A 182,635-nucleotide genomic window follows, 5' to 3' on the forward strand; every position below is an offset into this window, starting at 1 on the left:
TGGTGGGCGAATTTCAGGCCAAACTTAGTCGTCCATTCTGAGACGGTCTGAAACGAGACGGCAATGCCGCGCTCGGCAAGCAGGTCTTCGATATCGCGCAGGCTCAGCGGGAACCGGTAATAGAGCCATACCGCATGCGCGATGATCTCGGCTGGAAAGCGGTGGCGTTTGTATCGGGCGGACGCATCGTCAGTCATGCCGATAGACTATTGCCTCGATCCGCACCAGCCGGTTAAGGCGACGCCTCCGGTGGTCAAGACCACCGTGCTGGTGACCGACCTTGGTGAATTTGCGGCCATCAACGATGTCTATGCCCGGTATTTCGCGGAACCGTTCCCCGCACGCGCCTGCTATCAGGTGGCGGCGCTGCCTCGCGGCGCCATGGTTGAGGTCGAAGCTGTTATAGCCCTCGACTAGGTTACGGCCACAAGGACCTCGCTCGGTTGGCCGTTCGAACAGAACGATGAATGGGCCGTCCAGCGGTCCCGCTACATGACACTGGAAACCATCGCCACAATGAGCGATGATCCGCTGATCAGCTTGCCAGCAGCAAGCTGACACTCATCCGGCCCTCCGGGATGAGCCGTGGTCGTCCAAGCTACACCACGTCCGGGGACACGATCTCATCACATTCGCGGCACTTCGTTAACCAACGTTCTCAATGTTTTTCGATAGCTACGGCAATTGGCGATTTTTTGTACCAAATTGCCAACCCACGGAGTTTAGCAGCGCCATGAACGGAGATCAGCGAGTTGCGACTTACAACGTTGAAGAGCGAAAATGGCGGACGATTTCAAAAAGACGACGATTAAGAATTTCCTGATATTCGTCACCGCTCCGACCCTCCTTGGGACATTCGGATTGTACGTTGCCGCCTATATGGTTCTGATATGGGCAAGCGCCAGCATCGACTCGACGGAAGCAGCGCGAGAAGCGCATCGCACCGAGCACATAATTTCGGAATTGCGCACGGGCATTGCCCGCGAACAGGAAAGCGTCACCATCTGGGGTGACGCAGTCAAGATGCTGCATATGCCGGATGGTGAAGAAAGATCAGCTTGGCTCGATGCAAATTTAGGAGGGTGGATGCACTCCTATTTCGGTCATGACGCGGCGTATATTCTCTCACCCACGAACACCCCGATTTTTGCCTCCTTCAAAGGGGAACGACAGGCACCGGCTGCTTATAAACTGGTGGAGACGAGTGCGCAGCCATTGGTGAACAAATTGCGCAAAGCACTACTCAGCGGGGACGAAGGAGGGATAAGCGACGGCATGCGATCACCGGGGGCCTCTGATTTTGTCCGTGTCGACGGGCACCCAGCGTTCCTTAGCGTCAAGCCGATTGTGCCCGAAACTGGCGATCTGAAAGCGGCTGGCGAGAGCTATTTGCATGTGGCTTTGCGCTTTGTGGATGGCGATATGCTGCAAACGCTCGCCCACGAGCATGCATTGGGCGAGATGAGGTTCTCTCCTTCACCGACCCCTCTCCCTGGCGAGAGCAATCTTTCACTGATGACGGAGCAAGGGGACCTGCTTGGGTATTTATTCTGGGAGCCATATAAACCCGGCGCAGCCTTCCTGAAATCAATAGAATGGCTTCTCTTTCTGACAGGTGTCATATTTTTCGTGGTCGTTACCACTCTTCTCGCTGCGATTTACTATCGCTTGATCGCGACGAGAAACAGTGAGGAACGCATACGCGCATCAAGACTGCGCGATCCGTTAACCCAGCTACCCAATCGGCTGGGGTTTAGAAAATTGCTCGATGAGACACTGGCGGATGGAGCCAGCGAACAGGGGTTCGGTCTCGTTTATGTCGGGCTCGACCGCTTTAAGCAGGTGAACGACGCACTCGGGCCTGAAATGGGGGATCACGTTCTTCGCGAAGCTGCCGCTCGGATCGGGCGCCTGACGAGGAATCTAGGCACACTCTCCCGTGTCGGCGGCGACGAGTTCGCTTTTATTATGAAAGGCGCAAAAACGCCGACTTGCGAAACGCTCGCCAGGAAAGTTGTCGAGGTACTGGGCGAGCGCTTCGACGTCGGTGACAGCCATGCCTGCGTCAGCGGCTCGGTCGGTGTTGTCATGGTATCAAGCGATGATCAGTCGCGCAGCGAACTCGGGCGAAAGGCTGGAATCGCGCTTCACGCTGCCAAGGCTGCAGGCGGGGCGCGGGTCGCCGTCTTCGGGCACCATATGGACAACCTGATCCATGATCGTCTAGAGGTCGAACGGGCCTTACGCACCGCTCTTGCCGACAAGCAGCAGTTTACCGTTGTCTATCAACCCAAATATGAAGCCAAGACCCATCAGATCACCGGCGTCGAAGCGTTAGTACGCTGGCAGCATCCGGCGCGTGGCCCGATTTCTCCGGCAGTCTTTATCCCAATTGCAGAAGAAACAGGCCTCATCAACGACCTGGGGCATTACGTACTGACAACGGCATGCCAGACGGCAGCCAAGTGGCCGCTTGCGAAGGTTGCCGTCAATGTTTCGGCTGTGCAGTTGAAGGAGGCCAGTTTCGCAGCAAGTGTTGCGGAGGTTTTGTCGTTGACGCAGCTTGCTCCCGGAAAACTCGAACTGGAACTCACCGAAACCGCCTGGCTGGACGATAGCGGCGATACCTCTTCCAATCTCGGCGAGCTCCGTGAACTAGGTGTAAAGATTGCACTAGACGATTTCGGGACCGGATTCTCGTCACTTGGGCGGCTCCGCGAAAGCCATGTGGACCGTATCAAGATCGACCAGAGCTTCGTAAGGGGCATCGGACAATCGGACAGAGATGAGGCGATTGTGCGGGCAATCGTTGATCTTGCGAAAGCAAACCGGCTGGAAATCACCGCAGAGGGTGTCGAAACGACGGTGCAAAGCGAGTTTCTGTACGATATCGGTTGTGATGAGCTACAGGGCTATCTGTTCTCCCGGCCCATTGTTGCTGAGAAAGTCGAAGCTCTGCTGGCAAGCGGTACAGACCGCACTGCTTCCATTACACCATTTCAAGAATAGCGAGCGTGCAATGATTTCTTTTGGGGATGAAAATAATCGCTAAGTGGGTTCTTTGTTCACCTTACGAAAGTTCATCGCCGCCAGCCCGCTCCTGCTCTTTGACGGGACTTTCACCTGTCTGGCTACTAGCGTTCCCGAATCGACTCCCATCCGGCAACACGTCGCCCTGACGGAGGAGATAGATGTAACCGTCGAATAACATCAAACCGCGCTGATTCTCGCTGTATAACATTTCGAATTGTATTGGGACTGACGGGGTTGGTAGAGGAACCGAGCGAACGGGGCTTGACCCTTCGTCTTTTCCGGTGAACGCGTAATACAGAGGCAGGAGAACTGCCAAGCCACACACAAGCAAGCAACCTAACCGCAAGCCTATATCCGCTGAGTCTCTCGTGCCCAATTGCCCCACAATCGCACTCATCGTTTAGATGTTCATTCCTGGCTGCGTTATCCTCATTTCAATGCGGCGAGAGGACTGTCCGCGAAGTCGTTGCAACGTGGTGAGAGGGAAATCGATAAGTGCTAGCGCGTGGATAAAGCCGCTTTCCTCTGGTTTCGAAAACCGCACAAAGAGCCTGCCTTCCTGTCGCTTCACCCGAGTGCAGGTAAGAAGGATTTCGAATTGACCCAGGCAAAGATAAAAATGATCAGTCAGGCTCGTGATATTTCGTGCTTGAAGGACCGCGCCAGTTTCGCTGATACTGACAATCCGAACTTGATACGTGGCGAAGGATCGCACCCCTTTGACCGGACATAGCGCCCTGGCCAGCAGATTGACCGCATGGTATCTGGCCTCTGCGGCATCGCCGGCGAAAGCAAGCCGGGACAGGTAGTTGCGATGAACATCCGCTTCCAACACAGATTCCGCCCTTGTGTTAACGTCATCTTAGTAATCTAGGCGTTGGTGGCGAGAAATGCAATGTGTGCTGCGTGTGCTTTTCGTGAGGCGGCGATAGGTTTCCACGCCGACTCGCAATTGACCAGGCACACCCCCGCGAATCGCTCGATGACTCCACAAGCGTTCAGTTCCGTGCGACTGCGGTCGCGCGGTCAACTGGGGGCTGCGCGTCTGTTCCAAAACGCTCAAGCCCTACGCGCGATTCTGTGGAAAGTAAGCACTTGTTAAGGTTCATTGCGACCTAATCGGTCCTTTTCCCAACCCCCCTACTTAGTTGCTCTAGAAAGCGAGGCATACGCTTCGAGCCGCAACAACGATTTTTTTTGGGGTACTTAATGTGCAACGTTTCAGATGAGCAACAGCCGGTTTCCCACGGCGGTTTCACTCCCGAGATGACGAATGCCCACCCTCACGCGACGGGGGAAGCGTTCCAAGAAGCGAGTTCATTGTTCCCTGATGCGCGGTCGGACGCTACAGCTGCGGTGCGCCCAGAAGTTAGGGAGCGGGTCAATACCATACCGGTCGAGATCGATGTCGTGATTGGACGCGCCAAGATCTCCGTTGCTGAGTTGATGAGGGCTGATCCAGGCTACAGCTTTCGCTTGGACAAGCGTTTTGGCGAGCCCGTTGAGCTTCTCGTCAATGGGCGCCTGTTCGGATATGGCGAAATCGTTTCCGACAAGTATGAAAACGTCATCGGCATCCGAATGATTCGCGTCGCCCGGTGAGCTTTGACGGAACACGACGACCTTGGGCGACTGGGGTGTATTTTTCCGCTTTGTCGATCTGTCTCGCCGAACCTATTGATAGGTATAACCGACGCAATGCTCAAAGAGAACATCATGACGATGAAGGCATGTATACTCGCTGCGAGTCATCTCAAGACTGTTCTGGAGATCGCTCGTGATAATTCTCAGCTACATTCCGCCTTGCCGCTACTTGAGGCGGCGCTGATTGAGGTGGAGTCCGTACGCCGCACCCAGGCACTCCCGGACCGATTTGTAATAACCAAGCCCGATACGGCGCGAGATAGTTGATTGGATACTCCTAATGTTTTCGGTGTGCCGCAGCGGTCGGGAATGCGAGGACAGATTGCGGGCTAAGAAGTGGCTCGCGATGGGCGCGGATGCGGCAGACACGTACCGGACGTGTGATCGGGCGCGGTCATGTATCAGGCCTGTTGTGCGGCTCGAGTACGACCGCTGGCCGGTATGGAGCTACGCGGACCTGGTGCAAAATCAGCTCTACGAGCTCGTGGCTCACTGACCCGGATGCATTCCCAGACCCACTCTCACCGATCTTTGTCCTTACCGTTCGCTGACCTCCTCACACGCCGACGATCCGTCCTGACTTCAGCTCAGCCATCTTACGCTGCAGCCAGAGCGGAATCCTTGTAATCTTCGTTCTTGGTCATCATTGCCCAGATGGATCGAGCCATTTTGTTGGCGAGGGCGATTGCAACGAGCATACGAGGTTTGCGCGCCAGCATCCGTGCCAGCCACGAGTTCTCGGGTGGAGCTTTCCGGCATGCCCATCGAATGACGGTCATCGCGCCGATGATAAGAAGCCGACGGATATCGCGTTGTCCCATCTTCGACGTTCGCCCGAGCACCTGCTTGCCTCCGCTCGAATGCTGTTTTGGCACCAAGCCGAGCCAGGCTGCAAAATCTCGTCCCCTTCTGAAGGTCACCATGGTGGGCGCGAAAGCCTCGACTGCCATTGCCGTAATCGGTCCCATTCCGGGCATGGACATGAGGCGAGCGGTGCTCTGCGAACGCTTCGCTTCCGATCTGAGCGCCTTTTCCAGCGATGCGATCCGAGAAGAGAGCACCCCTATCTGGTCCAGATACAGTCGCGCGGTCTCCACGACGATAAGGTCGAGGCCCGTGTCGTGATCTTCAACAATCTCCGCCAGCAACGCGAGGCTCGCAATTCCCTGCGGTGCGATGACACCATGCTCGGCCAGATGTGCTCGAAGGGCATTGATAAGCTGCGTTCGTTGACGAACAAAGAGGTCCCGTGTCCGGAATAACATGGAGCAAGCCTGCTGGGATGCGGTCTTCGGAACGACGAACCGCATCGACGGCCGGATCGCTGCTTCAACGATCGCTTCCGCGTCGGCCGCATCATTCTTTTGCCGTTTGACGAAGGGCTTTACGTATGCCGGCGGAATCAAGCGAACATCATGCCCAAGTTTGCCGATCTCTCGCGCCCAGTAGTGCGCTGTGGCGCAGGCCTCCATCGCGACCGTACATCTGGGCAATTCCGCAAAGAAGCTGACGACTTGGCCGCGAGACAGTTTCCTGCGTAAGACCACACTTCCATCGCTTCCGGCGGCATGAACCTGAAAGACCCGCTTTGCAAGGTCCAGGCCGACAATGCTAACTTCCTTCATGGATGCTCTCTCCTCTAAGTGACGTTCTGGCGAACATCACTCTGGCACATTGCGATGCCGTCGGGAGGGGGCATCCACTCCATCAGCTCTCAGTGCAAACGTATGGCCCGCCCTGTTTGCAAGTAGAATTTTTAGAACCCTGAACAGTCTGCTTCAACGTATTCGGTCTCACGGTCATGCCGTGGCCAAGATGGATATCCGCACGTCCGGAGCCTCAATAATCAACACGGCTTCAACGAGCCATTTGCACTGCTGGGCTTTCCGTACGCCGGTCAACTGTCAGGCCATCTATGGTCCTTCTCGCAAACATCATGGGCTGCAGATAAACGCAGCCAATCTTCTTACGCTGTGATGGCGGCGTACGCGCGATCGAAGGGACGTTCCCTTCGCAAGACGGCCCAGGCAATGCGGGCGAGCTTGTTTGCCAGCGCCACGATTACGACGTTGCGGTGCATACCCCGAGAAAGCAGGCCTCGTAGCCAATGCCCGAGAGGGGTGTCGCTCTGACTGAGTGTGGGCATGGCCGCTCGCGCACCGTGAACAAGCAAAGTTCGGAGATAGACGTTACCACGCTTTGTGATGCCCAGCAGCCGTTGCTTGCCGCCGGTCGTAAATTGTCGAGGTACAAGTCCTAGCCACGCGCTAAGATCTCGGGCACGATCGAAGCTGCTGGCATTTCCTATAGCCGCGATCAGCGCTGTGGCGTTCAATACCCCAATTCCTGGTATAGCCGTTAGCCGTCGAGTTGCGAGATCATCTCGGGCCAGCGCCAAGAACTCGGCATTGAGAGCTGCTATCTTGGTGTCGAGCATCTTCCACTCGTCTCGAAGTTCGGCAACCAGCTTCTGAACGCGCCCAGACAAGCTGCTGGCTTGTTCATTCAGAAGGGGGTCGACAGCACTTTCGAATTTGCAGCGGCCCGCGGCGAAGATCAGGCCACGCTCCAAGAGAATAGCACGCATTTGGTTGATCAGCGTCGTTCTCTCCGCAACGAGGCGGGATCGGACCCTGTGCAACGACTGGATATCGAGTTGCTCCTCACTTTTGAGGTCCACAAACCGCATCGTCGGGCGCGAAGCGGCTTCTGCTATGCCCTCCGCATCCCGGTCATCGTTCTTCTGAGCCTTCACATAAGGGCGGACATACTCCGGTGACATCAGTCGGACCTCATGCCCCTGGGACCTAAAAAGCCGACCCAGATGGTGAGCACCACAGCACGCTTCCATAGCGATGATGCAGGGCGGAATCTTGCTGACAAAATCAATGAGCGTCTGCCGCCGCATCGTTCGGCGAACAGCTACCGCACCTTTGTCGTCGACGCCGACAACGCTGCAGCTATTTTTGCCTATATCGATACCCAAAATTGAAATCGTCATGGATCGGCTCCTCTTCCTTCAATGACGGATCATCATACTCGATGTCCTCGGAAGGGCGGGCCATCCCATAATCAACACATATGGAAATGCAGCACCTGAAGCCGCTGCTGAGCCAGATCGACCGCTTACTGGCAAGACCGACGACATATGGCGGCTGCTTCCGGCGTAGCCCACGGGGGACAGGTGATCGGGCTGCGCCTGACGAGGACGGCTATCAGCGCTGCCGGCGAAACGGCTTGGTCGATCCCCGTTCGACTAATCTCCGACACAGGCGCTCATCGATTATCGAGCGATGAGTCGATAACCTTCCGCAAAGTCTCCGCAAGCTGTCGTCGCGTATAGGGTTTTGCAAGCGGCCGGAAACGTGACGTTGTGCCGATACGTTCGACATCCGCGTAGCCGGTGGCCAGGACAACCGGGACGTTCAGATACTGCGTCATGATCTTGGCCACCATAGCGTCGCCGTCAATTGGGCCGGGCATGGCCACATCGGAGAAAACCAAATCGAACGGTCCGTCCGTCTTGAGTAGCTGCAATGCTTCCGTTGCGTCGTCCGCGCATGTGACGGAGTAACCGAGCGAAACGAGTGTGCCCGCGGCGAATTCGCGGACCATTGGATCATCCTCCACGACGAGAATGCGCTCACTGCCACCCTCCAGCACCCCGTTCGCGACAGGCTCCGCGGGTGTTTCCGTAGACGCCAGTCGAAGAAAAGACAGGAAAATGGTTGTTCCCTTGCCCGGCTCCGATTCAATTTCGATCCGGCCCCCTGATTGCCGCACGAAGCCATACACCATGCTGAGACCCAACCCGCTGCCCTTGCCGAAGGGCTTCGTGGTGAAGAACGGCTCGAAGGCCTTTGCGCGCGTCTCCGCATCCATTCCGAAGCCGTCGTCGGAGATTCGGATCACCGCGTCATCACCGCTTTGCGTCGTCGAGATTGTCACCGTGCCGCCATCCGGCATTGCGTCGCGTGCATTGATGCAGAGGTTCATGATGGACGCTTCCAGTTGCGCAGCATCCGCTCTGACGTGACCTGCCGCCGGATCAAGCGCGAGGTGCAGGATGATGGTTTCGCCAAGAGCAGTCGACAGCAATCCCTCCATGGCGCGGATGGTCCTGTTGATGTTCAGGGACGCCGGCTCGAGGGGTTGCCGTCCTGCGAAGGTGAGTAGCTGGCGTGTGAGGGCGGCGCCTTGCCGAGAGGCCTTATGGTTCAACTGTGCGACTGCAGAAAGTCGCGGATCGGCAACTTCGTCGACCAGCGTCTCCGCTGTCCCGATGATGACCGTCAACAGGTTATTGAAATCATGGGCGACGCCGCCCGTCAGTTGGCCTATCGCTTCGAGCCGCTGCACTTGCAGCCGTTTTGCCTCGTTCAGTCGTGTCTCGGTGATATCCCGGATGGCACCTACCATCCGGGTTGCCTCGCCTGCGGCATTGCGGATGATGTGGGCCTGATCGAAGACCTCGGCAAAGGTCCCCGTTCCGCGGCGGAAGCGAAATTCTTCCTGCCACGTTTCGGATCGCCCATCAATTGCGGCAAGCAAGCTTGACACCACGCGTGCGCGGTCGTCCGGGTGGATCTTTGCCTCCCAGTCCCCAATACCGTCCTCCGCCGGCACGTCGTCATGCCCGAAGACGGATTTGATGTTGCTGTTCCATTGCACACGGCCGGTGGTAATGTCCCAGTCCCAGACCGCGTCCGTCGTCATCATGGCGACGATTGCGAAGCGTTCCTCGCTTTCGGCCAGCTTTTCCTCCGTTCTCTTTCTGTCGGTGATGTCGCGGCCGGTCGCGACGAAATGGGTGGCGCGTCCATCGGGGCCGACAATGGGCGCGATGCTCATGTCCACCCAGTATTCGCGGCCGTCCTTGGCGTAGTTGACAAGTTCGGCATGGATCGGCTTCGACTGCGCAATGGCGAGATTGATCTCCTCGATGGTGTCGGCGTCAGTCCGCTGCCCCTGGAGAAAGCCCGGGGAGCGACCGAGCGCGTCGTGGGGTGAATAGCCGGTGATCCTGACGAAGGCGTCATTCACGTAAACAATCGTTTGGCTCTCTTCGGGCTGTGAAGCGGCCTTTGTTATTATGACGAAGTCCTCGATTCTCGAGATCGCCATTTCCAGAAGGTGCAAGTGCTGGTCGGCGGCATGCCGCTTCGTCACATCCCGGAAATAGACGGTCAGCCCTCCCGGCCCGGGATGGGCGGTGACCGAGAACCATGCGTTCAGGGACTCGTAAAATACTTCGAAATCGGCTGTCTCGCTTTCGCGGACGGCACGCTCGTAGTGCTGCCGGATGATCCCCGAGGATGCCTCCGGGAACTCCTGCCAGATCAGGCGGCCCATGAGCGCCGATCGTGGGCGCGCGAGCAGACGTTCGGCCTGACGGTTGAGGTAGGTGAAGCGCCAATCGGTATCAAGCTGGAATAACGCATCGCTGATGTTCTCCATCGACTCGGCCAAGCGCCGCTCAAGATCCCTGGCGGTATTCTCCAGTCGCTTGCGCTCATCGATATCCTGGAGGGCGCCCTGTATTCGGGAGATGTGGCCCATGTCGTCGCGGATCGCCACGCCAATTGCGCGAACCCATTTCCGCCGACCCGTGCCATCAATGATCTTCACCTCGATATCGTAGGGCAGACCGGTCGCAACGCAGGTTTCGAAATGCCGAGTGATCGCGTCTCGCCACTCCGGCGCAAAATAGCCGATCCCCTCCTCGAAGGTGACTGTCTTGCCCCTTGGCCTCTCGTGGATCGCCCAGGTTTCCTCCGCCAATTCGATTCTCCGATCGGGCAGGTGCACCACCCATCCGCCGAGCTTCGCGGCCTTGCCGGCGATCTCGATAAGAGCTTGGTTTCCATAGAGATCTTGCGACTGTCGGCGAGTGTCGCGAGGCACGACCTCATCTTGACGGAGTCGCCAAGCGATCATCAGCGATGCGCCGACGATCCAGAGCCATGCAGTTGTCGGGAGCCAGGCGACGACGAAAGCCGAGATGCCGCCGACCAGTACTCCAGCGGAAAACCGATCCGTCGCACATTGCCTGAGACCGGTCACCAGGATGCGAAAGCCTTTGCCAGCATTTGCTTTTTCCCTTCGCATGAGTGCATCGTCCTCCGCCGTCGTTTATTTCAACCTCGATAGCCTCAAGCGACGCAGCAATCCATGAGGGATCGCTAAATTTAACCTTATTTAAATTTGGCGCCGCGGTCGTTTAACGGTGTGCCGCTTTAATCGATGCATCAACCTGCCGCGTTCCTGCCTCCCGATGGCGGAGGGGACCTCGGTATAAGCATCGGGGTGACCCTGTGAAAACCACAAAGAGAACGAACTATCTCAGCCGTGTCGAATCCGACTACTTCAGCCCAAAATGGTACCGCCGGAGCGTCATGCTCTTCTGTAATCTGCTTTTCACCGGGAAGTGGATGCGTAAGACGCAGATCGTGCGCTGCCTCGTTGTGGAGATCAGCGAGGGTGGGGCGACGGTGCGCATAGGAAAGTCGCTGATTCCAGATCACGCTTACCTTGTTTTCGGCAGGTTTGACGTCGTGGTCGGCAGTATCGTCGTTCAGCGCGATCCGGGGCACCTGCATCTTTGCTTCGTCAAACAACTGAGGCCAGACTTCGTCAATCGGCTGGCACGCTTGAACTCTCCATTTTCCACCTTGGAAAGCCTCAGCCCGAAAACCATATGAGTTAGCGAAAACGTGCAGCCAATGCTGCGCCCAATGCCATCCCCGCCCTATGGCGCACAAAGAGGCTTGGGCCACCCCACCAAACATTCGAAGGACTATGAACATAATGATCATCGAAGACCAGCGAGACGTCATTGATATGTTGCGGCTGAATTGGTCGGATTCTCGGGACCGGCTGGATTGCATTACATCCGTGAGGCAGGCGAACCGCTTCATTCATTCAAACGAGCTCACTGCCTATGATTGCATCCTCATCGATGTCAACCTGACAGACGGGAGCGGGCTGGAAGTGCTTCGTGAGGCGCGGTCACGCTCCGACGTGCCAATCATCATGATCTCGGGCGCTGGAGACGCCGATAGCCGGGCGGACGCAATCAGTGTCGGTGCAGATGACTATGTGATGAAGCCGTTCAGCGTGAAGGAGCTGCGCGCCCGCGTCCATCGCCTGCATGAGGCGCGGATAGGACGCAACGCTTTGCAGCAGAGTGTTGCTTTCAAGATCGGCAATATCGATTGCGACATCGGACGCTTGTCGATGAATTTCGGCGGCGCCAGTCGGCCGCTGACCGCACTCGAAGGACGGATACTGCAGGTGCTTTACAACAGTGCCGGTGAGGATTGCCCAAAGTCCTCCATTGCAAGGCGGGCGCTCTTTCGCGAGTACGACCCGCGGGACAAGACGATCGACGTCTACATCAACCGGTTGCGCAGCAAGCTTGCGGAACTCGATGCCGCAAGCGGGGGTGCCATTAAGACGATCCGCGGCGTGGGCTATCGCCTGAGCGATATTTTGCAAAAGCGAGGGTCGAAGAAGCCCTATGCTTGAGTGTGTTGATCGTCAAGTGATCTCCGCGGATGCGGGCGGACCCGGAGGACCTCCGCTGAATGAAGCGGCTCGGCTCAGACGCCTGAGAGAATTGTCCATTGTGTCATCCGGCCCGGATCCGGTGCTCGATGCACTGGTCGATGCCGCCTGCCTTGCGGCCGCCACGCCGATCGGCCTCATCACATTGCTTGACGGCGAACGCCAATGGTTCAAGTCGAAGCGGGGCATCGAAGGGGAAGGGTCCTGCCGAGCGGACGCCTTCTGCGACTACACAATCCAGTCGTCGGGGCCTTTCGTGGTGCCGGATGCCGCTCGCGATGTCCGCTTTGCCGAAAACCCTTTCGTCACCGGAAGCGACAGGATCCGTTTCTATGCCGGCGTGCCGCTAGAGATCGAGCCGGGGCTTCGGCTCGGCTCGCTCTGCGTGCTCGATCGGGTGCCGCGACGCCTCGGGGCCGACGTGCGCGGCTTGCTGGCTCGGCTGGCGCGTTGCGCCGTGGAACGTCTCCTGCAATTCGAAGACCGCTATTTGTTATCTCGGATCGACTCTGGCCGGCTGGGTCGCGCAAATGCCGACAAGGCGGCGCTGGCGCTTGCCGAAGAAGCGCTCCTGCATGGTTCTTTTCTGCTCCACTACCAGCCGAAGATAGCACTCGATACGGGAAGGCGCATTGGTTTTGAGGCGCTGCTCAGACTCAAGAAGCCCGATGGATCGGTAGTTGGTCCTACGGCATTTTCCGCGGCCTTCGACGAGCCGATATTATCCAGACGTATTGGCAGCCATGTTCTGCGGTGCGCCGTCGCTCAAGCCAAGGCATGGGCGACGGCCGGCGTGGATTTCGGGCACATCGCGATCAACGTTTCGTCGTCACAGTTTATCGAGTTGCCCGGAAGCCCTTGCCTTGTGGATGAAATCCTTGGCGCAACCCGCTCAGCAGGGCTGTCACCTCGTCATATCCAGATCGAGATCACGGAAGGCGTCATGCTGTCGGAGCAGGGTGGCGATGTCGGCACGCAGCTTGAGGCACTGCGTACGGCTGGCTTTATCGTGGCTTTCGACGATTTCGGTACCGGCTTTGCTTCACTCGTGCATCTGAAGGAATTTGCCTATGACCAGATCAAGATCGACGGTTCCTTCGTACGTGCGATGACCGAATCGAGCGCCGATCATGCCATTGTGAAGGGCATCATTGATATCGCGAAGGCACTGGGAAAGCAGGTCGTCGCCGAGGGCGTTGAAACGGTGACAGAACTCCACGCGCTACGAGAACTCGGCTGTAGCTATGGCCAGGGGTTCCTGTTCGGCCGGCCCGCCCGCGCATCTGATTTACGAGTTTTGCCCGACTAACGGACAGGAACACGGGTCGTGTCCCATCAGTTGGTGTAGCTCGGCGATAATGAAGCCGCTCGCGAGCGCGCCGTTGGTAGCGCTGTAGCGAGTGAGCGGCGTGTGGGTGGTCATCGGCGCTTTCCGGTAGGGTTTGGTTGTTGACGCCAACCCATTTCGGAAGGACCACCGATGACCGATGACATGATGAACCTGCGCACGCTCGTGGAGAAGACCCCTGATGCCGATCTGCTGCGGGAGATGATCGGCTTTGCCGCCGAGCGGCTGATGGAAATGGAGGTGGGCGCAGCCACCGGCGCCGCGTATGGCGAGAAGGACCCGTTGCGGCTGGCCCAGCGTAACGGATACCGCGACAGGGACTGGGAGACGCGGGCCGGCACGGTCGAGCTGCGCATCCCCAAGCTCAGGAAGGGCTCTTACTTTCCAGGCTTCCTCGAACCCCGCCGCATGGCCGAGAAGGCGCTGACTGCCGTCATCCAGGAAGCCTATATCCAAGGCATATCGACGCGCTCGGTCGACGACCTGGTCAAGGCAATGGGCATGAGCGGTATCTCCAAAAGCCAGATCTCGCGGCTGTGCGAGGAGATCGACGGCAAGGTGAAGGCCTTCCTCGAGCGGCCGATCGAGGGCGATTGGCCCTACCTGTGGATCGACGCCACTTACGTGAAGGTCCGCCGCGGCGGGCGGATCGTCTCGGTCGCCGTCATCATCGCCGTCGGCGTCAATGCGGACGGCCGGCGCGAGGTGCTGGGCATGGAGATTGGCACATCGGAAGCCGAGCCAATCTGGACGGAGTTCCTGCGCAAGCTGACACGTCGCGGCCTCAAGCTCGTCGTCTCCGATGCCCACGAAGGCATCAAGGCGGCCGTCACCAAGGTGCTGTGCGCGACATGGCAGAGGTGCCGCGTGGGGCTGTTGAAAAAGGGTTATCTTTTTGATTCAATAGGCTTATGGCGAGATCGATATGGAGCTTTCGATGCTGGAGCGCCGATCCCGAGAACAGTTTGAATTCTTCCTGTGCGGGTCGCTACGCGATCTGGTTCCCGACGAGCATGTTCTGGCCCGTGTTGATCGGGTTCTTGATTTGTCGTGGTTGCACGACATGGTGGCCGAGAGTTATGCCGCTTCAGTTGGTCGGCCCGCGATCGATCCCGAAGCCGCGTTACGTTTGATGCTCGCGGGGTTCTTGCTGGGCATTGTCCATGACCGTCGTTTGATCCGCGAAGCACAAGTTAATCTGGCAATACGCTGGTTTGCCGGTTACGGCCTGCAGGAGAAGTAGCCCGATCATTCTTCACTGACCCGGATCCGCAAACGCTGGGGCGCCGATCTCTTCCGGCGCATTTTTGAGAAGAGCGTTCAAGCCTGCGTCGCCGCTGGGATCGCGAAAGGTGAGGTTGTTCATGTGGATGCTTCGCTGATCCGCGCGGATGTGAGTTGGGAGAGCCTGGTCGCACGCCATGTCGACGACGTTGCCGATGCCAACGATGATGACTCTGGAAGAGATGAGACGGCGGCCAGAAACTCGAAGAAAACCGGAAAGTACAAGAAAGTGTGCACAACTGATCCGGATGCTTCGATGGCCACGAATGGCCGAAACAGACGTCTTGAGCCCTCCTACAAGCAGCATGGTGTAGTCGATGACGAATGTGGCGTCATTGTCGAGATCGACGTCACAACCGGCGAGGCGAATGAAGGCGATCATATACTGTCTCGGCTCGACACTGCTGCGCAAACGACAGGGGTGGCCATAACGTTGGCGACCGCCGATGCGGGATATGCCTATGGCAAGGTGTTTGGCGGGCTGGAGGAGCGCAAGATCAGTGCTGTGATCCCAACCAAGGCAGAGCCTATTCGCAGCAAGGTCCCTTTGCGCCGGTTCAGATATGACGCCCACCACGATATCGTAAAATGCCTACGCGGCAAGATTCTGCGCCCGAACCGAACCAAGGTCGCATATGGGCGCTTCTTCGCTTCGAAAGCCAGGGACTGCAAGGGTTGCGACCTTGCGGCGATCTGCCTGTCCCCCTCGCGCGTGACTAAAGCTGTGGTCATCGTCAACGATTATCCCGCACTTCTTCGAGCACGGCGGAAACGTGACCGTTGGGGGAAAGAGGAAAAGCGCCTGTATCGTCGGCATCGCTGGCGTTCGGAAGGTTTCCATGGCGAGGCGAAATCCTGGCATGGTCTCGCACGGGCTGTGCGCCGCGGCCTGGAGAACATGCGCATCCAGTCCTTCCTGACCGCTATGGCGATCAACCTGAAGCGGCTTGCCGCCGCCTTTTTATTATTCTGGAGCCTTATCTGGCGCTCCATTTATCAAGAAAAGCGCCCCGGTAGATCGCCGGGCAGCGACCTCAGGTTCTTGGGTCAGCCTATCAGTGCAACAATTTGCTGAGGACCGCCTTCATAGGAATATGAGTTCTTCAACAGCCCCCGCGTCCACTTCATGAGGAACGTGTTGGCCCACGCCGGCAAGAGCGGGCGCAGGGTCGTCTCGGCCTTCATCGCCACCGCTTTCGCTCAGGAGACGCCCGAGGCAGCGTGCGTTCGGCAGCCGGCTCGGCACGCGATAAAGCGCCGGCGCGCGCTGCAGCCCGGCCCTGCGGGCGAGTTCGGCCAGGGCCGCGACGAGATCGGGGGCATCACGACCGGTGAGCCACTGCGCCTGATAGGCCGAGAGGAGCAGCCGGCGTGGCAGCGCGGGCGCAAACAGGAGCCCCCCGACCATCGCGAGCGCCATGAGGAGACCGGTCTCGGGTCCGACGACCGCTGTCGCCGAGATCCAGGCAATCGCGGCCATGAGCCCGAGCAGCAGCGCCGATTGCACGAAATTGAGCAGGCGGTGGCTGGCGGAGGCCGCGGTCATCGTGTCTCGTGGCCTCCGAGTTCGCGCCGGTCCTGATCGCGCACCAGCCAGTGGACAGCGCCGAGCGCAAGCGCCGCGCCCGCGAGTGCGGCAATCTTGGATGATTCCGTCTCGCCGAGGTCGAGGATGATGAATTTGCGCGCGATGGCGAGGAGCGCGATCAGCACGATCGTGCGGACTTGGAGGATCCCGAAGCTGCGTTCGGTCGCAACAAGAAGGGAGCGCTTGAACTCGAGCGCGATCACCACGGTGAAGATCATGCCGAACACCACCTGGAAGGTGGCGTAGTCGAGAGTGTCGAATGCCCCCAGAAGCAAGCGGTTCACGACTTCGCGCATCAGCGCCCAGACCGACGCCACGACGATCGCCGCAATGATGACGCTGAGGACGAGGATGACAACTTGCTCGAACTTCTCGTAGAGCGTCATCGCCGACCATTGTTCACGGGTCAGCCCAGATCGCTGCAAGTCTTTCATGATTGCCTCTCGAAAGCCGCCCTGGAGAGACAAGCTCCCCGGGGCTTTGCCAGACGGTGCGATATCGCACGGAGCGGAGGGGACGCCGCAAACCGGCGACACCCCATGTGGCAAATCAGCCGTTCTTGACCTCGATGCGCTTGACCTTGGCCTGCGCCTCGGGAGTCTGGGGCAGCTTGATCGTCAGAACCCCGTTCTTGAAGGATGCTTGCGCCTTTTCGCCATCCACACCGGGCGGGAGCGGAATTGTCCGGTAGATCGCGCCGTAGCTGCGCTCGGAGAGGTAGTATCCCTTTTTCTCCTCCTGGCGCTCGATCTTCTTCTCCCCCTTCACAGTCAACATGTCATCGTTGACCGTCACCTCGATGTCCTTCATCTCCATGCCCGGCAGCTCGATGGACACTTCGATCGCCTTGTCGGTCTCGACCACGTCGGATTTCGCCTCGCCGCTGCCAAAGGGCCATTCGAAATGACCGACCCGGTTCCAGAAGTTCTCGAACACATGGTTCATTTCGCGCTGGAGTGTCGCTATCGGGCTATCTTCGATGCTCTTGGCATCTGGCGTGCCGTCCTTGCGAGCCCAGGGAATGAGGTCTTTGATCTGCATGACATGGTCTCCTTCGGTTTTCAGGCGCCCTTGACGGCGACGCCCGGCATTTCCAGCATCATAGAGACGCCCTGATCGGTTTCGACGATATCGGTCAGCGGGCGGGAGATGCGGCCGCCACCGATGGTCTCGGGCGTATCGGTCGGCGTCTTTTCGGTGACCTGCATGATGTCGCTGCTCATCGTTCCAGCTCCTCTCAGGCCGCTTTGATCTCGATTTTCTTCTTCCTCGTTTCCTCGGGCTGGGAGATGACGATCCGCAATACGCCATTCGTCATCCTCGCCTCGACCTTGTCATCCGAAGCCGTGAATGGCAGTCGGATAGCGCGGGAAAACTTGCCATAACCGCGTTCGTTACGGAGCCAGCGCGCACCTTCGGGAACCTCGGGCAGCTTGCGTTCGCCCGACAGCGTCAGGACGTTGTCCTTGACCGAAATTTCAATGTCGCCCGGTTCGATGCCGGGAAGTTCAGCGATGACTGCAACGGCCTCAGGGCCTTGCCAGACATTTACCGCCGGGAACGCCGCGCGGGACGGCGGCCAGAAACTGCGGTCGAGATCGCGCATCATGGAGCGCATCAGCGCAAAGGGATCGCTGCGGCGCAGATATGTCGGGTAGAGCATTGCTGGCCTCCTGTTGCTGATCGATACCCCCGAACCGTCGGCATGGAGGGACCGGGCAACGGTGCCGGCCGGATGTGGGTTCGGAGAACGCCTATCAAGATAGGCCGTACCATTTATTATGCAAGCATGTATGATGGGTGCATTGCGTTTTGGATGGGGGGCGGTTTCTCCTGTGTACGATGCAATCGGAGGAAGGATAACCATGATCTCTTCGGACATCGCGCTGATCGGGACGACGATCCACCGGGTCGCGCAGCTCATCCAGCAGCGGATCGACCAAGACATCCGCGGCAGCGGCCTGACCCGCCTGTCCTGGATGGCGGCGGCGCATGTCGAGGATGCGCCTGGGACCATCGGCGATCTGGCCGACCTGCTGGAGGTCGGCCAGGCCACAGCCGGCCAGCTCGTCGATCGCATGGTCCGGGGCGGCTGGGTCGAGCGGTGGCCCTCGCTCGACGACAGGCGGGCGCAGATCGTCACGGCAACGTCGAAGGCCCGGGCGATGCTGAAGGAACTCGCGCCGCGGCAATCGGCGCTCGAAGATGATATCCTGCAGGATCTGTCGGCGGACGAAAGGCGCGCCCTGCTGGCGCTGCTCGAGCGGATCAGGGCGCGGCTCGGGCGCCAGTGAAAGGGACAAGCGGCATGGAAAGGAAGACCGAATACAACATCTGGTACTGGGTGGTGGCTTTCATAGCCGTGCTTTTCATCCAGAACCTGATCGCCGGCTGGCAATCCGTCGCGCCGATCAGCTACAGCCAGTTCGAGAAGTATCTCGCTGACGGGAAAATTTCCTCTGTCGCGGTCGGGTCAGACACTATCACAGGCACCTTCGCCGAACCGGTCGACGGCAAGAAGCAGTTCGTGACGACCGTAGTGAATCCCGCAATCCTGGAACGGATAGACCGGTCAGGTATCGAGATCACTGGCGTTCCGCAAAACACTTTTCTCGGCACGCTGATTTCCTGGGTGGCGCCAGCGCTTATCTTCTTCGGAATCTGGATGCTGCTGTTCCGCAAGTTCGCCGACAAGCAGGGCTTCGGCGGGTTCATGCAGGTCGGCCGCAGCAAGGCCAAGGTTTACATGGAAAAAGAAACCGGCGTCAGCTTCGCCGACGTGGCCGGCGTGGACGAGGCCAAGGCCGAGCTCGAGGAGGTCGTGGAGTTCCTCAAGAACCCGGCCGAATACGGAAAGCTGGGCGCACATATCCCCAAAGGCATATTGCTCGTTGGGCCGCCGGGCACCGGCAAGACGCTGCTGGCGCGCGCGGTGGCGGGAGAGGCCGGCGTGACCTTCTTTTCGATCTCGGGATCAGAGTTCGTCGAGATGTTCGTGGGCGTCGGTGCCGCGCGGGTGCGCGACCTCTTCGAGCAGGCTCGGAAATCCGCGCCGGCGATTATCTTCATCGACGAACTCGACGCTCTCGGGCGGGCGCGCTCCTCCGGCCAGATCGCTGGCGGCCACGATGAGCGTGAGCAGACGCTGAACCAGCTTCTGACCGAGCTCGACGGCTTCGACCCTTCGGTGGGCATCGTTCTGCTTGCGGCCACGAACCGTCCGGAGATTCTCGATCCGGCGCTGCTCAGGGCCGGACGCTTCGACCGTCAGGTGCTGGTGGACCGGCCCGACAAGAAGGGACGTGTGCAGATTCTTGGCGTTCACATGAAAAAGGTGAAGCTCGCCCCGGACGTCGATGCCGAGAAGGTCGCAGCGCTTACTCCCGGCTTTTCCGGAGCGGATCTTTCCAATCTCGTCAACGAGGCAGCATTGCTCGCCACGCGCCGCAAGGCCGATGCGGTGACGATGGACGACTTCAACAATGCCGTGGAGCGCATCATCGCCGGGTTGGAAAAGAAGAACCGCGTGCTCAATCCGCGCGAACGCGAGATCGTGGCGCACCACGAGATGGGGCACGCGCTTGTGGCGATGGCTCTGCCGGGGGTGGACCCGGTGCACAAGGTCTCGATCATCCCGCGCGGAATTGGCGCGCTCGGCTACACTATCCAGCGCCCGACCGAGGACCGCTTCCTGATGACGCGGGAGGAGCTGGAGAACAAGATCGCAGTCCTGCTTGGCGGGCGCGCGGCCGAGAAGATCATCTACAATCATGTCTCGACCGGGGCGGCCGACGATCTGGTCAAGGCTACCGATATCGCCCGCGCCATGGTCGCGCGGTACGGGATGGACGAAGACCTCGGGCATGTCAGCTACGACACCGATCGGCCAGGCTTTCTCGGCACCGGCGACCAGTCGTCGTGGCTGAACCGCCGCTACAGCGAGGCCACTGCCGAGCGGATGGACTCGAAGGTGCGCGACATCGTGGATGGCGTGTTCAAGCGCACCCTCTCGCTTCTCGAAGCCAACCGGGCGCTGCTCGAGCAATCCGCGCAGGATCTCCTGCAACGCGAGACACTGGACGAGCCCGATCTGGTGGCAATTGGGTCCAAGGTGAAAAGAACGGAAGCGGTCGCTGCGTAACACTGTCACTGGCGCAGATGATTGGCGGACAACCCTGACTGGATAAAGAAACGGAGAAGACGAATGGCAAACGGAGCTTGCGATATTTGCGGTCGCCCGGCGACGGCGCGCGTGCGCGCCTCGGTGAACGGCAGAATTCAGAACATGGAGCTTTGTGACCAGCATTACCACGAGATGGTGCGCCGGTCGGGCCGCAGCGCCTCGCCGCTGGAATCCCTGTTCGGACAGCATTCGCTTTTTGACGAGTTCTTCGGCGGCAGCGGTTTCGGCAGCCTCTTTGGTGACAGCCCGCTGCGGGGTGGCACGCTCGGCTCCATGGGTAACGGCGATGACGATGTCGTCGACGCCACTTTCGGCGAGGGTGCCCCGCGGCGTTCGGCGCGGCGCGGCGGCGGACGCACGATCGCCGACCGGCTGAGCGAGCAGGGTAACAAGCTGTTGCAGGACGCCGCACAGAAGGCCGGGGAATTCGGACGCAGTGAGGTCGATACCGAACACCTGCTTCTGGCACTGACCTCGTCCGACGTCGTCAAGACGATCCTGGAACAGTTTAAGGTCGATGTGGACGATCTGCGTCGCCAGATCGAGAAGGAAGCGAAGCGTGGAGAGGCCAAAGCATCGGGCGAAATCGGCGTCAGTCCGCGTCTGAAGGACGCGCTGAACCGCGCCTTCATCACCTCGAACGAACTCGGCCATTCCTATGTCGGCCCCGAGCATCTGCTGGTCGGCCTCGCCGAGGAGGGTGAGGGCCTGGCCGCGTCTATCCTGCGCAAGTACGGCCTCACGCCGCAGGCGCTGCGCCAGCAGGTGACGAAGGTCGTGGGCAAGGGGGCCGAGGAAGGCCGTGTGGAGGCGCCGTCCAGCACGCCCGATCTCGACCAGTTCAGCCGCGACCTGACCAAGCTCGCCCGCGAGGGCAAGCTCGACCCCGTCATCGGCCGCGCCCGCGAGATCGAGACGACGATCGAGGTGTTGGCCCGCCGGAAAAAGAACAACCCGGTGCTGATCGGCGAGCCTGGCGTGGGCAAGACCGCCATCGTCGAGGGACTTGCACAACGGATCGTCGCGGGGGAAGTGCCAGAGGCGCTGCGCGACAAGCGGCTGGTCGAACTCAACATCAACTCGATGGTGGCCGGGTCGAAGTATCGGGGCGAGTTCGAGGAGCGGGTTCAGAAGATCCTCAAGGAGATCACCGAGGAGAAGGACAGTCTGATCCTGTTTATCGACGAGATCCATACCATCGTCGGCGCCGGCCAGGGCGGTGGCGAAGGCGGTCTCGACATCGCCAACACCTTCAAGCCGGCGCTGGCGCGGGGCGAGCTGAACCTGATCGGTGCGACGACGCTCAACGAGTACCAGAAATACATCGAGAAGGACGCAGCACTCGAACGCCGCTTCCAGCCGGTATATGTCGAAGAGCCCACGGTCGCTCAGGTCATCATGATCCTGCGCGGCCTGCGCGACACGCTGGAGGCGCACCACAAGGTGACAATCACCGACGAGGCCATAGTCGCGGCGGCCGAGTTGTCGGACCGCTACATCACTGGCCGCTTCATGCCCGACAAGGCGATCGACCTGATCGACCAGGCCGCCGCACGGGTGAAGATCAGCGCCACCGCGCGGCCCGTGGACGTGCAGGAGCTCGAGGCCGAAGTTGCGCAGATCAAGCGAGAGCAAGATTACGCCGCCGCCCGCAAGCAGTTCGATCGCGCTGCCGAACTCAAGAAGGAGCTCGAGCAAAAGCAGAAGGAACTGGACGAGCTTCTGGAGATCTGGAAGCGCGACCAGGCTTCGGCGACCGCCGAGGTGCGCGCCGATCATGTCGCGCAGATCGTCTCCAAGATCACCGGTGTTCCGGTCACAGAGCTGACCACCGAGGAGAAGGACAAGCTCCTCAAGCTCGAGGAGAAGCTGCACGAGCGCGTCATCGGCCAGGAAGAGGCAATCCGCGCCGTGGCCGATGCGGTGCGCCTCGCGCGCGCAGGTCTGCGTGAGGGACGCGGCCCGACCGCGACGTTCCTCTTCCTCGGGCCGACCGGGGTTGGCAAGACGGAGCTGGCCAAGACGCTCGCCGAGGTGATCTTCGGCGATCAGGACGCGACGATCCGTATCGACATGTCGGAGTATGGCGAGCGCCACTCGGTTGCCCGGCTGGTTGGTGCGCCTCCGGGCTACGTTGGATACGACGAAGGCGGGCAACTGACGGAGAAGGTGCGCCGTCGGCCGTACTCGGTCGTACTGCTCGACGAGATCGAGAAGGCGCATCCGGATGTGTACAACATCCTGCTTCAGGTGTTCGACGATGGCCGCCTGACCGACGGCAAGGGCCGCGTTGTTGACTTCACCAACACCATTATCATCGCCACCTCGAACCTCGGTTCGGACATCATCCAGCGCAACCTCAAGAAACGCGGCACCAGGGAGTTCGACGAGGCCAAGCAGAAATCCGAACTGATGGAGGTGTTGCGCGGTCATTTCCGGCCAGAGTTCATCAACCGGATCGACGAGATCATCGTCTTCCACTCACTGAATCAGTCGGAGATCCGCCAGATCGTCGAGTTGCAGCTGAACCGGGTGAAACGGACCGCCCTCGGCCAGGGCGTCGAACTCGAATTCGATGTGAGCGTCGTGGATCACTTCGGCGCGGTCGGCTTCCGTCCCGAATTCGGCGCCCGCGAGCTGCGCAGGCTGATCCGGTCGGAGCTGGAGACCGAGCTGGCTCGCGAAATGCTCTCGGGGCGGATCGAGGATGGCGACAAGGTCCGCGTCGCCTGGTCGGCCGACGAACAGAGGGTCGTGTTCGAAAAGATCGCAAAGGACACCGGTGACGACAGCCCGGACGATCAGGCCGAGGCCGGGATCAACGAGTCCAGCGAAGTTGCCGAAAACAAGTCAGACGCTCTGGCACCCGATGTTCCGGTCGACGCTACGGATGCGGCGCAGTCCAAGGACGACAAGCCCACCGGGTGACGTCGTGAAGGACCGGCCGGCGCGATGACGGTCGCGCCGGCCCATTTCGTCGAAAGCGACAGCAGGTCACACGCCATGAAACTCATCAGAGCATTTCGCAATCTTGACCGGCACGGCGAGCAGCGCGCGCCGGAGGTCATCGAGGAAGAGGTGCGGCAACTCGAACCGCATCTTGCACGCTTCAGCGAAGATCTCGTCCGGCTTGAGGTCTTCGCCTCGCAGACGAAGGGCAAGGTGCGCATCCATGTCAGCCTGCGCCTGCAACTGCCCTCGGGCCTGATCGCGGTGCAGGAAGAGGGGTTCGAGATCGAGCCTGTCCTGCGCAAGGCCTTTGCCGACCTGCGCCACCGGCTCGATCGGCATGTGGCGCGCCTCAAGCACGAGTCTGAATACAAGCGTCCCACCCGCCGACCCCGGATCGGTGCCCAGCTGCCGTCCGTGCGGGATGCGGTGGAGGCGGAGTGGCGCCAGCTTTTCTTCGACCTGATCGAGGATCATCTCGATACGGTCTATGACACCGTCAGGCGCGAGTTGACCTATCTCGAATGCAGCGGATCTGTGCCGGCTGGTTACCTCAGCGTTCGGGATCTCGTCGATGCGACGATCCTCAAGGGGCTGGAGAGGTTCGAGCAGCGGCCCACCGAGTTTTCCATAGGCGACTGGCTGCTGAAACTGGCTTTCGAGACCATCGAGGCCGAGGCGGCCGCCGCGCGCCGCGCGTTGCCCGAAGATGCCGCATCGATCGACGCCGCACCCGAGGCGTCGGCCGGGGAGCCTACCGAGTCGGATGAGGAAATCTTCGAGTTTTATCAGCCCGACGACGTGCTGCGGCTCGAGGAGCTCATCGCCGACGACGGTGGGGACGACCCTGAAACGGCTGTCGCGAAACGCCAGGACGCGCTGATCTTTCACCGGGCGATCGCCGGTCTTCCGGCGCTATGGCGCAGAGTCCTGTTTCTTGTCGATCTGAACGACACTCCGCTTGAAAAGGCATCTTCGGTTCTCGGCATTGCTGAAGACGACGTGACCCGGATCGTCCAGTCGGCGCGCAATTATCTTCGCGACAAACTGCGTGACTCAGGTCAGTCTTCCGATACCGCACATGCGCTTTTTGAGAGCGCTCATCAGAGAGGGTCGCGAATTCTCCTGCCCCTGCGGGATCGCGCCCGGCTGGAACACACTTTTCTGGGGGATAACCGAGGGTAAGCACCATGATGCGCGGCCATAATCGTCCACCCTTTGCGCCGAAGATACCCGGGACCAACATGAGATCATGGGACGTTCCGACCGCGATCATTTACCGGCCGGCTCGTTCCGCGATGACGTCGGCGCCGCGGCCCAACTACTGGATACTGGAATTCGAGCCGTCTCGGCCCCTGCAGGTCGAGCCGCTGATGGGATATACCTCCAGCAACGATCCCTATCGTTCGATCCGGCTGAAGTTTCCCGACCGCGAAAGCGCCGTGGAATTCGCGGAGCGACAGGACTGTCGCTATTTCGTGCGTGAGGACGTGGCTCACCGGCATGCGCCTGACCGCTGGCGGGGAGAGGAGCGGCATCGCCTCTACAAGGGAGCCGACGCCCCGAACGCCTTTCGCATACCGTCCCGCCTGGATCGGGGTCGCACGGACCACCGACTCTGGCGCGCAGTCGATCAGGAAGGCTCGGTGGACCTGTCGTCGCAAGAACAGGCGGAATTCGATCCGGTGCTTGAAGCCGATCTCGAATCCTTCCCGGCCTCCGATCCCCCGGCCTGGACGGGCGTGACGATAGGCGGAAAGCGGTCCGGCAACAGCAATGCTTGATATCGCGGTTCTGTCAGCATGCCTTGCTGTCGCAGCCTTCCTCTTTCACCCCAAGGTTCGAACGCTACGTGGTTGGCGGGCAGCGGTAACCCCGCTCGCGTCTATCATAGGCAGCGGGTTCTTGGTTGTGGGACCGATCCTGGACGCTTCCTGTGGTTATGCGGCCCCGGTTGCGATGATGGCACTGTGCGGATTGGCTTTTCTGTTTGGTGGTGCCATCCGCGCGAATATTGCGCGAATTGCATTGACCGCCGATAATCGCAGTCGACCGGAGCTTTTCATTGAAAGAGTATCAAGTTGGATATTGATATTCGCCTACGTGATTTCGGTAGCGTATTATCTGAATCTCTTTGGCGCCTTTGCCGTAAGCCTGACCGATGACGGCGGAAGCAGATTCGAGGCACGGCTCGTTACGACCGCGGTCTTCTTTTTTATTGCAGTCACAGGGCTTATACGCGGCTTTGATGCATTGGAAGGTCTTGAAAAGGCAGCAGTCTCTCTGAAACTTGCCATCATAGCCGGGATGATGGTCGGTCTTGTTCATTTTCTTGCTGATAAAGTGATCGCGGACGAGGTTGTAATTAATTCTCACCAGACTGGCGGGTGGACTGCTGTCGCTCTAGTCTTTGGCCTTCTTGTCACGGTGCAAGGTTTTGAGACGTCAAGATATCTTGGCCTTGAATATACGGCTGAAACGCGAATGAAGAGCATGAATATGCCCAATTTATCGCCTCTATAATTTACGTCGCGTATATTGGTTTTCTGGCCTTCTCGTTTCCGGCGAATACAATCACGCTTTCAGAAACTGCAATAATTGACATCTTTCGGGTCATTGCTCCGATATTACCCGCACTGTTGATTGGCGCTGCGCTACTGTCGCAATTCAGCGCTGCCGTCGCCGATGTCGTCGGAGCCGGCGGGTTGCTTGTCGAAGTGACCGATGGGCGAGTGCGGCCTCAGATCGGTTACTTTCTATTGGGGATCGTCGGGCTGGCATTGACGTGGAGTTCGAGCGTTTTCGAGATTATCGGCATCGCATCGCGCGCATTTGCTCTCTACTATGCTACTCAATCAGCCATTGCCGCTATCGGACACCTGCAGGCCGGCCGCCGCCTTCAAGCTGGAGGTTTTACCTTGCTCGCAGGATTGGGGCTACTGATTGCCGCAACTGGAACCGCTATGGAGACGTGAATGCCCGAAAGCAGATCCATCGAACACGCACCTCTCATACGCTCATCAGCAAGTAGGAGCTGAATTGTTTCCCTATCTTGACAGCGTCGCGCGCCGCTACCCGCCCGTCATCGTATGGGTGCTCATCTCTGCGAACGTCCTCACGTTTCTCTATCAGACGAGCCTGCCGCCGCGCGTAGTGGACCGGTTCGTGTTCGAGTTCGCGCTGGTGCCCTCGCGCTTCTTCGGACAGCCAAGCCTCATCGCCCCGTCCGACGACTGGACCCCATTTCTGACCAATATCTTCCTGCACGGGGGCTGGCTTCACCTCATCTTGAACATGTGGACGCTCTGGATTTTCGGCCCTGCGGTCGAGGACCGGCTTGGGCCGGGCCGGTTCACGCTGTTCTATCTGTTCTGCGGTATCGCGGCCAGCCTGGCGCATGCCTTAGCCAACCCCGATTCCGTCATTCCCGCGCTCGGCGCATCCGGTGCGATCGCGGGCGTGATCGGCGCTTATGCGCGCATGTTTCCGGCGGCGAAGCTGGTGGTGATGGTGCCGGTTCTCTTCCTGCCGCTGTTCTTCGAGGTCCCGGCCTTTGGCTTCGCGATGATCTGGCTCGGCCTGCAGGTGATCCCCGGCATCCTGTCGCTGGGCGATCAGGCCACGGGCGGCATCGCCTCATGGGCGCATATCGGCGGGTTCGTCGCCGGCTGGCTCGTCACGCCATTCCTGCGTAGGCGCGCGGACGTCTATCGCAATTACTACCGCGACGAAGGCATCTACGGCTTTTTGCCCGACGGCCGACGGCAAGGAGGACAAGGTCCATGGACATAACGCAGCTTTTCTGGCTCTTCTTCATCTTCTCTGCGCTGCAACCGGTGCTTCAGCGCAGATATCTGGAGGCGATGCGCACCCGCAAGATCGCCCAGATCGAGAAGAAACGCGCCAGCCGCGTCATCTCGCTGATCCACCGGCAGGAGACCATGAACCTGCTGGGTTTTCCCCTGATGCGCTACATCGACGTCAACGATTCCGAGGAAGTCCTGCGTGCGATCCAGATGACCGACGACGAGGTGCCGCTCGATATCGTGCTGCACACGCCGGGTGGGCTGGTGCTGGCGGCAACCCAGATCGCTCGGGCCATTCAGGGCCACAAGGGCAAGGTCACCGTGTTCGTGCCGCATTACGCGATGTCGGGCGGCACCTTGATCGCGCTTGCCGCCGACGAGATCGTGATGTGCGAGCATTCCGTGCTGGGCCCCGTCGATCCGCAGCTCGGCCAGATGCCCGCCGCCTCGCTGATCAAGGTCGTCGAGGAAAAACCCATCGCCGAGATCGACGACCAGACGCTGATCATGGCCGATGTCGGCCGCAAGGCCATCGCGCAGATCGAGGCCTTCGCGAAGCGGCTTCTCTCGGACAAGATGGATGAGGCCCAGGCGGCGGATGTGGCGGCGAAACTGGCGACCGGCACCTGGACCCACGATTATCCGATCTCCGCCGATGAGGCACGCGAGCTGGGCCTGCCCGTCGGAACGGACATGCCCAAGGAAGTCCTGCAACTGATGACGCTTTACCCGCAGCCTGTGCGGCGGCAGGGCGGCGGCGTCGAATATCTGCCCGTGCCGCGAGAACGCGAGGCGCGCCGCGGCCTGTCTGGCCACTGACGTCGAGAGAACCATCCACCGCCCGGAAGACCGGGCCCGTTCAGAAAAGGAAACCAAATGACGACCGTTATCTGCCCGAACTGCAATTCCACCAACCGGGTGCCGCAAGAGCGCCTGGGCGACAATCCCAATTGCGGACGCTGCGGCGCCCCCCTCTTTCAGGGCCATCCGGTTACGCTAACGGCGGCGAATTTCGACCGCCACGCGAATGCCGACTTGCCGTTGCTCGTGGATTTCTGGGCCGAGTGGTGCGGGCCGTGCAAGATGATGGCGCCCCAATTCGAAGCGGCGGCGCGCTCGCTCGAACCCCGTGTCCGCCTGGGCAAGCTCGATACGGAAGCCGAACAGGAGATCGCCGGCCGCTACGGGATCCGGGGCATTCCCACCATGATCCTCTTCAAAGGCGGCAAGGAAATCGCGCGCCAGAGCGGCGCGATGTCTGCCGCCCAGATCGCGCAATGGGCGCGCTCTCACGTCTAGAAATTGCGGGTAATGGCCTTTCCTGCACCATGCCATCAGGAGAAGAACATGCATGGCGTGACCGGATTTATCGAAAGTGCGGCCTTGTTGGTCTGTGCCGCGTTCGCGCTCGTGACGATATGCTCACGGATCGGCGTGCCCAGCATCGTCGGTTACATTCTTGCCGGTATAGTCATTGGACCGGCCGGTCTCGGCCTGATTGCGGAGAGCGGCGCCCTGACCAGCATTGGCGAGATTGGCGTGATACTCCTGCTGTTCGCGCTTGGCCTGGAATTCTCGTTCGAGAAGCTCGTAACGCTCAAGAAGCATGTCTTCGGTCTTGGAGCCGTGCAGGTTGCAGTCACGACGATAACGGTGTCGTTGGTAGCGAGCCTGATCTTCGATCTCGCGCCCCTCCCCGCAATCCTCATCGGCGGGGCCGTTGCCATGTCGTCCACGGCCATGTGCCTCAAGGTGCTCGCAAGCGTGAACGCTCTAGGATCGGCGCAAGGGCGCCTCGCCATTGCAGTGCTTCTGTTTCAGGACCTGGCAGCTGTCGCGTTTCTGCTTCTGCATGATGCGATGAGTGGTACCGCCGGAGGGTATGGCGTGATAACGGTCGTCGCCGGTGCAACGGCATTGGTTGCAGCTCTGTTCACTGCCCGTGGCCCGTTGCAGATACTTGCCCGTTGGGTAGCGTCGCGTGGCGATCCGGAACTTGCCCAACTCCTCGCGCTCACCATTGCACTAGGCTCTGCGATTGTCGCGGCCACCGCCGGCCTTTCTCCGGCACTCGCTGCATTTGCGGCCGGCATGATTATCGGCGAGGGCGACGCGCGCCATGCTGTCGAGAACGAGATTAGGCCCTTCCGCGATTTGTTTGTCGGGATTTTCTTTATCGGTATCGGAACGCAATTGCCACTTTGGATCATTCCTTCTGCATGGCTTGTCGTGCTGATCTGGCTTGTCATTCTTCTTGTGGGCAAGACGCTGATTGTTATGGTCGTCGCCCGACTATTCGGCGAGTCGCTTCAGACCTCATGGCTCACTGGGATCATCCTGGCCCACGGAGGAGAATTCAGCCTGATGCTGCTGTCGGTTTCTTCGGCATCGGGCATTGTCGCCAACGAGTTCGCCGGCCCCCTCCTTCTTGCGATTGGAATGAGCATGCTGGCTGGAGGCCTTATAGTTAGATGGACGGGAAACAAAGTTTAGCCGGATAATCTCGCACCTGAATATGAGTAAAGTAAAGAAATGCGATTCGGGCCCGGAGCCTAACGCCCAATTCGAATGCCGGGCCTTTGAAGAAAATCCCAGTGCAGGCCTGCAGCGCTCGGCACCGAAATTAGCGTTGGAAACTCGTGCAATGAACACTCGTGTCGCGTAGCTTGAAATGATTTTGGCGACCGAGCGGCATGGCGAAGAATCACGTGCGAAGTTGTCGCGAAGTGAAGTAGATCGCCAAGAGGAATTTCATTCCGTCCGCCAATGGAGACTTGCTCCGAGCGTGGGCTCTCGGAGTTTTTCAACAGTATCGGCGCTAAAAATCGTCGGTATCCTCCCCAACGACGACACCATCGTTACATTGATCGATACCGTATTGCTGGAGTAGAAGGTGGAGTTGCCCCTTAAAAACCGGACAGGATCAGGTTTCTGTTTGACGGTTTAAGAACTCACGAGGCGAGCGATACCCTAATGCCTTGTGCGGGTGAAGGGTATTGTAGTGTTCGAACCATGAGGGCAGTTGCGCGATGACGGTTGTGGCGTCTGGTCGAGGGTTCACTGAGACGTAGTCGCGCTTGAATGTTTTGACGAAAGCCTCTGCCATTCCATTGGATTGGGGGCTGCGAATGGGCGTGGAGCACAGCTCCATGCCGATATCGACAAGCAATTACCTGGTGTCCTTTGCGATGAAGCAGGAGCCGTTGTCAGTCAGCCATTCGATTGGCTTTGGAAGAGTGTTGATGAGACCGAAGCGGTTCTCCACAGCCGTAATGACCAGGTCCTGCACGTCCTCACTCTTGATGCCCTCTGTTGTCGCGACATGGGCAATGGCTTCGCGATCACAGCAATCGAGCGCGAACGCAACGCGGACCTTCTCCTTGTTGTCGCAGCCGATCTCGAAGCCGTCTGAACACCAGCGCAGATTGGATTGCTCGACGGCAACGCGGCCATCGTGGCGACGGGGGTCGAGAGCACCGGTGTGGCGCTGAAGAAGCATGCTGTGAACCTTCATCACCCGGTAGACGCGCTTGGCATTTGGCCACGGTCGGCTTTCGCTGCGGGCATTCCGACAAAGGATCGCGTGCACCCGGCGATATCCGTAGGTGGGCATATCGTCGATGATGGTCTTGATCTCATCCACCAGCTCCCGATCAGCAAGCGGCGGACGCCCTCTGGCTTTGGAGGGACGTCGCTTCACAGATTCCGCGATGTTGGATCGGGCGACACCCAAGGTCTCACACACCGTCGTCATCCCGAACCGTCCTTCGGCAACGAGAGCGAGCGCAACAGATGTTTTTTTGACCCTGATGCGATCTCAAGCGCTTCTTTGAGGATTTCGCCTTCCATCGTCTTCTTGCCGAGGAGGCGCTGCAGCTCTCTCACCTGGTTCTGAAGCGCTCTGTATTCGGATGCAGGGACGACCTCTTCCTGCGATGCCGTGGCCGTCAGCGCACCCTGCGCCGCAAGTTTGCGCCAGGCGAATAGCTGGTTCGGTTGAATGCCGTGCCGTCGCGCAACGATGCTGACCGTGACATCAGGCTCGTAGGTCTCCTGGACTATCGCCAGCTTCTCCGCTGTCGACCAGCGACGGCGACGCTCACGGCCGGACAGCACTTCTATCTTGGGGATGTGACTGGTCATAATGGGCACATTACTCCTAACACTTAACAAGTGGGAGATCGTGTCCGAGGATTTAGGGGGCCACTTGGAGTGCACCCCATTTCATCGGACAGGTCGGCTAGTTTGATTTAGCCCTGATGAACTGCCGAGGGGAAGCCATCTTGAGCGCGGAATGGGGATGGATTTCATTATAGTCCTCGATCCATCCATCGATGAGCCGGAGCGCTGTTTCTGCGTCCGGGATTTGAGCGATGCGGATATAGTCTCGCTTCAGAGTTTTCACGAAAGCTTCCGACATGCCGTTCGACTGTGGGCTGGCGACCGGCGTGAAGCAGGGTGTCAGATTGAGCGCCTGGGCGAACAATCTCGTGTCTCTCGCGGTATATGCCGAGCCGTTGTCGGAGAGATGCTCGATCGGCTGAGGAGCCCGCGTCGTTCCGAAGCGCTTCTCGACCGCCTCCAGCATCATGTCGCGCACGTCCGAGCCGGAGATGCCTGCATTGGCGAGCGCCGTCCAGGCGATGATCTCGCGGTCGAAGGCGTCGATGATGAACGCCATGCGGACGACGTCGCCGTTCCAGCAGGCGAATTCCAGCCCGTCCGAGCACCAGCGCAGGTTCGAGCGCATCACCATGACCTTGCCGTCATGAACGCGGCCCTTGCGCATGGCAGTGTGCTTGGCGAGCAGCATGGCGTTGTTACCCATGATCCGGTGAACCCGTTTGGCGTTTACGACGGGCTTATCGGCGGCTCGCCTTTCGCAATTGAGAAGCGCGGCGATCCGCCGATAGCCATAGGTCGGCCTTTGATCCACAAGCCTGCGGATATCAGGCAGAAGTTCCGCATCCTCAGCCTTTTGGTAGCGGCCACGTGGCTTCGACCTGCCTTTCAACCGCTCGGCGAGGTTGGAGCGGGAAACGCCCAGCGTCTCAGCAACGGTCTTCATGGGGAACCGTCCTTCGGCAACAAGATCGGCCGCGATATCCGTTTTTTTGAGTCCGCTTTGGACAAGGCTTCGCGGAGGATTTCGACCTCCATCGTCTTGCGGCCCAGCATCCGCTCCAATTCGCGGACGCGATCCTCCAGCTTTTTCACTTCCGAATTGCCGACAACCGGCTCGTCTGAATCCACGGCCGCCGCGCTCTCTCGCTCATAAGCCTGCGCCACCGATAAAGCAGATTGGGCGCAACTCCATGGCGGCGGGCGGTTGACGACACCGTCTCGCCCGGTTCGAAGCTCTGCTCGATGATCGTCAGCTTCTGCTCGGTTGTCCACCGCCGCCGGCGGACGTCGCCTGTCATGATTTCCATGCGTCTGTAGTCGTTAGACATAAGCCTATCCTCAAGCCTGTGCTTGAGCCTTTCTGCTTATGCCGACTGTCCGGTCGAAATGGGGGGCAGTTCACCACTACAGAAGGACAAATCGGCCATTCAGCAGTCTCGCTACATGACACTTGATAAAGGCTCACCCGCTTCACTCTACATGTTGGTTTTCACCGTATTCTGTTCGTGAAGTGCCGGCAATGTCGGTGTCAGGCGCCAGTAGGTCATGCCTCCTTGCGAACGCGACAAAAAGGCCACGCGCGGTCTCTGCGTCCACTTCGCCCCGCAGTGCGGCACGGCATGCATTCAGGGCGACAGAATGGCCCTTATCTCTGGATTGGGTAGGCCATTCCAGCAGATATCTGTAAGCGTCGATTACCGAGCCTATTTCCGTGGGGTAGCCGAGCCCCACAAAGATGCGTATCGGTTTTTTGAAGCAGTCTGTTTTCATTTCGGTCTCCCTTCTAATCCAGGCTTGCGGTACGCAAGCGCACCATCTGACCTCCAACCATTTCAATAGATTTCACGTCATCTTCAGCATGCCGAGATCCATTTTCGGGTAAGGCCCTTCTAATATATTTAACCTAGTCAACGTGACCATGCGCAGTTGAGCGTTCAGGATCTCCGGAAATGTCAGAGCAATGTGAAACATCAGTCAGTCCGTTGGTTTGGGACCTTCTTCTCTTCAGCTGTGACGCATCAAGGCATAGGGAGAACGGGCCCGGCGGTCCGGACCCGTTCAGTAGACTCACGCCGTCGACCACGGACGATTATGGCCGAACCAGATACTGCCGGCTGCCACGATCACGACGACAATCCCGGCTATCAGATGTGCGCTCGTGGCGGCAGTCACGGCTGAGAAGCCGAGCGCCCAGGGGGCAATCAGCGCCCAAATGCCAAGTACGAGGTTGAGCCACTCTTCCATCTCATGGAAAGCGTAGAGTGCAGAGGCGGCGACAAGAGTGACGGCCGCGCCGACCACCCATGCGTTCCAGGCGGCATAGGTCTCTGCGGTGAAGCCGAGCAGCCAGGGCGAGATCAGAAGGCCAAGACCGGCAACGATATTGACGATATCAAAAACCGTCCGGTAATTCGAATTCAGGGACTTTAGCATCGTTCATTTCTCCTCATCGGTTGGTTGCATCATCAATGGACCGCCTCGGTCGGCGAGGCGGCGGATGCGGCGGCAGCCTTCGAACGGCCGTCGCCGCAAAGTTTGGACGTCGTGGACGGGGCCGGCAGGAGACAAGCTTCGGCTTGTCGGGGGAGCAGGAACGGCGCCAGTTCGTCCTCCGAGAATGCTCCTGCTGCGATCTCCTGCAATGCGAGATCCCCCGCATTCCGGTCTCGCAAAGCAAGTCTCGGTTCGGCCCCACGGTCGAGCGCACGCGTGCGCGCTGCCGCAGCCAGCACCAGCGCAAACCGGTTCGGAAGAGCCTTCTCACAATCAAAGATGACATATGGATCCATGGCTCACCTCATGCGGCGTTGCGATCGTTCATTGTATGAACTCGCCCGTTTTCAACGCATCGCTCAAGCGCGAGCATCGCCTGCTCAACCTCGTAAAGGCGCGACGGCCGGTCGTTCTCCGGCATGCCTTCGTTGGTCGCCTGATCCGCCAGATATTCCGTCCAGGCCCAGTTCATCAGGATCGAACGCTTCGCGTCGAGCGATAGCGCCGGATCGCGAACGACGTCCATCGGGGCGAACCAGCTGGCCGGGCCGGACGCATCGTCGCGGTCTGCCGCGCTATCCATGGCCTGCCCGTACTTTTCCTGAAGTCGAGCAAGACCCAGCCGCTCCAAGGTCGCATCAGCGAAGGCATGGGATGGCCGAGCCGATTGGCGAGCAGTCCTCTTCTTCGCCGACGCAACAGCCTTGTCTGCCGGCTGTTGCACGACGTAGGTCAGCCCCTGGCGCTTGGCATAACGGATGGCGGATTGAAGCGTGGGGAATTCGAGTTCCACCTGCGCAAGTGTGTCACTGCCACCGGTATAGCCCATCAAAGGTTCGACAAACGGAGCGGAGCGACGCTCGAAGACAAGCCGCCAGCCCTTTGTGCGCGCATTCCCCGACGTGGTCATCGAACGAGACGGCTTGAAGATGTGCGCGACCGCGTCGTCGGAAAACGGCGGGCGGCCGAAGGAAAGGCTGCGCCGGTTGTCGTTTGAGGCGCGGACAGCGGCAGTCGGCGTTTCGATTCCTGGTTTTGTGTCTCTTGCAGTCTCCATTCTTCATCCCTCCCGGTTGGCGAAGGATACTGGCGGCCGCCATTGGGCCGGCCGCCAGGGTTGGTTGAACCGATCAGCTCTTGATGGCGATGCGCTTGACCTGCGACTGCGCCTTCTCGGTCTTCGGCAGGATCACGGTCAGCACGCCATTCTTGAAGTGCGCGTCGACCTTGTCTTCCGCGATCTCAACGCCGAGCGGGATGCGGCGCTCGAAGCGGCCATAGTATCGCTCAGAGAACTGACGATCCTTGTCCTCGTTCTCGGAGCGCTTCTCGCCCTTCAGCGTCAGCACGCCGTCGTTGAGCAGGACTTCGATGTCCTTTTCGTCAAGGCCTGGCACTTCGGCCGTCACCTTGATCTCCTTGTCGGTGTCGGAGATCTCAACGCTCGGCCAGCCGGTACTGAAGGCAGAACCGCCACCGAAGGTGGTCAGGCCCGAGCCGAAGCCGCGGAAAACATCATCGAACAGTCGGTTCACTTCGCGATGAAGCGACAGGAAGGGATCGCGGTCGTCATCGCGCAGGACAGTCGGCACCTGGTCTCGATTATTGCGGCCCCAGGGGATCAGATCACGAACACTCATGGTTTTTCTCCTTCTCATCTGTTGATTGGACAAGATCCGCCCGTGACGCCGGGCAATGGCCCGGCGCCCTGATTGCAGACAACGTCGTTTGAAAAATCAGGCGGCCTGCTTGTCCGCTTCGATCTGCTTCGTCTCGACCTTCGGCAGTGCCACGTCGGTCGAAATCGCGATCTGGCGAGGCTTCATCTCTTCAGGGATTTCCCGCTTGAGATCGACGGTCAGCAGACCATTGACGAGCCCTGCACCCACGACCTTGACGTGATCTGCAAGCTCGAACCGGCGCTGGAATGAACGGCCGGCGATCCCGCGATGCAGATACTGCTGATTGTCGTCATTCGCCTTCTGCCCGGCGACGAAGAGCATGTTCTGCTCTTGGGTAATCGTCAGCTCGTCCTGCGTGAAGCCGGCCACTGCCATGGCAATGCGGTAGTCGTCCTCACCGGTCTTGATAATGTCGTAGGGCGGCCAGTTGTCGATCGATTCGACACGGCTTGCAGCTTCAAGTGCGTTCAACATTCGGTCGAAGCCGATGCTTGACCGAAAAAGGGGAGAAAAATCGAGGTTTGTCCTCATAACCATATCCTCCTTACAAGCAACATGGATACAAGGAGACGCCAAGAGCACAGGGCGCCTCCTGGACTTGTCGATCCCCGATTGGGCGATCGAACAATAATCATTTAATTCAGTACGTTGCGGCTTCAAGAGGTTTTCAATAGCAGCATGGAAAATTTTTTGGCCCGTGGCGAAAAGATACTGCGTCCGTCTATTCAATCGTCTCTTGAAAGGAGCCTGACCATGTCAATCGCGCGTCAGGGTGTCGAGAAAACTCTGGCACCAGTGAAAGATGTCGTTGGTTCGCAATTTTTCCATCATCGCCTGCCAGCGTTCCACGCGCGCGTCGCGTGGCATCGAGAGCGCAACTTCGAGCGCCGAGGCCATGGAATCGAGATCATATGGATTGACCAACAGCGCGCTGTCGAGTTCACGAGCGGCGCCGGCAAAGCGCGAAAGGATCAAAACGCCCGGGTCTTCCGGTCTCTGCGCCGCAACATATTCCTTTGCGACCAGATTCATGCCGTCACGCAAGGGCGTCACCAACCCGACCTTCGCAATGCGATATAGCCCGGCCAGGGATTGGCGACCGAGAGACTGGTTTATATAGCGCACCGGTGACCAATCGACCGTGCCGAGTTCTCCGTTCACTCGGCCAGCCAATTCGGCGACCGCTTTTTGCATGGCCGCATATTCGGGCACGTTCGAACGTGATGTTGGCGTGACCTGCAACAGAGTTGTGCGCCCCATGCGCATGGTATTCATCTGCAGAAAACGATGAAATGCATCGATACGCTGAGTGATCCCTTTGGAATAATCGAGCCGATCGACGCCGATCACGAGATCGCTGCCACCAAGGCTTGCCTTTGTACGCGCAACCAGAGGGTCGTTCGCCGCGTCGCCTGCCACGCGCTCGAATTCCGCTGTATCAATGCTGATGGGAAAGGCACCGCAGCGGAACACTCTGCCATATGCGCGGCAAAGATCGTTGCCCAATAGCTCTCCGGCCCCCTCTCGACGCAGGCATTCGGCGAAATTGTCGAGATCGTATCGCGTGTGAAAGCCTACCAGATCATAAGACGAGAGCCCCCGCAGAATCACGTCGTAGACGGGCATGGCAAACAGGATGTCCGCCGGAGGCCAGGGAATATGAAGAAAAAAGCCGATCCTGTTGGCGCAACCGCGTATGCGCAATTCTTCCGCCAGCGGAATTAGGTGATAGTCGTGAACCCAGATGATATCATCAGGTTCGATCAACGGCATTAGCAGGTCCGCGAAGAGCCGGTTAACCCGATAGTATCCAGACATCTCACTACGGGCGTATTCACTGAGGTCCAACCGACAATGAAAGGTCGGCCACAAAACCCGATTGGCAAAGCCATTGTAGTATTCGGCTATATCTTTCTTCGTCAGATCCGTGAGCGCGTACTCAATGTTGCCGATCCGCTGGCTCGAAAGCGGGGGTATATAAGTCTCCGCGCTCTGTTTGCCCGACCATCCCATCCAGAGACCATTATGTTTCTGCAGCGCTGAATGGAGCGCTATCGCAAGTCCACCTGGCGGAGGATTGCCGTTCTTGTCCGGTAGCGGGACCCGGTTTGAGACAACGATGAGCCGGCTCATCTCGAAGTTCCCTGACTGCCGAGCCTTGAGCAGGCAATAGAGCCCAGACGAGAACGCAAGTCGGCGGGAGAGTGCAATACGGTATCGGCCGACGTAATACCTGGTTCGCTGCCAACCCGGATTGCCGCGCCGCCCCCTTGTTTAGCTGCGACGAACATATCTTCGTCCGTAAGGTCATCACCAATTGCTATAGGCAGTCGGCCCGAAAACTCCGCGGTCTCCATGAAACTTTTGAGCGCATCGCCTTTATTTGCCTTTGCTGGCCGCAGTTCGATCAGCATCTTGCCACGTTGGACGTACCAGTCATCACCGGCTACGCGCCGAGCCTCTTCCATCAACGCTTCTACTGCGTGTTGCGCTGCGGGTACCAGGCGATAGTGGAGCGCCACAGCGGCGCCCTTATCCTCGAAGATCACCTTTTCCGGCTCTGGCCGCCGCAACCTGAGCAGAGCTTTTGCCTTATTGAAGGGCTCTGATGACGCGGTCCCGTATCGGGTTCCATCCGCGAACCGCATCTCCGCGCCGTGAAGGCCGGCAACGGCAAAGCGTTGGGGGGCAAAAAACGCGTCAACCGTCGCGATACTACGTCCGGTCACCAGCGCAAGTGATCCACCCAGATATCGGGATAGCGCAGCCAGATCGCGGCCGAGATCGTCGGGCACAGCAACTGCCCCCGGCGTCGGTGCGATATCCAGAAGCGTACCGTCGATATCCAGAAACAGCGCGAAGCGCTCCGGCGAGGTCATGAGCCCTTCAAGTGGATCGGGCTGCTTTTTGCAAACAGCACCCGAAGGACCTGTCATGTGTGTCACGCACATCTTTCTCGTCCTCTTCTGTGGCGCGAAAGATGTAAGCGGCGTTTTGGCGCGTTCAATATCGCTCTGGCACTCCCCCTACCAGAGTGCCAAAAAATTATACCGCCTCTCTTGAAGCGAGCCCACCGCTTCCCAAATCTTCATCGGCTTCGCAAATTGCGAAGTGTTCATAACGTTGTTGTCATTGATCGGAAGGAGCGTTTGCGAACGTATCCGCCTGAGCCTTGTTGGCATGTTTTAATGGCGGTGCGACAGTGCGGGCGCAACGGCCCGACTGGTAGCATGCAAAATCTCCCGAAGAAAATGGCTTGGGGTGGCCTCAAAGGTGCCCGGATCGAAGATCGCAAATAACGGTCTTTGATGTTCATGTCCGAACTTCGCTTCTTAAAGGAGGTTTTGATGAAAATCGCACAAATCGCACCCCTTGCCGAACGAGTTCCGCCAAAGCTCTATGGCGGAACGGAGCGCATCGTCTCCTATCTGACAGAAGAACTCGTTCGTCAGGGGCATGATGTCACGCTGTTTGCCAGCGGTGATTCCATTACATCCGCCAAGCTCGTGCGGTGTTCGAATTTGGCCCTAAGGCTTAACCCCGCCGTTCAAGACCCTATCCCCTATCACGTCATGATGCTGGAAGAAGTGCGCAAGCGCGCCGACGAGTTCGACGTCCTGCATTTTCATATCGATCTTCTGCATTTCCCGCTGATCAGCCCATTCGCTGGCAAGACAGTCACCACGCTGCACGGACGGCTGGACTTGCCTGATCTCAAACCTTTCTACGCTTCTTTTCCGGACGTGCCGCTGGTCTCGATTTCCAACGATCAGCGCCGGCCCATGCCCCCGGTCAACTGGGCAGGTACCGTGTATCATGGGCTGACCTCGGACGTCTTGCCGTTCACCCAAAAGCCTAAGGGCGACTACCTCGCTTTCCTGGGACGCATTTCACCAGAGAAACGCCCGGACCGGGCGATCGAGATCGCCGCGCGCACCGGCATGAAGCTGAAGATTGCCGCCAAAGTCGACAAGGCCGATGAGGCCTACTGGCAAAAGGAAATCGCGCCCATGATCGAAAAGCACAAGAATGTCGAATATATCGGCGAGATCAATGAGACGCAGAAAGCTGACTTCCTCGGAAATGCGCAAGCACTTCTGTTCCCGATAGACTGGCCCGAGCCTTTCGGTCTCGTCATGATCGAGGCCATGGCCTGCGGTACGCCGGTCATTGCGTTTGAATGCGGCTCGGTACCCGAAGTCATCGACGACAATGTATCCGGCTTTATCGTCAACGATATTGATGAAGCCGTGGATGCCGTCGGCAAACTCGATCAGCTCGACCGCAAGACTGTCCGCAACACGTTCGACAAGCGTTTCACTGCACGGAGGATGGCCAATGACTATGTCGACATCTACCGCTCACTCGTCAACAGATACAACAACGTCGGACAAATGCCGCTTCATGCTGCCAATGGAAATGCTGCCACCTTTGCCATCGGCGACACAGCCTGACCCTCGTCTGATAAAGGATTTTCAGCCGTGGATTCCGCGTTAACATTGACCGACAGAAAGGAGCCGGCCTACGCCGGCTCCGACACCAAGCCGACGAGCGGCGTTCCCGAGGCCGCGATCCGCTATGAACGCGGTTCGCGAACACTGAAACACGGCGACACATTCGCCGTGTTTGACAATAATGGTGATGCAGTTTCGTGGCCAGGCAACCCGGAGGGTGTGTTCCATCGGGATACGCGGCACCTGTCCTATCTCAGCCTGACCATCAACGGGCTCCATCCGTTGCTGCTTTCTTCGACATTGCGTGACGACAACGCTACGCTGAACTGCGATCTCACCAATCCTGACATTGTCATCGAGCCTGATGGCGACACGCTTCGCCACGACTTGCTACACATACGGCGGACACGGTTTCTTCTAAACGGAGTCTGCTACGAACGGCTTCTGCTGCGCAATTTCGATGACCGGGAACGCACGGTCCGTCTCGATATTGCATTTGCGGCCGATTTCGCCGACCTGTTCGAAATACGGGGCAAGCCCCGCGCGAAGCGCGGGCAATCGGCCCAGCCTGAGGTGGAGGCTGATCGCGTCCGCCTTTCCTATCTCGGTCTCGATGGACGAACACGTGCAACGATTCTGCGTTTCGACCCCGAACCCTCTTCAATTGCAGGAGATCATGCCCGTTATCAGATTACCCTTGGGCCACGTGAAGCCCGCTCGCTCTTCATCGAGATTATCTGTGACGAGCGCAGTGAAGAGAAAACGCCACCCCGAAAGACATTTTTCTCCGCACTGCGTCGGGCGCGTCGGGCTCTGCGACGCTCGTCGGCTCGTGCCGCCTCGGTGGTGACCTCCAACGAAATTTTCAATGAAGCCGCCCGCCGCAGCGTCGCGGACCTCTATATGCTCATGACCGACACGCCCGAAGGCCCGTACCCCTATGCCGGCATCCCCTGGTTCAGCACAGTCTTTGGTCGCGATGCGCTGATAACCGCCCTGGAGACACTTTGGCTCGACCCGGCAATCGCCCTTGGCGTCCTTAAGCATCTCGCCGCCAACCAGGCAGTTGACTTCAACCCTGAAGCCGACGCCGAACCAGGCAAGATCCTCCACGAGATGCGCTTCGGCGAGATGGCGGAACTCGGTGAAGTTCCCTTCCGTCGCTATTACGGCAGCATCGATTCGACCCCGCTTTTTGTCATGCTGGCGGGCGCCTATCTTCAAAGGACAGGTGACGTCGAAACCTTACGTGGCCTATGGCCCCATATACGCGCTGCGCTGAACTGGATTACCCGGTTTGGAGACCGGGATGGTGACGGCTTCGTTGAATATGGTGCCCGCACCGGGAAGGGCCTGGCCAATCAGGGTTGGAAGGACAGCCACGACTCCGTGTTCCACAAGGACGGCAGGCTTGCGACGGGACCGATCGCTCTGACGGAGGTGCAGGCCTATGTATATGGTGCCTGGCGGGCGGCCGCGATCATTGCCCGGCAGCTGGGTAAGGACGATGACGCCTTGAGTTTCGACCGAATGGCCGAGACATTGCGCATCTCCTTCGACAAAGCGTTCTTTGACGAAGAACTGCAAACCTATATCCTGGCCCTCGACGGCGAGAAAAATCCTTGCCGTGTCCGCTCGTCGAATGCCGGTCATGCGCTGTTCACGGGGATTGCTTTCCCGGAACGCGCCGAGAAGGTCGTCCGAACCCTGATGGCGCAGTCATCTTTCTGTGGCTGGGGTGTGCGCACTATTGCCGCCTCCGAGGCACGCTACAATCCGATGAGCTATCACAACGGATCGGTCTGGCCGCATGATAATGCGCTGATCGCCGCCGGTTTCGTGCGGTACGGCTATCGGGCCGAGGCAGCACGCATCTTCGAAGCATTGTTTGCCGCATCGACCTATATCGATCTCAGACGGCTGCCCGAGCTTTACTGCGGCTTCGTTCGCCAGCGCGGAAAAGGGCCTACGTTCTATCCCGTCTCGTGCATCCCGCAAGCTTGGGCCGCGGCGGCGCCGCTCTTCCTGCTGGCGACAGTGATCGGTCTCGGTTTCGATCCACGTGCCTGCCAATTGACGCTGAACCAGCCTGTACTGCCATCTTTCACTGATGAAGTTGTGCTTCGAGACCTGCGGCTCGGTTCGGCATCGGTGGATATCGCTTTGCGCGGTACCCAATCGAAGGTGGTCGTTGACGTTCTCGAACGAAAGGGAGAGATCAAGGTGTTGACGACCAACTGAGAGCTTTGGCAGAACCGCCGCGGCCTTGGGCTCGAAAACGCTCACAGATTTGTGCTTGGAGGCTCGGCCCGTAAACCAAGATCAACGTTTCATGCTTTTGCGGCGGAGTTCGGCTTTAGGTCGAAAAAGGCTCTCGCCCAAGAAGCCGCGCTCTACGCCATCCTTTCCACACGAACAGGAGGAAGTGTTGATGCCGATGACACGTGAAGAAGTTGAAGCCGTTCTGGGTCCGGTCGATGACGTGCTTGTCGCCGATCTTATTTCGACCGGTGCATCAGCCGAAGAGCTCAGGGAGGCGTGGGCATGGTTCAACAGCGATGAAGCGCTGATTGGAGCCGGTCGCCCTCTTCCCGGCTCACGAATCGGCGAATTGATCGACATGCTTGACGAAAGGGAAGATGACGGCGCCTGAGTGGCGACCGTTGCGTCTACCAGGCCAAGTCGCCGCGGCACGGGTCGCCGCGGCGATCTTCTTGTTCATTGGATCGAAATGACCCCGTCTACAGCTACCCAGTCCGACGGTTCAATCAGATGGTTGTGGGCAACTCGCACCGAATGGAGCGGTCCTTGTAGCGTTTCTGACCAGAAATCCAAGAAAGCGCGGAGTTCCGGAAAGTGCGGCGCCAGATCATAATCTTGCCAGACATAGAGTTGCAAAAGGCCGGGATGGTCTGGCATCCGATAATGGATCTCCGCCGTCGTCAAACCATAACCTTCCATCTGCATCAGGAATTCCCGGCTGACTTTCGAAATCACTTTCTTCCATCCTCTTTAGACATGCATGTCTACGCCATGCTTTTTGTCGCCTCTCGCGCCCTGCAGTCGAGCCCCGCACGGTCGCGCCTGTGCGTCCAGCCGCTGCAGCGCCTCCATAATGACGTCAAATGGGATTGGCTCAGGTGAGCCGGGTCGCTGTCGAAGCGCCGGGTTTGACTCGATAGCACAGGCATCGGAAACCCACGCCGCCAGAATCGCCCGTTTCTCATCCCGATCCAGTATCCGGCTTTTTAACACCTCGTTGGGATGAGAAAAATACTGCGCCGGTGACAACAACCGATCAAGATCCGGGTCTGTTGCGGACTGCAGCGATGACGGAATGCCCGTCAATTGCTTTCGCTTTTCCATCGATATTCTCCATCCAACACAACATTCTCACAAATATCAGTGACGGATTTGCGGAGCACATACCCCGCCGGAAAAGTGATTTTGGTATTTTCTTGAGGTGATTCAAGACAGAACGACACTCGTCGGAACAGAAATATCGTCAGAATTTCAGTGCCGTAGCACTTCGTGCCTCAGAGTGCTGATTTTTTTAACTCACCCTCTTGAAAAGATAAATTGGCGAACCCAGCTCATTTTCCGCGCATTGCCGAAAGGGATGCGCAAGCCCCGCTCCGGACCAACCGGTTCGGAGCGGAGGAACCTCTCTTTAATCTGTTTGTCCTGAAGGAGAACGATATGACGTTCCGTCCACTACATGACCGCATTCTGGTCCGCCGCATTGAGGCTGAAGAAAAGACCAGGGGCGGTATCATCATTCCTGACACCGCCAAGGAAAAGCCGCAGGAGGGCGAGGTCATCGCCGTCGGCCCCGGCGCCCGCAACGAATCTGGCCAGATCCAGGCACTCGACGTCAAGCCCGGTGACCGCATCCTGTTCGGCAAATGGTCCGGCACCGAGATCAAGATCAACGGCGAAGACCTGCTGATCATGAAGGAAAGCGATGTCATGGGCATCATTGAAGCCCAGGCCGAGCAAAGACAGGCCGCCTGAGCCATCCACCCTACGTTCATCAGTCAGATAGCTGCCTATTGAGGAGTTAAAGAAATGGCTGCGAAAGAAGTCAAGTTTCACACCGATGCCCGTGAACGCATGCTGCGGGGGGTCGATGTGTTGGCCAATGCGGTGAAGGTCACGCTTGGTCCGAAGGGCCGCAATGTTGTGATCGACAAGTCCTTCGGTGCTCCGCGCATCACCAAGGACGGTGTTTCGGTCGCCAAGGAAATCGAGCTGGAAGATAAGTTCGAAAACATGGGCGCCCAGATGCTGCGTGAAGTGGCGTCAAAGACCAATGATCTGGCCGGCGACGGTACGACCACCGCGACGGTTCTTGCCCAGGCAATCGTCAAGGAAGGCGCCAAGGCTGTCGCTTCCGGCATGAACCCAATGGACTTGAAGCGCGGCATTGATCTCGCTGTCGACGCAGTCGTCCAGGAACTCAAGACTAACGCCCGCAAGATCACCAATAATTCCGAGATCGCTCAAGTCGGTACCATCTCGGCCAATGGCGATCCGGAGATCGGCCGCTATCTTGCCGAGGCGATGGAAAAAGTCGGAAACGAAGGTGTGATCACGGTTGAAGAGGCCAAGACCGCCGAGACCGAACTTGAGGTCGTCGAAGGCATGCAGTTCGACCGCGGGTACCTCAGCCCCTATTTCGTGACAAACCAAGACAAGATGCGGGTCGAACTTGAGGATCCCTATATCCTGATCCACGAGAAGAAGCTGTCGAACCTGCAGTCAATGCTTCCCGTTCTCGAAGCCGTTGTGCAGTCGGGCAAGCCGCTGCTCATCATCGCTGAAGACGTCGAAGGCGAAGCGCTCGCGACGCTCGTTGTCAACAAGCTGCGAGGTGGCCTGAAGATCGCTGCCGTCAAGGCTCCGGGCTTCGGTGATCGTCGCAAGGCCATGCTGGAAGATATCGCCATCCTGACGGGTGGTACTGTCATCTCCGAAGATCTCGGCATCAAGCTGGAGAATGTCACACTCAACATGCTTGGTCGCGCCAAGAAGGTGGCCATTGAGAAGGAAAATACCACGATCATCGATGGCGTCGGCTCCAAGGCGGAAATCGACGGCCGCGTTGCCCAGATCCGTGCGCAGATCGAAGAAACCACGTCGGACTACGACCGCGAGAAGCTGCAGGAGCGTCTTGCGAAGCTCGCTGGGGGCGTTGCCGTCATCCGCGTTGGTGGCTCGACCGAAGTCGAGGTCAAGGAAAAGAAGGATCGCGTGGACGATGCCTTGCATGCAACCCGCGCGGCCGTGGAAGAAGGTATCCTGCCCGGCGGCGGCGTGGCCCTGTTGCGTGCCGTGAAGGCCCTCGACAATCTCTCCACTGCCAACCAGGACCAGCGCGTCGGCGTCGACATTATCCGCCGTGCGATTGAGGCTCCTGTCCGTCAGATCGCCGAAAACGCCGGCGCTGAAGGGTCTGTCGTTGTCGGAAAACTGCGGGAGAAAAGCGAGTTCTCCTACGGCTGGAATGCCCAGACAGGCGAGTATGGCGATCTCTACGCGCAGGGCGTCATCGATCCGGCCAAGGTCGTGCGGACCGCTCTCCAGGACGCAGCCTCTGTCGCCGGCCTGCTCGTCACGACCGAAGCGATGATCGCCGAAAAGCCGAAGAAGGAAACCGCATCGGCTATGCCCGCCGGCGCCGGTATGGATTTCTAAAGCGATCATGGGTGGTCCGCCGCACCTGCAGGAGGCGGGCCACCTCACAACGTTCGGCCGGAATAAAAGGAACTAGGCCGCGTCCCCATAAACGGGGTTCATGTAGCGCGCGGATTATGATTCACTCGCCTTGAAGGGAGATCGTCATGCGCCGTCACGAACTGAGCGACGAAGAATGGGCTGTCATCGAACCTCTGCTTCCGACCAACAGCCGTGGAGTGAAACGCGTTGATGATCGCCGGGTAATCAATGGTATCCTTTGGCGGTTTAGGACGGGTTCGTCCTGGCGCGATGTGCCGGAGCGCTATGGCCCGCGAACGACGCTCTACAATCGCTTCTCTCGCTGGCGACAGGCAGGTGTCTGGGATCAACTTCTTGATGCCGTGTCAAAGCGTTATGCGGGTGACATCGTGATGATCGACAGCTCCTGCGTTCGCGTTCACCAGCACGGTGCCAACGCTAAAAAGGGGGCTCTGCCGATCCTTGCATGGGACGTTCCCGTGGCGGCCTGACCACCAAAATCCATGCGCTCGTCGATGCCGATGGACGGCCTGTTCGGCTGGAGTTGACTGCAGGCCAAGCTGCCGACGCCCCCATGGCCGAAAGGTTGCTGAGCGGGTTGCAGCCTGGTGCGACGCTTCTTGCGGACAAGGCTTATGACACCGATGCGATCCGTCACTTTGCCAAGCAACGGAAATGCTGGGCAAACATCCCTGCCAAGGCCAACCGCAAACAGACCTTCAGCTTCAGCCGCTGGGTGTATCGCCAGCGCAACCAGGTCGAGCGCTTTTTCAATCGTATCAAGCAGATGCGCGGCCTTGCCACACGATATGACCGCCGGGCCGACAACTACTTGGCAGCACTCAAGCTCGCAGCGACAAGGATATGGATTGACAATCGGACGATCTGGAATACACCGGTCATTGCCTTCAATCGCGTATAGAAGGGGGTTCAGTCGCACCTCTTGCCCGGCAAGCAAGTCCAGAAAGTCCTGCCCCGCGCCGACAACAGAACCGCCCTCGAAACGTCCCTTTATTTGGCTGATGACATTTCTGTCCGGCAGGATCGTAACACCAGCATCGGCGACCGCGAGTCCAGACGGAAGCCAACCGCCACGCTGCAGGCTGACGGCCATCGAACTGTGAGTGCTCTCGAGCATGGCGTTTCCGCGTGCCAGCCCATCGATCTCAACCCCTTGGATGTTCGTCTCTAGAATTCTGGCGTGACGCCAATTGAGCGGGACCGACAGAGGTTTATGCAGTTGCGCGCCCGCCAGCTCGTCGTAGTTCAGCGGTTCCAGTTCCAGGCCAACGACACTCACGGAACGAGGAGGCTGACCGTCTTGCCCATCAAGCTCCACGAATTTCATGACGAGGCCGGCATTTGGGACGTTGGGCGCGAACCTTTCAGACACGACCCCGGTCATCTATTCGCCGCCTCGAATTGCTCGAGCAAGGATGTCGCCAGGTCCGAGCCTTCCAGGTAAAGACCGATCTCGTCCAGCGGGTTCTCCTCCAACCCGGATTGCGAGCCCCAGTTCAAACTGCTGACGACGATATGGTCGTTGTCCCACGCCAGGAACTTGGCGTGCAATTGCGGCTCCGGTACGCCAGTCAGCTCGACGAGCCCGTTCAGACGTTCACGGTGCTCCGCGACGTGCCCGCGTTTGACCGGCCCGGACCGTCGCGAGTAGTAGACGCGCACGTCACTCAATCGCCGTCCTGCGACCTCTGCGGGGTCGAACAGGGCCGGGACCATATTGGCTCCGACCTTGTTGGTACAGCAGATGAAACGCTCCTGGGCATCGTGCGCCGCAACTCGCAGAAGGCGCTCGTGATCGTCGGCTCGAAGAATGGTAAGCCGGGCGGTCGGAGCCGAGATTTCTGAAGCCGCTGAAAGACGGCTACGCTGGCGCCGCATTTCCGACGCCATAAACAGCAGCGTTTCCACGGATCGACTGGCGCCGGAGAGTTTGGCAATGATCTCGCGGAGGAGATCCATCCCGGTCGCGACAGCGTTGGTTTCCGTGAGTTCTACGGAAACCTCGACAGCTGAAAACGGCGACGAAAGCCAGTTGCAGGACCCCATCACAGCAGTTGCGCCACCATCTCCATCGTCGGCGAGGAGGAACTTTGCATGGCTGCCGACAGGGTCTCTCTGTACCAGCAGGTAGCCTCTCGTTTGCCGAACTGCCGATAGCCGGGTGTAGAGTTCCTGCATGGCTGCCGCATGCTTGGCGCGGTCAAGCGACGTTCCAAAGAACAGGTGGCATTTGACGCCGCGTCTGCAAGCATCCTCGAGGGCCTGCCAAATCCTCTCGCGCTTCTCTTTGCCCTTCTCATCTGTCTGCGACGCGACAAAAGTTGAAAGGACAAAGATGTTGGACTTCGCGGCGCCGACGATTTGCTCGAAGCGCTGCAAGTGCTGTTCAGAGCCAACGAGAAGCTGGTCGGCGGCAAACGACGTGTTGATCGCCACTGGCTGGCTGACTGCCGGTGCGGCGGTCGTCGGCAAGATGCCGGTCTTTATTGTCGCCTTTAGCGCCTCCACGAGCTGGTTACTCGCCCCCTGTGGCAAAATCCCGTCTTTCACATCGTCGAGATTGAGAACGAGGAATTTTCGCTCCAGGAATGAACTGTTGGCCTCCACACCCCGAAGCCACTCCCCTGGGCGAAGTGTACCGGCCGTGAACTGGCTGACACGCTGCATCATGGAATAGTCCGTCTCCGGCGCCTCGCCCGTGGGAAAAGCGACAATGGCTCCGCTGTCCGGGAGCTTCGAAACCGGGATGATGTCCACGTCTCGTGTCCTGAAGACAGATTGCCCGACCTTTTCATAGACGACACTGATACCGATTTCGCGGTCCGCGGTCCGTTCTGGAAGTGCGCGTCCGGCGCGAATGAAGCCATGCCCGACACTGCTTGTCGCGAGCACCGGCTGTGGTGAAAGCCGGACTTCAACAAGGCCGAACTGCATCAGACGGGCAACCGTTGAACTCACAACCTGTCGCGGGATTCCCAGGTGTGCCGTAACGGCATCGATTGTCCCCGGATCGCGATCAAGCGACAGCAGAACCATTTCCTCGATAGGGCTCCAGCCCCACGTGCGCTGAACGATGCCCGGCGCCCGATAATGCCATGCGGGAATGTAGATGTTGTTCATTGGGAGAGCTTCCCATTCTCATCGACCGTGACGATGGAAGCGCCCATGTCACCCCCCGGAAACTCCGTCTCTGCAAGCCGCGCGATTTCATCGAGCATCCTTCGCAGGAAGCCGAGCTCGTCGTTCAGCCTGTCGGGATCGATGCCGTTTACGGTATTGCTGATAAACCTCCGGCTGGTGGCAACTATCAGCTTATGCTTGGCTCGGCTGAGAAGTACGTTTAGCCGCTGCGGATTCTTGATGAACCCGAGGGCTCGCGTGCCAACAAGCACATTGTTCCGGACAAGGCTGGCGACGATCACGTCCGCCTCACCCCCCTGGAAACTGTCGCTCGTATAGATGAACTTTCCGTCTCCGCGCGGGCTGGCGAAGCCAAACAGGGTCTTCTCCGCCGTGTCGATCTCGGGTTTGAGCAAGCGCTCGAAATGACTCACTTGGGCGGAATAGGGCGACAGCACCGCCAACGTTGGCCGATGCCCGTCTGCCGGCACGATTGGTCGCAGCCTCTTCATGGCGCTCACGATCGCCGTTGCCTCGGACTCGTTGCGATACGAGCGCTTGATCTTCTGCTCGAACGCCCGGCGTTTGACGACACTCAGCGAAGGCATGTCGAGGATCACGATAGGCGAAGTGGGGAATCCCTCGACGGTGTCCACTGCCGGCTTGCGCTGTTTCACGCGCTGCGACGAAACGAGTTCTCCTTTATAAAAGGTATCGGAGACAAGCTCGCCGATTGCCGGGTGCATCCGGCTCTGTTCCCGTAGCGTGTTTGCGATCGAGCTCGGACGTTTCGTGTCTGCGGTTCTTACTGCCTCTCGCTGAGCAATTGATCGGAACGGCTCCTCGAGGCGAGCGGCGATGGCGAGAACATCCCTGAGCAAGAACTGATCCGCCTTCAGCGCGTCGAGGGCGATTTCCACTTCGCCAGGCAGATCGGGAATAGCGGAAAGCTTTTCTTTGGCATCCCTCAGCAGTTCGTTTGCCCGCTTGTCGTCGTAGAACTTTTGGCGCTCGACCACGTCGAAAGGCGACAATTGATTGTGGTCGCCGATCATAACCCGGCGGTTACCGAGAAGAAGGGCGCCAATCAGCTCGGCACCATTGGCGCGCGCGGCTTCTTCGATGAAGACCCAGTCGAACTGTTCGCCGTCGGCAATCATTTCCTCAAGGACGTGGGATGAGGTGGTGGCCAAGGTGACGTCGGACGAGCGAAGCATCAGATTGTCGGTGTCGCGCAAGGCACGTTCGGCAATCGATTTTTCCGACCTGTCGACGGGATTCAGCGCCTGAGTGATCTGATGGAGCTGGCTTGCCATGACCGCCGCGCGCTCAGCGTCGGGTTTGGACACGGAGCGCAACAACGCGACCGAGTTCCGTCGCAATGTGCTCTCTTCTTCGCTGATACGAGATCGTTCGACGCGAACGACAATGTTCGATTGCTTCGGCAGGAACTTGCGAAGCTCGTCCTCCATATGGACGAGAGTCTCGTGGTTTTGGGCAGACACCAGAATGCGGGCATCGGGCGTTTGATCGAGGATGCTTTTCACGAGATGTGAAATCATAAAGGTCTTTCCCACACCAGGGGGACCGACGACGACATTGATCGACCTTCCCGCGACGATAGACCTCCACGCCTCGATCTTCGATGGCTCCATATCTGCATTTGCCGGCGGTGAACCCGGAACAGCAATGTCGCGCAGCACGTCGTCCATCGCTACCTGCGCCGGATCATCCAAAGCTCTGAGAAGCTCGACGTTGGCCCTGGCCGCGACAATGTTCTGCAGCCGTCGCCTGATGGCGCGCTCGGTTCCAGTGTCCTTGCGGGGCCGCAGATAAAGAGACTGCCCTGCCGGAACCGCCAGGTTCGTTGCAAAGGCGAACGCCAGTTTCCCATCGACCAGATTGCTTCCCTCATAACTCAGTTCAGGCACTCGCTCACGGCCGGTTGCGAGTTTGGCTGACCTCGATACGGTCCAATTCACCTTTCCGTCGTCATATTTGAGTTCGCGCCGCATTGCCTCCGCTGCAGTGCGCAATCCCATTATTTCGCGCTGACCGTCCCGTATCGAATCATCGCGAGGAGCGAGCCACACCACGTTCTGCTCGCTGTCGGGCAACGAAAGAACTTCGACGGGATACAGACGAAACTGCTCCCTCAGCAGGGTAAATGCCTCAAGCAGGATCAGAGCGAACCACATCGGAACATCACTCGCTGCCCCGGCTGCTCGGACGCGTTCCGCGAAATCTCGCCATCGTCGTGCGCCTGGACCAAGGTTGCGCACGCGCTCTTCGGCACTCGCGCGATTTCTCGCCAAATGCAAACGGTGAACGACATCCTCCGCGCCTTGTATCCAGTCGTTCGGCCGCCTTTTATGCGCTGCCTCAATCATGCCAATCGCGTCGTGGACGATCTTCACGTTGTAGATCGCCAAATCAGTGAGAATGCGCAGGCTATCTTGACCGGCGGGGACAAGACGAACCCCGGCGGAAAGCAGATCTTCCGCGACGAACTGCATTAGGGCAACGCCGTCATGCGCCGGTATCGTCCCGGACGATAGAGCCGGTAAATCGCTCTGGAGGGCGTTGCGCGAGGGGTAAAGGATGAGTTCTCCATCTGAACTTGACCCGACCCTGTCGAGTTCGGCGACAACTTCCCTCAACTCGCCGAGCACGATGCTGCCGTCAAAGAGCTGAAACTGCGGCGGGTTCACCAAACGATCCAGCATTCGGCGTTCGATCGAGAGCAGCGAAGGGGAATTATCTCCATCCAGGCCGAGGATGGCAGAGGCCACTCCGGCAAGATCGATCCAATCCTGCCGAAATGAAATCGCGCCAGACGCGCGCAGAAGATGTCCGGAGGCTCCAAGATCGCTGTCAGCAATGTGGACGCATGCTTCAAATCCCCCGAGACGATAGTCGTCGCTATCGTCTGAATGCGAGAAGATCGTATGGGTGCTCACACCGCCATGCACGATACCCGCATCGTGGCACAGGGTAAGCGCTTCCGCGATGCGCACGATATTGCGCCAGAAAACATTCCGGCTGGTACTCGCCAGAAAGCGGTCCTGTCGTGCTCTCCGTCTATGGGACGACCCTGAGATCGGGTTGCCGGGATCAGCCATGACGATCGCGATTTCCTGCCCGTCCTCAACGACATCGAGCACTTCGACCAGGACTTCACGCGCCCGCCGTGAGGAGAGAACACGTCGAATTCGCCGCAATCCTCGACTGATAATCGCCTTCAGGTCGCCATCCAGCGGCGTGCCGGTCTTCCTGAAGAGCCGCAGCAAATATCGCTCACCATCGTCATGCCGCTCCAGCCCGCCTATTTGCTTTTGACATAGCAGATTCGTCTGGTGGTTGCGTCTTCAATCCACTTGAAGCTGGTATTCTTCTAAACATCGTGGCCCGAAGCCTTAGCCAAGAACGCGCTTGTTCAACTCGGCATAGGATGGATAGGCGGTGTCCCGACGTCCCGCGGCATAAAGCCTTCTGACACCATCTTCCATCGAGTCGACATCGGCTTCAAAAAGATGCGGCATGACATCGGTCAGCTTGGGAAGCTCAACGATGCGGTGAGCAGCCAAGCGGTCAATCGCCATCTCTCGGGCCGAACTGCTCGTCCAGCCGCCACCTCCCTCCTTCCGAAAGTGGCTTTGGTCGATGATGCCTTTTATCCAAAGCCAAGGGGCGAGCCGCTGAACACGATCCTCGGAAATTCCCCACATCGGAAAATAGTCACGGGAGAAAATGACTTCCGACCCGTCTTTCAGTCTCCAGACTCCATAGGGGAGCCAGAGGCGGGACGGGACGAAATCAGAAAGGGCGGAGCGCGGCGTCACGACCTCGAAGTCCGCACGTTCGCCAAGACCCGAGTCGAAAAGCAGATAAGTCGGTCGGCCAGCGCGGCGAAGATACGCCGGCGTGTTGGAACCATAGGCCTTGTCTTTCACGACAGTCCCCGGCTTCCCCGGCGCCGCGCGACCAAAAAGCCGTCGCCGCCAGATCGAGGCCCGCAACGTCATCTGCTCGTCAAGCGACCAGGGTGTTTCACGCAAAAGACGTGCCTTGGACACGGCGTGCTGTACCTCGGCATAAGGAAGACCGAGAGCATCGGCTATCGAGAGAATGATATTCAGCGCATCGTCGAGACACGGGTCGCCGGGCTGTGTTGGTCGATGATGATGGCAACTGCCGGAAAGATCGTGCCAATCGCGGTAGCCCAGCACGCGCGCGAGCGCTTCATGCACATCTGAGAGCTTCAGATTGGTCGCGGCACGAACAAGATATTTGGCGGCCTGTTTTGGCCGATCGACATCGGGAAACGGAAGTCGCATGGAACCACTCCAGCGGTGCTATCTATGGCGTGTCCACTTGGCCCGAGCACCTTGGAAAAAGGTTCCTGCGGGTTGATTCAGTCGTTCCTGCCCTGAGGCTTCGCCAATGTGGACGGCATGGCCGGAAAAGCCATGCGTCAAACGTAGGTGATTCGAGTCATCTGACCAAGAAGGCGCGATCAGCGCTTTGCGTGAAATGAGATATCGCCATCCAACAGCGCCTCACGCGCCCGACAGATCAGCTGGTCCCAGATAGGTGATGTCGATCCGACCGACGTCTTGGGCTACCTGAGCGCGCAACAGGCCCGCTCTCCCCGGGTTAAGCGCCGCCTGCAAATTGCCGAGCACTGCGCCGTCGGCGGCGAACACCCGAGGCTGACCTCCCCAATGGTGAACCTGCACGGGGGTGCCCGGTGCTGGCGGCGCGCCGAGCCATGCGACGTTTGCCCAATATCTTCGATCAGCCCAGGTGCGGTTTTCAGGCGGCGTAAAACTCTGCACGAACTCCGTCCACATTGCCTTGGTCTCTGGCGTCGGCCAGTCGGGCTGCGCACTCCAAGCCGAGACGACTTCCGAACTGAGCCATTGCCGAAGCTGCTGGCCGGTGTGAAAGGCGGCGCCCGTGTCGATGACCGCCTTGATGGCGGCAAGCCTTGAATTGAAGCCGGCTTGGATGAGGATAGATGCAGAGCGATTTAGCGTGCCGGTTTCGACAGCGGGAACAGCGAGACCCAACTCATGGTCTTCGAGAAGAGCATCAAAGACGCCGACCGTATCACCGTTCGCGGCCGCACGGACGCGGATCGCCTCCATAGCCCATGGAAGGCGATAGACCAGACCGCCTTCTATGAACTGCAAGGTTTCCGATTCCTGACCCGCCGCCACGCCGGCGAGCGGCTGACCCAAAAGCCATGCCCGCAGGATGTCTCGCCAGTTTACGGGCATGGGGTCGGGCGTGAAAGGGAAGAATGCGAAAACCAGCTCGGCAAGTGCCGTGATCGCTGCGATTGCGGCCTCCGCGTCACCTTCGAGAATCCCACCATTCGCCTGGATCAGGAGAAGATTGGCCTCTGGCGCAATCGCATCCAAAGCATGCCCGGTCGTCAATCCAACGCCTGCAAGGAAATAACCGCGCCGGCGCGCCGCCGTCGATTGGCTCCAAACAAGTCGGCTTCTGGACAGGAGGCCCGCTTTCAGAACCTGCTGGACCTGTCCATTCTGCCGCAGGAGACGCCGATGCCAGAGGGACGACTGGAGGATGTTGTCCAACGCCGCTTCGATGCCCTCATCAGGAACGTCATTTTCGCCGATCAGGCTCAGGATTGCCGTGTCGAGGGTGGCGACATGCCGCTCCCAGTCCGCAAGCGCACGTTCCCGATCCTCCGGTTTCTCATTGGCGATTTCCGGAAAAGTCCAGGCTGCCGCATTGTTGACGACATAGTCCACGAGTTGATTTAGGTCACCGCCGATGCGCGCGTGCATACGCGACAAAAGCGTCCAAACCAAAAGGGCGAGACCGCTTTCCATGTTTCGGGCACCGAGATCGTTGATGAGCTTCTCCCAGTTGCGCCGCTTCTTCACGATGTCGTCGAACATGGGGAAGAGCACAATGCCTTCGACATCGACATAGGCCCGACCGGCGCGACCGATGACGTTTTTGAATTCGGAAATCTCAATCATTTCCCCGCTGCGGTGAAGCGAGTGCATCACGACCGCGGTTGCTGACAGGTTGAGCCCCTGCGCCAAGGTCGGCGAGGAGATGGTCACCTTGAGCACATTGTCTCGAAGCAGCCGTTCCACCTCTTTGCGGTAGGCTGTCGGCAGGGCGCCGTGATGCAGCGCGACGCCCAGGCGAAGGCACTTGAGGATCGCGCTGTTCGAGCCCAGCCACTCCTCTCCGAGCGCAATCGCAGTGTTGAGCACCGCTGGATCGGCTTCAAGCAGGGAACGCAACGCTCCGCGCTCATGAAGATCGACGATCACATCTGCGAATGGCTCAACACTTCGCCGCTCCGGGCAGAAGATCAAGACAGTCTGTCCATCGTCCGCCAGCCGCCACGCAGTCGCCAGGCAGAGCTCGCGTTGGTTGTCAGGGAAAAGACGGGTTCGGCGACGTTTTGGTGGAACCCACCTCGGGGGCTCGGAACCTGTGAGGAAGCGTGCCACCCATGGGCGCTCGTCACCGACGCGCAGGTTCAATCGGGCATTGGGCGAGGTCCATACCACTTCGCCAAACCGCAATCGGGTCGGACGCCAGTCATTTTTAATCAGTCCGCCGGGGTGATCACGTCGAAGCCAGGCTGCGAAGTCGTCGAGCTGATCCCCATCAGGTAGAATAGCTGACAGGCACACAATCCGACGCTGGTGTGCGTCGGGACGTCGTAAGAGCCGCTGGATCTGGACTTCATAGCGAACCTCGCGCTCGTTGAGACCGATCATGTGCCCTTCATCGAAAACGAGCAGACCGACGTCATCGAGTAGGGACGGATCGTTGCGTAGCGCGAAATCAAGCTTCTCGGGTGTTGCCACCACGATGTCCCGCTCCCGGATTGCGTCCTCATCGAACCCGCTCACCCCGATGCTGCCGTAAAGCGCAGAAATCGTTTTGCCGAGCGGGCCGAAACTTCTCTGCAGGGTCGTTTCCGTCTGAGCTGACAGGGCGCGCAAGGGCGTGACAAAGACCACGCGCTTGCCGCCGGCAAGGCATCGCAGGATGCACAGCTCGGCGACGCGCGTCTTGCCGGCACTTGTAGGTAGCGAAACCACCAGATCGTCCGACTGGTCGACGGCACGCACCGCGGCTTCGATCTGCGACGGCCAGAGGTCGATTTCCGATTTGTGGCGCCGTTGAAGTAACGCGATGAACAGCTCTCGAAGACGCGGCCAGTCGGCTGCTTCACCCCCCGCCGGCTGCAGTGGCACTCGCTCATGAAACGTGCTCGACCACAGGTCCGACAGGAGATGGATCGCGATGCGATGCGCCCACCATTGCGGTAGCAGATTCAGTTCGCTGCAGATAGAGAGGCTCATCCGGAGCCGTTCCAGCGCCTGATCGAGCAATGGCCGTTCGCCCCGTTCCAGTGCGAGGAGGAACAGGGACATCGCCGCAAGGAAACCGTCTATCAGTGCGGTATCGAGTCCATCGAAGATGAACTCGTTGCCGCCGTCCGCCAGGTCCGCTGCGGCCTCGGCCTGATCGAGTCCAGCCTGGATCACGGCGGCAATACGGGCATCGCTGCCCTCGCCGGAACCCTTGTAGTCGAAGATGGCGGTCCGAAGAGCGCTCAAGTCCCTTCGCATCAACTGCGCGAGCACGCGTTCGATCAACGAAAAATTGTCGCCCGCTTCGACAATCGCGAGCAGGGAATAGGCGCGGGCGGAAAGGTGCGCGAGATGGTAGCTCGCCGCCGCCATGACAAAATGGAAGTCGCGATCGATCTCGTCGGGATTCCCCTTTGCTATTACCGCCTCAAGGGCCGTCGCCGCCTGTTCGAAGGCGATGCGCGCTTGTGCGGCATCCCCGCCCATTTCACGCAGGCGAAGACCGAGGCCGAGAAGTGCGTAACCATAGGAATGAAGATCATAACTCAGTTGGGGAGCGAAGGCCGGTGCATCGGGAGGCAACACACCATCGCGCCAGATGATTGCTCTCGCCTGGCCGCGGGCGATCAGGCGACCACGAAATCCTGCGGTCGCAGCTTCATTAATGTCGGCGATAATCGCTTCAGGCGTTGTTGGCATTGACGATCACCTGATCATAGACGGCGCCGATAAAGGCGGCATGGCCGTCGACGCGAAGTCCGACCCCCCATTGGTGAAACTCACCGGGATAGGCTTGCAGTGAGGCGGTCAGCATTGCCTCCGGCGAGTTTCCGGAGAAGGTGAAAAGAAGGTGCTTGACGCTGGCCGGCGGAATTCCGTGTTTCAGAAGCGCGTCGTCGATCGCATCGGCCAGGGACTCATTGCCGAGTTCGAGGAGACGGGCTGAAATGAACGAGAGAGCGTGGCCCGAAGGTAGCCCTCCATCCTTGTTCAGATTCTCGCGCGCTTGCGCGACCACCTGCGCGGTGAGGGTTGCCCGGCTCTTGGCCTCGGTTTTCAGGAACCGCAACCGCTGTGTGTCCCCCTCCAGCAGTAGCGCGATGACATCCTCACCACGCATTGCCATGTTACGATGATCTTTCCAACGCAATCTTTTGATCGGCGCATGATAGCCGCCGCTATGGGCGTCGATCCACTCGGTTGCGTATATTTCACCGAGATCGCCCGAGCGAATGGCCTTGGTCGTCGGAAGCTTGCCCTCGATCAAAGCCGCAGCAGCAGGCTTTCCAAGTCGGCGGAGGGCTCGGGCGACGTGTTCTTCGGAAGCGTAATGGCCGGGAACGACTGCCGCTGTCGTTTGTATCCCAGTGGCAAGGTCAGCTGCTCTTCCGGTTATCACCCTGCGAAAGTGCGCGCCAACCTCGCCATCGGCAGAATCGCACCAATCGTTGAACTGCACCATTTGCGCCTCCTCCCCCGATCAACGTGCAAAGAGGTCACGAACGCGGACGAACGGCGAGCCGGTCTCTGCGGCACGGCGAACTTTACGCTCAAGAACCTTGGTGAGCGGCAGCTCGCGATCCAACATCTCATAAAGGTCGAGACCATCCATGCAGATGACGCGCTTGCCTCGTCCGAAGGCAATAAGACCGTCGTCGGTGAAGCTGCTATTGCTGATGAAGAGGCCGCGGGTCCACGCCGCCTTCTGCTCGATCTTGCCGTGAAAGGTGTGCAGCTCGGCGACGCCAATGGGTTGACCCTGCCATTTGGCTTCGACGAGATAGATTTCATTGCCGAGCTGGAAGCTGCCGTCGATCTGCTCGCCACGCAGGCGAAAAGGTTCCTGGGCGGCTAATCCGAAAGCGTTGAACAGATCCTTGAGGAAACCCTCGAAGGCATAGCCCCGCGCCTGTGGGGCGAGCGCCGTAATCTGCAGGAGATCCGACTTGGCCTTGGCAATCTTGTTCCGGTCGATGGCGGTGGCCGCAGCACTCGGCGCAGCTGGTGGCGGAGCGTGATTACCCGAAAGTCGATTGATCATACCCAGGTAGCGGGTTTCAGCATTGACGACCGGGTCTTTGCCGGCGGTGCGCGCGAGATATTCTGAACGATGCTCCCAAAGGGCCGCAAGGGTACGAACAGCGGTGGCGTCATCGCAGTGCTGCAGGAAGTAGCGGAGGCGTTTTCCTTTCGACCCTCCGTTCGCGGCATACTTGGGGTCATCGATGTTGACCTTGAGCTCTGAGGCGAAGAACTCGGAAAAGCTTTTGTCAGAAAAGTCCAGCACGAAGCCCTGCCCCCGGACAAAGTCAACGAGATCATCCACCAGGCGCAGATCGATCGACCGTATCGAACTAATAGGCTCCCCCCGGAATGCAGCGTTAGATCAGCTGTTAATTGTTTCTTGGAGTTTTTTGATTTTGGCAAGAATGTCGTCGAAAGACAGCGGCTTTTCATCAAACATCATGGGCGCCATGGCACGATAGTCAGCGCGCAAATCTTTGATGCGGGACTCCGCCGGCATCAGTCTCAAAGTACCAGGCCTCGCTGTATCGTAGCGGGCCCAACTGGACCGGAAGAAGGTCGCCTTGTGCTTTGCCACTGTTACGAGAAGGTCGAAATCGCCGGCCGCGGCTTTTCCTTCCTCGGTGTCGAGGAGCATTGCGAGATCATAATAGTGGCGGGAGAAATACTGCGGCGTTGCGGTCTCGGCGGGACGGTGCGCCTCGGCGTGCAGCGCAGTCGCCTTTTCCCAGAAGGTCCGTTGCGCGGAGAGGACAGTCACGGTGCATTCCGGATCTTTGAAGAAATCCGGAAAATCCTCCGCCGCGTAAGGATGAATAATCTTCTGCTCAGTCGGCCATGGATCGCCGCGCGCACCGAGCTCAAGCTTCACCCGCGGCGTGATGTAGGCCATGCCTTCATATTCAGAGTTGGAGAGCGCAGGCGGATAGTGGAAGTTCACTGTCTGCGCGTCGTTGGCATCTATTTCCAGCGACCACTGGCCTTCGCTCGGCTCGCCCAATTGCTCGACGATCGCGGACCTGAGCGCCGGAAGAAGTTTCTCGGCAATATGCCGCTCGACGTCACTCACCAAGGCTTCGATCAGTTTGTTCACTTGCTTCTTGCTGATGCCTTGCTTTTCCGGATCACGGTCGCCGGTGTAGCCGAGCTCCGCGCGATCGAACGAAAGGTCGATATCCTCGGAAAAGCGGCGGATGGCGCCGAATGCCTTGGAAAGGGATGTGCCACCCTTGAAAACGAGGGTGGCTGCATCTTGTTTCTGCAAGCGGAAAAGACGCTTCAAAGTCCAGCAGACCCAGAAGTCCTTTTCGATGATGGTGTTGGCAACCCCTCGAAGGGCGCCCGTTTCACCAAACAGGGCAGCACGATCATCAGCCGGAAGAAGAGCCACCCTATCCATCGATCTCACCCGACGCGTTGGCGATCGATACGAGTGTCGGCCTCATCCAGGCTGGTGCCTGAACCGCGGAGGACGCAAGCATCTTCTTGTCGTTGACTGACAGGCGGCGCACTGCGACCTGCGCAACGTCGCCGGCACGCATCGCTCCCACATGGCGAAGCGCTTGCACGACCGTGCCAGCCGCACTGCCAGGAGCGATCAAGTGCTTGGGCGAGGCATGTCGCAGATCGACGACGCGCTTGCCCAGGACGACCCGGCGAGAGGGACCGTCGGTAAGATAGGTCGTCTTCGCCGGCACCTGCGTAGTGAGCCCGAGTGCGCTCGCCGCGCGCGCGCCTGCAATCTGCAACTGAGAACCGGTTTCCCGTGCGAGCGCCTGGGCGATATCGTCCGGAACTGGCGAAAGCAGCCCAAGCTGCGGATGGACCTTCGGGAAATCATAAAGGCCTCGCGCGAGGCGCCGTAGCTTGCCACCCTTGACCAGTCGCGACAGCGCCTGATCGACCGCGGCGCGTCCAGCAATGCCCAGGAAATCGCTCGGCGTGAAAACGCCGCCACGCCCGCCAGCGCGGACGCGTTTCATGATCTGATCCGGGACTGATGTCGTAGTGCTTTTCATATGTCAGAAAATAGTGCATCTTTTTCTGACATTCAAGCTCTGTATTCAACGCCTGCGGTGGAACGGAAGCTCCGGCCCTACTAACTCTCGGAAACCGAAGATATTGATGAACAACAATCCTCCACGCTGGAGCCAACTCAAGAAGATCCGTCGCACACTCCAGGCACGAATGCCGAAGGATAAATTCTTTGATACCGTACTCGAAGGCTGCTTCCGTGTCGCTCGAGATCGGGATAACCCGCTTCGGGGAAACTTCGCGGCAAGCGGCCTGCGGGAAGCGATTGGGCATGTCCTGCACAGCCTCGCTCCTGATGAGGACGTTCGCGCCTGCGTCTGGTTCATTCAGGCCACGGACACCAAAACCGTCACTCGCCAGCAGCGTGCAAGTTACATCGTAAAGGCTGGGTTGCCGGACGAATTCGTCAGTGACACTCTCGACATAGATGTGCGCGACTACACCACCCCCCTGATCGAGGTGATGGATGGGCTCAACAGGGCGACGCATGTTCGCGCCGATACCATCCTCTCGAAAGGATCGAAGATACGTGTGATGATCCACGACGTCTTGCGCGGCCTCGATCAGTTGCTCGAAGCCGCGAATAAAAGCCGCGAGGCTATCACCCATGCCGTGGCTGACGCGATGCAAGAAGCCGTCTTCGAAAAACTCATTTCCGAGACGATTGACGAACTTGATGAGCTTTCGACGCATACAACGGTCGATGGCCACAACATAGACAAGGTGACCGTGACCAAGTTGGATTCGCAGGACATTAGCTATCGTGTTGAAGGCGAAGTCGAGGTCGAGCTGCAATACGGGTCTAACTCGGACGTCAAAAACGACATCGGATTTCGCCAGGGTGATTCCTATCCCTACGTCGTGACCGTTACATGCGCTGTCGCTCGGCCCATGGCAATTCGGGCTGATGATCTCAACATCAGCGTCGACAACCGGAGCTTTTACGAATGACCGATGCTGAACGACTGATGCGTGGTTTTATCCCCTCGCTCAGGGAGAGCCCATTCAGAATTGCGCCGGAGCGCGTTCATGAGCTTTTGGCGAAAATGGGAGGAGAGACATGGGTCCTCGAGATTGTTGATGGGCCGGCAAATTTCGAGGCCTTCCCAACCACCAAGGAGATTGAGGGCACGTACGCGGCCTTGCTGAGCCTCTGGGCTGTGGCCGCCTCAGTACATGTCCTATCCGTTCTTACGCAAACGGCCGCCGAAATGAACCTTTCGCAGATCGTCATATCACCTGGCGGTCCGGGTTCTGCTGCAATCGAACTTAAAGACGCCGCTCTGGCGCTGATACGCAACGAAGAACTTTCTTGGGACCATCCTCATGTAGAGCCAGATGCAGCAGCCGATCCATCGTCCGCAGACGGCCTGACCAACAATCTGTTCCTCGCAGCGGCAAGCTTCATAGTCTTGCATGAATGCGGGCATCTTTTACTCGGGCATCATGCATATACCGCGCTGATGCATCAACAGGAGCACGAGGCAGACGCTTGGGCGGTGTCGTGGATCCTCGATAAAGTTCCAAGCGATATGCACCGTGAGTTCCGGACCTTAGCGATCTGCGTCGCGTTCATCTGGATCGGGCTCGTCGATGAAGTTAGGCAAGCCACGTCAACGCACCCGCCTGCCGCCCAACGATTTGCCGACGCTTTCAACAGCTTTGAGAATGTCCCGATGGAGAGCCAGGCATTGGAGATCAGCTATTATGTGCTGAAGGCGTTTTTTGATCCGACGACCGACCTTCCACAGCCTGACTGCGCGAAGAATGGTTTCATCGATCAACTCATAGATTATTCTCGCAGTCGGTGAAAAGCACAGAGCCAAATGACGAGGGTTGCCAACGACTGACAATTCAGTGTCTATGGTTGCCGGAACACAGAAAACGCTGATTGGCGCGCAAACTCACACCTCCGGAACGTCACCAAATTCATCGGTGACGCCTTTTTCCAGCGCCTGCCGGCTGAGCAGTCCCGCGTCCTCCAACCGCTCGAGGTCCGGCAGATCGCGTAGCGTCTGGAGACCGAACGCCGACAGGAAATGCCGGGTGGTCACATAGGTGTAGGGCGCACCGGGTGTCGGGCTGCGCGGACCAGAGCCGAGGAAACCGGCGTCGCGCAGGCTGGCGATCGTGTCGCGGCTCACCTCCTTGCCGAAGATTTTCGACAGCTCGCCGCGCGTTACCGGTTGCAGGAAGGCGATCGCCGCCAGTACCGCGGCCTCATGCTCCGACAGCGAAACCGAAGATGACCGCGTCGGGGCCTGCGAGGCGCGGATCACTGACGCATAGGCCGAACGGCTGCGATGCTGCCATCCGCCGGCAACGGAAACTAATTCGTAAGGGCGATCGCGCAGTTCCTCCGTGAGGTCGTCTATCAGCAGGTCGATGCTGCAGTCCTTGCCTACCACCCGCGCCAAGGTTTCGCGGCCGACCGGCTCGGCCGAAGCAAAGATCACCGCCTCGACGCGCAACATCCATTCGCGCCAACGCAATTCCGGCGGCAGGTCGTCCAGCTCCCTGTCGATGAGGATTTCGTCCTCCGACTTCGGTCTGCCGCCACGAGTTGCTTTGGCTGCATTTGATCCGGCCATGATCACAACCCGTAAATCCGGAATGAGGACCGGCCGGAAAGCTCGCGCACGGCGCCGAAACTTTCCAGGCGCTCGAACAGCCGCGTCGCCGCCCAGCGGGAGAGATTGCTACCCGGCGCCGATGCCGTCACGGCGTCTTCCGCAAGCAGTCTTTGAATGACGACGCCGGCGCCCTTTGTCCGCACCTTCGGCGCCACGGTCAGAAGGATGTCGGCCCGCCGGGCGATCTCGCTCGCCGAGCGCAGGGCACTGCCCGTCGCTTCGACCAGAGCCAGGCAGACAGCGCGCAGGAAAGCGGCCTCTCCGGGACGGACGCGGCCCCTGCCCCCGAGCGTTCGGAAAGCCGGGCCGTAGCGCTCGGCCATCAACAGTGGCACGGGGTGGTTCCATTTCAGCATCGCGGCGATCAGCATATCGGCGAGCGCCCAGGCTAGCTGCTCGGCGTCGGGGCGGTCGCTATAGATCACCGAAACGAGGTCCGCCGCGGCGAAGGGCGCCGGCCGGCCCGACTGCAATGCGCCGTCGGCATGGTCGACGGCCGCCGCCAACCGGTCGTCCCAGGCGAGACCCAGCAGATCGGCCAGTTCGGCGACGGTCTTCGTCGAGACGCTCGGTTTTCGCGTCGACAATCTTTTGTATGCCAGAAACACCTTTCCGGCGGGCCCGGGGTCGTCGCCAGGCACTGTCAGCAAAAGCGCATCACGCAACGCGTGTTCGTCCTCGTTCCGGCCCGCCAACCGCACCGCCGTCATAGCGCATTTCAGCGCCCGGCGCGCGCGCCAGCAGCCAGCCCAGTCGGGTTGGGAGCGAACCAGATCATCCAGCGATTTCAGGGCGATACCGGCGGCGAAGGCGGCGTCCACTTCCGTCAGTTCACGCCCGCGCGGGCTCGCCCAAGCCGGCAACTGGGTAGGCGGGGCGGGGGTCGAAGCAGGGGTGCGGGCGAGCGAATCCATGCTGCGGAGCATATATTGCCTGTGCGGTTTTCGCCATAGCTTTCACCCATAACCGCACGGCTTGTCTTGTATATAAAATGACTGATAAGTTTGCATTATCGTTCATTTTGCTCTTTATATAAAGAATGACCCGAATCGTCGACCAGAACCCCGAAAATTACCCTCAGGAACACTCAGCAGCGTCTGACAGCACGGCGGATTCCGCTGATGTTTCCGCGCCCGGGGCATCGGCCGGGCTCCCCTCCCCTCTTCCGGATGCCAACGCCGGCCTGCCGGCCCATCTGCAGGACCTCAGCGACCGTGCCCGCAGCTATGTCGAGGCCGCCTCTTCCGCCAACACCCGCAAGGCCTACGCTTCCGACTGGAAACATTTTGCCGCCTGGTGCCGGCGCCAGAACCTGTCTCCCCTCCCCCCGGATCCGCAGGTCGTCGGCCTCTACATCACCGCCTGTGCCTCGGGAACCGCGGAAAGAGGTATGAAACAGAATTCGGTGTCGACGATCGAGCGACGTCTCGCCGCCATCGGCTGGAATTGTTCACAGCGTGGCATGCCGCTGGATCGCAGAGACCGTGCGATCGCCACCGTGATGGCCGGCATCCGCAACAGGCACGCCGCCCCGCCCCGGCAGAAGGAAGCCATCCTGCCCGAAGACCTGATCGCCATGCTGGAAACGCTCGACAGGGGAACCCTGCGCGGCTTGCGTGACCGGGCGATGCTGCTGATCGGTTTTGCCGGCGGCCTGCGCCGCTCGGAAATCACCGGACTCGACTTGGGGCGTGACCAGACGGACGATGGCCGCGGCTGGATCGAGATTTTTGAAAAGGGCCTGCTGGTGATGCTGCGCGGCAAGACCGGCTGGCGCGAGGTGGAGATAGGTCGCGGCTCCTCCGACGCCACCTGCCCGGTCGCCGCCGTCGAAACCTGGATCAGATTCGCCAAGCTCGCCAAAGGCCCCCTCTTCCGACGCGTGACTAGTGGGGGCAAGGATGTCGGACCGGACCGGCTCAACGATCAGGAGGTGGCACGCCTCGTGAAGAAGACGGCGCTGGCTGCGGGTGTGCGCGGGGACCTGAGCGAAGGAGGGCGTGCCGAAAAGTTTGCAGGGCACTCGCTGCGCGCCGGCCTTGCCTCGTCGGCCGAGGTCGATGAGCGCTATGTGCAGAAGCAGCTCGGCCATGCCTCCGCCGAGATGACCCGCCGCTACCAGCGTCGGCGCGACCGTTTCCGCGTCAACCTGACGAAAGCGGCAGGGCTGTAACCCTCCCCTCCCGGTGGCTTCCTTAAGCCTTGGAACCGTGTCGAGAGCGCTCCGCGATGCTGGAAAGATCGACTTTCTTGCCCGCGACATCCGCGACGATCTTCAACGTACCGCCGAGCGATTCAACATAATCACGAAGCGTCGACAGCTTCATGTCGGCGCGCTTCTCCAGTCTCGAGACGTTGGTCTGCTTGAAACCGGTCCCGGCAGACACGTCTTCCTGCGTCCGTCCGGCAAGTGCCCGCAATTCCCGCAGATTGTGCGCCGTGACAAGCTCGTCGGCGCGCTTTGCTACGGCGCGCTGTTCATCCTCAGGCAGCGTCTGTATCAGCTTATCGAGATCATCCATGTTTCTTCTCCAACTCGCTCAAATGCTCGTCGTACCGTTTGTCCGCCAGATCGATCAGCCGCTTGTAGAAGAGCTTCTGGCTGACGCCACTCTTCGCACCACCGCAGAGGACGACGGCTTTCCGTTCCGGATCGAAGGCAAAGGCGAACCGCCATTGCACCTTCAACACCTTGACGCGCAGCTCCTTCATGTTCACGTGTCTGGAGCCTTCGAGGGTATCGACCTCAGGTCGCCCCAGTCGAAAGCCTTTCTCGCGAAGCAGCACCAGGTGCGCGAGCAACTCGACCCGAACATCTGCCGGAAGGTCTGTGATCTCGCCTTTGAAGCGGTCATGAAACACGACCTTCCATTCCGTCATTTCATATCCTGAATGATATAGATACTTTGAGATATATAATCCACGGCTCCCCTCAAGGCAATAGTGGCGTTTGCTTCGGAGACGCCAGCAACCGATCGGTTGTCTGCGTTCGCACCCTTTGAACAAAGGGTGCGCTGATCATCGGGATATGTCGACGAAACCCGCTTCCATCGACACATTCTGGCTATATGTCGTTGCCGGCGACATAACCAGTATCTACACGGCGATGAAATGCTTAGGACGTTCCACGTTCGCTCGACGCTGCGCTTGTCGACGCGATGGCAAACGATCGCGCTTCCGTGAATGGTTCTGACGGTGAGGGCTGGACGCACTTGATCGGTGACGGCTTCAACTAAGCGGCATGTTTGGGATCGCACGATATCGTCGAGGTAGTCGAAGATCGAATGTAGGTCGGGATGCAAGGTATCGGGACTAAGACCGCACTGGAGTGCCTGTAACGAGGCGGAACTGTAGCTTACTGATCTCAACAACAAGGATATTGCCGCTGCAGATGTGGCAGCGGTCTCTGCCTTCGGCCGGTTGTCGATCATCCGGTTTAGCGTTGGCGCACCCACCAGAATCGTCCTCCTGTGGCTCAATCCAATTTATCTCATCTCTGCCGCAGCTGATCATTCCAATCCTCAGCTTCAGGCCACAACCTCATGAAAGTCGCGCCCGCCGTCTCGGCAGCAACCCTCAATCGCGCTGCGTAGACATCACCTTGGTCGTCTCCATCGCATGCTGCCACGAGGCGAGTGCCAGGTCGCGCGGCAAGAGCCGTAATTCGGTCGGCTGTCGCAGGAGACCAGCCTCCGCCGGTACTCACGTACTGGGTGTCGTCACGCCAATCCTCAATGGCGGCGAGGCTCAACGCATCTATCGCCGCTTCCGTCACGCAGAGGCGTAACGCATCATCATTGCCGATAACAAAAAGCGCCTTCGTCCCTCCATTGGAGAAGCCTCTCCACGCGGACCCGCGCTCCTCCCATCCCGTTACCGTATTTGAGGAATTGGTATGGGCTGCCCAGATGGAGCCCCGAGGGCCTTCCTTGAGTTTGCCAGCAGCAACGGCTCGCACGAGAGTGTTCTCCGGGATAGCGCGTTCGGACGCGAGATATGCCCAGGCGGCGGATCCATGGGCCAGCCATGGTCTTTGAGACCAACGCCTTGCGATCGCCGCAAGCGAAGTGGACTTCGACTGACGCTGCCATGCCGGCTCGACAGGTTGAAATGCGACGAGCCCGGCAATCAGCTTCAGTGCCGACCCGAAATCAACAGCACCAAGATGCTGTGCCAAGGATAAGACGTCGCCTTTGGCCACCGATGTAGGATCGAACCACCCTCGCCCGCGGTGAACCACAATGATGATCTCTCCGTCCCCACGACGATACTTGGTCGCCTTTGGCGTGCTCTCTCGCAAATCAACTGTCCAGCCGGCGCTTTCCAATAGCGCCGCGCACGACACCTCCGCTTTAAGCCTTTCGACGTCATAATGTGGCATGGGCTTCCCCTGAAAATCCAATCGGGGAGACAAGAGACCGCGCATATGCCGTCACAGTTGTGATGCCGGTCACATATCCCTTTGAATTAAATAGCATTATCTCGTTCCCAGAACAGTCAGCCCTGTGAGCCGCCGCATCTTTCTCGCGCTTCTCGCCCCAAAGAGTCACAGCTGTGACTCCCGAACGATCCGTTATGCGGGCCTCTCACCTATCCGTTTGATGGCGCCGTCCACCAATCCGAACAAGCTCTTCTCCAGATGCAGGTTCCCTTCGACAGCGCGATCGATCATTGCCCGGAAATAACCTCCTGGGCTCGTAATCTGATCCGGCGATCGGGCGGCCTTCTCAAGCACTGTGGCAAGAATTGCGGCGGCTGCAAAGCGACCGACCCTTGCCGATCCATCCAGCCATCCAGCCTCGGATAAACCAATCATGAGACGCATTGTAGAGGCCGCGGCAGCCAGCTCAGGCCAACTGCGAATTTCAGCCCCTACCATCTCGCATGCCTGGCGGCAGGCAGATCTAACAAGGCCAACCGACACGGACGCAAGGACCTGGGATTGGATTTCGTCTACCGTGCCCGCAGATTTCTTCCGAACAGGGGGATGGCTTTCGGACTGGACTGCGCCAGACTTTTTTTCGGTTGATATTCCGGCCGCTATGCGGCCGGAGTGGTCTGAATTAAGCTCTCGCTCGTGAGAGCGAGTCCGTTCTTTCTTACGTTCAAGAGAGTTTTGAGGGGTTGTATTAATAATAGACATGACGCTGATGTCACCCTCGCCCGACATTTTGTGCGGAACATATTCTTCTGTCACCGCAAGAATGATCCGGGCGTGCATAGCCTCCAGTGCTTCCGCCTCCCCCTCCTTGTCTAACCCTAAGCCCTTCAGGCCTTGCAGTTCGCTGTGCCAAGCCTCAGCGTGTTCAGGGTATGCTGCACATGCGTCAATGATGGCGCGCGACGTCCTGCTGACGATCCTGCGGGCCTCCTGCTCGCTGTTCAGCCGAGCCTGGAAGTCCTCGACGAGTGCCTTCAATTCATGCAGCCGTACTCTCGCCGGCGTGAAATCCAGGCCGTAGCCCTTCGAGATATCTCCGTCCTTGTCGCGATATACAAAACGGCGCCCCGTCGGGCTGTCACGATATGCGATAATGCCGGCCTCCACGAGGCGCCGAATGCAGCGCGTCACCTGCCGCTCCGAGCGAGCCGTGTATTCAGCGAGCTTCGCGTTGGAGATCGCCACGATCGGGCGGTTCGACCCCGTCCAGTCATCAGCACGCGAGAGCCCGATGAGGATATCCATGATATGGTAGGTCGAACCATCGATCCCGAGGATCGGTGCTGCCTTCTTCAGGAGGATTGCGACCTCCGCCTTCGTCGACTCGGGGATATCATTTGCCATTGCGAGCCGAGCGCTCGCGAGTATTGCAGGTGTAACGCGTCTGAAGGACGCGATCTCAGTTCCTCGGACCATAGCTAACCATCCCGCGACCAAGCGACCGCGGCTCCAACAGGTGAGTAGATGTCTAGCCAACAAAACAGGCGCAAAATATCGAGCCGAGGCTTGAACCCAGGGCTTGATTGTATCAGCGCCTCGTCCTAGAATCAGTTTGCTACGACTGATGCTGACGGGACGGGAACGTTCTGTTGGCTATGGATCAAAGGGCTTACCGATTGCAGTCGGTGAGCCCTTTTCCTTTCAGGGCTTAGTTCATTGCTCTTCGCCTCGCTCCGAACGTTTGAATTCTTCCAATAGTGTCGGCAGACGCTCGACAAGCCAGGTCGAAAGCCCGGCGGCCGGCGCGTGAGGAATGGAAAATTGCATCGCCTTGGACGTCCGCTTTGTCGTCACGACCACCCCATGGCCGAGATCGATTTCGGCCGACTCCGGCGTGTTGGTTGGTCGTGACGATCTGTCCAGCACACGCATCACCGCGGTGAACCGATCGTCCGAAGCAAGCGCCTGGAACCTCTCCGAACCAACCAAGCCGTTGAGGGCCGAGTTCGTATCCGACGGGAGCTTCTGGTCCTTGAAGAAGGCGCCGAGCTTTTCCCATTTGGGGCGCCCGGTCGCGGGCGCTGGACCGATCCTGCGGGCGAGCGCTTCGGGAACCGCGTTGGCGGTCGCCGTCAACATCGAGATATAGGCGAGCCCCTTTTCTTCGTTGCGTCCCAGCGCCCTTGCAATCGTCTCTCGAGAAAAGCCACGCTTTTTGAGATCGGATGCGTACAACGCCTGCTCGATGAACGAAGGATTTTCACGCTCGGCGTTTTCAATCCCCTGAGCGACGACGAGCTCTTCGTCCGTCATCTGCATGACGATCGCACGAACGGGAATGCCTATTATCTGGCAGGCGCGATGGCGCCGGTGCCCGTAGGCGATCTGGTACTGGCCAGGATGGTCCGGAAGGGGACGAACCAGTATAGGAAGCTTCTGACCTTCTCTGCGAATGCCTTCGACAAAACCAGCGAATTCCGGGTTCTCCTCGAAGTCCATCCGGTCCCGAACAAATGCGGGAACGACACTCGCCGGATCCAGTTCTACTGCGCTATCACCCGATTGAAGCTGCGCTCGCAACCGTTCGTTCTCGGCCTCAACCGCTGAGAAGGTCTGCTGCATCGACTTCACCGCACCCGACATGCTGCCGGATGAGGCTGGTCGAACGGTCGTTCCGACGGGGGAGGGGATATGCTTTTCCAACTCCTCGCGATTCACATTAGCGAAAAGGCTCTTCATCCGGTTGGAACGATCCTTGGCGTTAGTCATGTCCGACCCCATACCTGATTAAGGTGGTTCAGAATCTCCTGATTGACGCTGTCTACCGATTCCAACGCGCGATTGAGCGTGTCTCTGCCCACCGTACCCCTCGCCATCTCATAAAGGCTCTTCTTCTCTAATCCGGCACTGGCTATCGCGGTTGTTTCCACGACTACAGGTGCCAGCACATCCTCGCCGAAGAGCGATCGAAGAAGGGCAACGATATTGACCTGGGGAACGTCATTCGGGTCGTGACGCGTCAACACATAGCGGATGAAATCGTGGTGCAGATGACCACCATTCTCCTCAATGACCTGGAGAATGTCGCTGGTCATCTTGAGGAACTGGTTCATGCTCGAGACGTCAAGCATCGCAGGATGGACAGTTACAAGGAGGGCGCTCGCCGCATAAAGCGCACCAAGCGTCAGATAGCCGAGCTGTGGGGGAGCATCGATAAGGACCACGTCATAGTCGTCTTCAACGCTGGCGATGACGGATCCAAGGCGGCGGAAGAACATGCCTTCCCCGCGGCCGTCACCGCGCGCGATAGCCTGAGGGGTCTCGTGCTCGTATTCCATGAGCTCGAGATTGCCTGGGACGAGGTCAATACCTTCGAAATAGGTCTTACGGATCACGCTCGCGAGCGGAACACGCTGCCCTTCATCGTAGCGGATAGCGCCGTAGACGGTCTGGTTATCTTCGACGTCGATCTCCGGCTGGTACCCGAACATCGTTGACAGAGATGCCTGCGGATCAAGATCAATCGCAAGGACGCGAAGTCCTTGTAAGGCGAGGAAATGTGCAAGATGGACTGTCGTGGTGGTCTTGGCCGACCCGCCCTTAAAATTGGCCACGGCCACGATCTGAAGCTTTTCACCAACTCGCCGACGCGGAAGAAATTCCAGTGCTTCTTTCGGCCGTTTTTTGGCAAGATGCTCTCGAATCTCATTAATCTGAGCGAGGGTATAGGCGCGGCGACGGTTATCCTTGCCGTGTAGCTCCGGGGCAGCGCTCTCTCCATCAAGAGACATCTGTCTCAGAGTCGATTCTGCGATGCCAACCATCATCGCCGCTTCACGGGAAGTGAAGGTTTTGAGAGTCTTCTTGGCCTCGGGCGGATACATCTGAGAGCGGAGCGTCTGTAGCTGCGCCGCAAGCAAATGCGAGTGACGCGTAATCTTGGAGACGGACTCCTCGACAGGAGATTTGGTGGCTGCAGCAGCGGGCATATCGCTCTCGACGGAAAAAAACTGACAATCGCTGAAAAAACGTCGCCAACGATTGCCCGATTCCGGCGGCCGGTCAAATCTTAATTGGTTAACAAATGGTTAACGTTAAAGAGTCGTCCGCTTCGACCGCTGCAAATCCCCAATGAATCAAACCACTTGGCGAGTTCCGCGATCGGGCTGGTGATCGAACAAAAAAGAGTCGATAACCTGTCGTGAGCATGTGCGGCGCCCACCCAAGTAGCTTTTCAACGCGACTCACTGGTTCGAAACGTCAAGCGCCAAAGGATGAAACGCGATTCTGCCCCCTCGCCATTACCCTCGCGTAGGAACAACGGCATACTTTAATGAGTTAAATCGACCTAGCTGCCGTCGGCTCCAGCTCGAAGCAATGCAAAAACCGTCGGAGACAGCGCAAACTGTCTAGCCGTTCCGCGACCCATTGAGTTCTTTCCAAGCGTTTCAACGAGCACTCCGCGCGCAACGAGCAAGTCCATCGTCTCGACGACCCCGCCTCGGGTCATTCCGGTAAATTTGATGATATTTGAGAGGGTTAATGCTTCGCCGGCTAGGTGCATCATATAAAGGATGTTCAACACGCCGATCTGCTTGATCCGGGACTGCGCCGTCTCGTCTTCGAGCGGTTTTTCGAGAATCTCACGCACGGCGAAGGCCGATAGCGCTTGGCTTTGCCATCCGTCACTCAATTTGCTTGCCATCGATTTAACTATCTATTATTTGCATAGTATGAGCGTTGGGGAGAGGCGATTCTTCGTATCCCGTCCAACGAAGTTTCAATCGGAGGGTAGGGGGCATGAAGAGCCTTTTCTTTCGAACGGTCATAACGGCGTTAGGGTTCGGTTCACTATATCTCAGTTCTGGACAAAGTGCTCGTGCCGACGAATGGGGTTGCCAGGTTGTCCTGTGCCTATCCAACCCCGGCGGCCCGACACAATATGCTGAATGCCGTCCGCCTATCCAGAAGCTCTGGAGATGGCTCGCCAAGGGCCGTTCTTTCCCGACCTGCAGCGGTGTTGGCTTCCAAAGCTCCCGCCCTCGGTACGAACCCTATTATTGCAACGACGGATACCGTTTGTCAGCCGGCTATGGCCCGACCGGGCGCGACGGAACCTGCGTGTCGACGTCGATGCAGCCGGTGAGCGACAGCCTGTGCCGGCGCGACAGAGACAGTGCCGGCGGGAGCAATGGCTCCGTGATCTCGCCACGCTGGCAGCAAAACGATGGCCGCACCCAGTGCATGGCCCACACCCTGAGCCGTCCACTGGTCCGTGAGAAACCTCGATACATCGATGTGACGATCGACGGCGTCGGCAAGCAGAGGGTCTGGTTCTAGGCATGCCCGTTGCTTTTCTCGATCTTGCGCAGACCTGCGCACCCTTTGTTGCGTCCGAAACTCTGGCCGGCGTGGTCAGTCTCGAGAGTCGGTTCGCGCCTTTCAATATTCGCATCAACAGCGGCCGGCCACTCAAGACACAGCCGGCATCAAAGGCCGAGGCGATCGAGATCGCCGCAGCGCTGGTAGCCGAGCATCACGATATTCAGCTCGGTCTCGGCGGCATCGGGATCGAAGAGCTTCAAAAGCTGAAGCTCTCTATTTCCGACGCCTTCGATCCCTGCCTGAACCTGCAAGCCACGGCTACGCTGCTGGACGGATACTATCGTCTTGCCGTCAAGGTCGGCGCGGATTCCGCCCGGGCCGAACAGGTGATGCTTCAATCCTACTACGGGCGCGACGATCCCTCGGTCGGCGCGATGGTCAACTACGACGACCAGGTCCGCCGAGAGATCAAACGGCTTGGTCCGACCATCGCCCGGCTGACGATCACGGATGAGGGGGAGGGGAGGGGGATCGACGAACCTATCGCCTCCGATCCGGCCGATCTCGTCGCAGAAGTGGTTGCAGAGAACTCCGAGCAGAAGACCGCCACCATAGCTTCCCCAGCCACATGGGACGTCTTCAACAGCCGGCGCGGCTCTTCCGTCCTGGTGTTTCAGAACAATCAAATGGAGCAGAGTGAATGACCTTCAGTCCCCGTATCCGCGCGTTTGCGGCCCCGTCTGCGATGGCGCTCGCTGTGGTAGCGATGCTGGTCGAGCCGGCTTTTGCACAGGCCGCCGGCATCGAGACGATCCTGCAGAACGTCGTTGACCTCCTTCAGGGCAACATCTTCAGGCTGTTCGCCACCATCGCCGTCATCCTGATCGCGCTCGCCTGGATGTTCGGTTACATGGACCTGCGCCGCGCAGGCTACTGGATCGTCGGCATCGGCGTGATCGCCGGCTCCTCAGAACTCGTCAGCACGATCATCGGGAGCTGACCCCCATGGCGACCAGGCGACCCGAGCTCGAGGAAGACACCCTGTTCATCGCCTGCACGCGCCCGGCGATGATCGCGGGCGTGACGATGGAGGCCATGGGCATCAACGTCATGGCGACCACGATCTTCTACCTCGCGGCCGGCTCGGTCGCCTATGCACTCGTCGGCGTCGTCTTCCATTTCGTCTTCCGGGCGCTGGTCAAGCACGACCACAACATGTTCCGGATCCTGGTGGCCTGGGTGGAGACGCGCGGCCGGACCCGGAACGGCGCCTATTGGGGCGGAGCCACGCTTTCGCCGCTGAAGCTTGTCCGGCGCTTCGACGAAAGGGACCTCGGATATGCCTAGTATCGCCACTCTCAAGTCCCGCGAGCTTGCTCCGGAAACCTTCATCCCCTATGTGCGTCATGTCGATGAAACCACCATCGCACTCGATTCTCGCACGCTGATGGTGATGGTGGCGCTCGACGGCGTGTCCTTCGAGACCGCCGACGTTCTCGACCTCAACACGCTCCATCGTAATCTGAATACGCTCTATAGGAATATCGCGGATGAGCGGCTTGCCTTGTGGACGCATCTCATTCGACGTCGCGATCGCGACTATCCGGACGGGACGTTCGCAACGCCTTTCTCGGCCGCGCTCAACGAAAAGTATCGCGAGCGCATGGTGCGCGAAGACCTGTTCCGCAACGACCTCTTCCTCACCATCCTCTGGTCGCCGGCGCGCGATCCGGCCGACAAAGCCGCGAAGCTGCTATCCCGATTGCGGCAGCGATCCCGCTCCGGTATCGAATTGGATGAGGAGGCACTGAAGCACCTCCAGGACAAGCTCGTCGACGTGACCGCCGGCTTGAAACGATTCGAGCCGCGCGTGCTCACCCTCTATGATCACGACGGGTTCCTGTTCTCCGAACCGAGCGAGGTGCTGCACCAATTGGTTGGCGGCCGGCGCGAGCCAGTCCCGTTGACCGAAGGCCGGATTTCCTCGGCCATCTATTCCGATCGTGTCATTATCGGCCGCGAGACGATCGAAATCCGCCATGAAGCGGAAAGCCGGTTCGCTGGCATGTTGAGCATCAAGGAATATCCTGCCCGCACGAGAACGGGGATGCTGGACGACGTGCTGACCAGTCCCTTCGAGTTGATCCTGTCGCAATCCTTCTGCTTTGCTTCGAAAGCGGACGCCCGCATCATCATGGGTCGAAAGCAGAACCAGCTTGTGAGCAGCGGCGACAAGGCCGCCTCCCAGATCGATGAACTTGACGATGCGATGGACGATCTGGAATCGAACCGCTTCGTGCTTGGAGAACATCACCTGACGCTCGCCATCTTCGCTGCGTCGGTAAAGGAACTGACGGACAATCTGGCCAAGGCGCGCGCCAGCCTGACGAACGGCGGCGCGGTAGTCGCTCGCGAGGATCTCGGTCTCGAGGCCGCCTGGTGGGCGCAGTTGCCGGGCAATTTCCGCTACCGCGCGCGATCGGGAGCAATAACGTCCCGCAACTTCGCAGCGCTGTCGCCTTTCCACTCCTATCCGATCGGACAGAAGGACGGCAACGAGTGGGGACCGGCAGTTGCGTTGCTGAAGACAGCATCCGGGTCGCCCTACTATTTCAATCTCCACTATGGCGATCTCGGCAACACCTTCATGTGCGGCCCATCGGGCGCTGGCAAGACGGTGATCGTCAACTTCATGCTGTCGCAACTCGAAAAACACGATCCGCATGTCGTCTTCTTCGACAAAGACCGCGGCGCGGACCTTTATGTCCGGGCCGCCGGCGGCAGCTATCTTCCCCTCAAGAATGGCACGCCCACCGGCTGCGCTCCCCTCAAGGCCCTCGACCTCACACCGGAGAACAAGGTCTTCCTGACCCGTTGGGTCGGAAAGCTTGTCGGTTCCGGCTCGCGTGAACTGAGCGTCACCGAGTTGCGCGATATCGCCGGCGCCATCGACGGGCTTGCCGATCTGCCGACGGAGCAGCGGACGATCGGCGCGCTACGCACCTTCCTCAACAATACCGACATGGAGGGGATTGCGGCCCGGCTACGACGGTGGGAGAGGGGAGGGCCGCTCGGCTGGGTCTTCGACAACGTGATCGAGGACATTGGCTTCGGCGACTTGGGCGGCAACGGCAAATTCATCGGCTATGACATGACCGACTTCCTCGACAATGAGGAAATTCGCACCCCGCTGATGGCGTATCTCTTCCACCGCGTTGAGCAACTGATCGACGGCCGCCGGATCATCATCGTCATCGACGAATTCTGGAAAGCGCTGCAGGACGAAGGATTCCGCGACCTTGCGCAGAACAAACTGAAGACGATCCGCAAGCAGAACGGCCTTATGCTGTTTGCCACGCAGAGCCCGCGCGACGCTCTGATCTCGCCGATCGCGCATACGATCATCGAGCAATGCCCGACGCAGATCTTCCTGCCCAACTCCCGCGGCAACCATTCCGACTACGTCGAAGGGTTCAAGCTCACCGAGCGTGAGTACGAACTTATTGCGAGGGAACTGTCCGTCGAGAGCCGGAGATTCGTGTTGAAGCAGGGACACAACAGCGTCGTCGCCGAACTGAACCTCAACGGCTTCGACGACGAACTCGCGATCCTTTCCGGCCGTACGGCCAATGTCGAGCTACTCGACGCGATCCGCGCCGAAGTCGGCAACGACCCGAAGGACTGGCTACCCGTTTTTCAAGCAAGAAGGAGTGCAAGTTGATGGCATCTTATCGACCCCGCGGTGTCGCACTTGCGGCCGTGCTCATCCTTTCCGGCGGCGGCGCGGCAGGGCAGGGGATTCCCGTGATCGACCAGACGGCGATTTTGAAGCAGATCGAAAGCATCGCGCAACTGAAGTCGCAGCTCGACGCCCTTCATCAGCAGATCGAGCAGGCCCAGCAGCTCTACGGTTCGCTTAACAAGCTAACCGACATGGCTGATGTGGCGAGTGTGCTCAACGATCCTTCGATCCGCAAGGCCCTTCCATCGGACTTCGCGGCGATCGAGGGATTGTTGAAGGGCGAGGGAACGGGCGTGTTCAAGGATTCCGCCTCCAAGTTCCTGGATGGCAATTCCACTTATCGCACCGACGCGGACGATTTCTATGCCAAGGAACTCGCGCGCGTGCAGAACAAAAACGCGGGCCAGATGAGCTTGGGACAGCAGATTTACGATGCGGCCACGAAGCGGATCGACGGAATCGACCAGCTTCGCGAGAAGATTTCGACGGCAAGCGATGCCAAGGAAATCGCCGACCTTCAGGCACGGTTGCAAGCTGAACAGGCGTTTCTCCAATCCGACGTGCTGCGGATGGAAGGTCTGCGCATGGTGCAGCAGGCGCAGAACCAGGTCGACGAGCAACGCAAGGCCGAGGACTGGCGCCAGCGCATGGATGCGATGAAGGCGGCGCTGCAATGAGGCGATCTTTGCTCGTTTTGGCACTCCTCCTCCTTGCGGCTTGCTCAGAGAAAACCGAGCAATCCTATACCGTCGACCAGCTGACCGCCGACGAGACACTGCTCTCCCGCATTACGGCCGAGTGCCGCAACAATCCGGGCGAGTTGCGGCAAACCGCCAACTGCCAGAACGCGGAAGCAGCCGACGGCAAGCTCCGCCTTGAGAAGATGCGAAAGGCCTTGGGGGGCTGAAGGTCATGTATCAGGTGTTCGAGTTCATCGATGGGCAGTTCAAGACGCCGTTGGAGACGTTCGTCTCGGAAGGCACCTCGAACATTGCCGAATGGGTGAGCGGCCCGCTGACGGCAGCGGTGACGCTTTACGTCATTCTCTACGGCTACCTCGTGTTACGCGGGTCAGTGCAGGACCCAGTCCTGGAATTTGCGTTCCGGGCGATGAAGCTGGCGATCATCGTCATGCTGGTGAAAAACGCCGGCGAATACCAGACCTACGTCACGAACGTCTTTTTCGATATCCTGCCGCGCGAGATCGCCCAGGCACTAAACACCGGCACGACGCCCAGCGCCAGCACCTTCGACAGTCTGCTCGACAAGGGCCAGGCTTCCGCGACCGACATTTGGTCTCGCGCCTCCTGGCCGGTCGATATCGTCACCGGTATCGGCGGCATGATGGTGATCGGCGTCAGCTTTCTGGTCGCCGGCATCGGTTATGTCGTCTCGCTCTACGCGCGACTGGCACTGGCCATTGTGCTGGCCATTGGTCCGATCTTCATCGCTCTCGCTATGTTCCAATCGACGCGTCGCTTCACCGAGGCCTGGATCGGGCAGCTCGCCAACTTCGTCATCCTCCAGGTTCTCGTCGTCGCCGTCGGCGCGCTACTGATCTCGTGCCTCGATTCCACCTTCACGGCGATCGATGCCTATACCGACGTTCTCATGCGCCCGATCGCGCTCTGCGCCATCGGCATCGCTGCTCTCTATGTCTTCTACCAACTGCCGGCGATCGCTTCAGCCCTTGCGTCCGGCGGAGCATCGCTGGCCTACGGCTACACTACCGCGCGGGATGCGCATGAGGGGATGCTCGCCAGGGGAACCCGATACACAGGCCAGATGATCGGCCGCGGCGCGCGTTTCGCGGGCAGTGCGTTTGGCTCAAAAAGCGCCGGTGGGTGAGCGCATCTCGATAATAAGAAAAGGCCATTCCAATATGATCAAGACCACTGTTTCGCTTGTCATGCTTCTCTTACTCGGAGGGTGCGCTTCGCTGACCTATCCGCTTCCCAAGTGCGACGGCTATTCGCGTCGCCCGTTGAACCGCGCGATGTGGGAATGGGAAGGCGACAGCACTTTGAAGCGCCCGCATTCGGATCGGCGATCCTCTTCCTCGGCCACGCCTTATGCCGAGGAGGGCAGGGAACCGGCTGCATTTGCCCACCTTGATATCGACGGCTCGCATCGCCGTTGCGCGGGGTGAGGACATGGTCTCGACAGACAATCTCAAGAGCTATTTCGAGAAGGCGCGGCGTTTCGATCAGGATCGGATGATGCAGATCGAGCGGTCGAATCGGATCGCCTGGTCGATTGCGGTCGTCGCCAGCGTCATCGCCGGCGTTTCCGTCTTTGCGGTCGCGGGACTGACCCCGCTGAAGACTGTTGAACCCTTTGTTGTGCGCGTCGACAATTCCACGGGTATCGTCGATGTTGTCTCCGCGTTGACCTCTTCCGCCGGCACCTATGATGAGGCCGTCACCAAGTATTTTGCTGCCAAATATGTCCGCGCGCGAGAAGGGTATGTCTGGAGCGAGGCGCAGGAGAACTTTCGCACGATTGCTTTGCTTTCGACGCAGGCCGAGCAGGCGCGGTTCTCTGCGATCTATCGCGGAAGCAATCCGGAATCGCCGCAGAACATTTACGGCCGCGCTGCTACGGCAAGGATCAACATCGCGTCGATCTCGCTGATCAATCAGAACGTGGTCTCGGTTCGCTACATGCAGACGATCACACGTGGAGACGAGGTTCGCACGAGCCATTGGGTTGCGACCCTCACCTATTCCTATGCCAACGCCCCGATGTCGTCGACGGATCGGCTTGTAAACCCCCTCGGCTTTGCGGTCAGCGAATACCGCGCCGATCCGGAGGCAATCAATTGATACGAAAAATCATTCTCGCTACGGCTCTGATTGCGGAAGCCGCTTCGTCGGCCGTTGCGCTGGAAATTCCACGCGGCGCGTCGCAGGACAGCCGCGTCCGGTTCGTGAACTACCAGCCGTTCAATATTACCAGGATCGTCGGCACCTTGCGCTCCTCCGTGCAGGTCGAATTCGCGGCGGACGAGGAGATCGCGCATGTCGCGCTCGGCAACAGCGTCGCGTGGGAGGTGGCGCCGGCGGGCAACATCCTGTTCCTGAAGCCGCGCGAAAATCAACCGGTGACGAACATCTCCGTGGTGACGACGCGGCGGGACGGCTCGACGCGCAGCTACCAGATGGAGCTCACCGTCCGCGATGGCTCCGTCGCGGTCGGGCAGAACACGTACTTCTATGTGAAATTCCGCTATCCCGGTGATGAAGCGGAATTTCGCCGCCAGCAGGCCGCCGCTCGCGCGTTGGCCAACCAGGCGAAGGAAGCTGACAATGTGCTCGCGCTTCACGAAGCGTACGGGCCGCGCAACTGGCGTTATTCAGCGCAGGGATCGCAGGCGCTGGAACCGCAGAGCGTCTATGACAACGGCAAGGTCACGACCTTCGCTTTTGTCGGCAATCAGGAAATGCCGGCCATCTACATGGAGAATTCCGACGGCTCCGAGAGCCTGGTTCCGAAATCCGTCGATGGCAACCTGGTGATGGTTCACGCAATCAGCCGTAAGTTCATCCTTCGCCGCGGCAAGGACGTGCTGTGCGTCTTCAACGAGGCCTACGACCGTGTCGGCATCAATCCGGACACCAACACGACCTCACCGTCGGTAGAGCGCATCGTCAAGGGCGATGCCGCAGCTCAGTAGGAAAGGGGAGACCATGGCCCAGGAAGATGAAGACCGCATTCCCGGTGAGCGCGCCGAAACCGTCACCGGCCGGCGGATCGATAACAGCCCGGTTCTGAAGCGAGGCGCGGTTGCACTCGCCGTCGTGGCGTTCATCGGCTTCGCTTTGTGGTCAACGACAGGCAAGAACGCAAAAGATGAAAACGCGCAACCGGATCGCATCGTCATTCGCCAGACGACGCCCTTCGAAGCCGCCAAGGAGAAGGTCGAGCCAAAGGAGGTCGTCCCCGAGGCGAAGCTTCCGACCCCGGTTGTGGAACCTGTTGCCGAGGAAAAGGACGAATTGCTCGACTCGGCGCGTCGTGCGCCGGTGATGGCCTTCAGCGGCGGGCAGAAAAATGCGACGCAGCGCCGCGAAGCGGAGAGTTCGGAGATGAACGCGAACAGCAACTTCCTACCGCTCGACAGCACCATGATGAACCAGAACCCACAGAATAGCGACCAGCAGCGTTTCGATGGTCTGTTGCGGCCGACGAAGCTCGAGGGTTCGCGGGCAGGCACTCTCGGCAATCGTGACTTCATCGTCGCAATGGGAACGCCGATCCCCTGTGTGTTGGAAACCGCCCTGGCGTCCGACCAGCCCGGGTTCACCAGTTGCGTGATCAATCGAGACGTTCTCTCCGACAACGGCAGGGTCGTTCTCATGGAAAAGGGCACCCAGGTCGTTGGCGAATATCGTGGTGGACTGCAACGGGGGCAGAAGCGCTTGTTTGTGTTGTGGAACAGGGCCAAGACGCCAAAGGGCGTGATCGTTACGCTCGCATCTCCTGCGACCGATGCGCTTGGCCGCGCTGGCGTTGACGGCTATGTGGATACGCACTGGTGGGAGCGGTTCGGCAGTGCTTTGCTTCTTTCCATCGTTGGAGATGCGACCAGCTACGCGAATAGTCGCTTGCAGGATAGCGATGTGGATGCGCAAAACACGACCAGCGCCGGCCAACAGGCGGCCGCGATCGCCGTCGAGCAATCGATAAACATCCCCCCGACGCTGAACAAGCATCAGGGCGAACTTGTCTCGATCTTCGTCGCTCGCGATCTGGATTTCTCCGGAATCTATCGCCTACGCGTGACGGAGCCACGCAACCGCATTCTCGATCGGGCGGTGCTGGGGGATTTCGCGCCCGACTCGAAGCTGGTAACGAAGTAGCGCGGCGATGACAGAAGCGCAGGATGCGGCGGTTGTTCGTGAGTTGCTGAGGCCGTTTTCGGCGTTCTTGCAGGATCCCTCACTCTATGAGGTGATCGTCAATCGGCCCGGGCAGGTGCTGACCGAAGGACCCGGTGGGTGGCGGACCCATGATCTTCCGGAGCTTTCCTTCGACAAACTCATGCGGCTTGCCCGGGCCGTCGCCAGCTTTTCGCATCAATCAATCGACGAAAGAAGACCGATCCTCTCAGCGACCCTTCCAGGCGACGAGCGGATCCAGATTGTCATCCCTCCTGCAACGCTAAAGGGCACGGTGAGCCTGACGATCCGCAAACCGTCATCCGTCGACTTTACGCTCGAGGACTTGGAGAAAAGGCAGTTCTTTGCGAGCACACGAACCGTTGAGACGGATGCGCCTAGCGACGATGGCGAGTTGCTTAACCTCTACCGTAACGGTCAGTTCAAAGAATTCTTGCGACAGGCGGTCGTCTCCCGGAAGAACATTCTAATTTCGGGAGCAACGGGTTCAGCGAAAACAACCCTCTCCAAAGCCCTGATAAAGCATATTCCGCAGGAAGAGCGGGTCATTTCGATCGAGGACACCCCTGAGCTCATTGTCCCGCAACCGAACCATGTGCGATTGTTCTATTCGAAGGACCGACAAGGCTTGTCCCATGCAGGTCCGAAGGAGCTATTAGAATCTAGTCTTCGTATGCGCCCCGATCGCATCCTCATGCAGGAGCTTCGTGATGGCACCGCCTTCCACTACGTTCGAAACGTCAACTCCGGCCACCCGGGTTCCATTACCACTGTGCATGCCGACTCCGTCGCGCTCGCATTCGAACAGCTGACGCTCTTGATAAAGGAGTCCGATGCGGGGCGAGACATTGAGCGTGCTGAAGTCTTGAACTTGCTGAGAGCATCGATCGATGTCGTTGTTCAATGCAAACGGGCCGATGGAGCGTTTCGAGCGACTGAAGTGTATTTTCGCAATGATCAACAAGGCATCAAGACACCTTGATCCCGGCGCGCGGAAGCCGTGGCCCCGGCAAGCCAGTTGGTCTGACCAAGTGCAAAGAGGTCGTTGGCGACGACGATCGCGGTCGGCCGGTCATTGCGTCCCATAACCCTATCGGTCGAGGTGCTGCCTGCTTCAAGGATGTAGCTTCCCTCCGCGATGATGGGCCTCAAGCTATGTTCCTGGGTGGTCTCGCGGGAGGCGTTTGCACTGCGCCAGCCACCTACCCGCCTGTGATATGTCGCATTCTTGCGCATCCAAAGGCGAGCCATTCACCCCACTCAAATAAGCAAACGCGTGGGCAAGTTTTACCTCTCGAATTGGAAGAGGCCGTCTCTGTCTTGCTGCTCTCGCAAGCCCTAGAAGGCGGCACCTCTGAATTTGTTGTCCGCCGACGACACTCAGACTCGATCTCGGCGATCAAGGTCTGATGAGCGTATGTTTTCAACGCGACTCAGAGAAGACGAAGCATCTTCGTTGGCACTCAGCGCCAATGTGTAAAAGTTACGTGAAAAAACAATTTGACAACGAATGACGTGCGTATAATCTATAAAAAAAACGAAAATCGAACATTTCGAGTGGGAACGTGACGAAACGAAAATTTGGCGTCTTTTGGCGGCCTGAGGATTGTCCGCGCGTGGCAACGGGCAAAGCTTGGTTGAAAGCTCGCACAGACAGTGTTTGTGCGCTGAGTATTGCCAATGCCGAAGCTCTTTGCGGTGACAACGGCCTCCCCGTTAAAAACGCCGTCTCGTTAGTGGGGTGCATGGTGCTCGCCCCTGTAAAAAGTTCCCTCTCAACCAAAACTATCCACGACGCCATATCGATCTGAGGGACCCTTGATCTCTATCTCAATCGGTTTGGCGGTCTGTGTCGATTTTTGCCGTCTCGCCGCGCGAGACGCCGCGTTTCGGTTTTGCGAAGTCAATAGCGTACATCAACTGGGAAGGTGAAAATGAACAACAGAGTGGGAACTTTATTACTGTCATCCGTCCTCGTCGCAGGCTCTATCGGCTCGGCGCTCTCGCAGGACAAGCCGTGGTATCCGGTCGCCGTAGAATCCTGGGAGCCGGCCTTCGACATGGCAAGCCCGCGCAAGACGATCGAATATATTCCGGCCGCAAAACCTTCCAAGCCCTACAACATCTGCGTCTCTGTACCACACATAAAGGACGCCTATTGGATGTCCGTCGACTATGGCGTCACGGAAGAGGCAAAGCGCCAAGGCCTCACGATGACCGTACTGGAAGCTGGCGGATACACCAACCTCGCCAAACAAATCTCGCAAATCGAAGATTGCGTCGCTAGCGGTGCGGAGGCAGTGATCATCGGCGCGATTTCTGAAGACGGGCTTAACAACATGATCAAGGAAGTCTCATCGCAGGGAATTCCGGTCATTGATTTTATGAACGGCGTCACTTCCAAGGACATAGCGGCGAAGTCGCTCGTCTCGTTCGGCGAAATGGGTGCCGGCGCAGGTCGCTATATTGCCGGGAAGCACCCACAAGGCACAGGCAAAGTCAAGGTTGCCTGGTTCCCGGGACCGGCCGGCTCTGGTTGGGTCGAGGCCGGCAACAAGGGTTTCGACGCGGCAATCAAGGGCAGTGACGTCGATCTCGTAGATACCCGCTACGGCGATACTGGTAAGGAAGTGCAACTGAAGCTCGTCGAGGATGCGCTCGAGGCGAACCCGGACTTAACTTACATCGTCGGTACAGCGCCGACGATCGAGGCTGCAATCCAGGTGCTGAAACAGCGCGCTCTGACCGGTAAGATCAAGCTCGTTTCGTATTACATGACGCCAGCCATCTATCAGGGCATCGTCAAGGGCGACATCATGGCTGCGCCGACCGACCTCGCCGTCATACAGGCGCGCATCGCAGTGGACCAAGCGGTGCGGATCCTCTCAAAGCAGGATTTCATCAAGCATGCAGGGCCGAAGCTGCAGCTCGTGGACTCCGCCAACGTCAAGGAATTTGACGCCTTGTCGTCGGTCGCACCCGACGACTTTAAGCCGGTATTCAAGGTAAACTGACGTGTCGATAAAGGTGTTCGACCAGACAGGTCCCGTTTCAGGTCAATACCGGCCTGAAACGGACGCCCTGCTTAGCCTTTCCGGGGTGACCAAACAATATCCTGGCGTATTGGCGCTCGCCGATTTCGATTTCGATCTACGGGCCGGCGAAGTGCACGTCCTCTTCGGCGAAAATGGCGCCGGCAAATCGACGATGATTTCGATGATAGCTGGTGCTTCACGGCCTTCGGCGGGTGAGATCCGGCTGCGCGGCGAACTGGTCGATTTCCGCTCCGTCCAGCTGGCGCGCCGTGCCGGCGTGCGCGCAGTTTTCCAGGAATTCTCGCTCGTCCCAGAACTCACGGTCGAGGAGAACATTTTCCTTGGGCAGGAGGCGTCCCGCGGCCCGTTCCTAGACAAGGCGGAACTGCGCCAGCGAGCACGCGCCATTCTGGACCATCTCGGCTTTGACCTGAAGAACGACCAACCAGTCGCCTATCTATCGCGCGCCGACCAGCAGATGGTGGAGATTGCCAAGGCCTTCGTCGACGACATCGCCGTTCTGATCCTCGACGAGCCAACGGCTTCGCTCACCGAAAAGGAAACCGATCGGCTGTTTGCGCTTGTCGATGCGGCCAAGAAGAATGGGACGGGTGTCATCTACATTACGCATCGCATGGCAGAGATCAAACGGCTCGGCGACCGGGTAACCGTGTTGCGTGATGGCCGCAAGATTGCGACGCTCGATGCGCAGGACATTTCCGAAGAGCGCCTGATCGAATTAATGACCGGCCGGGTGATTGAGCAGGTCTTTCCGAACATCGGTTTCGCTCCAGCTGCGCTGATGCTCGAAATCGAAAACCTGACACTTGCCGGCGGCGTGGTCCGCGACGCCTCGATCCAAGTGCGGGCCGGTGAAGTAGTGGGTATCGCGGGACTTGTCGGCTGCGGCAAGGGTGAAATCGGCCGCGCCGCATTCGGATTAGAAAGAGTTCGTGCGGGCCGCATTCGCTTTAAGGGCCGGGACACCACAGGCCATTCGCCGTCAGCCATGTTGAAGGACGGCATGTTCTACCTGCCCTCCGACCGCCGCAACGAAGGACTCGTCATGGCGCGGGGCGGTCGCGAGAACATCGCGCTTTCCTCGCTGGACGACAACGCCTTCACGCGGTTTGGCTTCCTGAAGCGCTCGGCTGAGGCGAAAATAACACAAAAGCTCGCCCAAGACGTCGAGTTGCGGCCGATGGACCTCGAGCGTAGCGTCGACCAGTTCTCCGGCGGCAACCAGCAGAAGATCGTTATCGCCAAAGCGCTAGCGCGCAAGATCGATTTTTTCATCTTCGACGAGCCAACAGTCGGAGTCGATGTCGGCACACGAGTAGCGATCTACGCTTTGATCCGTGACCTCTGCGAGGCCGGGGCAGGCATCTTGCTTATCTCATCTGACCTACCAGAAATCTTGCATCTGAGCCACCGTGCCTACGTAATGTATCGCGGTACGATACGCTCAGAAATAGCGCAGGCGGACCTCAGCCAGGAAAATCTTCTCAGCCATTTCTTCGAAAGAGACGCATCATGACGGAATTGCCGCTCTCACGCAGCCTGGCTGCCTCGCCGCGTTCGAGCCTTGCCCGAACCGCCAAGCTTGCCTTCGTGCGTATCGGCGTGTTGCCAGTGTTACTGATCATCGCGCTCGTCTGCTTCACGGCGATGTCAGGCAACTTCCTGTCGACGCGTAACCTCATGAACGTCGCGCGGCAGTCGAGCTATCTAACAATCGTTTCGCTTGGCCAGATGTTGGCGTTGATCGCGGGCGGCATCGACCTTTCCGTCGGGACGACGCTCGCTGTCACCTCGGTGGTAAGTGCGCTCGCTATGGTTGCCGCACTTAACGCTTTTCCTGACATGATATGGCTGGCGATTGTTGCTGGCATGGTCTCTGGGTTACTGGTTGGCTCCATCATCGGCCTGATCAACGGCGCAGGTGTCGCGCTTCTTGGCGTCAACCCTTTTATGATGACGCTAGGTATGACCTCCGTTGGTTTCGGCATCGCGCTCTATCTGACAAGCGGCGTTCCCGTGTACGGCATGCCGGAAGCCTTCGGTGCCGTGCTCGGTTTCGGCACCATCGCAACTGTTCCGATCCCTATCTACGTCACGCTTTTGCTTGTTGTGCTCATGTACGTGCTGCTCAACTGGACACGCCTCGGCCGATACATCTATGCAGTCGGCGGTAACATGAAGGCGGCACGGCTTTCCGGCATCAATTCACGCTCGACACTTCTTGCAACCTACCTGATGTGTAGCGGCCTCACGACGATTGCCGGCCTCATGCTGACGGCGCGGCTTTCGACCGGCGAGGCAAATATCGGGGCCTCGATGCCACTTGAATCCATCGCTGCCTGCGTCATTGGCGGAGTGGGCCTGAGCGGCGGCATCGGCCGGGTCGGTGGCGTCGTTCTAGGTGCCCTGTTCATCGGCCTCGTGCAGAACGGCATGAACCTCGCACGCATCGACTCCTACCTGCAGATGGTGGTCATTGGGACGATCCTAGTCGTTGCTGTCATCGCCGACCGATTGCGAACCCGCTTCCTAGCCGAACTGCATAGTTGAATGAGCGGCCGCAGCCTCAAACAACAGGCAGCCGCAAGCCAAGCAAGCCCGCCGTAGGCGCTATGGAGGCACTATGACAAGACAAATGTACGCAGAGATCGCCGGCGGCGGCATTGCAGGGCTGACAACAGCGGCCGCTCTTGCCCGCAAGGGTTGGAGCGTCCGTGTTCACGAACGCAGTGAGGAATTGCGGGAGATCGGCGCCGGAATCTTCATGTGGGAAAATGCGCTGAGGGTCCTGGAGGCCATTGGCGCCTACGATGAGGCGATCGACGGTGGCGAAAAAAACGAGTACTGGGAAATCCGCGACGAGCGCGAGCGCCTGCTGCAATCTGGCTGGATGATGCAAGGAACGCGGCTTTATACGATCCTCCGCAGTCAGCTTCATCGATCCTTGGCCAATGCAGCGCTCCGCGCTGGGGTCGAGATTGTTACGTCCTCGCGCGTGACTGGAGCAACGCCTGATGGTGAACTTCTTTTCGAGGATGGTCGCCGCACCAAGGCCGATCTTATTGTCGGCGCTGATGGTGTGAATTCCGCTGTCCGCAACTCGCTTGGGCTGACCAAGAGGGTTACGGATCTTCGGGACGGCTGCGGCCGCTACCTTATCAACCGCTTGCCAAGCGATGCTGCAGGCAGATCTCTCGAATACTGGAATGGAGGGCGACGGGTCGGCGTCGTGCCGGCAAGCAAGGATACCGTCTATTTGTACATCTGCTGCCCCGCGAACGATATCGCCGGAAAACTCTCGCCTCCGGATAAGGCATCGTGGACAAAGTCCTTCCCGGCGCTTTCCAGCTATATTGAGCGTCTCACAGACAATGGTCGCTGGGCCGGGTTCAGCGATGTAGCCTGTAGAAAGTGGCACGTTGGCCGAGTGGCAATCATCGGCGATGCGGCGCATGCGATGTCGCCGAACCTGGGGCAGGGCGCAGGGGTTTCGATGCAGACCGGCTTCGTGCTGGCGCAAGTAGTCTCGGGCGCAGTGGATGTGCCGCTTGCTCTGCAACGCTGGGAAAAATTGCAACGGCCCGTTGTGGATGCCACACAGAAGTTCTCGCGGCTCTACGGTCGCGTTGGTACTCGCTGGCCGCGCGCATTCCTGGACGTGCGGTCGGCCCTTGTTTGGGGACTTGGGAAATCAGCCAGTCTGCAGCGGCGCATCAACGTCGCCGCTCATAGCGACGTTACGGACACCTCGGGTAAAAGAAGCTGACCGTTCAGCTATGCAAAAAGCATGCGGTGCCAAAACCTTCAGGCAGATTGCTTGTCATCACGATATCTATTCGGGACCGGGGACATACCTATGCCTAAAGCTCTCGATCGACCCCATTTCCGTGCTGCGGCGAGAAGTCGTTTTCAATAACTGGAAAAGTCAGACGAAATCGGCATCCACCGCGATAATCAACCAATCACCGGCCAGCTCGAGGGGCGGACGTGCCGCAGCTCTTGTGATTGGTGACAGAGACACGGTCGCTTCCCATCGCCAGACCGAGACCATTCTTCCTCAGCGGACAATGATAGCGAGATGTCCGATAGCAGATTGCGGCAAATTCGTGCTCAACGCCAATACCGACGTGACGGCCCCCTTTATCAGAAGTTGCTCAACCTTAGCGAGCACAGCGCCAGAAAGGAACAATCAATATGTCAGAGAAGCTCACACTGGAATTGATGGACAAGATCATGGCTGCTTTCAATAGCCATGATGCCGACGCTGTCGCGTTGTATTTCGCCCCTGATGGCGTCATGCTTGCGCCCATCGGGCCTGAGCCGGTTGGGCGCACATTGAGAGGGCCAGATGCCATACGGGCAGCATTGAATGCACGATTTTCTGCAAGTCCAGACATCCGCTGGACAGAAGATAAAACCTGGATATTTGGAGACAAGGCGCTGAGTGAATGGCGAGTCCGCGGCACGGCCCCTGATGGTTCTGTCATCGACACGCTTGGGTGTGATCTGTGGGAGTTCCAGGACGGCAAGGTCCTAAAAAAAGACACTTATTACAAGCAGAAGACCGTCTGAAAAATTAGTTGGGACGGATGCATCGCTTCGTCCCAACGTTATCGAATGGTAAGCTAGATTGTTGCCTCAAAACGCCGGCACTCAGAATCAAGTTACGTCAGAAAAAAGCTACAGCAGGCTCCGCACAATTTTGAGGTCGGCCGATTTCTTTATTGATAGCAATGTGCCTGTCTGCATCGGTTCAGGTGCTCTCAGCCCGACAAATCCATCGTCACGCGGGTTGGTGCCCGAGAGGTCGTCTGTGATAAAAGATGCCGCCGAGTTTGAGCGCTGGCACGAGCACCTGTCGACTCTTTATCGATTATGAAAGAGTTTGGCGCGATGTCCTTGATCTCAAGTTTCTTCTCGAGCGCCCTTACAGCCATATCGATCGCCATTGCAGGCTGCATCACCTCCGACGCCGATACGGTTGCCTGGATTTCTCCGCGCTCGACGCCCTAAAGAACCTGCGGCGTTACAAAACCTGATACGAGCGCGATGTCGGTCTTGCCCTTCTCCCGCAGAATATCCGAAGCAGCCTCTACAGCGCCAGCATTACCAACGATGTACTTCACATCGGGATATGCAAGAAGACCGTCCTCAACCAATGGCAGCTGGCCGGATTTGCTGCTTGGACCATAGAGAGATTTGGCGATCGAGAGATCGGATCCATTGATGGCGTCCTTGAAGCCGCTTTCCATGAAGCCGACATAGCTCGCTCCGGCGGGTCCAGCCATATAAAGGACGTCTGTTTTTCCTGTGCCCTTGGCATGCGCTTTGGCCATATAGGCACCGAACGTTTCACCTATCTTACGATAGGAAGTGACAACTCGGCCGGTGATCTTGTCGCATGTCACGCCATTGATCGTGTCGATGACCACGACGCCTCTGCTGGCAGCATTTGCGATTGCGGCATCCAGCCCTGAGGTGGACGTCGAGACAAGCACAATAGCGTTCATCCCGAGAGCAACGCAGCTCTCAAGCTGATCTATCTGCCGCGAGACATTTGAATAGCCGCCGGCAGACTGCGCTTCCATATGAAGGCCAAGGCGCTTCGCTTCATTTACCGCACCGTATAACACCGATACCATGAACGGGTTGTCCGTATGGGGAAGCAAGACGCAAATCTTCCATTTTTTTGTGACGTCCGCCTTCTCCAGCGACGTGTATGTCGTGGGCACGAGCTTTTTTTGCTGGAGATCGAACTCTGGCTCGGTCTTCACAGCGTCAATGGTCCAGGCGTGCGCTGAACACGTCGATACAACGATAGCGCCCAACGCGATCATTGAAGCAGTTAACTTATTCATTGTGGTTCACCCTCTTTGTTTTGTTTAATGGAATAACCAAGCCGTTGCCGTCTGCAACTAGGTGCGGGATTGAATTTGACGTCGACCCTTCCAGCGCGTAGGAAAACAACCAAAAGGGAGAATTTCATCTCGCATTTGATAAATGATACCTTTTTTCGCGACCGAAGCGACACAAAAAGTTCTAAATTCGTCGGAATGCGAATCTGAGATGTGACGTTCAGCAATAATGAGTTTATAGCTGTATCGAGCGCATTCCGGAGATCCCCAGCGTCGGAGCGGATTGCAAATGTCAAACCGAGCGAATTGCGGCGGTTTTGCTATGGTTGAGTGCCAGAAGGTCGAAATGATCGCGGGAAGCAATAAAGCTCTGGGCTATCAAGTTGAAACAACGGGACGTATACAAAACGAGCTTCGGCGTCACAGCACCCCGCCACGAAAAACAGTGGCGATTCATGGTTGTGGCGCCAACGACGAGGTCGGAAAGGATTGGGTTGGAAATGGATGAAGTAGCAGGCATGCCGCAAATGCAGAAGGCAAATCTCCTACGCGCTGGTCCCAATACAGCGATCGACGAGATCGATGTGAGGCTCATTCGGCTGCTTCAATCCGACGGCAGGATGTCGTTTGTTGCGCTTGCGAACGATTTGCAATTGGCCGAAAAAACCGTCCGCAAACGGATTGCCGATCTCCGTTCAACCGGCTGCATGGACATCACTGTGGTCACTGATCCTCGATCGATCGGCTACCACAGCATAGCCATGGTAGGCGTCAAAGTGGATCAGGGCACGTCACGCAATGAACTCGCCGAACGTCTTTTCGAATTGGAGGTTGTGGATTACGCCGTAACGGCACTCGGAGCTTATGATATTTTAGTGGAGCTCGTCTGCCACGATGATAGTGAACTTGCCACTCAGATAGATAACGGTCTCAGAAAGATAGCCGGGATCAGAGACCTGGAGGTCTTCCCTTATCTTCGACTGCATTACCAGCAGCCAGCTTGGGATCGAGCACAAGACAAGCCAAACAAGGGGAATGTTCCTCCAAAATACAATCTAGATCCGGTCGACCTCTCCATAATTCGACTACTGAGTGAAGATGGAAGGAAGCCCTTTCTTGAAATCGCGAGACTCTTGGAGGTTTCTGAAAGTCAGATACGTAATCGATACTCGCGCCTTGTTGACGATGGCACACTGCAAGTGCTCGCGATTACGAATCCGAAGATCTTAGGGTATGCGCTGAGTGCTTGGGTATCCGTTCGAGTCTCCGCTAACCGCAGTATCACTGAAGTCGCTGATATTTTAGCGGGATTTTCGTCAGTTGCATACTTGGCCATTTGTGCAGGCAGGTACGACATCATGATGGAAGTGATATGCGTGGACCGAGATGATTTATATGCGCTACTCGACAACAAGATTCGGAAGGTCGACGGAATATCTAGTATAGAAACATTTATATGTTCTGATTTTCTGTATAGAAAGCTCGTTATGCCCAGGACACAGAAGTAACATATTTTGCCTTATGTTAGCTATTGTGGATCTGGAGATATAATTAACTCGATTGTATTTGCCGCCCAATTTACAGTAGGTGGCGGAGCGATCGTCTGGCGAATACCGTGAAGCATTCACCTAATAGAGGGCGTAGCGTTGGTTTCCCGCTAAACAACGCTAAGGGGGAACGAAGCCAGAATACCGTCATGCTGCACGATGTTTCGTCGATAGATTGAGCAACTTTCTACCAGTTGCCTTGGCAGCGCGATCCCAAAGGAAGTCTCCGGAGAAGGCGATGTGCTCCCATCCAACCGGCGAAGTATGGGTCAGGATATCGTCGGGGACAACTTCGCCTTGTGCGCGCAGATGCCGCACGGCATCGGCCATGTAGGTCGAATTCCAATAGACAATCGCCGCGATCACGAGATTCAAACCCGAGGCCCGGTATTGCTGAGCCTCATGACTGCGGTCGATGATCCGCCCTTGCCGGAAAGTGTAGATGGCCTGTGCAAGAGCGTGACGCTGTTCGCTTTTGTTGAGCCCGGCCTGGCAACGCCGGCGAAGCGAGGGGTTTTCCAACCAGTCGAGCATGAACAGCGTCCGCTCGATCTTCCCGATCTCCTGCAGGGCAATGTCGATCTGGTTCTGACGCTCGTAGGCGGCGAGCTTCCTCAGCATTACGGACGGCGCGACATGGCCGACTTTCAGCGACGCAACCAGTCGCATGACGTTCTCCCAGTGCTCGCGAATGACCTCGGCACGAATGCGTTTGCCGAGAAGCGGCGCAATGGTGGGGTAGGTCACAGGGTGCTCGATCGAGATCAGTCGGCGGTTCGGGAAGTCGCGCAGCCTTGGGCAGAATCGGAATTCGAGCATGGCGCAGAGCGCGAATACATGATCGGTTGCACCACCGGTATCGGTGTAATGCTCGGCGATGGAGAGATTGCTGCCGTGATGGAGCAGGCCGTCGAGAACATAGGGCGCCTCGTGCGTCGCCGCCGAGATGACCTTGACATGAAAGGGGCCGTGCTGGTCGGAGACATGGGTGTAGAAGCTGAAACCCGGATCAACGCCATAGCGGGCGTTGATGTCACCGCCGGAGGCGCCGTGCTTTGCGCCGCGAAAGAATTGCCCGTCCGAACTCGACGTCGTTCCGTCGCCCCAGACTTTTGAGACCGGCAGACGGTGTTGGGCGTTAATGATGGTGGCGAGCGCCGCCCGATAGGTATCCTCACGGATATAGGCATCCTGCGTCCAAATGAGCTGATCGCGGGTCACACCCTGGCTGGCCGCCGCCATGCGGGAGAGACCGAGATTGGTCGCATCGGCCAAAATGGCGGCGAGCAGCGCGCTCTCGTTAGGGCAGCTTTCGCCGGTGCGCAGATTTGTGAAGGCCGCCATGAAGCTGGTCTCGCGAGCGACTTCGTGCAGGAGTTCGGTGATGCGGATGCGCGGCATCATCGCATCGAGCCGGTCGGCGAGCGCTTCGGCTTCGGCGGGGACCGCAGTCTTCACAGGTGAGATCTGCAACCGATCCTCGACCAGGCGCACGCCCTCCACTTGGTTCCGCTTGAGGCGCTGAGCGAATTTCTTGAGCCGCCAGTCGAGCTCTCGGCCGCGTTGCGCGAGCCATTCGTCGGCGGCGGTCGGCAATCCTAGGTCAGCAACGATCGGAGCGGCCGCTGCCTCTGGCAGCATATAGCTATCGAAGCGGCGATAGGCGAAAGATCGCTCAACCCAAACGTCGCCCGCGCAGCTTGTTGCGCAGGTGGGCGAGCATGGCCGTTTCGTAGAGCCGGCGATTGATTTTGCCGTCCGACCCGAACACCAGCTTGCGCCACTCCTTCTTGAACGGCATCGGCGCATCGGGCGGCACATCGCGTTTGCCTGCTCTGTTAAGGTCGCGAAGCATGTGAATGCCAGCAATCGTCCGAGCACTTCCACGACCGGCTTTGAAATCGAGCGCCTCGAGCAGCACCGGAGCAAATTTTCGGAGCGTCGCATAGCGGTCCACGGCCACCATGAGTGGATCGACGTCCGCAGTTTCGGCGAGTTCTGCGACCTCATGCCTGGCCTTCAGCAGATTGGCCCAGCCAACGGTCTCGTCGATTGCCTCGATCGGGTCGATGTCATCGTTGAGTGCAGTGGAGAGAGCGTCGATCGTGCCGCGAAACAGCCGCATCAGTCGACCAACATTTTTCGCGGTAGCCGCAAAACGACGGGTCTGCTTGTTGTGGGCCCGGCTGAAGGCGCTGCCGATCAGCTTGTCCGACATTTCTATGGCAGCGTCGGTCAGCCGTTCTTCCAGATCGATCAGGAAGGCAACTAGGGTCACGCGCCGGCGCGACGCCGTGTAGCGCTCGATCAAGTAGGCGGCCGAGGCGCGCCCCTCACGCACGAACTGCCGATAACGATCGGGATGCACAGTGCCATTCAATTTCGCCGGAATGGCAATTTCCCTTACGGTTCGCAGACGCTCAAGAATGTCGCGGACGTGATCGGGCTTGGCCGCCGTCGGGATTGCCTTGAGCCACGTGAGCGGCATGGCGCCCCGGCGGGGATCGGTGATCAGGAGTGCATCGAGCGCTTGCAGTTGCTCTGGCCGAAGGCCAGAGAGGAGCGCATGAGCCGCCTGTTTTCTGGCGCGCGCCCGGCCAGCAATTCCGGCGCGCTCGATGGTAGAGACCGCAGGCAGGAATCTTGGCCTGGCGCAGCGCATCAATAATGCCGGCGGCGATCACCATTCCTTTGTCCGTCCCCCAGGCGGCCTTGGCCGCCGCTTCGATCATGAAGGGAATATCGGTCCTGGTTGCGATGCGAAGGCCAAGCGCTACCGCCAGCTCGCGAGCATGATCGGTCATCGTCTGATCCCGCCCCGCATAGTCGGCAAGCGCAGCCGCCGGCAAATCGAGCTGTTCGCCAATGAAGGACACCAGTTTTTCTGGAAGCCCGCTGGAGCGATGGAGAATCTGGGCAAGCGTCATGCCGGGATGCCGAAACAGCGCAAGCTGAAGAGCAACGCCGAGGCGATTGCGATCCTCCCGCCGAAACCGGATCAACTCAAGATCGCTCGGCTCGAGTGTGTAAAACCGGGCGAGATCATCACGCTCCCCTGGAATCCCGAGCAGCTGTTCCCGCTCGGCTTCGCTCAGCAGTTCGTGCTTGCGCATCCGCGTTCCTCCCGATGTCCATAGAAGGCTCATCGATTTCGTGGACAGACAAGAGTAAGGAGACGTATTCTGCGGACGGAATCGGAGCCGTTCCACAGGTCAATCAAGTTTGTCCACAGAACGGCCGTTTCGGAGACAGAAATATGGGGGCAATTCTCGGCTACGCGCGCGTCTCGACGGGCGATCAGGACGTCGCCGGCCAGACAATTCGGCTTGAGCAGGCCGGCGCGATCAGGGTCTTTACCGACATCAAGTCCGGAAAGAGTATGGATCGGCCAGGTTTGGCCGAACTCCTGAACTACGCCCGCGCCGGCGACACCCTCGCCGTCGTGCGCCTCGACCGCCTTGGTCGATCGCTGGCGGAGCTCTTAGAAACGGTGAAGATGCTGCGGGAGCGTTCGATCGACCTTCTCAGCCTCGAGGAGAAGATCGACACCTCCTCGGCCGCCGGCGAGCTGATCTTCCACATGTTCGGGGCGATCGCCCATTTCGAGCGTCGGCTCATCTCTGAGCGGACGAAGGACGGCGTCGCCGCCGCAAGGGTGCAGGGCAAGCGGCCTGGCCGTCAGCCCCTGGACATGAAAAAGGTCGAGGCAGCTATGAAGCTTGTCTGCGCCGGAACGTCACCGGTCGAGGCAGCAAGGCAACTCAGCCTCGGCCGCTCCACCATTTACCGTGAAATGCGTCGATTGGGGGTCAACCGAACCGCTTAGCGCCACAAAACTGCACTAAGCGCCAACGCCCGCTCGAGCCGTCGATTCACGCACGATCAACTTTACGGGGATCTCGGTAACAGTCCCCTGAGACTTCTTGCCATCGATCTGGTTCAAAACCAGATCGATGGCTACTTGGCCGAGCTTCTCTTTCGAATAATCCACCGAAGTCAGCGGAATCTTGGTGTATTTGCTGACATCCAGGTTGTCATAGCCGACAACCGACAGATCCGCTGGAATGTTGAAGCCGAGGTCGATCAAGTGGGCTATCAATTGAATCGCCAGCACGTCGTTATGAACAATTGCCGCTGTCGGGCGGTCGGGCATTCCCGCCAAGCGCTGAGTGGCGCCGGTCCAGCCACCCGGAGCGGTCGTATCGAAAAAAATATCGCGTCCAGCAGGCAGACCCGCAGACGATAGCGCCTGTAGCACGAAAGGCAAACGAGACTGCGGGAAATGCTCTTCATCGCCCGGGCCTACATAGGCGATTTTCTGATGGCCCAAAGCCTTCAAGTGGGCGACTACGATCTCCGCCGCGCTCTTCTCGTCGATGACCGCAGAGGACGCTTTGGCGTTCCGCGTTGCAATGAGAGCAAACGGAATGTCTCGGGACGAGAGAAACTCGACAAGATTGCTTGAAGGGGAAATCTGCCAGGCAACGACTCCATTGACGTTCTTCTTTCTAAAGAGCTCGAGATACTCCTTCTCAAGATCCGGGTCGTCGTCCAGGTCCGCCAGCAGCAGCTGGTATCCTCTTTTACGGAGCGCCTGATTGAAAGCCGAGGTCATTTCCGCGAAGAACGGGTTTCGAATGTTGGGGACCAAATAGCCGATTGTGCGGTTGCCGGCCCCCTTCAGGCTCCGAGCGAAATCGTTCGGAACGTAGTCCAGTTCGGCAATGGCCCTCAGCACGCGTTCGCGCGTTTCGGCCGCGACCGGCTTCGGCCCTCCATTGACGACGTACGATACCGTGGCACTCGACACGCCGGCTCGCCGCGCGACTTCATCTCTGGTGACCTTCGCCATGAAATATCCTCCGTCGATTCACTCTTGCATTTCTCTACTTGTGTAGACAAGGGAAATCTGTCGCCCAGCTAAGCCGGCCCGGCGCGAGCACAAAGATTCACGCCGAATCTGGCTATTTCTCATATATCTTCATGATGGGCACTGCGCAGCTGAAAAGATTTTAGTCTACAGGTGTAGACAAGGCAACAGGGATGTGACATAAGTTCTTTCGGGGAGCTGTGAGGAGACTCCCCGGATCTGGAGGAGTTTCATGAACAAAGTCACCCGCATGATTGCGGGCGGGATACTTGCGCTCGCCTGCTCGACGAGTCTGTTCGCCTCTGAGGGGCAGGCGAAGGACGCGGACGGCAACTATGAGATCATCGCCGTTCTTGGCCCGCTGGGCGATCCCTTCTTCAGCGCGATGGAGAAGGGGACCAAGGACGCCGCTGAGGCGGCCGGCGTGAAATTCGAATACACGGCGCCCAACGGCTTCGACAATCTCTCCCAGGATCTTGCGCGGCTGATCGAAGTCGGCCTGTCGCGCAAGCCGGACGCCATGGTGATTGGCAATTTCATTCCCGATGCCGAAAACGAGGGCATTCGTGCCGCCGTGGAGGCGGGCATAGAAGTGGTGGTCATCAATACCGGCTCGGACAACTGGAAGGAATTGGGCGCGCTGACATTCGTGGGCGAGGATTCGACCGCCGTCGGCCGCAAGGCGGCCGAACTGCATCTGGCCTCCGGCGCCACCCATGGCATGTGCATCAACCATGTTCCCGGCAATCCCGGGACGGAGGCCCGTTGCCAGGGCTTCAAGGAGGACATGGAGGCCGGCGGCAAGAAGGTCACGGTACTCAATCTTCCCTATTCCAGCCAGGGCAGCCCGCAGCAGATCGTGCAGGCCATCACCGGAGCGCTCACCGCCGACAAGACGATCAATGCCATCTACACGCTCGGTTCGGGCTTGGCTGAGAACGCGATGCAGGCCGTCGCGGATGGCGGATTTGCCGAAACCGTCAAGGTGGGCACGTCTGACGTCTCGCGGCGGACACTCGAAGCAGTGCGGGATGGCAAGCTCGTCTTCGATCTGGACCAGCAGCCGTATCTGCAGGGCTATTACGGCGTCCTGATCGCCGCCCAGCATCTCAAGTACGGCATCCAACCGGTCGGCGCCGTCACGACCGGGCCTCTGATCATCACGAAAGAGAACGTCGACAAGGTGCTGAACCCGGAAGTCGTTCCCTATCGCGGCGCCATGTAGGCCCGATAGGAGCCGCCTTACCTCCCGGGGGCGGCTCCTACTCCTGCCGGGCCGGATGGCCCACGCCAGCGTCCTGAAAGCAATGCCGGACGCTCCACCTCAATGACATGGAGGGACTTTGCATGAGTTCGGATATCACGCGTCAGGCACCGCCCGCGACGGATTCGTCCAGCCTGGGTAAATTTCTCGGCGATACGATGCGCAGGCCCGAATTCGGGGCTTTCATCGGCACGCTGACTGTCTTCGTGTTTTTTGCCGTCGTGACGTCGGGCAACGGCTTCCTGACCTGGCGTGGGACCGCCGGCTGGCTGAATGTCGCCGCCGAACTCGGCATCGTCGCAGTGCCGGTGGCCCTGCTGATGATCGGCGGTGAGCTTGACCTGTCGGTGGGCTCGGTAATCGGCGCGACCTCCGTTCTGGTCGCGGTTGCGACGGGGATCTACGGCGCTCCGATCTGGCTCTCGATCGCGCTCGCCCTGGCGCTCGGCGTTGGTGTCGGGCTGTTCAACGGGATCGTCACCGTGCGCACCGGCCTGCCGTCCTTCATCGTCACCCTCGTGAGCATGCTCGCGCTGGCGGGTTTGGCCCTCGGCCTGACGCGGTTTCTCGTGGGCACGCCCAACGTGTCCCTGAGCGTCGAGGGTGCCTGGCGGTTTCTCTTCGCCGGTAAATGGGGGCCTGCCAGCATCTCCATCATATGGTGGGTCCTCGTCTCGCTGGTGGCGGGCTGGGTGCTCTTCCGCACGCAATTCGGCAACTGGATCCAGGCGACCGGCGGCGACCGACAGTCGGCGCGTGAAGCAGGCATCAGGACCGACCGCGTGAAGATCACGCTGTTCATCCTCACCGCCGTCGCCGCGGTCCTCGTCGGCGTCATTCAAACCATGACGTTCAACGGCGGCGAAGCAACCCGGGGGCAGGTCTATGTCTTCAACAGCATCATTGCCACGGTCATCGGCGGCGTGCTGCTGCAAGGCGGCTACGGCTCGCCGATTGGCGTCATGCTGGGAGCGATGACCTTTGGCATCGTCAATGTCGGCATCTTCTATACGGGCTGGAGTTCGGACTGGGCGCAGCTCCTGCTCGGGCTGCTGTTGCTGGCCGCCGTGCTCACCAACAATCTGTTCCGCCGTCTCGCGATGCGCGCCTAGGGAGCGAACGATGTCGACAAACATTCCGATTATCGAAGCCCGCAATGTCTCCAAGGAATTCGCCGGGATCGCGGCCCTCCAAGAGGTCTCGCTGAAGGTGTCGGCGGGCGAGGTCCTCTGCCTGCTCGGCGACAACGGCGCCGGCAAATCGACGCTCATCAAGATCCTCTCCGGTGTGCATGCACCGAGTTCCGGCGAGATCCTTCTCGACGGCAAGCCCGCTGCTTTCCGGGAGCCGCGCGATGCCCGCAACGCCGGCATTGCGACGGTGCATCAATATGGCGGAACTGTTCCCCTCATGAGCATCTCGCGCAACTTCTTTCTCGGCGCCGAGATCGTCAAGGGCCGCTGGCCGCTGCGGCGGCTGGATCTCCAGACGATGAACAGGATCGCCTTGGAGCAGATCCAGAGCCTCGGCGTGCGCCGCGTGACGGATTCGAGCCGTCCCGTCGGAACCCTGTCGGGCGGCCAGCGCCAGGCGCTCGCCATCTGCCGGGCAACCTATTTTGGTGCGCGCCTTCTCATTCTCGACGAACCGACTTCAGCGCTTGGCGTGCGCGAGGCGACCACGGTCCTGAAGCTGGTCGCGGAGGTGCGATCCCGTGGCATCGGCGTGATCCTCATCACGCACAACGCTCATCATGCGATGTCGATTGGCGACCATTTCGTCGTCCTCGGCCACGGCAAGGTGGTCGCCTCCTTCAGCCGCGGCGAAAAGTCGGCGGCCGAGGTCGTGGGCCTGATGGCGGGCGGCGTCGAACTGCAAGCGCTGGAGCTCGAACTCGAACAGTTCAAACCGAAGGCAGTGAGTTGATATGCGGCCGGTGGCGGCACGCGAAGGAGTGAAGGATGAATGAGCGGCAATCGTCGGAAGGCATTCAGGCCTGGATCGACGACATCAACAGGAACGTGACGATTGAAGGTGCAGGGGCCTACTTTCACGAACGAGGGGATGTCGCCGTGCTTGCGCTTCACGGGTGGGGCGCGACGGCTGAAAGCGTGCGATTCCTGGCCTCGGGCCTCGCGGGTGCGGGCTGCTCGGTGTTGGCGCCGACCCTGCCGGGTCACGGAACGAGCTATGGGGACATGATGAAGACCGGGCCGCTGGCCTGGATCGCCTGCGCCCGCGCGGGCCTGGACCAACTCAAGCGATGCTATCGCCGTGTTTTCGTCCTCGGCGTGTCGATGGGCGGGGCGTTGGCGTTGCAGCTTGGCGCGATCGAAGACGACTCGCTGGCGGGCGTCATCACCGTCAACGCGCCACTCTTTCTGGACCGGCCGCAGTTCGCGCTGGACCTGATCACCGGACCCGCCGATGGAATACTTCCCGCCTGGGAGGGGCCTGACTTCTTCGGTCCGCCGGTCCCCGAGATCACCTACCCGCTTCGAGCCCGCAAGAGCGGGATCGACCTTCTGGCAATGGCGATGCTGGCGAGCGAAGCGCTGCCGCGCCTGACCGCACCGTTGCTCGTCCTGCAATCCGTCCACGATCACGTGGTCCCCAAGGGCAACGGCGACAAAATACTGGCCCGCAGCGGCTCCGGTATCAAATCGATCCAGTGGCTCAACCAGTCCTATCACATGTCCCAACTCGACCTCGACAGGGAGGAGGTCATTGCGCGTTCGGTCGACTTCATTCGCTCGCGCCAGTCCGAAAGCTGACCGCATGACGATGAAGACCGTCCTCTGCTTTGGAGATTCGAACACCTGGGGAACTGTGCCGATGACGGCATGGAACGCCGACGAGCGTTTTGATTCGCAAGTGCGCTGGCCAGGTGTATTGCGCCAGCGTCTCGGCGCCGACTGGCATGTCATCGAAGAAGGCCTGCCCGGACGCACCACGGTTCTCGACGATCCATTGGAAGGCCGTCATCTGAACGGCCTGGACTATCTGTTGCCCTGCCTTTTCAGTCACCGACCTCTGGACAGGCTGGTCATCATGCTCGGGACAAACGACCTTAAGGATCGCTTCAACCTCTCCGCTGAGGAGATCGGCTATTTCGCGATCGAGCGGCTGTTGCAGGTGGTTTCCGCCTCGGGCTGTGTTCGGGGCGGAAACCAAAATGTGGTCATCGTCTGCCCGCCCCCGGTCCGACGGCGCGGGATATTCGAGCGGATCTTCGCGCAGGCGGAGCCAAAGTCGAACGCGCTGCATGTTCACATGCAGGCCGCCGCCAAAAACCACCGGGCGCAATTTCTCAACGCCGGGCGGCACGTGACCTCAAGCGACGTCGACGGCATTCATCTCGATGCCGATCAACAGGTCAGGTTGGGCCACGCGATCGCTGACCTTTTTCTCGCCGCTCACGATGACACGCCCCTAATCGAGCCGCCGACTGCGTTTCCCGCGGATTCCACGGCTGAACCTGGCATCCCAGGAGGCCACTAACCGGATGTCGAGGATCGACATCGCTTGGAGGAGAGTGCAATGTTGCAGACTAACAGAAACCGCAGACTGCCGCTGATTGCGGGCGTCATGGCAATCGCCGCGGGCCTTTCCGGCCTTTGGTCTCCCGCTCAGGCGGAAGAAGCCCGGAAGCCGCTCAAGATCATGATGATCAGCCATTCGCCGGCGTCCGACACCTATTTCGTCGACGTCATCAAGGGGCTCGAACAGGCCGGCAAGGATCTCGGCGTCGAGGTGCAGTACCGCGGGACGGACGCCAACCTCAACGATCCCAACCAGCAGCGGCGCAACATCGAGGCGGCGATCGCGGCCGGTCCCGACGGGCTGATCATCAGCAATCCCACCCCGACCTCGCTCAATGAGGTGATCACCAAGGCGACGGGGGCCGGCATTCCGGTCGTCCTGTTCAACCAAGGCGGCGAGAGCGTGAAGGAGGTCCACGCCCTGACCTTCGTCGGCGACGATCCGGCAATCCAGGGCCGGATCGCGGGCGAACAGTACAACGGCCTCGGTTCCAAGCATGTCCTGGTAATCACCACGCCCACCGGCGCTCTTCCTTTCGTCGACGCGCGCGTCAACGGCCTCAAGGAAGCCTTCAGCGGCAAGGTCTCGCTCGCCGAAGTCCCGCTCAACAACATCAACGACGCCAACCGCATTAAGACGATCACCGAAACGCAGTTGCAGAAGGACCCGTCGATCGACGCGGTGTTCTCCGTGGGGTCGTGCTGCATCGCGCCCATGCTCGAAGCCCGCAACAATTCCGGCGACAAGGGCAAATCCATGCGTTGGGGCACCATCGACCTGACGACGGCCGCGGTCGACGGCCTGAAGTCGAAGAACCTCGATTTCGATCTGCATGCGCAGCAATACGCCCAGGGTTATTACCCGGTCGTCGTGCTTTCGCTCTATCTCCGCCAGGGAATCGTGCCCGCCACCGACGCCTTCATCACGGGCCCGGCGGTCATCACGCCGGAGAACATCGACCGGCTGATGTCGCTACAGCAGCAGTGAACTGCATCACCAACCCCTGAGGAGTGAACATGAACAGTCCCGTCCAAAGCGGGCGCACGGATGCACCAGAGGCTCGGGTGAGCCTCCGAAGCCTCCTGGTGCGTCCCGAATTCACGGCCATCGCCGGCACGATAGCGGTCTTCGCCTTCTTCGCGATCTTCACCGGCGACGCCGGCTTCCTGTCGATGGCGATGACCCGCAACTATCTCGAAGTGGCGGCGACGATCGGCATCATCGCCGCCCCCATCACGCTCCTGCTCGTCGCAGGCGAATTCGACCTCTCCGTCGGCGCGACGGTCGCCGCCGGTGAAATCGTCATGAGCTATCTGATCGTCTATGCGGGCTGGCCGGTGGCCCCCGCCTTCCTGGCCACGGTCATCGTCGCCATCGGCATCGGCGCCCTCAATGGCTACCTTGTGGTCAAGACGAAGCTGCCGTCCTTCATCATCACGCTCGCCACGCTGTTCATCATCCGTGGTGCGGTGCAGGGGATTCTTCGCATGCTCAACGGCAACAGCGTGATCGACGGCGTGCGCAGCGCCGCCGGTGAGGACCCGCTAGTCTGGCTGTTCTCCGGCATGGTCGGCCCGTTTTCCGTGTCGCTGATCTGGTGGATCGTGATCACCGGGCTTGCGGCATGGGTTCTCGAAAGCACCGTCTTTGGCAACCGCATCTTCGCCACCGGTGGCAATCAGGCCGCGGCCGTGCGGACCGGCATTCAGGTCGACCGACTCAAGATCATGCTTTATATCGCGGTCGCGGCGTCCGCCGTCCTTGTTGCCGCCATCAACATCTTCACGATCAATCAGGGCAACGCCAATTCCGCCGTTGGCCGGGAGTTCGAGGTTGTCACCGCAGCTGTGATCGGCGGCGCCTTGCTGACCGGCGGCTATGGCTCGCCCATCGGCACGTTCTTCGGGGCGCTGCTGTTCGGCATGGTCGACCAGGGCTTCTTCTTCACGCCGCTTCCGGATGTGTGGTTCCTGACGTTCCTCGGCTTCATGCTGCTGATCGCCGTCGTCATCAACAACTACACGCGCAATGCCGCCCTCAAGCCGAGAGGAAGCAGCCAATGACCGCACAGCCCTATCTCGAAGCCGTCGGCGTCTCGAAATATTACGACAACTTCGCCGCCCTCCAGGATGTGACGATCCGGGTCAGGCCGGGGGAGGTTGTGTGTCTGCTCGGCGACAACGGCGCGGGGAAATCGACGCTCATCCAACTGCTGAGCGGCGTCATCCGGCCTGACAAGGGCGTAATCCGGGTGAACGGCGAGGAGCAGCACTTTTCCTCGCCCAATGACGCCCTCGACAAGGGTATCGCCACCGTCTTCCAGGACCTGGCTGTAGTGCCGATCATGCCCGTCTACCGCAACTTCTTCCTCGGCCGCGAACCTTCGACCGGATGGGGGCCGTTCCGCCGCTTCGACAAGCGCCATGCCATCCGCGCGGCCCGCGAGGAACTGCGAGGCATGGGCGTCAAGGTCGACGACGTGCGCCGGCCGATCGGTACCCTGTCGGGTGGGCAACGTCAAAGTGTTGCCGTAGCGCGCGCCGTGCATTTTGGGGCGAAGGTGCTTATCCTCGACGAACCGACCTCGGCGCTGGGCGTGAAGCAGTCCGATATGGTGCTGGAACATGTCGCGCGCGCCCGCGACAGCGGCATCGGTGTGATCCTGATTACGCACAACGTGCAGCACGCCTATTTGATCGCAGACACCTTCACGGTCCTGTTCCTCGGCCGGCAACTGGGAACCTTCTCAAAATCGGACCTGACGGAGTTGCAATTGATGAAGCTCATGGCGGGAAAGCTTGAGGACACCCCCGTCGCGACGGCGTTTCAATCCTGACCTTTGTCTGAACAACGGGGGAAACGTCGCTGGCCGTCTGATTGCGGCGAACTCGAGATCCGCGGTCTCGACAAGACGCACTCCGAGGTCGGAACGCGTCGCGCCCCAGACTAAGGCTTCGCGACGAAGTGCCGGAGTTCACGCCACATGGAAGGCTTGCCGCCAAGCATGTCCCGCACCGGAGAAGTTCTTCCTCTCCGGTGCGGGGGCTCGACTGTCCCCCAGCCAGCCCCTCCAGGAAGAAGGCAGAGACGTCAGTTTGACCGCTATGGCGGCTTCTCCGCAAGGACCCGACCGCCATCACCGCAAGGATTCCAAGTGACGCCCTCCAGATCTGCCGTCTATCATCCCTCCGACATGCACGAGCTCAAGGGAATGATCGCTCGAAAGGACGTCGTCTTCCCGCAGGAGCTGGAGCGCCTCATGCGCGCGGCACTGGATCGCCCGGACATAGTAGCGTTCGGGACATCTAGTTCAATAGCAGAGCTATTCGGCGTATCGACAACGACAGTCATCCGGCTGGCAGCTCATTTAGGCTTTGCGAACTTTAGAGCGATGAGAGAGCTGTTTCGCGCGTATCTACGGCAGACAGCAGCGAGCAAACGAGCACCGACCGATTGGCAGCATCAGTCACATCCCTGTGCGAGCACTTGTTCCCGGTGCGACTGAGAGATTCCAGAAGAAGTACTCGGCCAAAGGGCCCTTGACACAGACGGCCGCCTCGCTTCCCACCCGATCATCGCGATTTGTTCTCCCTTAGCGTTGTTTAGCGGGAAACCAACGCTACGCCCTTTAATACGTATACCGGCCCTTGAAGGCGGCCCAATGGTGGCCGCCTCCAGCGCTGTTCGTAGATTTGCCGGTCACACGGACATCTGCTTGTAGTAGGTGTCTTTCTTGCTTATCTTGCCGCCTACGAACTCCCAAAGATCGCAGCCCAACGTGTCGATGCAGGAACCGTCTGGCGCAGTTCCGCGAACACGCCATTCGCTGAGAGCTTTCTCACCGAAAATCCATGTCTTGGCCTCGGTCCACCGGATATCCGGGCTGTCGGCGAAGCGCTTTTCCAGAGCTGCGCGAATAGCATCCGGGCCAGATAGCGCGCGCCCGACAGCTTCCGGGCCTGCCGGCGCCAGCATCACACCATCCTTCGCAAAGAAGGATGCAACCCTGGCCGCATCGTGACCGTTGAAGGCTGCAAGGATCTCGTCCATCAGGTCCATCGTGATGGTTTGCGGCATGGTTTTACTCCTGTTTTCCGGCGGCCTTGATGAGGGCGAGCGATTTTTTGAAGAACGGGCTTGATGTATCGGCAAGCGCATTCAGCTCGTCGAAATGGTCGCAGTCCGGAACGGAGTAGCGCTCCATCGGACGAGTTGCCGTTGCAAATGCCGCAACATAGATGTCGGACTGGCGATGGAATTCCGCCGTCTCGCGACCGCCGCAGACGACCAGTTGCGGCGCATCGGTAACTGGCGGATGGTTCATCGGGCTTTCGGCCTCAGCTTCCGCTGCATCCATGCCGACTGCGATATTGAGGGACGTACGGCGGATGGGTTCAAGCGCATTGAGCGGCGAAACCGGAATGCCTGCCTTGACCAGATCGAGCGGAAGGTCCGGAGCGAGCGTGCGCCAGTCCGTTCCCATTAGCATGGCGGTGATATGGCCGCCGGCCGAGTGCCCCATGACCGTCAGTTTAAGGCGATCGATCATCAGTTCATCGGCATTCTTCCAAATCCACGCGAGCGCCTCGCGTGCCTGGACCGAGATCGCGGTGATTGAAACCTCCGGGCACAGATGGTAGCCGACGAGGATGACATTGACGCCGTTGGCGACGAAAGGCGATGCTAGGAAGCTGTAAACTGACTTGTCGCCGCGCTGCCAATAACCACCATGGAAAAAGATCAGTGTCGGCGCGTCAGTGGATCTGGCGTAAAAGACGTCGAGCTTCTGCTTCGTGCCGACTCCATAGGCGATATCCAGCCGGCAATCGAGGCTTTTGCGCGCTTCCTCGCTGCGTTCGATCCAGTCGGACACAACAACCGTGTCGTAGTCGGGGCGACCGACGCGGAGATTGTATTGGAGTTCGATTTCCTCATCGGAATAATGTGGTGCGATGTTCATGAAAATTGTCCGTAGGAGATGACCGACCCCGCGAACGGGGGCCGGCAGGAGACTGTTCCAAAAATCACTTCTTGAGCAGCGGGCATTTCGATTCCGAAAGCGGCGGGAATGCCTCGTCCGCAGGCACGGTGCGCACGAGCGAATAATAATCCCACGGCCCCTTCGACTCTTCCGGCGTCTTCACACGGAAGAGAAACAGGTCGTGAACCATCAGCCCGTCCTCGCGGATGACGCCGTTCTTCGTAAAGAAGTCGTTGATCGGCGTCTTCTTCATCATCGCCATCACATCGGCCGTCTTGTCCGTTCCGGCAGCGGCGATCGATTTCAGGTAATGCATGGTGCTGGAATAGACGCCTGCCTGCGACATGTTCGGCATCTTGCCCATCTTCTCCATGTAGCGCTTGGAGAAGGCGCGGGTCTCGTCGTTCATGTCCCAGTAGAAGGACGAGGTCAGCATCATGCCCTTGGCGATATCGAGACCCAGCGCATCGATCTCGTTGTCATAGACGAGAAGCCCGGCGAGCTTCTGGTTGCCCTGCCCCATGCCGAATTCCGAGGCCTGCTTGATCGCGTTCGACGTGTCGGCGCCGGCGGTCGCGAATGCGATCACGTCCGGGTTCGCGGCCTGCGCCTGCAGGATATAGGAGGAATAGTCCGGCGCATTCAGCGGCACCTTGACCGAGCCGATCACCTCGCCGCCCGCAGCCTTCACGGCGGCAGCGGTCTGCTTTTCGAAGTCGTGGCCGAACGTGTAGTCGACCGTCACGAAGAACCACTTCTTTCCACCTTCCTGCACGACTGCCGTGCCGGTCGAGCGGGCAAGAGCTTCCGTATCGTAGACGTAGTGAATGGTGTTGGCGTTGCAATCCTCGTTGGTGAAACGGGTCGAACCGGAGATATTGATGGTGACCAGCTTGTCCTTGGCAGCGGCGATCTTGCTGACCGCAAGGCCGGCCGAGGAGTTGTTGATGTCCATGACGGCATCGACGCCACCGACATCGAACCATTCGTTGGCAATCGAGACCGCCAGATCGACCTTGTTCTGCATGTCGGCGGAAACGACTTCGATCTTCTTGCCCAGAACCTCGCCGCCAAAATCGGCGACGGCCATCTCGGCAGCCGTCACGCTGCCCCTGCCTGCCACATCGGAATAATTGCCGGACATGTCCATGAGCAGGCCGATCTTGACGGTATCGGCTGCGAAGGCAGAAGCCGATACGCTTGCCATCAGACCGGCGATCGCCAGCGACACTACGTTCATTTTCATTCGCATGTTCTGTTCCTCTCTTTTTGGTTTTGTCGATATCAAACGTGAACGGGAGACGTGGCGGCATCCTTGGCTTGCGTTTTTGACCCGCCCCGTATGCGCAGGAGCATGATGATTTCCCCGACGATGCCGCGCCGGAAAACCAGAACGCAGATCACGAAAAGGCCACCGGTGACCACCGGGGCCGGCACCGTGAAACCTGCCAGATAGTGTTCGATGACGGTGATCACCGCCGCCCCGACAGCGGGTCCGAAGAAGGTTCCCATGCCGCCGAGCAGCGTCATCAGCACGACTTCGCCGGACATCTGCCATGTCACGTCGGTCAGCGAAGCGATCTGGACCGTGATCACCTTGAGGCTGCCGGCCAGGCCCGCGAGCGCCGCCGAGATCACGAATGCGCCGAGCTTGTAGCGATGGACGTGATAGCCGAGCGAGACCGCCCGCAATTCATTGTCGCGAACCGCGCCGAGGATCGAGCCGAAGGGCGAGTTGAGAATGCGCCAGGTCGCTGCAAGCGCAAGACCAACGATCGCCAGAACGCTGTAATAGAGTGCGAAGGGATGATAGAGATCGATCATGCCGAACAGCATGCCGCGCGGAACCGCCTGAATGCCGTCTTCGCCACCGGCAAACGGCGCCTGTAGGAAGCAGAAATAGACCATCTGCCCGAGCGCGAGCGTGATCATGGCAAAGTAGATGCCCTGCCGGCGGATCGCGAGGATGCCGAAGATAAAACCGATGGCACTCGCTAAGACGACGCCCGCAAGGATCGCCACTTCCGGAGGAAAGCCCCAGATCTTCAGAGCATGCGCGGTGATGTAGGCGCTGCCGCCGAAGAAGGCTGCATGTCCGAACGAGAGCAGCCCGACATAACCGATCAGCAAGTTGAACGCGCAGGCGAACAGGGCAAAGCAGAGCAGCCGGGTCGCGAATGTCGGGTAAATGAAGAACGGAGCTGCCAGAAGGAAGAGGGCGGCAATGACGGCGATCGGAACTAGCGCCTTGCGGGAAAGCTTGCCGGCCGTCGCCAAGGCAGGGGCGGCCGTACTTGCGGCAACGTCACGACCGAAGAGGCCGGCCGGCCTGAACAGGAGAACAAGCGCCATCACCAGGAAGATCACCACGGTCGATGCCTGCGGGTAGAAGACCTTGGTCAGCCCCTCAAGGATACCAAGCGCGAACCCGGTAACGACTGCACCCATGATCGAACCCATGCCGCCCGCGACGACGACTGCGAAGACGATGATGATCAGATGGCTGCCCATCAACGGGCTGACCTGGTAGATTGGCGCGGCAAGAACACCTGCAAAGGCGGCAAGCATCGCGCCCAGTACGTAGGTTGCCGACAGAAGGATCGGGACGTTGACGCCGAATGTTTCGACAAGGCTGGCGTTTTCGGTTGCCGCACGCAGATAGCTGCCGATCTTGGTCTTCTCGATCAGAAGCCAGACCGCAAGGCACACCACGAGTGCCGCACTGACGATGAAGGCCCGATAGATCGGCACGATGACGATCCCAAAATTCCAGACGCCCGTCAGGAGCGCCGGCGGTGCATAGGGCTTCCCGGCCGCACCGAGCCAGTGCCGCATCGAGCCCTCGATGATAAGGGCAAGACCGAAGGTCAGCAGCAGACCGTAGAGATGATCGAGATTGTAGATGCGCCGAAGAAGCAGACGCTCGATGACAAAGGCAAGCAGGCCGACGATTGCGGGCGCAAGCACCAGAGCCGGCCAATAACCGATGCCGAGATAGCGCAGCAGCAGCCAGGCGGTAACGGCGCCCAGCATGTATTGTGCGCCATGCGCAAAATTGATGACGCGCAGAAGACCGAAGATAACCGCAAGCCCGAGGCTCAGAACGGCATAGAAAGCGCCGTTGATCACACCGATCAGAAGCTGGCCCATGATGAGCTGGATAGGGTAGCTGAACATGTTAGACCCCCAGATAACCTTCGAGTTCGCCGCGACGGGCATCGATGTCCGCCGCCGCAAGATCGAGCACGATGCGACCGTGCTCCATGACGCAGAGCCGGTCCGCGAGACCCTTCGAAAATCCGAAATTCTGCTCGACGAGAAGGATCGTCATGCGCCGCTGCTTGAGGATCTGCAGCGTTTCGGCAATCCGGTCGACGATCACCGGTGCAAGTCCCTCGGTCGGCTCATCGAGCAGGAGAAGTTTCGCACCGGTTCTCAGAACGCGCGCCATGGCCAGCATCTGCTGCTCGCCGCCGGAAAGCTTGGTTCCCGGACTTGTGCGACGCTCCTTCAGGTTGGGGAAAAGCGTGTAGATTTCCTCGATCATCATGCCGCCTTCGGCCACCACGACCGGCAGAAGCAGATTTTCCTCGACTGTGAGGCTGGAAAATATCCCGCGCTCCTCCGGCACATAGGCCAGCCCCTGATAAGCCAATCGGTGACGGGGAATGGAGGTCACGTCGCGGCCGTTGATCTCGATTGCGCCTGTCCGTTTCTTGAGCAGGGCAGCGATCGCCTTCAACGTCGTTGTCTTGCCCGCGCCGTTGCGGCCGGTCAGCATCAGCGTCTCGCCGGGCATGATCGAAAGATCGACGCCATGCAGGACGTGGCTTTCTCCGTACCAGCCCTGAACGCCGGAAAGGCGAAGATGCGGTTGAACATCACGCATGACCATTCCCCATATAGGCTTCGCGCACGCGCGGATCGGCACTGACATCCGCATAGGTGCCTTCGGCAAGCGTTTCCCCGCGCGCCAGCACCGTGACCCGGTCGCACAGGCGCGAGACGACGCCGAGATTGTGCTCGACCATGACCACCGTCTTACCCTTTGCTACCTTTCGGATCAGTTCGACCATGTCGTCGATATCCTCACGGCCCATGCCCGCCATCGGCTCGTCAAGCAGCAGGACATCCGGCGAAAGTGCGAGAGTGGTAGCGATTTCAAGCGCGCGCTTGCGGCCGTAGGGCAATTCGCCGGCCTGCCGTGTCGCCCACGCGCTCAGCCCGACGCTGTCGATCAGCTCTTCCGCGCGGCCATACAGCGGGTTAAGCGCGCGGCGTGAACGCCATAACTGCGTGGCCAGTCCGGCCGGCCGCTGAAGCGCCACCACGACATTTTCCAGGACCGTGAGGCTCGGAAAGATCGCCGAAATCTGGAAGGAGCGGACAAGGCCCTGTCGCGCCACATCGGCCGCTGGCATTCGGGTAATGTCTCGGCCCCGCAGAAAGATGTTGCCCGAGGTCGGTGGGATTGTCTTGGTGAGGAGGTTGAACACCGTCGTCTTGCCGGCGCCGTTCGGGCCGATCAGCGCGTGGATGTGGCCTTCCATGATCTCGATATCGAGATTGTTCACGGCGCGGAAGCCGTAGAATTCCCGCACTAGCTTCGTTGCGCGAAGCACCGGCGCCTCTGACTGAGAAGACATTTTTTCACAGTTCCCATTGTTTCGTTTTTCGAAACTTGTCATAATATACGAAACATGAGACCATTCATGTGGATCGCTGTCAACGCCTAGAAAGAAACTTTCTTGGCGGTGAAAGCCGCGCGGAAGCAGGATCAGCGTCAGGGAACGGGTATGGCTGTCACGAAAACTGAAGAAACTGGTGCATCGGATCGGAATTTACCGCTGGAGCGCTACTTCCGCGTGCTGGAATTGTTGGCGGCATACCCGCAAGGATTGGCGCTCAACGATCTCGTCGTCATGATGATGTTGCCGAAGGGGACGATCCACAGGCTGCTTTCCGCCATGCAACGGACGAATCTCGTCACGGTTGGAAGCGGCACCCGTGCGCGATACACCCTCTCTGCGCGCGTCCAGCGCCTCGGACGACTTGCCGTCGATCCGGATGTCGTTGCGACACTCGCCAAGCCGCTCCTGCAGGATTTCAGCGAAAAGGTGGGTGAGACCTGTTATCTCTGCCGGCTGGAAGGCACGGTGATCCAGTCCATTTCGATCTCCTCTCCCGAGGACACCTGGACAGGCTACGTTCTGCCCGGAAAAACGCTGCAACCGCATGCGACGGCCGCCGGCAAGGCCATCATGGCCTATCAGCCGCCGGAAACTGTCGACGCGGCAATTGCCGCCGGCCTGCCGGCCCTCTGCAGTCGAACCATCACCGACCGGGAAACACTTCTGTCAGAGTATGCCAAGGTTCGGGAACAGGGATATGCGACCTGCATTCAGGAAGTCGTGCCCGAGCTTTCGGCCTTTGCCATGCCGATTGAGGTCGACGGCATCGGCGTCCGGTTCAGCGTCGGCATGCTGGGGCCGCATTCGCGCATGACCGTCCGCATGGAAAAGGACCTGGCCGGAGAATTCTCCGCGCTTGCAAACGCGATCCGCGCTCTTTTGAACGGGCAGTCCACCGAGCGGCTCGGCGCATTCTGAGCCGATCACCGTGCCGTATAGTCGGATGCGGCTGGACGGCCGCCCCTCAATAGATGACTCTTAACCGCCCCGACGGAGCCCATCTCGGCCGGAATGCGGACTGTCGTGCGGAAAAGTCCGAAGGCTGCGCCCATATTGGTTCCCATCACGAGGCACAGATCGCATCGTCGGTCTCGACCACCCGCGACCGGAAGAATGCCGGCACAACTCACGAACCCGTCATCCTGTCGACCGGGCATCAAACGCGGCAAGCTCCTTCCCGAGGTAGAAGCGCCGAAATCCAGCGCCATGACCGAGTCAATGGAAGAGGGTTCCAGTTACCCATTGATGGAGCGCACCTTCGCGGAAATGAACAGGAAATGGTCGACGCTCCCTCAACGAGCCTGCCTAAATTGGCTTCATAAGATGAAATTCGGCTCAAAATGTCGAAAACAGGCAACTTTACGAATCAAATAATCGAATTGCGGAAAAAATAAATTGATAAATGACGAAATAGGGAATATTGGATGGGGTTATGGAAATACGAGTTTCCCTTCACTGAGCGAGAGGTACTGGGATGAGTGGGCAGAAGCATGCAGAAATTGCTGGGGGCGGAATTGGGGGGTTGACCGCAGCCCTATCTCTTGCTCGTCGTGGCTGGAGCGTTCGCGTTCACGAACGCGCCAAGGAACTTAGAGAGATCGGCGCCGGGCTCTTCGTCTGGGAAAATGCCCTCCGGACCCTTGAGGCGCTCGGAGCCTATGATGAAGTGGCATCGACGGGGGAGTGGAACAAGAGCTGGCAAATCCGCGACCATCGCAATCGCGTGTTGCAATCTGATTGGCTGATGAAAGATAGCCGACTGATCACCGCAGAGAGACAAGCGCTGCATATGGCCATCGCCAACCAGGCTATGCGTGCCGGCGTCGAGATTTGCACCAATGCAGAGGTGGTCGGGGCGAGTTCAGACGGCTATCTGGAGTTGGCGACCGGCACGAAGCATAAAGCTGATTTGGTGTTGGGAGTAGAAGGTGTAACCTCGCGCGTCCGTGACCAGATGCCTGGCCAAAAGAATATCGAGCGGCTCTACGATGGCGGAGCCCGGTATTTGATCCGTCGCAACGAAAATGACCTTGAAGTTCTAAACAGTTCGATAGAGTGCTGGAACGGTGGACGACGTGTCGGCGTGATCCCGGTCAGCAAAGAGCATATCTATCTTTATCTTTGCTGCCCAATCGCTGACAAGAAAGGCGCGGAAACTCCTCCGAACATCGATAGTTGGGTGAAGTCGTTTCCACAACTCGAGACGTACCTGCGACGCCTTACTGATAATGGCAAGTTCGTGGAGTTCCGGGACATTCGATGCGAAAAGTGGCATCACGGCCGGATGGCAATTCTCGGGGATGCGGCGCACGCAATGTCACCGAATCTGGGGCAGGCGGCCTGTGTCACGATGCAGTCCGCTTACATGCTTGCTCGATGTGTCGATGAAGCACCATCCGTACATCAGGGCCTCAGGGACTGGGAAACCAAATTCCGTCCGGTTGTCGATGCCACTCAGCGTCTATCCAGGTTCTACGGCCGAGTAGGAACCCGGTGGCCAGTTGTTCTGCAAGATGCGCGTTCGCTCATGATTGCGGCGATGGGCCGATCTGCCAAACTTCAGCATCGTATTAATGTCGCAGTGCGGACAGATGTGACGGCCTTGGCGCCGGTGCTGTAACCCAGGAAATGACCTAAGGATTGAATGGCCGGTGTAACCGGCCATTCGGCACATTGACTGAACTTATCTTTGCGATCTCACGCATCGCAATCCATGCGCCGGCAGGTTTTGTTACTGCCTCGCTGTGAATGCAAACCACTTCGATTTCGAATCCTCATCTAACGCGACGGATCAATATGCCCATCTCAAAGACACTCCTTTCGAAACTGAATGACGAAAGTCTTGTTGTGAGTTCCGCGTATATCGGGGGGGTGTGGATTGATGAAGCGGAGAGCAGAAAGAGGTTTGATGTTTTCAATCCGTCAACGGGAGATCTGTTGGCATCGCTGCCTGATCTGAGTCGAACCGAAGCAAAGCGTGCCATTTCAATTGCCAGCGTTCAGCAGAAGAGCTGGGCGAAAATGAGTGCGAAAGAACGATCCTCTATCCTGAAAAACCTGTTCAGTCTCATCGTCGCAAATGCCGATGACCTGGCAACGATCTTAACTTCGGAAATGGGAAAACCATTTCCCGAAGCAAAGGGCGAGGTATTGTACGGCGCATCGTATATAGAGTGGTTTGCGGAAGAAGCGAAACGTATCTATGGCGATACCATCCCCGGTCACCAGCGAGACAAACGCATCATCGTCATCAAGCAGCCAATCGGTGTTGTTGCTGCGATTACTCCTTGGAATTTCCCAAACGCAATGCTCGCCAGAAAGCTTGCGCCAGCTTTGGCGGCGGGGTGTGCGATGGTTTCTCGACCAGCGACTGAAACTCCGCTCTCTGCGATAGCATTGGCAGTTCTCGCAGAACGTGCTGGCGTACCTCCAGGCCTCCTAAGCGTTATCACCTCGACAGCATCATCCGAGATCGGGAAGGAATTCACCGAAAACAGTTTGGTGAGGAAACTGACGTTCACCGGTTCGACCGCGGTTGGAAAGATTTTAATGAGGCAGGGTTCCGAGCAAATTATGAAACTGGGCCTCGAACTAGGTGGGAACGCGCCATTCATCGTCTTTGAAGACGCTGATCTCGATGCTGCAGTGGAAGGCGCGATGGTTTCCAAATATCGCAACAACGGTCAGACCTGCGTGTGCGCCAACCGTCTTTACGTGCAAGCGGCCGTGTATGATGCCTTCGCAGAAAAGCTTGCAGCTAGGGTATCGACCCTCAAGGTTGGCGATGGGTTCGAGCAGGACGTCGCAGCCGGGCCGCTGATTACGGTTAAGGCGGTAGAAAAGGTCGAGGAACATATCGCCGACGCACTGGAAAAGGGTGCAAGAATCGCCGTCGGAGGAAAGCTAGACGAAAGAGGCGGTCTGTTCTTCCAGCCGACGGTACTGACAGGTGTCACGTCTGAAATGAAAGTTGCGCGCGAGGAAACGTTTGGTCCCGTTGCGCCGCTGTTCAAATTCGAGACTGAGGACGATGTTATCGAGCTTGCGAACGACACAGAGTTCGGTCTTGCGTCATATTTCTACGCGAAAGATATGTCCCGTGTGTTTCGAGTGGCGGAGGCGCTCGAATACGGAATGGTGGGTATCAACACCGGACTAATCTCTACAGAAGTCGCTCCTTTTGGCGGGACAAAGCAATCGGGACAGGGGCGGGAAGGTTCAAAATATGGCATCGATGACTACGTTGAGCTCAAGTACCTTTGCCTCGACGTAAACTGATAGCTAAGTTTAAGCGCAATATCGATGGATTTGCCGATCGAGCCAGAGTTGATGCTCTGGAGCGCGCGTGAAATACGAACGCGAAGTTGATGGACAAGACATTCATTGGCAAGAGATCCTCTGCCGCCGGAGGCTGGGGAGCCCTGAAAAGCTGCGGCAAGCGATTGCTGCAAAGCGGCGGGCCGATTTCCGGCGCGCGTACCATGCTCAAGGCCAACCAGCCTGACGGCTTCGATTGTCCCGGATGCGCCTGGGGCGATCCGGCCCATGGCTCGTCTTTCGAATTTTGCGAGAACGGCGTCAAGGCCGTCGCCTGGGAGGCGACCGAAAAACGCGCCACGCCGGATCTCTTCGAACGAAACACCGTCAGCGAGCTTCGTCGCCTCACCGATTTCGAGCTGGAGCTGCATGGCCGCCTGACGCATCCGCTGCGCTACGATGCCCAAAGCGACCGCTATCTGGCCGTCAGCTGGGAGGATGCTTTTGCCGAGATCGGCGCGATCCTCAACAGCTTCGATCATCCCGACCGGGCGGAATTCTACACGTCGGGACGCGCCAGCAACGAGGCAGCCTACCTCTATCAGTTGTTCGTGCGGCTCTACGGCACCAACAATTTCCCCGATTGCTCGAACATGTGCCACGAGGCGAGCGGTGTCGCGCTTCGCCAGGCGATCGGGATCGGCAAGGGCACCGTCTTGCTGGAGGATTTCGAGAAGGCGGATGCCATTTTCGTCATCGGCCAGAATCCGGGCACCAATCATCCGCGCATGCTAGGCGACCTGCGCCGCGCCGCCATACGCGGCGCTCGCATCGTGGTATTCAATCCCGTCCGTGAAAAGGGTCTGGAGCGCTTCTCCGATCCGCAGGACAAGATCGAAATGCTGCGCGGCGGCTCGACGGATATTGCCAGCCATTATTTCCAGCCCCGCCTCGGCGGAGACATGGCAGCCGTGCGCGGCATGGCGAAGGCCGTGTTCTCCGCCGAGGCGGCAGCGCTTACCGCCGGCAATCCGTCCGTTCTCGACCATGCTTTCCTGGCGGAGCATTGCAGCGGCTTCGAAGACTACCGTGCCAGCGTCGAAGCGACCGGCTGGTCGGAGATCGAAGATCAGTCCGGCCTGACGCGCGAAGATTTAGAGCGCGCCGCCGCCGTCTACATGGCGGCCGAGCGGGTCATCTGCACCTGGGCCATGGGCGTCACGCAGCATGTGCATTCGGTGGCAACGATCCGGGAAATCGCTAATTTCATGTTCCTGCGTGGCAATGTCGGCAAACCCGGTGCCGGCCTGTGTCCGGTTCGCGGCCATTCCAATGTCCAGGGCGACAGGACTGTGGGGATCAACGAGAAGCCGCCGGCGGCCTTTCTCGACGCCCTGGAAAAGCAGTTCGGCGTTACGATGCCGCGCCGGGAAGGACATAACGTGCTGGCCGCCATCGGCGCCATGCTCGATGGCTCGGCGCAGGCTTTCATCGGCCTCGGCGGCAATTTCGCCCGCGCGACGCCTGACAGCGCGTTGGTCGAAAAGGCGCTTCGGCGGCTGAAACTGACGATGAACATTGCCACCAAGCCCAATCATTCACATCTTATGCCTGGCGAGGCCTCCTTCATCCTGCCCTGCCTCGGACGAACGGAGATGGACCTCAACACCGGCGGACAGTCGCAACTGATCAGCGTCGAGGATTCGATGAGCATGGTGCACGGCTCTGCTGGCATCAATCGTCCGGCATCGCCGCATCTTCTGTCCGAAGTGGCCATTATCGCCGGCATCGCCCAGGCGACGGTCGGCTCGTCCGTGGTGGACTGGGAGGAACTGGCCGAGGATTACGATCTTATCCGCGACCATATCGAAGCGACAATCCCCGGCTTCGAGGATTATAATGCGAGATTGCGCAAGCCGCGCGGCTTCCTCCTGCGCAATTCCGCGTCGCATCGGGAGTGGGATACGACATCGGGCAAGGCGTCGTTTGCGGCTGCCGCCCTACCGGCGGAAACACCGCATCAGCAGGCTCGGAAATCGAAGGGCCGCTTCGCTCTCCAGACCTTCCGCTCCCACGATCAGTACAATACGACCGTCTACGGGCTGGATGATCGTTATCGCGGCGTTTACGGTGAGCGGCATGTCATCTTCATCCACCCCGACGATCTGAAGGATATGAATGCCGCTGCCGGCGATCGCGTGGATGTGATCGGCGAATATGACGATGGCGTCGAGCGGGTTGCGCGCAGCTTCCGCTTCGTGCCTTACGACATTCCGCGTGGCAGCGTCGCGGGCTATTATCCCGAACTAAACATATTGGTGCCGCTGGGCAGTGCCGGCGAAGAAAGCGATACTCCTACGTCGAAATCTATCATGGTATCCTTCAGAACAGAGGCTGCGTGAGCAACGGGCCGATAGACGCCAGTCGCTTTCTGTCGCTCGTTGAGGCAGCCCAAATCGGCGACATAAGCCTCAACGCGGTTCAAGCCGCCATACTCGTGGCAGCCAAGATCGGCATTGCTCACGATAGTCGTAGCTTTGCGCGGATCTTCGATATTGAACATGCCCTGGGGCTGCGCGATCTGCAGGCTCTCATGGATCGGGGTGGCATTGTGACAGTGCTGTCGCGCGATGCGAGAACACTTCGCACACACTACAAAGCCGTGAGCAAAAAGCGTTGCCGCGCTTTGCTCTGACTTTTGCAATACTGCTCAAAAGACTGGCCGCGGAAGGCCTAGTTGCTGCGATGCGGCAATCACCGTATTGGCCATCAGCATAGCAATCGTCATCGGCCCGACACCGCCGGGAACCGGCGTGATCACTCCGGCAGTCTCTGCGCATGCACCGAAATCCACGTCGCCGACGAGTTTCGTCTTGCCTTCGCCGCGTTCAGGTGCGGCCACACGATTGATACCGACATCGATGACCGTGGCACCCGGATTGATCCAGTCCTGCTTGACCATTTCGGCACGGCCGACGGCGGCGACGAGGATATCGGCCTTCCGGCAGATGCCGGCCAGATCCTTTGTTCGCGAATGTGCGATCGTCACCGTGGCATTGGCGTTGAGCAGCAATTGCCCCATCGGTTTGCCGAACAGGTTGGAGCGGCCGATGACGACTGCATTGAGGCCGGAGAGATCCGGGCCGTGGATGCCAGCCAACAGCGCCATAGCGCCAGCCGGCGTGCAGGAAATCAGGCCGGTCGCGAGATCGCCGGTCGCCAGCTTGCCAGCGTTGACTACGTGCAGGCCATCCACGTCCTTTTCCGGGCTGATCGCCTGTATTACCTGTTCGGAGTTCAGATGGCCGGGCAGGGGCAGTTGAACCAGAATACCGTGGATCGTCTCTTGGCGATTCAACTCTTCCAAGAGTGCCAACAGTGCCTTCTGGCTTGTTTGTTCCGGCAGCGTATGCTGCACTGACACGAAACCGCATTCCTTGGCCATTCGGCCCTTGGCGCCGACATACGCGTGGCTTGCTGGATCGTCTCCGACGATGACGACGGCCAACCCAGCCTTAAGTCCGCCGACGGCCTCCAGCGCCTCGTGGGCAACCTTGATCGACGCGATAACCGAAGCGGCCACCGCCTTTCCATCGATGATAGTCGTCATGATTGTTTATCCTTGGCTTAGTCGATCAACTGAATTCGAGGCTCATCTGGGCGAGTTCGTCCCATAGACTTTCAGCGAAGCCGCGCAATACGATCAGTTCAAAGGCATCTTCGCCAATGCGCGTCACATGTGCAGATATATGGCCAAACAAAGTCGTCGTCGCATGGCCGACAGGGAAGACCGCGATATCCAGATCGACGGCGGTGCCCTTGGAAAGAACTCGAGCCGCCATCTTCCCCTTGACGATAATACGTACTCGACCATGGCTCTGATCGACTATATCCGCCTGCGGCTTCAATGTCGCGCTGAGCGCGGCAAGATCGGCATGGGCGAGGGCTGTATCGCCGACAGCGAACCACTGGCCGGTAGTAAGCGGGCGGAGTTCAAGGCCTGCGGCCATAAGATCGGCGGCTAAGCGAACCGCATCGCCCATTGTGGGGTCGACAAGAAGATGCAGCAGCGTGCCCTCTGGCTGCGCTTCGACGCTGATGCCCTTGCGGGAAACGGCCGCTCGGCCGCCCAGCGCGGGGCTAAGAGTGACGCGGAACTCCGACATTGTGCACCTCCCGGCTTCAGATATGTAGTTTTTCATTGGTGGGATCGAAGAAGACGGGGCTGACGAGACGGCCGGGCGTGAACTCTCCACGCAACCCGTTCCAGATCATCACCTCTTCGCCGTGCCGCTCCGGTCCGCGCCGCACCAGCGCCAGCCCGATGGCGGAGCCGACATGCGGTGAATAGCAGCTGGAAGTGACATAGCCCTGATCGTTTTCCAGCGTCGCTTCGGCGCCCTTGGCGAGGATATGCGAACCGCTGCGGAAGCTCGTCGCCGGATCGATCGGCACGACACCGACCAGTTGCAGGCGCTCGGACGAATGAAGACCCTCGCGGGCCAGCATTCGTTTGCCGATGAAATCGGCTTTGCTGGCGGAGACCATCTTGCCGAAACCGAGATCAGAAGGCACGACCGTGCCGTTGATCTCGTTGTGGGTAACATGGCCCTTCTCAATGCGCAGCACCGAAAGCGCCTCGACGCCGTAGGGCTGGATGCCGTGCGCGCTGCCGGCCTCCATGAACGCGTCGGCCACCGCCTCGCCATAGCTGGCAGGCACTGCCAACTCATAGGCCAGTTCACCGGAAAACGAGATGCGGAACAGGCGGCCATGCACCTGCCCGCCGAACAGCGAGACCTCGGCCGCACCCAGGAATGGGAAGGCCTCGTTGGAAATATCCGCATCGACGATACGTTCGAGAATCGTGCGTGCCTTCGGGCCGACGATCGCCATCTGCGCCCATTGATCGGTGACGGAAGCCAGACGTACGTCGAGATCCGGCCACAGCGCCTGGGCGCAGAATTCCAGATGGTTCATTACCCCGGCCGCATAAGCCGTCGTGGTCGTCATAAAGTAGCGGTTCTCTTCGAGACGGCTCGTGGTGCCGTCGTCGTAGATCATGCCATCCTCACGCAGCATCAGCCCGTAACGGGCCTTGCCAACCGGCAGTTTCAGGAAGGCGTTGCAATAGACGCGGTTGAGGAATTCGGCGGCGTCCTTCCCAGTGATCTCGATCTTGCCGAGCATGCTAACATCACAGAGACCGGCATTGATGCGGGCGTTTTTGACCTCGCGGTCGACGCTTTCGCGCCAGCCGGTCTCGCCGGAACGCTGGAACCAGGCGGAGCGATACCAGAGGCCAGTTTCGACAAAGGTCGCGCCGTTCTTCTTCGCCCAGTCATGCAGCGGCGATTTGCGCACCGGTTGGAAATGCTTGCCATGCGAGACGCCCGTGAGCGCCCCGAAGGACACCGGCGTATAGAAGGGGCGGAAGGTGGTGGTGCCGACTTGCGCCGGCGAGATGCCGCGCGCTTCAGCGAGAATGGCGATGGCGTTGACGTTGGAGAGCTTGCCCTGATCGGTTGCCATGCCGGAGGTTGTGTAGCGTTTGGCAAGCTCCACATGGCCGTAGCCTTCCCGCACGGCCAGTCCAAGATCCTTGCGATGGACGTCGTTCTGGTAGTCGACAAAAGCCTTGCCGCGCACGCCGGGAATGATCTTGAAGGCCGCGGGGGCGGCGTTTACGATGTCGCCCGAAATCTCTGGCAAGGTCGGCGCATGGCCGTCGAAGCCTAGCACCGCCGCCAGCGCCAGGCCCTTGGCCGCGCCATCCTCCAAGCAGGCGGCGAGACCATCGATACCGGCGCAAGCACCTGCCAGCGCAAGCCCGTTCAACCCATCGGGCGCCATGAAGGCGGACTTCTCGTCCGACCATTGCGGCTTGCCGCCGCGATGGCAGGCGAGATGGATGATGGGGCTGAAGCCACCCGACATTGCGAGCGCGTCGACGTCGAGCTTTTCCGTGTGGCCGTTCTGCCAGATGCTGATCGAGGAGAGTGCTTTACCGCCATGAGCGTCGGACACGTAGCCGCCCCGGATCATCCGGGCCTTGCCGGTATAACCCTCGATCCGTGCATCGGCCCGACCGTCGATAATGGCAACGGGCACGATGCCCGCCTTTTCGAGATCGCCGGCCAGCGCATAGGCACTATCGTTGTTGGTGACGATCGCCACGCGGCGGCCGGGGGCCACGCCATAGCGGTTGAGATAACTGCGCATCGCGCCCGCCAGCATCACACCGGGAATGTCGTTGCCGCCGAAGACGAGCGGGCGTTCTTCCGCGCCGGTGGCCAGAAGCGCCTGCTTGGCAGCGATGCGCCACATTCGTTCAACGGGCAAGTGTGTCGCAGGGATCTCGACATGCTTCTGCACCCGTTCGACTGCGCCGAAGACATTGCCATCATACCAGCCGAATACGGTGGTGCGGGGCATGATCGTGACATTCGGCAAGGAAGCAAGCTCGGCCAGCGTTTGGGCAAGGAAATCGGAGGCGGAGTTGCCGCTGACCGCCGCGGTTTCCGACAATAGACCCCCGCCTGCCCGCGAATGTTCATCGGCAAGAATAACCTTTGCGCCGGCTCGACCGGCGGCGAGCGCTGCGGCAAGGCCGGTGGCGCCGGCGCCGACGACCAGGAGGTCGCAATGCGCCCAGATCTTCTCATAACCATCCGGATCAGCCTGATATGTGGCCTTTCCCAGGCCGGCGGCGCGGCGGATGACCGGCTCGTAGAACCGTTCCCAAAGGCCCGCCGGCCACATAAAGGTCTTGTAGTAGAAGCCAGCACTGAGGAACGGCGACAGCAGGCCGTTGACCGAACCGATGTCGAAATCGAGCGAAGGCCAGCAGTTCTGGCTCTTCGCTTCCAGCCCCTGATAAAGCTCCTGCATGGTGGCGCGGGTATTGGGCTCGGTGCGCCCATCGCGGCCGATGGTCATCAGCGCGTTCGGCTCGGCGGCGCCTGCGGTCAGGATGCCTCGCGGGCGATGATACTTGAAGCTGCGGCCGACGAGCAACCGGCCATTCGCCAGCAGCGCCGAGGCAAGGCTGTCGCCGACAAAGCCGTTCAAGCGCTGGCCGTCGAAGGAGAAGGAGAGGGGGCTCGACCTATCGATCAGGCCGCCGGAGGAAAGACGATAGGGAGTCATGCGGTTACCTCGCCGCGTTCGGCGGCATCGTGGCATTGGAAAATCTCGTGGGTGGCGGTGTCGCGTGTCACCACCAGCCAGCGCCGGCAGCCGGATGTGTGGTGCCAGTATTCCTGATAGGCGCCACGCGGATTGTCGCGCAGATACACATAGTCGAACCACACGTCCTGTGCGGCATCCACTGCGGGACGGGTAAGGGCCGCGCCCTTGACGGTGAATTCTTCCTTCGGTCTTTTGCCGCAATGCGGGCAGGTGACGAGGCTGGCCATTTCGGTATCCTTGTCCGGCAGATCAGTGGAGGTTGGGCTGGGCACCCTGGCCCTTTTCGTCGAGCATGTAGCCGCGCTCGAACCTGTCGAGGCGCATCTGCCGCGTGGTCGGGTGCGATGCGTCCTTCGCGAGAAGGTGCGCGAAGCAGAAGCCGGAGGCAGGCGTCGCCTTGAAACCGCCATAGCACCAGCCAGCATTGAGATAGAGATTCCCGACCGGCGTCTTGTCGATGATCGGCGTACCGTCCATAGACATGTCCATGATGCCGCCCCAGGAGCGCAGCACGCGGACGCGCGACAGCGCCGGGATCATCGCCTTGCCGGCCTCAGCGACATGCTCCACCGTAGCGAGATTGCCGCGCTGGGCATAGGAGTTGTAGCCGTCGATATCCCCACCGAAGACGAGGCCGCCCTTATCGGACTGCGAGACGTAGAAATGTCCCGCACCAAAGGTGACTACATTGTCGATGAAGGGCTTGAGACCCTCGGAGACGAAGGCCTGAAGCACATGGCTTTCCAGCGGTAGCTTCATCCCGGCCATCTCCGCCACGCGGGAGGAATTGCCGGCCGCGGCGAGCGCCAGCTTTCCGCAGGAGATGAAGCCTTTGGTGGTTTCGACGCCAATCGCACGGCCGTTCTCACGGCGGATGCCGGTGACTTCACAATTCTGGATGATGTCGACGCCGCGCTGATCAGCACCGCGGGCATAGCCCCAGGCGACGGCGTCATGGCGCACCGTGCCGCCGCGCCTCTGCATCAAGCCGCCCTGAACCGGGAAGCGAGCATTGTCGAAGTCGAGGAAGGGCAGCATGGCCTTGATCTGTTCACGATCTAGCAGATCGGCATCGACGCCGTGCAGGCGCATGGCATTGCCGCGCCGGGTAAAGGCGTCGCGCTGCGCATCCGTGTGATATAGATTGATGACTCCACGCTGCGACACCATCGCGTTGAAATTAAAGTCCTGCTCAAGCCCTTCCCACAGCTTCATCGACAACTCGTAGAAGGGATTGTTCCCTTCCAGCAGGTAGTTGGAGCGGATGATGGTCGTGTTGCGGCCGACGTTGCCCGCGCCGATATAGGCCTTCTCCAGCACCGCGACATTGGTGATGCCGAATTCCTTGGCGAGATAGTAGGCCGTCGCCAGCCCGTGCCCACCGCCGCCGACGATGATCACGTCGTAATGCGCTTTGGGCTGAGGCTGGCGCCAGGCAGCGCCCCAGGAAGTGTTGCCCTTGAGGGCGTTCAGAAAGATGGAAAGCGCGGAATATCGCATTTGCAGGTCCTCAAGTATGTGACGATCAGCCTATCGGCGACCTAGCGGACTGACTTGCACAAGGAAGACGAAATGGAATAAAAACGAGACATGAAGGCAATCGACGCTAGAAAGACCCAGAGGATAGGTTTCCTGCTCGTTCCAAATTTCGCGCTGATGTCTTTTGCATCGGCGGCAGAACCGTTGCGAGCGGCAAATCTTATCGCCGGCACCGAGCTTTATGAAGCAATGTACCTCTCTGTCGATGGAAGAGAGGTGACCAGTTCGTCAGGTCTGTCGGTTGAATGCTCCGACTTGGCGAGTTTTGGCATATCGTGTCATACGATTTTTGTATGTGCGGGTGGCGGTCCCAGGGACTGGGCCTCGGCTGAACCGGCACATGCCACTTTACGACGACTGGCACGGCAGGGTGTTAGAATCGGCGGCATCTCAAGCGGCGCGTATGTCTTGGCGGCAGCAGGGCTTCTAGATAATCGAGATTTCACCATTCACTGGGAGCATGCAGACGTACTGCGTGAAGCATTCCCCCATTTAGTACCGCGCCATGCGCGCTTCGTTTTCGATGGCGATCGAGTTACCTGCGCGGGCGGCATTGCTCCACTCGACATGATGCACGCGATGGTCGCGGAGCGAATGGGGTCGCATTTCGCTCGACGCGTTAGCGACTGGTTCCTCCACTCTGAGGTTGCGGAGCCCGGCGCTCCGCAGCGAGGCTCAGCGCCCGAACGCTTTGGAACTCATCACCCTGCTCTGCTGGTGGTGCTTGAGAAAATGGAGTCGTCGATCGAGCGTCCTCTTGGCCGTAGCGAGATGAGTAAACTTGCCGGCGTTAGCATGCGGCATCTCGATCGCCTCTTCCTGGAGAGCATGAGGATGGGTTTTCTCGAGACCTACCGTAACATTCGTCTCGACCATGGCCGCCGGCTACTGGAGCAAAGCCCGCTATCGATCTCCGAGGTTGCTTTCGCGACAGGGTTCTCAAGTGCCGGACACTTTTCCCGAACGTTCAAGGCTAGGTTCGGCTTAACGCCGAATTCGCTACGATCGAAGATTTCCTCCAGGTAGGGGGGTCTTGTAATGAATTTAACTGAGATTATGAGAGAGGTGTGGAATGATAGGGGATAATGTCAAGTCAGGGCAGGCTCAGGTGCCCTTGTCGCAGGACCCGCATGCCACCCGCGAGCCGCGCGAAAACAATCTGGAAATGGCCATCGGCCACGAAGTCCGCACCTATCGCAAGGCGCTCGGCATCACGGTCAGCGACCTCGCCACCGCCACCGGCATGTCGGTCGGCATGTTGTCGAAGATAGAAAACGGCAACATCTCTCCCTCGCTCACGACGCTGCAATCGCTGTCAAAGGCGCTGGGTGTTCCGCTGACCTCGTTCTTCCGCCGTTTCGAGGAACCGCGGAACGCCACTTTCGTCAAATCGGGGCAGGGCATCAATATCGAACGTCGCGGCACCCGCGCCGGGCATCAATACAGCCTACTTGGCCATATCGATAACAATTCAAGCGGCGTCACGGTCGAACCCTATCTCATCACACTGACGGCAGAATCGGACGTTTTTCCGACGTTCCAGCACGAAGGCATGGAGTTTCTGTTCATGCTGGAGGGTGAAGTGGTTTATCGCCACGGCGACCAGCTCTACCAGATGGAACCGGGCGATAGCCTGTTTTTTGATGCCGATGCGCCGCACGGGCCAGAACAGCTTGTCAAACTGCCCTGTCGGTATCTCTCGATCATCTCCTATCCCAAACGGGATGGCGGGCGAGTTTCCTGAGAGGAATAACTTCAACCCAATTACCCACTAGTTCGTGCCCATTTCATAAGCATCCAGGCCCCAACCAAGGCGAATATTTGAGCATTCTGCACGAAAAAATATCCGATGTTTCTTTTTAGGAAACAATTATTCTTTTGAGTTGATTTGATAAAAATCGGGTGGTAGCTCTTCGTTCCAGCAAACGAATGGAGGCTACCGTCATGTGCGGCATTGTTGGACTATTCCTGAAGGACAAAAGCCTGGAACCTCAGCTCGGTGAGCTGCTTTCCGATATGTTGATCGTCATGACCGACCGTGGTCCTGACTCCGCCGGCATCGCCATCTACGGCAGTGCAGCAAATGGCCGCGCCAAGGTCACTGTGCAGTCGGCCAACCCTGATGCAGATTTCGCTGGTCTTGCAGATGCACTGAAGGCGGAGGGTATTGACGCTTCGATCGTCATCAAGAGCACCCACGCAGTTCTGGATATCCCGGCCGACAAGGCTGATGCGGTCCGAAGCGTCCTTTCCAATATCCGCCCAGACGTTCGCGTGATGGGCTCGGGCGAAAGTGTCGAAATCTACAAGGAAACTGGCCTTCCCAAGGATGTGGTTGCCCGTTTTGACGTCCGCTCGATGGCTGGGACCCACGGCATTGGCCACACCCGTATGGCCACGGAATCGGCTGTCACCACGCTTGGCGCGCACCCGTTTTCGACAGGCGCCGACCAGTGCCTCGTGCACAATGGGTCGCTATCCAACCACAACAATCTGCGCCGCGAGCTGGTGCGTGAAGGCATGACCTTCGAGACACAGAACGACTCTGAAGTTGCTGCTGCCTACCTCACTGCCGAAATGGCCAAGGGCAAGGATCTCGGCCAGGCGCTGGAAGGCGCACTCGACGATCTCGACGGTTTCTTCACCTTCGTGGTTGGCACCAAGTCGGGTTTCGGTGTCGTGCGTGACCCGATTGCCTGCAAACCCGCCGTCATGGCCGAAACCGACCAATATGTCGCTTTCGGTTCGGAATATCGCGCTTTGGTCAACCTGCCGGGCATCGAAAATGCCCGCGTCTGGGAGCCGGAGCCGGCAACCGTCTATTTCTGGGACCACGAGAAGGCCGCTTGAGACCATGCCGACATTTGATCTTTCCAACACTCCGCTTCGCGAACTCAACAGTGCCTTGCACGGCCTTGCTGCCGGTGCCAATGACACGGAATTCGAAGTCATCAACCCGCGCGGCAGCCATGCGGTTGCCGTCGGTATCGACAGCCCGGTCAAGGTCGCTGTTCATGGTTCCGTCGGTTATTATTGCGCAGGCATGAATGACGGCGGCACTGTCACGGTACACGGCTCCGCCGGTCCGGGCGTTGCAGAAAACATGATGTCCGGTGCCGTCTTCATCGATGGCGATGCCTCGCAGTATGCCGGCGCAACCGGTCGCGGCGGCCTGCTGGTCATCAAGGGCAATGCTGCCTCGCGCTGTGGCATTTCGATGAAGGGCATCGATATCGTTGTCCACGGCTCGATCGGCCACATGTCGGCCTTCATGGGCCAATCCGGCCATCTCGTTGTGTTGGGTGATGCCGGTGATGCGCTGGGAGATTCTATCTACGAAGCCAAGCTGTTCGTGCGCGGCGCCGTAAAAAGCCTCGGCTCGGATTGCATTGAAAAGGAAATGCGGCCCGAACATCTGGAAAAGCTGGCCGAATTGCTGGCCAAGGCAGGCGTCACCGACGTCAAGCCGGAAGAGTTCAAACGCTACGGCTCGGCCCGCAAGCTCTACAACTTCAACATCGACAACGCCGACGCGTATTAAGGCGAGGGACCATCATGAGCTATCACAACCCGCTGACGCCGCCACGCAAATCCGCCACCTTCGACGATGCCACGCTGGCGGAAATCCGCCGCGCTGCGGCAACCGGAATTTACGATATTCGTGGCGCCGGCACCAAACGCAAGGTGCCGCATTTCGATGACCTGCTGTTCCTTGGCGCATCCATTTCGCGTTATCCGCTCGAAGGTTACCGCGAGAAGTGCGATACAACGGTGACGCTTGGTACACGTTTTGCCAAAAAGCCGATCACGCTCAAGACACCGATCACCATCGCCGGCATGAGCTTTGGTGCGCTTTCCGGCAATGCCAAGGAAGCACTCGGCCGTGGTGCAACGCTGGCTGGCACATCCACCACCACCGGTGACGGTGGCATGACGGACGAAGAGCGCGGCCATTCGCAGACGCTGGTCTACCAGTATCTTCCATCGCGTTACGGCATGAACCCTGTGGATCTGCGCCGCGCCGATGCAATCGAGGTCGTTGTTGGTCAGGGCGCGAAGCCAGGCGGCGGTGGCATGCTGCTCGGCCAGAAGATTTCGGATCGCGTTGCCAATATGCGCAATCTGCCAAAGGGAATCGACCAGCGTTCGGCCTGCCGCCATCCTGACTGGACCGGCCCGGATGATCTTGAAATCAAGATTCTCGAACTGCGCGAGATTACTGACTGGGAAAAGCCGATCTACGTCAAGGTCGGTGGCGCACGCCCCTATTACGATACTGCGCTTGCCGTAAAGGCCGGTGCCGACGTCGTCGTGCTGGATGGCATGCAGGGTGGCACTGCCGCCACCCAGGACGTGTTCATCGAAAATGTCGGCATGCCGACACTCGCCTGCATTCGACCCGCCGTACAGGCGCTTCAGGATCTGGGCATGCACCGAAAGGTTCAGTTGATCATCTCCGGTGGTGTTCGCTCCGGTGCAGACGTGGCGAAAGCCATGGCACTCGGTGCTGACGCCGTTGCAATCGGTACGGCAGCACTGGTTGCCATCGGTGACAACGATCCGAAGTGGGAAGACGAGTATCGGAAGCTCGGCACCACGGCCGGCGCCTATGACGACTGGCACGAAGGCAAGGATCCAGCCGGCATCACCACGCAGGATCCGGAGCTGGCCGCACGTCTTGATCCGGTTCTGGCCGGACGCCGTCTCGCCAACTACCTCAAGGTCATGACGCTGGAAGCGCAAACAATCGCGCGCGCCTGCGGCAAGAACCACCTGCATAATCTTGAGCCTGAAGACCTCTGCGCATTGACCATGGAGGCCGCCGCCATGGCGCAGGTCCCCTTGGCCGGTACTAGCTGGTACCCGGGCAAGAGCGGCTTCTGATTTTATCTGAAAACTGGCGAGCCGCCTTTGGGAGGGGGCGGCCTGTCTTTCAAGAGTGTCTGATATCCAAAAGGGGAACGCGGTGACACTGGATCTCTCGCAATATGCCGAAAAGAACGGCATCAAGTATTTCATGATCAGCTACACGGACCTATTCGGCGGCCAACGAGCCAAGCTCGTTCCAACCGAAGCGATCGCCGGTATGCAGAAGGATGGCGCAGGTTTTGCAGGATTTGCCACTTGGCTTGATCTCACGCCTGCGCATCCTGATTTGTTCGCAGTCCCTGATCCGTCTTCTGTGATCCAGTTGCCTTGGAAAAAGGACGTTGCCTGGGTCGCCGCTGATTGTGTAATGGAAGACCAGCCGGTCGAGCAGGCGCCACGCGTTCTGTTGAAAAAGCTGGTCGCAGAAGCTGCGGAGAAGGGCCTTCGCGTCAAGACTGGCGTGGAACCGGAGTTTTTCCTGATATCCCCCGATGGTAGCGCAATTTCCGATGAGTACGATACAGCAGAGAAGCCCTGCTACGACCAGCAAGCGCTGCTGCGCCGCTACGACGTCATAGCGGAAATCTGCGACGCGATGCTTGAGCTTGGGTGGAAGCCTTATCAGAACGACCACGAAGACGCCAACGGCCAGTTCGAGATGAATTGGGAGTATGACGACGCGCTGGCGACCGCCGACAAGCATTCGTTCTTCAAGTTCATGGTCAAGTCGATCGCCGAAAAGCACGGCCTTCGCGCTACTTTCATGCCGAAGCCTTTCCAGGGTCTGACGGGTAACGGATGCCACGCGCATATCTCGGTCTGGGATCTGGACGGCAAGGTGAACGCCTTCGCCGACAAGGCAATGCCGTTCGGTCTCTCAGCCCAGGGCAAGACCTTCCTCGGGGGCATCATGAAGCATGCTTCGGCGCTGGCCGCTGTCACCAATCCGACCGTGAATTCCTACAAGCGCATCAACGCGCCGCGAACGACTTCGGGCGCGACATGGGCGCCGAACACTGTCACATGGACCGGCAATAACCGCACGCATATGGTGCGGGTCCCCGGTCCTGGTCGTTTCGAATTGCGCCTACCAGATGGTGCAGTCAATCCCTACCTCTTGCAGGCCATCATCATTGCCGCGGGTCTCTCAGGCATTCGTACTTCTTCGGATCCCGGCCGCCACTACGATATCGACATGTATAAGGAAGGCCATACTGTCACCGACGCGCCGAAACTGCCACTGAACCTGCTCGATGCATTGCGCGAATATGAGAAAGACACAGAGCTTCAAGCTGCTCTCGGCAAGGATTTCTCGTCGGCCTATCTCAAGCTGAAACACGGCGAGTGGAACAATTACTGCTCACAGTTCACCGCTTGGGAGCGAAACACGACGCTCGATATTTGATCGTTTCCCCGCCGCCCCTCTGGCGGCCTACTCCCCGCGCTTCGGCGCGGGGTTTTTCAACGATTGTGCGAAAGACCAACCGATGACGACATTTACGCTCACAGTAACCTGCAAATCGACGCGTGGCATCGTGGCAGCTCTCTCCGGTTATCTCGCGGAGCAAGGCTGTAATATCGTCGATAGCTCCCAGTTCGACGATCTGGATACCGCCCGTTTCTTCATGCGCGTCAGTTTTCTGTCGGAGCAAGGCAAAGGATTGAACGAACTCGCCGAAGGCCTGAAGCCGATTGCGATGAAGTTCGACATGGATGCGCAGATTCATGACGGCACATCGCGAATGAAGGTTTTGCTGATGGTGTCACGCTTCGGACACTGCCTGAACGACCTGCTCTACCGGTGGAAGATAGGTGCTCTGCCTATCGATATTGTCGGAGTGGTGTCCAATCACTTCGACTATCAGAAGGTCGTCGTCAATCACGACATTCCCTTCCACCACATCCCCGTCACAAAGGCTAATAAGCCGGAGGCTGAAGCGCGGATCATGGATTTGGTGCAGTCCACTGGCACCGAACTGATCGTGCTCGCCCGCTACATGCAGATCCTGTCGGATCGGATGTGTGCGGAGATGTCCGGCAAGATCATCAACATCCACCATTCTTTCCTGCCGAGCTTCAAGGGTGCCAACCCTTATAAGCAGGCCTATCAGCGTGGCGTGAAGCTGATCGGCGCCACCGCGCATTACGTTACCGAAGATCTGGACGAGGGTCCGATCATCGAACAAGACACGGTACGGATCACCCATGCGCAATCGGCAGACGATTATGTCTCACTTGGCCGTGACGTCGAGGCTCAGGTTCTCGCCCGAGCGATCCACGCCCATATCCACCGCCGTACCTTCATAAATGGTAATCGTACTATCGTTTTTCCGCCCAGTCCCGGATCATATGCGTCGGAGCGGATGGGATAGCCGGATCAGAGCTCTTTCTAGAGCTCGGTGAGCTTCTAAAATAGAAGCAATACCGATCAGCGTGATGGACGATGCCTTGTCCGTCACGCTTTTTTTTGGCGTTGGATATTTGAAACCCAATTAATTCTCAGTGCGAACTAAGACGAAAAGAATACCATTAACAGCATTTGACAACGAAAAATGACTTATGTACCGTCTTCTCAAACGAAAAAAGGACGAAGGCGATGAAGGTTATCCTCGGTAAAAATGTTATCCCCGTCGGTCAGGCCTACAGTGACCAGTGGCAGGGCGTTGTGGTCGATGGTCATCGCATCATTAGGATGATCCGTCGCGAGGATGTCGGTGCATTTGATGGGGCTGAATTGATTGATCTAGGCGACGCGACGATCCTGCCCGGCTTCATAGACGTCCATGCGCATTCTGAAGTAGTTTGTCGGACATCATATAAGACAATTGATTGCCGCGCCCCGGAATGCGGTACCGTATCGGATGTACAGGATGCGTTAAGGGCGGGCGAGGGCGACCTTGAAAAGGGCGAATGGCTAGTCGGTCAGGCCAATTTGTTTTTCGATCGCAAACTGGCTGAGCGGCGGCTCCCAACTTTGGCGGAGTTGGACCAGGTCAGCAAGGATAGGCCAATCGCGCTTCGTGCAGGTGGACATATCACCGTCCTTAATACTAAGGCCCTGGAAATCGCCGGGATCGATCGAAATTTCCGACCGCCAGAGCATAGCGTAACTGGAACGCCCGAAGTGATCAGGGACGAGAACGGAGAGCTGACTGGCGTTATTAAAGAAATGGATTCGCTGCTTCCTCTTCCTTCGCCTGACTCGCGCCAGCTGAAGGACGCAATCAAAGAGGGTCTGCAGAAGTACTTCACCGACTACGGTGTAACTACAATCGGTGAAATCTCAGAGACTGTGGCTGGGATCGAGTGCATGAACGATCTCGCGGAAGCTGGCGAGCTTCCAGCCAGCATGCGAATTTATCTCTGGTCGCCAGGCACGCTTGAGAGTCTGGAACGCGTTAAGAACTGGCGCGATCACATTAGGCTCACGGTTCCGGAGTGGCAACTCAGAATCCAAGGTTTGAAGTTGTTTTCGGACGGCGGTTTCTCCGCAAAAAGCGCGGCTGTAAATTGCTGCTACGTTGGGCATCCAGGCAGAAGCGGAAGCATCGCCTTCGATAAATATTTTCTTAGACGCGCCTTCATGATGATGCAGGAAAGCGGGCTCCAGATTGCAGTCCACGCGAATGGCGACCGCGCTCAAGACTGGCTTTGCGATATGGTTCACAAGATCGGCGGCGCCGGAACCGGTAGATCTAGAATGCGAATTGAGCACGCCGGAAATCTTTTGCCCAGTTCGAGAACTGCCGACAAATGGGCTCGAGCAGGTATAATTCCGGTGCCTCAACCAGTATTCCTCTACACATTTGGAGAATATTTCAGCGACTATCTCGGAGAATATGGAACGAGGGGCCGCTTCCCATTCAAGACACTCCTCAAGCAGGGTTGGCGCCTTTCGGGAAGTTCGGACGTTTGGATTGGATCTGAACGAGAAGCTACAAACCCATTCTTCAGTATTTGGTGCTGCATGAAGCGGCAAGCTTATTCTGGGATCTACATTGATACGGACGAGAGCCTGTCGTTTGAGGAGGCTCTCCGAATGCATACACTCGACGCAGCAGCAGCTCTTGGTGAGGAGGACGATCGCGGATCGATCGCCGCAGGGAAAGTCGCCGATCTAATCGCTGTCAAAGATGATCCTCGAACTATGACGCCCGATGAAATTAGAACGTTGAAACCATTCTTCGTGATGTCAAACGGAATGACGGTGAAGGATGATCGCAAGACATCGTTCGGAGTTAACTGATTGGCATAACGTGAACAGTTGTGGGGGGCCTGAACGCGAACATGTGACAACGATATACTGTTGCAAGATGGCCCTTCGTTCAACGATGCACTCAACAGAGCGACTGGAGCGGTGCTGGTGAAGGATAAGGCCATCGTTCTGATTGTTGATGGAAGTGAACGGATCTTTGAGTTCGATAGTAGCCTGAGTGAAGATGTGGCACTGCAAAAAGTTGGCGTCGCGGGACTTCCTGTTCATTCAGATCGCGAGCTTTATTTTGTTTTGGGTGGAACTGTATTCGTCGGGCTAGCTATCAGCATAGTATTATCGAATTATGCGTTTTAGCATAATCATCGGAGTGCCTACTAGAATTTCAGTTGAGCTTGTAGAACCGCTTCAACGGACGGATATCTGTCGAAACTGAAACTCAGCGCAATCTTGCTACGCGTGGATCACCGCGGACTACACTCGCAAGCACTTTCTTTTTCTCACAGTTCCATAAGATAGATTATCTGATAAGTTATAACATTACGTCCGCTTAACCAAAGGAGTGCGACTCTCCCCGAGCCAAACCGGCCGCAACCTTGGAGCAACCAAATGAATGCAGCAAGGCCATCTCGATTTGAGAGGATCGCTCTTGAGGTGCAAGATGCCGAAGACGTCCAGAGATCGCTTCACGTTTTCCAGATCGCATATGGGTTGGATTTCGCAACATATCACCTCGCGCTCACGATAGTGGATATCGTCGACACGCCTTACGTCCGCACGACTTACAACGCCAGCTGGGTTTCCCGCTATCTCCTGCGCGACTATGTCAAGATCGACCCTGTTCTCCGCGAGGGTCTCGTGCGGCAGTTGCCGTTCGATTGGCGTGACGTCGATATTCCGCAGACTGCTCACGAATTCTTGCTCGATGCACAGGATCATGGTGTTGGCGCCAACGGCTACTCGATCCCGATCGTCGACAAATCGCGACGGGCGCTACTATCATTGAATTCACGGCAGGCTGGCGACGAATGGAGCGCTACCGTGGCCCAGTATCGGGACGAATGGGTGGAGCTTGCCTTCCTGATCCATCATAAAGCGATCTTCGAGCTCCATGGCGAGCATGATCCCGTTCCGCAGCTTTCAACGCGCGAACTCCAATGCCTGCATTGGAGCGCTCTTGGAAAGGATAGCGTCGACATCGCCGTCATTCTGAAACTGTCCGAGCATACCACCCGTGCCTACATCAAGTCGGCACGCAACAAGCTCGGGGGCGGTTCGATCACCTATACGATCGCCCGAGCGATGCAGCTGCGCTTGATTCAGCCGTTTGGCAATACCCCCAACTAGGGGTACCCACCTGGGGAATATATCGCACGCCCCGCTGTATGCATGATCGCCTCTATCAACCTATGGAGGCGAAAATGTATATCCTTGTCCAAGGGCACGAGTATCATAAACATCGCGACCTGCTAGACCAGTCGTTCAGGCTGAGAAAAAAGGTCTTCGCGGACAAACTGGGCTGGGAGGTCGCCGTGTCCGGTCCACGCGAGCGAGACCGCTATGACGATCTACACCCGGCCTATCTGTTGTGGTGCGACGAGGAGAAGAAGCGGCTCTTCGGTTGCGTTCGTCTGATGCCAACGACAGGCCCGACTCTGCTCTACGACGTGTTTAGGGGCACGTTTCCCGACGCCTGCGATCTCGTCGCCCCGGGGATTTGGGAAGGCACGAGGATGTGCATCGACGAAGATGCGATCACACCGGAAATACGTCCGGATCGCGCGTTTTGCCTTCTGCTTTTGGCCCTCTGTGAGGTTGCACTCGACAGTGGCATCCACACGATGATCTCGAACTACGAGCCGTATATGAAACGGGTCTACAGACAGGCCGGCGCGGAACTCGATGAACTTGGCCGATCCGACGGATATGGACGTCTCCCCGTCTGCTGCGGTGCTTTTGAGGTTTCGAACCGCGTGCTCGCCGCGATGCGCCAAAAACTCAATGTGGCCGGCGGGCTTTATCGCCGGCCCGCCTTCCCGACCCGAGCTATTTCAGACTTCGCGCGAATACCGGCGTGAGACGCCTTGATCCGACCGAAGACACGCTCCGTTCGGCCGGGCCGCTTCGAAATCCTGGAGTTGTTGCAATGTACAAACATATCGCTGAAGCATTCGTGCCGGTTGGGCATGCCCAGTGCGTCGTCGAACAGCTTTGCACGAAATGCTGCGGTTATTGCCTGTCGGTCGCTATCGCTGGCGCCGACAAGCTCCTCACCTTCGAGGACGCCCGCGCGATCCTGCGGCCGGCCGATGCCGGCCTTCAGATGCGGGTCGAAGGACGGAACCTAGTGGTCTTCTGCGGCGTTCGATCGCTACTGCAGGGCCATCTTACCACGGTGGCGACTGTCCAGGGGACAGCGGTCGAATGGCATCCCGCCGGTCGCGTGCCCTTCAAGACCGATGGTCCCCTCTCGTAAAACTATCGAGAGCCGGGCAAGATCGGCAGACACCACGGTCAACGGCGAATTCCGATCTGGTTTCCACGAGAGAGATCGCGGTTCTGGCGTAGGTTTCTCTCCTGCACGGCCCGCGTCTGCTCGTGGACCTGTCTCAGCGTAGCGGCCTGGTCACGCGTCGCGCTGAGCGAAGAGGCGAGCCGAGCGACATTGCCCTCCTTCAGATCTGCCTTGTCTGCAGGCGAGAGACGCCTGCTGATCGCAAGCGTCATCGTCTCCAACTCACGACGAAGGGATGGTTCGCTGTTCAGGCGACGAACCTGATCGTGACCGTCGCTCCTCAAAATCTCCGTCAGCTTCGCCGACGGTGCCGGGATCTCGACCCGCTGCCGAGCCTGCTCTTCGCGATGCTGGGTAACGATCTGATGGCGCTCGAAATCCACCGCATGTCCGTAATCCGCGAGCGCCGCCGCAAGCTGAGGCGCGTGGGCTTCAGCTGACTGCCGCGCGGGACTTGGCCCCCGCAACCATCCTTTCCCCTCCCCGGCCATGTCCCCGAGACGGCCTTCCCGGACATCGTCGCCGGCAGCCGCACCGCTTCGTGCATCACGAATGCTCGTCATCGAAGATGCCACCGCCTGGCTATTGCCGAAGACCAGCCGCGATAGGTTCTCGATCTCGGCGCGCTTGTCGGCGAGACGCGTGGAACCATGCATCCTGTCGGCAATCTCCTTCTCGGTCAGATCCGGAACGTCGCGACCAGCCACGAGAACGTCGGGGCGATTGGCGCTGCGGCCTACCGACCGGTCCGGACCAAGACTGCGCACATTATCGGCAATGCCGCGCGAGAATTCCTCGGCCACGCGCCGCCGCGCGGCGTCAAGCCGTTCATGGCGTGCGGTCTCATCGAGGATTGCCTCCATCATGGCCTTCGCCCGCGCCCGGTTTTCCAGATCGCCGGTTCGCAGCCGCAGGTCGTCGACCATCGCGCGAAACGGTTCACCGCGTTGATCGACGATCGAGGTGGCGATCGCGGTGCGCTCGGCAAGCGCCATGTTCCGGTCCAGGCGTTGGCGGGTGCGGGCCACCGCCGCGGCGTATCCCGGCTCCACGATGTCGGACATGGCAGCACGCGCCGACATGCTTCCGGACGCGACGGCGTTTGCTGCCCGCGCCAGCGTCTTGCGCATGCCGGCCGTTTCCAGCCAGGAATCGACCACATTGGCCATGCGGGACAACCGGTCCGTTCGAGCGAAGACATCGCGATCGACGGCAGCCTGGTTAAGCCCCACATCGAAATGCTCGGTCAGCCGCTTACGCTCGCCATTCGGCATTTCGACAGCGAGGTCGGCTGGCAGGCGATGGGCGGCGGGAAATTCCTGGCTTCCGCGCTTGTCCTGGACTATGGCGCGTGTTGCGACGATCGTGCCGTCATCGGCCAGGAGGCCAAGGTCGCGGGCGGTTTCGACCAGTTTCAATGCCATGTAACTCTGTGACAGCCGCCCGACCGCATGTGCCTCGATATTGCCGATCGGGCGGCGCTCGGCGTCGCGTAGCGCATTGTCGTAGAGCTCGACGAACATACCAAGCGCGTCAGCGCGTGTCTGGAATATCGATCGCCCGCGCCGAGATCCATCATCGCTGTCCGCCTCGCGACGTTGCGCAAGCAGATGGTTCACGTCCTCGACGGCTCGTGTTCTGACGACCGCTATGCGGTCCTCTGGCGCGCGCCGCTCTTCCATGCGGGCGAGAATGTGATTCCAGTCGTCGGAGAAGCGCTGCAGTTCGCCGCGCGTCATCGGCCGCGTTTGCTCGCGCTTGAGAGTGGCCCGCGCGTCCGGGGGCTGCGTCCAACCGGCCGGGCCTCGCTCATTGTCATAGAGGACGATGCCACCCCGCGTTCGAAGCTGGACACGGTCGACAAGGTTTTCCGTCTCGACCTTTTCAAGGCTGACGCGCAATCCCGTAACAGCTGCGTCGTGAACATGCTGCGGCGGAATGCGCGCCGCGTCGCCGGCGTGCAGCATTTCCTCAAAACGAAAATGGTTCCCCTGCCAGCTGAGCCGTGGATTGACGGCGACCGCTCGAGCCTCGACCTCGTAACCGGTGGCGCGGGCCATAACGATCACGCGGGCGACATTTTCCGGCGTGCGCATCGTGGTTTCGAAGACGATGTTCACCTTGCGCTCGGCCGCCGCCGCCAGCAACTTTTCCGTCCACCGGCCGGCGTCGGCCTGGGTGAACTGCGATGCCGTCTCCGGATCCTGTTTCTGAAACGCACGAAACTGTGGGTGATAGGAGCGCAGATCGTCGCCGACGATACGGATCGTCGGCCCCGATTGGTCGAGCTCCGCATGGCTTGCGACGAGAACCGCCGTCTTGCCTGCCCCCGGCTGGCCGCCGAGCAAGATCATCCGCGGCCGCGCTACCGGCCTCATCGTCTCCGGCAGATAGTCGGGAAGGATGTCGTTGCGGAAAATGTTCTCATTCCGCGCCAGTGAAAGCGGGCCGGATGCCTGATCTTCCGCCATGATCAGAACTCCGCCCAGAACCGGGCGTCGTCCTTCACGCGCGGCCCCCAGAGCGCGATAACGCTCTCGACAGAATCGAGATCGTCAACGGTAATGCTTTGCTGCAGGGCGATCAGATCACGGCGCCGGGACCGAAGCGCTTCGGCCGCATTGGGATCGGCGGCTTCGAGCTCATAGACACGCGCGGTGATGATGGCCCGTGCCTGGTTGAGGATTTCGATGGCAATCTCGGCGCGGACGATCGCGTCGTAAGGGACTTCCTGTTCCGTCATGGTCTTCTCCTTCTCTAATCGTCGAAATACTTACCGGATGACGCCACGGCCGCGGTCGATCGCGCGGCGCTGGCGTTCCGCGACTATCTGCTGGCTGCTGCCCAGGCGGACGGTCTGCTGCAATATCTTCAGGCGCTCCTGCATCGCCTCGAATGGACGGCGCTGCCCAGGCGACACGCGGTTGATCACGTCCTTCTCACCGCGCAGGATCGCATCGCGGCCGAACCGCAGATCGAGGGACCGGCTGACGCCTGCAAATTCCTCCCAGATGCGGGCATCGAGCGAACCGGCTGCGACATTGAGCTTGGCGTCCTTCTTCTTCATGGCCGCTGAAAGCTCGCGCAATGCTTTGTCGGCCACCGGTGACAATCCTGGAATGGCGACGCTCATCCGTTGGCGCTCCTCCGTAATTGTCTGGGTCACTGTCGCGAGGGCCGTGGCATAGGACGCGCCCAGTGACCGGACGCGGCTCTCCGCTTCGGGCACGGCCTGTAGCGCCTCTTTTCGCTCGCGGCCGACCGCCAGCAATCTATCCATGATGCGATCAGAACCGCGCAGCGCACCATAGGCCGCGGGATCGTTGGCAACGGCCGCCGCGATCCGCTCGCCCGGAAAGCCTTTCACGATGAGGGTCTCGATCTTGTCGACGGCGCCGGCGGGATCGCGCCAGATACGCCCGGCCGTTTCGACAAGGGCCGCGCGATTGTGACCGTAATGGGCAACATCGCGCGCCCTCACCCGCGCTTCGTCTTCCACCGAGGTCTTGAACTCCGTCACGGCGGCAAGCATGGGCAACACGGCACTCGTCTCCTTCCCCGGCTCGACACTGGCGCCGGCGACCACCTTCGAGCGGTCCTTCTTTTCCGCAAGATGCTGTTCCTCGGCAAACCTGCGCACGACCTTGAAGAGCCGCGCCAGTTTCTCGCGTCGATCGGAACCAAGATCGTCCGGCATGCGCTCGACCATATTGCGCTCGGCAATGGCATCGGCTTTCTCCGTGAAGGCGGACCATCCAAAGCGCGCCGTCAGCGCCTCATTGACCACCTTGACTTCCTGAACCAGCAAACGGTCCTCGACAGCATAGGCGAAGGCGGTCCTGTAGGCGTCGGGGCCACCGCGCTCGCGGACCGCCTCGATTTCGACAAGACGCGCCATTGCCGGTTTCGAGAGCGCGGGGATGGACAGCGCCATATGCCCACGCCTCTGTTCCTCGCGAATGCCGAAGCGTTCGGCCTGGCGGCGGAATTCCGTCGCATGGGCACGCGCCAGCGGCAGCAAATCCGAAAGAGCGGCCGTTACGGCAGTGCGCTCGTCTCGCGCCGCGCGGCCATCGACCAGATGCTCGGATCCTTGCAGACGGCCGAGACGCTGAGGCGTCGCCGCAAGATCTTCAGCAAGGCGGCGCGGCTCCATGCCGCTGCCCGACGCCAACGCATTCAGCCTGGCCAGCGCGCCGTCAGGATCACGATAGATTTTCTCCAGGACCGGACGAAGAATGGCTTCCCGCTCCTTCCATCGATCCGAGGCAAGTTGTGCTCGGCGGGCTTCTTCGTCGATGTCGCGGGCAAATCGCGTCGTCGGCGGGATGAGGTAGGGTCGACCTGCGGGAACTTGTGCCGCGACGGTTTCGGACCGATCCTCATTATAGGAGATGCTCTTCTCGCGTTCGATGGCGAAACCGAGCGCCACGCTGGCGCGCTCCCAAAGCTTCGCCACCTGCCCGCGCTTCTCCGCAAGCCAGGCCAGTCGCCGAGAAGCCCCCTCCTCTTGTCGCGCCGCGACCTCGGCGAGTGTGTCGATACCGCGGCGACGGGCAAAGTCGCGCGCATGCGCCTGGTAGCCAGCCTCGCTCTCGAAATCGAGCGTCGTGGTCTTCGCTCCCGAACGGCCGAGACGTTCGACAATCTGCTTGAACAGTTCCGGCCGATGGCTTTCGCGCTCGATCCGCTCTTGGCGGGCGTCAGCCGGTTCGACCAATTTCGCCGTCCAGACATTGCGTTGAACTTCGCGTTTCTCCGTCCGCTTTTCGCCTGTCTCCGGATCGGTGACGACAACATCCACCTTGACCGTTTCGGTACCATCCTTGCGGAGCGTGACGGTGTCGCCTTCAGAGACGCCGCCTCTCGCTAATGCCTTCGGCAGGCTCACGCCCCAGACACGCTGGACGGTTCCGTCATCCGTGCGGACATCGGCATAGGGACTTTCCTTGGCATCCTCATCGTCCGGCCGGAACTTCGCCTCGCCAGTCTCCACAAGCTCACCGGTGACGCCGGCGGCGTGATCGGCGCGCGGCTTGCGGCCCCATTCCGGCTTCGGCTCGAAATCTTCGCGCGCCGCATAGAGCATTGCCTGATCGCGATGCCGGGTCATCGACACATAGGTCAGATGCTGGTCCATCATGCCGGTGGCGAGCACGAAGGTCCGGTCGACGGTGGCGCCCTGTGACTTGTGGATCGTTGCGGCATAGCCGTGATCGACATTGCGATAGCTGTCCTCGCTGATGACGACGTCGCGGCCATTGTCGAGGCGAACCGATAGCAATGAACCACCGCGGACGTCGCCGGTCGCAACCACCGTTCCGAGCATGCCGTTCTTCACATATTGCGGGCCGAGACGTCGTGCCCGCGATTCGAGGAAGCGAGCGTTTTCGAGAAAGATGATGCGATCGCCGGCAGCGAATTCGCGAATACCGCGCTCGGTCTGGAACTCCCGTGCGCCTGTCAGCGCGCCGGCCGCGTTCATCACGCCGCGCAGCTCTCCATTGAGACGCTTTACATCCTCGTTGGTATGGGCGAGCACCAGCATCTCGTCGCCCCGCAGCCGGCCGTCATGACCTTCCGCCTGTGACCGCGCGATCGCTTCCTGGCGTGCCGCGCTCCAATCCGCGACGATCCGCTCGACGACTTCGACGCGCTGCTCGGCTTCGACGATCTGTCCCCGCTGGGCATAGGCGTCCAACCCCTCCTCGACCTTGCCACGGGCGAAGAGACGCGAAGCATCGCGCGCCCAAGCTTCCCGTTGGCGGCGGACACCGGCAAGCTCGGCTGAACCGATCCGTTCGGATACCGCCCGGAAAGCCGCACCCGCCTGGATCGGCTGAAGCTGCATGGCGTCGCCGACCAGAACCGCCTTCGCGCCGGCATCCTCGACCGCCTTCAACACGCGCGCCATCTGATGCGACGACACCATGCCGGCCTCATCGATGACAAAGACATTGCCGCGCTCCAGAAGATCGCGCCCGTTCTCCCAGGCCATTTCCCATGAGGCGAGCGTGCGCGACTTGATGCCGGAACTGTCTTCCAGCCCTTCTGCCGCCTTGCCCGCAAGAGCAGCGCCGAAGACGCGATGATGTTCACCTTCCCAAGCAACCCTCGCAGCGGCAAGGAGCGTCGACTTACCCGCGCCGGCAAGACCGACAATGACCGCGATCGCACTATCGCCGGTGACGTGGCGGACGGCGGCGACCTGTTCCATGTCCAGCTTGAACGGCCTTTCGGGATCGGCGGTTTCGACCTGTCGCACCGCGGCGGAAACCTTCGTATCGGCGATGCCGAAACCGGTGCGCTTCGACAGCACTTCCGCCGACTGCGCCATGTCATATTCGATGCGCAGAATCTCGCGCGTGGTGAAGATCGCCGGCTCCGTCACCTTGCCGGTCTGCCGCTCCACCTGCTGGGGCTTCAACAGAACGAGATCGTCGGACGTCATCAGGCGCGCGCGAATGTTGGTGAAATCCTCGGGGTCGTCTACATAGCGATGCAGCGCCTTGGCGATATCCTTCTCATCGAAGGTGGACCGTTCGTTGGCGAGCTGCTTCAGCAGAAGCTCGGGTTCGGCGAGCAACCGGTCGGCCATGTCCTGCCGCCGCGCCAGATCGGCCGGCGCGAAATACATCTCGACACCCTTGCGGGCGAGTGCCGCTTTTTCCGGACCAAGATGTTTCTGCGCAATACCATCGAGGCCCTGCTCGGCGTAGGAGCGGCCGTCGAGACGGATATCATGACCGGCGAGCGCCAGATGGCGATTGGCCGTTTCCGCCCAACCGATCTTCCACTTCTTCATCGTCTCCTTGTCGCCGGCCCAGAGCTTGTAGACGATCTTGCCGTTCGGCCGATCCGGCGTGATGACGCGCAGCGGCTCGCCGTCGTGGCCGAGTACCGGAACCTTCTTCGGCCCGAAGCCCTCTTCTGTCAGGGGCCGCAGTGCCGTCATCAGATGGATGTGGGGATTGCCGTCCTTGTCGTGATAGACCCAGTCGGCGATCATGCCCTTCGAGGTCAGATTGTCCCGGACGAATGCCTGAACCAGGGCGATGTTCTCGGCCCGCGTCAGCTCCTCCGGCAGTGCGATGATCAGCTCGCGGGCAAGCTGGGCGTCCGCCCGCGTCTCGAAAGCTTCTACGGCATTCCACAGCGCCTCGCTCGCCGCAGCGACCGTCTTCCCATCGATAGCGATCCGCAACCAGGCCGGAACCTGATCCGGCAGCGCTAGCTCCTCGTGCTTCAGTTCGGCTGCCCCACCGCGATAGCTGAAGGAGGTTCCGACCTGCTCGTCCATCATCCGGGCGCGGTGGCGGTACGCGGCGGCCGAGACGATGCTGCGTCCCGCTCCCCTGCTGATTACCTGCGCTCTGACGAACATGATCGCCACGACTGTCTCCCAATCTCCCAAGCACGTCGCGCCAGCGACGTATATTGCGCCCTCAAATCGATCGGACCGCAGGTCCGATGCCGCTTTTCCGGAAGACGGCCCAAGCCGGAATTCCGGCATCGACGTTTTGGGGACTTGCACAAGGTAGCTTATTTTACTATCGTTTTCTAGTCAGTATAATCGACCATCGGCAATATTCGCTCCAACAGAGGAAACCTTATAAATGGCCGCAAAGTCGTCAATTCTGGATATCGACGCGCAAATCGAGAAGCTACGTGAACGTCGTAAAACTTTGATAGTAAAATCCGCTGAGCGTTTTGCGCGGGCCGCCACGAAAGCCGGACTGGCGGAGATGGAGATCGCGGACGAGGAGGTCGATCGCATCTTCGAGGAGATCGCGGCGCGATTTCGCAAAGCGGAGAAGAAGGGGGCTGGTGGCGCAGCTGCTTCGCCGCGTGGACAGCCAGGTGGCGGGACTGGAGCGGCGACGGAGGTTTCTCATGACGGCTGATCGCAAGAAGGAGGCCCGCGAGAAATTCCTGCTCGGCGGGATCGTCGTCCGGGCCGGTCTGTCGAAGGCCGACCGGGCGTTTCTGCTCGGCGGGCTGCTCGAACTGGCGCGCATCGGGTCCGCTTCGCCGGAATATCGGCGCCTGCGTGATGTCGGTGAGGAAGCCTTCAAGGCTCCTGCTCTCGATGGCGGTCGTCCGATGCTGGAGGCTGCTGAGTGATGGTACGAGCCAAACCGCATCCGAGCCTGTTGCTCATTCTCGTGCCGATCGTCGTTTCCGGTTTTGCGTTCTATGTCGCCAACTGGCGCTGGCCCGAACTGGCAACGGGGATGACGGGGAAAACGCAGTATTGGTTTCTGCGGACGTCACCAGTTCCGGTCCTTCTGTTCGGACCGCTCGCCGGCCTCCTTACTGTCTGGGCGCTGCCGCTGCATCGGCGTCGCCCGATCGCGGTGGCAAGCTTCATCTGCTTTCTGCTGATGGCGGGCCTCTATGGGCTGCGTGAGATTGCCCGGCTTTCACCCTATGTCGAGCGCGGCGCATTGAGCTGGGATCAGGCACTCTCCTTCCTCGACATGGTCGCGGTGGCCAGTGCGGCGATCGGCTTCATGGCGGCGGCGGTGTCGGCGCGCATTTCCAGCGTCGTGCCCGAACCGGTCAAACGCGCCAAGCATGGGACCTTCGGCGACGCGGATTGGCTGCCGATGGCCGCGGCCGCTCGGCTGTTTCCGGACGATGGCGAGATCGTCGTCGGTGAGCGGTATCGTGTCGACAAAGAACTCGTCCATGCGCTGCCGTTCGATCCGAACGATCCATCGACATGGGGCAAGGGCGGAACAGCGCCACTGCTCACCTACAAGCAGGACTTCGATTCCACGCACATGCTCTTCTTTGCCGGGTCCGGTGGCTACAAGACGACGAGCAACGTCGTACCGACCGCGCTGCGCTATACCGGCCCGATCATTTGCCTCGATCCGTCCACCGAGGTCGCGCCCATGGTGGTCGAGCATCGCCGTAAGGCGTTGCGGCGGGAGGTCATGGTGCTCGATCCGACCAACCCGATCATGGGCTTCAACGTCCTCGACGGGATCGAGACTTCGACGAAAAAGGAAGAGGACATCGTCGGCATCGCGCATATGCTGCTGTCGGAAAGCGTGCGCTTCGAAAGTTCCACCGGCTCCTACTTCCAGAACCAGGCGCACAATCTGCTGACCGGGCTTCTGGCGCATGTGATGCTGTCGCCGGAATTTGCCGATCGGCGAAATCTGCGGAGCCTGCGCCAGATCGTCTCGGAACCGGAGACCTCCGTGCTCGCCATGCTCCGCGACGTTCAGGAGCATTCGGCCTCCGCCTTCATCCGCGAAACGCTCGGCGTGTTCGTCAACATGACGGAGCAAACCTTCTCGGGCGTCTATTCGACGGCATCGAAGGATACGCAGTGGCTGTCTCTCGACAACTACGCCGCCCTTGTCTGCGGCAATATGTTCAAATCCGCCGAGATCGCCGCAGGCAAGAAGGACGTGTTCCTCAATATCCCCGCTTCGATCCTGCGGTCCTATCCGGGCATCGGCCGGGTGATCATCGGCTCGCTGATTAATGCGATGATCGAGGCCGACGGCGCGTTTCAGCGCCGGGCCCTGTTCATGCTCGATGAGGTCGACTTGCTCGGCTATATGCGGGTGCTGGAGGAGGCGCGCGACCGCGGCCGCAAATACGGGATCAGCATGATGCTGATGTACCAGTCCGTCGGCCAGCTTGAGCGGCATTTCGGCAAGGACGGCGCGGTGTCATGGATCGACGGTTGCGCCTTTGCGAGCTACGCCGCGATCAAGGCGCTCGACACGGCGCGCAACGTCTCGGCGCAATGCGGGGAGATGACCGTCGAGGTGAAAGGCAGTTCGCGCAATATCGGCTGGGATACGAAAAACAGCGCCGCGCGGAAATCCGAAAGCCTCAACTTCCAGCGCCGGCCGTTGATCATGCCGCACGAGATCACCCAGTCGATGCGCAAGGACGAGCAGATCATCATCGTACAAGGGCACAGCCCGATCCGTTGCGGACGCGCGATCTATTTCCGGCGTAAGGAGATGGACGCAGCGGCTGAGGGCAATCGGTTCGTCAAAGCCGACAGACCGTGAGATCCCAGAAGGCGGTCAACGCCAGTCGGGACGCTGGTATCGGATGGCAGGGTCTTCTGTACCGGGCGGCGCGATCCAGTCGACGAACCTCGAATAGCCCACGGGAATGCCGATGAAGCCGACGGCCATCAGCAGGAAACCCCAAAAGGGCATCCCATTGGCTACTTCGGGTTTGACGAAAGCGACGAACGCGATCAGCGGCATGATGAGACCGCCGAGCATCATCACGCTGACGACTGGGCGAAGCAGGCAGAGCAGGAAAAAGGCGAGGTGCCAAATGCCATGGAGGACGCCGTGGAAGGTTCCTACCACGATGGCAGCGAACGCACGGGCGATATATCGTTGCAACCGAAAAAGCGGGTTCCGCCTTTCCGGCCGTCCGTTCAAATCGGCAATGGCTCGTTCTTCGATCATCGCGGCAGCAACCTTGTTCTGGAAGGATGCGCCATCGATCGACAGACGGCGCATACTATCGGATTTCAGTGAGTCTAGTCTCGGCGGATGGGCGAGGCAAGCAAAGATCGACGACGCACGTGTCCTGTTGAGGGGACCAGCCTACGAGGCCTCAACGGGGTGATGCTTTGCCAGATGTAAGATTGAAGGGAGGCGCGAACGCCTCCCTTTTTGTTGTTCACACGCGCGCCGCGATGAACTCGATGCCGGTTCGGCTCTGGATGGCATCGAAGATTTCCGCGAGGCCCTCCAACTCCGAAGCCGGAACGACGGTGTAGTTGAGGCCGACCCAGCAGGTCTCACCTTCGCAGATGATGTCCTCATGGATTTCGTCCAATACCGAAACCGGACCTTCCTTGATCCAGCGACGTTCGAATACCGTGCAGCGGTGATAGATCTCATAGATGAAATCGCCAGTGGGTGTGCCTTTGCCGGCGGCGAACTGCTGCTCGCGCTCGATCTCGTCGTGAAGGTCCGCAGTGATTTCGTCGAGCCACGAAATCAGCCGGTCGTGAGCACGTAGCGCAACATCGGTCTGGCAAGCGGCTTGGTTCGCGAGGATTTCGTCGTGGAAGCCAGCGATGGTCGGGACGAGTGCGCGTGCGTTGAACGTCATCATGATATGTCTCCTTTCGATTGACGGAAGGTGTCCACGTTGTTGCCCGGCGGGGGTCAAGGACCGCGGAACGCGGCTTGCAAGCGGATAGGCTGATTTTCTGATGTCGCCTTTCGGGCGGCGGCAGAAAATCTGCGTATTCGCGCCGTCCTTGAGGCCCGTTGGGCTGGCGTATCATTGGACGTCAGAAGAAGAGCCCCCGCGCCCCCTGGGGCGCGGTCCGTATCCGGCGATGAGCCGGCGGGGAGCGTGAGGGGAAGCCCCTTGCGGCGAGGCGGCCGGTCGATCCGGCCGTTTCGCCCCGCGAGAGTGAGCGTCACCGAAGGACGAGACGGCAACGCCGGCTCGGGGAGCGCCGGAACGGCGCGAGTAGGGAGCGGCCGGCCGCAGGCCGGCTCGCCCAAAGTACCCTCTATCCCGACCCGCCAACCATCACGAAGATGAATCGGATCGTCGGATTCGATTCATAACTGTCGTTGGACGCCGGAAGCGGGACAGGCGATTCTCCGACAATGCTCATCCAGCCCTATCACCTCTATGTCGAGCGCGTGGATCATGACCGGAACATGGCGCGCTTCTATACGCTCGCGATCGAACCCACGCTGTTCGGCACGCCGCGTCTCCTGCGGCGCTGGGGCAGGATCGGCACGCTCGGTCGGACGATGGTGCATCATTTCGATAGGGAGGAGGAGGCTGTCGCGCTGTTTCTCGACTTGCTGCGCGAGAGGCGTGCCCACGGATATCAGGTGAAGCGCATTGAGGCGCTGGCGCGCGGATGATGCTCGGCGAACATGGAGACGCGGGCGTGAGGCACAGCCTCGGGTCGGGGCGCCGGTCGATCCGGCGCGTCGGCCCCATCGTGCAAGGCAAAAGCCTCCCTCAGTGGGGAGGCTCGGCGTCTTCGGCGGCGATGAGTGCGGCCAGTTCGGCGCGGGCCTGTTCCAACTCGGCCTCGATCTGGGCGCGCTCGGCCGGGTCGCAGTGGTTCGCTTCGCGGCGCAGTTCTTCGATGTGGTTTTCGAGGGTCATCGTCATCTCCTTTTGATGTGAAAGATGACGGTGTCGGCCATGACGAAGCGGTGCGGGTCAAAACCCGCTTTAGCGGCTCGCGCGTGGGGGAGCCGATTTTTTTGTCGAGCCGCTTCAGCGGTTCGGCGGAAAAATTGGGGGTACCACGCGGTTTTGACGCGCGCCGCTTCGTCATGGCAGACTTGGCATTCTGAGCAGACAGACCTTCCTCTCGTGGGGCACCCTGACATGCGCACCGGTTCGCGATCGTGGCTGGAAGCACGCGAGGAAGCCGGCCCCTTGCGGGGCCGGTTCGGTTCGGGTCACTCCGGGTTGTTCCAGAGGAGCACCTTCTTGCCGTCTTCGCCGCCGGGTGCGGGGGCCAGGTTCCCGAAGATGACGCCGATCTCGGGGGCCTCCATCCGGATCGAGACGTATTCTGCCCCGCTGCGCGGCGAGACCCGGTTCCAGCCCGCGCCGATCTCGAACCCGGTGCGCTTGTTGATGACGCGGTAGTCCGGGGCGTCTTCGCGGGACTTGTGGGCGTTGGGGAGGACGGCGATCGGGGCATTGACGCGGAGCGTGGCGAAGACGCCTTCCATCGAGCCGTCGGCCTTGGTGGTGAGGTTTGCGATCGTGGATGCCATGGTAGTTCTCCTTCGGTTCCATCGGGACCGTTCCCGATGGCGGCAAAGGAGAGGGCTGATCTGCTGCGGTCAGCTCGGCGGAAAATTTTGCAAAATTCGATTTGCCGCCAAAGCGGACAAACCGAAATCGAATTTTGCAAAAATTTCTGTCGAGTCTTACCCCTTCAGGGGTTGGCCGCAAAAGCAGGCAGTCCTCTACAAAGTCGGCATCAATGGGAACGGGCCGGGTGGAACCGGAGGCGATGCGTGCCCTGGCGTCCTGACTTGCAGCCTCTCTGCCAGCGCTGCGACGGCTCGTGGATGCGCCTTTGCCTGTCGGTCTGCCGGCCATTGCCTTCGCCGCCCTTCCCGCACGATCACCCCGCGAGGGCGCTCCGGGGTGCCGACGTCATCGCAAGCGCCCGGTGTTCGACGGCGTGGGTTGGGTCCGGGGTGAGACGTGCAGCGGGTCCGATATGCCGCGTCTCGACCCGGATGGCGGCCTTCGAGACAGGCATTATCTTCCGCATCGGTCCTGGCCGTCGCCCCGGCGGCGAAGAAGGCGAGAAGACGATCCTTCTGCGCACGACACCGGAGAGGCCGAGCGGACTGGTCCCGCAAGGGGCCGGCTTCCTGACGGGCGACGGGAAGCCACGGGGATCATCGGCAAACGCCGGCGTGCTGTCGGCGGGTGGCGGGCGGCGGGCGGACACGCCACCCGCCGAACAGGCGTGTCATCTCCCCTTGGCGAGATGGCGTTCCTCGTCGGTCATGCGTGCCTCGATCCGCCCCACCAGATCCCGGCCGGCATTGCGCAGCATCGCATGCCAATCGGGAACGTTCCGAAGCGTGAACGTCGCGCTGCGCATCGTGTCGTAGACGACGCAGGGCGAGCCGGCTGCCGCAAGGCGCAGCATGTTGAGGCAGGTTCCCGGCGAAGCGCCATCCCAGACCATCAGCCCGTAATCGGCGCGCCGCGCCATCTCGCGGTCCTTTTCGGCATGAAAGGCGTAGCCATGCGCGCCACCCGGCGCAGGCCGGTGATAGGCCGCCCAATCGCCGAGATTGTTGCGCGGCTCGCTGCTGGCATGGAAGACGCCGACATGCTCATAGCCATAGCCGGCAAGCAGGCTCTGCGCCTCCGCATCGGCTCCGGGCGCATCGCCAACCAGCACGCCATGCTCGGCGGCGATCATCGCGCCGATGCGCGCTATCACCGGTTCCGGCAGTTCGAATATGTCGCGTGATCCGCCTACGAATATCATCGCCATGGTCGCTCTCCTTTTTCTACCAACAGGCCTCCCCCTCCCGGCCCATCTCTCCCCTCTAGGCCACCGCATCGTGTCGAAGGAGCGGAACGGCGAAGCCGTTCCGCGGGCCGGCAGAGGATCGGGCCGGCCTTCGGCCGGCGTTTGCTGCGCGGGGAAGAAACGGGAACCAGCCGTGCGAGCCGTCTGATGAGGATCGTGGCCTACGCCGGCAGCGCCAGGCCGATGTCAAATATTGACATTGACGTGCCGGTGCGGGAAAATCCGCCTCGACATTTCCAACCGGGAGGGTGCGGCCATGACCAGCAGCCTGCATGTAAGTTTGCCCGACGAAATGCGCGCCTTCGTCGACATGCGCGCAAACGGTAAGAACCAGTACACGACGCCGAGTGAATATGTGCGCGCGCTCATCCGCGAAGACATGGCGCGCGAGGAAGACCGCCGTTATGCGGTCCGCTCCCTGCTGAAGGCGGAGGAAGAATTCCGGCGCGGGGAGATGCTGCCCCTGTCCGCCCTGGATGCCGTCGACGCGGAACTGGACGAAGAGCTGCGTTAGTGGCTCCCCGCATCCTTATCCTGCCGACGGCGTTGGAAAACTACCGTCTCGCGATCCGCGAGACGGCGCGGGTCTGGTCGCTGCAACAGGCGAAAGCCTATGGCCACCTGCTTCGCAAGGGCTTCGAGGAGATCCCCGAAGCCTATGCCCGCGTGCGCACGAAGAAGGACGAGCGGGTGGGCCATTCCCTGTTCCGCCTCCACAAGATCGAGCATCACTATGCTGCCTATATCGTGGTGGACGACGCGACTTTTGTCGTCGCGGCTGTGCTGCACGAACGGATGGACATTCCCGCGCAACTGCGCACCGTGGAACGATTGACCGACCGCGAATATGAGAGCCTGATGGGCCATCCTCGCCCGAAACGCTAGGGACGCTTCGACGCCGGGCTGAACGCCCGGCGGATAAGAGCCTGAAGAGAGAAAGGGCGCTCACGCGCCCTCTCCTTTCAGTTCCCAGACGGTGATGCCGAAGCGGCGGGCCTTGTCGCGAAGGTTTTCGGTGATGCCGGAGCCAGGGAAGACGATGACGCCGGCCGGCATCACGGAGAGCATCTCGTCGTTGCGGCGGAACGGAGCCGCTTTCGCGTGCTTGCTCCAGTTCGGCTTGAAGGCGACCTGCGTCACGCCGCGGGATTCTGCCCAGCAGGCTGCGATGCGTTCAGCGCCCTTCGGCGAGCCGCCGTGCAGCAGCACCATGTCGGCGTGCTTGGCGAGCGCCTTGTCGAGCGCGGCCCAGATCCGCTCGTGATCGTTGTAGTCCAGGCCGCCTCCGAAGGCGATCTTGGTGCCGGCCGGGATCAGGACCTCGGTCTCGGCGCGGCGGCGGGCGGAGAGGAAGTCTCTGGAGTCGATCATCGCCGCGGTCATGTTGGCGTGATTGACCTTCGAGCCGGTGCGCGGACGCCATGTCGAGCCGGTCTGGGCCTCGAAGAGGTCGCTGGCGAAATCGCGCATGAACTCGAAGGCGTTGCGGCGCTCGAGGAGCGTGATGCCTTCCATGATATGCCGTTCGAGTTCGACGCTCTTGACTTCCGAGCCGTCCTGCTCGCGCTGCCCGTTTCTCTGGGCGTCCTCGTTGCGCTGCAGCTCGCGCTGGATGCGCTCGCCGGCGCGGTGGAAAAGATTGACGGTCGACCAGAGCATGTCTTCGAGATCGGGTTCCAGGCGCGTGTCGCCGAGCATTTCGAACATCGCGTCGAACAACGCGGTCAGCGCGGACTGGACGACCGGCTCCTCCGGCAGCGGGCGCGGGTCCGGCTCGTCCTGGAACGGACGATAACCGTAGACCTGCATCTCGTAGATGACCCGGTCGGTCGGGGACGATGCGTGGAGCTCGGTAGCGGCGTCGATGGGAAGCTGGACGTTCATGGTGATCTCCGTCGGTTGCGGCCGCGCCTCTCGCGGCCTGACGGCGATCCCTTTCCATCCGGCGGGCGGGCCGGAACCGCGGCGCTCGCGCCGCGGCCCAGCGCAGCGCCGGGCCGCCGGGGACAGGTTTTTTGCTCCGCGAGGAGCGCCGGCTTCGCCGGCGCGGGGAAAAAACCTGGCCTCCGGCGGTTGGAGGCCCGAACGCCTGATGGTAAGGGTCGCCTCTCGGCAGGCCCGCAGGCGCGCGCTCATCCGTGCGGCGACCGGCATGGCCGCCCTCCCCTCCGCCGCTCCCGCCCCGCCCATCTCCCCATCACGGCCTCATCACGAAGGCAGGAAGACGGTTGCGTCCTCCGGGGCGAGCTGCGCCCGGAGGCTGGCGATCAGGCGGCTCGGGTCCAGCCGCAGATCGTCGTTGAAGTCGCCGAGTTCCGGGGCGAGCACCAACGGCAGGATCCCGCGGGCCTGCGCCCGGCGGCTCAGTCGCTCGATACCGTTCCGGCCGGCGGCATCCGCGTCGGCGGCGATGTAGAGGCGCACGCAACCAAGTGGCAGCTCGAAGGCGGCGAGGTGATTGGCGGTCAGTGCAGACACCATGGGCATGGCGGGCATGACGTGTGACAGCGACAGGATGCTTTCGAGACCTTCGCCGGCCGCCATGACCGATACGGGACTGTGGACAGGAAAGGCGAAGCGAACCGCATTGCCGAGCAGTCCGCCAAGAGCGCGGCGCGGATCTTCGACGTGTGCCTTGCCGCCACCGTCGGGGTCGAGCCAGGTGCGATGCACGCCGGTGATCGTGCCGCCGGGATCGGTCACGGCTGCAATCAGCGCGGGGAAGCTGTGCGTCCGGCCGGTCTGGAGATCGCGATAGTAGCAGGACGGGTGATAGCGAAGCGCCGGATGCAGGGATGCCCGCAGGATGCCCCGCTTGCGCAGATAGCTGTCCGCCAAAGTCCCCGCCAGCGGCTGCGACATGCGAAACAGGCGCTGCGCGCGCTTGTCTGCCGGTCTTTCGACCGGCGGATCGGTTCGGGCGTCGCCCCTGCGGGACGCCGCCGGATCGGGACGGGGCTCGTTAAGGAAACGCCGCGCTTCGTCGGTAACGTCGCGGAAATCGACCAGCCCGCAGGTCTCGCGCACGAGATCAAGCAGATCACCATACTCGGCCGTGGCTCCGTCAGCCCACCGGCCGGCGCGCGGACCGGTCAGGTGGACATAGAGCGACTTGCCCTTGCTGTTGGCGGTGTCGCCGACGATCCAGTAATTGCCGGCCCTGCGGCCGGCGGAGAGGTAGTGCCGGCAGACCGCCTCGGCATCGCGCGCGAGACGGTTCGCCAGTTCGGAGGCCGAGAGCATGGCGGTCCTCCTTCAGTGCCGGCTGACGACATCGAGCAGCCGATGGCGCTGCATCAGGCGTGAAAGGATCGCAGCGCCTTCATCGGTGACCGGAATGAAGAAGCGCAACTTCCATGCGATCATCTCCGAGAACAGGCCGATGGAGCGCAACCAGTCGCGCATCCCGTCCGTGAAGCCGGTCAGTTCGACGCGGTTGTCGTTCATGACCCGGACGCGGCGCACCGTCATCTCACCGGCGAGGCTGATAATGGAGGAGCCATCGACTACCGACCGCCACGCCTGCTCCGGGTCGAGCACTTCGCTCCGATCGATCCCGAAATTGTTGCAGAGCCGTGAAAGGCCGGCCGGCGCGATCACGCGGCCGACGATGCGCTCGCCATCTTCGGTTTGCAGGCGGTAGACCCGGCAATAATCCTGCGGCAGGAGTTTCCAGATCGGCAACAACAAGCCGCTGACGACATGCAGCGTCGACGTCGAGAACTCGGGAACGCTGGCCACTTCGGCATTCCAGGCAGCGGCGAACACTTGTTCGTCCGCTTCCTCCCAGTTCGTCTCCTCAAGCTGGCGGACCTCGAAGCGCAGCTCGTCCATCGGACGGATGAGCGCGACGCGCGGCTGCACGGAGCCGTCGTCGAGCATGATAGAGCGTGTCGGGGCCATGACGGCGGCGCGCTCGGACTTTGCGTTGATCATCAGCTTCGCGCGCGGGTCCTGCGCCACCAGACGGAGGGCATCCTCGATGAGCATCGGCCGGTTGCGGTCCATGCGCTCGATGGTCAGAAGGTGCGACTGCGCGCCCGTGACCGGATGGGTGTAGACCAGCTTGCGATCCCTGAGCGTCATCCGATCGGCGGTCAGCGTCTCCAGGCCCTTGTCGTAGACGCCGGCAGCGATCGCGCCCTCGATGCGAGCCGCCAACAGTTCCTCGAACGACTCGAACAGGACGTTTTGCATGGTGATGGTCAGCGCCAGCATGCGATTGAGGAAGGTGTGAATCGGCGGCAATTCATCCTTCAGTCCCCCTTCCTCGTCGCAGAGTGAGAGGCCCGTGATCGTCTCGAAGGTTTCCAGCGAGCAGCCGGCGACCGCGCCGCTATGGACGCGCTTGTAGAATTGCCTGAGTGCATCGCGGGCGTATTGGGATTCGAGATTGTCCTCGCTGCGGAACATGCCCTGCCCGCCGGTCTGGCGCTGGCCACGGGTGATCGCGCCGAGCGTGTCGAGCCGCCGGGCGATCGTCGACAGGAAGCGGCGCTCGGCCTTCACGTCGGTCGCGACCATCCGGAAGCGCGGCGGCTGGGCCTGGTTGGTGCGATGGCTGCGCCCGAGGCCCTGGATCGCGACATCGGCGCGCCAGCCGGCTTCGAGGAGGTTGTGCAGGCGCTGGCGCTGGTTCTTCGCGCCGAGATCGGCATGATAGGAACGCCCGGTTCCACCGGCTTCCGAAAAGATCAGGATCGGTTTCTGGTCGTCCATGAACGCGCGCGTCTCGTCGAGATTGGCGCTGCCCGGCCGGCTCTCGACGGCGAAGCGTGCAAAGGCACCTTCACCATCCCGGCGAACGATACGACGGGAGCGCCCGGTGATCTCGGCAACCTTGTCCGTGCCGAAATGCTGGACGATCTGGTCGAGCGCGGTCGGGATCGCCGGAAGGCTGCCGAGTTTTTCGAGCAATTCGTCACGGCGGGCGACGGCCTCACGGCAAAGGACCGGATTACCGTCGGCATCATAGACCGGTCGGGAGAGGAGCGTGCCTTCGCTGTCCGTGTATTCCTCGAAGAGCTGGGTCGGGAACGAGTTCATCAGGTACTCCGCGACGATCTCGCGCGGGGTGACGTCGACCTGGATGTCGTTCCACTCGGCGGTCGGGATCTCGGCGAGCCGCCGTTCGGTTATCGATTGCCCTGTCGAGATCAACTGAACGATCGCGGCATGGCCTTCCGCCACGTCCTGGTTGATCGTGCCGAGCAGAGTCGGCGTCTTCATCGATGTCAGGAGGTGATTGAAGAAACGCTGCTTCGTGCTCTCGAAGGCGGAGCGCGCCGCGGCTTTGGCATTTTTGTTGAGCGTTCCGGTCGCCGACGTGATGCTGCAGGCTTCCAGCGCCTGATCGAGGCGATTGTGGATCACCTGGTAAGCCTCGGCATAGGAATCGTAGATGCGGACCTGTTCCTCGGTCAGCGCGTGTTCGAGGATCTCGTATTCGACGCCCTCGAACGACAACGAGCGAGACGCGTAAAGGCCCATCGCCTTGAGGTCGCGGGCCAGCACCTCCATGGTCGCAACGCCGCCATCCTCCATAGCGGCGATGAATTCGCTGCGCGTGGCAAAGGGGAAGTCGGCGCTGCCCCAAAGACCGAGCCGCTCCGCATAGGCGAGCGACTCGACCTCGGATGCACCGGTCGCCGAGACATAGACGACGCGTGCATCGGGCAAGGCGCGCTGAAGGCGCAGGCCGGCGCGGCCCTGCTGTGAGGCCGCCTTGTCGCCACGGTCAGACTTGCCGCCCGCGGCATTGGCCATGGCGTGGCCTTCGTCGAAGATGACGACGCCATCGAAGATCCTCGCTTCATCGACCGCGCCCTCTTTGTCCTCGCCCTCGCAGAGCCAGTCGACGATCTGCTGAACGCGGGAGGACTTGCCCTCGCGTTCGTCCGTGCGAAGCGTCGCGAAGGTCACGAACAGGATGCCCTCGTCCAGCTTGATCGGCTTGCCCTGCCGGAAGCGCGAGAGAGGCGTGACCAGCAGCTTTTCCTGACCGAGCGCGCTCCAGTCGCGTTGGGCATCTTCGATCAAGGTCTCGGATTTCGAGATCCAGACGTGCCGCCGGCGGCCCTTCAGCCAATTGTCGAGAATGATGCCGGCGGCCTGCCGGCCCTTCCCGGCTCCCGTGCCATCGCCCAAAAACCACCCACGGCGATATCGCACCGCGCCTTCGGTATCCGGGGCGACAGCGGTGAGATTGTCGAAGGAGGCATCGACTTTCCAAAAGCCGGCGAGATGGCCCGAATGGGCTTCGCCGGCATAGATCACGCTTTCGAGCTGAGCGTCTGAAAGATCGCCGGTGGTGATCACGGTCTTGGGGAGGTGGGGCCGATAGCTGGGCTTGGGCGGGGCGACCGACGCCATGGCGACGGACTCGACCAGCTTGTCAGGATGCGGCTTGGCGCCCGGGATGCGGATCGCCCGCAGCTCGTAGGGCTCGTAGATGCCATCGGCGACATCCAGCCGCTCCGACGGCGGCGCGTCGCGCAGCTCATAGGCGAGTTCGACGATCTCGTCATGGACAGGCGCAGGCGGAGCGGACACCCGGTTCGGGGCGCGGGGAGAGAGCACGGGGCTCGACCGCAATCCCGCGATAGCGGCGGGGCGCAGTGTCTCGGCCGCCTTGCGCGCGGCCATGTTCACGGCGCAGGCGCGCAGAATGCCGTTGGACAGCGCGCCGATGGAGTTCGATGCGGTCGACGGAGAGCGCGGCGGCAGGCCGGAAATCCAGGACAGCAATGTGGTGAGGTTGGGTGCGACAGCGCGACTTTCAACCAGCTTCGTCGGATCGGCCGCCGCAATCTTGTCGATGACCGTCAGCCGTGTTTCCATCGTCGTGCCATGACGGGCAAAGACGCTGCCGGCGATCGCGGCGCTGAACGCGACCGTGCCGCGGTCCTGCAAGCGAACGAAGGCGTCACGCCATTTCGGATTGTCGGGGGAAAGGCTGGAGCCGGTGATGGCAACCAGGCGGCCGCCGGGCACAAGACGGGCGAAAGCCGAGGTGAGATGCCGCCATGCCGCATCGGCCATGCGACCCTCGACATGCACACCGGCCGAGAACGGCGGGTTCATCAGCACGACGGTGGGACGGGCGACGCGATCGAGATAGTCGTCGAGATGGGCCGCGTCGTGGTGCGTGACCGATGTTCCGGGAAAAAGATGTTCGAGGAGGGCGTGCCGGACCGGCGCATATTCGTTGAGAACGAGGCGCGCGTGGGCGAGCTCGCCGAAGATCGCCATGAGGCCGGTCCCGGCGGACGGCTCAAGCAGGACGTCGTCCGCCATGATGGAGGCGGCCCGCGCCGCGACATAGGCAAGTTCGACGGGCGTGGAAAACTGCTGGAGCCGCTGGGTTTCCTCGGATCGGCGCGTGTGCGTCGGGTTGAGCGCCGCGAGCCGGGTCAGGATGGAAAGGGCCGCCTCCGGCGTATTCGACCGGGCGGATATGGCCGAGCCAAACTTGCGAAGGAAGAGCACCTGGGCGACTTCGGTCGCCTCGTAGGCATCCTTCCACGACCAGTATCCTTCGGCGTCCGAGCCGCCGAATTCAGTGGTAAGGACGGCGCGCAGGTGCGCCGATGTGATGGATTGGCCGGCTTCGAGAAGCGGCAGGAGCACACCCCCGGCTGCGAAGATGTTGCCTGCGCGGCTGCGTTCTTCGGGCAAGCGCTGCTTGCTGGCAAACGGGTTCATGGCAAAGGAGGAAGGAGCGTTCATTGGAAACCTCATCGAGAGCGGAAAGGAGCCGGCCGCCGGGCGCTCTCCAAGCCCGCCAGGCCACCCCTTCCCGGCCCCTCTCTCCCTCTGGGGCGCTATCGGCGGCGCCCGGCCTTCAGCCGGGCGCGAGCTTGAGGTTTCCGAATGCAGCGACGCCGGCAGCCGAGACTTCATGCAGGACGGCCTTGCCGCCGGCGGCGATCCATGCGGCTGCCTGCTCGGCAGACAGTTGCTGGACATGGACGAAGTTGCGCTCGGCGCAGAGGCGCTGGCGATCGAAGGCTTCACGGTCTTCGAAGGCGTAGAGCATATCCCCAGCACCATCCCAGAAGACGATGGCCAAGCGCGTCGGCTCGACCACTTCGGACCGGAAATTCAGGAAGACCGGCGTGGCGATAGGTGGGCAGGCAAGGACAGACAGGCTCATGTTGCTCTCCTGAAAATACGGAAAGGCCCGGCGCTCCTTTCGGAGCACCGGGCCGGGATTGAGGAACAAAGAGAAGTTCGGGCGCGAAACGGCGTCCGAAACGGACGGATCGGGCCTCTAGCTATGCGTGTAGCCGTCGGCCTCTATGCATAGCCACATCCCGCACCATCGCAGTGCGACGGCTCCGTCTGCCGCGGCGACGGGAACGGCCAGCTTCCGGAATGCGCGATAGGAGAGGCCCTGGTCGGCCTGTTGCCATTTCAGGTGAATGGCGCGGCGTTGTTCTTTCGTGACGCATATCACCTGATGCCCTCCTCTGCTGTTCGGGCATCCGCGCCCACGATAGCCGCGGATTTGTCCCAGCCGAGCGTCGTCTTGGTCTCGCGGCGCGCCGCCAATTCATTCGGTGTCATTGGCGTCTCCTCTGATCTTGCTCGCGTAGCTGTAGAGGAAAGCCGATTGCGAGCAGTCCACTCCCGAATTGATGAGGTGGAGCAGCATGGCGTCGACGTTGCCGCGGCTCAACGCCGCGTGCTGTGTGAGTACCTGGGTCGCGCTGGTCACGTGACCGGCGTGCGTCGTCTCCCCCTCATCCGGTGCCCATTCGACGCGAGCGACTAAGCTCATTCCAAGGTCAGACGCTTTCTTGGCAAGATCGGTCAACATGGGTCCGATGATCGTCGTATTCTCTCTCGGTTGCCATGGCGGTTTCCTTTTCTTTGGTGGAGGTGACGGCGCGGCTTTCGACTGGAAGATTTTGGACGCGTTGGGCTGCCGGTAGCGCAAGGATGGGATTGCGGACATCGGCCCGGCTGGATCGGTTGATCATTCCTCACCTCCCGCCGATATCTCGCCGGCGCTCGCCTCAACGGAGACTTCGTCCTCGTTGGCCTCAAGCAGCATCAGGATGCGGTCACCGACAGCGACGCATTCGTTGATCCAGCAATGATCAGTGGCGGAATGTCGACCGAACCGCTTCGTCGGGACATAGATGATTGTGAAATGCGGACTCACGACCATCCTGTGCGTGATGAATGGCAGGGCCCCCGACTGCTACGACGATGCCGCCAGTGCCGTATGATGTGCGAACGTTCATGCCCGATTGCACCAACACCGGAACATCGGGCGCGCCGGGCGGTGTCAGACGATATCGCTTGGGATCATGTGCTCCGAGCTCGGCCGAGTAGAGCGAATGAGCAAGATGCGAGCGTGGTTCGCCGGGCCGGGGTTTACGCTTTATCTGCATCGTTGCCTCCCGTTTGGCTTCTGGTACCGTTGCGACATGGCGGATCGTTCGAGACCTCACCATCCCGGAGAGGATCGAGAAAATTTGGAGATCCGAATCCCTTGTCGAAGAGTTCCTGCGCTTCGTCGGCATCCGCGGCCAGGACTTGCCGAGTTCCCTCGATGCGCCAGTCGATCAGCCAAGGTTTCTTAGGCATGTCCGCCTCCTGCCGTGATCGTGACGACGCAGGTATTGACCGCAGTCCCCGACGATCGGAAGGAGCCTTCAGGGAGCGGTTCGATGGCGCCGCCATGATCTGCGACGAAGTCGCGGAACGCTGTGGTCAGCTTGTTGGCCCTGAACAGAATGGCGGCGGACATGATCGCGACCAGACGGCCGCTGCGCTTGAGAAAGCCGAAAGCCTGCATGACGTGCCGGATGTCGTCCTGCCGGCAAAGGGCGGGTTCATCACGATGCGATCGTAGGATGCTTCGGGCTGCATATCGAGGAAGTCGGCCTGTTGCCCGGTGCAGAACGAGGCGGCAGGCATGCTGTCGAGACGGGCAATCCTGAGCGCCAGGCGAGCGCATCGCGCGGCATCGATCTCGATCGTGTGGACATGGCCGCCGGCGGCAATCGCTTCCACGGCGATGTTCCCGAGCCCGGCACTCGGTTCAAGAACTCGCATCCGGGGCCTGATGTCGGCGCGGTCGACCACATCGCTGGCAAGGGATTGAGGCGTATCGAACTGGCCGAAGTCCTGTTTCGTGCGGGAATACTACCCGTAAGCAGGATCGGTTCGAGCGCCTCGGCGGCATCCCCTTCGAAAACATGGGCTTTCGCGGCCCGGTTCCATTTTCCACCGGCAGCCTGAAGAACCTTGTCGGTTTCGACATAGAGTTTGCGATCGAGCTGGTCGATCAAGGATACCTTCGAGCCTTCGACGACAGCAGCGCCGAGAATCCTGAGTACGTTTGTCGCAATCTGCGGCATTGTTGAATTCCTTTTTTGTTGGGGGGAAGCGAGAAGACCCGCCGCGCGCCTAGCTGAAAATCCGCCGGTCAGATGGGTGGCGTCGCGGCTCGGGTTGCCGACCAAGCGTCGGGTGATAGGCCGTCAAAGACGGAAGGCGTTCACGAGTTCGCGCCTGTCGAGCCGATGCTCTGCGAGCATCGAGCGGTAGAAGCGTTTGCGCGCGAAACGGAAGGCAGGGTCGTGCCGCATCCGGCGATCGAACTGGCAGGCAGCGGCGCGCACGACGGTGCGCCAGTTCGCATCCGCGCGGATGCGGAGGCGTGGATAGATGGGGTCATTCATGGTGATGTTCCGTGGAGCGCGAGGGGGTAAGCCCGGGCCGCTGTGCGCTCTCTCCCTCGCGGCCGGATCTAGAACCCCGGCGTCGGATTAGCCGAACCGACGACCGGACGCAGTGAAGGTGTAGGCATTGGCCACGATGGTCTCGTCGATCATTTCGTCGGAGGTCAGCGCGTTGTATTCGTTCTCGAGCTGGCGGTAGAGCCATCGGGCGAGATCGCGCACCGCTTCGATGACCGTCTCTTCTGCGTCAGCGGTCATATCCTGGTATGTGGGACTTCCCCTCTCGACGGAGATCGCCATGCAATACTCGTGATAATAGTGCCCGCGATGGCTGACATCGGCTCGAAGCCGATAGAAGTTGCGGCGCTGGATCGCTTGCAGGCTATCGGCAATCGCATGCAGCGCGGTATCGTTCGGCGCATGGACACGGATCGCGCGAGGCGCACTCTTTCGATAGGAATAATGAGCCTGGAAGCATGCACCGTCACCTTGAGACCAGAAGCCGGTGAAGTGGATTCGCGGCTCATCTCGTGTGCCGCCGCCCATGAGTCGGACAGGTGACGTCTTGAGGCGAACGCCCAGGCACTCGCATATCCGACCGAAATCCTCAAAGACAAACTCATACCAGTCGTAATCAAAGCCGCCCTCGCGATACCACGCACGAGCATTCTCCTTCGCTCCTTCCGACAACTCCTCGAACTGATAGACGGTGGTTTCAATAACTGCGGGCATACGAGCCTCTTGGAAAGCGAAAGCCCGGCGCAGGGCCGGGCTCGTCGGGGATAGACAATGCCGGCGATGCCGGCGGCTGGAATGGATGGTGTCTCGTGAGGTTTGGCGAAGAAACCTCCTTCGGCCACGAGCAGCCGCACGCCACATGGACAGTTTCGTCAGCGGCCCGCTTCCGCTCGTGGAAAGGTCGCGCTGAGCCAATCGCTCGGCCGGTCAGATGAGCCGTCGTCGCTGCGTTTTACTATGCATATTTTTAATAGTATAACGCGGCCGCGCCGTGTAGGGTTTGGCTTGAGAAGGGGAGAGCGACAGTGCGAACATTCACGATCGGCGACAGGGTGCTTCCGGAAAACTCTCCGGAATTTCGGGCGCTTCTTCCGCATGCATATGAAGAGCGGCTTCGTCCGATGTGCATGTGCAGGCAGCCGGCGGTCGCCATGTACATCGCCCGACTGGATGATCAGTATGTTGTCAAACGCATGCCGCTATCGGGACGCAAACATGACCCGACCTGTCCTTCCTATGAACCGCCATACGAGCTTTCCGGTCTCGGGCCGCTCATCGGCAGCGCCATCCAGATCGACGCCAGCGGCAAAGCCGATCTGAAGCTCGATTTTTCCTTGACGAAGCGGGGTCCGCGCGCTGCGGCCAGCACACCGACGGAACAGTCGGAACCAGGTATTCGCAGCGAGCCGCGGAAACTGTCGCTCAAGGCTATGCTCCACTATCTCTGGGAGGCCGGCGAACTGACGGAATGGCGTTCAGTCTGGGCCGGCCGGCGCGGCTGGGGACGCGTCCGCACCAGCCTGATCAACGCAGCGTCGCAGATGACGGCGAGAGGCGGACCGCTCAGCGACATGCTCTATGTGCCGGAGGTCTACCAGACGGAGGACAAGGACGGCATCGCCGCGCGCCGCGCGACGGCACTGAAGGGCGTGCAGGCGACAGGTTCAAGACCGCGCAAGCTGATGATGATTGTCGCGGAGGTGAAAGAGTTCTCTCCGGCCCGCGAGGGACAGAGGATCGTCGTGCGGCACATGCCCTTCCCCCTGATAATCGAGGATGGGGCCTGGCGGCGGCTGGCGGCCCGCTACGAAACCGAACTCGAACTGTGGCGTTCCAGCGAGGCGTTCCACCTGATCGTCATCGCCACCTTCGGCATCTCGACCTCGGGCATCGCATCGGTCGAAGAAGTCGCATTGATGGTTGTGAACGAGCATTGGCTGCCCTTCGAGGACATTAACGAATTGCGACTGCTGGAGAAGCTCAGCCACCTGAAGCGGAAGAGCGTGAAGGGCCTGCGCTTCAACCTTCCGCGCGACGCGCCGATCGTGTCGGTGACGCTGCCCGAGCAGAAGCCCGCGCCGGTGGCGATGTTCATCGTGCCGGCGAGTGCCGGCGACGAATACGAGCATGCGCTTGCCGACATGATCGAGACGAGACCGGAGATCACACCTTGGGTCTGGCGGGCCGGCGATGGCGAGATGCCCCGAATTCCCTGATCGTGGACTTCCCGGCGTAATCCGTTGACAGGCTCCCGCGAATAAGAACAGCTGCCGGGAGGCAGTCACCCGCCACATTCAGCCGGAGCATCATGAAGCCTGAGAAAAAGCCGTTCGTCGTCGAGTTCAAGAATCGGCGGCGCCTCCCCCGGAAAGAAACGTCGATCTGGGGGCGTATCGACCTGAAGGCCGCCAGCGACGTGGTTGACGTCGAGCAGATGGGCAACGAAGTTGCGTCGATGAGCCACGGCCAGTCGCCGGAATCCGATGCGACACCGACCCAGGCCGGGATCAGCGCCTAATCGCGTCATAGACTGACGAAGACCGTCCATCAGGATTTTCGAGCGATGAGCTTGTCGCTGGCGAGTGCTTCGGCCGCAACGTCACGACGCCGGCCAGCGACCGCCGATATGACGGTTTGGAGAAATTCCTCGGGTTCGCCATCCCGGTATGGCCCGTATTCAGACCAGTCCAAAGCACCGACGACAGCGGGAATGAAATCGAAATCGAAGGTAAATCCGCCCTCCTCCAAAGCATCCGAGAGATCGGTGTACGCTTGCTCTGCAAGAGGTACGATCGCCAGGACATGACTCCGCATCGCCTGCCAGCCGGTCGCATCCCACAATTCGGACATGCGGATAACGCCATCTGGAACCGGACGGCGATCCTCGTGAAGTCCGCGAAAATAGAGCATGGCCTCCCAGATGCAGAGAGCCGTCTCCATCTCGCCGACGGTGAAAGACCGAGGGGCGTCAACTGGAGCACCGTCTGGCAACGAAGGCGGCGAGAGCGGCGGCATCAGCGCACGATCCTGCAAACGGAACCGGTTCAGCAGATCCGCGCTGGTCGCGTTATGGATGCCCTTGCCGGTGATGAGGGACACGCTGGCGCCATAGGTCTCCAGCCGCTGCGAAGGATGATTCATCCATTGGATCACCGTGACCTCCGGCAGGCTCGGCGAGCGCGCGACAATATCATGCACGATGAACTGCCACGGGAATTCGCTGAGATCGATTTCGGCAGCGACATCATTACCATCGGGCGACGTCGGCAATAGCGCCAGAATGCGGCTGCCAATGAAGGCATTGAGTGCGCTGTCTGCCTGTGGCGCCGAGGCGCGAAAGGCGTTGAGCAGCGCTTGGCGCTTCACGCTGATCGGGTTGATCGGGCCGACGTCGGTGAACAGGACAAGCCCGGCTTCGGTCTCGCTGCATTCGAGAACGTGGGTCAGCACGAGCTTTTCGAGCGGCGTGATATCGGCAAGCGAGATTGGCGGATAGGTGTAAATTCGGGTTTCGAGATTGTTCATGGGACTGCCTTTCAGTCGATACGACAAACCCGGCGCGGTGGCCGGGTTGATGGGAGGAATGCTCGTGCGTTTTGATGAGGGCTATGTCGCCGCGCGCGGCGCCGGCGGCGCACCGACAGGTGGGGAAAGACCTTCGACCGAGATCTTTCGATGCTCGATCCTCAGAATCGCGTCTTCCCGAGGCACGCGCCAAGCCACTTCGCGTTCGACGACACGCACGATCGCATTCAGATCGGCAGCGTGCGCCGTTTCCAGCAAGGCGATGCTCAGATCCTCCGCCTCGTCGGAGAACCATCGCTCCTGCTCCTCATAGGAGCCGGCTTCCGCATCGTCCCCGGGAGAATAGAGGGCATCGACAAGGAAGGTGGTCAGATGTGACGGCGTGATACCCGACTGCTTGGTGACGAGGATCTCCGCCTCATCCAAGGAACCGTGATCGACCCCTTGGACGATCAGGTCGGTCTCCAGCACCCACTCCGTCTTTTCCTCGCCCGAAACGTCCAGAACCACTTCAAGGCGATCCGGCCGCGCGTTTGCGCCGAAGAGATCGAAGGGCTCTTTCTCTTCGACCGAGCCGCCAACTTCCATCCTGTAGGATCTGATCTGAATGCAACGTAGCCCGTCATACCAGCTGTATCCGGTAAACGCGCTGTGCGGCTCGAAGAGCTGCGGAGGACGGTCTAGTCGCGCGATTGCGCGGGCAAACGTCTGCTCTTCGAGCGGACCCTCACCTTCGAAGACGAGCGCCCCTGCCTCGACCGGCTCGGGCGCGAGAACAACAATCCGGTCCGTATCCGCGCACGAAGGCGTAAATGGTCGCAGGAGCGGGACGGCCTCTTTCAGGTCGATGCCAAGCGTCCGGCCGAAGTGGTAGTCCTTGAACTTCAAGCTCCGCGCACCGCCGGCCGCGACCATGCGAAAATACAGGCGCGTAATCTCTTCGATGAGCGCGGCATACATCGCATCGCGCACGACATCCTTGCGGGCCGGAAGCACGAGCTTCAGGTGAGCACAATCGACCACATCGATGCGCGCGAAATAGCTGCGATGCCAGGATTGCTGAAGGTCCGGTAAGCCAACCTTCAGCCTCACGCCATGGAAGTTGACGTTGTCGTCGTGGTAGCGGGAGAGGTCCCGACCAAACACGCCTATCCGGATTCCTTGCCATTCCTCGATATGATCCGCGCCATCGAGGAAGTCCGAGGACGGCATTTGCTCGCCATTGAAGATGACAGGAACAGGGAAAAAGCGAGCAGCACGGCGGACCGCAGTCGCAAAATGCTCGCCCTTCTTCTCCGGGAAGATCACGGTCAAGCCTTGATGCCCCTCCGGACCGACATCGACCGTGACCGGTTCCTTGCCGTGAAGGCATCCGGTGTCGCCGCGATGGCCCAGGCCTGGCCAGTGCCTTTCTGGCCAGCGATGATGATCGCTCCACGATTGGCGAGGGAAAAGAAGCCCATGCCGGCGGCGTCCTCTGACAGGGACAGCGCCTTCGACCATTCGCTCCTCCCGAGAGAAAAGAGCGAGCGGGGTTCGGCGAGGCCCGCGCCGTCATCGGCGATGCGGATTGCTGGGCCAAACCGTGGATCGTCGATCTGGTCGATCAAGACCTTCGCGGCCCCGGCGCGCCGTGCGTTCTGGAGCAGTTCGTTGAGGATATCGTCGATCGAGGCGTTGAAAAGGCGGCCGACCTTTTCGATCGCCTCCGCGGCGACCTGTGCGTGAAAGGAAAAGCTGGTCATTGTAGGTTCTCCAAAATGGCGAACGCCCGGCACGGTGGCCGGGCGCTGATGGGATAGAGGGGGAGTGTGTGCGGGAGCGGAACGTGGTCAGGCCGCGCTTTCGAGCAGCTTGCGCGCTTTACCCTCCAGTTCCAGGCGCGTGTCCTGATGCGCTTTTCCGCGCGCGAGGGCAGTGATGCCCTGCACGAAATCGAAAATGGATTCCGGCGGGCGCCCCTCCTCGGCAAGCACCGTGTCGATGATCTTGCCGGTTTCCGCCTTCGAGAAACCACGCTTGCGCAGGAAACTGGACCGGTCCTCTTCGTTGCGGGCGACGATCTTCTCGCGCGCACCTCGGATGCCGGCGATGAACGGTGCGGGTGAGGAATTGGCGAAATTCATCAGCGCCGGGGCGGCCTCGTGCGCGAAGCGCTTTGCGGCGAACTTCGAGTGCCGAATGGTGATTTCCTCGAAATTTTCGCAGCCCCAAAGGTTGCGATTCATGCACACAGCCCGCAGGTAGAAGCTCGCGATTCCGAGGGTTTTCGAGCCGACCTCCGAGTTCCAGGCATAAAATCCTCGGAAATAGAGATCCGGCTCGCCGTTCGGCAGCCGCCCGGCCTCGATGGGGTGCGTATCGTCGACGAGAAACAGGAAGACATCCCTGTCGCTGGCATAGAGTGTCGTCGTATCCTTTGTGACGTCGACGAAAGGATTGTGGGTCATGGTCGACCAGTCGAGGACGCCAGGCACCTTCCAGATCGTGTCGCCGGTTCCATTCCCGGCGATGCTCATCACCGCCGCAACGAGTTCTTTATCCCAGATGCGGCCGTACTCGGGGCCGGTCACCGCGCGCAACTCGACGCGCCCGTCGTCCATTTCCAGGGTCTTGACCAGTTCGGCGCTGTGGTTGAGCAGCCCATGCTGGAGATTGATCGCCGCCAGCGGCGCGGGAAGCTGGCGCATGTAGCTCGCGGGCGCGCCGACAAGGCTGCACAATTGGCCGTAGCTCCAATGGGTCGGCGCCAGCGGTACGCGGCTGCCGGGAACGACAAGGGAAAGGCGCTCGGCGTTGTCGCGTGTCGCCTCGACGCGGATGTCCGCGCTCTCGACCGTGCGAACACGGGCGCGTTCCGTCCGCTCGCTGACCGCGCGATGGAGGTCGGAAAGCGAGAGATAACGCTCGTCGTCCGGGCGAGAGAACCATTCGGACGATACCCGGCCGATGCGTTCGCCGCGCGAGATGTCGACCTTGAAGCCGGAGGATACGGCGGGCGGGCTGGAAATCATGGTATTCATGAGTCGTCTCCTGAAACGTAAAATCCCGGCGCGATGGCCGGGTTGGTGGAAAGAAAAGGGATGAAGCTCAGCGCGCTGGCGCGGGATGGATGCGGTCGTCGTCAAACTCGACATTTTCTATGTCCGGTTCCGTCCCATCCGCTGTGACGCGATCGATGTAGATGATGGTGCCTTCACGCCGTTGATCGATCTCGATGTGTTCCGGCTGATCGGATGCCTCCATGGCCACCGTGGCGGTCACCTTGGCTTTCTCGATCGCCACGGCATCGCTGTCGGCCTCGAGGGCGAAACCGTCATAGGCACTCAGCCAGAAAGCGATTTTGACATTGTATTGCGTCATAGGCGCTCTCCCTCGGCGAGTTCGTCGGGATCGCGAGCGCCTGCGAGGATCGCCTCGCCACGGGCGACGGCTGAGACGGCACGCTCGATCCAGTCGTCCGACGCCGCCCGGCCGGCCTGGACATCCGCGAGGAGCAACTTCAGCAGGCCAAGCAGGATTTCGAAGTGCCTGACCTTCCGCTCGATCGTTTCCGAAAAGTGCGAGGGGACAGGGATCGCCTGGCCGGAATATGCGGCATCGACCTCGTTCCAAATGCCGGAAATGTAGTTCTCGCCGGCGTCTTCGTAGCTCAGCTTTTCACCGGACCAGTCATCGTCCTCGATGGCCTGCCGGCAGGCGCGCGCGACGGTGTCGGCCTGGTAGGTGCGATGACGGTAGGCTGGCACGCGATAACTTGTCTCAATGGTGTAGTCGGGCATCTCAAGCTCCTGAAACGAACGAGCCCAGCCGCCGCTATCGCGCCAACCGGGCTGGTGAATTGGGAATGGATCTGTGGATCGCAGCTCGCTCCGAAACGTCCGCGACCCGCAGTCGTGCAAGTGGGCTTCAGTCGATTGCCTGGAAGATCTCCGAGGCCTCAGGATGATCCGCCGAGTACGCGTAGAGGCGCTCATATCCTTCGACGAGTCGATCGGACTGGAACTGGAATGACAGGTGCGAAAATGCGAACATCGTGGCGATAATGCCGGCTGCCTCGGCGGAGACCTCGCCATGGAAGCAGGTGACATCGCCAGTAATCCGGAAACGCGTCCTGGATCTGGGTGCGAGAAATAGCGGCTTGCTCTCGTGCTCGTAGAAATCCCAGGAACCGCCACGATAGTCGAGAGGGCTAAGCCTTCCCATCAAGGCGTAGACGGCATTCTCGGCGACGATCAGGTGCGAACGGCCGAAGAGGGTTGGGAGGAAATCCTGACGGGTTTCGTCGGGAACGATGACGGCGCGAGGGATGTCGTTCAACATTATACCATCCTCCCTTCCACTACGGCGGCCGCGACCTCGTCTGCAGTAACCTCCTCGAACACGGGATCGGGATACCGATCTCCCTCGACCGCGACCCAATGCTCGGCCTCGGCGCGGCCGCACGCGAGATAGACAAGCTCTGCGTCCCGACCCGGCCGGTCGAAGACCCGGACAGAGCCAATCGGCGGCCGTTCAACGATCGTGAACCGAAGCGGATAGTCGATATGGAAGGTGTAGAGAGAACTGTTGGCCACCACACCCGCTTCAGTGAAATCGCCTCTCAGGAGGGTTATTGCCGGGCTCATTCCCGGATTTCCGCTACCGCGCTCGCCCTGCGTTCGGACCAAACGGCCGCGATTGTTGTGGAATAACCACTCGCAATACAGGTAAAAGTTGCGCTTCGGCGGACGCCGCGTGCCGTCGGTCCAGGCAATTAATGCGCCAATTGGCGCTTGTTCGTAGATAGTCATGACGGACATGTTCGTCTCCATATCGAGAAAGAGAGAAGCCCGGCGCGACGGCCGGGCTTCGGATTGATCATTGGCGGTTTCGAGATCTATTCGGCGGCTTCGAGATGCCTGCCCTGATCGTCATCCGGATCGGAGGTCGTCTGCTCGCCATCCAGGTCCTCGGTCAGGAAGGCCGGCAACACGACATCGCCGACTTCGACGTCCTCGTCGCCTGCGGTCACAGCATCGTCCGTCTCCGAAATCCCGACCTCCTCGGAGATTTCATCGGCAGGATAGCGCAGCACTTCCGGGAGCCACCCGCTGCCGTCGAGCAACCGGGCGGCTTCGCGCGCCATGTCCTGCTTCTTGAGGTGATCGATAAGCTGGGCCGACTGATCGCCCTTTGCTTCGCGAACGGCCTGCAGGATGTGCGCCTTGGTCACGCGACCGAGATAGTTGTCGACCGTCGGCGTCCAGCCCGCACCCACCATGCCGAATCCGATCGTCTGGGCCAGCTGCACGGCATGCTGGTTTTCCTTGGACCGGCGGTTCCATTGCTGCATCGTGGCGTTCAGCGACATCGACGCGCAATGAGCAAACAGCGCCATCCGGCTGTCGTGATCGAGCGCGATCAGGTAGGCCCAAACCGCATCGGCGTTGCCGGGAAGATCGTGCCCCCAGTTCTCCTGGCGCTGCTCGATCTCCTTCGCCCAGACCGTTTCGGAAAGGCCCTGCGTCTTGGTCGAGACCGAATGCTGCACCGTGATTTCCAGGCAAGACGCCGAGCGGAAGTGATAGAAGGCGTTCAGCACGAGCAGGTGCAGCACGGCGATGAAGGCCATCATCGGCTCATTGGCGAGCGCATTCCTGAGCGCAAGCGTGCGGGCCGCGGTCAGGTCCTCGATGAGCCGTTCCGACAGCGGCCGGATCTTGCCGTCGTCCTCCTCCTGATCTTCGACACCAACGGGCTTGCCGTTGATCGTCACACCACCACCTTCCGCGGCGGTCTCGTCGCCATCGTCACCATTCTGGCCGACGCCATCGCCTTCCTCCGCCTCGACGACAGGCTCGTCTTCCGGGCGGACGAAGCCGCGCTCGATTCTGAGTTCGCCGTTGCCGGCCAGCGAGATGAAGGCGCCGCCGCGAGCGACGTCCTCGGGATCGAGGACAAAGGGTCGGTCATTCAGCGCCGTCATCTGAGCGTCGAGATCATCAAGGCGCGCTTCCGTCTCCTCCGAATGGTCGTCGACAGCTTCGTATTCGGCATTGAGCTTCTCGATTTCTGCCGTCAGGGCATCATGAAGCGCCAGCTCCTCCTCGGTCAGTTCTGCCTGCTTGCCGTAAAAGCGGCGAAGGCCGGAAGCGTGGCCGAAGTGGAAGTCGATGGCGAAGTCGACCCACTTCCAACCCTCATCGATCTTCAGCGCTTCAGCGTCTGCCGTCAGCTTTTCCAACACGAGCTGTTCGAGCAGCGCCGGATCCTGAAGCCATCCGCCGTTGTCCTGCTCGAAGAGATCCCGCATGACAATGCCGCCGGCGGCCTCATAGGCTTCGATGCCGACATATATCGCACGGCGGTCGCTCGCCCGGATCGCGGTTTCGGTCAGCAGCCGGCGAATATAGTAGGGGTCGGTGCTTTGCGTGCGCGAAATCGTCTCCCAGACCTGCTCCTGCCGCGCGTGATCCTTGGTGATCGAGAACGCCATGACTTGGCCAAGCTTCATCTGGTCATCACCGTAGAGTTCGAGCAGACGGGGCGACACTGAGGCCAGGCGGAGGCGCTGCTTCACCGTCGCTACCGACATGTGGAAGCGGGCGGCGATTTCTTCCTCGTCGAGGCCCTGCTCGTGCAGGTCCATAATGGCGCGGAATTCGTCGAGCGGATGCAGCTGCTCGCGTTGCGTGTTCTCGGCAAGCGAGTCTTCTACGGCCGAGGTCGTCTCGGCGCGATTCACGATGCAAGGTGTCGGCGCCGACTTGGGCAGACGCTTCTGCTTGACGAGCAGTCCGAGTGCTTCGTAGCGACGCCCCCCGGCCGGGGCGTCAAAGCGCCCGGTCTCATTCCCGTCGGCATCACGTATTGGTCGCACATTCAGGCTTAGGATGAGACCGCGACGGGCGATATCCTCTGCAAGCTGCGGAATCGTGACGCCGTTCTTTACCCGCCGAACATTCTTCTGCGACAGTTCGATCCTGTCGTACGGGATGTTCTCCGCCGGGTTCAATGTGACCTTCTCGATGGCTGATTTGGCCATTTCGTTTCTCCAAGGCGGGTTGGCCGGAGCCTCTCTCCAGCAACCTCAACCCGCCGCGAAGGCCCCTTCCCCCCTCTCCCTCTTTCCCCGGCCACCGCCCTCACCGCTTGCCGCCTGCGTCCGCGTCGCCGCTCGCGTCCCGCAGGGACCTGTCCAGCCAGATCGCCATCCGCCGCCGCATGATGCCGATCGGCGCGCAGATTTCCGTGATCGCCGCGCTCCCCGCGACAAAGCCATCCTCCTGAAACAGGTCGACGAAGTGCTGCATGACGTCGAGATAGAGGGCGCCACCAACCAGGCAGACATCGACGAACGGTTTCCGGCCATGCTCCGTCATCGAGGCGATGTGCATGCCCGGATGCTCGCCCGATGGCATCACCACGCGCCGCTGAGTTTTCGGCAGCGGCCATCGCGTGCCGAGGCCGCCGGCCTTCATGGCGGTCACAATCTCCGGCGTCATCCGTCGATCGTAGTTTTCGATGGTGGTCCTCGCTTCACGAAAACCGTACTCAGCCGACAGAAAGGCGACCCGTGCCTTCCGCTCGTCGGGATCGACACGACGCAATGTTTGCCAGAGCGGCCCATCGTATCGGTCACGCGCCGGCATGTATTGCGGACCGTCGCGCTTGGTCATCGAGCAGGACAGGATGAGCAGGCGGCTGGAGGGTGACGTGTCGGTCATGCGGCCCTCCCCCGGCTGGCCTGAAGGTCGAGGAGCTCGGCATAGCGCGCATGGATAGAGGCGCGGCCGACATGTCGCGCGCGAAATCCCAGCATGGTGCTGACCTGCGAGCGCACCTCCGCGAGAAGATCGGCCTCGCCGTCGGATAGCATCCGCGTGGGCCAACCTTTCACATAGAGCATCGGCTTCGTCAGCCGGCGTTCTGCCGCACGACGACGGTCCGCGTTTTCCTTGGCCATGGCGAAAAGATCACGGATTCTCGGCTCAAGGAGATGGGGCGCAATATCTCCTAACCAACGGCTGCTCTGAAACGCAAACGTGCTGCGGCATTCCAGGCCAACCATTTGTCGATAGAGATCGTGTGCTTCCGGCTGCGCCGCTGCGGCTACCAGATCGGGAAGGCTCGACATGATGCAGAAGCGGCACGACACACGCGTGAGGCCGAACCGGCGATAGGCGGGATGGGGTTCGATGCCCCAGAAATCGAGCGACGAAAAGACCTCCGGTTCGGACCAGTCGAGTATCGGCCGCCACGTCCATATTCGCTCACCCGGCTTGTGATCGAAGATCTCGGCTCGAGCGCGCTGCGGGCTTTCCTCGCGCCGGACGCCGGTCACGCTGATGATCGGCAGTTTTGAGAACCGGCGTTTAAGTTCCGCATGGATTTTTGAGGTCTTCATCTCGGACGTGCAGAACCTCATCGCCGGCGTGCTCCAGCATGGGACGAGCGTCACGGTGCTGAGGTTTTCGTAGCGCGCGACGTTGGATCGCCAGCGGCTTTCCCAGCGGTCCATCAGCCCACCTTGCTTGCGGCGGACGACAATGAGTTCGGCGTCGAGGCGATCGGACAATCGCTCGCAGGTCGGCAGCGAATCCGCCCATTCCACCGAGCCGAGATCGGCATGGATCAGTAGACGCGGGCCGGAATGTCCGATCCGATCGAGATACTCGAAGGTCGCCATGGCTGCGGCCTGGCTGTCCTTGCCGCCCGAAACGCCGATGGCTGCGGCCGCGCCTTGCTGAAGAAGATCCGCGATCGGCGGGAGGATGGAAATCGACGGAAAAGCGCGGGCAATCGATATCGCCGGCTGTGTCTTATGGGTGGCAAATCGTTGGTGCGCGGGATCCACATTCGGATTGTGACGCATGGTGCGGCTCCATGGCGAGCAGCCGGAGCCTCTCTCCAGCCTCTCAACCCGCCGCCGCCGTTCCGCCCCCCTCTCCCTCTCCCTTCGCCGACGCGCCTTTCCCATTCCCGGCCGCCCGCGCCACCGGCTCGGTTCGAAAAGTGGCGCGTTGCGCGGGGGCGCGTGAAGAAATTTCAGGACAAATTCAACGGGATGTCCTATTCTCCGCCCCGAAGCGGTACGTGCCGCTTTGGGGCGTGGAAACCCCTGTGAACGGTTGGTGCTGGCCGATACAGCATCACCTCCTTGACCTTTGGGTCGGGGGGCCTGACGCTATGTCCAGGTTCTCCGAACTAAAAGCTCAGGGCCGTTTCACACGGTTTCCAACCCCCCGATCATGGGGTCATTGAGCATTGAACGGCGGGGACGTACCGCCGAAGGCGCTTCAGGAGAAACCGTTGGCTGAGGGTCTCGTCTTCACTTTCTATACCTACGCCGACGCGCGTATTCCGCGCGAGGAGCGCTGGAAACCGACAGGGCTGCGCGATATTTTCTTCGACAATTACGACGACGTAAAAAGCACCGTTCTTGCGATGCGCGACGACATCGCCGCCGATCCCGACATGGAATGGGAGACAACGAATATCGAGAAGGTTGAGACAATCTCGATTTCTCAGTCCAGCATCTTGGCGCTGCTGAACGGTGGGCCCGGTGCGTTTGTCGACCGTTACGAGGTTGTGGCGACGATCGGGCGAAAGCACGAAAGCTGATTTTCGCCCGCGTGGCAGCTCCGATCTTCATGCATGGTTGCCGTTTTCCAGTAGGGGCTACCGATCCGGTTTGTTGAACGGGGACGGCAGTAACGTGTCGTCTGGCAAATCCGACACGCGCTTTATCACCTCCTTGAGGCGGTCGATATTGAACGCATTATCCGCAAACCATATCTCGATCTCGACCGGATCGAGTGTATCGACCATTGCGGTAGTCGGAACCGCACAACCAGAGTCCCGGATGGTGCGGATATTGTGTTGGTAGCGGCGGATTCGTTCTTCCATCGGAAGGTCCGGACCGTGCTTCAATAACTTCTCTTTCGGCCACGTTGGCATCAGGTCCGCTCCTCCAGAGCGCCGCAAGGGTACTTCGAAAAACTACCAAAGACCCTCAAAAAAATCCAACCCTGACACTCTATGCTGTCCGGATTGTTTCCGATGAAAATGCCTGGACGAATGCGCTTTTCGTTTACTCGCAGCGGATTCATCTTTGACCGCGTTATCTTCGCTAAAACCGAAACTTTTGCTTGGCTTCTCTCCGTTAGAGCAAGCCGCGCAGGGAACCGCCAACTCATGGACGCTTGGCAGATTGAGGTTTGCTCCCTGACGTCAGGTCGCACGATTTGCACCTTGAGCAAGTCTTCGGGCACTAGGCCGTGTGGACGAATTGACTCAGGTATAGGTTTTGGGGTTCTGGGGACGAATCCGGTCTGATTCATAGGTTGCCGACTGATTTGGAGGTCGGCGATGTCCACGAAGATGACGGATACGGATTGGGCGAACGCGCTGGAGGTGTTCCGGGCCTGCCTGCCCCGGCGGGGCCGCAAGGCCACGGACGACCGGCTGTTTCTGGAAGCGATGCACTTCTTCACGGTGGAGAATGTGCGCTGGCGGGCGCTGCCGGAGCGCTTCGGCCATTGGAACTCGGTGTGGAAGCGTTTTGACCGGCTGAGCAAGGCCGGCGTGTTCGAAGCCTTTTTCGACACGCTGGCCGAGATGAGCGCATCGGCCCATTTGATCCAGATGTTCGATTCTACCATTGTCCGCGCCCATGTCTCGGCGGCCGGAGCAAAGGGGGGCAGCAAGGCCAGGCGCTCGGACGCTCGCGTGGCGGGTTCACGACCAAAATCCACGCCAAGGCGGACAATTCGGGCGACATCATCGCGTTCGATCTGACCGGCGGCCAGGTTGCCGACACAACCCGCTTCGAGACCCTGCTCGACATAGGGCCGGACATCACCCCACGCGCCGCACTGGGCGACAAAGGCTATTCCAGCAAGGCCAATCGCGCCGCCGCCCGGGCTCGCGGCATCGCCCCGGTGATCCCGCACAAGGCCAACGAGAAGAACGCGCCGGCCTTCTTCGCCAAGACGCTCTACAAGGCGCGCGCTCGGATCGAGCAAGGCTTCGGGCGGCTCAAGCGCTTCAAGCGCGTCGCTTTGCGATGCGAAAAGACCGCACGGAATTTCCGCTCGATCGTCAGCTTCGCCGCCGGCCTATGCTTGCTCAAATTCGTCCACACGCCCTAGAAAGCCGAACGATCTATTTACGGGATTAGTCGCAGGAACCGAAGTAGCGCAGCGAATTCCTGATGATTTCCGGAGACCCTTTCTACGCCTTCGAGATCGATCCTTCGAGACACCTCCAGGCGACTCATTGGCTTTGCATAGCCGGGCCAAACTTGGAGAAGATTGGCCTGCGAGGTAGCGCTGTCTGGCGGATTTGCGGTTAGCCGACCCTCAAAATGCCTGAGAAGGAATGCCTCGTGGCATGGGGCCTGCCAAATGATTGAAATTTTGTTCTGGGCCGCCAGCGCGTGGACTTGCTGGCGACGCTGGTGGTCGCCTGCGATCTGATCGTCATCCATAAGGAGCGCACGATATTGAAACTCGGCACGCCGCTGGTTTCGGCGTGCAATTTCCTGCACTGCCTTTTTGACGCGGGCGAGCGGATCTCCCGCGCCAGGGTTGAGGTTCACTACCTCTATGTGAAACGGCAGCTCTTTTTGCCGGACGATATCGTTCAAAAACTGTCCGTAAGCCTGTTCGGATTCGCCTTCGCATCCGAGAAAGACGGGTTTGCGGACGGGAATATGTGCGTTGCGCCGTCTCATCCGATTTGTGGCACCGCGCCGAATGCCCCTCCAAGGTACTTCTTGTAGAGGTTGTCATTTCGCCGAACAGACTGGACGTCCATCAGGCTATATACGCTTGAGCGTCCGGTCTGATCCTTTTCGGTAAAAACGACCTCTTCCTTGCTGAGGTCATCAAGCAACGAAGCCGAATGGCAAGACATCCACAGCTGGGCTCCGCCCGGGTTGCGGTCTGGATCGTAGAACCACCGGACGATTTCCGGAAGGATCAAGGGATGGATCGACAGATCGAGTTCGTCAATTACCGCAACACCGCCTTTTTGGAGGGCCAGCAACAAGAGCGGAAATATCCGGATAAAGGATCGGGTTCCCTGACTTTCTAGTATCCATGGCATGGGGACATGCAAGCCCTCATGCTTGAACAGGGCGGTCGGACCCGATGCTGTCTGGACAATCTCCATTTGCTCAACACCCACGTCGATGCGCTGGAGTTCCCGATTGAGGCTCTGGACCGCCGCTGGATTTTGAGCCAGGAACGAAAAGACGTCCCTGTCGGTAAATTCCAAGCGTTCCATCAGTATGTTGCGGAAGACAGCGCTCGCCGCTTCCGCGAGCACTTTCGAAGGCTCGTGCTCGAAAAGAGCGAGGGTTGAGACAACGCTGGCATCGTCCCGAATCTTATCAATGACCTGGCTATATCCGGTAAGGGAAAACGTACGTGAACCGCGCACATCCTTGCCTGTTCCCCGTTCGAACACGCGCTGCCATTTGCCCTGCCCTTCTGGCTTGTGACGGAGGGCTTCTCGACCGACCGTTCGGATCTCGCCGTCTTTCGGGAGCAGTTCCAGTTCGTATCGATAAAGACCGAAGTCCTCCTTGCGATGCGTAGGCGCGTTGACGGCAGCGAATGACAGCTCCGTAAGCGCGCCCATCTCAATGGCCAATCGGATTGGTCGGTTCATCGACTCCTCGTCATTGAACCGTTCGCAGGGCAATGTGCCCTGATGCTGGAAGCTGTCCTTGAGAAACCAGGAGAGAAACGTCAGAGCTTTGAGGACCGAGGACTTTCCAGAGCCGTTTGCGCCGAACAGCGACACCACTTTGGGTGCGCGTTCCTCGGCGCCGGGGAACACCGCGGAGAACCGCTCCGGGTAATCGGGTACGTTACGGGGAATCCGCAAGTCGAGAGCCTGCGGATCGCGGAACGAGTAGAAGTTCTCAATTTCCAATCGGTATATCATACGGGGAATATATGTTCTGTTATGCCAATTTCAACAAGAATTTGTCAAATTTTGGATTTCAAATCAAATCTTATACCCGCCACGCCGATGAGGATGACCGCTGTGGACCTTCATGTCATTCAAGCCACCGGCTAGTGAAAATTCCGGCTCTTGACCTTCAGTCGATCGATCAAGAGGTCTGGTACTTATCCCGAGCCTGAGACTATGCCGAACCCGTTCCCCAAAGCCCGAGATTTCAAGTAGGTCAGGATCGGAGGCTCGGCATAGTCGCAGCAATCGATGCCTCTAGTGCCGCCACACCTTAACAGCGGATATCAGGAGAATGATCGCCAGCGCTGGCAGCAGCACCGCGTTCGGCACGATGCCGAGCAGCAGGCCGCCGACGAACGTGCCGACGATCGAACCGGCAGCCATGATCAGGAGAAAAGCCTTGTTGCGGCCAATGACAGAGAAGCTCTGATCACGGCTATAGCGGGTGAATCCGACCAGCATGGTTGGCAGGCTTACGGCAAGCGAAAGGCTGCCAGCGAGCTTGATGTCCGCTCCAAAGAGGAGGACCAGCGTCGGGATCAGTAGTTCGCCTCCCGCGACTCCCAGTAGCGACGCTACGATGCCGATGATGAAGCCTGCGACAACACCTGCGACGAGCTGGCTGACGCCAGTCAATAGCGGTTGGCCGGCCGTCGCATCGTGCCCGATCACCAGGACGATCGCGATCGCCACGAGCATGATGGCGATGACCTTGTAGAGTGTCTCCGACCGCAGCTTTGTTGCCCAGCCCGCACCAAACCACGCGCCGATCAAGCTTCCTGCAAGCAGATTGAGGACGATGGGCCAATTGTCGGCGATGGCGCTGAAAGGAACGGTTCCTGCCCGAAAGGGAAGCGCAGTCGCAACGACGACGAGGCTCATGGCCTTGTTGAGAATGACCGCTTCGAGGGCTGCGAAGTTGAACAACCCGATCAGGATCGGAAGACGGAACTCGGCGCCGCCCAGACCGATGAGTCCGCCGAGCGCGCCAATAATGGCGCCTCCACCGAAAGCAGCAGCGGGATTGCGGGCATGGGATAGATTGGCGGTGTCAGTCATGGGCGATATGTATGCATAGATATCACGTGGTTGGACAGGCGGTATGGCAGGCGGAAGTGTGGAAAATTGTCGGTGGTGCCTTGCGAATGGATTGACCGGAGGTGAGCCCGCGGCGAGCAATCGATCGCAGTACATGATGCTGAAGCCGACTTTGCCGAACCCATCCGCGATGATCATTCCCTTCCGCCATGTCGAGACGCCATTCGAGTTCGCCCCGGAAGAATGGTCCGACCTTGGTGAGATGCTGGTGGAGGCGAAACGCCGGCTCGATCAATTCCAGCCCGATGGATTTACGATCGGATGGAACGTCGGAGCAACTGGTGGCCAGCACATCTTCCATGCGCATATGCATGTCGTGTGCCGATATGAACAGGATGCCAAGGCTGGCCTCGGCATCCGCGATTTCCTGAGATGACCGCAGACGCGCCACTCAGGCACAGCATTTTGTGCTGGGTGCCGCAGGTCCGCAGCAGGAGTCCGCGGCTATGGCCTTCTCGGCCAGCCAACGATCGCGCGGCTTGCAGCTCGATACCCGTGCGGCGAGTGCCACCTCGAACCGGTCTCCAGCCAGGCGCGGCAACGACGCGCAATAGAGCGCCATCGGCCGGCTTCCGTCGCTGACCTCGAAGGTGAGCTTGGCCGCCGGATCAAGCCGGACGTGGTCGGAGACCTTGCGGATGATCGCGGAGAACTTCGCCGCCGGCATGTGGTCTCGGCCGTTTTCGTCGATATCCCAGAGCTGAATGAACATCTCCGACCAGGCTTCTGGATTGGCGCCGCAGTCGAGTGCCGAGAATGCGCCCGCTTTGACCTCGGTGACATGGTAGCCCGCCTTCACCGGCTGACCTTCGTAGAGAAACACCAGCGGCGCTTCCGGCGCGGCCGCCAGCCCATCGAGAAGCTGGCCAAGCGTGATATCGGTGGAAACAGCCTTGTCGATTGCGGTCATGTGCGCTACTCCTATTGTTCAATGATTCAAGGATTGTTGAAATATGGACGAACGTCAAGCCCTCACCTCATTCGCGGCCCTGTCGCAGGAAACCCGCCTCGCTATCGTCCGAACGCTGGTCGTCGCCGGACCGGACGGGTTGGCCGCCGGCCTAATCGCCGAGCGCATGGGCGTCTCGCCCTCGAATGTGTCCTTCCACCTGAAGGAGTTGGAGCGCTCTGGCCTCATCGCGCAGCGACGGGAATCCCGCTCGATCGTCTACAGCGCCAGCTACGATGCGCTGGCCGATCTCGTGAAATTCCTGATGGAGGATTGCTGCGCCGGCCACCCGATGGTCCGCGAGGGCGTGGAGCGATCCGAGGGATGCTGCAAGACGGATGCTGACCAGAGCGAGGGCGACGTCGTTGCGTAATCCGAACGTTCCCGTTGGCATCGTCGCCGCGCTCGGCCTGACCCAGATTATCGGCTACGGCACCCTCTACTATAGCTTCAGCATCCTGGCGCCCGGCATTGCAGCGGATCTCGGCATCACTGTCGCACAGGTCTTTGCCGTCTTCTCGGCCTCGCTGTTCGTTGGGGGGCTGTCAGCGCCATACATAGGGCGGCAGATGGATCGCATTGGCGCGGCATCGGTAATGGCGATCGGCTCGGCGTTGTCTGCGCTGACCTTGATCTTATGCGCCTGGTCGCCGTCGGTGGCAGTCTTCGCGTTGGCCATTGTCCTGTTGGAGATATCGTCCGGCATGGTCCAGTACCAGGCCGCGTTCGCGGCACTGGTGGAAGCCGATCCCCGCTCCGCATCACGGAGCATCACCTATCTCACGCTGATCGCAGGATTCGCCTCAACGATCTTTTGGCCGATTGCCACGGCGCTGCTCGGCTATCTGTCCTGGCGGGAAATCTACCTCGTCTATGCCGGGCTTAACCTTCTTGTCTGCATGCCGTTCCACCTCTGGATCGTGCGAAAGGGAAAGGTCGCAGCCGCCGGCGGAATGAGGCCGATGCGCGAGCCCGTCGTTGGGGCCATTCCTCGCGAGCGCCGCCGCGGCGCTGTCCTCGCCGTCTCGGTAGCATTCGCGCTGCTCGGCTTCACGCTTGGAGCCATGCTCGCCCATATGGTGCCGATGCTCGGTGCGCTTGGATTCGGAAGCGCCGCCGTCGTCATCGGCTCGCTGTTCGGCCCGGCGCAGGTTCTCAGCCGACTGATCAACATGATCTTCGGCACGCGGCTCGCGCCGCCCGGCCTTGCGGTTCTCTCCGCCGTCTTCATGGTGCTGAGCGTCGTCATCTTGGCGCTGTCCGGCAACTGGCTCCCCGGTGCGGTTGCCTTCTCGATTTGCCTCGGCCTTGGGTCGGGCATCAACAGCATCGCGCAGGGCAGCTTGCCGCTCTACCTGTTCGGTTCGGACGGATACGGTGCGCTTACCGGCAAGATGGCCGCCTCACGACTGGCCGCCGGCGCGGCTGCGCCGTTCGCCTTCGCAGCGACGATGGAGCAGTTCGGCATAGGCGCGTCACTCGTCTTGAGCGCCGCGCTCGGCTCGATCGGCGTTGCGGCGTTTGTCGCGGTGGCGATGGCGACGAAGCGGAGCCTCGTCGCCACACCGAGCCCGTCAAATTGACCGCAACCAACAGGCATCGTCGAAGCCTGGCCGCTTCACGGCTTTTGTCGAGCAATACTCCTTTTGTCGACCTCGGATGCTTGTTTCCGAGTCAGTCCGATATCATCAAGTTGGTGTTCGTCGAGCATCGACAGTGGCTGGGATCGTTGCGAGGCACCCATGCGTTGGGCTTCCTCGATAGGAAGTTCGTCCGCATCCCGCTGCAGAACCACCATCGCCACGCCGATGATCAGCGCGGCTCCCAACCATTGCAGGGTGGTGAGGCGCTCGCCCAGAAAAAGGAACGACCCGATGACCCCGAACACCGGAATGAGGTTAAAGAAGCTGCCCGCAACGCTCGCCCGCATCGACCGGAGCGCGTACAGATAGAGCCAATAGGCAAGCGCATAGTAGAGCAGCCCCGAGAGAATGATCGTAGCGATGTCCTGGACCGGCACGGCGGCCGCGCCCGATAGATCGACCCCGGATAGTTCAAGCGGCCAGATCGCGAGCATCCAGCCGAGAGCCACGGTCTGCTGCGTGGCGACCGTGAAGAGCGGATCGGCGATGAGATTGCGCGCCAGGACCGTGTAAATCGCACAGCAAAGCACGCCCGCCAGAATCAGAGCTGTCCCCAGCTTCACGGCTGAAGACGGCTCGCCACTCCAGACGCCGCTGACCAGCAAAATCCCGCACGTCGCTAGAGCCACGAGGCCGACGAGTTGGCGATCAATTCGTTCCCTGAGAAACATCCACGCAAGGCCGAGGATGAGAATAGGCTCGAAGGCCCAGAGCAAGGCCGTGACACTCGCACTCGTCTGGGAAAGGCCGAACATGCTGAATGTGTAGGCCCATCCGGGATTGAGAAGGCCGAGCAAGCCGATAGGCAACAACGTACGCATCCGGGGAAGGACGCCTTGCTGTTTTGAGAATTTTGGTGAGGCTCCGGCTATATCGACGTCAATATAGCCAGTGTTTTACCCATGGATATCATTCGCAGCGGTCGCCCGCAGATCAGTCGGCTGGAGATTGTAGAGAAAGGTCGTCGCCGGCACTTTAGTGACGAAGCCAAGCTGGCGATTGTCGCGGAGAGCTATAGCGGACCCCAGCAGGTATCGGCGACGGCTCGTCGCCATGAGATTACGCGCTTTCAGTTGAATAGCTGGCGCAAGGCGGTGCGGGAAGGACGGCTCGGGGGTGGTTCATTGGCTGGTTTCGTTCCCGTTGTTGCGGATTATGACGCGGCGGCCGAGCATCCTGTTCCGGTTGCTGATCTGGAGCCTTCGGCGTCTGGTTCTGGTCGCATGGAGGTCGTGATCGCGAACGGCCGGCGCGTTGTTGTCGACCGTGATGTCGATGTGGATGCGTTGCTGCGGATCGTCCGTGGCCTTGAGGGGCTGGAATGATCGCGATCCCGACAGGTGTTCGGGTTTGGCTTGCGACGGGCTATACGGATATGCGGTGTGGGTTCCCGTCGCTGGCGCTGCGGGTGCAGGAGGTGCTGAAGCACGATCCGCTGGGTGGCCATCTGTTCTGCTTCAGGGGCAAGCGCGGCGATCTGGTCAAGATCGTCTGGCACGATGGTCAGGGGGCCTGCCTGTTTACGAAAAAGCTGGAACGAGGAAGGTTCATTTGGCCTTCGGCCGAAGGTGGCGCGGTGGCGATCTCATCGGCGCAGCTTTCCTACCGTATCCCTCCGCCGAAGGCCGTCTGCCCTGATTTGCTGATTGGCTTTAAGTCCATGCCTTATGTCATGCGCTACAATCATTTCCCCCATTGAGGTCCTGTCCTGCGATGATCTTGGTCGCCGGCGGGATTGGTCGGACGAAGAGAAGGTTCGGATCGTCGAGGAGAGCCTGCAAGGCTTTCGGCAGGGGTCCGCGACGGCGCGGCGATATGGTTTGTCGCGGTCATTGTTGACCCGTTGGCGTCGGGA

171 protein-coding genes and 9 pseudogenes are annotated in these 182,635 nt (G+C 59.8%); 90 read left to right on the forward strand and 90 right to left on the reverse strand.

Translation table 11 applies throughout. The features are described 5' to 3' along the window. Window positions 1-197: pseudogene (locus tag B5M41_RS16710) on the reverse strand (IS6 family transposase); the annotation flags it as partial. Window positions 198-252: 55 nt separating this feature from the next. Here B5M41_RS16710 and B5M41_RS16715 point away from each other — a divergent pair. Together B5M41_RS16715 and B5M41_RS16720 are read left to right on the forward strand one after the other, a co-directional pair. Beyond that, window positions 253-417, forward strand: a pseudogene (locus B5M41_RS16715) (Rid family hydrolase); the annotation flags it as partial. Between the two features lie 363 nt (window positions 418-780). Further along, complete coding sequence (locus B5M41_RS16720; protein ID WP_230640150.1) at window positions 781-3,009, forward strand: bifunctional diguanylate cyclase/phosphodiesterase; 2,229 nt, start codon at window positions 781-783, stop codon at window positions 3,007-3,009. Window positions 3,010-3,433: 424 nt separating this feature from the next. Here the strand turns inward: B5M41_RS16720 and B5M41_RS16725 are convergent, their stop codons facing one another. Next, window positions 3,434-3,865: a hypothetical protein gene (locus B5M41_RS16725; RefSeq protein ID WP_134711153.1), complete on the reverse strand. Its 432-nt coding sequence runs from the start codon at window positions 3,863-3,865 to the stop codon at window positions 3,434-3,436. Window positions 3,866-4,242: 377 nt separating this feature from the next. Here B5M41_RS16725 and B5M41_RS16730 point away from each other — a divergent pair, with 377 nt between their 5' ends. Continuing rightward, window positions 4,243-4,635, forward strand: a complete 393-nt coding sequence (locus tag B5M41_RS16730) for a FliM/FliN family flagellar motor switch protein (RefSeq protein ID WP_230640152.1) — start codon at window positions 4,243-4,245, stop codon at window positions 4,633-4,635. 638 nt (window positions 4,636-5,273) lie between these two features. Here B5M41_RS16730 and B5M41_RS16735 read toward each other — a convergent pair. The 3 genes from B5M41_RS16735 to B5M41_RS16745 form a co-directional block, all read right to left on the reverse strand. Then, window positions 5,274-6,302 carry an IS110 family RNA-guided transposase gene (locus tag B5M41_RS16735; RefSeq protein WP_134711139.1) on the reverse strand — a complete coding sequence of 343 codons (1,029 nt, stop codon included), beginning with the start codon at window positions 6,300-6,302 and terminating at the stop codon, window positions 5,274-5,276. A gap of 341 nt (window positions 6,303-6,643) precedes the next feature. Beyond that, entirely contained in the window at window positions 6,644-7,678 is a 1,035-nt protein-coding gene (locus tag B5M41_RS16740) for an IS110 family RNA-guided transposase (protein ID WP_134653231.1), read from the reverse strand. A gap of 275 nt (window positions 7,679-7,953) precedes the next feature. After that, the gene (locus tag B5M41_RS16745) at window positions 7,954-10,785 is read right to left on the reverse strand and encodes a hybrid sensor histidine kinase/response regulator (protein WP_134653233.1); all 2,832 of its coding nucleotides are present in this window, start codon (window positions 10,783-10,785) and stop codon (window positions 7,954-7,956) included. A gap of 206 nt (window positions 10,786-10,991) precedes the next feature. On the opposite strand from B5M41_RS16745, the gene B5M41_RS16750 reads away from it, so the two are divergent. The 5 genes and pseudogenes from B5M41_RS16750 to B5M41_RS16770 all read left to right on the forward strand — a co-directional run bounded on the left by B5M41_RS16750 (window position 10,992) and on the right by B5M41_RS16770 (window position 15,950). Next, window positions 10,992-11,378, forward strand: coding sequence for a hypothetical protein (locus B5M41_RS16750; protein WP_134653235.1), 387 nt, complete (start codon window positions 10,992-10,994; stop codon window positions 11,376-11,378). A gap of 106 nt (window positions 11,379-11,484) precedes the next feature. Beyond that, entirely contained in the window at window positions 11,485-12,204 is a 720-nt protein-coding gene (locus B5M41_RS16755; protein ID WP_167719544.1) for a response regulator transcription factor, read from the forward strand. A gap of 121 nt (window positions 12,205-12,325) precedes the next feature. Further along, window positions 12,326-13,552, forward strand: a complete 1,227-nt coding sequence (locus B5M41_RS16760; RefSeq protein WP_230640153.1) for a sensor domain-containing phosphodiesterase — start codon at window positions 12,326-12,328, stop codon at window positions 13,550-13,552. Between the two features lie 171 nt (window positions 13,553-13,723). Further along, window positions 13,724-14,461 (forward strand): annotated as a pseudogene (locus B5M41_RS16765) (IS256 family transposase); the annotation flags it as partial. A 67-nt stretch (window positions 14,462-14,528) separates the two neighbouring features. Further along, a pseudogene (locus tag B5M41_RS16770) lies at window positions 14,529-15,950 on the forward strand (transposase). A 9-nt stretch (window positions 15,951-15,959) separates the two neighbouring features. On the opposite strand, the gene B5M41_RS16775 reads toward B5M41_RS16770, so the two are convergent. The 5 genes from B5M41_RS16775 to B5M41_RS16795 form a co-directional block, all read right to left on the reverse strand. Next, window positions 15,960-16,421 carry a M48 family metalloprotease gene (locus B5M41_RS16775; protein WP_209020917.1) on the reverse strand — a complete coding sequence of 154 codons (462 nt, stop codon included), beginning with the start codon at window positions 16,419-16,421 and terminating at the stop codon, window positions 15,960-15,962. Continuing rightward, entirely contained in the window at window positions 16,418-16,897 is a 480-nt protein-coding gene (locus B5M41_RS16780) for a phosphate-starvation-inducible PsiE family protein (RefSeq protein ID WP_023517423.1), read from the reverse strand. The genes B5M41_RS16775 and B5M41_RS16780 overlap by 4 nt, the downstream gene beginning before the upstream one ends. Window positions 16,898-17,012: 115 nt before the next feature. Next, window positions 17,013-17,504, reverse strand: coding sequence for an Hsp20/alpha crystallin family protein (locus B5M41_RS16785; RefSeq protein WP_134652944.1), 492 nt, complete (start codon window positions 17,502-17,504; stop codon window positions 17,013-17,015). Between the two features lie 20 nt (window positions 17,505-17,524). Then, complete coding sequence (locus B5M41_RS16790; RefSeq protein WP_230640155.1) at window positions 17,525-17,686, reverse strand: hypothetical protein; 162 nt, start codon at window positions 17,684-17,686, stop codon at window positions 17,525-17,527. A gap of 14 nt (window positions 17,687-17,700) precedes the next feature. Further along, window positions 17,701-18,126: an Hsp20/alpha crystallin family protein gene (locus B5M41_RS16795; RefSeq protein ID WP_134652946.1), complete on the reverse strand. Its 426-nt coding sequence runs from the start codon at window positions 18,124-18,126 to the stop codon at window positions 17,701-17,703. Window positions 18,127-18,328: 202 nt separating this feature from the next. On the opposite strand from B5M41_RS16795, the gene B5M41_RS16800 reads away from it, so the two are divergent. From B5M41_RS16800 to B5M41_RS16850, 11 genes are all read left to right on the forward strand, one after another. Next, window positions 18,329-18,757 carry a MarR family winged helix-turn-helix transcriptional regulator gene (locus tag B5M41_RS16800; RefSeq protein WP_134652948.1) on the forward strand — a complete coding sequence of 143 codons (429 nt, stop codon included), beginning with the start codon at window positions 18,329-18,331 and terminating at the stop codon, window positions 18,755-18,757. Window positions 18,758-18,771: 14 nt separating this feature from the next. Beyond that, window positions 18,772-20,604 carry an ATP-dependent zinc metalloprotease FtsH gene (ftsH, locus tag B5M41_RS16805; protein ID WP_134652950.1) on the forward strand — a complete coding sequence of 611 codons (1,833 nt, stop codon included), beginning with the start codon at window positions 18,772-18,774 and terminating at the stop codon, window positions 20,602-20,604. A 63-nt stretch (window positions 20,605-20,667) separates the two neighbouring features. Next, window positions 20,668-23,574, forward strand: coding sequence for an ATP-dependent Clp protease ATP-binding subunit (locus B5M41_RS16810; RefSeq protein ID WP_134652952.1), 2,907 nt, complete (start codon window positions 20,668-20,670; stop codon window positions 23,572-23,574). 75 nt (window positions 23,575-23,649) lie between these two features. Continuing rightward, window positions 23,650-24,780, forward strand: a complete 1,131-nt coding sequence (locus B5M41_RS16815; RefSeq protein WP_230640156.1) for an RNA polymerase sigma factor — start codon at window positions 23,650-23,652, stop codon at window positions 24,778-24,780. Window positions 24,781-24,785: 5 nt separating this feature from the next. Beyond that, a complete protein-coding gene (locus B5M41_RS16820) occupies window positions 24,786-25,379 on the forward strand; it encodes an NADH dehydrogenase ubiquinone Fe-S protein 4 (protein WP_230640158.1) in 594 nt (197 codons plus the stop codon). Beyond that, window positions 25,372-26,118 (forward strand): hypothetical protein, encoded by a 747-nt coding sequence (locus B5M41_RS16825; RefSeq protein ID WP_134711220.1) that lies wholly within the window; start codon window positions 25,372-25,374, stop codon window positions 26,116-26,118. Before B5M41_RS16820 ends, B5M41_RS16825 begins: the two co-directional genes overlap by 8 nt. Before the next feature lie 182 nt (window positions 26,119-26,300). Further along, a complete protein-coding gene (locus tag B5M41_RS16830; RefSeq protein ID WP_134653282.1) occupies window positions 26,301-26,570 on the forward strand; it encodes a hypothetical protein in 270 nt (89 codons plus the stop codon). Between the two features lie 64 nt (window positions 26,571-26,634). Then, a complete protein-coding gene (locus B5M41_RS16835; RefSeq protein WP_134653280.1) occupies window positions 26,635-27,387 on the forward strand; it encodes a rhomboid family intramembrane serine protease in 753 nt (250 codons plus the stop codon). After that, on the forward strand, window positions 27,378-28,220 hold the full coding sequence (locus B5M41_RS16840) for an SDH family Clp fold serine proteinase (protein ID WP_112831513.1): 843 nt from the start codon (window positions 27,378-27,380) through the stop codon (window positions 28,218-28,220). Before B5M41_RS16835 ends, B5M41_RS16840 begins: the two co-directional genes overlap by 10 nt. A 57-nt stretch (window positions 28,221-28,277) precedes the next feature. After that, window positions 28,278-28,700 (forward strand): thioredoxin TrxC, encoded by a 423-nt coding sequence (trxC, locus tag B5M41_RS16845; RefSeq protein WP_112592672.1) that lies wholly within the window; start codon window positions 28,278-28,280, stop codon window positions 28,698-28,700. A 48-nt stretch (window positions 28,701-28,748) separates the two neighbouring features. Beyond that, on the forward strand, window positions 28,749-29,894 hold the full coding sequence (locus tag B5M41_RS16850) for a cation:proton antiporter domain-containing protein (protein ID WP_134653278.1): 1,146 nt from the start codon (window positions 28,749-28,751) through the stop codon (window positions 29,892-29,894). Between the two features lie 430 nt (window positions 29,895-30,324). Here B5M41_RS16850 and B5M41_RS16855 read toward each other — a convergent pair. The 10 genes and pseudogenes from B5M41_RS16855 to otsB form a co-directional block, all read right to left on the reverse strand. Beyond that, window positions 30,325-31,544, reverse strand: a pseudogene (locus B5M41_RS16855) (IS3 family transposase). A 97-nt stretch (window positions 31,545-31,641) separates the two neighbouring features. Next, window positions 31,642-32,833 (reverse strand): annotated as a pseudogene (locus tag B5M41_RS16860) (IS3 family transposase). Between the two features lie 163 nt (window positions 32,834-32,996). Further along, window positions 32,997-33,296: a DUF982 domain-containing protein gene (locus tag B5M41_RS16865; protein ID WP_134653245.1), complete on the reverse strand. Its 300-nt coding sequence runs from the start codon at window positions 33,294-33,296 to the stop codon at window positions 32,997-32,999. Window positions 33,297-33,593: 297 nt separating this feature from the next. Then, a complete protein-coding gene (locus B5M41_RS16870) occupies window positions 33,594-33,959 on the reverse strand; it encodes an SPW repeat protein (protein WP_134653243.1) in 366 nt (121 codons plus the stop codon). A 32-nt stretch (window positions 33,960-33,991) separates the two neighbouring features. Next, entirely contained in the window at window positions 33,992-34,315 is a 324-nt protein-coding gene (gene rpoZ, locus B5M41_RS16875; RefSeq protein WP_114215880.1) for a DNA-directed RNA polymerase subunit omega, read from the reverse strand. Between the two features lie 8 nt (window positions 34,316-34,323). Continuing rightward, complete coding sequence (locus B5M41_RS16880) at window positions 34,324-35,076, reverse strand: NADH dehydrogenase ubiquinone Fe-S protein 4 (protein ID WP_134653241.1); 753 nt, start codon at window positions 35,074-35,076, stop codon at window positions 34,324-34,326. 73 nt (window positions 35,077-35,149) lie between these two features. Next, window positions 35,150-35,659 carry an Hsp20/alpha crystallin family protein gene (locus B5M41_RS16885; protein ID WP_114215878.1) on the reverse strand — a complete coding sequence of 170 codons (510 nt, stop codon included), beginning with the start codon at window positions 35,657-35,659 and terminating at the stop codon, window positions 35,150-35,152. 96 nt (window positions 35,660-35,755) lie between these two features. Further along, window positions 35,756-36,232: an Hsp20 family protein gene (locus tag B5M41_RS16890; RefSeq protein ID WP_011982782.1), complete on the reverse strand. Its 477-nt coding sequence runs from the start codon at window positions 36,230-36,232 to the stop codon at window positions 35,756-35,758. A 225-nt stretch (window positions 36,233-36,457) separates the two neighbouring features. Beyond that, window positions 36,458-37,834 carry an alpha,alpha-trehalose-phosphate synthase (UDP-forming) gene (gene otsA, locus B5M41_RS16895; protein ID WP_134652874.1) on the reverse strand — a complete coding sequence of 459 codons (1,377 nt, stop codon included), beginning with the start codon at window positions 37,832-37,834 and terminating at the stop codon, window positions 36,458-36,460. Further along, entirely contained in the window at window positions 37,831-38,580 is a 750-nt protein-coding gene (gene otsB / locus B5M41_RS16900) for a trehalose-phosphatase (RefSeq protein WP_230640159.1), read from the reverse strand. Before otsB ends, otsA begins: the two co-directional genes overlap by 4 nt. 468 nt (window positions 38,581-39,048) lie before the next feature. Between otsB and B5M41_RS16905 the strand changes: the two genes are divergently transcribed. The 3 genes from B5M41_RS16905 to B5M41_RS16915 all read left to right on the forward strand — a co-directional run bounded on the left by B5M41_RS16905 (window position 39,049) and on the right by B5M41_RS16915 (window position 42,808). Beyond that, a complete protein-coding gene (locus B5M41_RS16905) occupies window positions 39,049-40,155 on the forward strand; it encodes a glycosyltransferase family 4 protein (RefSeq protein WP_134652876.1) in 1,107 nt (368 codons plus the stop codon). Window positions 40,156-40,200: 45 nt separating this feature from the next. After that, on the forward strand, window positions 40,201-42,396 hold the full coding sequence (locus tag B5M41_RS16910; protein ID WP_134652878.1) for an amylo-alpha-1,6-glucosidase: 2,196 nt from the start codon (window positions 40,201-40,203) through the stop codon (window positions 42,394-42,396). A 190-nt stretch (window positions 42,397-42,586) separates the two neighbouring features. Next, a complete protein-coding gene (locus B5M41_RS16915; RefSeq protein ID WP_112831519.1) occupies window positions 42,587-42,808 on the forward strand; it encodes a hypothetical protein in 222 nt (73 codons plus the stop codon). Between the two features lie 65 nt (window positions 42,809-42,873). On the opposite strand, the gene B5M41_RS16920 is transcribed toward B5M41_RS16915, so the two are convergent. Beyond that, on the reverse strand, window positions 42,874-43,122 hold the full coding sequence (locus B5M41_RS16920) for an usg protein (RefSeq protein WP_112831529.1): 249 nt from the start codon (window positions 43,120-43,122) through the stop codon (window positions 42,874-42,876). Between the two features lie 45 nt (window positions 43,123-43,167). Next, window positions 43,168-43,521, reverse strand: a complete 354-nt coding sequence (locus B5M41_RS16925; protein ID WP_134652880.1) for a hypothetical protein — start codon at window positions 43,519-43,521, stop codon at window positions 43,168-43,170. Between the two features lie 333 nt (window positions 43,522-43,854). On the opposite strand from B5M41_RS16925, the gene groES reads away from it, so the two are divergent. The 3 genes from groES (at window position 43,855) to B5M41_RS16940 (ending at window position 46,795) form a co-directional block, all read left to right on the forward strand. Next, complete coding sequence (gene groES / locus B5M41_RS16930) at window positions 43,855-44,169, forward strand: co-chaperone GroES (RefSeq protein WP_134652882.1); 315 nt, start codon at window positions 43,855-43,857, stop codon at window positions 44,167-44,169. Window positions 44,170-44,223: 54 nt separating this feature from the next. After that, window positions 44,224-45,852 carry a chaperonin GroEL gene (gene groL, locus B5M41_RS16935; protein WP_134652884.1) on the forward strand — a complete coding sequence of 543 codons (1,629 nt, stop codon included), beginning with the start codon at window positions 44,224-44,226 and terminating at the stop codon, window positions 45,850-45,852. 146 nt (window positions 45,853-45,998) lie between these two features. Continuing rightward, window positions 45,999-46,795 (forward strand): IS5 family transposase gene (locus B5M41_RS16940; RefSeq protein ID WP_413713176.1). Its coding sequence is split into 2 segments (ribosomal slippage): window positions 45,999-46,323 and window positions 46,323-46,795, totalling 798 coding nucleotides; the frame shifts between segments, so codons are not numbered across the junction. A gap of 479 nt (window positions 46,796-47,274) precedes the next feature. Here the strand turns inward: B5M41_RS16940 and B5M41_RS16945 are convergent. The 8 genes from B5M41_RS16945 to B5M41_RS16980 all read right to left on the reverse strand — a co-directional run bounded on the left by B5M41_RS16945 (window position 47,275) and on the right by B5M41_RS16980 (window position 60,400). After that, window positions 47,275-49,014 carry a phospholipase D-like domain-containing protein gene (locus B5M41_RS16945; protein WP_230640163.1) on the reverse strand — a complete coding sequence of 580 codons (1,740 nt, stop codon included), beginning with the start codon at window positions 49,012-49,014 and terminating at the stop codon, window positions 47,275-47,277. Further along, window positions 49,011-52,301: a DEAD/DEAH box helicase gene (locus tag B5M41_RS16950; protein ID WP_230640205.1), complete on the reverse strand. Its 3,291-nt coding sequence runs from the start codon at window positions 52,299-52,301 to the stop codon at window positions 49,011-49,013. The genes B5M41_RS16945 and B5M41_RS16950 overlap by 4 nt, the downstream gene beginning before the upstream one ends. Window positions 52,302-52,430: 129 nt before the next feature. Further along, complete coding sequence (locus B5M41_RS16955) at window positions 52,431-53,351, reverse strand: hypothetical protein (protein WP_134653137.1); 921 nt, start codon at window positions 53,349-53,351, stop codon at window positions 52,431-52,433. A gap of 222 nt (window positions 53,352-53,573) precedes the next feature. Next, window positions 53,574-57,092, reverse strand: coding sequence for a DEAD/DEAH box helicase (locus B5M41_RS16960; RefSeq protein WP_134653135.1), 3,519 nt, complete (start codon window positions 57,090-57,092; stop codon window positions 53,574-53,576). After that, window positions 57,076-57,855, reverse strand: a complete 780-nt coding sequence (locus B5M41_RS16965) for a Hachiman antiphage defense system protein HamA (RefSeq protein ID WP_134653133.1) — start codon at window positions 57,853-57,855, stop codon at window positions 57,076-57,078. The genes B5M41_RS16960 and B5M41_RS16965 overlap by 17 nt, the downstream gene beginning before the upstream one ends. A gap of 18 nt (window positions 57,856-57,873) precedes the next feature. Beyond that, the gene (locus B5M41_RS16970; protein ID WP_230640164.1) at window positions 57,874-58,719 is read right to left on the reverse strand and encodes a restriction endonuclease; all 846 of its coding nucleotides are present in this window, start codon (window positions 58,717-58,719) and stop codon (window positions 57,874-57,876) included. Between the two features lie 60 nt (window positions 58,720-58,779). Further along, entirely contained in the window at window positions 58,780-59,817 is a 1,038-nt protein-coding gene (locus B5M41_RS16975; RefSeq protein ID WP_230640167.1) for a nucleotidyl transferase AbiEii/AbiGii toxin family protein, read from the reverse strand. Further along, window positions 59,810-60,400: a DUF6088 family protein gene (locus tag B5M41_RS16980; protein ID WP_134653209.1), complete on the reverse strand. Its 591-nt coding sequence runs from the start codon at window positions 60,398-60,400 to the stop codon at window positions 59,810-59,812. The genes B5M41_RS16975 and B5M41_RS16980 overlap by 8 nt, the downstream gene beginning before the upstream one ends. A 142-nt stretch (window positions 60,401-60,542) precedes the next feature. Here B5M41_RS16980 and B5M41_RS16985 point away from each other — a divergent pair, with 142 nt between their 5' ends. Further along, window positions 60,543-61,403, forward strand: a complete 861-nt coding sequence (locus tag B5M41_RS16985) for a pPIWI-associating nuclease domain-containing protein (RefSeq protein WP_134653211.1) — start codon at window positions 60,543-60,545, stop codon at window positions 61,401-61,403. Continuing rightward, window positions 61,400-62,263 (forward strand): phage exclusion protein Lit family protein, encoded by an 864-nt coding sequence (locus B5M41_RS16990; RefSeq protein ID WP_134653213.1) that lies wholly within the window; start codon window positions 61,400-61,402, stop codon window positions 62,261-62,263. Before B5M41_RS16985 ends, B5M41_RS16990 begins: the two co-directional genes overlap by 4 nt. A gap of 93 nt (window positions 62,264-62,356) precedes the next feature. Here B5M41_RS16990 and scpB read toward each other — a convergent pair whose 3' ends face one another. Next, window positions 62,357-63,043 (reverse strand): SMC-Scp complex subunit ScpB, encoded by a 687-nt coding sequence (gene scpB / locus B5M41_RS16995; protein ID WP_134653215.1) that lies wholly within the window; start codon window positions 63,041-63,043, stop codon window positions 62,357-62,359. A gap of 2 nt (window positions 63,044-63,045) precedes the next feature. After that, on the reverse strand, window positions 63,046-63,999 hold the full coding sequence (locus B5M41_RS17000) for a DUF1403 family protein (RefSeq protein ID WP_230640169.1): 954 nt from the start codon (window positions 63,997-63,999) through the stop codon (window positions 63,046-63,048). 125 nt (window positions 64,000-64,124) lie between these two features. Here B5M41_RS17000 and B5M41_RS17005 point away from each other — a divergent pair, with 125 nt between their 5' ends. Then, window positions 64,125-65,258, forward strand: coding sequence for a tyrosine-type recombinase/integrase (locus B5M41_RS17005; RefSeq protein ID WP_085421389.1), 1,134 nt, complete (start codon window positions 64,125-64,127; stop codon window positions 65,256-65,258). Between the two features lie 22 nt (window positions 65,259-65,280). On the opposite strand, the gene B5M41_RS17010 is transcribed toward B5M41_RS17005, so the two are convergent. The 7 genes from B5M41_RS17010 to B5M41_RS17040 all read right to left on the reverse strand — a co-directional run bounded on the left by B5M41_RS17010 (window position 65,281) and on the right by B5M41_RS17040 (window position 72,171). Next, window positions 65,281-65,607 carry a helix-turn-helix domain-containing protein gene (locus tag B5M41_RS17010; RefSeq protein WP_085421390.1) on the reverse strand — a complete coding sequence of 109 codons (327 nt, stop codon included), beginning with the start codon at window positions 65,605-65,607 and terminating at the stop codon, window positions 65,281-65,283. After that, window positions 65,600-65,965: a type II toxin-antitoxin system RelE/ParE family toxin gene (locus B5M41_RS17015; RefSeq protein WP_085421391.1), complete on the reverse strand. Its 366-nt coding sequence runs from the start codon at window positions 65,963-65,965 to the stop codon at window positions 65,600-65,602. Before B5M41_RS17015 ends, B5M41_RS17010 begins: the two co-directional genes overlap by 8 nt. 610 nt (window positions 65,966-66,575) lie before the next feature. Further along, window positions 66,576-67,466 carry a DUF3991 and toprim domain-containing protein gene (locus B5M41_RS17020; RefSeq protein WP_134653166.1) on the reverse strand — a complete coding sequence of 297 codons (891 nt, stop codon included), beginning with the start codon at window positions 67,464-67,466 and terminating at the stop codon, window positions 66,576-66,578. 192 nt (window positions 67,467-67,658) lie between these two features. Continuing rightward, a complete protein-coding gene (repC, locus tag B5M41_RS17025; protein WP_134653168.1) occupies window positions 67,659-68,942 on the reverse strand; it encodes a plasmid replication protein RepC in 1,284 nt (427 codons plus the stop codon). Between the two features lie 237 nt (window positions 68,943-69,179). Next, window positions 69,180-70,235 (reverse strand): plasmid partitioning protein RepB, encoded by a 1,056-nt coding sequence (gene repB, locus B5M41_RS17030; RefSeq protein ID WP_413713177.1) that lies wholly within the window; start codon window positions 70,233-70,235, stop codon window positions 69,180-69,182. After that, window positions 70,232-71,455, reverse strand: a complete 1,224-nt coding sequence (repA, locus tag B5M41_RS17035; RefSeq protein WP_134653172.1) for a plasmid partitioning protein RepA — start codon at window positions 71,453-71,455, stop codon at window positions 70,232-70,234. The genes repB and repA overlap by 4 nt, the downstream gene beginning before the upstream one ends. A 359-nt stretch (window positions 71,456-71,814) precedes the next feature. Continuing rightward, entirely contained in the window at window positions 71,815-72,171 is a 357-nt protein-coding gene (locus tag B5M41_RS17040) for a transcriptional regulator (RefSeq protein WP_230640172.1), read from the reverse strand. Between the two features lie 95 nt (window positions 72,172-72,266). Here B5M41_RS17040 and B5M41_RS17045 point away from each other — a divergent pair, with 95 nt between their 5' ends. The 18 genes from B5M41_RS17045 to B5M41_RS17130 all read left to right on the forward strand — a co-directional run bounded on the left by B5M41_RS17045 (window position 72,267) and on the right by B5M41_RS17130 (window position 89,062). Beyond that, on the forward strand, window positions 72,267-72,806 hold the full coding sequence (locus B5M41_RS17045) for a hypothetical protein (RefSeq protein ID WP_134653331.1): 540 nt from the start codon (window positions 72,267-72,269) through the stop codon (window positions 72,804-72,806). A 2-nt stretch (window positions 72,807-72,808) separates the two neighbouring features. Next, window positions 72,809-73,495 carry a lysozyme family protein gene (locus B5M41_RS17050; RefSeq protein ID WP_134653333.1) on the forward strand — a complete coding sequence of 229 codons (687 nt, stop codon included), beginning with the start codon at window positions 72,809-72,811 and terminating at the stop codon, window positions 73,493-73,495. Beyond that, window positions 73,492-73,791, forward strand: a complete 300-nt coding sequence (locus tag B5M41_RS17055; RefSeq protein WP_134653335.1) for a TrbC/VirB2 family protein — start codon at window positions 73,492-73,494, stop codon at window positions 73,789-73,791. Before B5M41_RS17050 ends, B5M41_RS17055 begins: the two co-directional genes overlap by 4 nt. A gap of 5 nt (window positions 73,792-73,796) precedes the next feature. Then, a complete protein-coding gene (locus B5M41_RS17060) occupies window positions 73,797-74,138 on the forward strand; it encodes a VirB3 family type IV secretion system protein (protein WP_134653337.1) in 342 nt (113 codons plus the stop codon). Beyond that, window positions 74,131-76,512 (forward strand): VirB4 family type IV secretion/conjugal transfer ATPase, encoded by a 2,382-nt coding sequence (locus B5M41_RS17065; RefSeq protein ID WP_134711091.1) that lies wholly within the window; start codon window positions 74,131-74,133, stop codon window positions 76,510-76,512. Before B5M41_RS17060 ends, B5M41_RS17065 begins: the two co-directional genes overlap by 8 nt. Continuing rightward, on the forward strand, window positions 76,512-77,210 hold the full coding sequence (virB5, locus tag B5M41_RS17070) for a P-type DNA transfer protein VirB5 (RefSeq protein WP_134653101.1): 699 nt from the start codon (window positions 76,512-76,514) through the stop codon (window positions 77,208-77,210). Before B5M41_RS17065 ends, virB5 begins: the two co-directional genes overlap by 1 nt. Beyond that, window positions 77,207-77,440 (forward strand): EexN family lipoprotein, encoded by a 234-nt coding sequence (locus B5M41_RS17075; protein WP_134653099.1) that lies wholly within the window; start codon window positions 77,207-77,209, stop codon window positions 77,438-77,440. The genes virB5 and B5M41_RS17075 overlap by 4 nt, the downstream gene beginning before the upstream one ends. A gap of 5 nt (window positions 77,441-77,445) precedes the next feature. Then, window positions 77,446-78,381 (forward strand): TrbL/VirB6 family protein, encoded by a 936-nt coding sequence (locus B5M41_RS17080; protein WP_134653097.1) that lies wholly within the window; start codon window positions 77,446-77,448, stop codon window positions 78,379-78,381. Between the two features lie 34 nt (window positions 78,382-78,415). After that, window positions 78,416-78,682 carry a hypothetical protein gene (locus B5M41_RS17085; protein ID WP_134653095.1) on the forward strand — a complete coding sequence of 89 codons (267 nt, stop codon included), beginning with the start codon at window positions 78,416-78,418 and terminating at the stop codon, window positions 78,680-78,682. Between the two features lie 4 nt (window positions 78,683-78,686). After that, complete coding sequence (locus B5M41_RS17090) at window positions 78,687-79,358, forward strand: VirB8 family type IV secretion system protein (RefSeq protein WP_134653093.1); 672 nt, start codon at window positions 78,687-78,689, stop codon at window positions 79,356-79,358. Beyond that, a complete protein-coding gene (virB9, locus tag B5M41_RS17095; protein ID WP_268998370.1) occupies window positions 79,355-80,209 on the forward strand; it encodes a P-type conjugative transfer protein VirB9 in 855 nt (284 codons plus the stop codon). Before B5M41_RS17090 ends, virB9 begins: the two co-directional genes overlap by 4 nt. A gap of 13 nt (window positions 80,210-80,222) precedes the next feature. Then, window positions 80,223-81,395, forward strand: coding sequence for a type IV secretion system protein VirB10 (virB10, locus tag B5M41_RS17100; RefSeq protein WP_134653091.1), 1,173 nt, complete (start codon window positions 80,223-80,225; stop codon window positions 81,393-81,395). 7 nt (window positions 81,396-81,402) lie between these two features. Further along, window positions 81,403-82,416: a P-type DNA transfer ATPase VirB11 gene (gene virB11, locus B5M41_RS17105; protein WP_134653089.1), complete on the forward strand. Its 1,014-nt coding sequence runs from the start codon at window positions 81,403-81,405 to the stop codon at window positions 82,414-82,416. 952 nt (window positions 82,417-83,368) lie between these two features. After that, window positions 83,369-84,448, forward strand: a complete 1,080-nt coding sequence (gene torT, locus B5M41_RS17110; RefSeq protein WP_230640174.1) for a TMAO reductase system periplasmic protein TorT — start codon at window positions 83,369-83,371, stop codon at window positions 84,446-84,448. Window position 84,449: 1 nt separating this feature from the next. Further along, window positions 84,450-86,006 carry a sugar ABC transporter ATP-binding protein gene (locus tag B5M41_RS17115; RefSeq protein WP_329959096.1) on the forward strand — a complete coding sequence of 519 codons (1,557 nt, stop codon included), beginning with the start codon at window positions 84,450-84,452 and terminating at the stop codon, window positions 86,004-86,006. Next, window positions 86,003-87,040, forward strand: coding sequence for an ABC transporter permease (locus B5M41_RS17120; protein ID WP_134652856.1), 1,038 nt, complete (start codon window positions 86,003-86,005; stop codon window positions 87,038-87,040). The genes B5M41_RS17115 and B5M41_RS17120 overlap by 4 nt, the downstream gene beginning before the upstream one ends. 85 nt (window positions 87,041-87,125) lie before the next feature. After that, the gene (locus tag B5M41_RS17125; protein ID WP_230640175.1) at window positions 87,126-88,256 is read left to right on the forward strand and encodes an FAD-dependent oxidoreductase; all 1,131 of its coding nucleotides are present in this window, start codon (window positions 87,126-87,128) and stop codon (window positions 88,254-88,256) included. 428 nt (window positions 88,257-88,684) lie between these two features. Then, complete coding sequence (locus tag B5M41_RS17130; protein ID WP_134652860.1) at window positions 88,685-89,062, forward strand: nuclear transport factor 2 family protein; 378 nt, start codon at window positions 88,685-88,687, stop codon at window positions 89,060-89,062. 437 nt (window positions 89,063-89,499) lie between these two features. Here the strand turns inward: B5M41_RS17130 and torT (B5M41_RS17135) are convergent, their stop codons facing one another. Beyond that, a complete protein-coding gene (torT, locus tag B5M41_RS17135) occupies window positions 89,500-90,348 on the reverse strand; it encodes a TMAO reductase system periplasmic protein TorT (RefSeq protein ID WP_134652862.1) in 849 nt (282 codons plus the stop codon). Window positions 90,349-90,845: 497 nt separating this feature from the next. On the opposite strand from torT (B5M41_RS17135), the gene B5M41_RS17140 reads away from it, so the two are divergent. Then, the gene (locus tag B5M41_RS17140; RefSeq protein WP_134652865.1) at window positions 90,846-91,853 is read left to right on the forward strand and encodes an Lrp/AsnC family transcriptional regulator; all 1,008 of its coding nucleotides are present in this window, start codon (window positions 90,846-90,848) and stop codon (window positions 91,851-91,853) included. 186 nt (window positions 91,854-92,039) lie between these two features. On the opposite strand, the pseudogene B5M41_RS17145 reads toward B5M41_RS17140, so the two are convergent. Next, window positions 92,040-95,005, reverse strand: a pseudogene (locus B5M41_RS17145) (Tn3 family transposase). A gap of 143 nt (window positions 95,006-95,148) precedes the next feature. On the opposite strand from B5M41_RS17145, the gene B5M41_RS17150 reads away from it, so the two are divergent. Further along, on the forward strand, window positions 95,149-95,718 hold the full coding sequence (locus tag B5M41_RS17150) for a recombinase family protein (protein WP_134652867.1): 570 nt from the start codon (window positions 95,149-95,151) through the stop codon (window positions 95,716-95,718). Window positions 95,719-95,733: 15 nt separating this feature from the next. Here the strand turns inward: B5M41_RS17150 and B5M41_RS17155 are convergent, their stop codons facing one another. Then, the gene (locus B5M41_RS17155) at window positions 95,734-96,744 is read right to left on the reverse strand and encodes a LacI family DNA-binding transcriptional regulator (RefSeq protein WP_134711129.1); all 1,011 of its coding nucleotides are present in this window, start codon (window positions 96,742-96,744) and stop codon (window positions 95,734-95,736) included. A gap of 250 nt (window positions 96,745-96,994) precedes the next feature. On the opposite strand from B5M41_RS17155, the gene B5M41_RS17160 reads away from it, so the two are divergent. The 8 genes from B5M41_RS17160 (at window position 96,995) to B5M41_RS17195 (ending at window position 104,405) form a co-directional block, all read left to right on the forward strand. Then, window positions 96,995-97,987: a sugar ABC transporter substrate-binding protein gene (locus B5M41_RS17160; RefSeq protein WP_230640178.1), complete on the forward strand. Its 993-nt coding sequence runs from the start codon at window positions 96,995-96,997 to the stop codon at window positions 97,985-97,987. A 122-nt stretch (window positions 97,988-98,109) separates the two neighbouring features. After that, window positions 98,110-99,138 carry an ABC transporter permease gene (locus tag B5M41_RS17165; RefSeq protein WP_134653196.1) on the forward strand — a complete coding sequence of 343 codons (1,029 nt, stop codon included), beginning with the start codon at window positions 98,110-98,112 and terminating at the stop codon, window positions 99,136-99,138. 10 nt (window positions 99,139-99,148) lie between these two features. Beyond that, window positions 99,149-99,952 carry an ATP-binding cassette domain-containing protein gene (locus B5M41_RS17170; protein WP_134653198.1) on the forward strand — a complete coding sequence of 268 codons (804 nt, stop codon included), beginning with the start codon at window positions 99,149-99,151 and terminating at the stop codon, window positions 99,950-99,952. A 35-nt stretch (window positions 99,953-99,987) separates the two neighbouring features. Continuing rightward, window positions 99,988-100,800, forward strand: a complete 813-nt coding sequence (locus B5M41_RS17175; RefSeq protein WP_134653200.1) for an alpha/beta hydrolase — start codon at window positions 99,988-99,990, stop codon at window positions 100,798-100,800. 4 nt (window positions 100,801-100,804) lie between these two features. Then, complete coding sequence (locus tag B5M41_RS17180) at window positions 100,805-101,527, forward strand: SGNH/GDSL hydrolase family protein (RefSeq protein WP_134653202.1); 723 nt, start codon at window positions 100,805-100,807, stop codon at window positions 101,525-101,527. A gap of 39 nt (window positions 101,528-101,566) precedes the next feature. Further along, on the forward strand, window positions 101,567-102,556 hold the full coding sequence (locus B5M41_RS17185; protein ID WP_134653204.1) for a substrate-binding domain-containing protein: 990 nt from the start codon (window positions 101,567-101,569) through the stop codon (window positions 102,554-102,556). Window positions 102,557-102,585: 29 nt separating this feature from the next. Next, window positions 102,586-103,632 carry an ABC transporter permease gene (locus tag B5M41_RS17190; RefSeq protein WP_134711109.1) on the forward strand — a complete coding sequence of 349 codons (1,047 nt, stop codon included), beginning with the start codon at window positions 102,586-102,588 and terminating at the stop codon, window positions 103,630-103,632. Next, complete coding sequence (locus B5M41_RS17195; RefSeq protein ID WP_134653129.1) at window positions 103,629-104,405, forward strand: ATP-binding cassette domain-containing protein; 777 nt, start codon at window positions 103,629-103,631, stop codon at window positions 104,403-104,405. Before B5M41_RS17190 ends, B5M41_RS17195 begins: the two co-directional genes overlap by 4 nt. Before the next feature lie 863 nt (window positions 104,406-105,268). On the opposite strand, the gene B5M41_RS17200 is transcribed toward B5M41_RS17195, so the two are convergent. The 7 genes and pseudogenes from B5M41_RS17200 to B5M41_RS17230 all read right to left on the reverse strand — a co-directional run bounded on the left by B5M41_RS17200 (window position 105,269) and on the right by B5M41_RS17230 (window position 111,196). Beyond that, complete coding sequence (locus B5M41_RS17200) at window positions 105,269-105,646, reverse strand: nuclear transport factor 2 family protein (protein ID WP_167719520.1); 378 nt, start codon at window positions 105,644-105,646, stop codon at window positions 105,269-105,271. A gap of 4 nt (window positions 105,647-105,650) precedes the next feature. Beyond that, window positions 105,651-106,529: an alpha/beta hydrolase gene (locus B5M41_RS17205; protein ID WP_134653126.1), complete on the reverse strand. Its 879-nt coding sequence runs from the start codon at window positions 106,527-106,529 to the stop codon at window positions 105,651-105,653. A gap of 64 nt (window positions 106,530-106,593) precedes the next feature. After that, window positions 106,594-107,796, reverse strand: a complete 1,203-nt coding sequence (locus B5M41_RS17210; RefSeq protein WP_209020920.1) for an ABC transporter substrate-binding protein — start codon at window positions 107,794-107,796, stop codon at window positions 106,594-106,596. 38 nt (window positions 107,797-107,834) lie between these two features. Then, window positions 107,835-108,827, reverse strand: coding sequence for a branched-chain amino acid ABC transporter permease (locus B5M41_RS17215; protein WP_230640206.1), 993 nt, complete (start codon window positions 108,825-108,827; stop codon window positions 107,835-107,837). A 27-nt stretch (window positions 108,828-108,854) separates the two neighbouring features. Then, window positions 108,855-109,727, reverse strand: a pseudogene (locus tag B5M41_RS17220) (branched-chain amino acid ABC transporter permease); the annotation flags it as partial. Window position 109,728: 1 nt separating this feature from the next. Then, a complete protein-coding gene (locus tag B5M41_RS17225; RefSeq protein ID WP_134653120.1) occupies window positions 109,729-110,439 on the reverse strand; it encodes an ABC transporter ATP-binding protein in 711 nt (236 codons plus the stop codon). Beyond that, window positions 110,432-111,196 (reverse strand): ABC transporter ATP-binding protein, encoded by a 765-nt coding sequence (locus B5M41_RS17230; protein WP_134711087.1) that lies wholly within the window; start codon window positions 111,194-111,196, stop codon window positions 110,432-110,434. Before B5M41_RS17230 ends, B5M41_RS17225 begins: the two co-directional genes overlap by 8 nt. 150 nt (window positions 111,197-111,346) lie before the next feature. Here B5M41_RS17230 and B5M41_RS17235 point away from each other — a divergent pair, with 150 nt between their 5' ends. From B5M41_RS17235 to B5M41_RS17255, 5 genes are all read left to right on the forward strand, one after another. Further along, on the forward strand, window positions 111,347-112,159 hold the full coding sequence (locus B5M41_RS17235; RefSeq protein WP_134652976.1) for an IclR family transcriptional regulator: 813 nt from the start codon (window positions 111,347-111,349) through the stop codon (window positions 112,157-112,159). A gap of 556 nt (window positions 112,160-112,715) precedes the next feature. Continuing rightward, entirely contained in the window at window positions 112,716-113,861 is a 1,146-nt protein-coding gene (locus B5M41_RS17240) for an FAD-dependent oxidoreductase (protein WP_134652978.1), read from the forward strand. Between the two features lie 176 nt (window positions 113,862-114,037). Further along, window positions 114,038-115,519: an NAD-dependent succinate-semialdehyde dehydrogenase gene (locus tag B5M41_RS17245; RefSeq protein ID WP_134652980.1), complete on the forward strand. Its 1,482-nt coding sequence runs from the start codon at window positions 114,038-114,040 to the stop codon at window positions 115,517-115,519. A gap of 89 nt (window positions 115,520-115,608) precedes the next feature. Then, complete coding sequence (locus B5M41_RS17250; RefSeq protein ID WP_134652982.1) at window positions 115,609-117,900, forward strand: FdhF/YdeP family oxidoreductase; 2,292 nt, start codon at window positions 115,609-115,611, stop codon at window positions 117,898-117,900. Then, on the forward strand, window positions 117,897-118,193 hold the full coding sequence (locus B5M41_RS17255; RefSeq protein WP_134652984.1) for a hypothetical protein: 297 nt from the start codon (window positions 117,897-117,899) through the stop codon (window positions 118,191-118,193). Before B5M41_RS17250 ends, B5M41_RS17255 begins: the two co-directional genes overlap by 4 nt. A gap of 15 nt (window positions 118,194-118,208) precedes the next feature. Here the strand turns inward: B5M41_RS17255 and folD are convergent, their stop codons facing one another. Genes folD through B5M41_RS17280 form a run of 5 tightly spaced genes read right to left on the reverse strand, consistent with a single transcriptional unit; the run spans window position 118,209 to window position 124,189 of the window. Further along, on the reverse strand, window positions 118,209-119,108 hold the full coding sequence (gene folD / locus B5M41_RS17260; RefSeq protein WP_134652986.1) for a bifunctional methylenetetrahydrofolate dehydrogenase/methenyltetrahydrofolate cyclohydrolase FolD: 900 nt from the start codon (window positions 119,106-119,108) through the stop codon (window positions 118,209-118,211). 25 nt (window positions 119,109-119,133) lie between these two features. Beyond that, the gene (locus B5M41_RS17265; RefSeq protein WP_134652988.1) at window positions 119,134-119,664 is read right to left on the reverse strand and encodes a sarcosine oxidase subunit gamma family protein; all 531 of its coding nucleotides are present in this window, start codon (window positions 119,662-119,664) and stop codon (window positions 119,134-119,136) included. 16 nt (window positions 119,665-119,680) lie between these two features. Next, window positions 119,681-122,647 carry a sarcosine oxidase subunit alpha gene (locus tag B5M41_RS17270; RefSeq protein WP_230640180.1) on the reverse strand — a complete coding sequence of 989 codons (2,967 nt, stop codon included), beginning with the start codon at window positions 122,645-122,647 and terminating at the stop codon, window positions 119,681-119,683. Then, window positions 122,644-122,916, reverse strand: coding sequence for a sarcosine oxidase subunit delta (locus B5M41_RS17275; protein WP_134653075.1), 273 nt, complete (start codon window positions 122,914-122,916; stop codon window positions 122,644-122,646). Before B5M41_RS17275 ends, B5M41_RS17270 begins: the two co-directional genes overlap by 4 nt. Window positions 122,917-122,938: 22 nt before the next feature. Further along, on the reverse strand, window positions 122,939-124,189 hold the full coding sequence (locus tag B5M41_RS17280; RefSeq protein WP_134653077.1) for a sarcosine oxidase subunit beta family protein: 1,251 nt from the start codon (window positions 124,187-124,189) through the stop codon (window positions 122,939-122,941). Between the two features lie 90 nt (window positions 124,190-124,279). On the opposite strand from B5M41_RS17280, the gene B5M41_RS17285 reads away from it, so the two are divergent. From B5M41_RS17285 to rctB, 12 genes are all read left to right on the forward strand, one after another. Beyond that, window positions 124,280-125,254, forward strand: coding sequence for a GlxA family transcriptional regulator (locus B5M41_RS17285; RefSeq protein WP_134653079.1), 975 nt, complete (start codon window positions 124,280-124,282; stop codon window positions 125,252-125,254). A gap of 46 nt (window positions 125,255-125,300) precedes the next feature. Further along, window positions 125,301-125,972 (forward strand): helix-turn-helix domain-containing protein, encoded by a 672-nt coding sequence (locus tag B5M41_RS17290; RefSeq protein WP_134653081.1) that lies wholly within the window; start codon window positions 125,301-125,303, stop codon window positions 125,970-125,972. 200 nt (window positions 125,973-126,172) lie between these two features. Continuing rightward, the gene (locus B5M41_RS17295) at window positions 126,173-127,078 is read left to right on the forward strand and encodes a class II glutamine amidotransferase (protein WP_134653087.1); all 906 of its coding nucleotides are present in this window, start codon (window positions 126,173-126,175) and stop codon (window positions 127,076-127,078) included. Window positions 127,079-127,082: 4 nt separating this feature from the next. Then, entirely contained in the window at window positions 127,083-127,769 is a 687-nt protein-coding gene (locus tag B5M41_RS17300) for a GltB/FmdC/FwdC-like GXGXG domain-containing protein (protein WP_134653083.1), read from the forward strand. A 14-nt stretch (window positions 127,770-127,783) separates the two neighbouring features. Further along, window positions 127,784-129,112, forward strand: coding sequence for an FMN-binding glutamate synthase family protein (locus B5M41_RS17305; protein ID WP_134653085.1), 1,329 nt, complete (start codon window positions 127,784-127,786; stop codon window positions 129,110-129,112). A gap of 82 nt (window positions 129,113-129,194) precedes the next feature. Continuing rightward, window positions 129,195-130,502 (forward strand): type III glutamate--ammonia ligase, encoded by a 1,308-nt coding sequence (gene glnT, locus B5M41_RS17310; protein WP_230640182.1) that lies wholly within the window; start codon window positions 129,195-129,197, stop codon window positions 130,500-130,502. A gap of 82 nt (window positions 130,503-130,584) precedes the next feature. Beyond that, complete coding sequence (gene purU, locus B5M41_RS17315; RefSeq protein WP_134653284.1) at window positions 130,585-131,469, forward strand: formyltetrahydrofolate deformylase; 885 nt, start codon at window positions 130,585-130,587, stop codon at window positions 131,467-131,469. A 224-nt stretch (window positions 131,470-131,693) separates the two neighbouring features. Next, window positions 131,694-133,343, forward strand: a complete 1,650-nt coding sequence (locus B5M41_RS17320; RefSeq protein ID WP_134653287.1) for an amidohydrolase — start codon at window positions 131,694-131,696, stop codon at window positions 133,341-133,343. Window positions 133,344-133,403: 60 nt separating this feature from the next. Next, window positions 133,404-133,667, forward strand: a complete 264-nt coding sequence (locus tag B5M41_RS17325; protein ID WP_134653289.1) for a hypothetical protein — start codon at window positions 133,404-133,406, stop codon at window positions 133,665-133,667. Between the two features lie 252 nt (window positions 133,668-133,919). Beyond that, window positions 133,920-134,657 carry a helix-turn-helix transcriptional regulator gene (locus B5M41_RS17330; protein ID WP_134653305.1) on the forward strand — a complete coding sequence of 246 codons (738 nt, stop codon included), beginning with the start codon at window positions 133,920-133,922 and terminating at the stop codon, window positions 134,655-134,657. Window positions 134,658-134,731: 74 nt separating this feature from the next. After that, window positions 134,732-135,388 carry an acyl-homoserine-lactone synthase gene (locus B5M41_RS17335; protein WP_134653303.1) on the forward strand — a complete coding sequence of 219 codons (657 nt, stop codon included), beginning with the start codon at window positions 134,732-134,734 and terminating at the stop codon, window positions 135,386-135,388. 68 nt (window positions 135,389-135,456) lie between these two features. Continuing rightward, window positions 135,457-135,786: an SMa0974 family conjugal transfer regulator gene (gene rctB / locus B5M41_RS17340; RefSeq protein ID WP_134653301.1), complete on the forward strand. Its 330-nt coding sequence runs from the start codon at window positions 135,457-135,459 to the stop codon at window positions 135,784-135,786. Between the two features lie 38 nt (window positions 135,787-135,824). Here the strand turns inward: rctB and B5M41_RS17345 are convergent, their stop codons facing one another. The 3 genes from B5M41_RS17345 to traA are packed head-to-tail and all read right to left on the reverse strand — an operon-like array spanning window position 135,825 to window position 143,218. Then, window positions 135,825-138,296 carry a BID domain-containing T4SS effector gene (locus B5M41_RS17345; protein ID WP_230640185.1) on the reverse strand — a complete coding sequence of 824 codons (2,472 nt, stop codon included), beginning with the start codon at window positions 138,294-138,296 and terminating at the stop codon, window positions 135,825-135,827. Window positions 138,297-138,298: 2 nt separating this feature from the next. Beyond that, complete coding sequence (locus B5M41_RS17350; RefSeq protein ID WP_134653307.1) at window positions 138,299-138,568, reverse strand: hypothetical protein; 270 nt, start codon at window positions 138,566-138,568, stop codon at window positions 138,299-138,301. Window positions 138,569-138,598: 30 nt separating this feature from the next. Beyond that, window positions 138,599-143,218: a Ti-type conjugative transfer relaxase TraA gene (traA, locus tag B5M41_RS17355; protein ID WP_134711085.1), complete on the reverse strand. Its 4,620-nt coding sequence runs from the start codon at window positions 143,216-143,218 to the stop codon at window positions 138,599-138,601. Window positions 143,219-143,441: 223 nt separating this feature from the next. Here traA and B5M41_RS17360 point away from each other — a divergent pair, with 223 nt between their 5' ends. The 3 genes from B5M41_RS17360 to traG are packed head-to-tail and all read left to right on the forward strand — an operon-like array spanning window position 143,442 to window position 145,868. Beyond that, window positions 143,442-143,729 carry a TraC family protein gene (locus tag B5M41_RS17360; protein ID WP_134653319.1) on the forward strand — a complete coding sequence of 96 codons (288 nt, stop codon included), beginning with the start codon at window positions 143,442-143,444 and terminating at the stop codon, window positions 143,727-143,729. Continuing rightward, window positions 143,719-143,949: a conjugal transfer protein TraD gene (locus B5M41_RS17365; protein ID WP_134653321.1), complete on the forward strand. Its 231-nt coding sequence runs from the start codon at window positions 143,719-143,721 to the stop codon at window positions 143,947-143,949. The genes B5M41_RS17360 and B5M41_RS17365 overlap by 11 nt, the downstream gene beginning before the upstream one ends. Further along, window positions 143,946-145,868 carry a Ti-type conjugative transfer system protein TraG gene (gene traG, locus B5M41_RS17370; protein WP_230640188.1) on the forward strand — a complete coding sequence of 641 codons (1,923 nt, stop codon included), beginning with the start codon at window positions 143,946-143,948 and terminating at the stop codon, window positions 145,866-145,868. The genes B5M41_RS17365 and traG overlap by 4 nt, the downstream gene beginning before the upstream one ends. A gap of 15 nt (window positions 145,869-145,883) precedes the next feature. Here the strand turns inward: traG and B5M41_RS17375 are convergent, their stop codons facing one another. Beyond that, window positions 145,884-146,336: a hypothetical protein gene (locus B5M41_RS17375; RefSeq protein WP_134653366.1), complete on the reverse strand. Its 453-nt coding sequence runs from the start codon at window positions 146,334-146,336 to the stop codon at window positions 145,884-145,886. A gap of 163 nt (window positions 146,337-146,499) precedes the next feature. After that, on the reverse strand, window positions 146,500-146,940 hold the full coding sequence (locus B5M41_RS17380) for a hypothetical protein (protein ID WP_134653368.1): 441 nt from the start codon (window positions 146,938-146,940) through the stop codon (window positions 146,500-146,502). A 509-nt stretch (window positions 146,941-147,449) separates the two neighbouring features. Between B5M41_RS17380 and B5M41_RS17385 the strand changes: the two genes are divergently transcribed. After that, window positions 147,450-147,716 carry a WGR domain-containing protein gene (locus tag B5M41_RS17385; protein WP_134653372.1) on the forward strand — a complete coding sequence of 89 codons (267 nt, stop codon included), beginning with the start codon at window positions 147,450-147,452 and terminating at the stop codon, window positions 147,714-147,716. A gap of 100 nt (window positions 147,717-147,816) precedes the next feature. Here B5M41_RS17385 and B5M41_RS17390 read toward each other — a convergent pair whose 3' ends face one another. The 3 genes from B5M41_RS17390 to B5M41_RS17400 form a co-directional block, all read right to left on the reverse strand. Then, the gene (locus tag B5M41_RS17390; protein WP_167719564.1) at window positions 147,817-147,966 is read right to left on the reverse strand and encodes a hypothetical protein; all 150 of its coding nucleotides are present in this window, start codon (window positions 147,964-147,966) and stop codon (window positions 147,817-147,819) included. A 302-nt stretch (window positions 147,967-148,268) separates the two neighbouring features. Continuing rightward, entirely contained in the window at window positions 148,269-148,592 is a 324-nt protein-coding gene (locus tag B5M41_RS17395; protein ID WP_134653370.1) for a DUF736 domain-containing protein, read from the reverse strand. Between the two features lie 713 nt (window positions 148,593-149,305). Then, window positions 149,306-149,842 (reverse strand): hypothetical protein, encoded by a 537-nt coding sequence (locus B5M41_RS17400; RefSeq protein ID WP_134653374.1) that lies wholly within the window; start codon window positions 149,840-149,842, stop codon window positions 149,306-149,308. A gap of 295 nt (window positions 149,843-150,137) precedes the next feature. Here B5M41_RS17400 and B5M41_RS17405 point away from each other — a divergent pair, with 295 nt between their 5' ends. Together B5M41_RS17405 and B5M41_RS17410 are read left to right on the forward strand one after the other, a co-directional pair. Next, window positions 150,138-150,395, forward strand: coding sequence for a ribbon-helix-helix domain-containing protein (locus B5M41_RS17405; protein ID WP_134653376.1), 258 nt, complete (start codon window positions 150,138-150,140; stop codon window positions 150,393-150,395). Next, window positions 150,395-150,766: a type II toxin-antitoxin system RelE/ParE family toxin gene (locus B5M41_RS17410; protein WP_134653378.1), complete on the forward strand. Its 372-nt coding sequence runs from the start codon at window positions 150,395-150,397 to the stop codon at window positions 150,764-150,766. Before B5M41_RS17405 ends, B5M41_RS17410 begins: the two co-directional genes overlap by 1 nt. A 60-nt stretch (window positions 150,767-150,826) precedes the next feature. Here B5M41_RS17410 and B5M41_RS17415 read toward each other — a convergent pair whose 3' ends face one another. The 11 genes from B5M41_RS17415 to B5M41_RS17465 all read right to left on the reverse strand — a co-directional run bounded on the left by B5M41_RS17415 (window position 150,827) and on the right by B5M41_RS17465 (window position 161,310). Next, window positions 150,827-151,765, reverse strand: a complete 939-nt coding sequence (locus B5M41_RS17415; RefSeq protein ID WP_230640191.1) for a DUF2493 domain-containing protein — start codon at window positions 151,763-151,765, stop codon at window positions 150,827-150,829. A gap of 324 nt (window positions 151,766-152,089) precedes the next feature. Beyond that, the gene (locus B5M41_RS17420; protein ID WP_134653110.1) at window positions 152,090-153,124 is read right to left on the reverse strand and encodes a DUF7146 domain-containing protein; all 1,035 of its coding nucleotides are present in this window, start codon (window positions 153,122-153,124) and stop codon (window positions 152,090-152,092) included. 12 nt (window positions 153,125-153,136) lie between these two features. Beyond that, complete coding sequence (locus tag B5M41_RS17425; RefSeq protein ID WP_134653112.1) at window positions 153,137-157,609, reverse strand: strawberry notch-like NTP hydrolase domain-containing protein; 4,473 nt, start codon at window positions 157,607-157,609, stop codon at window positions 153,137-153,139. Between the two features lie 115 nt (window positions 157,610-157,724). Next, window positions 157,725-158,036 carry a hypothetical protein gene (locus tag B5M41_RS17430; protein WP_134653114.1) on the reverse strand — a complete coding sequence of 104 codons (312 nt, stop codon included), beginning with the start codon at window positions 158,034-158,036 and terminating at the stop codon, window positions 157,725-157,727. A 399-nt stretch (window positions 158,037-158,435) separates the two neighbouring features. Continuing rightward, complete coding sequence (locus tag B5M41_RS17435) at window positions 158,436-158,702, reverse strand: hypothetical protein (protein WP_134653116.1); 267 nt, start codon at window positions 158,700-158,702, stop codon at window positions 158,436-158,438. Window positions 158,703-158,861: 159 nt separating this feature from the next. Then, window positions 158,862-159,050: a hypothetical protein gene (locus B5M41_RS17440; RefSeq protein ID WP_134653011.1), complete on the reverse strand. Its 189-nt coding sequence runs from the start codon at window positions 159,048-159,050 to the stop codon at window positions 158,862-158,864. A gap of 215 nt (window positions 159,051-159,265) precedes the next feature. Beyond that, window positions 159,266-159,478, reverse strand: a complete 213-nt coding sequence (locus B5M41_RS17445; RefSeq protein WP_134653013.1) for a hypothetical protein — start codon at window positions 159,476-159,478, stop codon at window positions 159,266-159,268. Beyond that, window positions 159,471-159,689: a hypothetical protein gene (locus B5M41_RS17450; RefSeq protein WP_167719508.1), complete on the reverse strand. Its 219-nt coding sequence runs from the start codon at window positions 159,687-159,689 to the stop codon at window positions 159,471-159,473. The genes B5M41_RS17445 and B5M41_RS17450 overlap by 8 nt, the downstream gene beginning before the upstream one ends. Continuing rightward, window positions 159,605-159,949, reverse strand: coding sequence for a methyltransferase (locus B5M41_RS27150; protein WP_413713178.1), 345 nt, complete (start codon window positions 159,947-159,949; stop codon window positions 159,605-159,607). Before B5M41_RS27150 ends, B5M41_RS17450 begins: the two co-directional genes overlap by 85 nt. 428 nt (window positions 159,950-160,377) lie before the next feature. Continuing rightward, entirely contained in the window at window positions 160,378-160,578 is a 201-nt protein-coding gene (locus B5M41_RS17460; protein WP_134653017.1) for a hypothetical protein, read from the reverse strand. Between the two features lie 87 nt (window positions 160,579-160,665). Beyond that, window positions 160,666-161,310 carry an antitoxin of toxin-antitoxin stability system gene (locus B5M41_RS17465; RefSeq protein ID WP_134653019.1) on the reverse strand — a complete coding sequence of 215 codons (645 nt, stop codon included), beginning with the start codon at window positions 161,308-161,310 and terminating at the stop codon, window positions 160,666-160,668. A gap of 311 nt (window positions 161,311-161,621) precedes the next feature. Here B5M41_RS17465 and B5M41_RS17470 point away from each other — a divergent pair, with 311 nt between their 5' ends. Together B5M41_RS17470 and B5M41_RS17475 are read left to right on the forward strand one after the other, a co-directional pair. Beyond that, a complete protein-coding gene (locus tag B5M41_RS17470) occupies window positions 161,622-162,812 on the forward strand; it encodes a DUF1173 domain-containing protein (RefSeq protein ID WP_134653021.1) in 1,191 nt (396 codons plus the stop codon). 92 nt (window positions 162,813-162,904) lie between these two features. Further along, a complete protein-coding gene (locus tag B5M41_RS17475; protein WP_134653023.1) occupies window positions 162,905-163,114 on the forward strand; it encodes a hypothetical protein in 210 nt (69 codons plus the stop codon). A 29-nt stretch (window positions 163,115-163,143) separates the two neighbouring features. Here the strand turns inward: B5M41_RS17475 and B5M41_RS17480 are convergent, their stop codons facing one another. The 11 genes from B5M41_RS17480 to B5M41_RS17530 all read right to left on the reverse strand — a co-directional run bounded on the left by B5M41_RS17480 (window position 163,144) and on the right by B5M41_RS17530 (window position 172,978). Continuing rightward, the gene (locus B5M41_RS17480; protein WP_134653025.1) at window positions 163,144-164,121 is read right to left on the reverse strand and encodes a hypothetical protein; all 978 of its coding nucleotides are present in this window, start codon (window positions 164,119-164,121) and stop codon (window positions 163,144-163,146) included. A gap of 81 nt (window positions 164,122-164,202) precedes the next feature. Then, window positions 164,203-165,435: a hypothetical protein gene (locus B5M41_RS17485; RefSeq protein ID WP_134653027.1), complete on the reverse strand. Its 1,233-nt coding sequence runs from the start codon at window positions 165,433-165,435 to the stop codon at window positions 164,203-164,205. Then, window positions 165,432-165,866, reverse strand: coding sequence for an ATP-binding protein (locus B5M41_RS17490; protein ID WP_134653029.1), 435 nt, complete (start codon window positions 165,864-165,866; stop codon window positions 165,432-165,434). Before B5M41_RS17490 ends, B5M41_RS17485 begins: the two co-directional genes overlap by 4 nt. Before the next feature lie 87 nt (window positions 165,867-165,953). After that, entirely contained in the window at window positions 165,954-167,144 is a 1,191-nt protein-coding gene (locus tag B5M41_RS17495) for a DUF932 domain-containing protein (RefSeq protein ID WP_134653031.1), read from the reverse strand. A 67-nt stretch (window positions 167,145-167,211) separates the two neighbouring features. Beyond that, entirely contained in the window at window positions 167,212-167,484 is a 273-nt protein-coding gene (locus B5M41_RS17500; protein WP_134653033.1) for a hypothetical protein, read from the reverse strand. Further along, complete coding sequence (locus B5M41_RS17505; RefSeq protein WP_134653035.1) at window positions 167,481-167,903, reverse strand: hypothetical protein; 423 nt, start codon at window positions 167,901-167,903, stop codon at window positions 167,481-167,483. The genes B5M41_RS17500 and B5M41_RS17505 overlap by 4 nt, the downstream gene beginning before the upstream one ends. 127 nt (window positions 167,904-168,030) lie before the next feature. Continuing rightward, complete coding sequence (locus tag B5M41_RS17510; RefSeq protein ID WP_134653037.1) at window positions 168,031-168,444, reverse strand: antirestriction protein; 414 nt, start codon at window positions 168,442-168,444, stop codon at window positions 168,031-168,033. Then, window positions 168,444-168,923 (reverse strand): hypothetical protein, encoded by a 480-nt coding sequence (locus tag B5M41_RS17515; RefSeq protein WP_134711210.1) that lies wholly within the window; start codon window positions 168,921-168,923, stop codon window positions 168,444-168,446. The genes B5M41_RS17510 and B5M41_RS17515 overlap by 1 nt, the downstream gene beginning before the upstream one ends. A 77-nt stretch (window positions 168,924-169,000) precedes the next feature. Continuing rightward, window positions 169,001-171,148, reverse strand: a complete 2,148-nt coding sequence (locus B5M41_RS17520; RefSeq protein WP_134653345.1) for a ParB/RepB/Spo0J family partition protein — start codon at window positions 171,146-171,148, stop codon at window positions 169,001-169,003. A 100-nt stretch (window positions 171,149-171,248) separates the two neighbouring features. After that, window positions 171,249-171,830, reverse strand: coding sequence for a hypothetical protein (locus B5M41_RS17525; RefSeq protein WP_134653434.1), 582 nt, complete (start codon window positions 171,828-171,830; stop codon window positions 171,249-171,251). After that, entirely contained in the window at window positions 171,827-172,978 is a 1,152-nt protein-coding gene (locus tag B5M41_RS17530) for a phosphoadenosine phosphosulfate reductase domain-containing protein (RefSeq protein ID WP_230640195.1), read from the reverse strand. The genes B5M41_RS17525 and B5M41_RS17530 overlap by 4 nt, the downstream gene beginning before the upstream one ends. A 437-nt stretch (window positions 172,979-173,415) precedes the next feature. Between B5M41_RS17530 and B5M41_RS17535 the strand changes: the two genes are divergently transcribed. Further along, window positions 173,416-173,727, forward strand: a complete 312-nt coding sequence (locus tag B5M41_RS17535) for a hypothetical protein (RefSeq protein WP_134653420.1) — start codon at window positions 173,416-173,418, stop codon at window positions 173,725-173,727. A 57-nt stretch (window positions 173,728-173,784) separates the two neighbouring features. On the opposite strand, the gene B5M41_RS17540 is transcribed toward B5M41_RS17535, so the two are convergent. Then, window positions 173,785-174,063 carry a hypothetical protein gene (locus tag B5M41_RS17540; RefSeq protein ID WP_134653422.1) on the reverse strand — a complete coding sequence of 93 codons (279 nt, stop codon included), beginning with the start codon at window positions 174,061-174,063 and terminating at the stop codon, window positions 173,785-173,787. 423 nt (window positions 174,064-174,486) lie between these two features. Between B5M41_RS17540 and B5M41_RS27035 the strand changes: the two are divergent. After that, a pseudogene (locus B5M41_RS27035) lies at window positions 174,487-174,693 on the forward strand (transposase); the annotation flags it as partial. Between the two features lie 38 nt (window positions 174,694-174,731). Next, a complete protein-coding gene (locus B5M41_RS17550; RefSeq protein WP_134711119.1) occupies window positions 174,732-175,256 on the forward strand; it encodes an IS5 family transposase in 525 nt (174 codons plus the stop codon). 17 nt (window positions 175,257-175,273) lie between these two features. Here B5M41_RS17550 and B5M41_RS17555 read toward each other — a convergent pair whose 3' ends face one another. The 3 genes from B5M41_RS17555 to B5M41_RS17565 all read right to left on the reverse strand — a co-directional run bounded on the left by B5M41_RS17555 (window position 175,274) and on the right by B5M41_RS17565 (window position 178,149). Further along, window positions 175,274-175,840 (reverse strand): RloB domain-containing protein, encoded by a 567-nt coding sequence (locus tag B5M41_RS17555; RefSeq protein ID WP_134653179.1) that lies wholly within the window; start codon window positions 175,838-175,840, stop codon window positions 175,274-175,276. Continuing rightward, a complete protein-coding gene (locus B5M41_RS17560; RefSeq protein ID WP_209020921.1) occupies window positions 175,837-177,048 on the reverse strand; it encodes an AAA family ATPase in 1,212 nt (403 codons plus the stop codon). The genes B5M41_RS17555 and B5M41_RS17560 overlap by 4 nt, the downstream gene beginning before the upstream one ends. A gap of 297 nt (window positions 177,049-177,345) precedes the next feature. Continuing rightward, window positions 177,346-178,149, reverse strand: coding sequence for a sulfite exporter TauE/SafE family protein (locus B5M41_RS17565; RefSeq protein WP_134653183.1), 804 nt, complete (start codon window positions 178,147-178,149; stop codon window positions 177,346-177,348). A gap of 43 nt (window positions 178,150-178,192) precedes the next feature. On the opposite strand from B5M41_RS17565, the gene B5M41_RS17570 reads away from it, so the two are divergent. Further along, the gene (locus tag B5M41_RS17570) at window positions 178,193-178,564 is read left to right on the forward strand and encodes an HIT family protein (RefSeq protein WP_134653186.1); all 372 of its coding nucleotides are present in this window, start codon (window positions 178,193-178,195) and stop codon (window positions 178,562-178,564) included. A 15-nt stretch (window positions 178,565-178,579) separates the two neighbouring features. On the opposite strand, the gene B5M41_RS17575 is transcribed toward B5M41_RS17570, so the two are convergent. Beyond that, entirely contained in the window at window positions 178,580-179,098 is a 519-nt protein-coding gene (locus B5M41_RS17575; RefSeq protein ID WP_134653188.1) for a DUF6428 family protein, read from the reverse strand. 43 nt (window positions 179,099-179,141) lie between these two features. Between B5M41_RS17575 and B5M41_RS17580 the strand changes: the two genes are divergently transcribed. Together B5M41_RS17580 and arsK are read left to right on the forward strand one after the other, a co-directional pair. After that, window positions 179,142-179,510 carry an ArsR/SmtB family transcription factor gene (locus tag B5M41_RS17580; protein ID WP_133037164.1) on the forward strand — a complete coding sequence of 123 codons (369 nt, stop codon included), beginning with the start codon at window positions 179,142-179,144 and terminating at the stop codon, window positions 179,508-179,510. After that, window positions 179,476-180,720 carry an arsenite efflux MFS transporter ArsK gene (gene arsK / locus B5M41_RS17585; RefSeq protein ID WP_134653190.1) on the forward strand — a complete coding sequence of 415 codons (1,245 nt, stop codon included), beginning with the start codon at window positions 179,476-179,478 and terminating at the stop codon, window positions 180,718-180,720. The genes B5M41_RS17580 and arsK overlap by 35 nt, the downstream gene beginning before the upstream one ends. Window positions 180,721-180,755: 35 nt before the next feature. On the opposite strand, the gene B5M41_RS17590 is transcribed toward arsK, so the two are convergent. Further along, entirely contained in the window at window positions 180,756-181,592 is an 837-nt protein-coding gene (locus B5M41_RS17590) for an EamA family transporter (RefSeq protein ID WP_230640199.1), read from the reverse strand. 90 nt (window positions 181,593-181,682) lie between these two features. Between B5M41_RS17590 and tnpA the strand changes: the two genes are divergently transcribed. The 3 genes from tnpA to B5M41_RS17605 form a co-directional block, all read left to right on the forward strand. After that, a complete protein-coding gene (gene tnpA / locus B5M41_RS17595) occupies window positions 181,683-182,105 on the forward strand; it encodes an IS66-like element accessory protein TnpA (protein ID WP_064334523.1) in 423 nt (140 codons plus the stop codon). Further along, window positions 182,102-182,479, forward strand: coding sequence for an IS66 family insertion sequence element accessory protein TnpB (gene tnpB / locus B5M41_RS17600; RefSeq protein WP_134653411.1), 378 nt, complete (start codon window positions 182,102-182,104; stop codon window positions 182,477-182,479). The genes tnpA and tnpB overlap by 4 nt, the downstream gene beginning before the upstream one ends. Next, window positions 182,448-182,635: transposase (locus B5M41_RS17605; RefSeq protein WP_230640202.1), on the forward strand; the 188-nt coding region annotated here is incomplete at its 3' end. The genes tnpB and B5M41_RS17605, both read left to right, overlap by 32 nt.

The sequence above is a fragment of the Shinella sumterensis genome (assembly GCF_004514425.2).
GTDB classification, from domain to species: domain Bacteria; phylum Pseudomonadota; class Alphaproteobacteria; order Rhizobiales; family Rhizobiaceae; genus Shinella; species Shinella sumterensis.

Coding starts and splice junctions, on each gene's coding strand:
- B5M41_RS17375 (WP_134653366.1), bottom strand. CDS start 146,336: ATGCGCCGTCTGTCGATCGATGGCGCATCCTTCCAGAACAAGGTTGCT.
- B5M41_RS17285 (WP_134653079.1), top strand. CDS start 124,280: ATGAAGGCAATCGACGCTAGAAAGACCCAGAGGATAGGTTTCCTGCTC.
- B5M41_RS17200 (WP_167719520.1), bottom strand. CDS start 105,646: ATGCCGCAAACCATCACGATGGACCTGATGGACGAGATCCTTGCAGCC.
- B5M41_RS16840 (WP_112831513.1), top strand. CDS start 27,378: ATGGACATAACGCAGCTTTTCTGGCTCTTCTTCATCTTCTCTGCGCTG.
- B5M41_RS17425 (WP_134653112.1), bottom strand. CDS start 157,609: ATGAACGCTCCTTCCTCCTTTGCCATGAACCCGTTTGCCAGCAAGCAG.
- B5M41_RS17150 (WP_134652867.1), top strand. CDS start 95,149: ATGGGGGCAATTCTCGGCTACGCGCGCGTCTCGACGGGCGATCAGGAC.
- B5M41_RS16720 (WP_230640150.1), top strand. CDS start 781: ATGGCGGACGATTTCAAAAAGACGACGATTAAGAATTTCCTGATATTC.
- B5M41_RS16775 (WP_209020917.1), bottom strand. CDS start 16,421: ATGACCGCGGCCTCCGCCAGCCACCGCCTGCTCAATTTCGTGCAATCG.
- torT (WP_134652862.1), bottom strand. CDS start 90,348: ATGAATAAGTTAACTGCTTCAATGATCGCGTTGGGCGCTATCGTTGTA.
- B5M41_RS17330 (WP_134653305.1), top strand. CDS start 133,920: ATGAATGCAGCAAGGCCATCTCGATTTGAGAGGATCGCTCTTGAGGTG.
- B5M41_RS17160 (WP_230640178.1), top strand. CDS start 96,995: ATGAACAAAGTCACCCGCATGATTGCGGGCGGGATACTTGCGCTCGCC.
- B5M41_RS16755 (WP_167719544.1), top strand. CDS start 11,485: ATGATCATCGAAGACCAGCGAGACGTCATTGATATGTTGCGGCTGAAT.
- B5M41_RS17155 (WP_134711129.1), bottom strand. CDS start 96,744: ATGGCGAAGGTCACCAGAGATGAAGTCGCGCGGCGAGCCGGCGTGTCG.
- otsA (WP_134652874.1), bottom strand. CDS start 37,834: ATGAGCCGGCTCATCGTTGTCTCAAACCGGGTCCCGCTACCGGACAAG.
- B5M41_RS17380 (WP_134653368.1), bottom strand. CDS start 146,940: ATGATGACGTTCAACGCACGCGCACTCGTCCCGACCATCGCTGGCTTC.
- groES (WP_134652882.1), top strand. CDS start 43,855: ATGACGTTCCGTCCACTACATGACCGCATTCTGGTCCGCCGCATTGAG.
- B5M41_RS17265 (WP_134652988.1), bottom strand. CDS start 119,664: ATGTCGGAGTTCCGCGTCACTCTTAGCCCCGCGCTGGGCGGCCGAGCG.
- B5M41_RS17140 (WP_134652865.1), top strand. CDS start 90,846: ATGGATGAAGTAGCAGGCATGCCGCAAATGCAGAAGGCAAATCTCCTA.
- B5M41_RS17575 (WP_134653188.1), bottom strand. CDS start 179,098: ATGACCGCAATCGACAAGGCTGTTTCCACCGATATCACGCTTGGCCAG.
- B5M41_RS17235 (WP_134652976.1), top strand. CDS start 111,347: ATGGCTGTCACGAAAACTGAAGAAACTGGTGCATCGGATCGGAATTTA.
- B5M41_RS17045 (WP_134653331.1), top strand. CDS start 72,267: ATGAAGAGCCTTTTCTTTCGAACGGTCATAACGGCGTTAGGGTTCGGT.
- B5M41_RS17195 (WP_134653129.1), top strand. CDS start 103,629: ATGACCGCACAGCCCTATCTCGAAGCCGTCGGCGTCTCGAAATATTAC.
- B5M41_RS17500 (WP_134653033.1), bottom strand. CDS start 167,484: ATGACGCAATACAATGTCAAAATCGCTTTCTGGCTGAGTGCCTATGAC.
- virB11 (WP_134653089.1), top strand. CDS start 81,403: ATGACAGAAGCGCAGGATGCGGCGGTTGTTCGTGAGTTGCTGAGGCCG.
- repC (WP_134653168.1), bottom strand. CDS start 68,942: ATGGTCCGAGGAACTGAGATCGCGTCCTTCAGACGCGTTACACCTGCA.
- B5M41_RS17175 (WP_134653200.1), top strand. CDS start 99,988: ATGAATGAGCGGCAATCGTCGGAAGGCATTCAGGCCTGGATCGACGAC.
- B5M41_RS17415 (WP_230640191.1), bottom strand. CDS start 151,765: ATGAACGTCCAGCTTCCCATCGACGCCGCTACCGAGCTCCACGCATCG.
- rpoZ (WP_114215880.1), bottom strand. CDS start 34,315: ATGGATCCATATGTCATCTTTGATTGTGAGAAGGCTCTTCCGAACCGG.
- B5M41_RS16815 (WP_230640156.1), top strand. CDS start 23,650: ATGAAACTCATCAGAGCATTTCGCAATCTTGACCGGCACGGCGAGCAG.
- B5M41_RS17395 (WP_134653370.1), bottom strand. CDS start 148,592: ATGGCATCCACGATCGCAAACCTCACCACCAAGGCCGACGGCTCGATG.
- B5M41_RS16985 (WP_134653211.1), top strand. CDS start 60,543: ATGAACAACAATCCTCCACGCTGGAGCCAACTCAAGAAGATCCGTCGC.
- trxC (WP_112592672.1), top strand. CDS start 28,278: ATGACGACCGTTATCTGCCCGAACTGCAATTCCACCAACCGGGTGCCG.
- B5M41_RS17350 (WP_134653307.1), bottom strand. CDS start 138,568: ATGACGGAACAGGAAGTCCCTTACGACGCGATCGTCCGCGCCGAGATT.
- B5M41_RS16790 (WP_230640155.1), bottom strand. CDS start 17,686: ATGAGCAGCGACATCATGCAGGTCACCGAAAAGACGCCGACCGATACG.
- B5M41_RS17170 (WP_134653198.1), top strand. CDS start 99,149: ATGTCGACAAACATTCCGATTATCGAAGCCCGCAATGTCTCCAAGGAA.
- B5M41_RS17185 (WP_134653204.1), top strand. CDS start 101,567: ATGTTGCAGACTAACAGAAACCGCAGACTGCCGCTGATTGCGGGCGTC.
- B5M41_RS17460 (WP_134653017.1), bottom strand. CDS start 160,578: ATGAATGACCCCATCTATCCACGCCTCCGCATCCGCGCGGATGCGAAC.
- B5M41_RS17565 (WP_134653183.1), bottom strand. CDS start 178,149: ATGACTGACACCGCCAATCTATCCCATGCCCGCAATCCCGCTGCTGCT.
- B5M41_RS17125 (WP_230640175.1), top strand. CDS start 87,126: ATGTACGCAGAGATCGCCGGCGGCGGCATTGCAGGGCTGACAACAGCG.
- ftsH (WP_134652950.1), top strand. CDS start 18,772: ATGGAAAGGAAGACCGAATACAACATCTGGTACTGGGTGGTGGCTTTC.
- B5M41_RS17505 (WP_134653035.1), bottom strand. CDS start 167,903: ATGCCCGACTACACCATTGAGACAAGTTATCGCGTGCCAGCCTACCGT.
- B5M41_RS17270 (WP_230640180.1), bottom strand. CDS start 122,647: ATGACTCCCTATCGTCTTTCCTCCGGCGGCCTGATCGATAGGTCGAGC.
- B5M41_RS17010 (WP_085421390.1), bottom strand. CDS start 65,607: ATGGATGATCTCGATAAGCTGATACAGACGCTGCCTGAGGATGAACAG.
- B5M41_RS17190 (WP_134711109.1), top strand. CDS start 102,586: ATGAACAGTCCCGTCCAAAGCGGGCGCACGGATGCACCAGAGGCTCGG.
- B5M41_RS16885 (WP_114215878.1), bottom strand. CDS start 35,659: ATGAGTGTTCGTGATCTGATCCCCTGGGGCCGCAATAATCGAGACCAG.
- B5M41_RS17495 (WP_134653031.1), bottom strand. CDS start 167,144: ATGAATACCATGATTTCCAGCCCGCCCGCCGTATCCTCCGGCTTCAAG.
- B5M41_RS16965 (WP_134653133.1), bottom strand. CDS start 57,855: ATGGTGCAGTTCAACGATTGGTGCGATTCTGCCGATGGCGAGGTTGGC.
- B5M41_RS17580 (WP_133037164.1), top strand. CDS start 179,142: ATGGACGAACGTCAAGCCCTCACCTCATTCGCGGCCCTGTCGCAGGAA.
- B5M41_RS17120 (WP_134652856.1), top strand. CDS start 86,003: ATGACGGAATTGCCGCTCTCACGCAGCCTGGCTGCCTCGCCGCGTTCG.
- B5M41_RS17180 (WP_134653202.1), top strand. CDS start 100,805: ATGACGATGAAGACCGTCCTCTGCTTTGGAGATTCGAACACCTGGGGA.
- B5M41_RS17320 (WP_134653287.1), top strand. CDS start 131,694: ATGAAGGTTATCCTCGGTAAAAATGTTATCCCCGTCGGTCAGGCCTAC.
- folD (WP_134652986.1), bottom strand. CDS start 119,108: ATGACGACTATCATCGATGGAAAGGCGGTGGCCGCTTCGGTTATCGCG.
- scpB (WP_134653215.1), bottom strand. CDS start 63,043: ATGGCCGGATCAAATGCAGCCAAAGCAACTCGTGGCGGCAGACCGAAG.
- B5M41_RS17075 (WP_134653099.1), top strand. CDS start 77,207: ATGAGGCGATCTTTGCTCGTTTTGGCACTCCTCCTCCTTGCGGCTTGC.
- B5M41_RS17530 (WP_230640195.1), bottom strand. CDS start 172,978: ATGCGTCACAATCCGAATGTGGATCCCGCGCACCAACGATTTGCCACC.
- B5M41_RS16825 (WP_134711220.1), top strand. CDS start 25,372: ATGCTTGATATCGCGGTTCTGTCAGCATGCCTTGCTGTCGCAGCCTTC.
- B5M41_RS17365 (WP_134653321.1), top strand. CDS start 143,719: ATGACGGCTGATCGCAAGAAGGAGGCCCGCGAGAAATTCCTGCTCGGC.
- B5M41_RS17385 (WP_134653372.1), top strand. CDS start 147,450: ATGCTCATCCAGCCCTATCACCTCTATGTCGAGCGCGTGGATCATGAC.
- B5M41_RS17005 (WP_085421389.1), top strand. CDS start 64,125: ATGACCCGAATCGTCGACCAGAACCCCGAAAATTACCCTCAGGAACAC.
- B5M41_RS16920 (WP_112831529.1), bottom strand. CDS start 43,122: ATGCAGATGGAAGGTTATGGTTTGACGACGGCGGAGATCCATTATCGG.
- B5M41_RS17445 (WP_134653013.1), bottom strand. CDS start 159,478: ATGCCTAAGAAACCTTGGCTGATCGACTGGCGCATCGAGGGAACTCGG.
- B5M41_RS16865 (WP_134653245.1), bottom strand. CDS start 33,296: ATGAAAACAGACTGCTTCAAAAAACCGATACGCATCTTTGTGGGGCTC.
- B5M41_RS16915 (WP_112831519.1), top strand. CDS start 42,587: ATGCCGATGACACGTGAAGAAGTTGAAGCCGTTCTGGGTCCGGTCGAT.
- B5M41_RS17405 (WP_134653376.1), top strand. CDS start 150,138: ATGACCAGCAGCCTGCATGTAAGTTTGCCCGACGAAATGCGCGCCTTC.
- B5M41_RS16925 (WP_134652880.1), bottom strand. CDS start 43,521: ATGGAAAAGCGAAAGCAATTGACGGGCATTCCGTCATCGCTGCAGTCC.
- B5M41_RS17400 (WP_134653374.1), bottom strand. CDS start 149,842: ATGGCGATGATATTCGTAGGCGGATCACGCGACATATTCGAACTGCCG.
- B5M41_RS17280 (WP_134653077.1), bottom strand. CDS start 124,189: ATGCGATATTCCGCGCTTTCCATCTTTCTGAACGCCCTCAAGGGCAAC.
- B5M41_RS17525 (WP_134653434.1), bottom strand. CDS start 171,830: ATGACCGACACGTCACCCTCCAGCCGCCTGCTCATCCTGTCCTGCTCG.
- B5M41_RS16890 (WP_011982782.1), bottom strand. CDS start 36,232: ATGAGGACAAACCTCGATTTTTCTCCCCTTTTTCGGTCAAGCATCGGC.
- B5M41_RS17050 (WP_134653333.1), top strand. CDS start 72,809: ATGCCCGTTGCTTTTCTCGATCTTGCGCAGACCTGCGCACCCTTTGTT.
- B5M41_RS17060 (WP_134653337.1), top strand. CDS start 73,797: ATGGCGACCAGGCGACCCGAGCTCGAGGAAGACACCCTGTTCATCGCC.
- otsB (WP_230640159.1), bottom strand. CDS start 38,580: ATGACCTCGCCGGAGCGCTTCGCGCTGTTTCTGGATATCGACGGTACG.
- purU (WP_134653284.1), top strand. CDS start 130,585: ATGACGACATTTACGCTCACAGTAACCTGCAAATCGACGCGTGGCATC.
- B5M41_RS16800 (WP_134652948.1), top strand. CDS start 18,329: ATGATCTCTTCGGACATCGCGCTGATCGGGACGACGATCCACCGGGTC.
- B5M41_RS17245 (WP_134652980.1), top strand. CDS start 114,038: ATGCCCATCTCAAAGACACTCCTTTCGAAACTGAATGACGAAAGTCTT.
- B5M41_RS16820 (WP_230640158.1), top strand. CDS start 24,786: ATGATGCGCGGCCATAATCGTCCACCCTTTGCGCCGAAGATACCCGGG.
- B5M41_RS17420 (WP_134653110.1), bottom strand. CDS start 153,124: ATGCTCTCGGCCTCCGAACTGGCGAACCGTCTCGCGCGCGATGCCGAG.
- B5M41_RS17390 (WP_167719564.1), bottom strand. CDS start 147,966: ATGACCCTCGAAAACCACATCGAAGAACTGCGCCGCGAAGCGAACCAC.
- B5M41_RS17130 (WP_134652860.1), top strand. CDS start 88,685: ATGTCAGAGAAGCTCACACTGGAATTGATGGACAAGATCATGGCTGCT.
- B5M41_RS16735 (WP_134711139.1), bottom strand. CDS start 6,302: ATGAAGGAAGTTAGCATTGTCGGCCTGGACCTTGCAAAGCGGGTCTTT.
- tnpB (WP_134653411.1), top strand. CDS start 182,102: ATGATCGCGATCCCGACAGGTGTTCGGGTTTGGCTTGCGACGGGCTAT.
- B5M41_RS17210 (WP_209020920.1), bottom strand. CDS start 107,796: ATGAAAATGAACGTAGTGTCGCTGGCGATCGCCGGTCTGATGGCAAGC.
- arsK (WP_134653190.1), top strand. CDS start 179,476: ATGCTGACCAGAGCGAGGGCGACGTCGTTGCGTAATCCGAACGTTCCC.
- torT (WP_230640174.1), top strand. CDS start 83,369: ATGAACAACAGAGTGGGAACTTTATTACTGTCATCCGTCCTCGTCGCA.
- B5M41_RS17305 (WP_134653085.1), top strand. CDS start 127,784: ATGAGCTATCACAACCCGCTGACGCCGCCACGCAAATCCGCCACCTTC.
- B5M41_RS17435 (WP_134653116.1), bottom strand. CDS start 158,702: ATGTTGACCGATCTTGCCAAGAAAGCGTCTGACCTTGGAATGAGCTTA.
- B5M41_RS17345 (WP_230640185.1), bottom strand. CDS start 138,296: ATGGCGGAAGATCAGGCATCCGGCCCGCTTTCACTGGCGCGGAATGAG.
- B5M41_RS16980 (WP_134653209.1), bottom strand. CDS start 60,400: ATGAAACGCGTCCGCGCTGGCGGGCGTGGCGGCGTTTTCACGCCGAGC.
- B5M41_RS17555 (WP_134653179.1), bottom strand. CDS start 175,840: ATGAGACGGCGCAACGCACATATTCCCGTCCGCAAACCCGTCTTTCTC.
- repA (WP_134653172.1), bottom strand. CDS start 71,455: ATGCCCGCTGCTGCAGCCACCAAATCTCCTGTCGAGGAGTCCGTCTCC.
- B5M41_RS17085 (WP_134653095.1), top strand. CDS start 78,416: ATGATCAAGACCACTGTTTCGCTTGTCATGCTTCTCTTACTCGGAGGG.
- B5M41_RS17240 (WP_134652978.1), top strand. CDS start 112,716: ATGAGTGGGCAGAAGCATGCAGAAATTGCTGGGGGCGGAATTGGGGGG.
- B5M41_RS16810 (WP_134652952.1), top strand. CDS start 20,668: ATGGCAAACGGAGCTTGCGATATTTGCGGTCGCCCGGCGACGGCGCGC.
- B5M41_RS16905 (WP_134652876.1), top strand. CDS start 39,049: ATGAAAATCGCACAAATCGCACCCCTTGCCGAACGAGTTCCGCCAAAG.
- B5M41_RS16745 (WP_134653233.1), bottom strand. CDS start 10,785: ATGCGAAGGGAAAAAGCAAATGCTGGCAAAGGCTTTCGCATCCTGGTG.
- B5M41_RS16740 (WP_134653231.1), bottom strand. CDS start 7,678: ATGACGATTTCAATTTTGGGTATCGATATAGGCAAAAATAGCTGCAGC.
- virB5 (WP_134653101.1), top strand. CDS start 76,512: ATGGCATCTTATCGACCCCGCGGTGTCGCACTTGCGGCCGTGCTCATC.
- B5M41_RS17490 (WP_134653029.1), bottom strand. CDS start 165,866: ATGACCAGCTTTTCCTTTCACGCACAGGTCGCCGCGGAGGCGATCGAA.
- B5M41_RS16975 (WP_230640167.1), bottom strand. CDS start 59,817: ATGGATAGGGTGGCTCTTCTTCCGGCTGATGATCGTGCTGCCCTGTTT.
- B5M41_RS16795 (WP_134652946.1), bottom strand. CDS start 18,126: ATGCTCTACCCGACATATCTGCGCCGCAGCGATCCCTTTGCGCTGATG.
- B5M41_RS17515 (WP_134711210.1), bottom strand. CDS start 168,923: ATGTCCGTCATGACTATCTACGAACAAGCGCCAATTGGCGCATTAATT.
- virB10 (WP_134653091.1), top strand. CDS start 80,223: ATGGCCCAGGAAGATGAAGACCGCATTCCCGGTGAGCGCGCCGAAACC.
- B5M41_RS17165 (WP_134653196.1), top strand. CDS start 98,110: ATGAGTTCGGATATCACGCGTCAGGCACCGCCCGCGACGGATTCGTCC.
- B5M41_RS17080 (WP_134653097.1), top strand. CDS start 77,446: ATGTATCAGGTGTTCGAGTTCATCGATGGGCAGTTCAAGACGCCGTTG.
- B5M41_RS17450 (WP_167719508.1), bottom strand. CDS start 159,689: ATGCAGGCTTTCGGCTTTCTCAAGCGCAGCGGCCGTCTGGTCGCGATC.
- B5M41_RS17360 (WP_134653319.1), top strand. CDS start 143,442: ATGGCCGCAAAGTCGTCAATTCTGGATATCGACGCGCAAATCGAGAAG.
- B5M41_RS17540 (WP_134653422.1), bottom strand. CDS start 174,063: ATGCCAACGTGGCCGAAAGAGAAGTTATTGAAGCACGGTCCGGACCTT.
- B5M41_RS17335 (WP_134653303.1), top strand. CDS start 134,732: ATGTATATCCTTGTCCAAGGGCACGAGTATCATAAACATCGCGACCTG.
- B5M41_RS17465 (WP_134653019.1), bottom strand. CDS start 161,310: ATGCCCGCAGTTATTGAAACCACCGTCTATCAGTTCGAGGAGTTGTCG.
- B5M41_RS17475 (WP_134653023.1), top strand. CDS start 162,905: ATGAAGCCTGAGAAAAAGCCGTTCGTCGTCGAGTTCAAGAATCGGCGG.
- B5M41_RS16990 (WP_134653213.1), top strand. CDS start 61,400: ATGACCGATGCTGAACGACTGATGCGTGGTTTTATCCCCTCGCTCAGG.
- repB (WP_413713177.1), bottom strand. CDS start 70,235: ATGACTAACGCCAAGGATCGTTCCAACCGGATGAAGAGCCTTTTCGCT.
- B5M41_RS16945 (WP_230640163.1), bottom strand. CDS start 49,014: ATGAACAACATCTACATTCCCGCATGGCATTATCGGGCGCCGGGCATC.
- B5M41_RS17065 (WP_134711091.1), top strand. CDS start 74,131: ATGCCTAGTATCGCCACTCTCAAGTCCCGCGAGCTTGCTCCGGAAACC.
- B5M41_RS27150 (WP_413713178.1), bottom strand. CDS start 159,949: ATGCGAGTTCTTGAACCGAGTGCCGGGCTCGGGAACATCGCCGTGGAA.
- B5M41_RS17430 (WP_134653114.1), bottom strand. CDS start 158,036: ATGAGCCTGTCTGTCCTTGCCTGCCCACCTATCGCCACGCCGGTCTTC.
- rctB (WP_134653301.1), top strand. CDS start 135,457: ATGTACAAACATATCGCTGAAGCATTCGTGCCGGTTGGGCATGCCCAG.
- B5M41_RS16955 (WP_134653137.1), bottom strand. CDS start 53,351: ATGCGACTTCCGTTTCCCGATGTCGATCGGCCAAAACAGGCCGCCAAA.
- B5M41_RS16850 (WP_134653278.1), top strand. CDS start 28,749: ATGCATGGCGTGACCGGATTTATCGAAAGTGCGGCCTTGTTGGTCTGT.
- B5M41_RS17295 (WP_134653087.1), top strand. CDS start 126,173: ATGTGCGGCATTGTTGGACTATTCCTGAAGGACAAAAGCCTGGAACCT.
- B5M41_RS16960 (WP_134653135.1), bottom strand. CDS start 57,092: ATGCCAACAACGCCTGAAGCGATTATCGCCGACATTAATGAAGCTGCG.
- B5M41_RS17040 (WP_230640172.1), bottom strand. CDS start 72,171: ATGGCAAGCAAATTGAGTGACGGATGGCAAAGCCAAGCGCTATCGGCC.
- B5M41_RS17510 (WP_134653037.1), bottom strand. CDS start 168,444: ATGTTGAACGACATCCCTCGCGCCGTCATCGTTCCCGACGAAACCCGT.
- B5M41_RS17225 (WP_134653120.1), bottom strand. CDS start 110,439: ATGCGTGATGTTCAACCGCATCTTCGCCTTTCCGGCGTTCAGGGCTGG.
- B5M41_RS17300 (WP_134653083.1), top strand. CDS start 127,083: ATGCCGACATTTGATCTTTCCAACACTCCGCTTCGCGAACTCAACAGT.
- B5M41_RS17275 (WP_134653075.1), bottom strand. CDS start 122,916: ATGGCCAGCCTCGTCACCTGCCCGCATTGCGGCAAAAGACCGAAGGAA.
- B5M41_RS16780 (WP_023517423.1), bottom strand. CDS start 16,897: ATGAAAGACTTGCAGCGATCTGGGCTGACCCGTGAACAATGGTCGGCG.
- groL (WP_134652884.1), top strand. CDS start 44,224: ATGGCTGCGAAAGAAGTCAAGTTTCACACCGATGCCCGTGAACGCATG.
- B5M41_RS16730 (WP_230640152.1), top strand. CDS start 4,243: ATGTGCAACGTTTCAGATGAGCAACAGCCGGTTTCCCACGGCGGTTTC.
- B5M41_RS17570 (WP_134653186.1), top strand. CDS start 178,193: ATGGCAGGCGGAAGTGTGGAAAATTGTCGGTGGTGCCTTGCGAATGGA.
- tnpA (WP_064334523.1), top strand. CDS start 181,683: ATGGATATCATTCGCAGCGGTCGCCCGCAGATCAGTCGGCTGGAGATT.
- B5M41_RS16880 (WP_134653241.1), bottom strand. CDS start 35,076: ATGGAGACTGCAAGAGACACAAAACCAGGAATCGAAACGCCGACTGCC.
- B5M41_RS17000 (WP_230640169.1), bottom strand. CDS start 63,999: ATGGATTCGCTCGCCCGCACCCCTGCTTCGACCCCCGCCCCGCCTACC.
- B5M41_RS16870 (WP_134653243.1), bottom strand. CDS start 33,959: ATGCTAAAGTCCCTGAATTCGAATTACCGGACGGTTTTTGATATCGTC.
- B5M41_RS17015 (WP_085421391.1), bottom strand. CDS start 65,965: ATGACGGAATGGAAGGTCGTGTTTCATGACCGCTTCAAAGGCGAGATC.
- B5M41_RS17020 (WP_134653166.1), bottom strand. CDS start 67,466: ATGCCACATTATGACGTCGAAAGGCTTAAAGCGGAGGTGTCGTGCGCG.
- B5M41_RS17230 (WP_134711087.1), bottom strand. CDS start 111,196: ATGTCTTCTCAGTCAGAGGCGCCGGTGCTTCGCGCAACGAAGCTAGTG.
- B5M41_RS17520 (WP_134653345.1), bottom strand. CDS start 171,148: ATGGCCAAATCAGCCATCGAGAAGGTCACATTGAACCCGGCGGAGAAC.
- B5M41_RS16785 (WP_134652944.1), bottom strand. CDS start 17,504: ATGCAGATCAAAGACCTCATTCCCTGGGCTCGCAAGGACGGCACGCCA.
- B5M41_RS17290 (WP_134653081.1), top strand. CDS start 125,301: ATGATAGGGGATAATGTCAAGTCAGGGCAGGCTCAGGTGCCCTTGTCG.
- B5M41_RS17205 (WP_134653126.1), bottom strand. CDS start 106,529: ATGAACATCGCACCACATTATTCCGATGAGGAAATCGAACTCCAATAC.
- B5M41_RS17250 (WP_134652982.1), top strand. CDS start 115,609: ATGGACAAGACATTCATTGGCAAGAGATCCTCTGCCGCCGGAGGCTGG.
- B5M41_RS17480 (WP_134653025.1), bottom strand. CDS start 164,121: ATGAACAATCTCGAAACCCGAATTTACACCTATCCGCCAATCTCGCTT.
- B5M41_RS17055 (WP_134653335.1), top strand. CDS start 73,492: ATGACCTTCAGTCCCCGTATCCGCGCGTTTGCGGCCCCGTCTGCGATG.
- B5M41_RS17090 (WP_134653093.1), top strand. CDS start 78,687: ATGGTCTCGACAGACAATCTCAAGAGCTATTTCGAGAAGGCGCGGCGT.